This is a genomic window from Brevundimonas diminuta (genome assembly GCF_039673845.1).
Lineage (GTDB): Bacteria > Pseudomonadota > Alphaproteobacteria > Caulobacterales > Caulobacteraceae > Brevundimonas > Brevundimonas diminuta_E.
The window spans coordinates 57672-278542 of sequence record NZ_JBDJMK010000001.1 but is presented as its reverse complement, the minus strand read 5'-3'; the positions used below and the strand labels follow the sequence as shown (position 1 = coordinate 278542).

At 66.2% G+C, this 220871-nt stretch carries 231 protein-coding genes, 6 tRNA genes and 1 other RNA gene (2 of these 238 cut by a window edge); 125 read left to right on the top strand and 113 right to left on the bottom strand.

What is annotated here, in order from left to right; all coding sequences use genetic code 11:
• The 3 genes from ABE454_RS01430 to ABE454_RS01420 all read left to right on the top strand — a co-directional run.
• Positions 1–945, top strand: partial view of a TonB-dependent receptor gene (locus ABE454_RS01430; protein WP_346528287.1) — the 3' end only. Its footprint begins 1413 nt before the window's first position; 945 of the gene's 2358 nt are visible here — the last part of the coding sequence; its start codon lies off the left edge, out of view; the stop codon is at positions 943–945.
• A gap of 76 nt (positions 946–1021) precedes the next feature.
• Positions 1022–2260: an NAD(P)/FAD-dependent oxidoreductase gene (locus ABE454_RS01425; protein WP_346528284.1), complete on the top strand. Its 1239-nt coding sequence runs from the start codon at positions 1022–1024 to the stop codon at positions 2258–2260.
• Positions 2261–2294: 34 nt separating this feature from the next.
• Positions 2295–3719, top strand: a complete 1425-nt coding sequence (locus tag ABE454_RS01420) for an aldehyde dehydrogenase family protein (RefSeq protein WP_346528282.1) — start codon at positions 2295–2297, stop codon at positions 3717–3719.
• Between the two features lie 56 nt (positions 3720–3775).
• On the opposite strand, the gene ABE454_RS01415 is transcribed toward ABE454_RS01420, so the two are convergent.
• Both ABE454_RS01415 and ABE454_RS01410 read right to left on the bottom strand, forming a co-directional pair.
• Positions 3776–4927, bottom strand: coding sequence for a 12-oxophytodienoate reductase (locus ABE454_RS01415; RefSeq protein ID WP_346528279.1), 1152 nt, complete (start codon positions 4925–4927; stop codon positions 3776–3778).
• A complete protein-coding gene (locus ABE454_RS01410) occupies positions 4917–5069 on the bottom strand; it encodes a hypothetical protein (RefSeq protein ID WP_346528277.1) in 153 nt (50 codons plus the stop codon). The genes ABE454_RS01415 and ABE454_RS01410 overlap by 11 nt, the downstream gene beginning before the upstream one ends.
• Positions 5070–5221: 152 nt before the next feature.
• Between ABE454_RS01410 and ABE454_RS01405 the strand changes: the two genes are divergently transcribed.
• Positions 5222–6238: an NADP-dependent oxidoreductase gene (locus ABE454_RS01405; protein WP_346528275.1), complete on the top strand. Its 1017-nt coding sequence runs from the start codon at positions 5222–5224 to the stop codon at positions 6236–6238.
• A gap of 283 nt (positions 6239–6521) precedes the next feature.
• Here ABE454_RS01405 and ABE454_RS01400 read toward each other — a convergent pair.
• Both ABE454_RS01400 and ABE454_RS01395 read right to left on the bottom strand, forming a co-directional pair.
• Positions 6522–6611 (bottom strand) — tRNA-Ser (locus tag ABE454_RS01400).
• Positions 6612–6671: 60 nt separating this feature from the next.
• Positions 6672–7613: a DMT family transporter gene (locus ABE454_RS01395; protein ID WP_346528272.1), complete on the bottom strand. Its 942-nt coding sequence runs from the start codon at positions 7611–7613 to the stop codon at positions 6672–6674.
• A 157-nt stretch (positions 7614–7770) separates the two neighbouring features.
• On the opposite strand from ABE454_RS01395, the gene ABE454_RS01390 reads away from it, so the two are divergent.
• The 15 genes from ABE454_RS01390 (at position 7771) to ABE454_RS01320 (ending at position 21156) form a co-directional block, all read left to right on the top strand.
• Complete coding sequence (locus ABE454_RS01390; RefSeq protein WP_346528269.1) at positions 7771–8655, top strand: septal ring lytic transglycosylase RlpA family protein; 885 nt, start codon at positions 7771–7773, stop codon at positions 8653–8655.
• 40 nt (positions 8656–8695) lie between these two features.
• Positions 8696–9322, top strand: coding sequence for a dTMP kinase (tmk, locus tag ABE454_RS01385; protein WP_346528267.1), 627 nt, complete (start codon positions 8696–8698; stop codon positions 9320–9322).
• Positions 9319–10299, top strand: a complete 981-nt coding sequence (locus ABE454_RS01380; protein ID WP_346528265.1) for a DNA polymerase III subunit delta' — start codon at positions 9319–9321, stop codon at positions 10297–10299. Before tmk ends, ABE454_RS01380 begins: the two co-directional genes overlap by 4 nt.
• On the top strand, positions 10247–11086 hold the full coding sequence (locus ABE454_RS01375) for a TatD family hydrolase (protein WP_346528262.1): 840 nt from the start codon (positions 10247–10249) through the stop codon (positions 11084–11086). Before ABE454_RS01380 ends, ABE454_RS01375 begins: the two co-directional genes overlap by 53 nt.
• The gene (locus ABE454_RS01370) at positions 11083–11892 is read left to right on the top strand and encodes an MBL fold metallo-hydrolase (RefSeq protein ID WP_346528260.1); all 810 of its coding nucleotides are present in this window, start codon (positions 11083–11085) and stop codon (positions 11890–11892) included. The genes ABE454_RS01375 and ABE454_RS01370 overlap by 4 nt, the downstream gene beginning before the upstream one ends.
• 125 nt (positions 11893–12017) lie before the next feature.
• The gene (gene glyA, locus ABE454_RS01365; RefSeq protein ID WP_346528258.1) at positions 12018–13310 is read left to right on the top strand and encodes a serine hydroxymethyltransferase; all 1293 of its coding nucleotides are present in this window, start codon (positions 12018–12020) and stop codon (positions 13308–13310) included.
• A 12-nt stretch (positions 13311–13322) separates the two neighbouring features.
• Complete coding sequence (gene nrdR, locus ABE454_RS01360; protein WP_003164743.1) at positions 13323–13796, top strand: transcriptional regulator NrdR; 474 nt, start codon at positions 13323–13325, stop codon at positions 13794–13796.
• A complete protein-coding gene (locus ABE454_RS01355; RefSeq protein WP_346528256.1) occupies positions 13796–14569 on the top strand; it encodes a RibD family protein in 774 nt (257 codons plus the stop codon). The genes nrdR and ABE454_RS01355 overlap by 1 nt, the downstream gene beginning before the upstream one ends.
• An 89-nt stretch (positions 14570–14658) precedes the next feature.
• Entirely contained in the window at positions 14659–15249 is a 591-nt protein-coding gene (locus ABE454_RS01350; protein WP_346528254.1) for a riboflavin synthase, read from the top strand.
• On the top strand, positions 15246–16382 hold the full coding sequence (gene ribB / locus ABE454_RS01345; protein WP_346528253.1) for a 3,4-dihydroxy-2-butanone-4-phosphate synthase: 1137 nt from the start codon (positions 15246–15248) through the stop codon (positions 16380–16382). Before ABE454_RS01350 ends, ribB begins: the two co-directional genes overlap by 4 nt.
• Positions 16379–16840, top strand: a complete 462-nt coding sequence (gene ribH / locus ABE454_RS01340; protein ID WP_346528251.1) for a 6,7-dimethyl-8-ribityllumazine synthase — start codon at positions 16379–16381, stop codon at positions 16838–16840. The genes ribB and ribH overlap by 4 nt, the downstream gene beginning before the upstream one ends.
• A complete protein-coding gene (nusB, locus tag ABE454_RS01335) occupies positions 16837–17373 on the top strand; it encodes a transcription antitermination factor NusB (protein ID WP_430825368.1) in 537 nt (178 codons plus the stop codon). Before ribH ends, nusB begins: the two co-directional genes overlap by 4 nt.
• The gene (thiL, locus tag ABE454_RS01330) at positions 17360–18349 is read left to right on the top strand and encodes a thiamine-phosphate kinase (RefSeq protein WP_346528249.1); all 990 of its coding nucleotides are present in this window, start codon (positions 17360–17362) and stop codon (positions 18347–18349) included. Before nusB ends, thiL begins: the two co-directional genes overlap by 14 nt.
• 40 nt (positions 18350–18389) lie before the next feature.
• A complete protein-coding gene (locus ABE454_RS01325) occupies positions 18390–18818 on the top strand; it encodes a hypothetical protein (protein WP_346528247.1) in 429 nt (142 codons plus the stop codon).
• A 187-nt stretch (positions 18819–19005) separates the two neighbouring features.
• Complete coding sequence (locus ABE454_RS01320; protein ID WP_346528245.1) at positions 19006–21156, top strand: sodium-translocating pyrophosphatase; 2151 nt, start codon at positions 19006–19008, stop codon at positions 21154–21156.
• A gap of 113 nt (positions 21157–21269) precedes the next feature.
• On the opposite strand, the gene bamE is transcribed toward ABE454_RS01320, so the two are convergent.
• Positions 21270–21749 carry an outer membrane protein assembly factor BamE domain-containing protein gene (gene bamE, locus ABE454_RS01315; protein ID WP_346528243.1) on the bottom strand — a complete coding sequence of 160 codons (480 nt, stop codon included), beginning with the start codon at positions 21747–21749 and terminating at the stop codon, positions 21270–21272.
• Between the two features lie 90 nt (positions 21750–21839).
• Between bamE and ABE454_RS01310 the strand changes: the two genes are divergently transcribed.
• The 7 genes from ABE454_RS01310 to ABE454_RS01280 all read left to right on the top strand — a co-directional run bounded on the left by ABE454_RS01310 (position 21840) and on the right by ABE454_RS01280 (position 26016).
• Entirely contained in the window at positions 21840–22370 is a 531-nt protein-coding gene (locus ABE454_RS01310) for a ubiquinol-cytochrome C chaperone family protein (protein ID WP_346528241.1), read from the top strand.
• On the top strand, positions 22367–22894 hold the full coding sequence (locus tag ABE454_RS01305) for a YceD family protein (protein ID WP_346528239.1): 528 nt from the start codon (positions 22367–22369) through the stop codon (positions 22892–22894). Before ABE454_RS01310 ends, ABE454_RS01305 begins: the two co-directional genes overlap by 4 nt.
• Positions 22895–23006: 112 nt before the next feature.
• Complete coding sequence (gene plsX, locus ABE454_RS01300; protein ID WP_346528236.1) at positions 23007–24089, top strand: phosphate acyltransferase PlsX; 1083 nt, start codon at positions 23007–23009, stop codon at positions 24087–24089.
• Positions 24086–25063 carry a beta-ketoacyl-ACP synthase III gene (locus tag ABE454_RS01295; RefSeq protein WP_346528234.1) on the top strand — a complete coding sequence of 326 codons (978 nt, stop codon included), beginning with the start codon at positions 24086–24088 and terminating at the stop codon, positions 25061–25063. The genes plsX and ABE454_RS01295 overlap by 4 nt, the downstream gene beginning before the upstream one ends.
• 73 nt (positions 25064–25136) lie before the next feature.
• Complete coding sequence (locus tag ABE454_RS01290) at positions 25137–25445, top strand: integration host factor subunit alpha (protein ID WP_427792335.1); 309 nt, start codon at positions 25137–25139, stop codon at positions 25443–25445.
• Positions 25446–25450: 5 nt separating this feature from the next.
• Positions 25451–25867: a MerR family transcriptional regulator gene (locus tag ABE454_RS01285; RefSeq protein WP_346528229.1), complete on the top strand. Its 417-nt coding sequence runs from the start codon at positions 25451–25453 to the stop codon at positions 25865–25867.
• Positions 25868–25939: 72 nt separating this feature from the next.
• Positions 25940–26016, top strand: a tRNA-Pro gene (locus ABE454_RS01280).
• A gap of 65 nt (positions 26017–26081) precedes the next feature.
• On the opposite strand, the gene ABE454_RS01275 is transcribed toward ABE454_RS01280, so the two are convergent.
• Together ABE454_RS01275 and ABE454_RS01270 are read right to left on the bottom strand one after the other, a co-directional pair.
• Positions 26082–26297, bottom strand: a complete 216-nt coding sequence (locus ABE454_RS01275) for a DUF2842 domain-containing protein (RefSeq protein ID WP_346528227.1) — start codon at positions 26295–26297, stop codon at positions 26082–26084.
• Entirely contained in the window at positions 26297–26548 is a 252-nt protein-coding gene (locus tag ABE454_RS01270) for a transglycosylase (protein ID WP_346528224.1), read from the bottom strand. Before ABE454_RS01270 ends, ABE454_RS01275 begins: the two co-directional genes overlap by 1 nt.
• 141 nt (positions 26549–26689) lie before the next feature.
• Here ABE454_RS01270 and ABE454_RS01265 point away from each other — a divergent pair, with 141 nt between their 5' ends.
• Complete coding sequence (locus ABE454_RS01265; protein ID WP_346528222.1) at positions 26690–27745, top strand: COX15/CtaA family protein; 1056 nt, start codon at positions 26690–26692, stop codon at positions 27743–27745.
• 79 nt (positions 27746–27824) lie between these two features.
• On the opposite strand, the gene cobS is transcribed toward ABE454_RS01265, so the two are convergent.
• Entirely contained in the window at positions 27825–28829 is a 1005-nt protein-coding gene (gene cobS, locus ABE454_RS01260) for a cobaltochelatase subunit CobS (protein WP_346528220.1), read from the bottom strand.
• Between the two features lie 91 nt (positions 28830–28920).
• Positions 28921–29349: an organic hydroperoxide resistance protein gene (locus tag ABE454_RS01255; protein ID WP_346528217.1), complete on the bottom strand. Its 429-nt coding sequence runs from the start codon at positions 29347–29349 to the stop codon at positions 28921–28923.
• 142 nt (positions 29350–29491) lie between these two features.
• On the opposite strand from ABE454_RS01255, the gene ABE454_RS01250 reads away from it, so the two are divergent.
• On the top strand, positions 29492–29764 hold the full coding sequence (locus ABE454_RS01250; RefSeq protein WP_346528215.1) for a hypothetical protein: 273 nt from the start codon (positions 29492–29494) through the stop codon (positions 29762–29764).
• On the opposite strand, the gene ABE454_RS01245 is transcribed toward ABE454_RS01250, so the two are convergent.
• Positions 29724–30398, bottom strand: coding sequence for a J domain-containing protein (locus ABE454_RS01245; protein WP_346528213.1), 675 nt, complete (start codon positions 30396–30398; stop codon positions 29724–29726). The two genes, ABE454_RS01250 and ABE454_RS01245, sit on opposite strands and share 41 nt — an antisense overlap.
• A gap of 44 nt (positions 30399–30442) precedes the next feature.
• On the opposite strand from ABE454_RS01245, the gene ABE454_RS01240 reads away from it, so the two are divergent.
• From ABE454_RS01240 to ABE454_RS01220, 5 genes are all read left to right on the top strand, one after another.
• On the top strand, positions 30443–30742 hold the full coding sequence (locus ABE454_RS01240) for a BolA family protein (RefSeq protein ID WP_346528211.1): 300 nt from the start codon (positions 30443–30445) through the stop codon (positions 30740–30742).
• A gap of 123 nt (positions 30743–30865) precedes the next feature.
• Positions 30866–32680, top strand: coding sequence for an ATP-binding protein (locus ABE454_RS01235; protein ID WP_346528209.1), 1815 nt, complete (start codon positions 30866–30868; stop codon positions 32678–32680).
• 151 nt (positions 32681–32831) lie between these two features.
• Positions 32832–33797, top strand: a complete 966-nt coding sequence (locus ABE454_RS01230; protein ID WP_346528207.1) for a mechanosensitive ion channel family protein — start codon at positions 32832–32834, stop codon at positions 33795–33797.
• A gap of 3 nt (positions 33798–33800) precedes the next feature.
• Positions 33801–34817: a threonine aldolase family protein gene (locus tag ABE454_RS01225; RefSeq protein WP_346528204.1), complete on the top strand. Its 1017-nt coding sequence runs from the start codon at positions 33801–33803 to the stop codon at positions 34815–34817.
• 50 nt (positions 34818–34867) lie between these two features.
• Positions 34868–36739: an ABCB family ABC transporter ATP-binding protein/permease gene (locus tag ABE454_RS01220; protein WP_430825358.1), complete on the top strand. Its 1872-nt coding sequence runs from the start codon at positions 34868–34870 to the stop codon at positions 36737–36739.
• 5 nt (positions 36740–36744) lie between these two features.
• On the opposite strand, the gene ABE454_RS01215 is transcribed toward ABE454_RS01220, so the two are convergent.
• The 4 genes from ABE454_RS01215 to ABE454_RS01200 all read right to left on the bottom strand — a co-directional run bounded on the left by ABE454_RS01215 (position 36745) and on the right by ABE454_RS01200 (position 39842).
• On the bottom strand, positions 36745–37224 hold the full coding sequence (locus ABE454_RS01215; protein ID WP_346528202.1) for a chemotaxis protein CheE: 480 nt from the start codon (positions 37222–37224) through the stop codon (positions 36745–36747).
• A complete protein-coding gene (locus ABE454_RS01210) occupies positions 37221–37796 on the bottom strand; it encodes a response regulator (RefSeq protein WP_346528200.1) in 576 nt (191 codons plus the stop codon). Before ABE454_RS01210 ends, ABE454_RS01215 begins: the two co-directional genes overlap by 4 nt.
• Positions 37797–37903: 107 nt before the next feature.
• A complete protein-coding gene (locus ABE454_RS01205; protein ID WP_346528198.1) occupies positions 37904–38854 on the bottom strand; it encodes an acetyl-CoA carboxylase carboxyltransferase subunit alpha in 951 nt (316 codons plus the stop codon).
• 85 nt (positions 38855–38939) lie between these two features.
• Positions 38940–39842, bottom strand: coding sequence for a site-specific tyrosine recombinase XerD (locus ABE454_RS01200; protein WP_346528196.1), 903 nt, complete (start codon positions 39840–39842; stop codon positions 38940–38942).
• Between the two features lie 72 nt (positions 39843–39914).
• Between ABE454_RS01200 and ABE454_RS01195 the strand changes: the two genes are divergently transcribed.
• From ABE454_RS01195 to ABE454_RS01185, 3 genes are read left to right on the top strand one after another with little or no spacing between them, the layout of a single operon-like run.
• Positions 39915–40481, top strand: coding sequence for a shikimate kinase (locus ABE454_RS01195; protein ID WP_346528195.1), 567 nt, complete (start codon positions 39915–39917; stop codon positions 40479–40481).
• On the top strand, positions 40481–41587 hold the full coding sequence (gene aroB, locus ABE454_RS01190; RefSeq protein ID WP_346528192.1) for a 3-dehydroquinate synthase: 1107 nt from the start codon (positions 40481–40483) through the stop codon (positions 41585–41587). The genes ABE454_RS01195 and aroB overlap by 1 nt, the downstream gene beginning before the upstream one ends.
• Complete coding sequence (locus tag ABE454_RS01185) at positions 41584–42171, top strand: GNAT family N-acetyltransferase (RefSeq protein ID WP_346528190.1); 588 nt, start codon at positions 41584–41586, stop codon at positions 42169–42171. The genes aroB and ABE454_RS01185 overlap by 4 nt, the downstream gene beginning before the upstream one ends.
• Here the strand turns inward: ABE454_RS01185 and ABE454_RS01180 are convergent.
• Positions 42168–42635, bottom strand: coding sequence for an MliC family protein (locus ABE454_RS01180; protein WP_346528189.1), 468 nt, complete (start codon positions 42633–42635; stop codon positions 42168–42170). The two genes, ABE454_RS01185 and ABE454_RS01180, sit on opposite strands and share 4 nt — an antisense overlap.
• A gap of 10 nt (positions 42636–42645) precedes the next feature.
• Positions 42646–43116 carry a tRNA adenosine(34) deaminase TadA gene (gene tadA / locus ABE454_RS01175; protein ID WP_346528188.1) on the bottom strand — a complete coding sequence of 157 codons (471 nt, stop codon included), beginning with the start codon at positions 43114–43116 and terminating at the stop codon, positions 42646–42648.
• Positions 43117–43128: 12 nt separating this feature from the next.
• Here tadA and ABE454_RS01170 point away from each other — a divergent pair, with 12 nt between their 5' ends.
• The 3 genes from ABE454_RS01170 to rsmD are packed head-to-tail and all read left to right on the top strand — an operon-like array spanning position 43129 to position 45677.
• Positions 43129–44652, top strand: coding sequence for a pseudouridine synthase (locus ABE454_RS01170; RefSeq protein WP_346528186.1), 1524 nt, complete (start codon positions 43129–43131; stop codon positions 44650–44652).
• A gap of 23 nt (positions 44653–44675) precedes the next feature.
• On the top strand, positions 44676–45098 hold the full coding sequence (locus tag ABE454_RS01165) for a GFA family protein (RefSeq protein ID WP_346528183.1): 423 nt from the start codon (positions 44676–44678) through the stop codon (positions 45096–45098).
• 3 nt (positions 45099–45101) lie between these two features.
• Positions 45102–45677, top strand: coding sequence for a 16S rRNA (guanine(966)-N(2))-methyltransferase RsmD (gene rsmD, locus ABE454_RS01160; protein WP_346528182.1), 576 nt, complete (start codon positions 45102–45104; stop codon positions 45675–45677).
• On the opposite strand, the gene ABE454_RS01155 is transcribed toward rsmD, so the two are convergent.
• The 3 genes from ABE454_RS01155 to mutL form a co-directional block, all read right to left on the bottom strand.
• Complete coding sequence (locus tag ABE454_RS01155) at positions 45660–45935, bottom strand: YjhX family toxin (RefSeq protein ID WP_346528180.1); 276 nt, start codon at positions 45933–45935, stop codon at positions 45660–45662. The genes rsmD and ABE454_RS01155 overlap by 18 nt on opposite strands.
• 195 nt (positions 45936–46130) lie before the next feature.
• Entirely contained in the window at positions 46131–46601 is a 471-nt protein-coding gene (locus tag ABE454_RS01150) for a low molecular weight protein-tyrosine-phosphatase (protein ID WP_346528177.1), read from the bottom strand.
• A gap of 54 nt (positions 46602–46655) precedes the next feature.
• On the bottom strand, positions 46656–48578 hold the full coding sequence (gene mutL / locus ABE454_RS01145; protein WP_346528176.1) for a DNA mismatch repair endonuclease MutL: 1923 nt from the start codon (positions 48576–48578) through the stop codon (positions 46656–46658).
• Positions 48579–48791: 213 nt separating this feature from the next.
• Here mutL and ABE454_RS01140 point away from each other — a divergent pair, with 213 nt between their 5' ends.
• From ABE454_RS01140 to ABE454_RS01085, 12 genes are all read left to right on the top strand, one after another.
• On the top strand, positions 48792–49496 hold the full coding sequence (locus ABE454_RS01140; RefSeq protein ID WP_346528173.1) for a YceI family protein: 705 nt from the start codon (positions 48792–48794) through the stop codon (positions 49494–49496).
• 76 nt (positions 49497–49572) lie between these two features.
• On the top strand, positions 49573–50874 hold the full coding sequence (locus ABE454_RS01135) for a YceI family protein (protein WP_346528171.1): 1302 nt from the start codon (positions 49573–49575) through the stop codon (positions 50872–50874).
• A 258-nt stretch (positions 50875–51132) separates the two neighbouring features.
• Positions 51133–52545, top strand: coding sequence for a serine--tRNA ligase (gene serS / locus ABE454_RS01130; protein ID WP_346528169.1), 1413 nt, complete (start codon positions 51133–51135; stop codon positions 52543–52545).
• Between the two features lie 171 nt (positions 52546–52716).
• Positions 52717–53508 carry a 5'/3'-nucleotidase SurE gene (surE, locus tag ABE454_RS01125; protein WP_291782223.1) on the top strand — a complete coding sequence of 264 codons (792 nt, stop codon included), beginning with the start codon at positions 52717–52719 and terminating at the stop codon, positions 53506–53508.
• On the top strand, positions 53505–54149 hold the full coding sequence (locus ABE454_RS01120; RefSeq protein ID WP_346528167.1) for a protein-L-isoaspartate(D-aspartate) O-methyltransferase: 645 nt from the start codon (positions 53505–53507) through the stop codon (positions 54147–54149). Before surE ends, ABE454_RS01120 begins: the two co-directional genes overlap by 4 nt.
• Positions 54150–54277: 128 nt before the next feature.
• Positions 54278–55357, top strand: coding sequence for a peptidoglycan DD-metalloendopeptidase family protein (locus ABE454_RS01115; RefSeq protein ID WP_346528164.1), 1080 nt, complete (start codon positions 54278–54280; stop codon positions 55355–55357).
• A 147-nt stretch (positions 55358–55504) separates the two neighbouring features.
• The gene (gene yajC, locus ABE454_RS01110; protein ID WP_346528162.1) at positions 55505–55819 is read left to right on the top strand and encodes a preprotein translocase subunit YajC; all 315 of its coding nucleotides are present in this window, start codon (positions 55505–55507) and stop codon (positions 55817–55819) included.
• A gap of 48 nt (positions 55820–55867) precedes the next feature.
• Complete coding sequence (gene secD, locus ABE454_RS01105; RefSeq protein ID WP_346528160.1) at positions 55868–57466, top strand: protein translocase subunit SecD; 1599 nt, start codon at positions 55868–55870, stop codon at positions 57464–57466.
• Positions 57466–58458: a protein translocase subunit SecF gene (gene secF / locus ABE454_RS01100; protein ID WP_346528159.1), complete on the top strand. Its 993-nt coding sequence runs from the start codon at positions 57466–57468 to the stop codon at positions 58456–58458. The genes secD and secF overlap by 1 nt, the downstream gene beginning before the upstream one ends.
• Positions 58459–58565: 107 nt before the next feature.
• Positions 58566–59192: a squalene/phytoene synthase family protein gene (locus ABE454_RS01095; protein ID WP_346528157.1), complete on the top strand. Its 627-nt coding sequence runs from the start codon at positions 58566–58568 to the stop codon at positions 59190–59192.
• A 43-nt stretch (positions 59193–59235) separates the two neighbouring features.
• Positions 59236–59553 (top strand): ArsR/SmtB family transcription factor, encoded by a 318-nt coding sequence (locus ABE454_RS01090; protein WP_346528155.1) that lies wholly within the window; start codon positions 59236–59238, stop codon positions 59551–59553.
• A gap of 26 nt (positions 59554–59579) precedes the next feature.
• A complete protein-coding gene (locus ABE454_RS01085; protein ID WP_346528153.1) occupies positions 59580–60113 on the top strand; it encodes a rhodanese family protein in 534 nt (177 codons plus the stop codon).
• Between the two features lie 3 nt (positions 60114–60116).
• Here ABE454_RS01085 and ABE454_RS01080 read toward each other — a convergent pair whose 3' ends face one another.
• Positions 60117–60602, bottom strand: a complete 486-nt coding sequence (locus ABE454_RS01080) for a MarR family winged helix-turn-helix transcriptional regulator (protein WP_346528151.1) — start codon at positions 60600–60602, stop codon at positions 60117–60119.
• Positions 60603–60668: 66 nt separating this feature from the next.
• On the opposite strand from ABE454_RS01080, the gene ABE454_RS01075 reads away from it, so the two are divergent.
• Entirely contained in the window at positions 60669–61874 is a 1206-nt protein-coding gene (locus tag ABE454_RS01075; RefSeq protein ID WP_346528149.1) for an MFS transporter, read from the top strand.
• A gap of 6 nt (positions 61875–61880) precedes the next feature.
• On the opposite strand, the gene ABE454_RS01070 is transcribed toward ABE454_RS01075, so the two are convergent.
• From ABE454_RS01070 to ABE454_RS01055, 4 genes are read right to left on the bottom strand one after another with little or no spacing between them, the layout of a single operon-like run.
• Positions 61881–62834 (bottom strand): glycosyltransferase family 2 protein, encoded by a 954-nt coding sequence (locus tag ABE454_RS01070; RefSeq protein ID WP_346528146.1) that lies wholly within the window; start codon positions 62832–62834, stop codon positions 61881–61883.
• Positions 62831–63766 carry a glycosyltransferase family 2 protein gene (locus ABE454_RS01065; protein ID WP_346528143.1) on the bottom strand — a complete coding sequence of 312 codons (936 nt, stop codon included), beginning with the start codon at positions 63764–63766 and terminating at the stop codon, positions 62831–62833. The genes ABE454_RS01070 and ABE454_RS01065 overlap by 4 nt, the downstream gene beginning before the upstream one ends.
• A complete protein-coding gene (locus ABE454_RS01060; RefSeq protein WP_346528141.1) occupies positions 63763–65214 on the bottom strand; it encodes a lipopolysaccharide biosynthesis protein in 1452 nt (483 codons plus the stop codon). Before ABE454_RS01060 ends, ABE454_RS01065 begins: the two co-directional genes overlap by 4 nt.
• Positions 65214–66773 carry an exopolysaccharide biosynthesis polyprenyl glycosylphosphotransferase gene (locus ABE454_RS01055; protein ID WP_346528139.1) on the bottom strand — a complete coding sequence of 520 codons (1560 nt, stop codon included), beginning with the start codon at positions 66771–66773 and terminating at the stop codon, positions 65214–65216. Before ABE454_RS01055 ends, ABE454_RS01060 begins: the two co-directional genes overlap by 1 nt.
• 132 nt (positions 66774–66905) lie before the next feature.
• On the opposite strand from ABE454_RS01055, the gene ABE454_RS01050 reads away from it, so the two are divergent.
• Positions 66906–66997: transfer RNA gene (locus ABE454_RS01050), tRNA-Ser, on the top strand.
• Between the two features lie 27 nt (positions 66998–67024).
• Here the strand turns inward: ABE454_RS01050 and ABE454_RS01045 are convergent.
• Positions 67025–67237, bottom strand: a complete 213-nt coding sequence (locus tag ABE454_RS01045; protein WP_346528137.1) for a hypothetical protein — start codon at positions 67235–67237, stop codon at positions 67025–67027.
• A 198-nt stretch (positions 67238–67435) separates the two neighbouring features.
• Here ABE454_RS01045 and ABE454_RS01040 point away from each other — a divergent pair, with 198 nt between their 5' ends.
• Entirely contained in the window at positions 67436–67741 is a 306-nt protein-coding gene (locus ABE454_RS01040; protein ID WP_346528134.1) for an SCP2 sterol-binding domain-containing protein, read from the top strand.
• 205 nt (positions 67742–67946) lie between these two features.
• Here the strand turns inward: ABE454_RS01040 and ABE454_RS01035 are convergent, their stop codons facing one another.
• A complete protein-coding gene (locus tag ABE454_RS01035) occupies positions 67947–68177 on the bottom strand; it encodes a general stress protein (protein ID WP_346528132.1) in 231 nt (76 codons plus the stop codon).
• Between the two features lie 196 nt (positions 68178–68373).
• On the opposite strand from ABE454_RS01035, the gene ABE454_RS01030 reads away from it, so the two are divergent.
• Positions 68374–68589: a hypothetical protein gene (locus ABE454_RS01030; RefSeq protein WP_346528130.1), complete on the top strand. Its 216-nt coding sequence runs from the start codon at positions 68374–68376 to the stop codon at positions 68587–68589.
• 16 nt (positions 68590–68605) lie between these two features.
• Here ABE454_RS01030 and ABE454_RS01025 read toward each other — a convergent pair whose 3' ends face one another.
• The gene (locus tag ABE454_RS01025) at positions 68606–69319 is read right to left on the bottom strand and encodes an MBL fold metallo-hydrolase (protein WP_346528128.1); all 714 of its coding nucleotides are present in this window, start codon (positions 69317–69319) and stop codon (positions 68606–68608) included.
• A gap of 172 nt (positions 69320–69491) precedes the next feature.
• Here ABE454_RS01025 and tig point away from each other — a divergent pair, with 172 nt between their 5' ends.
• The 3 genes from tig (at position 69492) to ABE454_RS01010 (ending at position 72291) form a co-directional block, all read left to right on the top strand.
• Positions 69492–70835, top strand: a complete 1344-nt coding sequence (gene tig / locus ABE454_RS01020; RefSeq protein ID WP_346528125.1) for a trigger factor — start codon at positions 69492–69494, stop codon at positions 70833–70835.
• 168 nt (positions 70836–71003) lie between these two features.
• The gene (locus ABE454_RS01015; RefSeq protein WP_003165321.1) at positions 71004–71645 is read left to right on the top strand and encodes an ATP-dependent Clp protease proteolytic subunit; all 642 of its coding nucleotides are present in this window, start codon (positions 71004–71006) and stop codon (positions 71643–71645) included.
• Positions 71646–71748: 103 nt separating this feature from the next.
• Entirely contained in the window at positions 71749–72291 is a 543-nt protein-coding gene (locus ABE454_RS01010; RefSeq protein ID WP_346528124.1) for a cytochrome b, read from the top strand.
• A gap of 93 nt (positions 72292–72384) precedes the next feature.
• Here the strand turns inward: ABE454_RS01010 and ABE454_RS01005 are convergent, their stop codons facing one another.
• Together ABE454_RS01005 and ABE454_RS01000 are read right to left on the bottom strand one after the other, a co-directional pair.
• Positions 72385–73473, bottom strand: coding sequence for a GSCFA domain-containing protein (locus ABE454_RS01005; protein ID WP_346528121.1), 1089 nt, complete (start codon positions 73471–73473; stop codon positions 72385–72387).
• An 80-nt stretch (positions 73474–73553) separates the two neighbouring features.
• On the bottom strand, positions 73554–74495 hold the full coding sequence (locus tag ABE454_RS01000) for a WcbI family polysaccharide biosynthesis putative acetyltransferase (RefSeq protein WP_346528118.1): 942 nt from the start codon (positions 74493–74495) through the stop codon (positions 73554–73556).
• A 298-nt stretch (positions 74496–74793) separates the two neighbouring features.
• Here ABE454_RS01000 and ABE454_RS00995 point away from each other — a divergent pair.
• A tRNA-Arg gene (locus ABE454_RS00995) sits at positions 74794–74870 on the top strand.
• Here the strand turns inward: ABE454_RS00995 and metC are convergent.
• Positions 74829–76022 (bottom strand): cystathionine beta-lyase, encoded by a 1194-nt coding sequence (gene metC, locus ABE454_RS00990; RefSeq protein ID WP_346528504.1) that lies wholly within the window; start codon positions 76020–76022, stop codon positions 74829–74831. The genes ABE454_RS00995 and metC overlap by 42 nt on opposite strands.
• Before the next feature lie 78 nt (positions 76023–76100).
• Between metC and ABE454_RS00985 the strand changes: the two genes are divergently transcribed.
• On the top strand, positions 76101–77228 hold the full coding sequence (locus ABE454_RS00985) for an amino acid ABC transporter substrate-binding protein (RefSeq protein ID WP_346528116.1): 1128 nt from the start codon (positions 76101–76103) through the stop codon (positions 77226–77228).
• Positions 77229–77275: 47 nt separating this feature from the next.
• On the opposite strand, the gene ABE454_RS00980 is transcribed toward ABE454_RS00985, so the two are convergent.
• The 3 genes from ABE454_RS00980 to ABE454_RS00970 form a co-directional block, all read right to left on the bottom strand.
• Positions 77276–78172, bottom strand: coding sequence for a pirin family protein (locus tag ABE454_RS00980; protein WP_346528114.1), 897 nt, complete (start codon positions 78170–78172; stop codon positions 77276–77278).
• A 79-nt stretch (positions 78173–78251) separates the two neighbouring features.
• Positions 78252–78893 carry a hydrolase gene (locus tag ABE454_RS00975; protein WP_346528113.1) on the bottom strand — a complete coding sequence of 214 codons (642 nt, stop codon included), beginning with the start codon at positions 78891–78893 and terminating at the stop codon, positions 78252–78254.
• Positions 78894–78960: 67 nt separating this feature from the next.
• A complete protein-coding gene (locus tag ABE454_RS00970) occupies positions 78961–79830 on the bottom strand; it encodes a pirin family protein (protein ID WP_346528110.1) in 870 nt (289 codons plus the stop codon).
• Between the two features lie 128 nt (positions 79831–79958).
• On the opposite strand from ABE454_RS00970, the gene ABE454_RS00965 reads away from it, so the two are divergent.
• Positions 79959–80882, top strand: a complete 924-nt coding sequence (locus ABE454_RS00965) for a LysR substrate-binding domain-containing protein (RefSeq protein WP_346528109.1) — start codon at positions 79959–79961, stop codon at positions 80880–80882.
• Here ABE454_RS00965 and metH read toward each other — a convergent pair.
• From metH to ABE454_RS00915, 10 genes are all read right to left on the bottom strand, one after another.
• Positions 80879–83593, bottom strand: a complete 2715-nt coding sequence (metH, locus tag ABE454_RS00960; protein WP_346528107.1) for a methionine synthase — start codon at positions 83591–83593, stop codon at positions 80879–80881. The genes ABE454_RS00965 and metH overlap by 4 nt on opposite strands.
• Positions 83594–83728: 135 nt before the next feature.
• Positions 83729–84805, bottom strand: a complete 1077-nt coding sequence (locus tag ABE454_RS00955) for a homocysteine S-methyltransferase family protein (RefSeq protein WP_346528104.1) — start codon at positions 84803–84805, stop codon at positions 83729–83731.
• Positions 84805–85752 carry a methylenetetrahydrofolate reductase [NAD(P)H] gene (gene metF, locus ABE454_RS00950; protein WP_346528103.1) on the bottom strand — a complete coding sequence of 316 codons (948 nt, stop codon included), beginning with the start codon at positions 85750–85752 and terminating at the stop codon, positions 84805–84807. Before metF ends, ABE454_RS00955 begins: the two co-directional genes overlap by 1 nt.
• Positions 85752–86714, bottom strand: a complete 963-nt coding sequence (locus tag ABE454_RS00945; protein WP_125900922.1) for an ArsR/SmtB family transcription factor — start codon at positions 86712–86714, stop codon at positions 85752–85754. Before ABE454_RS00945 ends, metF begins: the two co-directional genes overlap by 1 nt.
• 135 nt (positions 86715–86849) lie before the next feature.
• A complete protein-coding gene (locus ABE454_RS00940) occupies positions 86850–87779 on the bottom strand; it encodes a 2-hydroxyacid dehydrogenase (RefSeq protein ID WP_346528102.1) in 930 nt (309 codons plus the stop codon).
• A gap of 35 nt (positions 87780–87814) precedes the next feature.
• Positions 87815–88408: a GNAT family N-acetyltransferase gene (locus tag ABE454_RS00935; RefSeq protein WP_346528099.1), complete on the bottom strand. Its 594-nt coding sequence runs from the start codon at positions 88406–88408 to the stop codon at positions 87815–87817.
• A gap of 76 nt (positions 88409–88484) precedes the next feature.
• On the bottom strand, positions 88485–90152 hold the full coding sequence (ettA, locus tag ABE454_RS00930; RefSeq protein ID WP_346528098.1) for an energy-dependent translational throttle protein EttA: 1668 nt from the start codon (positions 90150–90152) through the stop codon (positions 88485–88487).
• 114 nt (positions 90153–90266) lie between these two features.
• Complete coding sequence (locus ABE454_RS00925) at positions 90267–91220, bottom strand: alpha/beta hydrolase (protein WP_346528096.1); 954 nt, start codon at positions 91218–91220, stop codon at positions 90267–90269.
• Between the two features lie 89 nt (positions 91221–91309).
• Positions 91310–91921 (bottom strand): TIGR02466 family protein, encoded by a 612-nt coding sequence (locus ABE454_RS00920; protein WP_346528095.1) that lies wholly within the window; start codon positions 91919–91921, stop codon positions 91310–91312.
• A gap of 88 nt (positions 91922–92009) precedes the next feature.
• Positions 92010–94286: a spermidine synthase gene (locus ABE454_RS00915; protein ID WP_346528094.1), complete on the bottom strand. Its 2277-nt coding sequence runs from the start codon at positions 94284–94286 to the stop codon at positions 92010–92012.
• Between the two features lie 73 nt (positions 94287–94359).
• Between ABE454_RS00915 and ABE454_RS00910 the strand changes: the two genes are divergently transcribed.
• Complete coding sequence (locus ABE454_RS00910; protein WP_346528092.1) at positions 94360–94854, top strand: CinA family protein; 495 nt, start codon at positions 94360–94362, stop codon at positions 94852–94854.
• Positions 94851–95090: a sulfurtransferase TusA family protein gene (locus ABE454_RS00905; protein WP_346528090.1), complete on the top strand. Its 240-nt coding sequence runs from the start codon at positions 94851–94853 to the stop codon at positions 95088–95090. Before ABE454_RS00910 ends, ABE454_RS00905 begins: the two co-directional genes overlap by 4 nt.
• Here the strand turns inward: ABE454_RS00905 and ABE454_RS00900 are convergent.
• Entirely contained in the window at positions 95056–96009 is a 954-nt protein-coding gene (locus ABE454_RS00900; protein ID WP_346528088.1) for a YihY/virulence factor BrkB family protein, read from the bottom strand. The genes ABE454_RS00905 and ABE454_RS00900 overlap by 35 nt on opposite strands.
• A gap of 188 nt (positions 96010–96197) precedes the next feature.
• On the opposite strand from ABE454_RS00900, the gene ABE454_RS00895 reads away from it, so the two are divergent.
• A complete protein-coding gene (locus tag ABE454_RS00895) occupies positions 96198–97526 on the top strand; it encodes a GGDEF domain-containing protein (protein ID WP_346528087.1) in 1329 nt (442 codons plus the stop codon).
• Positions 97527–97532: 6 nt separating this feature from the next.
• Here the strand turns inward: ABE454_RS00895 and ABE454_RS00890 are convergent, their stop codons facing one another.
• Positions 97533–97811, bottom strand: coding sequence for a DUF4169 family protein (locus tag ABE454_RS00890; RefSeq protein WP_346528085.1), 279 nt, complete (start codon positions 97809–97811; stop codon positions 97533–97535).
• Positions 97812–97855: 44 nt separating this feature from the next.
• Here ABE454_RS00890 and ABE454_RS00885 point away from each other — a divergent pair, with 44 nt between their 5' ends.
• Positions 97856–98089, top strand: coding sequence for a DUF2171 domain-containing protein (locus ABE454_RS00885; RefSeq protein WP_346528083.1), 234 nt, complete (start codon positions 97856–97858; stop codon positions 98087–98089).
• Positions 98090–98183: 94 nt separating this feature from the next.
• Positions 98184–98579, top strand: a complete 396-nt coding sequence (locus ABE454_RS00880; RefSeq protein ID WP_346528081.1) for a YccF domain-containing protein — start codon at positions 98184–98186, stop codon at positions 98577–98579.
• Between the two features lie 63 nt (positions 98580–98642).
• Here ABE454_RS00880 and fumC read toward each other — a convergent pair whose 3' ends face one another.
• Positions 98643–100034, bottom strand: coding sequence for a class II fumarate hydratase (gene fumC, locus ABE454_RS00875; protein WP_346528080.1), 1392 nt, complete (start codon positions 100032–100034; stop codon positions 98643–98645).
• Positions 100035–100139: 105 nt separating this feature from the next.
• On the opposite strand from fumC, the gene ABE454_RS00870 reads away from it, so the two are divergent.
• A complete protein-coding gene (locus ABE454_RS00870; protein ID WP_346528079.1) occupies positions 100140–100496 on the top strand; it encodes a RusA family crossover junction endodeoxyribonuclease in 357 nt (118 codons plus the stop codon).
• A gap of 56 nt (positions 100497–100552) precedes the next feature.
• On the opposite strand, the gene ABE454_RS00865 is transcribed toward ABE454_RS00870, so the two are convergent.
• The 4 genes from ABE454_RS00865 to miaA form a co-directional block, all read right to left on the bottom strand.
• Positions 100553–101044: a hypothetical protein gene (locus tag ABE454_RS00865; protein ID WP_346528078.1), complete on the bottom strand. Its 492-nt coding sequence runs from the start codon at positions 101042–101044 to the stop codon at positions 100553–100555.
• Positions 101045–101157: 113 nt separating this feature from the next.
• Positions 101158–101655 (bottom strand): SspB family protein, encoded by a 498-nt coding sequence (locus tag ABE454_RS00860; RefSeq protein WP_346528077.1) that lies wholly within the window; start codon positions 101653–101655, stop codon positions 101158–101160.
• Between the two features lie 142 nt (positions 101656–101797).
• Positions 101798–102165: a transfer-messenger RNA gene (ssrA, locus tag ABE454_RS00855) on the bottom strand.
• A gap of 13 nt (positions 102166–102178) precedes the next feature.
• Positions 102179–103060 (bottom strand): tRNA (adenosine(37)-N6)-dimethylallyltransferase MiaA, encoded by an 882-nt coding sequence (gene miaA, locus ABE454_RS00850; RefSeq protein ID WP_346528076.1) that lies wholly within the window; start codon positions 103058–103060, stop codon positions 102179–102181.
• A gap of 88 nt (positions 103061–103148) precedes the next feature.
• Here miaA and ABE454_RS00845 point away from each other — a divergent pair, with 88 nt between their 5' ends.
• Both ABE454_RS00845 and ABE454_RS00840 read left to right on the top strand, forming a co-directional pair.
• A complete protein-coding gene (locus ABE454_RS00845; protein WP_346528074.1) occupies positions 103149–104216 on the top strand; it encodes an Mrp/NBP35 family ATP-binding protein in 1068 nt (355 codons plus the stop codon).
• An 11-nt stretch (positions 104217–104227) separates the two neighbouring features.
• On the top strand, positions 104228–104650 hold the full coding sequence (locus tag ABE454_RS00840; protein ID WP_346528073.1) for a universal stress protein: 423 nt from the start codon (positions 104228–104230) through the stop codon (positions 104648–104650).
• Here ABE454_RS00840 and ABE454_RS00835 read toward each other — a convergent pair.
• Positions 104647–104970 (bottom strand): YbjQ family protein, encoded by a 324-nt coding sequence (locus ABE454_RS00835; protein WP_346528071.1) that lies wholly within the window; start codon positions 104968–104970, stop codon positions 104647–104649. The genes ABE454_RS00840 and ABE454_RS00835 overlap by 4 nt on opposite strands.
• Positions 104971–104987: 17 nt before the next feature.
• Positions 104988–105515 (bottom strand): dihydrofolate reductase, encoded by a 528-nt coding sequence (locus ABE454_RS00830; RefSeq protein ID WP_346528070.1) that lies wholly within the window; start codon positions 105513–105515, stop codon positions 104988–104990.
• Positions 105516–105569: 54 nt separating this feature from the next.
• On the opposite strand from ABE454_RS00830, the gene ABE454_RS00825 reads away from it, so the two are divergent.
• The gene (locus ABE454_RS00825; protein ID WP_346528067.1) at positions 105570–106169 is read left to right on the top strand and encodes a hypothetical protein; all 600 of its coding nucleotides are present in this window, start codon (positions 105570–105572) and stop codon (positions 106167–106169) included.
• On the opposite strand, the gene ABE454_RS00820 is transcribed toward ABE454_RS00825, so the two are convergent.
• The 6 genes from ABE454_RS00820 to ABE454_RS00795 form a co-directional block, all read right to left on the bottom strand.
• On the bottom strand, positions 106170–106841 hold the full coding sequence (locus ABE454_RS00820; protein ID WP_346528065.1) for an aquaporin: 672 nt from the start codon (positions 106839–106841) through the stop codon (positions 106170–106172).
• 90 nt (positions 106842–106931) lie between these two features.
• On the bottom strand, positions 106932–107234 hold the full coding sequence (locus ABE454_RS00815; protein ID WP_346528063.1) for a phosphoribosyl-ATP pyrophosphohydrolase: 303 nt from the start codon (positions 107232–107234) through the stop codon (positions 106932–106934).
• Between the two features lie 741 nt (positions 107235–107975).
• Complete coding sequence (locus ABE454_RS00810) at positions 107976–108833, bottom strand: thymidylate synthase (protein WP_346528062.1); 858 nt, start codon at positions 108831–108833, stop codon at positions 107976–107978.
• A 121-nt stretch (positions 108834–108954) separates the two neighbouring features.
• Positions 108955–110277, bottom strand: a complete 1323-nt coding sequence (locus tag ABE454_RS00805) for a hypothetical protein (RefSeq protein WP_346528059.1) — start codon at positions 110275–110277, stop codon at positions 108955–108957.
• Between the two features lie 79 nt (positions 110278–110356).
• Entirely contained in the window at positions 110357–110905 is a 549-nt protein-coding gene (locus ABE454_RS00800; RefSeq protein ID WP_346528057.1) for a DUF924 family protein, read from the bottom strand.
• Positions 110906–110986: 81 nt separating this feature from the next.
• A tRNA-Pro gene (locus ABE454_RS00795) sits at positions 110987–111063 on the bottom strand.
• Between the two features lie 218 nt (positions 111064–111281).
• Here ABE454_RS00795 and ABE454_RS00790 point away from each other — a divergent pair.
• A tRNA-Gln gene (locus tag ABE454_RS00790) sits at positions 111282–111355 on the top strand.
• 417 nt (positions 111356–111772) lie between these two features.
• Here ABE454_RS00790 and ABE454_RS00785 read toward each other — a convergent pair.
• From ABE454_RS00785 to ABE454_RS00775, 3 genes are all read right to left on the bottom strand, one after another.
• Entirely contained in the window at positions 111773–113875 is a 2103-nt protein-coding gene (locus ABE454_RS00785; RefSeq protein ID WP_346528054.1) for a DNA topoisomerase IV subunit B, read from the bottom strand.
• 68 nt (positions 113876–113943) lie between these two features.
• Positions 113944–115191: an O-antigen ligase family protein gene (locus ABE454_RS00780; protein ID WP_346528052.1), complete on the bottom strand. Its 1248-nt coding sequence runs from the start codon at positions 115189–115191 to the stop codon at positions 113944–113946.
• Positions 115188–117536, bottom strand: a complete 2349-nt coding sequence (locus ABE454_RS00775) for an ATP-dependent helicase (protein ID WP_430825325.1) — start codon at positions 117534–117536, stop codon at positions 115188–115190. The genes ABE454_RS00780 and ABE454_RS00775 overlap by 4 nt, the downstream gene beginning before the upstream one ends.
• A gap of 159 nt (positions 117537–117695) precedes the next feature.
• Here ABE454_RS00775 and ABE454_RS00770 point away from each other — a divergent pair, with 159 nt between their 5' ends.
• Positions 117696–117938 (top strand): hypothetical protein, encoded by a 243-nt coding sequence (locus tag ABE454_RS00770; protein WP_346528047.1) that lies wholly within the window; start codon positions 117696–117698, stop codon positions 117936–117938.
• Positions 117939–117942: 4 nt separating this feature from the next.
• The gene (locus ABE454_RS00765; protein WP_346528044.1) at positions 117943–118290 is read left to right on the top strand and encodes a DUF488 domain-containing protein; all 348 of its coding nucleotides are present in this window, start codon (positions 117943–117945) and stop codon (positions 118288–118290) included.
• Between the two features lie 136 nt (positions 118291–118426).
• Here the strand turns inward: ABE454_RS00765 and ABE454_RS00760 are convergent, their stop codons facing one another.
• Genes ABE454_RS00760 through ABE454_RS00750 form a run of 3 tightly spaced genes read right to left on the bottom strand, consistent with a single transcriptional unit; the run spans position 118427 to position 119815 of the window.
• Positions 118427–119158 carry an SIMPL domain-containing protein gene (locus ABE454_RS00760; RefSeq protein ID WP_346528041.1) on the bottom strand — a complete coding sequence of 244 codons (732 nt, stop codon included), beginning with the start codon at positions 119156–119158 and terminating at the stop codon, positions 118427–118429.
• Positions 119155–119394: a ribbon-helix-helix domain-containing protein gene (locus tag ABE454_RS00755; protein ID WP_346528039.1), complete on the bottom strand. Its 240-nt coding sequence runs from the start codon at positions 119392–119394 to the stop codon at positions 119155–119157. Before ABE454_RS00755 ends, ABE454_RS00760 begins: the two co-directional genes overlap by 4 nt.
• Positions 119395–119398: 4 nt before the next feature.
• Positions 119399–119815: a YbaY family lipoprotein gene (locus ABE454_RS00750; RefSeq protein WP_346528037.1), complete on the bottom strand. Its 417-nt coding sequence runs from the start codon at positions 119813–119815 to the stop codon at positions 119399–119401.
• A gap of 191 nt (positions 119816–120006) precedes the next feature.
• Between ABE454_RS00750 and ABE454_RS00745 the strand changes: the two genes are divergently transcribed.
• The gene (locus tag ABE454_RS00745; protein ID WP_346528035.1) at positions 120007–120891 is read left to right on the top strand and encodes a DMT family transporter; all 885 of its coding nucleotides are present in this window, start codon (positions 120007–120009) and stop codon (positions 120889–120891) included.
• On the opposite strand, the gene sseA is transcribed toward ABE454_RS00745, so the two are convergent.
• On the bottom strand, positions 120892–121728 hold the full coding sequence (sseA, locus tag ABE454_RS00740) for a 3-mercaptopyruvate sulfurtransferase (protein ID WP_346528033.1): 837 nt from the start codon (positions 121726–121728) through the stop codon (positions 120892–120894).
• 125 nt (positions 121729–121853) lie between these two features.
• On the opposite strand from sseA, the gene kdsA reads away from it, so the two are divergent.
• Genes kdsA through ABE454_RS00720 form a run of 4 tightly spaced genes read left to right on the top strand, consistent with a single transcriptional unit; the run spans position 121854 to position 126342 of the window.
• On the top strand, positions 121854–122756 hold the full coding sequence (gene kdsA, locus ABE454_RS00735; protein ID WP_430825321.1) for a 3-deoxy-8-phosphooctulonate synthase: 903 nt from the start codon (positions 121854–121856) through the stop codon (positions 122754–122756).
• 18 nt (positions 122757–122774) lie between these two features.
• Positions 122775–124235 (top strand): D-glycero-beta-D-manno-heptose 1-phosphate adenylyltransferase, encoded by a 1461-nt coding sequence (gene rfaE2 / locus ABE454_RS00730; RefSeq protein ID WP_346528031.1) that lies wholly within the window; start codon positions 122775–122777, stop codon positions 124233–124235.
• Entirely contained in the window at positions 124232–125233 is a 1002-nt protein-coding gene (rfaD, locus tag ABE454_RS00725) for an ADP-glyceromanno-heptose 6-epimerase (protein ID WP_346528028.1), read from the top strand. The genes rfaE2 and rfaD overlap by 4 nt, the downstream gene beginning before the upstream one ends.
• Complete coding sequence (locus ABE454_RS00720; RefSeq protein ID WP_346528026.1) at positions 125233–126342, top strand: DUF3089 domain-containing protein; 1110 nt, start codon at positions 125233–125235, stop codon at positions 126340–126342. Before rfaD ends, ABE454_RS00720 begins: the two co-directional genes overlap by 1 nt.
• A gap of 19 nt (positions 126343–126361) precedes the next feature.
• Here the strand turns inward: ABE454_RS00720 and ABE454_RS00715 are convergent, their stop codons facing one another.
• From ABE454_RS00715 to trmFO, 3 genes are all read right to left on the bottom strand, one after another.
• Complete coding sequence (locus ABE454_RS00715) at positions 126362–126739, bottom strand: response regulator (protein WP_346528024.1); 378 nt, start codon at positions 126737–126739, stop codon at positions 126362–126364.
• Entirely contained in the window at positions 126736–128265 is a 1530-nt protein-coding gene (locus tag ABE454_RS00710) for an HWE histidine kinase domain-containing protein (RefSeq protein ID WP_346528022.1), read from the bottom strand. Before ABE454_RS00710 ends, ABE454_RS00715 begins: the two co-directional genes overlap by 4 nt.
• 277 nt (positions 128266–128542) lie before the next feature.
• Positions 128543–129964, bottom strand: coding sequence for a methylenetetrahydrofolate--tRNA-(uracil(54)-C(5))-methyltransferase (FADH(2)-oxidizing) TrmFO (gene trmFO / locus ABE454_RS00705; protein WP_346528019.1), 1422 nt, complete (start codon positions 129962–129964; stop codon positions 128543–128545).
• A 102-nt stretch (positions 129965–130066) separates the two neighbouring features.
• Here trmFO and ABE454_RS00700 point away from each other — a divergent pair, with 102 nt between their 5' ends.
• Both ABE454_RS00700 and ABE454_RS00695 read left to right on the top strand, forming a co-directional pair.
• Positions 130067–131005 carry a hypothetical protein gene (locus ABE454_RS00700; protein ID WP_346528017.1) on the top strand — a complete coding sequence of 313 codons (939 nt, stop codon included), beginning with the start codon at positions 130067–130069 and terminating at the stop codon, positions 131003–131005.
• A gap of 20 nt (positions 131006–131025) precedes the next feature.
• Positions 131026–131916 carry a hypothetical protein gene (locus ABE454_RS00695; RefSeq protein WP_346528015.1) on the top strand — a complete coding sequence of 297 codons (891 nt, stop codon included), beginning with the start codon at positions 131026–131028 and terminating at the stop codon, positions 131914–131916.
• Between the two features lie 109 nt (positions 131917–132025).
• Here the strand turns inward: ABE454_RS00695 and uvrA are convergent, their stop codons facing one another.
• Together uvrA and ABE454_RS00685 are read right to left on the bottom strand one after the other, a co-directional pair.
• A complete protein-coding gene (uvrA, locus tag ABE454_RS00690; RefSeq protein WP_346528013.1) occupies positions 132026–134995 on the bottom strand; it encodes an excinuclease ABC subunit UvrA in 2970 nt (989 codons plus the stop codon).
• A gap of 96 nt (positions 134996–135091) precedes the next feature.
• Positions 135092–135619, bottom strand: coding sequence for a group III truncated hemoglobin (locus ABE454_RS00685; protein ID WP_346528010.1), 528 nt, complete (start codon positions 135617–135619; stop codon positions 135092–135094).
• A gap of 155 nt (positions 135620–135774) precedes the next feature.
• On the opposite strand from ABE454_RS00685, the gene ABE454_RS00680 reads away from it, so the two are divergent.
• Positions 135775–135912, top strand: a complete 138-nt coding sequence (locus tag ABE454_RS00680; RefSeq protein ID WP_253109112.1) for a hypothetical protein — start codon at positions 135775–135777, stop codon at positions 135910–135912.
• Positions 135878–137479: an ABC-F family ATP-binding cassette domain-containing protein gene (locus ABE454_RS00675; protein WP_346528008.1), complete on the top strand. Its 1602-nt coding sequence runs from the start codon at positions 135878–135880 to the stop codon at positions 137477–137479. The genes ABE454_RS00680 and ABE454_RS00675 overlap by 35 nt, the downstream gene beginning before the upstream one ends.
• Here the strand turns inward: ABE454_RS00675 and ABE454_RS00670 are convergent.
• From ABE454_RS00670 to ABE454_RS00655, 4 genes are all read right to left on the bottom strand, one after another.
• A complete protein-coding gene (locus tag ABE454_RS00670) occupies positions 137452–139053 on the bottom strand; it encodes an EAL domain-containing protein (RefSeq protein ID WP_346528006.1) in 1602 nt (533 codons plus the stop codon). The two genes, ABE454_RS00675 and ABE454_RS00670, sit on opposite strands and share 28 nt — an antisense overlap.
• A 101-nt stretch (positions 139054–139154) precedes the next feature.
• A complete protein-coding gene (locus tag ABE454_RS00665; protein ID WP_346528004.1) occupies positions 139155–139595 on the bottom strand; it encodes a flagellar basal-body protein FlbY in 441 nt (146 codons plus the stop codon).
• Positions 139592–139900, bottom strand: a complete 309-nt coding sequence (locus ABE454_RS00660) for a rod-binding protein (RefSeq protein WP_346528002.1) — start codon at positions 139898–139900, stop codon at positions 139592–139594. The genes ABE454_RS00665 and ABE454_RS00660 overlap by 4 nt, the downstream gene beginning before the upstream one ends.
• Positions 139900–141018 (bottom strand): flagellar basal body P-ring protein FlgI, encoded by a 1119-nt coding sequence (locus tag ABE454_RS00655; RefSeq protein WP_346527999.1) that lies wholly within the window; start codon positions 141016–141018, stop codon positions 139900–139902. The genes ABE454_RS00660 and ABE454_RS00655 overlap by 1 nt, the downstream gene beginning before the upstream one ends.
• A 184-nt stretch (positions 141019–141202) precedes the next feature.
• On the opposite strand from ABE454_RS00655, the gene ABE454_RS00650 reads away from it, so the two are divergent.
• From ABE454_RS00650 to gltX, 4 genes are all read left to right on the top strand, one after another.
• Complete coding sequence (locus ABE454_RS00650; protein WP_346527997.1) at positions 141203–141631, top strand: flagellar assembly protein FliX; 429 nt, start codon at positions 141203–141205, stop codon at positions 141629–141631.
• Between the two features lie 208 nt (positions 141632–141839).
• Positions 141840–142253 (top strand): RNA polymerase-binding protein DksA, encoded by a 414-nt coding sequence (gene dksA / locus ABE454_RS00645; protein WP_346527994.1) that lies wholly within the window; start codon positions 141840–141842, stop codon positions 142251–142253.
• Positions 142254–142405: 152 nt separating this feature from the next.
• Positions 142406–142762, top strand: a complete 357-nt coding sequence (locus tag ABE454_RS00640; RefSeq protein WP_346527992.1) for a DUF4377 domain-containing protein — start codon at positions 142406–142408, stop codon at positions 142760–142762.
• A 190-nt stretch (positions 142763–142952) separates the two neighbouring features.
• On the top strand, positions 142953–144287 hold the full coding sequence (gene gltX / locus ABE454_RS00635) for a glutamate--tRNA ligase (protein WP_346527989.1): 1335 nt from the start codon (positions 142953–142955) through the stop codon (positions 144285–144287).
• Positions 144288–144363: 76 nt separating this feature from the next.
• Here the strand turns inward: gltX and ABE454_RS00630 are convergent, their stop codons facing one another.
• Both ABE454_RS00630 and ABE454_RS00625 read right to left on the bottom strand, forming a co-directional pair.
• Positions 144364–144657 (bottom strand): CC_3452 family protein, encoded by a 294-nt coding sequence (locus tag ABE454_RS00630; protein WP_346527987.1) that lies wholly within the window; start codon positions 144655–144657, stop codon positions 144364–144366.
• A 114-nt stretch (positions 144658–144771) separates the two neighbouring features.
• The gene (locus ABE454_RS00625) at positions 144772–145377 is read right to left on the bottom strand and encodes a TIGR00730 family Rossman fold protein (RefSeq protein WP_346527985.1); all 606 of its coding nucleotides are present in this window, start codon (positions 145375–145377) and stop codon (positions 144772–144774) included.
• Positions 145378–145505: 128 nt separating this feature from the next.
• Here ABE454_RS00625 and ABE454_RS00620 point away from each other — a divergent pair, with 128 nt between their 5' ends.
• Positions 145506–146291: a hypothetical protein gene (locus ABE454_RS00620; protein WP_346527983.1), complete on the top strand. Its 786-nt coding sequence runs from the start codon at positions 145506–145508 to the stop codon at positions 146289–146291.
• Positions 146292–146425: 134 nt separating this feature from the next.
• Here ABE454_RS00620 and ABE454_RS00615 read toward each other — a convergent pair whose 3' ends face one another.
• From ABE454_RS00615 to ABE454_RS00605, 3 genes are all read right to left on the bottom strand, one after another.
• Complete coding sequence (locus ABE454_RS00615; protein ID WP_346527981.1) at positions 146426–147715, bottom strand: dicarboxylate/amino acid:cation symporter; 1290 nt, start codon at positions 147713–147715, stop codon at positions 146426–146428.
• Between the two features lie 158 nt (positions 147716–147873).
• The gene (locus ABE454_RS00610) at positions 147874–148182 is read right to left on the bottom strand and encodes a DUF2834 domain-containing protein (protein WP_346527979.1); all 309 of its coding nucleotides are present in this window, start codon (positions 148180–148182) and stop codon (positions 147874–147876) included.
• Between the two features lie 65 nt (positions 148183–148247).
• Positions 148248–148937: an HAD-IA family hydrolase gene (locus tag ABE454_RS00605; RefSeq protein ID WP_346527977.1), complete on the bottom strand. Its 690-nt coding sequence runs from the start codon at positions 148935–148937 to the stop codon at positions 148248–148250.
• A 75-nt stretch (positions 148938–149012) separates the two neighbouring features.
• Here ABE454_RS00605 and glmU point away from each other — a divergent pair, with 75 nt between their 5' ends.
• The 7 genes from glmU (at position 149013) to ABE454_RS00570 (ending at position 156408) form a co-directional block, all read left to right on the top strand.
• On the top strand, positions 149013–150368 hold the full coding sequence (glmU, locus tag ABE454_RS00600; RefSeq protein ID WP_346527974.1) for a bifunctional UDP-N-acetylglucosamine diphosphorylase/glucosamine-1-phosphate N-acetyltransferase GlmU: 1356 nt from the start codon (positions 149013–149015) through the stop codon (positions 150366–150368).
• The gene (gene rpiA, locus ABE454_RS00595) at positions 150365–151048 is read left to right on the top strand and encodes a ribose-5-phosphate isomerase RpiA (RefSeq protein WP_346527972.1); all 684 of its coding nucleotides are present in this window, start codon (positions 150365–150367) and stop codon (positions 151046–151048) included. The genes glmU and rpiA overlap by 4 nt, the downstream gene beginning before the upstream one ends.
• Before the next feature lie 274 nt (positions 151049–151322).
• A complete protein-coding gene (gene gor / locus ABE454_RS00590; RefSeq protein ID WP_346527970.1) occupies positions 151323–152708 on the top strand; it encodes a glutathione-disulfide reductase in 1386 nt (461 codons plus the stop codon).
• Positions 152709–152803: 95 nt separating this feature from the next.
• Positions 152804–153544, top strand: coding sequence for a class I SAM-dependent methyltransferase (locus ABE454_RS00585; protein WP_346527968.1), 741 nt, complete (start codon positions 152804–152806; stop codon positions 153542–153544).
• A 235-nt stretch (positions 153545–153779) separates the two neighbouring features.
• Complete coding sequence (mmsB, locus tag ABE454_RS00580) at positions 153780–154676, top strand: 3-hydroxyisobutyrate dehydrogenase (RefSeq protein ID WP_346527966.1); 897 nt, start codon at positions 153780–153782, stop codon at positions 154674–154676.
• A 323-nt stretch (positions 154677–154999) separates the two neighbouring features.
• Positions 155000–156226 carry a 5-aminolevulinate synthase gene (gene hemA / locus ABE454_RS00575; protein ID WP_346527963.1) on the top strand — a complete coding sequence of 409 codons (1227 nt, stop codon included), beginning with the start codon at positions 155000–155002 and terminating at the stop codon, positions 156224–156226.
• Complete coding sequence (locus tag ABE454_RS00570; RefSeq protein ID WP_346527961.1) at positions 156223–156408, top strand: DUF6898 family protein; 186 nt, start codon at positions 156223–156225, stop codon at positions 156406–156408. The genes hemA and ABE454_RS00570 overlap by 4 nt, the downstream gene beginning before the upstream one ends.
• A gap of 8 nt (positions 156409–156416) precedes the next feature.
• On the opposite strand, the gene ABE454_RS00565 is transcribed toward ABE454_RS00570, so the two are convergent.
• From ABE454_RS00565 to ABE454_RS00555, 3 genes are read right to left on the bottom strand one after another with little or no spacing between them, the layout of a single operon-like run.
• Complete coding sequence (locus tag ABE454_RS00565; protein ID WP_346527959.1) at positions 156417–157088, bottom strand: HAD family hydrolase; 672 nt, start codon at positions 157086–157088, stop codon at positions 156417–156419.
• Positions 157085–157873, bottom strand: a complete 789-nt coding sequence (gene mazG / locus ABE454_RS00560) for a nucleoside triphosphate pyrophosphohydrolase (RefSeq protein ID WP_346527957.1) — start codon at positions 157871–157873, stop codon at positions 157085–157087. The genes ABE454_RS00565 and mazG overlap by 4 nt, the downstream gene beginning before the upstream one ends.
• Positions 157874–159259 carry an MFS transporter gene (locus tag ABE454_RS00555; RefSeq protein WP_346527954.1) on the bottom strand — a complete coding sequence of 462 codons (1386 nt, stop codon included), beginning with the start codon at positions 159257–159259 and terminating at the stop codon, positions 157874–157876.
• A gap of 133 nt (positions 159260–159392) precedes the next feature.
• Here ABE454_RS00555 and ABE454_RS00550 point away from each other — a divergent pair, with 133 nt between their 5' ends.
• The 4 genes from ABE454_RS00550 to ygiD all read left to right on the top strand — a co-directional run bounded on the left by ABE454_RS00550 (position 159393) and on the right by ygiD (position 162167).
• Positions 159393–160253: a M15 family metallopeptidase gene (locus ABE454_RS00550; RefSeq protein WP_346527952.1), complete on the top strand. Its 861-nt coding sequence runs from the start codon at positions 159393–159395 to the stop codon at positions 160251–160253.
• Positions 160250–160714: a hypothetical protein gene (locus ABE454_RS00545; protein ID WP_346527951.1), complete on the top strand. Its 465-nt coding sequence runs from the start codon at positions 160250–160252 to the stop codon at positions 160712–160714. Before ABE454_RS00550 ends, ABE454_RS00545 begins: the two co-directional genes overlap by 4 nt.
• A 90-nt stretch (positions 160715–160804) precedes the next feature.
• Positions 160805–161407: an NAD(P)H:quinone oxidoreductase gene (gene wrbA / locus ABE454_RS00540; protein WP_346527949.1), complete on the top strand. Its 603-nt coding sequence runs from the start codon at positions 160805–160807 to the stop codon at positions 161405–161407.
• 4 nt (positions 161408–161411) lie between these two features.
• Positions 161412–162167 (top strand): 4,5-DOPA dioxygenase extradiol, encoded by a 756-nt coding sequence (gene ygiD, locus ABE454_RS00535; RefSeq protein ID WP_346527947.1) that lies wholly within the window; start codon positions 161412–161414, stop codon positions 162165–162167.
• Positions 162168–162188: 21 nt separating this feature from the next.
• Here ygiD and ABE454_RS00530 read toward each other — a convergent pair whose 3' ends face one another.
• Both ABE454_RS00530 and ABE454_RS00525 read right to left on the bottom strand, forming a co-directional pair.
• Positions 162189–162599 carry a DoxX family protein gene (locus ABE454_RS00530; RefSeq protein ID WP_346527944.1) on the bottom strand — a complete coding sequence of 137 codons (411 nt, stop codon included), beginning with the start codon at positions 162597–162599 and terminating at the stop codon, positions 162189–162191.
• An 82-nt stretch (positions 162600–162681) separates the two neighbouring features.
• A complete protein-coding gene (locus tag ABE454_RS00525; protein ID WP_430825418.1) occupies positions 162682–164238 on the bottom strand; it encodes an AMP-binding protein in 1557 nt (518 codons plus the stop codon).
• Between the two features lie 215 nt (positions 164239–164453).
• Here ABE454_RS00525 and lipA point away from each other — a divergent pair, with 215 nt between their 5' ends.
• The 13 genes from lipA to gcvA all read left to right on the top strand — a co-directional run bounded on the left by lipA (position 164454) and on the right by gcvA (position 176992).
• Positions 164454–165428 (top strand): lipoyl synthase, encoded by a 975-nt coding sequence (gene lipA, locus ABE454_RS00520; RefSeq protein WP_346527941.1) that lies wholly within the window; start codon positions 164454–164456, stop codon positions 165426–165428.
• Between the two features lie 4 nt (positions 165429–165432).
• Positions 165433–165885, top strand: coding sequence for a type II toxin-antitoxin system RatA family toxin (locus ABE454_RS00515; protein WP_346527940.1), 453 nt, complete (start codon positions 165433–165435; stop codon positions 165883–165885).
• Between the two features lie 4 nt (positions 165886–165889).
• A complete protein-coding gene (locus ABE454_RS00510; RefSeq protein ID WP_346527938.1) occupies positions 165890–167011 on the top strand; it encodes an NAD(P)/FAD-dependent oxidoreductase in 1122 nt (373 codons plus the stop codon).
• A 148-nt stretch (positions 167012–167159) separates the two neighbouring features.
• A complete protein-coding gene (rpmF, locus tag ABE454_RS00505; RefSeq protein ID WP_024352840.1) occupies positions 167160–167342 on the top strand; it encodes a 50S ribosomal protein L32 in 183 nt (60 codons plus the stop codon).
• Positions 167343–167508: 166 nt separating this feature from the next.
• A complete protein-coding gene (eno, locus tag ABE454_RS00500; RefSeq protein ID WP_346527937.1) occupies positions 167509–168786 on the top strand; it encodes a phosphopyruvate hydratase in 1278 nt (425 codons plus the stop codon).
• A gap of 154 nt (positions 168787–168940) precedes the next feature.
• On the top strand, positions 168941–169261 hold the full coding sequence (locus ABE454_RS00495) for an FtsB family cell division protein (RefSeq protein WP_346528501.1): 321 nt from the start codon (positions 168941–168943) through the stop codon (positions 169259–169261).
• Between the two features lie 113 nt (positions 169262–169374).
• The gene (pdhA, locus tag ABE454_RS00490) at positions 169375–170403 is read left to right on the top strand and encodes a pyruvate dehydrogenase (acetyl-transferring) E1 component subunit alpha (protein WP_346527934.1); all 1029 of its coding nucleotides are present in this window, start codon (positions 169375–169377) and stop codon (positions 170401–170403) included.
• Positions 170404–170406: 3 nt separating this feature from the next.
• Entirely contained in the window at positions 170407–171765 is a 1359-nt protein-coding gene (locus ABE454_RS00485) for a pyruvate dehydrogenase complex E1 component subunit beta (protein ID WP_346527933.1), read from the top strand.
• Complete coding sequence (locus ABE454_RS00480; RefSeq protein WP_346527931.1) at positions 171762–173045, top strand: pyruvate dehydrogenase complex dihydrolipoamide acetyltransferase; 1284 nt, start codon at positions 171762–171764, stop codon at positions 173043–173045. The genes ABE454_RS00485 and ABE454_RS00480 overlap by 4 nt, the downstream gene beginning before the upstream one ends.
• A 15-nt stretch (positions 173046–173060) precedes the next feature.
• Entirely contained in the window at positions 173061–173540 is a 480-nt protein-coding gene (locus ABE454_RS00475) for a glutathione peroxidase (protein ID WP_346527929.1), read from the top strand.
• A gap of 2 nt (positions 173541–173542) precedes the next feature.
• Positions 173543–174949 (top strand): dihydrolipoyl dehydrogenase, encoded by a 1407-nt coding sequence (gene lpdA, locus ABE454_RS00470; protein WP_346527927.1) that lies wholly within the window; start codon positions 173543–173545, stop codon positions 174947–174949.
• A gap of 88 nt (positions 174950–175037) precedes the next feature.
• Entirely contained in the window at positions 175038–176042 is a 1005-nt protein-coding gene (locus ABE454_RS00465) for a cysteine synthase A (protein WP_346527925.1), read from the top strand.
• On the top strand, positions 176039–176992 hold the full coding sequence (gcvA, locus tag ABE454_RS00460) for a transcriptional regulator GcvA (RefSeq protein WP_346527923.1): 954 nt from the start codon (positions 176039–176041) through the stop codon (positions 176990–176992). The genes ABE454_RS00465 and gcvA overlap by 4 nt, the downstream gene beginning before the upstream one ends.
• A gap of 104 nt (positions 176993–177096) precedes the next feature.
• Here gcvA and ABE454_RS00455 read toward each other — a convergent pair whose 3' ends face one another.
• The 7 genes from ABE454_RS00455 to dusB all read right to left on the bottom strand — a co-directional run bounded on the left by ABE454_RS00455 (position 177097) and on the right by dusB (position 185980).
• Positions 177097–178725 carry a Na+/H+ antiporter gene (locus ABE454_RS00455; protein ID WP_346527922.1) on the bottom strand — a complete coding sequence of 543 codons (1629 nt, stop codon included), beginning with the start codon at positions 178723–178725 and terminating at the stop codon, positions 177097–177099.
• Between the two features lie 7 nt (positions 178726–178732).
• Positions 178733–180046, bottom strand: a complete 1314-nt coding sequence (hflX, locus tag ABE454_RS00450; protein ID WP_346527920.1) for a GTPase HflX — start codon at positions 180044–180046, stop codon at positions 178733–178735.
• On the bottom strand, positions 180047–180292 hold the full coding sequence (gene hfq / locus ABE454_RS00445; RefSeq protein ID WP_003164861.1) for an RNA chaperone Hfq: 246 nt from the start codon (positions 180290–180292) through the stop codon (positions 180047–180049).
• Between the two features lie 109 nt (positions 180293–180401).
• Positions 180402–181262, bottom strand: a complete 861-nt coding sequence (locus ABE454_RS00440; RefSeq protein ID WP_346527918.1) for a D-amino-acid transaminase — start codon at positions 181260–181262, stop codon at positions 180402–180404.
• Positions 181262–182668 carry a sigma-54-dependent transcriptional regulator gene (locus ABE454_RS00435; protein ID WP_346527915.1) on the bottom strand — a complete coding sequence of 469 codons (1407 nt, stop codon included), beginning with the start codon at positions 182666–182668 and terminating at the stop codon, positions 181262–181264. Before ABE454_RS00435 ends, ABE454_RS00440 begins: the two co-directional genes overlap by 1 nt.
• A gap of 10 nt (positions 182669–182678) precedes the next feature.
• A complete protein-coding gene (locus ABE454_RS00430) occupies positions 182679–184931 on the bottom strand; it encodes a sensor histidine kinase NtrY-like (RefSeq protein WP_346527913.1) in 2253 nt (750 codons plus the stop codon).
• Positions 184931–185980: a tRNA dihydrouridine synthase DusB gene (dusB, locus tag ABE454_RS00425; protein ID WP_346527911.1), complete on the bottom strand. Its 1050-nt coding sequence runs from the start codon at positions 185978–185980 to the stop codon at positions 184931–184933. Before dusB ends, ABE454_RS00430 begins: the two co-directional genes overlap by 1 nt.
• Before the next feature lie 65 nt (positions 185981–186045).
• Between dusB and ABE454_RS00420 the strand changes: the two genes are divergently transcribed.
• Positions 186046–187188: a bifunctional 2-C-methyl-D-erythritol 4-phosphate cytidylyltransferase/2-C-methyl-D-erythritol 2,4-cyclodiphosphate synthase gene (locus tag ABE454_RS00420; RefSeq protein ID WP_346527908.1), complete on the top strand. Its 1143-nt coding sequence runs from the start codon at positions 186046–186048 to the stop codon at positions 187186–187188.
• Between the two features lie 3 nt (positions 187189–187191).
• On the opposite strand, the gene ABE454_RS00415 is transcribed toward ABE454_RS00420, so the two are convergent.
• Complete coding sequence (locus tag ABE454_RS00415) at positions 187192–188481, bottom strand: ATP-binding protein (protein WP_346527907.1); 1290 nt, start codon at positions 188479–188481, stop codon at positions 187192–187194.
• Positions 188482–188486: 5 nt separating this feature from the next.
• Positions 188487–189140: a response regulator transcription factor gene (locus tag ABE454_RS00410; RefSeq protein WP_346527904.1), complete on the bottom strand. Its 654-nt coding sequence runs from the start codon at positions 189138–189140 to the stop codon at positions 188487–188489.
• Positions 189141–189202: 62 nt separating this feature from the next.
• Between ABE454_RS00410 and dsbD the strand changes: the two genes are divergently transcribed.
• The 4 genes from dsbD to ABE454_RS00390 all read left to right on the top strand — a co-directional run bounded on the left by dsbD (position 189203) and on the right by ABE454_RS00390 (position 193593).
• Positions 189203–191155: a protein-disulfide reductase DsbD gene (gene dsbD, locus ABE454_RS00405; RefSeq protein ID WP_346527902.1), complete on the top strand. Its 1953-nt coding sequence runs from the start codon at positions 189203–189205 to the stop codon at positions 191153–191155.
• Positions 191152–191946, top strand: coding sequence for a TlpA disulfide reductase family protein (locus tag ABE454_RS00400; RefSeq protein ID WP_346527899.1), 795 nt, complete (start codon positions 191152–191154; stop codon positions 191944–191946). The genes dsbD and ABE454_RS00400 overlap by 4 nt, the downstream gene beginning before the upstream one ends.
• A gap of 132 nt (positions 191947–192078) precedes the next feature.
• A complete protein-coding gene (locus ABE454_RS00395) occupies positions 192079–192759 on the top strand; it encodes a DsbA family protein (RefSeq protein WP_346527898.1) in 681 nt (226 codons plus the stop codon).
• A 57-nt stretch (positions 192760–192816) separates the two neighbouring features.
• Positions 192817–193593, top strand: a complete 777-nt coding sequence (locus ABE454_RS00390; protein WP_346527895.1) for a lysophospholipid acyltransferase family protein — start codon at positions 192817–192819, stop codon at positions 193591–193593.
• Positions 193594–193740: 147 nt separating this feature from the next.
• Here the strand turns inward: ABE454_RS00390 and ABE454_RS00385 are convergent, their stop codons facing one another.
• Genes ABE454_RS00385 through ABE454_RS00330 form a run of 12 tightly spaced genes read right to left on the bottom strand, consistent with a single transcriptional unit; the run spans position 193741 to position 203473 of the window.
• Positions 193741–194550: a MetQ/NlpA family ABC transporter substrate-binding protein gene (locus ABE454_RS00385; RefSeq protein ID WP_346527892.1), complete on the bottom strand. Its 810-nt coding sequence runs from the start codon at positions 194548–194550 to the stop codon at positions 193741–193743.
• 19 nt (positions 194551–194569) lie between these two features.
• Positions 194570–195226, bottom strand: coding sequence for a methionine ABC transporter permease (locus ABE454_RS00380; RefSeq protein WP_024352729.1), 657 nt, complete (start codon positions 195224–195226; stop codon positions 194570–194572).
• Positions 195226–196215 carry a methionine ABC transporter ATP-binding protein gene (locus tag ABE454_RS00375; protein WP_346527890.1) on the bottom strand — a complete coding sequence of 330 codons (990 nt, stop codon included), beginning with the start codon at positions 196213–196215 and terminating at the stop codon, positions 195226–195228. Before ABE454_RS00375 ends, ABE454_RS00380 begins: the two co-directional genes overlap by 1 nt.
• A 1-nt stretch (position 196216) precedes the next feature.
• Positions 196217–196618: a HesB/IscA family protein gene (locus ABE454_RS00370; protein WP_040345340.1), complete on the bottom strand. Its 402-nt coding sequence runs from the start codon at positions 196616–196618 to the stop codon at positions 196217–196219.
• Positions 196619–196628: 10 nt separating this feature from the next.
• The gene (locus tag ABE454_RS00365) at positions 196629–197027 is read right to left on the bottom strand and encodes an SUF system Fe-S cluster assembly protein (protein ID WP_346527887.1); all 399 of its coding nucleotides are present in this window, start codon (positions 197025–197027) and stop codon (positions 196629–196631) included.
• A gap of 5 nt (positions 197028–197032) precedes the next feature.
• Positions 197033–198286, bottom strand: a complete 1254-nt coding sequence (locus tag ABE454_RS00360) for an aminotransferase class V-fold PLP-dependent enzyme (protein WP_346527885.1) — start codon at positions 198284–198286, stop codon at positions 197033–197035.
• The gene (gene sufD, locus ABE454_RS00355) at positions 198265–199287 is read right to left on the bottom strand and encodes a Fe-S cluster assembly protein SufD (protein ID WP_346527883.1); all 1023 of its coding nucleotides are present in this window, start codon (positions 199285–199287) and stop codon (positions 198265–198267) included. Before sufD ends, ABE454_RS00360 begins: the two co-directional genes overlap by 22 nt.
• The gene (sufC, locus tag ABE454_RS00350) at positions 199284–200033 is read right to left on the bottom strand and encodes a Fe-S cluster assembly ATPase SufC (protein ID WP_346527881.1); all 750 of its coding nucleotides are present in this window, start codon (positions 200031–200033) and stop codon (positions 199284–199286) included. Before sufC ends, sufD begins: the two co-directional genes overlap by 4 nt.
• A gap of 10 nt (positions 200034–200043) precedes the next feature.
• Entirely contained in the window at positions 200044–200403 is a 360-nt protein-coding gene (locus ABE454_RS00345; protein WP_346527878.1) for a hypothetical protein, read from the bottom strand.
• Complete coding sequence (gene sufB, locus ABE454_RS00340; protein ID WP_346527875.1) at positions 200400–201866, bottom strand: Fe-S cluster assembly protein SufB; 1467 nt, start codon at positions 201864–201866, stop codon at positions 200400–200402. The genes ABE454_RS00345 and sufB overlap by 4 nt, the downstream gene beginning before the upstream one ends.
• 3 nt (positions 201867–201869) lie before the next feature.
• Positions 201870–203006 carry a cysteine desulfurase family protein gene (locus ABE454_RS00335; protein WP_346527873.1) on the bottom strand — a complete coding sequence of 379 codons (1137 nt, stop codon included), beginning with the start codon at positions 203004–203006 and terminating at the stop codon, positions 201870–201872.
• Positions 203003–203473: an Rrf2 family transcriptional regulator gene (locus ABE454_RS00330; RefSeq protein WP_346527871.1), complete on the bottom strand. Its 471-nt coding sequence runs from the start codon at positions 203471–203473 to the stop codon at positions 203003–203005. The genes ABE454_RS00335 and ABE454_RS00330 overlap by 4 nt, the downstream gene beginning before the upstream one ends.
• A 159-nt stretch (positions 203474–203632) precedes the next feature.
• Between ABE454_RS00330 and ABE454_RS00325 the strand changes: the two genes are divergently transcribed.
• The gene (locus tag ABE454_RS00325; protein ID WP_346527868.1) at positions 203633–204283 is read left to right on the top strand and encodes an alpha/beta hydrolase; all 651 of its coding nucleotides are present in this window, start codon (positions 203633–203635) and stop codon (positions 204281–204283) included.
• Positions 204284–204350: 67 nt separating this feature from the next.
• Here the strand turns inward: ABE454_RS00325 and ABE454_RS00320 are convergent, their stop codons facing one another.
• Positions 204351–205307 carry a DMT family transporter gene (locus tag ABE454_RS00320; RefSeq protein WP_346527866.1) on the bottom strand — a complete coding sequence of 319 codons (957 nt, stop codon included), beginning with the start codon at positions 205305–205307 and terminating at the stop codon, positions 204351–204353.
• A 2-nt stretch (positions 205308–205309) separates the two neighbouring features.
• Positions 205310–206449, bottom strand: coding sequence for an anhydro-N-acetylmuramic acid kinase (locus tag ABE454_RS00315; protein WP_346527863.1), 1140 nt, complete (start codon positions 206447–206449; stop codon positions 205310–205312).
• A gap of 179 nt (positions 206450–206628) precedes the next feature.
• Here ABE454_RS00315 and tyrS point away from each other — a divergent pair, with 179 nt between their 5' ends.
• From tyrS to ABE454_RS00295, 4 genes are all read left to right on the top strand, one after another.
• Positions 206629–207909 (top strand): tyrosine--tRNA ligase, encoded by a 1281-nt coding sequence (tyrS, locus tag ABE454_RS00310; RefSeq protein WP_346527861.1) that lies wholly within the window; start codon positions 206629–206631, stop codon positions 207907–207909.
• A gap of 63 nt (positions 207910–207972) precedes the next feature.
• The gene (locus tag ABE454_RS00305) at positions 207973–208329 is read left to right on the top strand and encodes a GIY-YIG nuclease family protein (protein ID WP_346527859.1); all 357 of its coding nucleotides are present in this window, start codon (positions 207973–207975) and stop codon (positions 208327–208329) included.
• Positions 208326–208793, top strand: coding sequence for a peroxiredoxin (locus tag ABE454_RS00300; RefSeq protein ID WP_346527857.1), 468 nt, complete (start codon positions 208326–208328; stop codon positions 208791–208793). The genes ABE454_RS00305 and ABE454_RS00300 overlap by 4 nt, the downstream gene beginning before the upstream one ends.
• Positions 208794–208926: 133 nt before the next feature.
• Positions 208927–209484 carry a bactofilin family protein gene (locus ABE454_RS00295; protein ID WP_346527856.1) on the top strand — a complete coding sequence of 186 codons (558 nt, stop codon included), beginning with the start codon at positions 208927–208929 and terminating at the stop codon, positions 209482–209484.
• 77 nt (positions 209485–209561) lie between these two features.
• Here ABE454_RS00295 and prfB read toward each other — a convergent pair.
• The 4 genes from prfB to dapA all read right to left on the bottom strand — a co-directional run bounded on the left by prfB (position 209562) and on the right by dapA (position 214622).
• Positions 209562–210675 (bottom strand): peptide chain release factor 2 gene (gene prfB, locus ABE454_RS00290; RefSeq protein ID WP_346527853.1). Its coding sequence is split into 2 segments (ribosomal slippage): positions 209562–210605 and positions 210607–210675, totalling 1113 coding nucleotides; the frame shifts between segments, so codons are not numbered across the junction.
• 76 nt (positions 210676–210751) lie between these two features.
• Complete coding sequence (locus tag ABE454_RS00285; protein WP_346528500.1) at positions 210752–213142, bottom strand: penicillin-binding protein 1A; 2391 nt, start codon at positions 213140–213142, stop codon at positions 210752–210754.
• Positions 213143–213267: 125 nt separating this feature from the next.
• Positions 213268–213738 (bottom strand): SsrA-binding protein SmpB, encoded by a 471-nt coding sequence (gene smpB, locus ABE454_RS00280; protein WP_346527851.1) that lies wholly within the window; start codon positions 213736–213738, stop codon positions 213268–213270.
• The gene (gene dapA, locus ABE454_RS00275) at positions 213738–214622 is read right to left on the bottom strand and encodes a 4-hydroxy-tetrahydrodipicolinate synthase (protein WP_346527849.1); all 885 of its coding nucleotides are present in this window, start codon (positions 214620–214622) and stop codon (positions 213738–213740) included. Before dapA ends, smpB begins: the two co-directional genes overlap by 1 nt.
• A 116-nt stretch (positions 214623–214738) precedes the next feature.
• Here dapA and ABE454_RS00270 point away from each other — a divergent pair, with 116 nt between their 5' ends.
• Positions 214739–216784 (top strand): lytic transglycosylase domain-containing protein, encoded by a 2046-nt coding sequence (locus ABE454_RS00270; RefSeq protein WP_346527848.1) that lies wholly within the window; start codon positions 214739–214741, stop codon positions 216782–216784.
• Positions 216785–216829: 45 nt separating this feature from the next.
• Here the strand turns inward: ABE454_RS00270 and ABE454_RS00265 are convergent, their stop codons facing one another.
• The gene (locus ABE454_RS00265; RefSeq protein WP_346527845.1) at positions 216830–217462 is read right to left on the bottom strand and encodes a TetR/AcrR family transcriptional regulator; all 633 of its coding nucleotides are present in this window, start codon (positions 217460–217462) and stop codon (positions 216830–216832) included.
• A gap of 169 nt (positions 217463–217631) precedes the next feature.
• Between ABE454_RS00265 and ABE454_RS00260 the strand changes: the two genes are divergently transcribed.
• From ABE454_RS00260 to ABE454_RS00250, 3 genes are read left to right on the top strand one after another with little or no spacing between them, the layout of a single operon-like run.
• Complete coding sequence (locus tag ABE454_RS00260; protein WP_346527843.1) at positions 217632–219008, top strand: glycosyltransferase family 2 protein; 1377 nt, start codon at positions 217632–217634, stop codon at positions 219006–219008.
• A gap of 16 nt (positions 219009–219024) precedes the next feature.
• Complete coding sequence (locus ABE454_RS00255) at positions 219025–219921, top strand: class I SAM-dependent methyltransferase (RefSeq protein WP_346527841.1); 897 nt, start codon at positions 219025–219027, stop codon at positions 219919–219921.
• Entirely contained in the window at positions 219921–220733 is an 813-nt protein-coding gene (locus tag ABE454_RS00250; protein WP_346527838.1) for a TrmH family RNA methyltransferase, read from the top strand. The genes ABE454_RS00255 and ABE454_RS00250 overlap by 1 nt, the downstream gene beginning before the upstream one ends.
• Before the next feature lie 37 nt (positions 220734–220770).
• Here ABE454_RS00250 and mfd read toward each other — a convergent pair whose 3' ends face one another.
• A protein-coding gene (gene mfd, locus ABE454_RS00245) for a transcription-repair coupling factor (RefSeq protein ID WP_346527836.1) crosses the window boundary here: on the bottom strand, positions 220771–220871 show its final stretch. It continues 3349 nt past the right edge of the window; 101 of the gene's 3450 nt are visible here — the last part of the coding sequence; its start codon lies beyond the right edge, outside the window; it ends in the stop codon at positions 220771–220773.

Genomic DNA, 220871 nt, shown 5'->3' with positions numbered 1-220871 from the left:
CTCGCCGATCCGGCGGCTCCGGGCTCGGGCGTGTTCCAGCGTGACGCCAACGGCAACCCTGTCACGCGAAGCGGCGGCCCGGCCCTCGGCGCCCTGCCGGGGCCGGGCAACATCGGTCCGTCGGACCTGATCCCCCTGACGGCGGACGGTTCATGGTCGGAGTTCACGCCCGAGTTCAACGTGTCGTGGAAGCTGGCGGACGACTGGAACCTGTATGGCCGTGTGGCGACGGGCTTCAAGAGCGGCGGCAACAATGATGTGGCCGCGACCAACGCCAGCTTCATGACGCCTTATGAGCCCGAGAAGCTGACGGCCTATGAGATCGGCACCAAGGGCCAGTGGTTCGACCGTCGACTGAACCTGTCCGCCGCTGTCTATTACAGCGACTATAAGGACTTCCAGGCGGGCGTTTTCGTTCCGGCGCTCGTGACGACGACGATCATCAATGCGGGCAAGGCCCATATGTCGGGCGTCGAATTGGAAGGTACGGTGCTGCCGATCGACAACCTGCGGATCAACTTCGGCTATGGCTACACCAAGGCAGAGTATGATGAGTTCATCCTGCCGTCAGGTCAGGACGTCACTGACAGCTATGTCTTCCCGCTGATCCCCAAACATAACTATACACTCGGGATCGACTACCGTTGGCCAGGGTTGGCCGGCGGGGATTTCGTCGCCAGCCTGAACTATAACTGGCGCGCCAAGCAGGCGGGCAGCATTACCGACGACCCGCTGGCCTATCGCAAGGCCTATGGCCTTCTGGATGGCCGCATCTCGCTCAGCGACATTGATATCGGAGACGGTCGGACCGCCGAGATCTCTTTATGGGGCAAGAACCTGCTGGATGAAGAGTACTGGGTTTCGGGCATCAACCTGACCCTGTTCACGCTGAGGCAGTGGGGCGATCCGCGTAGCCTGGGCCTTCAGGCCAGCGTGAAGTTCTGACGAGGCCGAAGTCGGGAGGCCGGCTTCGGCTGGCCCCCTGACGTTCCCTACAGGCAGTGTTGCGATAGCCAGAACCATGAGCGACAGCCCGCGTATCGTCATCGTTGGAGCCGGACATGCCGGCGGAACGGCGGCCGCACTTTTGCGTCAATACGGCCACCACGGGGCGATGACGCTGATCGGCGATGAGCCGTTGGAGCCGTACCAGCGCCCGCCTCTGTCCAAGGCGTGGCTCAAGGGCGAGGCGGATGGCGATAGCCTGCGATTGAAGGCGCCGGAATGGTACGGCGACAACGGCGTCGACGTGCGCCTGTCGCAATCGGTCAGGGCGATTGATCGGGCGACCAGGACTGTGAGCCTGGGGAGCGGCGATGTCGTGTCCTATGATGTCCTGATCCTGGCGACCGGTGCGCGGGCGCGGCGACTGGCGGTCGAGGGCGTCGGGCTGAACGGTGTCGTGACGCTGCGCACAGCCGCCGACGCTGAAGTATTGAAAGCGGTGTTGGCGCGCCAGCCTCATCGCATCAAACGACTGGTCGTCATCGGCGGGGGCTATGTCGGTCTGGAAGCGGCGGCATCGGCGCGGTCGCTAGGCGCCGAGGTCGTCGTTGTGGAGCGGGAAAGCCGCATCCTGGCCCGCGTCGCCTGCACAACGCTTTCTACTTTTTTTGCAGCCTACCATCGCCAGCAGGGGGTGGAGTTCATTCTGGACGCGGCAGTCGAGCGCCTGGTCGGTGAGAATGGGCAGGTTGCGGCCGTTCAGCTTGCCGATGGTTCAAGGTTGGACTGTGATGCCGTGCTGGTCGGCGTCGGCGCTGTTCCCAATGATGAACTGGCCCGTGACGCGGGGCTGAACTGTCAGGATGGCGTTCTGGTCGATCTGGCTGCACGGACCAGCGATCCGGCGGTGTACGCTATCGGTGATGTGACCCGGCGTCCAATGCCGCTTTATGAGACGCTCATGCGGCTTGAGAGCGTTCCTAATGCTCTGGAGCAGGCGCGGCAGGCGGCCGCCGCCATCACCGGACGGCCTGCGCCGGAGTCTGAGACGCCGTGGTTCTGGTCCGACCAATATGATCTCAAATTACAGATTGCGGGCGTGCCTGTCGGCTGCACCGATATTGTGGTGCGGGGGAGCGCGACTGCGCCCGGCTTCGCACTGTTTCATATGGCGGGCGATGTGATCCGGGCGGTTGAAGCCGTGAACGCGCCTGCGGAGTTTCTGGCCGGTCGTCAGTTGATCGGTCGTCGTGCGCCTGTTTGTCGCGAACGGTTGGCCGACCGTGCAACGCCGATGAGGGGCGTGGCATTGTGATCAAGTAATCCGCTAGCACCCTTCTGGAGGCGTCATGACCGACCATCTGAAATTCTACATCGACGGCGCCTGGGTCGATCCGGTCGCGCCGCGTGTGCTGGACGTCATCAACCCGGCGACCGAACAGCCGATCGCCCGTATCAGTCTGGGCGGCGCCGATGATGTCGACAGGGCGGTAACGGCCGCCCGCCGCGCCTTCACCAGTTTCAGCCGGACGACGCGGCAGGAAAGGATCGAACTGCTGGAAGCGATCCTGGCGGAATATGTCCGTCGTCAGGACGAGATGGCGCAGGCCATTACTGCGGAAATGGGCGCGCCTGCGGCTTTGGCCCGCAAGGCTCAGGCCTTTATGGGCGCTGCGCACCTCAGCACTTCGATCGAGGTGTTGAAGGGCTATGATTTTGCTGACGAGCCGCGCGGGTCAACCCTGATCAGTCGCGAACCGATTGGCGTCTGCGCCTTCATCACTCCCTGGAACTGGCCGTCGAACCAGATCGGCTGCAAGGTCGCGCCGGCGCTGGCCGTCGGCTGCACCATGGTGCTGAAGCCATCCGAAGTCGCGCCTCTCTCTGGACTGTTGTGGGCTGAGATCATCGATGCTGCGGGTGTTCCCGCGGGCGTCTTCAACATGATCAACGGCGATGGACCGGGCGTCGGCGCCGCCCTGTCGGCGCATCCGGGCGTGGACATGGTCAGCTTCACGGGGTCGACCCGGGCGGGCGTCGAGGTCGCGAAGAATGCGGCGCCCACCATCAAGCGCGTCCATCAGGAACTCGGCGGCAAGTCCGCCAACATCATACTGGATGACGCCGACATCGCCGCCGCCGTGTCGTCGGGCGTGGCCCGCATCATGAACAACAGCGGCCAGTCCTGTAATGCGCCTACGCGGATGCTGGTCCCTCGTCACCGCATGGGAGAAGCTCAGGCGGCGGCGAAGGCTGCGGCTGAAAGCCTGACGGTCGGTGACCCGAACGGGGATTTCGCCTTGGGCCCGGTGGTGTCCGATGTGCAATGGAACAAGATCCAGACGCTGATCGCCAAGGGCGTTGAAGAGGGCGCAACCCTGGTCACGGGCGGCGTCGGTCGCCCTGAAGGGCTGGAGGTCGGTTATTTCGTCAAGCCGACGATCTTCGCCGATGTGGCGCCGGACGCCACCATCGCGCGTGAAGAGATTTTCGGACCTGTGCTGTCAATCATCCCTTATGACAGCGAGGACGAAGCCATCCACATCGCCAATGACACGGTCTATGGCCTGGCGGCCTATGTGCAATCCGCCGACATCGACCGGGCGCGCAATGTCGCGCGTCAGTTGCGTGCGGGGCAGGTGATCATCAACAGCGCAGGGCCGGATCTGATGGCGCCCTTCGGCGGCTACAAGCAGTCGGGCAACGGAAGGGAGTGGGGCGATCACGCCTTCGCAGAGTTCCTGGAGGTCAAGGCCACGCTCGGATATGCCTGACGTCAGGTGAAGGCATATGAAAACGGCGCCGACCTGTGGGACGGCGCCGTTTTCTTTCAGGCCAGACGGCGCAGGTTGGATCGGTCGAAGGGTAGGGCGGGCTGTCCTGTACGAATCCGCTCGGGCCAGAACGGGTCGTTCAGAATCGCTCGGCCGACCCCCGCCAGATCGAATTCGCCGCACGCGATCCGTTCGCGCACCGCATCCAGGTTATCCAGCGGACGCGTCTCGCTGCTGCCGCTCAGGGTTTCGCCCAGGCCGTTGTCCAGACCGATGCCGCCGATGGCGACCGAAGGCTTGCCTGTCAGCTTGCGGGCCCAACCCGCCAACGTCAGAGGCGATCCAGCAAAAGCCGGATGCTGGAAGTGTCGCGCACTGGCGTCGAACAGATCGACCCCGGCGTGCGCCAGAGGCTGTAGCAGGTCGCCCAGTTCTTCAGGCGTATCGCCCAGACGCGCGCCGTAGTCCTGCTGTTTATGCTGCGAGAACCGGAACATGATGGGGGCGTCGCCGATTTCGTGTCTGACGGCGGCCACGATCTCCGCGCCGAATGCGGCGCGACCGGCCGCATCGCCGCCGTAGCGGTCCGTGCGCAGGTTGGTTCCGGGCCAGAGAAAGCTGTCGATCAGATAGCCGTGTCCGCCATGCAGGGCGATCCCGTCGAAGCCTATGTCCATGGCGTCGCGCGCGGCTGTTGCGAAGGCTTTGACTACGGCTCTGATTTCAGACGCTGTCATGGGAACGGTGAGCGTACGCATCGTCTCTACGTAGTCCGAGGCATAGGATGTATGGCCCGGCGGGCCCCAGCAGCCGGATGGCCGGGCGCCGATCAGGTCAGGCCTTGTCGATCGTAATGGCTCGCGCAGCGGCCCTTGATGCCACAACTGCGGAAAGATGCGGCCGCCGGCGGCATGGACCTCGGCGACGACATTCCGCCAGCCGGACAGCGCAGCCTTGCCGTGCATATGAGGAATGGAAAGGTCATCGACGGCGGATGGGTGCCCTACGCCGACGCCTTCCGTCACGATCAGTCCCGCTCCACCCTCGGCGCGCCGGCGATAATAGCTTGCCACGTCGGCGCCGGGCGTCCCCGCTGGAGAGAAGTAGCGGGTCATCGGCGACATGACGATACGGTTCGGCAGGGACAGGTTCCTGACCATCATCGGCGTGAACAGGATGTCCGATGGCGCCAGCTTGTCAGCTCGCATGACGGCTCAGATCATCAGCCAGTTCATAGAGGCCGTCGTCGTCCCACAGTTCTCCGACCTTCAGCCCGCGCTCAAAGGTGTCGCCGGTGTCGGCCTGTGGCTGGGTTTCCATGCGGGTGAGACGGTCTTCGATTTCGGACATGTCGGCTTCCTGTTCGACCTGTCCGCAGCATCCGACATTCGGTTCTGTTGATCAGCGGGGCAGTTGGAAACGCTGTGTTGAGCGTGGGCGTCTGGTGCGGTCGAACATGCCTCTGGATATTGGCGGGCATCTCGCCTGAACCGGAGCCGTCCATGACAAGCCTCAATCGTCAGTGGGTGCTGGCACGACGCCCTGTCGGTCAGGTGAGTCTTGAAGACTTCGCGCGCCGTGACGCGCTGGTTCCTGTTCCCAATCTCGCAGCGGGTGAAATCCTGGTTCGTGTGGTGATGATCGGTTTTGATCCCGCCCAGCGAGGATGGATGGATGATGGCGACAGCTATATGCCGCCCATGCCAGTCGGCGGCCCGGTGCGCGGCAGTGCTGCGGCGCGCGTAGAGGCATCGAACAACCCGGCCTATCCTGAAGGATCTCTGGTGCGGGGCCTCTTCGGCTGGCAGGACTATGCCGTGACGGCGCGCGTCGGAGAAACGCCGCCGGTTCTCATCCCGCTGGGTGTAACGCCGGAGGAGGCTTTAGGCGTTTTGGGCGCGGCCAGCCTCACGGCCCACATAGGTTTGAACAGGGTCGGAAGACTGCGCGCCGGTGATACGGTCCTTGTTTCAGGCGCAGCCGGGGCTGTCGGATCCGTCGCCGTGCAGATCGCCCGCCTGAAGGGCGCGCGCGTCATCGGCGCCGCGGGCGGTCCGGAAAAATGTCGATGGTTGACGAGCGATTACGGCGCCGACGCCGCCATCGATTATCGCAACGAGAATGTTTCTGAGCGATTGGCGATTCTCGCCCCGAAAGGGATCGATCTTTTTTTCGACAATGTAGGCGGTGCAATGCTTGAAGCGGGTATCGACCATGTCGCCCGCTTCGGCCGCATTGTCCTGTGCGGCGCGATATCAGGATACAATGATGTGGAGGCCGCGCCCGGCCCTCGTAACCTGATGCGGATGATCGCGCAGCGCGCTGAAATGCGGGGCTTTATCTTGCCCGATCATCTGGATCATGTCCCTGCTGCCAGACATGAACTTGAAGTCTGGTTGCGGGCTGGAAAAATTCGCTATCGCGTGGACATTCAAGAGGGATTTGAAAACATATCGAAAACTTTTTTGCGATTGTTTAGTGGTTTAAATCAAGGAAAGCAACTATTGAGATTATTGTAATGTCTTATTAAGTGCCATTTGTTCTTGTTTTCTTATGAGTATATTGTAAATATGTTGATTTAGTTTCTTGATTTTGGGCGGATTAAATTTTAATCATATGATGAAATTGCTTGGAATTTCGCACTTGGAGTGCGGCGTGGACAGAAACAGGCGCGATTCTGGACGCCACAAGCTTGATGGAGGCCGGAAGCTGCTATGGATCCAGCGGATTTAGATAGGAATGTCTTGAGATTATAGCCGCTTGTCGTCGCTTTTCAGAAGCAGAAACAAACTATGCAGTGTGTGGCGGACAGGGTGGGATTCGAACCCACGGTAGGCTTCCACCTACGGCGGTTTTCAAGACCGCTGCCTTAAACCACTCGGCCACCTGTCCTGCGCGAGTCGCGCTTGGCTGTGCATAGCGGCAAGACGGGCGCGACCCAAGCGGAAAGCGTTACCTTGTGGCGGCTTCTTGTGTCGCGCCAGGGCGGGTGACCAGCCAGATGCCGGCGCAGACCAGCAGAAGGGCGATCAGATAGCTCCATTGCATCAGGCTTTCGCCCAGAAACGCGGCTGACAGCGAGACGCCGAAGACCGGGATCAGGAAGTTGAACGCGGCGATCATGCCGACCGGATTATGCTTCAGCAGCAGGCTCCAGATCGCAAACGCCGCCGAAGAGAGCAGGGCGAGGTAAAGCAGCAAGGCGCCGGACGCCGGGCTCAGGCTCTCCAGGCGCCCGCCCGTCGCCTGACCCGCCGCCGTCAGAATCAGGCCGCCGATCAGCAATTGCCAGCCGGTCATCACCATCGGATCGAGATCGCGCGACAGCCGTTTGCCATAGATGGAGGCCGCCGCCAGCACGAAGGCGGCGATGACAATGAAGCCTTCGCCCTGCAGGGTGAAATCGAAGCCGACACCTGCGGCGCCGTTCAGATTGACCGCCACCACGCCCATGAAGCCGATCAGGCAGCCCAGCGCCTTGCGCCCGCTCAGCCGGTCGTCGGCATAGATGAAGTGGGCCAGAACGACGCTGAAAAAGACGCTGGTCGCATTCATGATCGAGGACTTCACGCCCGTCGCGTGCGCCAGTCCGATGTAGAAGAAGACATATTGTATGGCCGTCTGGGTCAGGCCCAGCAGGGCGATCTGGCCGAACTGGCGGCGGCTCATGGCCATGATCGGCCTTTTCATCGCCAGCGCCGTGATCAGCAGGATGGCTCCGGCCAGGGCGAACCGCCATCCCGCGAACAGGATCTGGCTGGCGGTGTCCGTCGGCGCGACATGCAGCAGGGCATAGCCGCTCTTGACCGCCGGAAAGGCGCTGCCCCACAGGGCGCAGCACAGCGTGGCCAGCAGGAAGACCCCGGTGCGGGTTCTGTAGGGGGAGGGGCTCAAGGCGACGGTTTCTGATGGCCGGAGAGGCGATGTCGTCACGCCATACGGCAAACGCCGCGTTAACCAAACCGGAAAACTCAGGCGCTAATTCAGGATAAAACCTGTGATTGTCCGGAGTAACATCATCATGTGGGCGAGACTGCTGAAAGGCGCCTTGATGGCCGTCGCCTTCTCGACCCTGGCGGCGTGCGCCAGCTTTGGCGGCAAGGGCGGAGCGCCTGTCGGCGCCCCGGTCGTGACCGATCCTGCGCCGATTGTTTCGGGCACCATGCGGCCCTATCAGATCCGCGGCCGCTGGTATCACCCGAAGGAACAGCCCAACTATGACGAGGTGGGGCAGGCGTCCTGGTATGGCGCCTATCATCAGGGGCGGCCGACTTCGACCGGCGAGCGGTTCGACATGAACGCCCTGACCGCCGCCCACAAGACCCTGCCTCTGCCCAGTCTGGTCGAGGTGACGAACCGGGCCAACGGGCGTCGCGCCATACTGCGCGTCAATGATCGCGGGCCGTTCGTTGATGGCCGCATCATCGATCTGTCGCGCGGCGCGGCTCAGGAACTGGGCCTGTTGCAGCAAGGGGTGGGCGAGGTTCGCGTTCGCTATGTCGGCCCAGCGCCGCGTCAGGGCGGCGGCGGCACGGCCCTGCGTCAGGCCGACGCCGGAACGAGCGCGCCGCCTGCGCGAAATCCGACGCCGGATCGCGCCTCGGGTCAGGGGCCGCGTCCCTATTATGATGTCGCTGCGACGCCTGCTGCGCCGGTTGCGCAACCGGCGGCGCCCGTTGTTCAGCCTGTCTATACGGCGGCGCCGGCGGCGACGGGCGGCTATTGGGTGCAGGCGGGCGCATATTCCGAACGGCGCGGCGCTGATCGGGTCGCGCGGCGTCTGGGCGACAAGGCCGTGGTCCAGAACATCGACCGCGACGGCCGTCCGCTGTTCCGCGTGGTGGTCGGCCCGTGGCCCGATGCGACGGCGGCGGAACGGGCCCGTCAGGCGGTCGTGGCGCGCGGCTTCAGCGATGCCCTGTTGATAGGCGGCTGAACGGGCTTGCTTCCCGCGTCCCGCTCGCCATTGTGCGCGGGTGCAGCGAGGCAGATTTATAACTTTCGAAGGCGGCGAGGGCGCCGGCAAGACGACACAGGCGCGTCTGCTGGTCGATCGCCTGCGCGCGCAGGGTCTGGACGTGCTTCAGACGCGCGAGCCCGGCGGCTCGCCGGGGGCGGAGGAAATCCGCAACATCGCCGTCTCGGGCGAGGCGGATCGCTGGTCCGCGCGCACGGAAACCCTGCTGATGTATGCGGCGCGCTCAGACCATCTGGAGCGGACCATTCTGCCTGCGCTGGACGCCGGGCGCTGGGTGGTCTGCGACCGTTTCGCCGATTCCAGCCGCGTCTATCAGGGCGCGGGCGGCGGCACGCCGGAAAGCCTGATCGAGGCGCTGGACGACGCCGTCGTCAACGGCGACCAGCCGGACCTGACCCTTGTGTTCGACCTGCCCGTCAAGGTCGGTCTGGACCGGGCGTTCGGGCGGGGCCTGTTCGAAACGCGATTTGAATCCAAGGGGTTGGCCTTCCATCAGAAGCTGCGCGACGGCTTTCTGGATGTCGCGCGCTGTCACCCTGACCGCTGCGTCGTCATCGACGCGACCGGCGAGGTCGAGGACGTCGCGGCCCGGCTGTGGGCCGTAGTGGAGGAGCGGCTGCTTTGAGCGAGCATCCGCGTGACCGTTTCGATCTGATCGCCGATGTTCAGGCTGAAGAGGCCTTTCTGGACGCCCTGAACCGCGGGCGTCTGCACCACGCATGGCTGCTGTGCGGGGTTGAGGGATCGGGCAAGGCCAGCTTCGCCTATCGCGCCGCGCGCCGTCTGCTGGGCGCCGTGCCGGACCCGTCGCGCGGACCGCTGGGCGCCGCGCCGCATGATCCGGTCAGCCGCCTGGTGTCGGCCCAGGCTCACCCCGATCTGCTGGTGCTGGAACGCGCCGTCGAGGGCGGCAAGCTGAAGCGCGCCATTTCGGTCGATCAGGCCCGCGACCTGCCGGAGTTCTTCGCCAAAAGCCCTTCCCAGGCCCGACACAGGGTGGCCATCATCGACGCCGCCGACGACCTGAATATCAACGCAGCCAACGCCTTGCTAAAGATTCTTGAGGAGCCGCCTGAAAGCGGCGTCCTGTTCCTTGTGACCCATGCGCCGGGTCGGTTGTTGGCCACCATCCGTTCGCGCTGTCGGCGGCTGACCTTCCCGATCTGGTCCGAAGGGCGGCTGGCCGATCTGGTCCAGCAGCGCACCGGCGTCAGCGCAGATGAGGCGCAGGCTGCGGCCGAAATGGCGGGCGGATCGCCCGGCGCGGCGCTGGATCTGGCGTCGGGCTCCATGGCCGAGGTAGACCGTCTGGCGCGCAACTGGATCGACGCCGCCGAGGTTGATCGTGCCGAGCAACTGGCCATCGCCGACGGTTTCCGGGGCGCCGAAGGGCAGGCGCGGTTCGAGGCCCTGATGGATCGCCTGATCGCAGCGGTGAAGCGCCGAGCCGTCGACAGCGGCGGCCGCGAGGGCGCGCGCTGGGCTGAACTGTGGGGGCGGCTGTCGGAACTGCCGGATCGCGCTGTGGGCTTAAATCTTGATAAGGCGGATGTTCTGGCCGGCGCCTTGGCCGACATCGCCCGCACGAAAGCCTCTCTCTGACATGCTCATCGACAGTCACGTCAATCTTCACGCCCCCCAGTTCGACGAGGATCGCGAGGCGGTGATCGACCGCGCCCGTCAGGCGGGCGTGCGGCTGATGGTCGAGATTTCAGACAAGCTGTCGACGTTCGAGGCGACGCACGCCCTGGCCATGAACAACGCCGACATCTGGTGCACGGTCGGCGTCCACCCGCATGAGGCCAAGGATTACGCCGATCTGACCGCCGAGCGTCTGGTCGAACTGGCGGATCGGCCGCGCGTCATCGGCATCGGCGAATGCGGCCTCGACTTCCACTATGATCTCAGCCCGCGCGATGTGCAGGCGACGGTCTTCCGCCAGCATATCGAGGCGGCGCGCCGCACCGGACTGCCGCTGGTCATTCACACGCGCGAAGCCGACGATCTGATGGGCGAGATTCTGCGGGAAGAACACGCCCGCGCGCCCTTCAAACTGTTGATGCACTGCTACACCAGCGGCATGGAACTAGCTGAAACAGCAATGGAACTGGGCGCCTGGTTCTCGGTGTCCGGCATCGCCACCTTCAAGGCGGCGGAAGAGGTGAGGGCGGTCATCCGCCGCATGCCCGAAGACCGCATCATAGTTGAAACCGACTGCCCCTATCTGGCGCCCATCCCGCACCGGGGCCGCCGCAACGAACCGGCCTATGTCGGTCTGGTGCTGGAGAAGCTGGCCGAAATCCGCGGCTGGAGCCCGGAACAGGCGGACCAGCGGACCACAGACGCCTTCTTCAACCTGTTCGACCGTATTCCGAGGCCTGCCGAATGAGCGCCAAGGGCGAACTGGAAGTCGTCATCCTTGGCTGCGGGTCGTCCGGCGGCGTGCCGCGCGGCGACGGCGACTGGGGCGACTGCGACCCGGCCGAGCCGCGCAACCGGCGCACCCGCTGCTCCATGCTGGCGCGCCTGCATGGGCCGGATGGCGTCACCAGCGTGGTGATCGACACCTCGCCCGACTTTCGCCAGCAGATGCTGGCCGCCGACGTGCGCCACATCGACGCCGTCCTCTACACCCACGACCATGCGGATCAGACCCACGGCATCGACGACCTGCGCGTCTTCGCCGCCCACGCCCGCCGCCGCATCCCGGCGTGGATGGACGCAGCGACCCACGACGCCCTGACCCGCCGCTTCGACTATATTTTCGAAAGCCAGCACGGCTATCCGGCCATCGTCGAGGCGCGCTCCATTCCGCCGCATGGCCAGCCTTGGCAGGTTGATGGTCCCGGCGGCGCCATTCCTGTCGTCACCTTCGATCAGGCGCATGGTCCGATTCGCTCGGTGGGCTATCGCCTCGGCCCGATCGCCTATTCCAGCGACGTATCCGGTCTGGATGAAGCGGCGCTGGAAGCCGTGCGCGGCGCCGACCTCTGGATCGTGGACGCCCTGCGCTACACGCCGCATCCCACCCACGCTCACGTCGACCTTGCCCTGGACTGGATCGCCCGCGCCGGTGTGAAGAAGGCTGTCCTGACCAATCTTCACATTGATCTGGATTATGACGCTCTGGCGCGATCCGTGCCGTCGAACGTCGAGGTGGCCTTCGATGGCTGGAGCGGCGTTTTCAGTTTGTAGCCACGCTTGGCATCAGGTTTCCGCGGCTGTCATGGCTGTGTCTGTGACGCTTCCACCCCCTAGATGTTGTGGTGTCAGGCGGCGCGGCCTAGAAGGGAGCGCCGTTTCAGCCTTCAGCCACCGGGATGCCTCCAGTGACCGCCTTCACGCACGATTCCTACTTCACCAAGAGCCTCGCCGACGCCGATCCGGCGATCTTCAAGGGCATCCAGGGCGAGCTTGGCCGCCAGAAGGAGCAGATCGAGCTGATCGCTTCGGAAAACATCGTCTCGCAGGCGGTGCTGGACGCGCAGGGCTCGGTCCTGACCAACAAATACGCAGAGGGCTATCCGGGCCGTCGCTATTACGGCGGTTGTGAATTCGTCGACGTCACCGAGGATCTGGCCCGCGAGCGCGCCAAGGAGCTGTTCGGCGCCGCCTTTGTGAACGTCCAGCCGCACTCGGGCGCACAGGCCAATCAGGCCGTCTTCTTCTCCCTGCTGCAGCCGGGCGACACCTTCCTGGGCATGGATCTGGCCGCCGGGGGCCACCTGACCCACGGCTCGCCCGCCAACCAGTCGGGCAAGTGGTTCCGTCCTGTCACCTATAAGGTGAAGGAAAGCGACCAACTGATTGATTACGATCACGTCGCTGAAATGGCTGAGAAGGAAAAGCCCAAGCTGATCCTGGCGGGCGGTTCGGCCTACAGCCGTCAGATCGATTTCAAGCGCTTCCGCGAGATCGCGGATTCGGTCGGCGCCTATCTGATGGTCGACATGGCCCACTATGCCGGTCTGATCGCGGGCGGCGCCTATCCGGACCCGGTTCCGCACGCCCACGTCGTCACCACCACGACGCACAAGACCCTGCGCGGTCCGCGCGGCGGCATGATCCTGACCAATGACGGCGACATCTCCAAGAAGATCAACTCGGCCGTCTTCCCCGGCCTGCAGGGCGGCCCGCTGGAGCACGTCATCGCCGCCAAGGCCGTGGCCTTCGGCGAGGCGCTGAAGCCCGAGTTCAAACTGTACGCCCAGCAGGTCGTGAAGAACGCCCAGGCCCTGGCCGCCGTTCTGGTCGACCGCGGTCTGGCCATCGTCTCGGGCGGCACCGACAGCCACCTGATGCTGGTCGACCTGCGTCCCAAGGGCGTGACCGGCAAGGCCACCGAGCATGAGCTCGAAAAGGCGCTGATGACCTGCAACAAGAACGGCGTGCCGTTCGACACCGCGCCCTTCACCGTCACCTCGGGCATCCGTCTGGGCACGCCGGCGGGCACCACGCGCGGCTTCGGCGTGGCCGAGTTCGAGCAGATCGGCCACTGGATCGCTGATGTCGTCTCGTCGATGAACGGCGGCGATGAGGCCGATCCGGCCGTCGTCGCGGGCGTGGCGGCTCAGGTGCGCGAACTGACCGCGCGCTTCCCGATCTATCGCTAAGAGGCCCATCGGATGAAGTGCCCGTTCTGCGGAAACGCCGATACTCAGGTGAAGGACAGCCGCCCGTCTGACGACGGCGCGGCCATCCGGCGCCGTCGGTCCTGCCCGCAGTGCAACGGGCGCTTCACCACCTTCGAGCGGGTGCAGCTGCGCGAACTGGTCATCCTGAAACGGAACGGCCGCCGCACCCCCTTTGACCGGGACAAGCTGGAACGCTCGCTGGGCATCGCCCTGCGCAAACGCCCGGTCCAGCCCGATCAGGTCGAGCTGCTGGTCAGCCGCATCGTGCGCCAGCTGGAAAGCCTGGGCGAGACGGAGATCCCGTCGCACATCGTCGGCGACTTCATCATGAAGGCGCTGAAGTCGGTCGATGAGGTCGCCTACGTTCGCTACGCCTCGGTCTACAAGGACTTCCGCCACACCAGCGATTTCGCCAAATTCCTCGGCGACGAGGGTTTCGACGAGACCAAGTCCGGCCAGGACTGATGCGCCCGCGCGTCACCCTGAAACTGGCCACCTCGCTGGACGGCCGTATCGCCACGGCGAGCGGCGAAAGCCAGTGGATCACAGGGCCGCAGGCGCGCCTGCAGGGCCACCGCCTGCGCGCGGCGCATGACGTCATTCTGGTCGGCGTCGAGACGGTGCTGGCCGACGATCCCGAACTGACGGTGCGCCTTCCTTCTAATCTTCTTCCTTCTCCCCTCGTGGGAGACGGCAGCTCGCGCAGCGAGACGGATGAGGGGGCGCTGTCCCCACGCAAAACGGCTGAAGTCGGGGGCGCATCCAGCGTCCCCCTCATCCGAGCGGCTTCGCCGCCCACCTTCTCCCACGAGGGGAGAAGGAATCCGTTGAGAGTCGTCCTTGATAGCCGTCTTCGCACGCCCGAAACGGCCAAGGTCGCCAGTGGCAACACCCTCATCCTGACGACCGCCGCGCCCCATCCCATCGGGCAAGCCGAAGTCCTCGCCGTCGTCGCCAGCGACGGCCGCCCGGCCATTCCCGCCGTTCTTGACGTCCTGTCCGACCGGGGCGTCGGCTCCGTCCTGATCGAGGGCGGGGGGCGCGTCGCGGCCGCCTTCATCCTCGCGGGCGCGGTCGATGCGATCGAGTGGTTCCGCGCGCCGATCCTGCTGGGCGGGGAGGGGCGGCCCTGCATCGCGTCTCTGGCGCTTGCAAAGCTGGCCGACGCCCCCAAGTTCCGTCGTCTGGGCGTCGAGCCTGTCGGAGACGACCTGTGGGAGCGTTACCAGTGCGCGTGACCCTCTTTCAGGCCCTCTGCGACGGCTGATTTCAGACGATTCAGACGAATTAGACTCTGTTTTTTGGGTCCGAAGGGACCGGAGCTTGCATGTTCACCGGCATCGTTACCGACATCGGACGCGTCCGCAGCGTTCGCGACACCAACCGCGACCGTCGCTATGAGATCGAGACCTCGTGGGACACCGCGACCATAGAGATCGGCGCCTCCATCAGCCATGCGGGCTGCTGCCTGACCGTGACGGAAACGGGCGAGGGCTGGTTCGCGGTCGAGGCGTCGGGCGAGACGCTGGGCCTGACCAAGCTGGGCGACTGGGCCGAGGGTTCGCGCGTCAATCTGGAGCGCGCGGCGCGGCTGGGCGACGAGTTGGGCGGCCACATCGTTTCGGGCCATGTCGATGGTCTGGGCGAGGTGATCTCCATCACGCCCGAGGGCGGTTCGCACCGCGTGGTGATCGCGGCGCCTGCGCCTCTGCACAGATTCATCGCGCCCAAGGGCTCAATCACCGTCGACGGGGTTTCCCTGACCGTGAATGGGGTGCATGAGCGTCAGTTCGACGTGAACATCATCCCGCATACGTGGGATGTCACGACCCTCGGCGCCCTCAAGGTCGGCGACAGGGTCAATCTGGAGATCGATATGCTGGCGCGCTACCTCGCGCGTTGGCAGGAGACAGCATGATGAAACTGGCCGTCTATAATACCGACAGCCCGGTCAGCCCGATCGAGGATATTCTGGAGGACGCCCGCAACGGCCGCCCCTACATCCTCGTCGACGCCGAAGACCGCGAGAACGAAGGCGACATCGTCATTCCGGCGCAGTTCGCCACGCCGGATCAGATCAACTTCATGATCCGCTATGCGCGCGGTCTGGTCTGTCTGGCCATGACGGCCGAGCGCGCGCGTCAGCTGCGCCTGCCGCCGATGGCTGCCGAGAACCGAACCCGCATGGGCACCGCCTTCACCGTCTCTATCGAGGCGAAGGAGGGCGTGTCGACCGGCATTTCCGCCGCCGACCGCGCGCGCACCATTCAGGTCGCCGTCGATCTGGACAAGGACGCCGACGACATCGTCTCGCCGGGCCACGTCTTCCCTCTGGTCGCGCGCGAGGGCGGCGTTCTGGTCCGCACCGGCCACACCGAGGCCGCCGTCGACATCAGCCGCATGGCCGGCCTGACCCCCGCCGGGGTGATCTGCGAGATCATCAAGGACGACGGGACGATGGCGCGGATGCCCGATCTGGTCGCCTTCGCCCAGCTGCACGGGCTGAAGATCGGCACCATCGCCGACCTGATCGCCTATCGCCGCCGCACCGAGCGCTTTGTCGAGCGCGTGATGGAGACGCCGTTCGAGAGCGTCCACGGCGGTGAGTTCAAGCTGATCCTGTACCGCAACACCATCGAGGGCGCCGAACATGTCGCCCTGGTGCGCGGCGACATCGACCCGGCCAAGCCGACCGTCGTGCGGATGCACCAGGTCGATTTCGCTTCTGACCTGCTGGGCCATGTCGAGGCGCGTCAGGACTATATTCCGAAGGCGATGCAGGCGCTGGCGGCCCAGGACGGGCCGGGCGTCGTCGTCTTCCTGCGCGATCCGGACCTGCATGGTCTGGCTGAACGGCTGGGCGGCGTGGCCAAGCCCGCCGCCGTGGATCGCTCGCTGAAAGCCTATGGCGTGGGGGCGCAGATTCTGCTCGACCTCGGCGTCAAGGACATGATCGTGATGAGTTCCACGCGACCCAATCCGACGGCGCTCGAAGGCTACGGCCTGCGCATCGTCGGCTGGCGCGACATGGACGGAGAAGACCAATCTTGAACGACCCCACACGCGTCCTCATCGTCGAGGCGCGCTTCTACGACGAACTGGCCGACGCCCTTCTGGAAGGGGCGAAGGACGCCCTGCGCGCGCAGGGCGTTCAATACGACGTCGTGACCGTGCCCGGCGCGCTGGAAGTGCCGACCGTGATCGCCATGGCCGAAGAGGCCGGTCGCTATCCGACCGCGCCGCGCTACGACGGCTATGTCGCCCTGGGCTGCGTGATCCGTGGCGAGACCTATCATTTCGAGATCGTCTCGGATCAGTCGGCCGCCGGAATCCGCAATCTGGGCCTGAAGGGTCTGGCCATCGGCAACGGCATCCTGACGACCGAGGACGAGGATCAGGCCTGGACCCGCGCCCGCCTCAGCGAGGGCGACAAGGGCGGCTTCGCAGCCCGCGCCTGTCTGGACCTGATCGCCATCCGCAAGCGCCTGCGCGGGGGTCTGGCTTCGTGACCGAACCGACCAGCGCCCCGGCGACCGTCGCCGAAGTCATGGCTCAACTGGCCGAGGCTGACAAAGCCCGCGCCGAACCCCAGCTGACCAGCCGTCAACGCCGCGCCCGCACGGTCGCGCGTCTGGCCGCCGTTCAGGCCCTGTATCAGATGGAGCTGGCGGGCGAGGGCGTCGACAGCGTCGTGCGCGAGTTCCGCAATCACCGTTTCGACGCCGACATCGACGGCGCCCCTCTGGCCGAGGCGGACGAAGACTGGTTCGCCGCCGTCGTTCACGGCGTGGTCGAGGACCAGCGCGCGGTGGATGAGGCGATCAAGGGCCGTCTGGCCTCCAACTGGCGGCTGGAACGTCTGGACGCCACCCTGCGCGCCCTGCTGCGCAGCGGCGCCTGGGAGCTGAAGCACAAGCCCGACGTGCCGCGTGAGATCGTGATCGACGAATATGTCGAGCTGGCCAAGGCCTTCTTCGACGATGCGGAGGCGAAGTTCGTGAACGCGGCGCTGGACGGCGTGGCGCGCGATGCCCGCGATTGACGTCGCAGGCGAATTCGAGACGATCCAGCGGCTGCTGAAGCCGCTGGCCCATCCGGAATGGGCGAGGGGGCTGGCCGACGACGTGGCCGTGCTGCCCTCGCGGCCCGGATACGACCTCATCCTGACCAAGGACGCCATCATCGAAGGCGTCCACTTCCTGCCCGACGATCCGTTGGACACGGTGGCGCAGAAGCTGCTGCGCGTGAACCTGTCCGATCTGGCGGCCAAGGGGGCCGAGCCGTTCGGCTATCTGCTGGCCTGCCACTGGTCCGAACGCTGCGGCTGGCCCGAGCGTGAGGCCTTCGTCGCCGGACTGCGACGCGATCAGGCCATTTTCGACATTTCCCTGCTGGGCGGCGACACGGTGAAGACGCCGGGACCGGCCAGCTTTTCCGCCACCATGCTGGGCTGGGCGCCGACCGATGCGGCGGTCAGCCGGGCCGGGGCGCGACCGGGCGATCTGGTCTTCGTCACCGGAACCATCGGCGACGGCTGGCTGGGTCTTCAGGCCGTTCAGGCGACCCTGACGCTGGAGCCCGAGCGCATGGATGCGCTTGAGGCCGCCTATCGCACCCCCATGCCGCGTGTCGAATTCGCCCCGGTGATCCAGAGCCTCGCCACCGCCAGCGCCGATGTCTCGGACGGCCTGCTGGCCGACGCCGCCCATATCGCCGAGGCCAGCGGCGTCGGCCTTGAAATCGATCTGGAGCGCACGCCCCTGTCGGCGGCGGCCCACGCCTGGTTCGACGGCCGTGTCGACCCGCAGGCGGCGCTGGAGCAGCTGGCCAGCGGCGGCGACGACTATGAGATCCTGCTGACGGCCCCGCCCGGCGCCGAGGGCGCCCTGCGCCATGAGGCCGAGCGCCGCCATCTTCGCCTGACCTGCATCGGCCGCGTGACAGGGGGCAGGGGCCTGTCGCCCCGCTATCTCGGTCAGGCCATCACGCCCACGCGCACTGGATGGACCCACGCCTGAGCGCAACGGATTCCTAACGCCGCAGGCCCAGACTGCCGCCATGACCCGCCGCGCCCTGATCATCGCCGCCGCCCTGTCCGGTCTGGCCTTTTCCGGTCCGACCGCGGCTTCGCCCGCTGCCGAGGCCCCGGTCGCGCACGCCGGTTTCGACATGACCGGCGTGGGTCTGCCGGTCATCGTCAACGGCCGGGTCCGCAACCACGTCTTCGTGGTGCTGAAGCTGTATCCGGGCGAGGGCCAGGCGCCGGACGCCGTCCGGGCCAAGGAGCCCTATCTGCGCGACGCCCTTGTCCGCGCCGGGCACCGCACGCCCTTTGTTCTGGCCGATGACTGGAACCGGCTGGACGCCGAGGCCATGGGCGCCAGCCTGATCCGCGCGGCCGACGCCCTGATCGGCAAGGGCGCCATCGCCCGCGTCGAGGTCGTCAGCCAGACGCCCCGGCGTCGCACGGCGGCTCGGCCCCTCTGATCGGCGCCCTGAAAGAGCGCAGTTGCGCGAAGCCTTCGCATTTGGCACGATTTAGCCGCAATTCCCGAGGGGCGTGAACCTGCGTCCGTTAAGCGCACGGGGGGACCGGAAGGCGGCCGAGAGGCGAAAACGCCCGTAGCGCAGCCCATGGATCCGCGCGCCCAGTTGCATAGGGCTTGGAAACGCCATGACGTCATATCTTTGGCTGGTCATCGCGGCCGGCGCTTTGGGGGTGCTTTACGGCGCCGTCCAGACCGCCGTCCTGATGAAGGCCGACAGTGGTAATGAACGGATGCGTGAGATCGCCGGAGCGATCCAGGAAGGGGCATCCGCCTATCTGAAGCGTCAGTACACAACGATTGGCATTGTAGGGGTCGTGATCTTGGTCGCGGCCTTTTTTCTTATCGGGACCTGGGCGGCGCTCGGCTTTCTGATCGGCGCGGTCCTGTCGGGCGCGGCGGGCTATGCGGGGATGCTGATCTCCGTGCGCGCCAACGTCCGCACGGCGCAGGCCGCGTCGCAGAGCCTGTCCAAGGGCCTGGACCTGGCCTTCCGCTCGGGCGCCATCACCGGCATGTTCGTGGCGGGCGGCGCGCTTCTGGGCGTGTCGGGCTACTACGCCTTCATGACGCAGGGTCTGGGCCATGCCTCGACCAGCCGCGAGGTCATCGACGGACTGGTGGCGCTGGGCTTCGGCGCTTCGCTGATCTCCATCTTCGCGCGACTGGGCGGCGGCATCTTCACCAAGGGGGCCGACGTGGGCGGCGACATGGTGGGCAAGGTCGAGGCGGGCATCCCCGAGGACGACCCCCGCAACGCCGCCACCATCGCGGATAATGTGGGCGACAACGTCGGCGACTGCGCCGGCATGGCCGCCGACCTGTTCGAGACCTATGCCGTCACCACGGTGGCGACCATGGTGCTGGCGGCCATCTTCTTCCGCAATCAGCCCTATGTGGATGTGCTGATGCTGCTGCCGCTGGCGATCTGCGGCGTCTGCATCGTGACCTCGATCATCGGGACGTTCTTCGTCCGTCTGGGCAAGAGCGGCAACATCATGGGAGCCCTGTATCAGGGGCTGATCGTGACCGGCGTCCTGTCGCTGGCGGCGGTCTGGTGGGTGATCAATCAGCTTCTGCCGGGGGCGGTTGAAACCTCGGGCGGGCTGCTGATCCAGCCGATGAACCTGTTCTGGGCGGGCGTCGTCGGCCTGCTGGTCACGGCGGCCATCGTGGTCATCACAGAATACTATACCGGCACGGGCTTCCGGCCGGTGAAGTCGGTGGCCAACGCCTCGGTCTCGGGGCACGGCACCAACGTGATTCAGGGGTTGGCCATGTCGCTGGAGGCCACGGCGCTTCCGGCCCTGACCATCATCGTCGGCATCGTCGCAGCCTTCCAACTGGCGGGTCTGTTCGGCATCGCCATCGCCACCACCACCATGCTGGGCGTGGCGGGGATGATCGTGGCGCTGGACGCCTTCGGCCCGGTCACCGACAACGCAGGCGGCATCGCCGAGATGGCGGGCCTGCCGCCGGAAGTCCGCGTCTCGACCGACGCCCTGGACGCCGTGGGCAACACCACCAAGGCCGTGACCAAGGGCTACGCCATCGGTTCGGCGGGTCTGGGGGCGCTGGTCCTGTTCGCCGCCTATGTGGAGGATCTGAAGTTCTTCGCAGCCGAGGCGACGCCGGGCAGCTTCTTCCACGGTCTGGGCGCGGTCGCGTTTGATCTGTCCAACCCCTATGTCGTGGTCGGCCTGCTGTTCGGGGGGCTGCTGCCCTTCCTGTTCGGCGGTCTGTCGATGACGGCCGTGGGGCGCGCCGCTGAGGCTGTCGTGGCCGAGGTCCGGCGTCAGTTCCGCGAAAACCCCGGCATCATGACGTTCGAGACCAAGCCGGAATACGGACGGGCAGTCGACATCCTGACCAGCGCGGCCATCCGCGAGATGATCGTGCCGTCGCTGCTGCCGGTGCTGTCGCCGATCGTCCTGTTCGTCGTCATCCTGTTCATCCAGCCGGACAAGGCCAACGCCTTCGCTGCGCTGGGGGCCATGCTGATGGGGGTGATCGTAACGGGCCTGTTCGTCGCCATCTCCATGACGTCGGGCGGCGGCGCCTGGGACAACGCCAAGAAGCTGATCGAGGAAGGCTTCACCGACAAGAACGGCGTGGTTCACGGCAAGGGTTCCGAAGCGCACAAGGCCGCCGTCACCGGCGACACTGTGGGCGATCCTTACAAGGACACCTCCGGTCCGGCGGTGAATCCGATGATCAAGATCACCAACATCGTGGCGCTGTTGCTGCTGGCGGTGCTGGCCAGCGGCAAGATCGTCTGACCGCGCTTCGCTGAAACTGAAACGCCCCGGAGAGCGATCTCCGGGGCGTAATGTTTTTCTGGGCCTTCGCGATGTGGTCGCTCACCGCTTGAGGGCTCTTAAAGTCTGGCGTCTTAGTCCGGGCGGCGCTGGCCGGGGACGTTGTCTTCGGTGCGCGGCAGTTGGCCGCGGCCGACGTTGCCCAGCAGTTGTTCAAGGATGGTCAGCTGGCGACCGCGGGTGGGCGTCTCGCGGCGTTCCATGGCGATCTGGCGGCCGTCGTCCAGACCCAGATTGCGGATCGAGGCGACCTTGCCGTCGGCGTCGTTGAAGGTGATCTCGGTCACCGTGCGCTGCGACACCTGCGGCTTGTTGTAGGTATAGCGCTGCGTCGTCTGGGTCAGGTAATACCAGACGTTTTCCGACTCGAAGGTCGAGGTCGTCGACGGCGTGCCCAGCTTGCTCAGGACGGTTTCGCGCGTGTCGACCCCGGCTTCGATATCCTGGGGTTTGACGTCCACGGCCTGGAAGCCCTGGGTGGCGACAACCGGCGCGCAGGCGCCTGCGGCGGCGGCGAGCGAGGCGGCGATGATGAGCGACGTAAAACGGGGCATCGGCGATGGGCCTCAAGGAAGAAGGTCTTTGACCTAACCGTCGCTGCGTCCTAGTGCAACGGCGCGGCGGAAAAGGGGCCGTGAAATCCTATGTTCAAGACTCTCTTCAAACGACAACAGACGCAAGAGCGTCAGGCGCAGGCGCTATACGCTCTTGCTGTCGAACAGGCGCGCCAGCCCGACTTCTACGCTCAACTGGGGGTGCAGGACCGAATCGATGCGCGGTTCGAGCTTTACACCCTTCATGTCCTGCTGCTGTTCGTGCGGATGAAGGCCGAGGGCGAGCGCGGCGCTGATCTGGCCCAGAAGATGTTCGACACCTATGTCTCGGCGCTGGACAACGTCCTGCGCGAACTGGGCGTGGGCGATGTGTCGGTCGGCAAGAAGATGCGCAAACTGGGCGAGGCCCTGTACGGCCGCATGAGCGCCTATGAAAAGGCTCTGCGAGAAGGCGATCATGAAGGCTTTCAGGCCTCCATCGCCCGCAATGTGTTCGAGAGTGAAAACCCCGCAGATGGCGCGGCCTTGACCCGCTATGCGCTGGAATCGCACGAGCGCCTTTCGCGCCAGTCGCCGCCCGCCGTGGAAAAGACGCCGGACTGGGCCATGATCGTCGCATGACGATTCCCGCCCTGCCTTTCAGCGACCCCGTCCGCCTGCACCAGATCGGGGCGAGCCTGTCGCGCCGTCTTGAACTGGACGAGGCCGCGCGCGCCCGTGTCGCCCGCGCGTTGGACCTGAAGGCGCTGGATCTCTTCACCGCCGAACTGGATGTCGTGGCCACGGTGTCGGGCTGGCGCCTGACGGGGCGTGTCATCGCCGATGCGGTGCAGTCCTGCGTCCTGACGCTGGAGCCGCTGCCGGTCCACGTCGACGCCCGCTTTGAGGTCAATCTGATCGAGGCGGCCGAGGTCATGACCTCGGAAGACGGCGAAATCGATCTGGAGCTGGACGACGATTCGCCCGACGTGGCGGAAAACGGCCAGATCGATCTGGGTCAGTATGCAGTCGAGCAACTGGCCCTGCAGCTGGATCCCTATCCCCGCAAGGACGGGGCGGTGTTCGAACAGCCGCCCGAACCCGGCGAAATCTCGCCGTTCGGGGTTCTGCGGGCGCTGAAGCAGGGCGACTCCGACAAGAGTTGACCGCAAGAGTTGACCCGAGGGCAGCCGCATTGCATCCACACAGTGCGACATTTGCGCTCGCCCGCCCTAACATGACGCGCCGCGACAAGACGGCGACGGAGTCGATTTCCACTTGGCATCTTCCACACTGATTTCGCTCGACGCCATGGGGGGCGACCATGGCCCCGCCATCGTGGTCGGCGGCGTGAAGGCTTATTATTCCCTGTATGGCGGCGACGGCGTGCGCTTCCTGCTGCACGGCGACGAGGCGGCGATCCGCGCCGAGATGGCGCGCCTGCACGTCACGGACGACGTCTGCGAGGTCCGGCACACCGACAAGGTCGTCGCCATGGACGAAAAGCCCGCCCAGGCCATGCGCCGGGGCAAGGGCTCCAGCCTGTGGAACGCGATCGAGGCCGTGAAGACCGGGGAGGCGCAGGGGGCGGTTTCGGCCGGCAACACCGGCGCCCTGATGGCGATCTCCAAGCTGATCCTGCGCATGGCGGTCGACGGGCTGGAGCGCCCGGCCATCGTCGCCAGCTGGCCGACCAAGCGCGGCGTCACCGCCGTTCTGGACGTGGGCGCCAACATCGGCAGTGATGCACGCCAACTGGTTGAGTTCGCCATCATGGGCGAGGCCTTTCAGGCCGCCGTGCATGGCGTGGCGCGGCCGACGGTCGGCCTGCTGAACGTCGGTTCCGAAGAGATGAAGGGCCATGAGGAAGTGCGCGAGGCCCACGCCGTGCTGCGCACCGACGCCGTTCCTGTGAACTACACCGGCTTTGTCGAAGGCCATGACATCGCCGCCGGAGCGGTGGATGTGGTCGTGACCGACGGCTTCACCGGCAATATCGCCCTGAAGACGGCCGAGGGCACGGCGCGCTTCATCTCGGACCTGTTGAAGGAGGCGCTGACCTCTGGTCTGACGGCCAAGCTGGGCGCCCTGATCGCCATGCCTGCGCTGAAGAAGATGGCGCGCCGCATCGACCCCAGCAGCGTCAACGGCGGCCCCCTGCTGGGCCTGAACGGCATCGTGGTGAAAAGCCACGGCGGCGCCACAGCCGAGGGCTACGCCAACGCCATCCGCGTGGCTGTCGAACTGGCTCGCAGCGACTATCTGACCAAGGTCAGCGCCAATTTCGCGCGTCTGGCGGCCGCGATGGACGAGCCTGAGCCCGCCATCATGCCCGCCGTCATGGGAGAGACCGAACAGTGAGCGTCATCCGCAGCGTCGTCACCGGGGTCGGCTCCTTCCTGCCCGAACAGGTCGTCACCAACGCCGATCTGACCAGGATCGTCGACACCTCGGACGAGTGGATCATCGAGCGCACCGGCATCCGCCAGCGCCACAAGGCCCGCGACGACGAACCGACCAGCGATCTGGCGGTCAAGGCCGCCGAGCGCGCCCTGGCCGACGCGGGCAAGACGGCGGCCGACGTCGACCTGATCATCGTCGCCACCACCACGCCGGACCAGACCTTCCCCGCGACGGCCGCCATCGTCCAGCGCAAACTGGGCGCGCCGGTGGGCATCGCCTTCGACATTCAGGCGGTCTGCTCGGGTTTCGTCTATGCGATGAGCGTGGCGGACGGATTCGTCGCCCGTGGTCAGGCTAAATGCGCCTTGGTCATCGGCGCCGAGGAAATGACCCGGCTGATGGACTGGACCGACCGCACCACCTGCGTCCTGTTCGGCGACGGCGCCGGGGCATTCGTGCTGGAACCGGGCGAAGGGCAGGGGACCAAGGACGATCGCGGCGTGCTGGGCTTCGCCCTGCGCTGCGAGGGCGCCAAGGCGGACATGCTCTATGTCGACGGCGGCCCGTCCACGACCGGTACGGTCGGCCATCTGCGGATGCTGGGCAATCAGGTGTTCCGTCACGCCGTGGTGAACATCTCTGAGGCCATCACCGCCGCCGCCGAGGTCGCGGGCGTCGAAATCCCTGAGATCGACTGGTTCGTGCCGCACCAGGCCAATCAGCGCATCATCCGCGGCGTGGGCGACCGTCTGGGCCTGGACGAGGACAAGGTGATCTCGACGGTGGCCATGCACGCCAACACCTCGGCCGCCTCCATCCCTCTGGCGATGGACGTCGCCATCAAGGACGGGCGGATCAAGAAGGGCGATCTGGTGCTGGTCGAGGCCATGGGCGGCGGTCTGACGTGGGGCGCCTGCGCCTTCCGTTTCTAGATTCGCATTGAGGACTTTGATTTCCGGCCGTTTTGCCCTTCAATGCCCTGCCGATTGATTGCGGGAGATGCAGGTGACCGGACATCAGACCCTTACCCGTGCAGATTTGTGCGAAGCGGTCCATGAAGAAGTCGGGCTGTCCCGACAGGAATGCTCCGGACTGGTCGAGCGCACGCTGGACCTGATCGTCGATTCGCTGGAGCAGGGCGAGACGGTCAAGCTGTCGGGATTCGGCGTGTTTCAGGTGCGTGAGAAACGCGCCCGCATGGGCCGCAACCCCAAGACCGGCGAACCGGCCGCCATCAACCCCCGCCGCGTCATCAGCTTCCGCGCCTCGCAGATCATGAAGAGCCGGGTGCACGACGCCGTCGTCGAGACCTGAGATCCTTGGCCAAAAGCCCCAAAGCCTTCCGCACCATTTCCGAGGCGGCCGAAGAAGTCGGCGCTCCCCAGCACGTGCTGAGGTTCTGGGAGACGAAGTTCGACTTCATCGTCCCGGTGAAGCGCGCGGGCGGCCGCCGTTTCTATCGTCCTGACGACGTCATGGTGCTGAAGGCCGTGCGGCGCCTGCTGCACGATGAAGGGCTGACGATTCGCGGCGTTCAGCGTCTGGTGCAGGATCAGGGTCTGGCGCGTCTGACCGCCTATGCCGACCCGGCCGCGACGCTGGAGATTGATTCGGGCGAACGCGATGAAACCGCCGTTCAGATGGCCCCGGCGTCGGTCGCTTCGGGCCGTCTTGAGGTGCTGTTGAGCGAACTGGAAGCCGCTAGGGCGCGGTTGGAGACGGTTCTGCGACGATAAGGCGGAAGTTGTTGTCGATAGAGCGTTTTAGGGTTTGCGGAGCACCGAACCGCCGTCTATACGGAGCGCCTTCGGAGCGTGGCGCAGCCTGGTAGCGCACTTGACTGGGGGTCAAGGGGTCGCAGGTTCGAATCCTGTCGCTCCGACCATTTGCTGAGGGTTATCAGCAGGCTGAAACGGCCGGTGAGGGAAACCTCACCGGCCGTTCTGCTGTTCAGGCTTTCGTTTTGTCGACCGGCTCGCGCTCGGCCCAGCGCAGCATGGGAATGAGCGGCACGCCCCAGCCGATCCCCGCCACCGCGAAGAAGATCAGGTCGATCCACCAGGCCTTGGGCAGCAGGTTATGCAGGCTGACAGCCCCCCACACCCAGAAGGCCAGAAAGAAGACGACGCCCAGGGTGGCGATGAAGCGGCGCAGACGAGGAGACATCAGCGTTTTCTCCGGAACAGGAAGAAGGCGATCAGGCCCAGCACCACGGCGACGAACGCCCAGGGCAGCCATTTCCAGTCGGCCAGTTCCGCGACCGCGAACACCCGTATGGCCAGAAAGGCCCCGCAGGCGGCGCTGACCAGGGCGACCAGAATGGTCGGGCCCAGTTCACGACGGCTGGCCAGCAGATTGGCGATCCAGGCCAGGGCCACGGCGCCGACGGCGGCGATGACGATCTCGAGATATTGCACCGCTTGGCGCTCCCGTTGAGTGATGTGTGACGCTTTGGCTCAGAAACCGACTCGATCTTGCCACGCGGGAGGGGCATATCCCTCGGTTCCGCCGCCTGTAAATGAGGCGGCCAGCATATCGGGGCGAACGGCAGGCGTCGAATGAAGCGTATTGGTGAATTGGACCACAGCCGCGCAGTGGCGCTGTGGCTGTTTCTTTGCGCGGGCCTCGTGTTCGCCATGGTGGTCGTCGGGGGCGCAACGCGACTGACCGGCTCGGGCCTGTCGATCACGGAATGGAAGCCCATCATGGGCGCCCTGCCGCCGATGAACCATGCCGACTGGGTCGAGGCGTTCGACAAGTACAAGGCCATTCCCCAATACGTCGAAGTCAACGCCGGCATGAGCATGGCGGAGTTCCAGTACATCTTCTGGTGGGAATGGGCGCACCGTCTGCTGGGCCGTCTGATCGGCGTGGTTTTCGCCTTGCCCTTCATCGGCTTCCTGATTTTCCGCGCCATTCCGCGTCGCCTGATCGGACGTTGCGCCGTTCTGCTGGCGCTGGGCGGTCTGCAGGGGCTGATCGGCTGGTGGATGGTGTCCAGCGGTCTGGCCGAGCGCGTCGATGTGGCGCCGGAACGGCTGATGACCCACCTGGGGCTGGCCTTCCTGATCTTCGCGGGGCTGATCTGGACGGGGCTGGAGGCCTGGGCGGGGTCGGACTTCAACCGGGCGCCGCGCGGCTGGAGCTGGGGCGCCGGGCTGCTGCTGGGCGGCGTCTTCCTGCAGTGCCTGCTGGGCGGCCTTGTGGCGGGCGCCAAGGCGGGCATGATCTATACGGACTGGCCGCTGATGAACGGGGCGCTGTTCCCGCCGGTCGCCTGGGGGCAGGGGGCGCTGACCTTCCTGCACGATCAGGGACTGGTTCAGCTGAACCACCGCATCTGCGCCTATGTGCTGCTGTTCGCGGCGACCTTCTATGCAGTCCAGTCGCTGCGCGGGCGGCTGGAGCAAGGGCTGGGCGTGGCCGCCGTGGTGCTGGCGGGCGCGCTGTGGCTGCAGGCCGGGCTGGGCGTTCTGACGCTGATCCATGCGGTGCCGGTGACGCTGGGCGTCCTGCACCAGGCGATGGCGGCGCTGGTGCTGGGCGCGGCCACGGTGAACCTGTGGCTGGTGCGGCGTTCGCGGCCGCGGATGTTCGCCTCGGGCTTTCGCTGAGGCTTTCTGACAGCGATCAACAAAAAGGCCGCCCTCCGATCCGGGGGGCGGCCTTTTCATTGGGTGACAGGCAGCGGCCTTAGCCGACCTTCACGCGTGTAGCGGATTCCGGCAGATCCTCGCCAAAGGCGCGCTGATAGAATTCGGCGATGGTCGGCCGCTCCAGCTCGTCGCACTTGTTCAGGAAGGTCAGGCGGAAGCTCAGAGCCACGTCTCCGCCGAAGATGATGGCGTTCTGGGCCCAGGTGATGACGGTGCGAGGCGACATGACGGTCGAGATGTCGCCGTTCATGAAGGCGTTGCGGGTCATGTCGGCGACGCGGACCATGGCGGCGATGCGGCGCTTGCCCTCGGCGTCGCTCCATTCCGGCACCTTGGAGGCGACGATCTCGGCTTCCACGTCGTGGTCGAGATAGTTCAGCGTGGTGACGATGTTCCAGCGGTCCAGCTGCGCCTGATTGATCTGCTGGGCGCCGTGATACAGGCCCGTCGTATCGCCCAGGCCGACCGTGTTCGAGGTGGCGAACAGGCGGAACCACTTGTTCGGACGGATGACGCGGTTCTGGTCCAGCAGGGTCAGGCGCCCTTGCGCCTCCAGCACGCGCTGGATCACGAACATAACGTCCGGGCGGCCCGCGTCATATTCGTCGAACACCAGGGCCACCGGGCGCTGCAGCGACCACGGCAGGATGCCCTCGCGGAATTCGGTGATCTGCTTGCCGTCCTTCAGGACGATGGCGTCCTTGCCGACCAGATCGATCCGGCTGACGTGGGCGTCCAGGTTCACGCGCACCATCGGCCAGTTCAGGCGGGCGGCGACCTGTTCGATGTGGGTCGACTTGCCGGTGCCGTGATAGCCCTGAACCATCACGCGACGGTCGTAGGCGAAGCCCGCGCAGATCGCGATCGTCGTCTGCGGGTCGAAACGATAGGAGTCGTCGATCTCGGGCACATGGCTGTCGCGCGTCTCGAAAGCGGGCACGACCATGTCGGAGTCGATACCGAATGCTTCCTTCAGCGTGACCTTGCGATGCGGTTCCAGCGTGACGAGCGGGTCGGGGGAGGCGTCGAGCGGAGAGGTCATGGCATCCACCTAGCGCCCTCGCGCGCGCGGCTCAACACGCGCGAGGGGCCGGATGGATTATTCGTCATGGGCCGGTCGCGGGCCGGTCCGCCTATTCGGCCGAAAGGGCGACCTCGACATTGCCGCGCGTGGCGTTGGAATAGGGGCAGACCTGATGCGCCTTCTGGATCAGTTCATCGATGACTTCGCGGTCGAGGCCGTGGTCCGTCACCTTCAGCTCGACATCCAGATTGAAGCCTTCGCCGCGCGTATTCTTGCCGAAACCGACGCCAGCCGTGACCTTGGTTTCCGGGCCGACAGGCGTTCCAGCCTTGCCGGACACCATCCGCAGCGCGCCCAGATAGCAGGCGGCGTAGCCGGTGGCGAACAGCTGTTCGGGGTTGGTTCCGTCGCCGCCCTTGCCGCCCATCTCCGCAGGCGTGGACAGGCGCACGTCGATCTTGCCGTCGTCCGTGGCCGAGCGGCCTTCTTCACGACCTCCGCCCAAGGCTGTGGCGTGCGCGCGGTACAGGACTTCCATCTGTCGTCTCCTTTTCCCCAGGCTGGGGATGAAATGATCGGATGAACAGCCAACGCCCCGCGCGGCCAACGGTTCTGTGATTCGGGGAAACCGGGGCGGGATGTTAATAAATGAGGCATCGCTCCCGTTGGGGGAGGGGATCATGGAAACGCAGACGCAGTTCTTTTGCTACGTTTACGATGCGCCCGAGCGCACGCCGCAGATGTTTCCGCTGGAAGCCGACACCTTCGCTGACGCCGTCCATGAGACGCGGCGCGTCATGCGCGACGAGGGCGAGGCCGGGGCGTTCGCCGAGATATGGGATTCATGGGCCGGCGATCAGGTCATGACGCGCATCGAGGCGCCGCCCGCAAAGGGCGGCCTGTTGCGCGTCCTCAGGCGTAACCGGCCTTCTTCAGGGTCTTCCAGGCCTTGATGACGCTCTGAAGCTTGGCCTCGGCGCCGCGATCCCCGCCGTTGGTGTCGGGGTGAAAGCGCTTTAGCATCTCATGATAGCGCGCCTTGACGGCCGCCTTGTCGGCCCCCGGCTCAAGACCCAGATCGGCCAGCGCGCCCCGCTCAAGCCGCCCCATGCCGTGATGCGGGTCGTTCTGGACCGGAGCGTCGGCGTTCACCCGACGGCCGAACAGGCCGAAGCTGTCGCGCCATGAACCTGCGCCGGAATTATTGGCCGTGCCGACTTTGGCGGCGAAGGCGGCGGCCTCGCGCGTCTGCGGGCCGGCCTTCATCTGCCAGGTGGGGCGGCCGCCGGTCATCGCCTCGTTTTCCTGAGCGGCGCGAATCTGCCCCTCGTTCATACCGGCGTAGAAGTTCCAGCTCTTGTTGTACTGGGCCGCGTGCGTCTGACAGAAATCGTAGAATTCGTTCAGCTGCTCACGCGACTTGGGCGCGCGCGCGGTGGCGGGGCGCGAGCAGTCGGCCCATTCGCACGGTTTCTCGCCGGGCTTGAGGCGCAGCACATCCTCCGCCGCTTCCTTCTCGTCGTCGGAACGCGGCGGCTTCACCCGAATGTCGGTGAAGCGGGGCTTGTATTGAAAAGACGCAGACATCACCCGAAGTGTAGGGCCGATTTGGACAGCTTCAAGGAGTCCCCATGTCTGACGGCCCGATCGCGACAGTTATGCGCAGAAAACTGACCGAGGCCTTCGCCCCTGAGCGGTTGGAGCTGGAGGATGACAGCTGGAAACACGCGGGTCACCACCATGAAGGCGGCATCGACGCCAAGGACGGCGGCGAAAGCCATTTCCAGCTGACCATCATCTCCGAAGCCTTCGCCGGGCAGGGACGGGTGGCGCGACAGCGTGCGGTGAACGCCGTGCTGAAGGAGGAGCTGTCCGGCCCTGTCCACGCCCTGTCGATTCGCGCCCAGACGCCGCAGGAGGCGGCGCGCTGAAGATCATTCGGCGCTGACCGCTGAAAAATTCAGATTACGGGGTTATTTTTGTTCATATCCTTTTAGAACCTTTCGCATTAGGTTCTCCGCCCGAAGCATTTTTCAGCGGGCGGGGGCATCGCTATGGTGGGTTCGGACGGATTTACAAAAGAGACAGAGGCAGGTCAGTCGCCCGGCGACGCGGCGCAGGCTTTGGCCGCCATCCTGCAAACCCAGCATCTGCGCTATCTGATCATCTTCAGCTGGGCCGTCGGCCTGATGGCGGCCGTCGGCCTGACGCCCGGCCTGCTGTGGTTCGTCGCCACCCTGGCGGCGGGGCTGGTGCGCGGCATCGTCGAAAAGGATGTCAGCCGCCGGGTCGGCGACCGTTGGGGCATGGTCTTTCCGGCGGTGGCGACGGCCACGACGGTCGTCTGGGCGATCGCGCCGCTGATGGCGTGGTTTTCCGGCGCCCCCTTTGGGCACGAACTGGCCATCGCCCTGCTGGTTTCCGGCTATGTGCTGGTGTTCGCCCAGCTGAGGAATTCGCCCCGGCAGGCGGTGCTGATCTCCTCGCCCTACAGTCTGGTCGGGCTGGTGATCGCGATCAGTCTGATCGGCGACCCGATGTTCTGGCCCTTTGTGGCGGTCGCCCCCCTGACCGCCATCAGCCTGTTCGTCCTGGTGATGGTGACGCTGTTGCGCGAAGAGCGGATACGCGCCTTCCAGACGCATCAGGCCCATCTGATCGAAGAACTGGAAGCCGCCCGCGATCGCGCCGATGCGGCCAATGAGGCCAAGTCCAGCTTTCTGGGCGTTATCTCTCATGAACTGCGCACGCCGATGAACGGCGTGCTGGGCGCGGCGCAATTGTTGAGCGCGACCCGCCTGGAGGGCGCGCAGCGCGAATATCTGGCCATCATCCGCAACTCTGGCGACAATCTGCTCAGCCTGCTGAACGACATCCTCGACATGACCAAGATCGAGGCGGGACGGATGAATTTCGAGTCCGTGGAGATCGATCTGGAAGATCTCCACCGCCGCATCGTCGGCCCGTTCGAGGCGCAGGCCGAGGCCAAGGGCCTGCAATTCATCACCGGTTTCGAGGGCGAGGTTCCCGCCGTGGTGTGCGGCGACCCCTTGCGGGTCTGTCAGGTGGTGCAGAACCTGCTGTCCAACGCCGTGAAGTTCACCGATCAGGGCGAGGTTCGCTTCATCACGCGCGGGCGCCGTCTTTCAGATCGCCGGGCGGCTTTCGAATTCGCCGTGATCGACAGCGGCGCCGGGATTTCCGAAGAGGACATGGACCAGCTGTTCCAGCCCTTCAGCCAGGTGGACGCATCCTCGACGCGGCGCTTTGGCGGCACGGGGCTGGGGCTGACGATTTCGCGGCGTCTGGCCAACATCATGGGCGGAGACATCACCGTCACCTCGCGCCACGGCGAAGGCTCGGTCTTCACCTTCACCGTCGAGGGAGAGGTCGTGGCCTGGCGATCCGCGCCCCAGATGGACCCGGTCGAAGGCGATGCGGATCAGGGCGACGGCATGGAGGTGCTGGTGGTCGAGGATCACGCCGTCAACCGCATGATCCTTGAGGCGTGGATGGCGTCGACGGGCCGCCGCACCAGCATGGCCGAGAACGGGCAGGAGGCGGTCGAGATCGCTCGCAACCAGCGCTTTGACCTGATCGTCATGGACGTCAACATGCCGGTCATGGACGGGCTGACGGCGACGCGCCTGATCCGCGAGGGCGGCGCCAATGCGACGACGCCGATCATCGTCCTGTCGGCCTCGGCGCGGAACGAGGACCATGAGGCGGGGCTGGCCGCCGGCGCCGACGCCTATCTGAACAAGCCGATCGATTTCCGCAGCCTCTCGGCTCTGATGACCCAGGCCGCCGGCGGGCGTGAGGCCCTGCGCGGCCTGTATGACGACGGTCAGGACGCCGCCGCGGCCTGAGACGGGCTGTTCCGTTCCGGCGTTGTCGCGCCCATCAGGGCCGGGCTGAATTGCAGGCCGCCGTCGAAGGCGGCGCGGGCTTGCACGGCATCGTTGAAAAAGCTTGACCGGCGGGGCTTCCAATCGGCTGCACGTGCGTTAGACCCGGATCATGCCCGTGAATTTCCCGCATACCCTCGTCTCTGTCACGGATCCCCTGGCCCGGGCGGTGGCCGTCAGCGAACAGAGATTGAGCGCTGACGCGGCCATTCTGTCCAAGGCCATGGATATGCTGGGCGATTTCGCCATCAACCTGACGGTTGCGGCGCTGATCTTCGCCCTGACGCTGGTGGCGGCGCGGTGGGCGTCGGGGGCGTCGCGCAAGATTCTGAGCCGGACGCGGCTGGTGCGCCGCGACCCGACCGTGCTGGCCTTCCTGGTGCAGATCGTGCGGGTGGTGGTCATCATCATCGGCATGATCGCGGTGCTGCAGCGGCTGGGCGTGCAGACGACCTCCATCATCGCGGTTCTGGGCGCGGCGTCGCTGGCCGTGGGGCTGGCGCTGCAGGGGACGCTGTCGAATGTGGCGGCGGGCGTGATGCTGTTGATCCTGCGTCCCTATCGCGTGGGCGAGGCGATTGAGGTGGGCGGCGCTTCCGGCACGGTGCAGAAGCTGGACCTGTTCACCACCCAGCTGACCAACGCCAACAACCACAAGATCGTCATTCCGAATTCCAAGGTGCTGAGCGACGTCATCGTCAACATGACGGGCCAGCGGACGCGCCGCATCGAGATCAAATTCACCGTCGGCTACGGCGAGAACCTGAAAGAGGCGCGCGACGTGCTGTCGGCGGTCGCACGGCTGCACGACAAGGTGCTGAAGGAGCCTGCGGTCTGGACCGGGGTGACGGCCCTGCTGGACAGCTCGGTCGAGATCACCCTGCACGCCTGGGTGCATACCGCCGACTGGTGGCAGACGCTTGCCGACCTGATGCAGTCCGGCAAGGAGGCGCTGGACGAGGCCGGTATCGAGATTCCCTTCCCGCATCAGGTCGAGGTGCCGGCGAAGGACGCCAAATTCGCCCGGGTCGTCATGGCGCCGATCCCGGACGAGACGCCGACCCAAGGGGGAGAATGAGCCGTGCGTTTTGATTTCGGTTCCGACAATACCGCAGGCATGGCGCCTTCTGCGCTTCAGGCCATGGTCGACGCCAATGCGGGGTTTGCGCGGGCCTATGGGGCGGATGAAACCTCGGCGCGGGCCGCTGATCTGATCCGCCAGACGCTGGATGCGGACGCAGAGGTGCGCTTCGTCTTCAGCGGCACCGCCGCCAACGCCATCGGCCTGTCGATGCTGGCGCGGCCATATGAGGCGGTGCTGGCCCATCATGCGGCCCATGTCTGCACCGATGAAACCGGCGCGCCGGGCTTCTTTGGTCAGGGCGTGGGGCTGATCGGCCTGCCGGGCTATTCGGGCAAGATCGATGTCGCCGCCCTTTACGCCGCCCTTGAAGAGGCTGAGGTCCCCCATCGCCAACCGGCGGCGGCGCTCAGCCTGACCCAGACCACGGAATATGGCGCCGTCTATTCCGAAGAGGAATTGCGCCTGCTGATCGAACCGGCCCGGCAGGCGGGACTGGGCGTGCATATGGACGGGGCGCGCCTGTCCAACGCCGTGGCGGCGGGCTTTGACCCCAAGGATATTCCGCGCCTGGGCGTTGATGTCCTGTCGTTCGGCGGCGCCAAGGCGGGGGCGAATTGCGTTGAGGCGCTGGTGATCTTCAACCGGTCGCTGACGCGTCGGATCGACAACCGGCTGAAACAGGCGGGGCAGACGGCGTCCAAGGGACGGCTGCTGGCCGCGCCGATGCTGGGCCTGCTGGAGTCCGGCGACTGGCTGTCGGGCGCCGCTCACGCCAATCTGATGGCCCAGCGGCTGGCCGACGGCATCGAGGCGCGAACGCCTTTCGTTCTGGCCCATCCGGTCGAGTCGAACACCGTCTTCGTGCGGATGCCGGACGAGGCGCATCAGGCGCTGAATGCGGCGGGCTGGGCCTGTTATCAGTTCGACGACGGATCGGTGCGTCTGGTCTGTTCATGGGCGACGGACGAGGCGTCGGTCGACGCCCTGATCGACGCCGTGGCGAGCCTGGACTGATATGGCGGTCGTGGCCCGCCCCGGAAACATGATGGCGGCGGGGTCTGCAGATGCGCGGTGAACGTTCGGGCCGACGGGGCGATGTGGCGGCCAAGGCCATGAATGCGGGCGTTGATCCTGCACAACAGGAAGCCCCGCCGACGCTGGAGGCGCTGAAAAACCTGATCGGCGTCGTGGCCCGGTCGGGCGCGCCGCAACTGCCGTGGCGCGTGGCGGGGGCGATCCTGCTGACGCTGGCGGGCAAGGGGCTGGGCGTGCTGGCGCCTCTGGTGCTGGGCGCGGCGGTCAACCATCTGGCGGCGGATCAGGGACCGGCGGCGTCCATGGGGCTAGGCTTCGCCGCCTTCGCCGTGGGCTGGGCGCTGGTGCGCTTTCTGTCGTCGGCGACGCCGCAGTTGTCCGACGTGGTGTTCGCCCCCGTTCGGGCGGCGGCCCAGCGCAAGACGGCGGCCGAGACCTTCGCCCACGCCCTCAGCCTGTCGCTGGATTTCCACCAGACGAAGCGCTCCGGCGCCCTGTCGCGGGTTATGGACCGGGGATCGCGCGCGGTGGACTTCCTGCTGCGGATCCTGATGTTCAACCTGGGGCCGACGGTGCTGGAGCTGGCGCTGGCGGCGGCGGTTCTGGGAGGCAAGTACAACTGGCGATTCGGCGCCGTGGCGGTGGCCGTGGTGCTGGTCTATGCGGTCACGACCTTCGCCATGGGCAACTGGCGGCTGGAGCACCGGCGCGCCATGAACGCCGCCGACAGCGAGGCGGCGGGCCTGTCGGTTGACGCCCTGCTGAACTATGAAACCGTCAAGTCGTTCGGCGCCGAGGGCCGGGCGGCGCAGGCCTATGAAGCCTCGCTGGCGACCTATGCCAAGGCGTCGCTGAAGGCCAACACTTCGCTGGCGGCGCTGAACCTGATCCAGGCGCTGATCATGAACGTCGGCCTGGGGATCATGGCCGTCATGGCCGGGTTCGAGGCGGCGGCCGGGCGTATGGGGCCGGGGGATGTGACGGCAGCGGTGCTGATCATGATCTCCCTCTATGCGCCGTTGAACATTCTGGGCTTCGCCTATCGGGAAATCCGCCAGTCTTTCATCGACATGGAAGAGATGCTGAAGGTGACGCGTCAGGCGCCCCAGGTGGCCGATGCGCCGGGCGCCATCGACCTGCCAAGGCCCGAGAGCGGCTGCGGCGCCGACATCGTCTTCGACCATGTGGGCTTCCGGCACGACGCGCGGGCGGCGGGGCTGGACGACGTCAGCTTCGTCACGCCGGCGGGGACGACGACGGCTCTGGTCGGGCCGTCGGGGGCGGGCAAGTCCACCATCGTCAAGCTGGCCCTGCGTCTGCTGGACCCGCAGCAGGGCGCCGTGCTGATCGACGGCCGCGACGCCCGCAGCGTTACTCAGGCTTCGCTGAGGGCGGCGGTGGCCCTGGTGCCGCAGGACGTGGCCCTGTTCAACGACACCCTCGCCGCCAACATCGCCTTCGCCCGGCCCGATGCGGACGAGGCGGCCGTCTGGGCGGCGGCTGAGGCGGCGGAACTGGCGGACTTCATCCGCAACCTGCCCGAGGGCATGGACACGCGCGTCGGCGAGCGAGGCCTGAAACTGTCGGGCGGCGAGCGTCAGCGGGTGGGCATCGCCCGCGCCCTGCTGGCCGACCCCTGCGTGCTGATTCTGGATGAGGCGACCAGCGCCTTGGACAGCCGCACAGAGGCCGCCATCCAGAAGACCCTGCGGCGCGCCCGCACCGGCCGCACGACGCTGGTGGTCGCGCACCGCCTGTCGACCGTGGCCGACGCTGATCAGATTCTGGTGCTGAAGGCGGGCCGTATCGTCGAACGCGGCGCCCATCATGAGCTGGTGGCGCGTCAGGGCGGGGAATATGCGGCCCTGTGGCGCAAGCAGACGCGCGGGGCGAAGACCTGAGGCGACTAGGCTTCAGGCTCTCCGGCGCCCGGAACCTTGGCCTTCAGCACGTCCTTGAGGCTATCCAGCACCTTGGCGCGGGCGTCTGCGGCGTCGGCGGGCAGGGTCAGCAGCAGGCGCAGCGCCTGGGCGTGAACCGTGACCACGCGCCAGTCGAAGGGACGCCCCTCAGGCGCCGCGTCGATCAGGTCGCACAGATTGGCCGCCGCCGCGCACAGGTCGTTGAGCTCAAACGGCCCGGCGGCGTCGATCACGGCGCTGGCGTGGGCATAGGCGGCGTCGAGCGCCTTTGCGCCCGGGCCTTCGGGAACGGGCAGGGCGCCCAGGGCCGAGACGTGCTGCTGGATGATTTCGCGGCTGCGGGGCTCCAGCTCGGCCAGATTGGCGCGGGCCTGGTTCAGGGCGACGCCGACGCTGACGCCTCCGGGCTGATCGACCAGGGTCGACAGGCGGCTGCGGCGACGATTATGCGTGATGACCGTCATGGATGCGCCGCCGCCCTGCGTTCCTGTTCAAAAGCCGTCTTGCGGATTTCCTCGGCGCGGCGCTCGGGGCCGGGCCATTCCTCGCTGCGGAAACGCCGGTCGGGGCCGAAATAGTCGCCGACCTCAAGGAAGGGCCGGTTGTCGCGCGCCACCCAGACGATCCGCTCCAGCAGCAGGCCCGCGCTGAACGGCTTGGTGATCAGGAAGTTGGCGCCGCAGTCCCGCGCATCGGACACCTTGGAGCGGCGGACGTGGGCCGCGGTCATGATGACGGGAGCATAGGCGTTCGGCTCCAGCCCCGAACGGCGCAGCCAGCGCACAAACTCATAACCGCTCATGCCCGGCATTTCGCAGTCGACCATGATGAGGTCGACTGGACAGTCCTGCAGAATGGCGATGGCGTCGGCCGCGCTTTCGCAGGCGTGACGCACCTTAATGCCGAAGCCCAGCAAAGCCTGCGCCGTCAACTCCAGCGAAAAGGGAGAATCGTCGATGACCATGGTCACCGCGCCGTCGAAGTTGAACACCGCGCTTTCGCGCAGGGATTCGCCGACCCCGTTCATGCCGCGCATGGGGGCCTCCCGGCTGTGGCGGAAGGAGAGGGAGCGAATCGCATCATGTCAGCTTCGGCGGCGAAGCGGCGCCGCGCAATCGCGATCAACGCCGGATCAGCCTCAGATCAACCGAGACGGCCGATGGCGTAGAAGCGATCAGCGCGCTGTTGCTTCAACTGCTCCGGCGACAGGGTCGACAGGGCCTTCAGCTCTTCTTCCAGCGCCTGGCCGACGTTCCGCATGGCCTTTTCGCGGTCAGCGTGGGCGCCGCCCAGCGGTTCGGGGATGACGCGGTCGACGATCTTCAGCTCTATCAGATCCGGCGCCGTGATCTTCATGGCGTTGGCCGCGTCCTTGGCCCGCGAGCCGTCGCGCCACAGGATGCCCGCCGCGCCCTCGGGCGAGATCACCGAATAGATGGAATGCTCCAGCATCAGCACCCGATTGGCGCAGGCGATGGCGATGGCGCCGCCCGACCCGCCTTCGCCCGTCACCGTGGCGATGGAGGGGACGGCGAGGGTCAGGCCGCGCTCGGTCGAGCGGGCGATGGCCTCGGCCTGACCGCGCTGTTCGGCGCCGATGCCCGGATAGGCGCCCGCCGTGTCGACGAAGGTCATGACGGGCAGGCCGAACTGCTCGGCCATGTCCATCAGGCGGATCGCCTTGCGATAGCCCTCGGGCATGGCCATGCCGAAGTTGTGGGTGATGCGGGTCTGGGTGTCGTGGCCCTTTTCATGGCCCATGACGACGACCGGCTGGCCGCGGAAACGCGCCAGACCGCCCAGAATGGCCTGATCGTCGCCGAACTGACGGTCGCCGTGCAGTTCGACGAAGTCGGTGAACAGGCCGTCGACGTAATCGACGAAGTGCGGACGCTGCGGGTGGCGCGCGACCTGGGTGCGCATCCACGGATCAAGGTTGGCGTAGGCCTTGGTGCGCAGGGCGTCGGCCTTTTTGCGCAGGGCGGCGATCTCGGCCTCGAACGAACCGCTGGTGGGCGCCAGCAGCGACAGCTCGGCGATCTTGGCGTCCAGTTCGGCGATCGGCTTTTCGAATTCGAGATAGTGCGTGGCCATTAGGCGTCCGTGAGGAGGAAGCGCGCATTGCGCTACGGAAGGCGGCGGAAACTAGAGCGCGCAGCGCCGGGGGGCAAGCGCGGGTTCAGTCATCCTTCGCCAGGGGGTGATTAGCGTGGACCACCTGCGACAGGCGATCGGTGGCGACATGGGTGTAGATCTGGGTGGTCGAGATGTCGGCGTGGCCCAGCAGGGTCTGCACGACGCGCAGGTCCGCGCCCCCTTCCAGCAGGTGGGTGGCGAAGGCATGACGCAGGACGTGGGGGCTGACGCGCGCCGGATCGATTCCCGCCGTGATCGCCGCCTGATCCAGAAGCTGGGCGAAGCGGCGCGGCGTCAGATGGCCGCTTTTGCCGTGCGAGGGGAACAGCCACGCACTGTCCGGCGCGCCGGGCTTTCGCGCGGCGTCGCGGGCCTCCAGCCACGCGCGGATCGCCTCGCGCGCGGCGGTGTTCAGGGGGGCTAGCCGTTCCTTGCCGCCCTTGCCGCGCACGATCAGATAGGCCGGGTCGCGCCGCACGGCCTCAACCTTCAGCGCCAGCAGTTCGGACACCCGCAGGCCCGAAGCGTAGGCCATCTCCATCAGGGCGATCAGCCGCAGAGCCGCCGCGCCGTCATGGGCGCTGGCCGCCGCCAGCAGGGCCTCGATCTCATCGCGGCTGAGGGTCTTGGGCAGGCTGCGGCCCTGTCGGGGCGCGTCGAGACGGCGCGAGGGGTCGTCGGCGCGCCAGCCCTCGCCCAGCGCAAACCGATAGAACTGGCGCACCGAGGCGCGGCGCCGCGCGGCCGTGGCGGCGGACAGGCCCCGTCGCGACAGATCGGCGAACCATGCCTCAAGCGCCTCCTGCGGGGCGGCCATCAGGCCTCCGGCGTCGCCCAGCCATGTCTCCGCATCCGCCAGATCGCGGCCATAGGCGGACAGGGTGTGGGGCGATGCGTCGCGCTCCACCGCCATCATTTCCAGAAAGGCTTCGATCTGTGGGGTCATGCTGTCTCTTGCGGCGGCGCCGGCATCGGGGTGTGGAGCCGGGCGGCGTCTGGTGTAGAGGGTATACGGACCATGCCTTCTGACGCCCCGCCTGATTCCTTTCCGCTGCCTTCCGTCCGCACCATAGCCCTGGTGGGGCTGATGGGCGTCGGTAAATCGACCGTGGGGCGACGACTGGCGACGCGGCTTGGCCTGCCGTTCGCCGACGGCGATCATGTGATCGAAGAAGCGGCGGGCATGACCATCAATGAGATCTTCGCCACGCGCGGTGAGGGCGAGTTCCGCGCGGGCGAGGCGCGGGTCATGCGCCGCCTGCTGGAGGGGCCGCCGATCGTGCTGGCCACCGGCGGCGGGGCGGTGCTGAACGCCGAGACGCGCGCCCTGATGAAGCAGCACGCCGTCAGCATATGGATGAAGGCGGACCTGAAGATCATCGCCGACCGCGTCGGGCGGCGCGACACACGCCCCCTGTTGCGCAATCGTGATCCGCTGACGACGCTGAGAGAGTTGGCGAAGGTGCGCTATCCGATTTACGGCGAGGCGGACCTGACAGTGGATGTCGGCAGCGGTTCGCACGCCCACGCCGTCGAGGTCATATTGAAAGAGTTAAGCCGCTTCGGACGGCAGGAGAGTAAGTGATGACGACCACGATCGCGGTCGCGGGCGGCGCCTTCGCCCCCTATGAGGTCGTTGTCGGGCGGGGGCTGCTGAAAACGGCGGGCGCCGAGGTCGCGGCACTGAAGCCGACCCGCGCCTTCATCGTCAGCGACGACAAGGTTGCCGCCATCCACGGTGAAACGGTGCACGCGTCGCTGGAGGCGGCGGGCCTGTCGACCGGCATTGTGAAGGTCCCGGCGGGCGAGGCGTCCAAATCCTTTGAACAGCTTGAAGCCGTGCTGGACCGCCTGCTGGCCGAAGGGCTGGACCGCAAGAGCATGGTCGTCGCCCTGGGCGGCGGCGTGGTGGGTGATCTGGCCGGTCTGGCGGCGGCCCTGTTCATGCGCGGTGTCGACTTCGTGCAGGTGCCGACGACCCTGCTGGCGCAGGTGGATTCCTCGGTCGGCGGCAAGACGGCGATCGACACGCCGCGCGGCAAGAACCTGATCGGCGCCTTCCATCAGCCGCGCCGGGTGCTGGCGGACATCGAGGCGCTGGCCACCCTGCCGGCGCGGCAGGTGCGCTCGGGCTGGGCCGAGGTGCTGAAGCACGGGCTGATCTGCGACGCGGCCTTCTTCGACTGGCTGGGCGCGGAAGGGGCGGCGGGCGCGCAGGGCGACCCGGATGCGCTGGAGCGGGCCGTGATCCGCTCGGTCGAGATCAAGGCGCAGATCGTCGGTGAGGATGAGAAGGAGGCGGGCCGTCGCGCCCTGCTGAACCTGGGCCACACCTTCGGTCATGCGCTGGAGGCCGAACTGGCCTTCGGCGAGACCTTGACCCACGGCGAGGCGGTGGCGCTGGGCTGCGCCATGGCCTTCCGCTATTCGGCGCAGCAGGGACTGTGTCCGGCGTCGGAGGCCGAGCGCGCCGAGGCGGGCATCCGCGCGGCAGGACTGCCGACGCGGCTGTCAGAGGTGGATCACGCCTTCGCCGCAGACGCCCTTCTGGCACGCATGGCCGGGGACAAGAAGGCTGAGGGCGGACGCCTGACCCTGATCCTGGCGCGGGCCGTGGGCGACGCCTTCACCGACAAGAATGTAGATGCCGGGGCGGTGCGCGCCTTCCTGATCGGGGAGGGGGCGGCGTGAACCTGCCGCCCGTCGTCCTCGAAGACGCCTTCGTGCGGCTGGAGCCGTTCAATGCGGCGCTGAGGGATGAGGCAAGGGCGGCGCTGGACTGTGATCCCGAGGCATGGAACGGCATGGTCGGCGCGGCTTGCGGTCCGCATTTCGACGGCTGGTGGGATGGGGCCATCAAGGCGATGGCGGCGGGCTCGCGCATCGCCTTCGCCGTACGCCGCCGCAGCGACGGCGCCGTTGTCGGCACGACCAGCCTCTATGAGATCAAGCCTGAACACCGGCGCTGCGAGGTCGGTTCGACCTTCTATCGGCCCGAGGCGCGGGGCGGGCCGATCAATCCGGCGTGCAAGCGCCTGTTGCTGGATCACGCCTTCTCCAACGGCGCCATCCGCGTCGAGATTATCACCGACGCCCTGAACGCCCCCAGTCAGGCCGCGATCCGCAAGCTGGGCGCGACGTTCGAGGGCGTGCTGCGTCGGCACAAGATCACCTGGACCGGCCGCGAGCGCGACACGGCCCAGTTCTCCATCCTCGATGATGAGTGGCCGCAGGTGCGGCGGGGGCTGGACGAACGTCTGGCGCGCTACGCCTAATCTATCGCCCGGCATTCCACGGGTTCGCGCCCGGCGGCGGTCCAGGTGGCCTCATTGCCCTTGCCGCGCAGTTCGTGGCCGGAGGCGCGATACCAGATGCCGGACGCGGCGCGCTGCTGATACAGGTCGAAGGCTTCCCCGTGTGAGGTGCGCACCGTGGCCATCTGGCGCGGGTTGTCGAAGTCGACCGACAGACGCTCGGCGTTTCCGCACAGATAAACGGCGCTGATGACGCGGTTCAGGGCGCGATCCTGGATTTCCGCGCCGGTGCGGCGCCGTGCGGTCTGGGCCTCCAACGCGCGTTCGCGCACCTGATCGCTGTCTGTCGGGGCTTCGCGCGGCTCAGGGCCGCAGGCGGCGACAAGAACAAGAGCGGTTGCGGCGACGGTCAGTCGCAGGGTGCGGATCGGCAATGGAACCTCTTCCAGTGTCAGACGGGCCAGTTTCAGATGGACCAGTGTCAAGCTTGTGGGGTCAACGCCCCGGGTCAGGCGCCGTTCCGGCGCGTGTTTTCCGACGCGATCGGAAGAAGCCGCGCAGCATCTCCGCCGCTGGATCGGCCATGACGCCGCCCTCGCTGTGCGGACGCCAGTGGCAGGTCGGCTGGTCGAAGAAACGCCCGCCGTGGATGACGGCGCCCCCCTTGGGATCATCCGCCCCCCAGACCACGCGGCCGATGCGGGCGTGGCTGATGGCGCCCGCGCACATGGCGCACGGCTCCAGCGTGACATACAGAGTCAGGTCCGTAAGGCGATAATTCTGCAACTTGGCCGCAGCATCGCGCAGGGCGATGATCTCGGCATGGGCGGTCGGATCATGGGCTGTGATGGGCCCGTTTTGCCCGCGCCCAAGCACTTCGCCGGTGTTTTCGTCCACGATCACGGCCCCGACCGGCACCTCGCCAGCGTCAGCCGCCGCTTGCGCCAGATCGAGCGCCATGCTCATGAACCGCTCATCATGGATCGCCATCCCAAAGACAACGACAAGAAGCCCCGCTCCCGTCAAGACGACGGCGCGCGCGGTCCCCGCAATTTCGCCGATAAAGGCCCGCGAAAGCCTTTCGACAAGGACGCAAAGCCGGGCGGCAAGCCGCGCGACCGCGCCGGAGGCAAGCCGGGCGACAAATCCGCGCCCGAGGCCAAGGGTCCTGAACGTACCGAACGAATCGCCAAGGCCATGGCGCGCGCGGGCATCGCCTCGCGGCGCGAGGTCGAACGCCTGATCGGTCTGGGCAAGGTGGCGGTGAACGGCCGCATCCTGGCCACGCCCGCCGTTCTGGTGAAGCGCGACGACAAGATCACCGTCGACGGCAAGCCGATCGGCGCCACGCAGGCGACGCGCGTCTGGCGCTATCACAAGCCCGCGGGCCTGATCACCAGCCATAACGACCCGGCGGGGCGCCCGACCGTGTTCGACGCCCTGCCCAGCGGCCTGCCGCGCGTGATTTCGGTCGGCCGCCTCGATCTGGCGACCGAGGGCCTGCTGCTGCTGACCAATGACGGCGAACTCAGCCGGGCGCTGGAGCTGCCGGACACGGCCCTTGTGCGTCAGTATCGCGCCCGTGCGCGCGGTCGCATCACGCAGGAGCAACTGGACAAGCTGAAGGACGGGGTGGTCGTCGACGGCGTGCGCTATGGCCCCGTGATCGCCACCATCGACAAGGCCAAGGAAAAGGCCGAGGGCGAGAAGTCGTCGGCCAATCTGTGGCTCAGCGTCCAGATCAGCGAAGGCAAGAACCGCGAAGTCCGCAAGGTGCTGGAAAGCATCGGCCTGACGGTCAACCGCCTGATCCGTCTGGCCTATGGTCCGTTCCAGCTCGGCACCCTGCCGGTCGGCGCGGTCGAGGAAGTCGGCCCGCGCGTGATCCGTGAAATGCTGGCCGAGCATATCCGCCCCGAGAACCTGCCGACCGGCAACACGGTCGAGACGCCCGCGCCGGTTCCGGGCCGCCGCACCGGCACGCCGATCGTGCGCGGCAAGTCCGGCTCGGCCATGTCGGACCCCTCGCGCAAGCCCAGCCGGGTGCGCGCCGCGGAAACCGCCGCCGAGGAAGGCGCCGAGTTCGGCAAACCCGCGAAGAAGGACGGCTGGGCCAAGGCCAAGCCGAAGTTCGAACACGCCAAGACCTTCAAGCCCCGCGCCCGTCCCGGCGAAGGCGAAGCGTCAGCAGACGGCGAGCGCCCGCGCCGTCCGTTCAAGCCGCGCGAACCGCGCGCCGACCAATTCATCGACGACCGGCGCGGCCCGCCCAAGGGCGGCCGTCCCGGCGCCAAGCCCGGAGGCAAGCCGTTTGGTCGCCCTGGCGGCGCAGGCGGCCGGTCGGACGCGCGTCCCGACACGCGCTTCGGCGAACGCTCCGACTCTCGTTCTGGCGATCGTCCCGGCGGTCCGCGCGGCGGGGGCAAGCCGTTCGGCGGCAAACCCTTCGGCGGCAAGCCTTCGGGCGGCGGCGGTCGAGGCGGCCCGCGCGGACGCGGCTGATCCCTTAAACGGAGGCCAAGGTCATGACGCAGGCTGAAACACGGCTGAACGGTCGCTGTCTGTGCGGGGCGGTGCGCTTCACTGCCTTGCCTGCTGGCGGGATGCACGCCTGCCATTGCGAGCGGTGCCGTCGCACCTCGGGCGGGGTGTCGCTCAGCGTCGATTGCGGCGACAGCGTCGACGTCGAGGGTCCGCTGGCGACCTATGACTCGTCCGACTGGGCCGAGCGGCAGTTCTGTTCGGCCTGCGGCTCCAACCTGTTCTGGCGGCTGAAGGCGGGCGGGATGGTGATGGTTTCGGTTCAGGCGTTCGACGACCCGTCGGCCTTCGCCTTCGACAGCGAGATCTATATCGACGCCAAGCCCGCCAACTACGCCTTCGCCGGCGACCGCTCCCGCATGACCGGCGCCGAGGTCGAGGCCCTCTATGTGGGCGAAGAGACGTAATCCATGCGCATCGTAGCGGGCGGCCTGAAGGGCCGCGCCATCGTCACGCCCGAGGGGCAGAACACCCGGCCGACCTCGGATCGGGCGCGTCAGGCGATCTTCAACGTGCTGGAACACGCGCCGTGGGCCGAAGGTTTGCATGAGGCGCGGGTGATCGACCTCTATGCTGGATCGGGCGCGCTGGGGTTTGAAGCCCTGTCGCGCGGGGCGGCCTTCTGCCTGTTCGTGGACACGGACGACGGCGCGCGCGGGGCGATCCGCGAGAATATGGACGCCTATGGCCTGTTCGGCCGGTGCCGGGTGCATCGGCGCAGCGCGACCGATCTGGGGCCGCGCCCCGGTTCGGCTGGCGAAGCCTTCACACTGGCGTTTCTGGATCCGCCCTACGCCAAAGGCTTGGGAGAGCAGACGCTGGCGCGCTTGCTGGAGGGCGGCTGGCTGGCGCCGGGCGCCATCGTGGTGTTCGAGCGCGGCTCGGACGAGCCCGAGATCGACACGCCCGGCTATGAGCGGTTGGACGCGCGCGACTATGGCGCCGCGCGCGTCCTGTTTCTCAGGGCGTCAGAAGCTTCGGCCTGAGGTCCGGTTATCGGCCCGGCTTCGCAGGCGGCTGAGGCCCTCGCGGTTGACGACATAGGGGCCGCCGTTGCGCGACTTGATGACGCCCTTGCGCTTCAGGCTGCGCCATTGATCAAGGTTGCAGCCGTCCAGCACCCAGCCTTCGCGGGTGAAGCAGCGGGCGGCCAGGATGCGGCCCTGTTCGTCGCGTTCCAGCTGGATGCGACCGCCCTGGGCGAGGGCGTGGAGCGTGCGTTGCTCCGCACGTGACAGGTTCATGGGATTGAGATTTCCAAGGCATGAGAAGACACGCGCCCGGCGCATCGCGGCGCGGGGCGGGCTCAGGAGGCCTCGGGACGATCAACGTCCGGGCCCTATGCCGTGGCTACAATCTCAAACATGGTTCGGTCCCGGTGGACCCTCATTGGCGTAAGGCGCGGCTTATAGCGCGCGGCGTCGGCGGCGGCCAGTTCGTCAGGGTTCGCGACGCTGCAACCGGGCGGCCAGGGCGCGGGCCCCGGCCGTGACATCGGCCCAGGTGATGTCGAAGCCGTCGTCTTCGCCGTAATAGGGATCGGCTACGGCCTGACCGGCGCGGCCCTCGACGTGATCGAGCAGCAGCGACAGTTCCGCCGTCGCATCGGGCGGGGCGAGGCGGCGCAGGTTGGCCAGATTGTCGTGATCCATCGCCACCAGATGAGTAAAGCGCCGGAAATCCGCGGGCTTCACCTGACGCCCGCGCAGGGCCGAGATATCGACGCCGTTCTTCAGGGCGACCGCCTGAGCGCGGTGGTCGGGCGGGGCGCCGACATGCCAGTTTCCTGTGCCGGCGGAATCCGTGATGGCGTCCAGATTCAGGCGGCGCGCCTCTTCGCGGAAGGCGGCTTCGGCCAGCGGCGAGCGACAGATGTTGCCAAGGCAGACGAAGAGGATGCTGTAGATCATTGCTGTTTTATACGCTCATGTCGGCGAAGGCCGGGATGAGCTGGGATGGAGTGGTCATCTGCGCCCGAACAGCTTTTCCATGTCGTGCAGTTTCAGTTCCACATATGTCGGACGGCCGTGGTTGCACTGGCCCGAGTGAGGGGTGGCCTCCATCTGACGCAGCAGGGCGTTCATTTCGGGCGCCGACAGGACGCGGCCTGAACGCACCGAGCCGTGGCAGGCCATGGTGCCGCAGACCTCGGCCATGCGCTCCTTCAGCGACAGGGCGGCGCCGTGTTCGGACAGGTCGTCGGCGATGTCGCGGATCAGGCCCTGAACGTCGGTGTCGCCCAGCAGGGCGGGCGTCTCGCGCACCAGCACCGCGCCTGCGCCGAACGCCTCGACGATCAGGCCCATCTCGGCCAGTTCCTCGGCCTTGGCGGCGACGCGCTCGGCCTCGGCGGGGTCCAGTTCTACGACTTCGGGCGTCAGCAAGGCCTGGCGAGTGACGGCGCCGTCGGCCATCTGGGCCTTCATCCGCTCATAGACGAGGCGTTCGTGTGCGGCGTGCTGATCGACGATGACCAGGCCGTCGCGGGTCTGGGCCACGATGTAGTTGGCGTGAAGCTGCGCCCGCGCGGCGCCCAGCGGATAGTCGATCAGATCGACCGGGGCAGGGGCGCCGGGCGTGATCTGGCCTGCGTGGTCGGCCTGAATCTCGCCAAGAGTGCGATAGCTGGGGGCGGCGGCTTCACCGCTCCACGTATGCTCGACGCGGCCGGAGCGCTCGTTGAGGCCCGGCAGGTTCTGGGCGGCGGCGTCCGGTTGCGACCAGCCCTGCCAGCCGCTCCAGCCCGGCGCGGCGTTGCTGAACGACTGCGGCGCGGCGGGGTTGTAGAGGGCCTCGCCCGTATGCGGCCGGAACCCTGACAGGGCGTCGGCGGCGACCGTGGTCGAGGCGCGGTGTCCCGCCGCGTGCAGGGCGTGGCGCAGGGCGCCGACGATCAGGCCGCGCACCAGCGCCGGATCGCGGAAGCGGACCTCCGCCTTGGCCGGGTGGACGTTCACGTCGACATACAGCGGGTCGATGTCGATGAAGAGGGCCGCCGCCGGGTGCCGGTCGCGCGCCAGGAAGTCGGCGTAGGCCCCGCGCAGGGCGCCCTGCAGCAGGCGGTCGCGCACCGGCCGTCCGTTGACGAACAGGAACTGGTGCGCCGCATTGCCGCGCGAATAGGTCGGCAGCCCCGCATAGCCGGACAGACGCACGCCGTCGCGCTCCTGATCGATCAGCAGGGCGTTGGCCTCGAAGTCGCGGCCCAGAAGGGCGCCCAGACGCTTCAGCCGTCCCTCGTCCCCGGGATGTTCTGCGGGCAGGCGCAGCGTCGTCTTGCCGTCCAGCGTTAGGGTGAAGGCGACGGCTTCATGCGCCATGGCCTGACGCTTGATCTCTTCGGAGATGGCCATCGCTTCGGCCCGCTCGGACTTCATGAACTTCAGCCGGGCGGGGGTGGCGTAGAACAGGTCGCGCACCTCGACCCGCGCGCCGTGCGGGCCGGGGAAGGCGGCGGGCGACAGGGGGCGCTGGGCGCCGCCCTCGACGGAGACGGCCCAGGCGTCGTTCTGGGGCTGGCCCGCCTCGGCTCTAGCGCGGGTCGTGATGTTCAGCCGGGCGACCGAGCCGATAGAGGGCAGGGCCTCGCCCCGGAAGCCCAGGGTGAAGATACGCAGCAGGTCGACGTCGCCCGCATCGTCCGGCTCCAGCTTCGAGGTGGCGTGGCGTTCGATGGCGACCGGCAGTTCGTCGCGCGGGATGCCCTTGCCGTCGTCGGCGATGAGGATGCGGGTCAGGCCGCCGCCGTCCGCCTGAATCTCGATGCTGCGGGCGTCAGCGTCGATGGCGTTCTCGACCAGTTCCTTGATGGCGCTGGCCGGGCGTTCGACCACTTCGCCGGCGGCGATGCGGTTGACGGTTTCGGGGGGGAGGCGGCGAATGGTCATGTGAGTCGCAAGGATAGGCGCCGTCGCCGCCGGACGCACCTCAATCCTGTTTTTGTGAGCAGGATGACGATTTTCGTGATGCGGGGACTTGAAGGGCGTCAATGGCAACATATACTGTTGCAGTCACGACGGCGAAACCGAACCGACACACGACCTGTTTATGGACCTTCTGTCCAGTTTTCCTTTCAACCGCCTGATTGAGGTTTTCTCCCCATGAAGATCAAAGCCGCCCTGATCGCCGCATCGGCCGCCGCCCTGCTGGCCGCCTGCAGCCAGCCCGCCGACACCGCTGGCGCCCCCAAGGCCGACGCCGCTTCGAGCGCGCCCGTCGCGCTGAAGGCCACCTCGGGCGTCTATGTGATGGACCCGACCCACGCCTCGCTGCAGTGGTCGCTGCCGCACAACACGATCTCGAACTACACGGCGCGCTTCAACAAGTTCGACGCCAAGATCACGCTGGATACGGCTAATCTCGCCAACAGCACGGTCGAGGCGACCATCGATCCGTCCTCGGTCGACGCCAATTATCAGGGCGACTATCTGGGCACCCACGCCGCCACCGGCTTCAAGAGCTGGAGCGAGGATATCGCCAAGAACAAGAACTTCCTGAACGCGACCGCCTTCCCGCAGATCACCTTCAAATCGACCAAGGTCGAGCTGACGGGCGCGCGCACGGCCAAGGTGACAGGCGACCTGACCTTCCTGGGCGTGACCAAGCCGGTGACGCTGGACGCCACCTTCAACGGCGATCTGGAAAAGCATCCCTTCATGCCGGTTCCGGCCATCGGCTTCGCGGCTGAGGGCAAGTTCAAGCGCACCGACTTCGGGATGCCGCTGGGCCCGGTCGGCGATGAGGTGACGATCCGCTTCGACGCCGAGTTCGTTCAGGAAGCCGCCCCGGCTGCTCCGGCCGCCTGATAGGCGAATATACGATGGAGGGGCGGGGCCGACTGGTCCCGCCCTTTTCATGTCCAGACTGAACGCGAGACTTCTGATGACCCGCCGTCCCAGCCGCTACAGCGCCGTCGCCATCGCCCTGCACTGGCTGATCGCGGTCGCCATCCTGTCGATGATCCCGATGGGCTGGTGGATGAGCGACGCCATCGTTCAGCCGGACACTCAGGCGCTGGCCTATCGCGTTTTCCAGATTCACAAGTCGATCGGCTTTCTGATTCTGGCGCTGACGGCGCTGCGGATCGTGTGGCGACTGACGCACCCGGTTCCGGCTCTGCCGGGCGCCATGAAGGGGTGGGAGCAGGTCGCCGCGCGGGCGACGCACGCCGCCTTCTACGCCCTGATGCTGGCGCTGCCGCTGACGGGGTGGGCCTATGTCTCGACCGGATGGGCCGTGGTCACGGACACGCCGCTGGCCGTGGCGACCAGCTGGTTCGGCCTGTTCACCATTCCGCACCTGCCCTTCATCGAACACGCTTCCGAAGCCGCCCGCCGCGCGACGGCGTGGATGGCCATGGGCGCGCACAGCAAGCTGGCTTGGGGCGCGGTCGTGCTGGTCGCCCTGCACGTCGGGGCGGCGCTGAAACACCAGTTCTTTGAGCGCGACGGCGTGCTGTCGCACATGATCCCGGTCCTGCCGCATGGCGATGACGCGCACGGCGTCGCGCCCGAGCCGACGCCGGCCGTCCGCTGGGCTGAGCGGCTGGCGGGCGTGGCCTTTGTGATCGTGATCGGCGTGGCCTTCGGGCTGGCGGCCAAGCCCGCGCCCAAGACGGAAGGGCAGGCGGTCGCCTCGGCGCCTGTCGCCGCGCCTGCGGCTGACGCGGCTGTGACGCCGGGCACGGCCGCCGCCTGGACCGTGGACAGGGCCGCCTCGACCATCCAGTTCACCGGAACCCACACCGGCAAGGCCTTCACCGGCCGGTTCGAGCAGTGGGACGCGCAGGTCTGGTTCGACCCGGCCGATCTGGCGGGCTCGAAGGCCGTGGTGACGGTCCAGACCGGCACGGCCAAGACCGGTGACGCCACCCAGGAAGGCAGCCTGCCCGGCGCCGAATGGTTCGACACGGCGACCTATCCGACCGCCCGTTTCGAGGCGACGGCGTTCAAGGCGCTGGGCGGGAACCGCTATGAGGCGACGGGAACCCTACGCATCAAGACGACGACGCTCCCGGTCGTCCTGCCCTTCACCTTTGACGAGGTGGATGGGGCGGCGACGGTCGCGGGCAAGCTGGAGCTGGACCGCACGGCGTTGAACATGGGCATGATATCCGACGCGGGCGGCGACTGGGTGTCCAAGGCCATCGGCGTCGAGATCAAGGTGAAGGCGGCGCGGGTGTAAACCGCTTTCCCTTCCCCCTCGATGGGGGAAGGGCAGGGATGGGGGTGCGTGCGCGACGCTGCTTGATCGCGCGCAGGAGGCGCTGCGTCTCCTGAGATCAGCCATCAAGCGCCCTGCCTTCACCCCCACCCAACCCTCCCCCATCGAGGGGGAGGGCTTGTCGAGTTGGGTGGAAGAGGCGCTCAGCATTTGCCCGACTCCGCGCGGGGCGCTACAGCCTTCGGCTCTCCCTCCCTTGAGCGCCGAAAGAGCGACGCCATGCACGATATCCGAGCCATTCGCGACAATCCCGAAGCCTTCGTTGCGGGCTGGTCGTCGCGCGGCGTGGATGACGCCGCCGATGTGGTCGCGCGCATTCTGGCGTTGGACGTCGACCTGCGCGCCGCCCAGACGCGCGGTCAGGACGCCTTGGCCAAGCGCAACGCCGCCTCCAAAGCCATCGGCGCCGCCATGGGCAAGAAGGACATGGCTGAAGCCGACCGCCTGAAGGCCGAGGTCGAGGCCCTCAAGGGCGAGATCGCCGACGCGGGCGAAGCCGAAACCGCCAAGGGCGCCGAACTGCGCGACCTGCTGGCCGGGCTGAAGAATCTAGCCGCCGCCGATGTGCCGGACGGCGAGGACGAGAACGACAACGTCGAAGTCCTGAAATGGGGCGAGCCCCGCACGACCGGTCCGGCCAAGGATCACGCCGATCTGGGTGAGGCTTTGGGCCTGCTGGACTTCGAGGCTGCCGCCAAGATGTCCGGCTCGCGCTTTGCCGTGCTGAAGGGCCAACTGGCGCGTCTAGAACGCGCCATCGGCCAGTTCATGCTGGACCTGCAGACGGACACGCACGGGTATCAGGAAGTGAACCCGCCGTTGCTGGTCCGTGACGACGCGATGTTTGGCACGGGGCAGTTGCCGAAATTCGAAGAAGATCTCTTTGCCGCGGCACCTCCGGTAAGCACGGAGATAAAGCTTAGCTATTTCGAAGCTTTGCTAGCTGAAACGCCGATGGATTCTCCGCTGCAGAGCCGCCCGAAGGAGTATGCTTCGGCTATTGGTTTCGTGGATTTGCATGCGCAGCGCTACCTCATCCCTACCGCCGAAGTCTCCCTGACCAACCTCGTGCGCGAGCAGATCCTGTCCGAGGACGAGGTCTCACAGCCCATGCGCATGACCGCCCTGACGCCGTGCTTCCGGGCCGAGGCCGGTTCGGCGGGGCGCGATACGCGCGGCCTGATCCGCCAGCACCAGTTCTCCAAGGTCGAGATGGTCTCCATCTGCCGTCCCGAGGACTCCGAGGCCGAGCATGAGCGCATGACGGGTTGCGCCGAGGCGGTGCTGCAGGCGCTGGAGCTGCCCTATCGCAAGGTGCTGCTGTGCAAGGGCGACATGGGCTTCTCGGCGCAGAAGACCTATGACCTTGAGGTCTGGCTGCCTTCGCAGAACACCTATCGCGAGATCAGCTCCTGCTCGAACTGCGGCGACTTCCAGGCCCGGCGCATGGACGCCCGGTTCAAGCGCGCGGGCGAGAAGAAGACCGAGTTCCTGCACACCCTGAACGGCTCGGGTCTGGCGGTCGGCCGCACCCTGGTCGCGGTGATGGAAAACTATCAGCAGGAGGACGGGACCATCGCGGTTCCGGCCGCCCTGCAGCCCTATATGGGCGGCTTGAAGCAGGTGGGCTGATCCTTCTCACCTTGTGGAAGAAGGTGGGCCGCGCAGCGGCTCGGATGAGGGGTTGCTCAGACAGAAGATGCTAGTGGCGAGTGCAGACGACATGATTACCGGCCGGGGTTCGACCCCTCATCCGTCTGGCTTCGCCAGCCATCTTCTCCCGCAAGGGGAGAAGGAAGCCTGATGCGTATCCTCCTCACCAACGACGACGGCATCGAGGCCGAGGGCCTGGCCTGTCTTGAGAAAATCGCCCGCGCCCTGTCGGACGACGTCTGGGTCGTCGCGCCCCAGACCGAGCAGTCGGCCAAGGGGCGGGGCATCACCCTGACCGAGCCGCTGCGCGTCAATCAGCTGGGCGACAAGCGGTTCGCTGTGACCGGCACGCCGACGGACTGCGTCATCCTGGCCGTCAACGACATCATGCCCGAGAAGCCCGATCTGGTGCTGTCGGGCGTCAATCGCGGCCACAACGTGGGCGAGGACGTCAGCTATTCCGGCACTGTGGCGGGCGCCCTTCAGGGCATGGCCTTCGGCATCCGCTCCATCGCCCTGTCGCAGTCGCTGGAGCGTTTTCACGACGAGGCGGTCGCCCATTGGGAAACGGCCGAGGCCTTTGGTCCCGGCATCGTCGCCCGCCTGCTGGAGCAGAAATGGGGGGAGGGCGTGGTCATGAACGTCAACTTCCCGCGCCTGCCGCCCGAATTGGTCAAGACGGTCGAGGTGACGCGTCAGGGCTTCCGCGACATCGGCGAGATGCACGCCATCCGCCGCACCGACCTGCGCGGCCGCGACTACTACTGGATGGCCTTCCGCGGCGCGCCGCAGGAGCACGCCGACGGCACCGACTTGCGGGCGATGGACGAGGGCCGCATCTCGGTCACGCCGCTGCACATCGACCTGACGCACATGCAGTCGGTCAACGATCTGAAGAAGGTGCTGGGCGGCGCCCCGCCCAAGGGGCCGCAGGAAAAATGAGCCTCAGGGACGACCGCGCGGGCCGATTGATCCTGTCGCTGCGGCGTCAGGGGGTGACGGACGCGCGGGTTCTGAAGGCGATGGAATCCATCGACCGCGCCGTCTTCGTCCATGAGAAATTCCTCGATCAGGCGTGGGAGGATCAGGCCCTGCCGATCGACTGCGCCCAGACGATCAGCCAGCCCTATATCGTCGGCCTGATGACCCAGGCGCTGCAGGTCGGCCCGCGCCATCGGGTGCTCGAGATCGGCACTGGCAGCGGCTATCAGTGCGCGGTTCTCAGCCGCATGGCGCGCTTTGTCTATTCCGTCGAGCGTTACAGAAGCCTCTTAACCGAGGCCGAGAACCGGTTGAAAATACTAGGTATCGATAATGTCTTCACCCGTCACGGCGATGGCGGACAGGGCTGGGTGGAGCAGGCGCCGTTTGATCGGATCATGGTCACGGCGGCGTCGCCGCATGAGCCGACCGAGCTGCTGAAACAGTTGAAGCCGGGCGGCGTTCTGGTCGCCCCTGTCGGGCGCACTTCGGTGCAGATGCTGAACCGCTACACCGGCCAGCCGGACGGCAGCTTCCAGCGCGAAAGCCTGTGCGAAGTCCGCTTCGTTCCTCTGGTCGAAGGGACGGCGAAAGAGGGGTGAGGGACGAAATCTCACCGCTCCATTAACCTTTCCGCCCCACTTTTGCGCGGGTTGCCGGGTTGGATTCGACCGTGGGTCGGGGCAAACCGGCTTCTGAATGCTGAATCAAGGTTAATACGGAGAGACGCATGAGCGGCTTTACAGGCTGGATCAGGGCGGCGGCGGTCGTCGGCGGGGCGCTGGCGGTGACGGCGTGTTCGACCTATCCGAGCGAGCCGCGCTATTCGACCCGGCCGACGACGCCGGGCGCCTATCCGCAGCAGCCGGGGCAACAGCCCGGCGCCAATCCGAACAATCCCTATTATCAGGGCCAACCGACCCAGCCGCAGCCGCAACCGCCTGTCCAGCCGCCGGTCGATGAAGGCCCGCGCGCTCCGGCTGGAAACATCGAAGGCGGCGGACTGCCGCCGCCGGGCGGGCCGGCCTATCCCTCGACCGGAGCGCCGGTCACGGTGACGCCGCCGCCTGCGGCCGGTAATCCCGGCATGCCGGGCGCTACCTATGTGATCCAGCAGGGCGACACGATTTCCGGCGTTGGCCGCCGGTTTCGCACTCCGGTCCAGATCCTGATCGACCTGAACGGTCTGGGGCCGCGCGGCGCCATTTCGTCCGGCCAGCGCATCATCCTGCCCGACAGCGCCGTGGACGGGGGCTCGGACCCCTATGCCACGGGTCCGTCGCCGGTCGGGGTCCGCACCCCGAACAACGGCGTCGCGCCGCCTCCGCCGCCTCCGCCCAGCGGTAATACGCCGCTGCCGCCGCCGACCCGTGCGCCTGCGGCGACAACGCCGACGGCGCCTGCGGCCCCGGTCGGCCAGCCGCTGGCCCTGCAATGGCCGGTGCGGGGCGACATCCTGCGTCGTTTCGGTCCGGTGGGCATGGGCGAGCGCAACAACGGCATCAATATCGGCGCCACGGCCGGAACCGAGGTGAAGGCCTCGGCCGACGGCACGGTGGCCTATGTCGGCGACGACATCGTGGGGCAGGGGCTGACGGTTCTGGTTGTCCACCGCGATGGATGGCGCACCGTCTATGGCCATCTGGGCTCGGCCACGGTGCGTGACGGGGCGCAGGTTCGCGCCGGTCAGACCATCGGCACGGTGGGTCTGACAGCCGGTGACGGCCGTCCGTCCATCCACTATGAAGTGCGTCAGATGCGCGGCGATGATCCGGTCGCGCTGGACCCGCTGACGGTCCTGCCGCGCTGATGGCGTGAAAAGAGGCGTCCGGGCGGCTGCGTCCGGACGCTCTTGTCATCAGGTCGCGTTGCAAATCGGCCCGGCGCACCCTAGTTTCCGCGCCTTGTTTTCGAAGGGCCCCCAATGGAGGCGCGGCCCGCGTCGGGGAGTTTTCTAATGACTGCAGCCCAAGACGGCGGCCTGATGGCTCTTGTCGTTCAGATCGCGCCGATCGTCGCGATCTTCATCCTGTTCTACTTCCTGATGATCCGTCCGCAGCAAAAGCGGATGAAGGCGCATCAGACCCTGATCGCCGGCGTCAAGCGCGGCGACGAAGTCGTCCTGTCGAACGGCATGGTCGGCAAGGTCACGCGCGTCGAGGATTCTGAGGCCATGGTCGAGATTTCGCAGGGCGTGAACGTCCGCGTGGTCAAGGCGATGATCGCCGAGGTGCGTAACCGCACCGCCATCGCCGCCAACGACAAGGGCTGATAGCCTCGCCCCGGCGCCGCGCGCGCCGGCCCTGTAGAGAACCGAGACATGATTCAGCTTGCACGCTGGAAGATCACCCTGCTCGCGCTGTCGCTCGTTTTGGGCCTGTTCCTGGCCTATCCGAGCGTCCTGTCGCCAGCCCAACGCGAGGCTTTGCCGAGTTGGCTGCCGAGCAATGGCCTGAACCTGGGCCTGGACCTTCAGGGGGGCTCATACCTCCTGCTTGAGGTCGATGTGCCCGAGATGCGCCAGAAGCGCATCACCAACCTGATGGAAGACGTCCGCGTCAGCCTGCGGGAAGATCAGGTCAACATCGCCGGAATGCAGCGCGAGGCAGGCGGCGTCGTCGTGACGGTCGCCGAAGGCGCGGCCTATGATACGGCCTTCAACACCCTGCGCACCATGAGCCAGCAGGGCGTCGGCCCGACCGGCCAGCCTGACCGCGTGGCGACGAAGCTGGGCGGCGGCCGCATCCGCTTCGCCTTCACCGACGCCGCCCTGTCCGGCATGGGCGCGACGGCCGTCGATCAGTCGATCGAAGTGGTCCGCCGCCGTCTGGACAGCTCGGGCACCAAGGAAATCGCCATCACCCGTCAGGGCGCGGACCGGATCGTCATCCAGGCGCCGGGCCAGAGCGACCCGGCCGAGCTGGAACGTCTGGTGGGCCGCACGGCTCAGCTGACCTTCCAGATGGTCGACACCTCGCCGACGGGCCTGACGGACGCCATGGCGGGCCGCGTGCCGCCGGACGCCGAGCTGTTGGTCGATGATGCGGGCACGCCCTATCTGGTGAAGCGTCGCGTACTGGTCTCGGGTGAAAACCTGACCCGCGCCAGCGTCGGTTCGGACCAGAACAATCGCCCGGCCATCGATTTCCAGTTCGACAGCCAGGGTTCGCGTCGCTTCGGCGAGGCGACGGCCCAGAACATTGGCAAGCCTTTCGCCATCATCCTGGACGGCAAGGTCATCTCGGCGCCGACCATCCAGTCGCCCATCACCGGCGGCCGGGGCCAGATCACCGGCAGCTTCACCATCGCTTCGGCGTCTGAACTGGTGAACCTGTTGAACGGCGGCGCCCTTCCGGCTCCGCTGAAGGTCGAGGAACGCCGCGTCGTCACCGCCGAACTGGGCGCCGACGCCGTGGCCGCGGGCGCCCTGTCGACCGCCCTGGGCTTTGTCATCATCGTTGTCTTCATGATCCTGGCCTATGGGTTCGTGTTCGGCGGCGTGTCGGTGCTGGGCCTGCTGCTGAACGGCATCCTGATCGTGGCGGCCATGTCGCTGACGCAGGCGACGCTGACGCTGCCGGGCATCGCCGGTCTGATCCTGACCTTCGCGGTGGCCGTTGACGCCAATGTGCTGATCTATGAGCGGATGCGTGACGAAGCGCGTCAGGGACGTTCGGTGATCGCCTCGATGGATGCAGGCTTCAACCGCGCCATGGGCACCATCATCGACGCCAACCTGACGACCCTGGTGGCGGCCATCATCATGTTCATGTTCGGCGCCGGGCCGGTCCGCGGCTTCGCCTGGACCCTGACCATCGGCGTGTTCACCTCTGTCTTCTCGGCCGTCCTGACGGCCCAGGTCCTGCTTGGCTACTGGCTCAAGGTCGCCAAGCCCAAGAAACTGCCGATCGCGGAGTGATGGCGATGCGTGGATGGCCTCTAATCAAAATCCTGCCGCACAAGACGAACTTCCAGTTCGTCAAATACGCCAAGGGCTTCGCCATTGTTTCGGCGATCCTGACGGTTGCGGCGATCATCGGCTGCTTCTATCCGGGCCTGAACATGGGCATCGACTTCCGGGGCGGCGCCTCGATGGAAGTCGCCAAGCCCGCCGGACAGGTGCTGGAGCTGGACAGGCTTCGCGGCGCCGTCACCGGCCTGAACCTGGGCGATGTTCAGGTGCAGGGCATCGCACGACGCGACAGCAATCTGGATGACGGCTCGACCGCCATCGTCCGCTTCCAGGTGCCGGACAATGAAGACCAGACCGCTGTCGTCCAGCGCGTCGAGGGCGCGATCAGCCAGGCGGTCGGCGACGTCTCCTATTCGGGCGTCAGCGTCGTCGGCTCCAAGGTGTCGGGCGAACTTCTGCTCAACGGCGTGCTGGCCCTGGTCGTGGCCGTGGTGCTGATGTTCCTCTACATCGCCTTCCGCTTCCCGTGGCAGTTCGGGATCGGGGCGGTCGCAGGACTGCTGCACGACGTGGCGCTGACCTTCGGCCTGATCGTCGCCCTGCGCATGGAGTTCAGCCTGACGCTGGTCGCGGCCCTGCTGACGGTCATCGGCTATTCGATGAACGACACCGTCGTCGTGTTCGACCGTCTTCGCGAGAACCTGCGCAAGTACAAGGTCATGCCCCTGCGTGACGTGATCGACCTGTCGATCAACGAGACCCTGTCGCGGACCATCATCACCGGCGTAACCACGGTGCTGGTGCTGATCGCCCTGGCGATTTTCGGCGGCGAGGCCCTGCGCGGCTTCTCGATCACCCTGGCGCTGGGCGTGGTGCTGGGCACCTTCTCGTCCATCTATGTGGGCGCGCCGATCATCCTGCTGTGGGGCGTGGACCGCAGCGGCGGCAACAAGGCCGACGCCACGCCGGTCAAACTGGGCATGGCCAGCCGTCCGTAAGGACGCTAGCCGAACCTGAGTTCGCGGCCCGCTTTCCTGACGGAAGGCGGGCCGTCTGCTTTCACGGACTTGATGCATCCGCCGCAATGGTTGAAGGGCCTGTCGCCATGACTGTTGATCTTGATGCCCGGGTTCGCGACGCCGACACAGACCGCTGGCTGGCCAGCCGCTTTGTCGCGGACGAACGGGCGCGCGCCGACCTGATCGCCCTCTACGCCTTCGAGGCTGAGCTGATGGCCATACCCGCGCGCGTGACCCAGCCCCTGTTGGCCGAGATGCGTTACACATGGTGGGCGGAACAGATGGACGGCGTCTTTTCCGACACGCCGCGCGTCGGCCATCCCGTGCTTGAGGCCCTGACGGCGGCGGTAACGCGCCACGGACTGCCGCGCGCGCCCTTAGACGCCCTGATCGAGGCGCACATCGGCCGGGTTCACGGTCAGCCGCATGATCTGGACGCCTTCTATGTCGGCCCCATGCAGGCGGCGGCGCGCATATTGGCGGGCGAGGGGCACGACGCCGCCGTCAGTCCGGCAGGGCGCCTGCGTGGATTATCCCAGACGGGGCAGGGGGATCAGCTTCAGGAGGCGCGCCGCCAGGCCAACGCCGCGCTGAAGACGTTACCGGCAAACGCCTTTCCGGCCGTGGCGGCGGCGACCCTGATCCGCGCGGACGAGCCTGAGCCGTTCAAGCGTCTGCGCCTGTTCTGGGCGGTGCTGCGCGGCCGGGTATAATATAAGAATTTGCTAATTTAGAAATTGCGCATATATCGGGCTCATGTTTGATCCCGAACAGATGGCGCTTGAGCGTTTTCAGGCCAACGCGGGCGATGCGTCCCGTCTGCTGAAGGCCCTGTCGAACGAGCACCGGCTGATGATTCTCTGCCAGATCGGCGAGGACGAGCGACAGGTGTCCGACCTGCGCGTGGGCCTGTCGCAATCGGCCCTGTCCCAGCATCTGGCCCGCCTGCGCGATGATGGTCTGGTCAGCGCACGGCGCAACGGCACCGCCGTCTTCTATCGCATTGCTGACCCTGCGGCCCTGAAGGTGATCGGGGTTCTGGCCGAAATCTTCTGTCCGCCCGAGGCGCGTTGAGCGCCGCCTCACTGAAGGAAAAACCGATGAATACGCTGATCTCTCTGACGCCCGCCGATGTCGCCGCCCGCCTGAAGGCCGGTCAGGCCGTGCTGATCGATGTCCGTGAACCGGACGAACATGCGCGCGAACATATCGCGGGCGCCGTAACCGCGCCTCTGTCCGCCTTCGAGAGCGCCGATCTGGGTCTGAAGGCCGGCGACGACGTGATCTTCATGTGCCGCAGCGGCAATCGCACGGCGGGGAACTGCGACCGTCTGGCGGCTCGGATCGACGGCCCGGCGCACGTTCTGGCGGGCGGTCTGGATGGATGGAAGAAGGCGGGCCTGCCGGTCGTCGCCGACCATAAGCAGCCGCTGGAACTGATGCGTCAGGTGCAGATGGCGGCGGGCGGACTGATTCTGCTCGGCGGGGCGCTGGGCGTCATGGTCCATCCCGGTTTTTGGGGGATCAGCGCCTTTGTCGGTGCGGGCCTGTTTGTGGCCGGGGCGACCGGCTTCTGCGGCATGGCGCGCCTGCTGGCGGTCATGCCCTGGAACCGCCGGATGAAGCGCGCCTGAGCCCTATAATCCGTCGATCAGACGGGCGAGCAAAGCGCCCAGCGCGGCCTGTTCGTCGCGCGACAGGCTGGCCAGCATGGCCTGCGATTCGGCCATGTGCAGCGGCATCAGGCCGTCGATCAGGTCGAAACCCTTGGGCGTCAGCCTGACCAGCGAGGCGCGGCGGTCGCCGGGGTGAGGCGTGCGTTCGATCAGGCCGGATTTCTGCAACCGGTCCAGCCGCGCCGTCATCCCGCCGGACGACATCATCGTCGCCTCATAGAGGGCGGTCGGCGTCAGCCCCTCGGGCGAGGGCGCGCGGCGCAGCGTGGCCAGCACGTCGAACTCTCCATGCTGAAGGCCGTGGCGGGCATACAGCGGCGCCTGACGCTCGCGCATCACAAGGATGGAGGCCTCATGCAGACGGCCCAGCGTCTCCATGGCCAGCAGGTCGAGGTCGGGGCGCGCGACCGCCCACTGGGCGGCGGCGCGGGCAGCGCGATCGGTCATTGTCTTGACATCAAGATATTTGATATCGAGACACTATCGCCTTCTGTCGCCGGAGTCACTTCTCGCATGGATCAGTCAAACGACACGTCGTCGTCGCGCGGCGCGGGCCTGCTGCTGATCGCGGCCATTTTCGCCCTGGCGCTGAACCTGCGTCCGGCGATGGCGGCGGTGGGGCCCCTGCTGGATCTGATCGAAGCGGCCACCGGCATGGATTCGACCACGGCCAGCCTGTTGACCACCCTGCCGGTGGCGATGATCGGCATCGGCGCCCTGTCGATCCGCCCGCTGCGGCGGCGGTTGGGCGAGCGCATGGGCATTCTGCTGGGTGCGGTTCTGATCGGGCTGGCCTGTCTGGCGCGGGTCGTTTTCGACGGCACGGCGGGTCTGATCGCCAGCGCCCTTGTCGTGGGCGTCGGCGTGGCCCTGATTCAGGCTCTGGCGCCCGTGGTGATAAAGCGCGCGTTTCCGACGCGATTCGGCACGGTCATGGGCGTCTATACGACCGGCATCATGGGCGGGGCGGCGGTGGCGGCGGCGACGGCGGCAGGACTGGCCGAGACCGTCGGCTGGGCCGGCGCCCTGGCGATGTGGGCTGTCCCGGCGTTTGCAGCGGCCATCGTATGGATCATCGCCTCGCGCGCACCGGCGGCTGAGGAGCCGAATCGCGCCTCCGTGGCCGAAGGAACCCACCCTGAACTCCCCTTCTGGAAACAGCCGAGGGCGTGGGCGCTGGTGCCGATTCTGGGGCTGGGCACCTCGGCCTATACGCTCGTGCTGGCGTGGCTGCCGCCCTATTATGTCGACATGGGGCAGACGCGGGCGACGGCGGGCTTTCTGCTCAGCGGCATGACGGGCGCAGAGGTCGCTGCTGGCGTGCTGGTGTCCCTGTTCATCGCCCGCTTTCCCGACCGGCGCGGACCGATGCTGGCGGCTGTGGCTTTTGCACTGGTGGGGCTGGCGGGTCTGGTGCTGACGCCGGTCAGTCTGGCGGTCCCGGTCATGCTGCTGCTGGGCCTGGGGATCGGGGCGGTCTTCCCCCTGACCCTGATTCTGGCGATGGACCAGATCGACGACCCGGTCCGCTCAGGCGACCTGCTCGCCTTCGTTCAGGGCGGGGGCTACATCATCGCCAGCCTGTCGCCGCTGGCGGCCGGACTGCTGCGCGACCGCCTGTCGGACCTCAGCCAGGCCTGGATGCTGATGGGACTGGGCCTTGTCGCCATGGCCCTGATGACCCTGGCCTTCAAACCCGGCGGCGCGAAGCTGCGGTGAAGCCGTTTATTCGGGACGCGCCACGCGCTGCAACCGATCCAGTTCGCGCTGGCCGTAGAATTGCGGCTCGAAGCCCTTCATCCATAAGACTTTGCCAAGGCCGCGCGCCGTGCGGTCGGCCAGTTCGGCGCGCCTGGGGTGGCGGATCAGGGTGAAGGCCAGCGTCGCGGCGCTCCACACCATGGTCTGCGCCATGCCGATCGCCATCCAGCGGACGACGCCGGGCCAGTTTTTCGCTTCGGCGGCGGTCTGGCTGGGTCCTTGTCCATAGGCGAAGGCGCGGGTCAGGGCATAGCGCAGGGTGGCGCGGTGGGGCGGGGCGTACTCGTCCACCCAGGCGTCGGCGGCCCAGCCGAAGCGGCCGCCGCGCGCTTCAAGGGCGGCGAACAGCACATCGTCCTCGCCGCCGATCTGATCCGAGCCGACGTGGAAGGGTTGGTCGCCGGGCAGGGCCGTGGCCCGCACAAGCAGGGAGTTACCGCAGCCGTGGGCGTGATCCAGCACTCCGTCTCGATCCGGTCCCTGACGGCCGAAGAAGCGCTCCAGATAGGGCGTGGTCCAGCCGGTCCCTTCGGGCACGCGGCCGCGAATGGGGCCGAAGACGGCGTCGGCGTCGGTCGCCGTTTGAGCATTCAACAGAGCAGCCAGCCAGCCGGGCGATGCGGCCTCGTCATCATCGAGGAAGGCGATCAACGGCGCTGATGTGGCGGCCAGTCCCGTATTGCGCGCGGTGGCGACGCCGGGACGCGGCGCATGGGTCCAGATCAGCGGGACGGGCGATTGAGGCCGCAGGGCATCGACCGTTTCGCGCGAACTGGCCTCGGGATCGTTGTCGACGACGACGATCTCGCGCAGGCGCGCCGCCACGTCTTTCTGAGCAAACACCGAGCGCAATGCGCGCGTCAGGCTGTCCAGACGGCGCATGGTGGGGATGACGACGGCGACGTCGGGCGCGCTCATATCGTCTCCGCATAGAGGGCCGCGCGATACAGCCGCAGGGCGAAGGCGCGCAGCCCGGTCGGCAGGACCGAGGCGCAGGCGGCGGCCTTGATCAGCGGGCGCAGCAGCTTCAGCCCCGGCACGGCCTTCAACGCCTTGGCGACGCGATAGCTTGGGTAGGCCGAGACGAAGTCGGGATGGCGGGCCACGACGCGGGCGAAGTTCGGCGCCGACTGTTCATATTTCGCGGTCAGAGCCTCGACCGTGTCCAGACCCATGTGGGTGGCGGGGTTATCCAGATGGATGACCTCGAACCGACGCGAAACGCGCATGGCCCACTCCACGTCCTCCCAGCCCCAGCCGCTGAAGCCGGAATCGAAGGTCTCCGTATCGAAGACATCGCGGCGGACCAGCAGGTTGGAGGTGAAGACGTATTTCTCGGGCTGCTCAGCGCGCTGGGCGGCGGAGATGCAGTCGGAGCGAGCCGCCATGTGGCGGTGGACGGCGAAGCGCGCGTCCTGCGGCGCCTGCAACAGGGAGAAGCCGCCGAAGGCCACGGCCGGGCGCGCGTCGCGGGCCAGATCGACCCATGTCTTCAGGAATCCCGGATGGTCGGGCCGCATGTCGCTGTCCAGGAACAGGAAGGTTTCGCCGCGCGCGGCCTGCGCCAGACGGTTGCGGCCTTCCGAACGGCCCTGATTGGCTTTGAGCGAGATCAGGCGAACGGGCAGGGCCATGCCGTCGATCAGGGCGCTCAGATGCGCGGTCAGTTCGGCGTCATTGGTGCCGTCATCCAGCACGATCAGTTCGGCCTGTCCGGCCAGCGCCTGCGCCTCGGCGTCCAGCCGTTGCAGCAGGTCGGTCGGATCATCGCGCAGGAAGGGGATCAGCACCGACAGGATCGGTTGCGCTTCGGCCCACGCCGGGCTGTCGTGATGGATCGCGTGGCTCATGCCGCCTGCCTCCGCGCGCGCAGGAAGGCTTTCAGCCGTCCGCTCAGGTCGCGCACGCCGCCAGCGTTCAGCGCATAGGCGACGACGCCATAGACGATCATGCCCACGCCCGCGTCCATCATCAGTTCAAGGAAGCCGCCGATCGGCGGCAGCATCATCACCACGCCCGCCATGACAGCGGCGGCCAGACCGCATCGCATCAGCGCGTTCCACGGCACAGGCAGGGGCAGGATGCGCCGCCCGATAGTCATGGAGGCGCTCAGGCCCAGCGCAAAGCTGATCGCCGTCGCCCATGCCGCGCCCAGAACGCCGAAGCGCGGGATCAGCAGGACGTTCAGAATGATGTTGCTGCCCGCCGGAATGCTCATGGCCAGCAACAGCCAGCCGGTGCGGCGGCCCAGGGTGAACGCCTGCCCGAAATAATAGGTCGTCATCCCGGACAGGAAGGCGCCCAGCGCCACCCACGGCGTGACCGAGGCGGCGACGCTGCGCAGGTCTTCGCCGATCATGAACTCGGCCAGCGGCCGCGCGACCAGGGCCACGCCCACGGCGGCGGGCAGGCCGATCAGCACCAGCGTCGAGGCCTGCTCCCGTGCGGCGGCCTGAAGATCCTCGCGCCCGCCGCGCTCCAGCGCCATGACCAGCGCCGGGGCGCCCGCCGCGCCCAGCCAGACGAACATGACGTCCAGCGTGCGGTTGGCGATGCTGTAGGCCGCATGATAGGCGCCGACCGCCGCCTCATCCATGAACAGGGCCAGCAGGAAGCGGTCGGTCGAAGCCAGCACCACGGTCAGCCCCAGCCCAACGGCGATGGGATAGCCATAGACGGCGTAATCCTTCAGCCGCTGGCGATCCAGCCGCCCGCGCCGGGCCTCGCGCAGTTCGGCGGGCAGGATGAAGGGCAGGGCGGCCAGCGGCGCCAGCAGCATCCCGGCCAGCGGCGCCTCGGCCCCCAGACCCATCAGCGCCAGGCCGACGCCGAAGGCCAGCCCTGCGACCGCGCTCCAGATGTCGATGGCGGCGGCGGGGCCGACTTCGCCCGCGGCGCGGAACCGCTCCTGCGCCAGCTTCAGGAAGCACCGCACCGGCACGCCCGCCAGCGCCACCGCCAGCGGCAGGCGGAAGCTGTCCGGCATGGGCCACAGCCACACCAGCAGGCCCGCCACCGGCACGAAGAGGGCGGTGATCAGGAAGGCCGCGCGATACAGGCTGGCGAAATGCCCGGCCATCTGCGCCTCGTCGGACTGGGCCGCCCAGAAGCGGGCCATCGACGCTTCCAGCCAGCTGAACGTCGCCACATGGGCCAGCGTCAGCACGGAATAGGCCAGCGCATATCGCCCGAAATCCTCGGGCGACAGCAGGCGCGTAAAGATGATGATGGTCAGAAACCCGACCACGCCCTGCACGATATTGGCCGGCAGATAGCCGAAAACCCCCCGCCAGAACATCAGCGCACGGCCATCCGGTCGCCCAGCAGCACGGGAACGGTTACGGCGATGATCCACAGGTCCAGCCAGAAGGACTGCCGCTCGATATAGTCGATGTCCAGCTGGACGCGGCGACGCACTTCGTCGGCCGAATGCAGCGGCCCGCGCGATCCCTTGATGGCGGCCCATCCGGTCATGCCGGGCTTGATGCGGTGGCGATGGGCGTAGTCGGCGACCAGACGGGCAGACTCGGCGTCGCCGGTCTTCATGCCGATGGCGTGCGGGCGCGGCCCGACCAGAGACATCTCGCCGCGCAGCACGTTCACCAACTGCGGCAGTTCATCCAGACTGGTGGCGCGCAGAATCCTGCCGAGCTTCGTCACCCGGTCGTCTCCGGCCGTCACCTGACGGCTGGCCGTGGCGTCAGAGGCTTCCTGACGCATGGTGCGGAACTTCCAGACCACGATCTCTTCCTGATTGAAGCCGTGGCGGCGCTGGCGGAACAGGGCCGGACCCTTGCTGTCCATCCGCACGGCCAGACCGATCAGGAACAGAACGGGGCTGAGCGCGACCAGCGCCAGCGCCGACAGGATGATGTCGAGAATCCGCTTGTTGAACGCGCGCCGCTCTCCATCCACCGCGCCGCCCAGCAGGGGCAGGGAGGCCGAGGCCAGCTTCTCCAGCGCCTCATTCCGCTGGGCCGCACCCTTGGGGTCGACCAGCATGGTCAGCGGAATGGGCAGGACTTCCAGCCGGTGCGTCAGGGCGCGGACCCGCGCCTCGGCCTTGGGGTCGATGGCCAGGATGATGCGGTCGATATAGGGCGTCAGCCTGTGTTCCATCAGGGCGTCCGTGCCGCCCAGTACCGGCACTCCGGCCAGTGCGTCGGGCGTGCGGGCCAGCCGGTCGTCGAAAACGCCCAAGATATTCAGGTCGCGGCGGTCCAGCGCTTCGCGGATCAGGGTCTCGGCATGGCGGGTGGCGCCGACCACGACGACATTGGGCGTCAGATCGCCGCGGCTGCGCCATTGCGCCACCAGCATCCGCCAGATGCAGTGCAGGCCGGTCAGCAGAACCGCCGAGGCGACGGCCCATGATCCATACTCCACCAGCGGCGTCTCGCCGTTCGGCAGGGCCAGACCCAGCAGGCAGGCGAGCGCGCCGCCGAGGCCCGCCACGGCGGCCACGCCCGCCAGATGGCGCACGGGCGCCCGCGTCCGGTCAAAACGATACAGACCCAGCGACCGCATAAGCCCCAGCGTCGTCAGCGCTCCGATCAGGATCGGCGTCGCCTCGAACAGGGTGACGTGCATCAGGCCGCCGTCGTTCAGACGGTTGATCGCAGCCAGGCACAGCAGGCCCGACGCCAGAATGTCCACGCCCCGGAAATAGAAGACCCGCCGCCGTGCGGCCGCTCTCTGGCGGGTGTTCAGCCACACGTCGGGGCGCATCGGCCCGCGTCGCGCCTGACCGGTGCGGCCCGCCGGTGCGGCCTGGGCGCGCGATTCGATCGGCGCCGCGCGATTCGCACGCACGCTTTCCGTCGCGGAGGCCAGGGTGTCGGCAGGTGTGGTAGCCAAGTCGTTATCCCGAAATCGAGCAAAATAGGGTGCGAACCCCGTGTCACATGCCACTCTTATGCCGGGTTAACACAAAGGGCGTCAGTTCCGCATTGCGAAGCGCTGCGCGACTCGCTATCCACGCGGCCTGCCGGAGACGTGGCCGAGTGGCTGAAGGCAACGGTTTGCTAAATCGTCGTACCCTGTAAGGGGTACCGAGGGTTCGAATCCCTCCGTCTCCGCCAGAAACCCCCAACCCGAAAATGATGAAATCAGCCGCGCCCCTCGCGGGGGGCGTCCGCCGCCTCGTCGCTGGCGGACGCGCCGCCGGCCTTGGATTCCGTGGGACGGCGTACGGAAACGCCGTGCTGGCGCAGGATGCGGCGGGCGACCTCGGGGGCGCCGACCATCGGCAGGGGTTGGCCGAAACGCTCACGCCACAACCGATCAAGTCGGACTTCCTCCGGGGTAAGCAGGCGGGTCATTTCAAGAGTCCTTGTTACGCAACCCCGTCCTTTTAAAGCTTGGCGGCGGGGGCAATCGCAAACTCATGTAAGACATAACATTTGTTATGGAACCCCGCGGGAACGGGGATGTGTTCGGCGCCTTACCCTGGGTGATCTTGGCGCCGTCCGGTGTGCGGGCTACGCCTGTGTTTCAACTTCTCAACGGGAGAGATGCTCATGGCCGATCTGGCCCTCGCCACCGACAAGATCCGCGCCGCCGTCGGTGAAAACTCGGGTCTGGGCAAGACTGTGAAGCTGGACTTCGGCGATGATGGAAAAATCTACATCGACGGCGCTTCGGCCCCGAACAGCGTCTCGAACGACGACAAGCCTGCCGACGCCACCGTGTCGATCAAATGGGATGACTTCGTCGCCCTGGCCGAAGGCCGCCTCGATCCGATGATGGCCTTCATGCAGGGCAAGCTGAAAATCGCTGGCGACATGATGATCGCCCAGAAGCTGGCGCCGCTGCTCAAGGGCTGACGGCGAGCTGACTGCCTGAACGCTGAACGGCGCGGCTCCTGACGGGGCCGCGCCGTTTTTGCATGGACGCGAATCCATGGGCGGGATTTCGGGTGTTTCCGACAGGGCAAGGCGGCCCTGAAGGATCAGATATCGGATCGCGTCTGCGCCCGGCAGGCGGCGCGTCAGATCCGGTGAACGCTGCGCGGTAACGTCGCGGGCGCGCTCAGGGTTTGGGCGTCTGTTCGTCGGGGCCCTTGTTGCGGGCGCCGTGAGAGGCTTCGCCGCCCTTGCGCCCGGCCTGGGCTGCGAGGGATCGATCCTGAGAGAAGCTGCGCTTCTCGCTGGGGACGCTGGCGCCGCCCTTGCGGGCGATTTCGCGCTGACGTTCCGGGTCCATGGAGGCGAAGCCTCGCTTGGAAACACCGGAGCCGCGAGGGGACTGACCTTCGGCCATTTCTGATGCTCCTTTTGTGACGGTGGCGCTTGGGCAAAGAACCCGGCCCCGCCCGGGAGGTTCCGAGAAAGGATTAAAACCCTGTTCGCCGAAGGGTTGTCCGGCGGGCCGCGATCGGCTGGAACCCACGCGATTTCCGAGGGTTCATCGAAGTCGGATGTCACACCGCGCCGGCGTTCAACTGAGGAGGTCAGTCATGCCGCTTTCCCCGGAAACCATGCTCGCAGAAGACATGAACACACAGGGGCCGCGCCCCCTGCGCCGCGCCGTACGCGAAGATGCGGCCGAGGTGCGCGACTGGGCGCGCCATCGCGGCTCTCAGGCCTGCGAAGCGATTCGCGACGAGCCGATTCGCATGACGCTCTACGCCCTGGGCATCGGCGTGCTGATCGGTCTGCTGGCCGCGCGCTAGCCCATTATCAGGGAAGTCAGGCCGGGCCGGACGCGGGCCGCGCGATCGGCGCCGCCTGCATCGCCTGATCCGAGACGAACGGATTGCTGCGCCGCTCGGCCCCAAAGGTCGAATGCGGCCCGTGCCCCGGCACGAAGGTCACATCATCGCCCAGCGGCCACAGCTTGGTGGTGATCGCGTTCAGCAGGGCCTGATGGTCGCTGCGCGGAAAGTCTGTGCGGCCGACCGAGCCCTGAAACAGCACGTCGCCGACCTGGGCGAAGCGGGCCTCGCGGTTGAAGAAGATCACATGGCCGGGCGTGTGGCCGGGACAGTGGAAGACCTCCCACCTCGTCTCGCCCAGCGTCAGCACGTCGCCGTCGTCCAGCCAGCGTGTGGGGGTGAAGCTGCGGGCTTCTGGCAGGCCGTATTTCTGGCCCTGCGTGGGAATCAGGTCGATCCAGAACTGGTCCTCAGGGTGCGGGCCGACGATGTCGAGGCCGGTCTTCTCCTGCATCTCGGCGGCGGCCCCCGCATGGTCCAGATGGCCGTGGGTGATCCAGATGGCGTCCAGCGTCAGTCCGCGCCGCGCGACCTCGCCCAGAATGGCGTCGACCGAGCCGCCGGGGTCGATGACGGCGGCCTTCTTCGTCTTCGTACACCAGACGGTGGTGCAGTTCTGCTGAAGCGGCGTGACGGGCGTGACAAAGACGCCGATGGGGGCTGCCGAAGAGGCGGACGACTGGCTCATGCGTCATCAGATAGCGGCCCTCTGACCACAAAGGAACCGCGTTGCGTTGACGTTTCGGCCCCTTCTCGACATAAGGGCGGGCTCCGAGGCGCCGCTCCCGAAAGGGGCGGCCCTGTTGCTTTATCCACCGCGCGCCTTTGCGGCGTCGCCACAGAGCGTCAGATACCCGACCATGCAAGTCGTCGAAAAGTCGAACGAAGGCCTCAGCCGCGTGATCGCGGTGACCATTCCAGTCGCAGAGCTGAACGAAAAGCTCGAAGCCCGCATCAAGGAAGTGGCCCCCCAGATGAAGCTGAAGGGCTTCCGTCCGGGCAAGGTGCCGGCCTCGTACGTCAAGAAGACCTTCGGCCGTGACTTCATGGGCGAAATCATCAACGCCTCGCTGAACGAGACCAGCCAGGGCGCTCTGGAAGAGCTGAAGCTGCGTCCGGCCGCTCCGGCCGAGATGAACCTGACCTCCGACATGGACAAGGTCATCGCCGGTCAGGAAGACCTGGCCTATGAAATGTCGCTGGAAGTCATGCCGGAATTCACCCCGGTCGACCCCAAGACCCTGAAGCTGACCCGCCCGACCTATGAAGCCTCGGACGAGGATCTGGACGAGGCGCTGAAGGAACTGGCCTCGCAGGCCAAGTCCTACGAGGACAAGAAGGGCAAGACGGTCAAGGCCGCCGACGGCGACCAGCTGACCATCGACTTCCTGGGCAAGATCGACGGCGAGGCCTTCGACGGCGGCGCCGCCACCGACGCCGACCTGGTGATCGGCTCGGGTCGCTTCATCCCCGGCTTCGAAGAGCAGCTCAAGGGCGCCAAGGTCGGCGAAGAAAAGACCATCGAAGTGACCTTCCCGGAAGAGTACCAGGCCAAGCATCTGGCCGGTAAGGCCGCGACCTTCGACGTCACCGTCAAGGCCATCAAGGCCGAGGTCGAATCCAAGATCGACGACGAGTTCGCCAAGCGCATCGGCTTGGAATCGCTGGACCAGCTGAAGGAACTGCTGAAGTCCAACCTGAACCAGCAATACGCCGGCGCCACTCGCTTCAAGCTGAAGCGCGCCCTGCTGGACGTGCTGGACGAAGGCCACGACTTCGCCCTGCCGCCGAAGATGGTCGACGCCGAGTTCGAAGGCATCTGGGCCCAGGTTTCGGCCGACAAGGACGCCGGTCAGCTGCCGGAAGAAGACGCCAAGAAGTCGGAAGACGAACTGAAGGCCGAGTACAAGAAGATCGCCGAGCGCCGCGTGCGCCTGGGTCTGGTGCTGGCTGAAATCGGCCGCGCCAACAACGTCGGCGTGACGGATCAGGAACTGTCGAACGCCATCATGGCCGAGGCCCGCAACTATCCGGGTCAGGAAAAGATGGTGCTGGACTTCTACCGCCAGAACCCGAACGCCGCCGCCCAGCTGCGCGCGCCGATCTATGAAGAGAAGGTCGTCGACCTGATCGTCTCGGTCGCCGAGGTGAAGGACGAAGCCATCTCGAAGGAAGAGCTGATGAAGGAAGAAGACGAGGCCTAAGCCCTTCTTCTTCAGGTCATGTGCCTTGCAATCCCCGTCCCGGATTTCCGAGGCGGGGATTTTGCTTTCCGACGCCGCCTTGCGCCGAAGCCTCATGAACGCGATATCGTAGGAGACAGGCGCGCGTTCCATGAGTCGTGCGACCCCCCTGAATTCGAGAAGGCCTTCATGCGCGATCCGATCGACTACATCTCCAACAACCTGGTGCCGATGGTGGTGGAGCAATCCAGCCGCGGCGAACGGTCGTTCGACATCTTTTCGCGCCTGCTGCGCGAGCGGATCATCTTCCTGACCGGCCCGTTCGAGGACGGCATGGCCTCGCTGATCTGCGCCCAGCTGCTGTTCCTGGAATCGGAGAACCCGAAGAAGGAAATCAGCATGTACATCAACAGCCCGGGCGGTCAGGTGACCTCGGCGCTCGCGATCTACGACACCATGCAATACATCAAGTCGCCGGTCTCGACCGTGGTCATGGGCATGGCCGCCTCGGCCGGTTCGCTGATCCTGACCGCCGGTGAGGCGGGCCAGCGCATCGCCCTGCCGAACGCGCGCGTCATGGTGCACCAGCCCTCGGGCGGTTTCCGCGGCACGGCCTCGGATATCGAGCGCCACGCCGAGGACATCATCGCCACCAAGCGCCGCCTGAACGAAATCTACGTCCAGCACACCGGCCGCACCTATGAAGAGGTCGAGCGCACCCTGGACCGCGACCACTTCATGACGGCGGAAGAAGCCAAGGCCTGGGGCATCGTCGACCACGTCTATGACAAGCGCACCCAGGCCGACGATGACGGCGTGAAGGCTCCCTGAGCCTTAAACGCGCTTCGGCTGCGACAATTTGCGAGGCGGGATCCGGCGACGGATTCCGCCTCGAATCGTGTTTGAGACAGATTATCAGCGAAGGGGGCGCTTCATGGCGATGCAGTGGAGAGACGACGGTTTCCGATATGGCGCCGTCACGCGCGGGCTGCACTGGGCGATGGCGCTGCTGCTGACGTGGCAGTTCGCGGGCATGGGCGTGAAGATCATCGTCGGCAAGGCGCCGATTACCGCCTTCTGGGTCGGCACGCACAAGGGGATCGGCGTCATCCTGCTGACCCTGATCGTGGTGCGCGCCCTGTGGGGCCTGTACAATATGAAGACGCGCCCGGCGCATGGCGGCGGCTTCTGGGGCCTGGCCGTCAAGGTCGGGCATCTGGCGCTCTACGCCCTGATGCTGATCGTCCCGGCGCTGGCGATGTTGCGGCAGTATGGATCGGGCAAGCCGCTGGACGTGTTCGGCGTGCGCCTGATCGACGGCGGCTGGGCCGAGGTTCCGTGGATGACCGCACCGGCCAACGCCGCCCACGGCCTGCTGGCCTGGGTGCTGCTGGCCGCCATCGCGGGCCACATCCTGATGGTTCTGGTCCACCATTTTATCTGGAAGGACGAGAAGGTCGGCCGGATGATCAGCTGAGAATCCGTTTTCTGCACGGGCAAGATCCGGCTGCAAGATTAGCCTGGCCCGCTTGCCGGATCGGCCGATCTTGCAACTGCTCCGTTCGTTCCATTACCGGCTGAACAGCCTTGTCAGAAAATTGCGCGATTTTGTGGGTTTCGTTTCTGCGGCAGGAGCCGTGGACGGCTCGGCCTGACCCGGTCTGTTGGCCGCCGCCGAGGGCAGGAACCCGCCGTCCCGGAGGGCCTGCTCAATGACTTCTTCGTCACAAACGACATCGGTATTTGATGGAGCGATCGACAGGACTGTCGACGCTGGAGCCTGGCTTTCATCATCCAGAAAGTGGCGCGAGAAGACTCTCATGACGTGCGCTACGCCGACCTCACGGACACCCCGCAGATCGGGTTCAAAATAGGCCCCCTGGCTGTGTGACGAGGTGATGATCTCGTACGAGGGGAAGTAGCTGACGTGTGCGTTTGACCGGGATATCTCCTCCGCAGCCACGCGCAGGACAGCCTTGGAATAGGAGGTGGCTGTCAATACGTGCTGATCCTCTTGGTGTGTGGCGATCAGCGGCACAGGCGAGACGGTCAGCAGGACGCGGGCTCCAAGATTGACGCTTCGGATACGGTCGCACAAGGCCTGAAGGTCCTCGCAGACATCTCGGGAGGAGAAGTTGACCTTCTCGTGTCGTGCCGGATTGAAGGAGCCCCCGCTGACGCCGGGTGCGGCGGCAAACACCGCGCCATCTTCCAGGCTGCGCCAGCCTTCAGTCAGGCCAAGCGTGAAGACGATGACATCCGCTTCGCTGAATACCCGCCGCACCTGCGCCAGATGTTCCTGCGCAGCGGCGCGCACCGCTTCTGGCGATGCAAAGCCATCCGGCTCGATCAAGGGACGGAAGGGGTCGATGAAGACGTCGCCTCGCGCCCAGACGTCTTCCTTCGGGTGAAAGGCGCCATAGGCCCGATCAAACAGCTGCACTGCCTGGCGAACAGTATAAATATTTCCATAGCGGGCCGAGAACAGACCAAACTGCCGGGCCGCCGCCTCTTCTGCGGGCATGGCGTCAGGTGCTGCCTCCGCCACAAAATAATTCAGGCCGGAACGGGCCAAATGGCGAGCGATATGTTGGGCAAAGCAACTGCCCATCGTCGCCACCTTCAGGTCAGGCGTGATGCGAAAAGGCGACTCGATCATCGGATCCAGATGCCCCGGTGCAGTCTAGGAGACGGAACGGGACCAGAAACAGTGATCGGGAAGGGCGCGATAAGGATTGGTCATTGCATGCCTGCCATTTCGCGCATCGCAGCGTTCAGATCTGCATCGTCCAGTCGCGGACATCGCCACTCATAAGCATTGCTTGCCTCGTAGACCCGATAGCTTTCTTCAAGATAGGAGCGAAGCGTGGGGAAGAAGGTGTCAGGTCCGATCTTCCATGTGTAACTGCCGTCTATCCCAAACCGCTGGGCTATGGCGGGATAGACTGGCCAGACAGAGCCGGTCGCCAGGGTGTCCTGCAAGGTTCTCTCCAGCGGAGCTGAGATCAGGCTTTCATCGCCGCCAAGTTTTCTCGCTACGAGACGTGAAAGCTGCACCATTGCGAGGCCAGTTGGATGGTTGATTGTGTGCATGAAAGGTCCTGCGTGGACCAGGTGACGGAAGAAGTCGTCGAACCCCACGTCAATGGGTTCAAAGCGTTTGCGCAACTTTGAGACGGACGCCTCCCAGCGGTCGAGGTATCCGATGCGTTGAAACGTCTTTTCATTGAACATTAATTCGCACCGATCGACCGATAAACGATTCTGGAACGACCAGAGTGCAATATATGAATGGTAATCCGATCTGCAGACGCCCGTAAGATGTCGTCCCTCTGAATTGTTTACATAAACAATATCGGGGTGAAACGCCTCGAATTCGACTTGTGGGATGCGGATTAATTGCGCCTGTGTCTCTATAGCGGAAATGACGTTGTTTCCTGCGGAGGTGACCCAAACATCAGCGCCTCCAACCGCCTGCTGGAGCTCTTCAAATCCGTTGCCGCCGGGGGCGGCAAGCAGGGCGATGTTGATGGAGGCGTCTGGCAGCATGGCCTTGAGCGACAAGGCGACACCGGCGGTTTGGCAGTTACTGGTTACGACAATGTTCTGCACGTGATGAACTGCCTTGATGTGCGATGTGAGAAATCTCCTGTATCTGCTGATCTGCAGTGCGTCTATCATCAACTGATATCTGAAGCTTTGATGCGAGAATGGACGGATTTCATTAAGCAGAATGCAGACTTATGGTCGTTTTTTGCGAGACAGGTCGCGCCGGTTGTCCGGTTTGGCGGGCCATGAGCGTCATGCTGCCTGAAAGCGGCATTGCGGGCGCCAAGATTTGGCTCTCGTGTTTTTCCGGGCAGCCGGACGTGAGTCGTGAGGCGCGCCACCGTCGCGCAACCGGCCTGACACAGGGGCGTCGCCGTTCTCTTGCCGTGAACACCGAACCCCCTTACGGAGCGACATCTTCCAGCCTTCGGCGCCCATAGCTCAACCGGATAGAGCACCTGCCTTCTAAGCAGGGGGTTGCAGGTTCGAGTCCTGCTGGGCGCGCCAGGCTTCAAATCCCGCTTCAAGGTCGGCTGTCAGGTCGGTGGGGTCTTCAAGGCCGATATGCAGGCGCAGCAACTGGCCCGGCAGGTCGGGCGTCTGCTCGCGATAGGCCAGTTGCGGGGTCTCATAGGTGATCAGGCTCTCGAACCCGCCCCATGAATAGCCCATGCCGAACAGGCTGAGCGCGCGCATGAAGGTGTGGGCCGCCGCGGTGTCGCCGCCCTTCATGACCACGCCCATCAGCGAGGCCGCGCCGTTGAAGTCACGACGCCACAGGTCGTGGCCGATCGAGCCGGGCAGGGGCGGATAGAGGACATCGGCGACCTCTGGCCGGGCCTTCAGCCATCGGGCGACGCTCAGGGCGGATCTTGCCTGGGCTTCATAGCGCAGAGGCAGGGTGCGGACGCCGCGCAACGCCAGCCAGGCGTCGTCGGGCGAGACGTGCCAGCCTGTATCTTCGATGGTGTGGGCGATGGCGCGGATGACGGCAGGGTCGCAGGCGGCGATCCCGCCCATCAGCAGGTCCGAATGGCCGCCGACATATTTGGTCAGGGCCTGTACGCTGACATCGACGCCGTGCGCCAATGGGCGGAAAGCCAGACCGGCCGCCCAGGTGTTGTCCATCACCGTCAGGACGCCGCGTCCCCGGCAGGCGGCCGCCAGGGCGGGGACGTCCGCCATGTCGAACGTCAGGGAGCCGGGCGCCTCGATCAACAGAACCCGCGTATCCGGCGTAAGGGCGTTCAGTATGGTGTCGTTTGAGGCGTCGGCGGGATGGAAGCGGGCGGTGATGCCTCGCGCGGCCATGTGGCGCGTCAGAAAACGCCGGGTCGGGCCATAGACGGCGTCCGTCGTCAGCACGGCGTCGCCGGGCCTCAGCAAAGCCGTCAGGGGTACGGTGACGGCCGCCAGACCGGACGGGACCAGAAAGGCTTCGGCGGCGCCCTCCAGTTGCGCCAGCAGGGCGCGCAGTTCCCGCGCCGCGCCGGTTCCGTCGAGACCGTAGATCGGCCCGTCCGTCGCGTCCTGCATTTTCGCGGGGTCGTCGCTGAGCATGGTGGAGGCGCGTTCAACGGGCGGATTGACCGGGCGACGGCCCTGTCCGCGCCGCGTGGCGCTGGCGATCAGCCGGGTTCGGTCGGAAATGGGCGTCATGACGTCTCTGGCGGGTTGCGGTTCGCGGCACAGAGGGCTCTAAACTGACGCGGGGCGCAAGATGGAGCGGCGGAACGGATGCGGAGATGGCGAGACGGCGCGCGCGCGGCGTCCATGGCGGCGACAGGCGCCGCAGCGATGTTGGCTTTGGCGATCGGCGCCTGTCAGAGATCGCCTGAACCGCAGACGCAGGAAGCGCGTCAGCCTGCGCGTCAGGCGCCGGTCATTGCGTCGGATACCGAGCCCAGCGCCACTCTGGCGGCGGTGCGGCAACGCGGGCGGCTGAACTGCGGCGTGCATGAAGGGCTGGTCGGCTTCGCCCATACGGACAATCGCGGCGCATGGCGGGGGTTCGATGTCGACTTCTGCCGGGCCACGGCGGCGGCCATTTTCGGCGATCCGGACGCGGTGCGATTCGTGCCGCTGACGACGGAGCAGCGGTTCGAGGCCCTGCGCGACGGGCGGGTGGACGTGCTGTGGCGCAATACGTCGTGGACCATGAGCCGGGACACGGGCGCGCAGCTCAGCTTCGCCGGGATCAACTATTACGACGGTCAGGGCTTTATGGTGCGCCGCTCGCTGAACCTGAGCAGCGCGGCCGAGCTGAACGGCGCCCGGATCTGCGTCCAGTCCGGATCGACGACCGAACTGAACGTCGAGGATTATTTCCGCCGTCGCGGCATCGAATACCGGCCCGTCGTCGTCGCCACCGAGGGCGAGGCGCGTCAGGCCTATGCGCGTGAGGAATGCGACGCCTTTACCGCTGACATCTCGGCGCTGGCGGCGGCGCGCACGACCCTGCCCAATCCTCAGCAGCACGTCATCCTGCCGGATGTGATCTCCAAGGAGCCGCTGGGACCGGTGACGCGTAGCGGCGACGACCGCTGGACGGCCGTGATCCGCTGGACCCTGAACGCCCTGATATTGGCTGAGGAACTGGGCGTCACCCGCGCCAATGTCGCCGATATGTCGAAGAACTCGCCCGACCCGCGCGTCAAACGCCTGTTGGGCGATGAGGGGGATTTCGGCCCCAGCATCGACCTGTCGCGGACATGGGCGACAGACGCCATTTCGGCGGGCGGCAACTATGGCGAAATCTTCAGCCGCAATCTGGGCGCCCAGTCGTCGCTGGATCTGGACCGTGGCTTGAACGCCCAGTGGTCCGCGCGGTCCGGCGGCCTGATCTATGGCCTGCCGGTGCGATGAATATCTGACGGGACCGGCGCCGGCCTGGGCGCCGGTCCCTGTTGAACTCAGGACATCGGATTGGGCGGTGGCGTCCGGTCCGGGGGCAGGGGGATGAACTCCTGATCGTCCATGTCGGGCAGTTTCATGCGACCCGCGCGCCAGTCGGCCTTGGCCTGTTCGATCCGCTCCTTCGAGGATGAGACGAAATTCCATTCGATGAAGCGCTCGCCCACCGGCTCGCCGCCCAGCACCATCAGCGTCGTCGGCTGTTGCGCCACAATGATCGAGGGCAGGCCCTTTTCAAGCACGGCCATCTGGCCGGGCCCGACCGGGCGGCCGTCGTCGATCTCGACCATGCCCTGAACCACATAGACGGCGCTTTCGGCGTGATCCGTCGGCGTCTGGAACCGGGCGCCCGGCTCCATTTCCAGATGCATGTAGTGCAGCGGCGAGAAGGTGCTGACGCCCGCCTTCATGCCCATGGTCTCGCCCGCGACCAGCCGGCCCTTCACGCCGTTCTCGATCCAGGTCGGCAGGTCGCCGGAGCCGACATGCTGGAACGACGGGTCGATCTCTTCCTGACCGCCCGGCAGGGCCAGCCACGCCTGAATGCCTTCCAGACGCAGGCCTTCCATCCGCGCCCGCTCGAACCGCTCGGAGTGGGTGACGCCGCTGCCCGCCGTCATCCAGTTGACCTCGGCCGGACGGATGTCCTGCTGGACGCCCAGACTGTCGCGGTGCGTGATCTCGCCGTCGAACAGATAGGTCAGGGTCGAGATGCCGATGTGCGGGTGCGGGCGCACATCGACCGTCTTGGGGATGCCGGCGGGCATGTCCACCGGCCCCATGTGGTCAAAGAAGACGAAGGGACCGACCGCCCGGCGCTTGGCGAAGGGCAGGACGCGGCCGACTTCGAAACCGCCGAGGTCCTTGCGGCGCTGGTCGATGATGAGTTCGATCATGATGGGGGCTCCTGAAAGATGAACGCTGCGACGACGAAAGGGGCGATCCACGCACCATGACGCAGATCGCCCTGAAGGGTCAGTCTTCCCTGTCGTAGGAGAACTGGATTCCGGCGGTGCCGCCGGTTTCGATGAACAGGTTCATGAAGGCCGGGACGGTCTCGGAACGCTTCCAGTCACGCTGCAGTTCACAGAACAGCTGAGGCACGGAAATCAGCTTGCCGCCAGCCTGCTCGATGCGGCGCAGACCCATCTCGTGCGCGGCGACTGAAGTCCCGCCCACGGCGTCAGCCACGACATAGACCTCATAGCCGTCGCGCAGGGCGTCCAGCGCCGGGAAGGTCAGGCAGGCCTCGGTCCACAGGGCCGTCATGATCAGCTTCTTGCGGCCGGTCGCCTCGACCGCCTTGCGGAATTCCACGTCTTCCCACGAGTTGATCGTGGTGCGGTCATAGGTCGGATAGTCTTTCAGCACCTTGCGCAGCTGCGGGATCGGCGGCTGGTTCAGCCCCGTCTCGACGTTGACGGTCGAATGGACGATCGGCAGGCCATAGGCGACGGCCGCCCTGGCAGTGCCGACGATGTTGTTCACCAGCAGCTGGCGGTCCATCGAGGCGATGGAGTTCACCTGAACCGGCTGATAGTCGATGATGATGAAGGCCGAATTCTCAGGCGTCAGAAGGTGATCCGACTTCGGATCGCGAATCGGCTCGCTGGCCATGGAAAGTCTCCTTTCAGTGGGGAAGGGCGGCCCGGTCCGAAGACCGGGCCTGTGTTGACGGGCGCGCTCAGGCGGCGGCGATGTCGCCGAAGCGGCCGCTGTTGAAGTCCGTGACGGCGGTGCGGATCTCGTCCTCGCTGTTCATCACGAAGGGGCCATAGCCGACGATGGGCTCGTCGATCGGCTCTCCGGTCAGGATCAGCAGGGTCGTGTCCGCATCGGCGCTCAGGGTCACGCTGTCGCCCTGACGGTCCAGCAGCAGGGCCTCGGCGGCGCCGGCGGGCTGGTCGCCGTTGACGGTGACGTGACCCGACAGAACCACCACCATGGCCGTGTGGCCTTCGGGTAGGTCCAGCGTCGTCTCGGCGTCCCGGTTCAACCGCACGTCCCACACATTGATGGGCGTGAAGGTGCTGGCCGGGCCCTTCGAGCCGTCCATCGCGCCGGCGATGATCCGGGCCGTGCCTGCGTCGTCCGGCAGGGAAACGGTCGGAATGTCGGCGTTCAGGATCGACTGGTAGCCGGGACGGGTCATCTTGTCCTTGGCGGGCAGGTTGACCCACAGCTGAACCATGCGGAACGGGCCGCCGGTGCGCGAGAAGGCCGGGGAATGGAACTCCTCGTGCAGGATGCCGCCGCCCGCCGTCATCCACTGGACGTCGCCGGGGCCGATGATGCCGCCCTGACCGGTCGAGTCGCGATGCTCGACCTCGCCGTCGTAGACGATGGTCACGGTCTCGAAGCCGCGGTGCGGATGCTGGCCCACGCCACGCCGCTCGGTCGTCGGCTCGAAGTTGTACGGACCGGCGTAGTCGAGCAGCAGGAAGGGGCTGACCTGTTTGCCTGCGGCGTTATAGGAAAACAGCGAACGGACGGGGAAACCGTCGCCGACCCAGTGGCCGCGGTCGTTGCCGTAACGGCCCAGAACCTTCTTCATGGTCTTGTCTCCATTCGATGGATCGGCCGCCAGAAGGAAGGGGCCGATCGCGTTGAAGATCTTATGCCTGCGAAACGATGGGGCGGGCAGATTGCGAAATCGCCTCGCTGCGTTCTATCAATAGAACGATGAGAGACCTCAACGACCTCTATTATTTCGTGCAGGTGGTGGATCACCACGGCTTCGCGCCGGCGGCGCGGGCGCTGGGCATGCAGAAGTCCAAGCTCAGCCGCCGCATCGCCGCGCTGGAAGACCAGCTGGGAACGCGGCTGATCCAGCGCTCATCGCGCAAATTCTCGGTGACGGAGATCGGACTGGCCTATTACCAGCACTGCCTCGCCATGCTGGTCGAGGCCGAGGCGGCGCAGGCCCTGATCGACGGCGCCCGGTCCGAGCCGTGCGGCACGATCCGCGTCGCCTGCGCGCCAGGCCTGCTGACCTATCAGATGAGTGGGCTGATCATCCGCTTCATGGCCCTGTATCCCGAGCTTGAGGTGCAGCTTCACAGCACCAGCCGCCGGGTGGATGTCATCGGCGAGGGCTTCGACCTGGCGATCCGGGTGCGCGAGCCGCCGCTGGAACAAACCGATCTGGTCATGCGCAAGCTGGACGAGAGCGTGCACCGACTGGTCGCCAGCACCGAACTGATCGACCGCATGGGAAGACCGACCGGCCCGGCCGATCTGGCGAACTGGCCCAGCCTCGACTTCGGCCCGGCGCATCGGGACCACGTCTGGGCGCTGCACCATACGGAAGGCATGACGGCCTCAGTGCGCCACACGCCGCGCCTTGTGACCGACGACCTGCATATGCTGCACGAAGGCGCCGTCCACGGACTGGGCGTCGCCCTGCTGCCGACGGTGGCCGTCGCGCGCGATCTGGACGCCGGGAAACTGGTTGACCTGCTGCCAGACTGGCGGCCGAAGAAATGGATCGTCCACGCCGTCTTCCCGTCGCGGCGCGGCCTTCTGCCGTCCGTGCGGATGCTGCTCGATTTTCTCGTCGCGGGCTGCGCTGAGCAGCAGGCGCACGGGGAACGGCTCGCTGTCTAGGCCGCGTCGTTCCGCGCGATGGCGCCGGGGTCGTAGTTCAGGATCGGCGCCAGCCAGCGTTCGGCGGTCTCAACGTCCCAGCCCTTGCGGGCGGCGTAGTCCTCGATCTGGTCGCGGTCGATCTTGCCGACGCCGAAATAGTGGCTGCCCGGATGGCCGAAGTAGAGGCCGCTGACCGAGGCGGGCGGCGTCATGGCGAAGGACTCCGTCAGCTCCATTCCCGCATTGGCGCCTGCGTCCAGAAGGCGGAACAGCGTAGCCTTTTCCGTGTGGTCGGGCTGAGCCGGGTAGCCGGGCGCGGGGCGGATGCCCTGATACTTCTCTTCGATCAGGTCCTGCACTGAAGTCTGTTCATCGGGGATGTAGCCCCATAGCTGGGTGCGCACTTCCTTGTGCAGCCGCTCGGCGAAGGCCTCGGCCAGTCGATCGGCCAGGGCGGTGGCCATGATGGCGGAATAGTCGTCGCCCGCCGCCTTGAACTCAGCGGCCTTTTCCAGCTCGCCATGACCGGCGGTGACGGCGAAGGCGCCCAGATAATCGGCGCCGTCTTCCGCAACGAAGTCGGACAGGCACAGGTTCGGCTTGCCGTTGGACTTCTTGATCTGCTGGCGCAGGCCGTGGAAGCGGGCAGCTTCCGATGTGCGGGTTTCGTCGGTCCAGACGATGACGTCGTCGTCGCAGGCGTTGGCGGGCCAGAAGCCGACGACGCCCTTGGCGGTGAACCACTTCTCATCGACGATGCGTTTCAGCATGGCCTGCGCGTCGCGGAACAGGTCGCGGGCGGCCTCGCCGACAATCTCATCCTCAAGGATCAGCGGATAGCGGCCGATCAACTCCCAACTGGCGAAGAAGGGCGTCCAGTCGATGTGGTCGGCCAGATCCTGAAGGTCCCACGCCTCATAGGCGCGTACGCCGAGGAAGGAGGGCGCCGGGGCCGGGCGTTGCGCCTCATCGGGTCGCCAGCGGTTGTCGCGCGCCTGTTGCAGCGAGGCGCGGGCCTTCACCTCCTGGCCGCGGGCGTATTGTTCACGGATGCGGATGTATTCGTCGCGGGTGGCCTCCTCGTTCTTCGCCCGGTCAGTTGGGGACAGCAGGCCGGACACCACGCCCACAGCCCGACTGGCGTCGATGACATAGGTGGTCGAGCCCTTGTTATACTTCGGCTCGATCTTCACCGCCGTATGGGTGCGGCTGGTCGTGGCGCCCCCGATCAACAGGGGAATGTCGAAGCCGCGCCGTTCCATCTCTGCGGCGACGAAGGTCATTTCGTCCAGCGACGGCGTGATCAGGCCCGACAGGCCGACGATGTCGACCTTGTGCTCGATGGCGGCGTCCAGAATGCGATCGGCCGGGACCATGACGCCCAGATCGATGACTTCGTAGTTGTTGCACTGGAGCACGACGCCGACGATGTTCTTGCCGATGTCGTGGACGTCGCCCTTGACCGTGGCCATCAGGATCCTGCCCGCGGCCTGACGTTCCTGACCGGCCTTTTCGGCCTCCATGAAGGGTTCGAGGTGGGCGACGGCCTGCTTCATCACCCGCGCCGACTTCACCACCTGCGGCAGGAACATCCGGCCCGAGCCGAACAGGTCGCCGACCACGTTCATGCCGTCCATCAGGGGGCCTTCGATGACGTGCAGCGGGCGTTCGGACGCCTGACGGGCTTCCTCCGTGTCCTCGACGATGTAGTCGGTGATGCCGTGGACGAGGGCGTGTTCGATGCGTTTGGCGACCGTTGCCTGACGCCACGACAGGTCCACGACCTTGGCCGCGCCCTTCTCGCCCTTATAGCGAGGCGCCATGTCGACCAGCCGCTCGGTGTTGGACACGTTTGTACGCTGCGGTCGGTTCAGGATCACGTCCTCGACGGCTTCACGCAGTTCGGCGTCGATGTCGTCATAGACGGGCAGGTCGCCCGCATTGACGATGCCCATGTCCAGACCGGCGTTGATGGCGTGGTACAGGAAGACGCTGTGGATCGCCCGGCGCACCGGCTCATTGCCGCGGAAACTGAACGAGACGTTCGACACCCCGCCCGAGACGCGGGCGTGAGGCAGGGTGGCCTTGATCGCCCGGACCGCCTCGATGAAGTCGACGGCGTAGTTGTCGTGTTCCTCGATCCCCGTCGCCACGGCGAAGATGTTGGGGTCGAAGATGATGTCTTCGGGCGGGAAGCCGACCTCATTGACCAGAATGTCGTAGGCGCGGGTGCAGATCTCGATCTTGCGCGCGGCGGTGTCGGCCTGACCCACCTCGTCAAAGGCCATGACCACCACGGCGGCGCCGTAGCGCAGGCACTGGATCGCGTGGTGGCGGAAGGCGTCTTCGCCCTCCTTCATCGAGATCGAGTTGACGATCGGCTTGCCCTGAACGCACTTCAGGCCCGCCTCGATCACCTCCCATTTGGAGCTGTCGATCATGACCGGCACGCGGGCGATGTCGGGTTCGGCTGCGATCAGGTTCAGGAAGGTGCGCATGGCGACGGGGCCGTCCAGCAGGCCTTCGTCCATGTTCACGTCGATGACCTGGGCGCCCGCCTCGACCTGCTGGCGCGCGACCGACAGGGCTGCGGTGTAGTCGCCGTCGACGATCAGTTTGCGGAATTTGGCCGAGCCGGTGACGTTGGTCCGCTCGCCGACGTTGATGAAGACAGGACGCATCTTATTGACCGCAGGCAGTCCTTCTCCCCTTGGGGGAGAAGGTGTCATGCGCAGCATGACGGATGAGGGGTAGGGTTCCGCAGGCTGAACGGCTGAGGTTGAGCGCGCATCCGGCAGCCCCCTCATCCGACCGCTTCGCGGCCACCTGCTCCCCCGAGGGGAGAAGGAAAGAGCAGCACGTGATCACGACGCCAGCTCGAACGGTTCCAGCCCCGACAGGCGCAGGGCGACCGGGCGCTCCGGCACGGCGCGCGGGGTCACGCCCGCGACCTCTTCGGCGACGTGGCGGATGTGGTCGGGCGTCGTGCCGCAGCAGCCGCCGACGATGTTGACCAGACCCGATTGCGCCCATTCCTCGAGGAAGTGAGCCGTCTCGTGGGGCTGTTCGTCATACTGGCCCATGGCGTTGGGCAGGCCCGCGTTCGGATAGGCGCTGACCAGGGTGTCGGCCACACGGCTTAGTTCGGCGATGTGCGGCCGCATCAGCTCGGCTCCCAGGGCGCAGTTGAAGCCGACAGCGAACGGTCTGGCGTGGCGGATCGAGTTCCAGAAGGCCTCCGCCGTCTGGCCGCTCAGCGTCCGGCCCGAACGGTCGGTGATGGTCCCCGAAATCCACAGGGGCAGGGGCTCCAGCCCCTCGTCCTCCAGATCCTTGATCGCCTTGATCGCGGCCTTGCAGTTCAGGGTGTCGAACACCGTCTCGATCAGGAAGATGTCGACGCCGCCGTGGTGCAGGGCGCGCGCCTGCTGCTTATAGGCCTCATAGACCTCGTCATAGGTGACGGCGCGATACCCGGGGTCGTTGACGTCAGGGCTCAGCGACAGGGTGCGGTTGGTAGGGCCAATGGCGCCGGCGACGAAGCGGGGCTTGTGCGGCTCTTTCTGCGTCCAGCGGTCGGCGACCTCGCGCGCGATGCGGGCGCCTTCGTAGTTCAGGTCATAGACCGCGTCTTCCAGACCGTAGTCGGCCTGCGCGATGGTGGTCGAGGAGAAGGTGTTCGTCTCCGATATGTCTGCTCCGGCGGCGTAATAGACGTCGTGCAGATCGGCGACGATATCGGGCCGCGTCAGGATCAACAGGTCGTTGTTGCCCTTCTGCGGGTGGTTGTGGTCGCGGAAACGCTCGCCGCGGAAGTCTTCTTCCGTCAGGTCGCGGCGCTGGATCATCACGCCCCAGCTGCCGTCCAGCACCAGAATGCGCTCTTTCGCCGCCGCGTGCAGGGCGGCGATCCGTTCAGCGCGGCTCAGGGGGGAAGTCATTACGCAACAGCCTTGGTTTCACGCACGCCCAGCACCCGGCAGATCGCATAGACCAGCTCGGCCCGGTTCAGGGTGTAGAAGTGGAAGTCCGAAAAGCCCTCTTCCTGCAGGCGGGCGCAGGTCTCGGCGGCGATGGAGGCGGCCAGCAGCTTGCGCGTCTCCGGGTCGCTGTCCAGCCCGTCGAAATGGCCCGCCAGCCAGTCGGGCAGGGCCGTGCCGCACGCCGCCGTCATCCGCTTTAGCCCCGCAAAGTTGGACACCGGCATGACGCCGGGGATCAGGGGGATGGTCACCCCCGCCGCCCGCACCCGGTCGCGGAAGCGCAGGAAGGCCTCGATGTCGAAGAAGAACTGGGTCACGGCGCGCGTGGCGCCTGCGTCCACCTTGGCCTTCAGCACCTCGATGTCGTGGTCGATGGACGGGCTTTCCGGGTGCTTTTCCGGATAGGCGCCGACCGTGACCTCGAACCCGCCGATGCTGGCGATGGCGGCGGTCAGTTCGGTGGCGTTGGCGTAGCCGTCGGCGCGCGGCGTATAGGCCCCGCCGATGCCTGCCGAACCGGGCGGGTCGCCGCGCAGGGCGACGATGTGATCGACGCCGATGGCCTTATAACCCTCGATGACCTCATCGACTTCAGCGCGGCTGGCCTCGACGCAGGTCAGGTGGGCGGCGGGGCGGAGGGCCGTCTCGCTGATGATGCGCTGGACGGTGCGGTGCGTCCGCTCGCGCGTCGAGCCGCCCGCGCCATAGGTGACGGAGACGAAGGCCGGGTTCAACGGCTCCAGCCGACGGATCGCCGACCACAGATTGGCCTCGGCCGCATCCGTCTTGGGCGGGAAGAACTCGAAAGAGACGTTGACGGCGTTGCGGTTGGAACCGGCGCGGGCGACCGGGCCCAGCGGCGACAGCAGCAGGGCGCGGGCTTCGGCGAGAGAGGAGGGGGCCATCAGGCGGTCTTTCGGGCAGGGCTTGCGGCGCGTTCGCCGGTCCAGATGTGAACGGTCAGGCCCTCGGTGTCGGGCGGCAGGGCGATGGGCGCCGAGGGGGTCAGGCCCGCCTTGGTCAGCCATTCGCGGATTTCGGCGTCGGCGAAGCCCAGACGGCGGTGCTGGTGCGCCTCGCGCAGGTGCTCGAACTTGTGAGGGGCGAAGTCGACGATCAGCAGCTTGCCGCCCGGCATGACCAGACGCGCGGCCTCGGCCACGGCGGCGGCGGGATCTGCGAGGTAGTGCAGCACCTGATGCACGATCACCAGATCGGCGCTTTCGTGCGGCAGGCGGGTCGAGAAAATGTCGCCGTGGCGCAGCTCGACCTTGTCCAGCCCGGCCTTTGAGACATTGGCGCGGGCGATGTTCAGCATGTTCTGCGACAGGTCGAGACCGACCGACATCTTCGCCTGCTTGCCGAATAGGGTCAGCATCCGGCCCGAGCCGGTGCCCAGATCGACCACGCGCTCGAACGGGCCGGACCCGGCCGCGCGTGCGACCGCAGCCTCGACCGCGCTTTCGCAGACATAGAGGCTGCGCATCTGATCCCACTGGGGCGCGATCTGCTCGAAATAGCGGGCGGCGTCGATGGCGCGCTCCTTGCGCACCTCGTCCAGACGGCGATGGTCGGCCTCGCCCTCGCCGTCGTCCAGCAGGTCCAGAACGGTGTCGATCAGGCGCCGCGACAGGGCGTCGTGCGACAGGCGGTAGAAGACGCGCGCGCCATCGGGAAACCGCTCGATCAGCCCGGCGTCAGCCATCAGCTTCAGATGGCGCGAGACACGCGGCTGGCTCTGGTCCAGAACACGCGACAGCTCCATCACCGACAGCTCTTCCGCAGCCAGCAGGGACAGGACGCGCAGGCGGGTCGGTTCGCCGGCGGCGCGCAGGGCTTCTACAGTCTGATCAGCAGTCAGTGTCATAGGTCGTATAAAGATATCCTTATACGCTTATGCAAGCAAAATCTGATCGCAGACCGTCGCTATCGGCCCAAAGCAGGCACGGATCATCCTTTCGGCGTCCGAAATGGAGGTCGAGACGGCCCTGAAGGCCGAATCTTACGCTTCGACCGGCGTTTTCAGCGGTTCGCCTGCGAAATGGGCGGACAGATTCTGCATCAGCAGCATCAACATGCCCTGCACAGCCTCGGTCGTGGCGCCGCCGGTATGAGGCGTCAGCACCGTATTGGGCGCATCGGCCCAGCGCGCCGCGTCGGTCGGTTCCTGGGCGAAGACATCCAGCGCTGCGCCGCCCAGCCGGCCGTCTTTCAGCGCCGCGAGGACGGCGTCCTCATCGACCAACTGGCCGCGGGCGACGTTGACCAGCAGGCCGGACGGCCCCAGCGCCTCGATCACCTCGGCCGAGATCAGGCCGCGGTTGCTGTCGTCCGCCCGGCAGGCGACGACCAGAATGTCCGAATCGCGCGCCAGATCCAGCAGGCTGTCGGCGCGCGGCCATGCGGCCTGTTTTGCGCGCGGCGCCCACCAGCGGACCGCCATCCGCATGACCTCGGCCCGGCGCGCCACGGCCTCGCCGATATGGCCCAGACCGACGATCCCCAGCCTCTGGCCGCCCAGCGATGTGGTGATGCTGCGCGTCGACAGCTTCCACTCGCCCGCGCGGATGGTGCGGTCGCCCTGCGCGATCTGGCGGCGCGCGGCCAGGATCAGGCCGATGGCGTGGTCGGCCACGTCTTCGTGGTTCACGCCGGGCGCATGGGTCACAGGCAGGCCGCGCGCGCGGCACCACTCCACATCGATGCCGTCATAACCGGCGGTGAAACAGGCGATCAGCGACAGATGGGGCAGGCGCTCGATCAGGGCCTTGTCCAGTTCGAACTCGCCCGCGACGATCAGGGCGCGGATGTCGGCCGCCGCCTCAAGCGGGGGCCCTTCCCAGAAGCGATAGACGTCCCAGGCGCTTTCGAGGAAAGCGCTCAGCGGGGCCAGATGCCGCTGCATGATGAGGACGGCGGGACGCTGGGTCATGGCGCCAGACTAACGGCGTTTGACGCGAGCGCCAGTCACAAGAAGCGGTGGATCAGGTGGATGTCATCCGGTTCATGCCGAAACAGGGCGGTGTCGGGCTGCGCGGTCGGGACGGCGCCCAGACGCTGATAGAAGTCCACGGTGCGGCGTGTGGACGTCGCCGAGATATAGAGGCCGGACGCTCCCCCGCGTCGCGCGGCCTCTGCGCACAGACGATAGAGGGCTGAGGCGACGCCGCGCCCGCGCCAGTCATGGCCGACATGCAGAAAGACCAGTTGGCGCAGGTCCGGATAGTCGCCCACGCCCGTCGCGGCCAGGACAGCGGCGCCGATCAGCGCCTGATGATCGAAGACGCCCAAGGCGGCGCCGCCCTGATCCAGATGGCGGCGAAGGATGGGCAGTTCCGCCTCCAGTTCGCCGTCGGGCCAGCCGCGCGTGTCGTGAAAGAATGGCGTCAGGGTCAGGCGGCCGTGGGCGTCGGCGACATAGATCTCATGCACCTGTTCGCGCCGGTCGATGTCCGGCAACCGATCCAGCTCCGCGCGCGTCAGCAGCCGTGTCGTCAACGGCGCGGGCGGCCCGAAACGGCGGATCAGATCTGCATCGATCAGCGGCGCTTGCACGGACATGGCGGCCTCCTGAAAGGCGAACGGCCCCTTCCGCCGAGGCCAAAGGGGCCGTCCAAGGATCAGCGGTTCAGGCGGATCAGCGACCGAACTTCTGGTGCTGGATGCGCTTGGGAATGATGCTGTCCGCGCCCAGACGACGCATCTTGTCCTGTTCATAGGCTTCGAAGTTGCCCTCGAACCATTCCACGTGGCCGTCGCCTTCAAAGGCCAGGATGTGGGTGGCCAGACGGTCCAGGAACCAGCGGTCGTGGCTGATGACCACGGCGCAGCCGGCGAATTCTTCCAGCGCCTCCTCGAGGTTCTGCAGGGTTTCGATGTCCAGGTCGTTGGTCGGTTCGTCGAGCAGGATCAGGTTGCCGCCGGTGGCCAGGGTCTTGGCCAGGTGGACGCGGTTGCGCTCACCGCCCGACAGCTGGCCGACCTTCTTCTGCTGGTCGCCGCCCTTGAAGTTGAAGCTGCCGACATAGGCGCGGGTGTTGATCTCGCGCTTGCCGACCATCATGATGTCGGTGCCGCCCGAGATGGCCTGCCAGATGGTGTCGTCCGGCTTCAGGTCGTCGCGCGACTGGTCGACATAGGCCAGCTTGACTGTTTCGCCGACCTTGATCGTGCCGCCGTCGGGCGTTTCCTGACCGGTGATCAGCTTGAACATGGTCGACTTGCCGGCGCCGTTGGGGCCGATGACGCCGACGATGCCGTTGGGCGGCAGCTTGAAGGTCAGGTTGTCGAACAGAAGCTTGTCGCCATAGGACTTCTTCAGGCCCTCGACTTCCAGCACGACGTTGCCCAGGCGCGGGCCGGGCGGGATCTGGATGACGGCGAAGGACTGGGCCTGACGGCTGTTTTCCTGCTCGGCGACCATCTTCTCATAGGCGGCCAGACGGGCCTTGGACTTGGCCTGACGGGCCTTGGCGCCCGAGCGGACCCATTCCAGTTCGCGGGTGAGGGCGCGCTGGCGGGCTTCGGATTCAGACTGCTCCTGCACGACGCGCTTGGTCTTGGCTTCCAGCCACGAGGAATAGTTGCCCTCGTGCGGGTGGCCCTTGCCGCGGTCCAGCTCCAGCGTCCACTTCGTCACCTGATCCAGGAAGTAGCGGTCGTGGGTCACCAGGATGACGCAGCCGGGGAAGTTCTCCAGGTGGTGCTGCAGCCAGGCCACCGACTCGGCGTCCAGGTGGTTGGTCGGTTCGTCCATCAGCAGCATGTCGGGCTTCGACAGCAGCAGGCGGGCCAGGGCCACGCGGCGCTTTTCACCGCCGGACAGGTTGGTGACTTCCCAGTCGTCGGGCGGGCAGCGCAGAGCGCCCATGGCCTGATCGATGCGGCTGTCGATGTCCCAGACGTCGCCGGCGTCGATCTTCTCCTGGAGGGCGGTCATCTCCTCCATCAGTTCGTCGGTGTAGTTTTCGCCCAGTTCGGCAGCGACTTCGTTGAAGCGGTTGACCCACTGCTTCTCTTCGCACCAGGCCTCGACGTTCTGGCGCACGTTCAGCGCCGGATCGAGGTGGGGCTCCTGCTCCAGATAGCCGCGCTTGACGCCGTCGGCGGCGCGGGCCTCGCCCTGGAACTCGCTGTCCAGACCGGCCATGATCTTCAGCAGGGTGGATTTACCCGAGCCGTTGACCCCGACAACGCCGATCTTGGCGTCGTTGTAGAAGCTCAGCCAGATGTTCTCGAAGATCTTTTTGCCGCCGGGGAAGGTCTTGGTTAGACCCTGCATCTGGAAAATATATTGCTGCGCCATACGTCGCGTCGCGCCCTTGATTCAGTGCGGATGGGGAAGTTGACGGGGGATGTAGCGATCCCGACGCCTTTGGGCAAATCTTCGGCTAGGCGCGCGGCTTTTCGGAGGCGCTCTTCAGCGCGCGGGCAAAATCGCTTCCAGTGCGCGTGTGAAGCCGATCGGAGCGACCGTCAGGTGATCTTCGTCCTCCAACACGATCGAACTGACCTTCAGGCCCGGATAGTTCCGCGACAGCAGATTTCTCTGCAGCGTCTTCATGTCGGCGACCATGTCGGCGCCGCTGGTGTTGCGGCGGTCCGGGCCGGGAACCTCATAGCCGCCGACATACATGAAGACCTGCGCCTTCAGATCGTCATGGGCGCGGGCATAGTCGGCCTCGACGCCCATCATATGACGTTTGTCGTACCACAGCGACGGACTGCCCAGCACATAGCCGCTGAACATCGTCGGATCGCTGAACAGAATCTGGGCGCCCAGCAGGCCGCCATAGGAATGCCCCAGTAACACGCGCTGCGCAGGATCGGCGCGGAATTTCTGCTCGATGAAGGGCAGGACTTCCGTCTTCAGATAGGTCTGATAGGCCGCGCCGCCGCCGTGGATGTCGCCTGCCGAGTTGCGCGGTCCATTCTGCGTGGGGGTGTAGTCCCGGCGACGGCTTGCCGCCCCGCTGTCGCCCTCGGCGTAGGACAGGCCGACCAGAATGAAGTCCTGCACCACCGTCCCCTCCAGATTCACCCGGCGCGCGATCTGGCGGATGATGGGGAAGGCATAGTCGGCGTCAGTGACATAAAGCGTCGGATAGCGGCGGGTCGGATCGGCGTCATAACTGGCAGGCAGGCTGACGAAGACCTGATATTTCCGGCCGGATACGGGGTCGGGCACGCTCCAGACCTGGGTGCCCTGCAGCACATAGGGGGCGCCGTCCGCGACGGGGGCGCCGTCCGCGACGGGGGCGGCGGCCGAGGCGGAGGGGGCGGTCTGCGCATCGGCCTTCTCTCCGCACGCTCCCAGCATCAGGGCGCCCGTCGTGAACATGGCCGCCGCCGCTGTCGCGTTGAAAATCCGCATTCTGTTTCCCCTCCGGAGCTTTGCCGTTGGGCGCAGATTTCGGGCGAAATGCGGCGAGGGAAGGGCGGTGCGGCCCTCTATTGCGATGGTCAGGCGTAGTTGAAGCTGATCGAGATACGCTGCTCGGCGGCGCGGTTGGCGGGCACTTCGTGACGCAGCCAGCTTTCCCACATCAGCACCGTGCCCGGTGCAGGCTTCAGATAGACAAAGGGCTGTTCGGCCTCTGCGGCGTCAGCGGTCAGGCCGGGGCGGGCCATCATCATGGTTAGGCGCGGGTCTTCGATCTTCAGCGAAGAGGCGCCGTCGGGAATGTGGATATAGATGGTGCCGGAAAGCACAGCGTGGGGATGGATATGGCCGGTGTGGCCGCCGCCGGGCATCAGGACGTTGACCCACAGATTGTCCAGCTTCAGCTTCTTGGCCAGATCGAAATGCAGGGACCGTGCGAAGGTCGCCGCCTGCCTGTCCAGCAGACGCTTCAGCGCCGCGAACTCGGGAAACCGCTGCGGCAGGTCGTTGATCGAGCCATAGGACGTATAGCCCGGATAATGGTTGGCCCGGCACCACTCGATCCCGGCTTCATCCTCCTCGGCCATGACCAGGCAGAGATCGAGCAGTTCCTCATGCAGTTCCGCCCAGCCCGGCGAAGCGGTCAGGCTGTCTTCATGAACAAGGGTGGCGAAGAGGGATCGCGTAGGCATGGGGCGGGATAACGCGTCCGGTTTGGCAGGAGAAGGCGAAAAAGGCGCCGCCGCCTGCCCCTCTGGTTCCGACGGCGTCCCGTCGGGATCACGAAGCCCGCGCCTTCATGCTGCGGATCAGGGCGCCGAACAGGTTGACGTAGTCGTCGGTCCAAGGCCGCACCTCGGTCGGCGCCAGTTTGCGCCAGCGACCGTCGGCCTTGAAGTCGGCGAGACCCTCGGCCGTGGGTGAGATGACCAGCGCCTCGGTCGAAGCCTCGGCCATCAGGGCCGCTTCGGGGTGTTCGATGTAGACCTGATGCAGTTCGGCGGCGCCCAATTCGCGCGCGGCGGCGACGGCGGGCAGGGTGATGTCCAGATTGCGGTTGGACAGGTGCAGGACGACGACGCCTGTCGGTTTGAGCAGACGCAGATAGCCTTCGATCGCCTCGCGCGTCAGCAGGTGGGTCGGCACGGCGTCGGATGAGAAGGCGTCGATGACCAGCAGGTCATAGGTTCCGGCGGCTTCCCTGTTCAGCGTCAGGCGCGCGTCGCCCAGAACCGTGCGAATCGGGCCTTCGGCGCAGTTCGAGATGTAGGTGAACCACTTCGGATCGCGCGACATTCGGTCGACCATGGGGTCGATCTCGAAGAAGGTCATACGATCGCCGGCGCGCTTGTAGGCGGCCATGGCGCCGGAACCCTGACCGACGACGCCGATGACGGCGCCGGGGCCGCGCGCCTGAATCAGTTCGGCCGATTGGCCCAGCGGCGTGGTGGGGGCGTAATAGAGGGTCGGCGCACAGGCGAAATCGCCATGCCGCGCCTGTGCGCCGTGCAGGGTGGTGCCGTGCATCAGCACATGAACATCGCCGCCCATCTTCGGATCCTGTGTGATCGCGACGCGCATGACGCCGAAGAAGCTGCGCTCGGTCAGGCTCCAGTCATAGCCGCGGCCGATGTGAGACGCCGTAAGGGTCATGATCGCGACCACGGCCGTGAACATCAGAACCCGGTCCCGGACCACGAAGGCGCACAGGGCGGCGACGCCGAGGATGATCTGGGCCGTCTCCGTCAGGCCGAAATCGCTGAACGCCTTCAGCAGCGCCGGATCATAGCGCAGCATTTCAAACAGCAGCGGCGTGAATCCGGCCATGAAGACGCCGCCGGCCATCAGCACGATTTCGTATCGGGCCGGGCGTGTGCCCAGCCACGGACGGGCCAGACAGACCAGCACCATCACCAGCGGATATTCCAGCACCGTCCTGAATACGACCGGCGCAAGCAGGGCCGTGAAGGCCCCGCCCAGCACGCCGCCCAGCGACAGCAGCAGATAGAACTCTGTCAGACGGTCGGGCGCCGGTCGTCGCGCGGCCATCTGCTGGTGGCACATCAGGGCGGTGAAGAAGAAGCCCAGCAGATGCAGGCCCAGCAGGCTCAACCAGTGGCCGGTCGACATGCCGACCAGCGCCGCGATCAACACCGTCAGAGCGGCCTGCACGACAAGGGTGACGGACAGCGGAATCCACGGCCGCGCCTGAAAGGCGATGACGAAGGTCAGCAGATAAAGCGCCAGCGGCGCGACCCAAAGAAAGGGCGCCGAGGCCACATCGGTCGACAGATGGGCGGTGACGCCCAGCATCAGGCTGGACGGGGCGGCGGCCAGCAGCACCAGAACGCCCTTGCGCCGCCACGGAATAGGCGGGCTGCGCTGCGCCTTGAAGGCGGGGGCGGCGCTGCGTGTCGCACGCGGCATCAGGACGATCAGCCCCACCAGCATGAGGACGAAGACAGCATAGCCTGCCGTCCAGCCCAGTCTTTGACCCGACAGGGAGGCCAGCGGCTCGATCACGGCGGGATAGGCCAGCAGCGCCAGAAAACTGCCGAGGTTGGACGCCGCATAGAGGACATAGGGGTTGGCGCCGTCCGGTCGCCCGGCCCGCGCTTTTGCATACCAAGCCTGCAGCAGGGGCGCTGTGGCCGACAGCACGGCGAACGGCGCGCCGACCGACAGCGCCAGCGCGCCCAGCAGCCAGCCGACCGGCGCGCTCGAATCGGGATCCCCCAGCGCATGGGTGATGCTGAGCGGCAGAAACAGCGCCGCCGCCGCCAGCAGGGTCAGATGCACCGCCGCCTGCGCCCGGACCGACGGTATCCTCTGCAGCAGGTGGGCATAGAGATACCCCGCCAGCAGGGCCGCCTGGAAGAAGACCATGGCGGTGTTCCACACCGACGGAGATCCGCCCAGCAGGGGCAGCACCAGCTTGGCCGTCATAGGCTGGACCGTGAAAACCAGACTGGCCGAGGTGAAGACGGCGACGGCGAAGGCTGCAGGTGTTATCGCATCGATCCTGCGATGCGCCGGCGTCAGAATCTGTTCGGTCATGCGCGGCTTTCGACGTCGGGCGGCTGATTCCGTCTGGCGAGGCTATGACGAAATCGGGACGGAGCGTATTTTCATGTTGCCGCAGGACATAGAGACGACCGCCGCGACCGTGATCCGTCGCGCGGCGGCGGCCGGTCTGATGGTCGCCACGGCTGAAAGCTGCACGGGCGGGCTGGTCGCCGGGGCGCTGACGGCCATCGCTGGGTCCTCCGCCGTGGTCGACCGGGGTTTCGTCACGTACAGCAATGAGGCCAAGGTCGAGATGCTGGGCGTGCCGCAGGACGTGCTTGCGCGCTTCGGCGCTGTGTCCGAACCGACGGCCCGCGCCATGGCTGAGGGCGCCGTCGCGCGCTCACGGGCCTCGGCGGCGGTGTCGGTGACGGGCATAGCGGGGCCGGGCGGCGGCTCGCCGCAGAAGCCGGTCGGTTTGGTGCACTTCGCCGCCCATGGCCCCGACGGCCGGACGGTTCATGTGGAAAAACGATTCGGCGACATCGGACGCGACGCCGTGCGGCTGGAGAGCGTGCGGACGGCGCTGGGCCTGTTGCTGGAGGCCCTGCCGGAATGAGCGTGGTCACGGTCGATGCGCGCGGCCACCGCTGTCCGGTGCCCAGCCTTCGCCTGCGCAAGGCCATGGAAGGGCAGGGGGCGGGCGTGCGACTCACCCTGCTGGCCACCGATGCGATGGCGCGGATCGACGTGCCGTTTCTGATGCAGGAACTGGGCGGCCGCGTGGTTCAGATCGACGAGGTCGACGGCGTCCTGAACATCACTGTCGAGACTGGCGCCGCTCCGACAGATTGACGACTGTGGCGGGGAGCTTGCCGGGCAGATTGTCCGGCTGGGGCAACAGCTCTGGCGGCGTCGCCTGCTGCTCCCACTCGATCTCCAGCTCCGTGGCGAAGGCGCCGCCGTAGAAGACGGCGTTGACGTTCCACGACAGCCAGATCAGCAGCACCACCACGGCGCCGACCGAACCATAGGTCGCACCCAGATGCACGATCTGCTCGACATAGATGGAGCACAGCCACGAGAAGAAGCTGGACATGACCGTGGCCACCAGCCCGCCGATGATCGCCGCCTTCCACGCCACGCGCTTGGCGTGGGCCATGGCGTAGCGATAAAGCATGGTCAGCCCCAGCCACAGTCCCAGCGCGGGCCACAGACCGTCCAGCGGCAGGGCGAGCCAGCCGACCGGCTGGTTGGCGTAGGCGTGCTCCATCAGGCGCGATGTCACCACGGCGCCCGACACCACGGTGAAAAGGACGAAGGCCGCCAGCGCCACCAGGAAGGCCAGCATATTGAATTTAAAGAACCCCAGCGGGTTCGTCTCGTCATGGATCAGGTTCAGCCCAGCGAGCAGGGCCTTGAACCCCCTGTGCGCGGCATAGGCGCCGATGATCAGGGCGATGGCGCTCTGGGCTGAGACGGTGCGGGCCGAGGCGTTGGCCAGCCGGTCGATCTCGTTCAAAAACAGGGTGCGAGCGGCCGAGGGGATGACGTCCGCCAGGGCGGCCGCCTGCTCGCTGACCTGCCCGATGCTCAGGACGGCCTTGTAGAAGCCGATCAGGATGGCGATCGCCGGAAACAGCGCCAGCAGGGCGAAGAAGGAGACGCCGCCCGTATAGAGCATGACGTCGCGCCCCCAACTGCGGCTGAAGGCCCGGGTCGTCAGGCGCAGCAGCAGGCGGGGTTGGGCCATGATCGGCTTGGAAAAGGTCAATCAATCATCCGGCCATCGTCCGGGCAGTCAGCAAAGGAGCGGATTAACCTCATTCGTCCCGCAATGAGAAGTCCCAATGTCGTCATCTGATGATCGCTCTTGCCCATTGCGGGCCTTGGCGGCGCCGGTATCATGATCGGGTCTGGCGCGGTCGCAGGAGCGGACCGGCCCGTCCGGGGGGACTGTGTTTGGAAGCCGAGCCGCGCGTTCTGATCGTCGCTGACGCCGACGATCAGCTGAGTTCCCTTTGCGAAGGGCTGGATCTGTTGGGCTGGCGCACCATTACCGCGCGATCGCTGGATTCGGCCGTTCTGGCGGCGTCGGACATGCCGGTGGACGCCGCCGTGGTTGATCTGGCTGTCTTGGCTGGAGCGGATATGGCGGGGGCGGGCGCGGCCGAGGCCGGGCTGGCTGAGTTGCGACGCAGCGCCGCGCCCCGCTATCTGTCGATTCTGGGACTGGGCGAGGCGTCGGATCCGGCGGCCCTTTCCTGTGATCTGGTGACGCCTGCGAATCCACATCCGGTCCAGACCGCGCTGCGTCTGGAGCAGATGACCCGCGCCGCCGTCGCCGAAGAGGAATTCATCCTGCGGCGCGCCACTTTCGCGGCGCATGGCGTCGATCTGCCGGATCCGGCCGAGGGCGAGGGGCCGTTGCTGGTGCTGACGGCGGGCGCGATGGATCGCCGCTTTCTGGCCCTGTCCAACGCCCTTGAGGCTGCGGGGGCCGAGGTGGTCGCGGCGCCGACGCCCTATACGGCCTTTGACTATCTGCATGAGCGCGCCTTTGACGCCGCCGTGCTGTGGGGCGACGCCAGTCAGGCGGCGGCCCTGTCCATCGCCGCCGGAATGCGACGGAACACGCGCCTCTATCATATTCCGGTGACGCTCTATCTGCGCGACGGGGCCGAGCCTGATCTTGATGACCTGTTCCGGCGCGGGTTCGCCGACATCGTCGCCGCCGAAATGCCGGAAGAGGCGGCGGCGGAGCGGGTTCTGGCGCTGGCGCGCAATCACCGGCGGCAACTGGGGCTGAGGCGCGCGCTGGACAGCGTGCGCGGCTGCTGGCTGATGGACGCGGAAACGGGGCTGTTCAGCCGGGATCTGTGTCTTGAGCATCTGCGACGCATTGCGCAGGGCGTGCGCGATCGCAGCCGCCGCCTGTCCGTCTGCGTACTTCGCGTGGCCGACAGCGAGGCCATGACCCGTGTCCGCACGGGCGGATGGCTGGAGCGCGCCATGCCGCAGATCGGGGCGATGATATCGCGTCTGGTGCGGGTCGAGGACACGGCGGCGCGCCTGTCGCCCGAGGCGTTCGCCCTGATTCTGCCTGCGGCCGGTGAGGCGGCGGCGCGCCTGACGGCAGAGCGGATTGCGGCAGTGATCGCCTGCACCGCCTTTGACGCTGGCCCGAACCAGTCGCCCTTTGTCGTCGAACTGGATGTCGCCGTTCATGAACTGAGGGCGGAAGAAGCGCCGGACGCCTTTGTGGAGCGGACGCTGGCCCATACGGCCTGACGCGCCTCAGTCCTTGGCGTCGTCGTCCAGCCGGTGGCCGTCCAGATGGGCGGCGTCGCGATCACGCCGGGTCTGTTCGGCCTGACGTTCGGCGCGCGTTCGGCCGTATGTCAGGCGGTTGGCCTCGGCCGTGCGTCTGGCCTCGACCTTGTCGCGGGCTTTTCGCGCCTTGTTCAGATTGACGATCTCGCCCATCGGATTGCGTCCCGGAAATGCAGACGGCGCCTGAAGATCACGACGCGCCACGCCATAAGGCCCCAGCTCTGCCGTGAACCCTCTGGCCATCAGGTCGTTACGACACTGTCCCTGCAGTAACGGAGAGAGCGTCAATGATAAACGTCTCAATGATCAAGGAACATCAGGAAGTCGTCGGTTCGGACGGCGGCCACGTGGGCCGCGTCGACCATGTGCTGGGCGACCAGATCGAACTGGCCAAACTTGACCTCGGCGCAGGCCTCAAACACCATCTGATTCCGGTGTCTTGGGTGGATCGCGTCGATGACCATGTCCACCTGAGCCTGACCAAGGACGAAGCCAAGGCGCGCTGGGTCGAGAAGCACTAGCGCCCGCCTTTCGGCGAATTCATGAAGGCCCTGCTGTCATCAGCGGGGCCTTTCGCCATATTGGAGCGATCCGAAGCGCAAAAGAGGCGATGCGATGATCCGATTGATCCTGAACCTGCTGTGGTTCTTTCTGGGCGGGTTCGCATCGGGCCTGGCGTGGCTGTTCGGCGGCCTGTTGCTGGCGCTGACGGTCGTGGGCCTGCCGTGGGCGTTTTCGGCGTGGCGGATCGCCAGCTATTCCTTCTGGCCGTTCGGACGCGAGATCGTCTGGCGTGATCCGGATCCGGCCGATCTGGGCGCAGGCTGTATGGGCCTTGGCCTGAATGTGATCTGGCTGGTGCTGGCGGGCTGGTACATCGCCTTGGCGCATCTGCTGATCGCCGTGCCGCAGTTCGTCAGCCTGATCGGCATTCCGTTCGCGTTGAAGAATGTGGAACTGGCGCGGCTGTCGTTGGCGCCGGTGGGCCGGACCATCCGCGACAAGCGCTAGGCATGAAAAACGCCGGCCGGGGCGAACCCGGCCGGCGTCTTCAGCTCTCAGAATGAGCGCAGCTTACTGCGGCGCGATCATCTTTTCGGGACGGACGTATTCGTCGAACTCGGCGTCGGTCAGATAGCCGCCGCCGACGGCCTCCTGACGCAGGGTGGTGCCGTTCTTGTGAGCCGTCTTGGCGATCTTGGCGCAGGTGTCATAGCCCAGCTTGGCGTTCAGGGCGGTGACCAGCATCAGGCTGTTTTCCAGACCGTGCTTGATGTTGTCCTCGCGCGGCTCGATGCCGACGACGCAGTTGTCGGTGAAGCTGATGGCCGCATCGGCGACCAGGCGCACCGACTGCAGGAAGTTGTAAGCCATCACCGGGTTGTAGACGTTCAGCTCGAAGTGGCCCTGCGAGCCGGCGAACGACAGGGCGGCGTTGTTGCCGAACACCTGGGCGCAGACCTGGGTCAGGGCTTCGCTCTGGGTCGGGTTGACCTTACCCGGCATGATGGACGAGCCCGGCTCGTTTTCCGGCAGCGACAGTTCGCCCAGACCGGCGCGCGGGCCAGAGCCCAGGAAGCGGATGTCGTTGGCGATCTTGAAGAGGGAGGCGGCGACCGTGTTGATCGCGCCGTGGGTGAAGACCATGGCGTCGTGGGCGGCCAGGGCCTCGAATTTGTTCGGCGCCGTGGTGAAGGGCAGGCCGGTGATGCCCGCGATCTGCGCCGCAACCTTTTCAGCAAAGCCGACGGGCGCGTTCAGGCCGGTGCCGACGGCGGTGCCGCCCTGAGCCAGTTCCATCAGGCGCGGCAGGGTCAGTTCGATGCGCTCGATGCCCATGGCGACCTGATGGGCGTAACCGCCGAACTCCTGACCGAGCGTCAGCGGGGTGGCGTCCTGGGTGTGGGTGCGGCCGATCTTGATGATGTGCGCCCAGGCCTTGGCCTTGGCGTCCAGCGCGGCGTGCAGGTGCTTCAGCGCGGGGATCAGGTCGTTGACCACCTGCTCGGCGCAGGCGACGTGCATGGCCGTCGGATAGGTGTCGTTCGACGACTGGCTCATGTTGACGTGATCGTTGGGGTGGACCGGCTTCTTGGAGCCCATCTCGCCGCCCAGCATCTCAATGGCGCGGTTCGAGATCACCTCATTGGCGTTCATGTTCGACTGGGTGCCCGACCCCGTCTGCCAGACGACCAGCGGGAAGTGGTCGTTCAGCTTGCCCTCGATCACTTCATTGGCGGCGGCGATGATGGCGTCGGCCAGCTTGGGGTCCAGCTTGCCCAGATCACGGTTCGTCTCGGCGGCGGCGCGTTTGACGATGCCCAGGGCGCGCACGACCGGCAGGGGCTGTTTTTCCCAGCCGATCTTGAAGTTGCCGAGCGAACGCTGGGCTTGGGCGCCCCAATAGCGGTCGGCGGCGACTTCGACGGGGCCGAAGGTGTCGGTTTCGATACGAACTTTGCTCATGTGCGCGGGACTCGTCTCTCAGGCGTGGCGGGAAGATGCCGGGGGGTGTAGCACGCAGACGCGGCGGAGCAAGGCGAGCCGCTGATCACGAAAGGCGGACGGCGCGTGGATGGCTGGATCGGAACCGGAAAGGTCAGGGCGCGCGAACAGGGCGAGGCGGTCGAGATCACCATCGACGGCCTGACGACCCAGGCCAAATACTACAAGCCGCTGGTCTATGAGTTCATGCGCAAGGAATGGACGTCTCGTCCATCGTGGGGCGACTACGTCGTCGAGATCGTGATGGAGCACGTCGGCGATCCGCCGTGGATGGATCTGGACAATCTGGCCAAGGCCCTGCTGGACGCCATCAAGGGCTATTTGTTCCATGACGACAGCCAGGTGGCCCGCCTGTTGGTCGAGCGCCGCGAAGGCGAGCGTGAGCGGATCACCATAAGGGTGTTTCCCCGACGTCCTCTCTAGAAAAAAAGGGGCCGCGACGTGCGCGACCCCTGTGCTTTGGACGTCAGGCTGAACGGTCAGCCGGCAAAATTCGATATCAGCGCCTGGATATCAGCAGGCTTGGCGATGTTCGAGCCTGGGGTCTTGTAGGTGGTCAGCTTGCCGCCTTCCCACAGGCCGACTTCCAGCGCCTTGGTCGCCGTATCGATCAGCAGATAGGCCGCGCTGGACCCGCCTTCATGCGGTTTGTTGCCCGAGGTGAAGAGGACGGCGCCTTCCTTCTCAAGCGGCGACTGGGTCTGCATATTGGTCGTGAACACGTCGAACTTGCTGCCCAGCAGGGCCTTCAGATCGGCGGTGATCGGGCTGTTTTCCAGAAGCCCGGTGTCGTTCGGATATTTGCCTGCCTGAGCGTTCAGCGCGCTCCAGTCCGAGGCCGCCGTGTCAGTCGCGGCGGGCGCCGTTTCAGCCGGAGCGGCGGGCGTGTCAGCAGGCGGCGTCGCTTCCGGCTGGCTGCAGGCGGCCAGCGTCAGGGAAACGGCGGCGACGGACATCAGGAACAGACGCATGAAACAACCTTCGAGTCAGGAGGGGGAGGAGCAGCAATGCTGCTGCAACGCCTGTTTCAACGTGATGGTTGCGCGCCGCAAGACGGATTGAAGGCCCTGATCGGGCCGCCCGGCTATTTCTTGCGGAACTGATCCAGCGACACGACCTTGGGCCCGTCGTCGTCCGACGACGAAGGCGGAACCGCGTCCGGGTCGCGCGCAGGCGGCGACAGGGGGGCGATTTCGGCCTCGACGATCTCCGGCTCGTCGAACTGCAGCAGGAACTGCACGCTGGGGTCATAGAAGCGGACCACGGCGCTGTAGGGGACGGTCAGCACCTTGGGCGCGCCGCCGAACTTCAGCATGACCGAGAACAGGTCCGGCTCGACCTCAAGGTCCCAGTACTGATGCTGCAGCACAACCGTCATCTCGTCCGGGTATTTGGCCAGGACGTCGGGCGGGACGCTCACCCCCGCGCCGCGGGTCTTGAAGGTGATGTAGAAGTGGTGAGCGCCGGGAATGCCTTCAGGCTCGGCCGCGCGCTCCAGCGCAAGGCGGATCACGCCGCGCAGGGCGTCCTGGGCGAGTTGCTCATAGTGCATCTCGTCGACAGGGGGAGTTTGATCCGTCATCGGCGCCTCAAGACAAAGGGAACGCGCGACTGTTACCCGCCAAGCGCAGGCGACGGAAGACGCAGAGTCGCCGTCGCAGAAGGAATTTCGACTTTGGAGAGAAGCGCCGGTATCTGTCGCCAGGCTCCCGAAATGTCGGAGAAGTGGGGGGCTTCTGTTGCCAGGCGCCCCCCGGGCCCCGCCTAAGGATCTGAACCCCTAGGAGTTTAAGTTCGAAATCAACCGAACCGCATTACGCGGCGAGGCGGACTTCTCCAGCGAAGTTATCGTTCGCAGTTAGATAAAGGCCCGATACGGTGGGCCAGGACGAGCGAAAGCAATCCTCTTTACACGTCCGTCGATGCTAGTCGGCCCCATGCTGCCTCCGCCGATAACGCGGGGAAGAAGTTGGTGGAGCCGCCGGGAATCGCACCCGGGTCCGGTCCGCTTATTACAGGCGCGTTTATCGCCATAGCCCGGGCGAACCCGAGCAGGATCAATATAGTATGGGCGGCCCGACCTTCCAAGAGGCTGGCGAAGAAGTTCAGGCGAAGCCGGGATGGCGGGGCCAGTCGCGCTGCTGATTGCGGAACCAGGTGAGCTGGCGCTTGGCGTAGTTGCGGGTGGATTGCTTCACCCCCGCGATGGCGTCGTCCAGCGACAGGTCGCCCGCCAGATGCGCCGCCAGTTCCCGCACGCCGACCGCCTTCATCGCGGGCAGATCAGGGGTCAGGTCGCGGGCGACAAGGGCGCGCACCTCGTCCAGCGCACCGTGCGCCATCATCATATCCACCCGCGCATCGCATGAGGCGTAGAGGCGCTCACGCGGCGGCTCCACGATCAGGGCCTCATAGCTGCCGGGCGCCAGCAGGGGCCGGGTGTCGGCCTTCCAGTCGCTGAGGGCGCGACTGCTGGCGCGATGCACGCTGAGGGCGCGGACCAGCCTCTGGCGATCGCCGGGAAAGACAGCGGCCTCGGCGGCGGGATCGACTTCGGCCAGACGACGGCGGAAGGCGGCTTCGCCTGTGGCGTCATATTCCGCCTGCACCGCATCACGCACTTCGACGGATACAGGAGGAATCTCCGCCAACCCCTTGGTCAGGGCGTTGAAATAGAGGCCGGTGCCGCCGACCAGCAGGGCGGGGCGACCCTCGGCGGCCAACTCTGCCAGCAGGTCCATGACCGTCCGGCTCCAGCGCCCGACGGACCAGGCGTCGGCAGCGTCGGCCACGCCATAGAGGCGGTGCGGAAGGGCGGCTTCATCCTCGGCCGAGGGGCGGGCGCTCAACACCCGCAGGTCGGCATACAGCTGCTGGCTGTCGGCGTTGATGATGACGGCGCCCGTCGCGCGCGCCCGTTCCATCGCCAGACGCGACTTGCCCGAGGCGGTAGGCCCGGCGATCAGGGTGATGTGAGGCTGGGACAAAGGATCAACTCGCGAACGGATGCTGACGGCGATAGAACGCCTGTCATCGGCCCGGCAAGTCTGTCGGGCCATGTAAGGAGTCTTCATCGTGACCGACCGCGCCGCCGTCCTCGCCGCCCTCGACGCCGTGACCGATCCGAAATCGGGTCAGGGGCTGGCGGCGGCCGGGCTGGTGCAGGGACTGGTCGTAGCCGAGGGACGCGCAGGCTTCGTCATGGAAGTCCCGGCCCATGAGACGGCGCTCTACGCCCCCGTCCGCGACGCGGCCGAGGCGGCGCTGAAAGCTTTGCCGGGCATGGATCGGGTGTCGGTCGTCCTGACCGCCGAGGCTGTGGCCGCCGCGCCGCGCCGCACCGCAGGCCTGTCCAAGGCTGCGACCGATCAGGGACGGCCCAAGGCGCCGGTTCCGACCGACCGGCCCGCCCATGTGAAGCGCGTTCTGGCCGTGGCCAGCGGCAAGGGCGGGGTCGGCAAGTCCACTGTCTCGGTCAATCTGGCGGCGGCGCTGGCGGCGCGCGGCCTGTCGGTCGGGGTGCTGGATGCGGATGTCTATGGTCCGTCGCTGCCGACGATGATGGGCCTGTCGGGCCAGCCCGCCTATGAGGACGGCGCCATGGTCCCGCACGTCGCGCATGGCTTGAAAGCCATGTCCGTTGGCCTGCTGACCAAGGCCGAGGACGCCATGATCTGGCGCGGGCCGATGGCGTCGCAGGCCATCAATCAGATGCTGACCCAGACCCGCTGGGGCACGCAGGATCAGCCGCTGGACGTGCTGGTCATCGACCTGCCGCCGGGCACTGGCGACGTGCAGCTGACCCTGATCCAGAAGACGCCGCTGGACGGAGCGGTGATCGTCTCGACGCCTCAGGAAGTCGCGTTGGCCGATGCGCGCCGCGCGCATACGCTGTTCGACAAGGTCGGCGTCCCTACGCTAGGCTTGGTCGAGAACATGAGCGGCGATGTCTTCGGGCGCGGCGGCGCCGAGGTCGAGGCCGGACGGCTGAAGGTTCCCTTCCTCGGCAGCCTGCCGCTGGAGGGCGCGCTCAGACAGGCCGGCGACGCGGGCCGGCCCCTGGTCGCAGCCCAGCCGGATCATCCGGCGTCTCGTTGTTTCGGCAGAATCGCCGAACAGCTTGCTGAAGCCCTGAAGCTGTAAGGAGAAACAGTATGGTCGATCAGAACAGGAAGACGGTCGTCGTCGGCATCGACGGCAGCGACCATGCCGGGTCTGCGGTGCGTCTGGCGGCGCAACTGGCCAACGCCCGGGGCGGTCGTGTGGCGCTGGTGGCGGTCAATCCGCTCAGTTCGGCCAGCGGCCATCCGGACATCCGCGCCTGGAAGGCCGAGGAGCAGGACGCCATCCTTATGCGCTCGATGACCGAGGCCAAGCGTCATTGCGACGCCGTCGACGCCGTAACGACCGAAGGTCGCGACGTCGCTGACGCCCTGATCCGCGCGGCCGGCGAACTGGGCGCCGATCACATCGTCGTCGGCACCGGCGACCGCAAGGGCGTGGCGGACTGGCTGATGGGCTCGGTGGCCAAGGCCGTCGCCGCCCGCGCGCCGGTCAGCGTGACGATCGCGCGCTAGGCGTCCGGCTCTACGACCACGGCCGTGCCATAGGCGAGGACTTCGGTCACGCCGGGCATGATCTCATTGGCGTCGTAGCGCATGGCCAGGATGGCGTTGGCGCCGATCTCCCGCGCATGGGCGATCAGGTCGTCATACGCCTCCTGCCGGGCGGCTTCGGCCAGTTTGACATAGGCGCCGACCTTGCCGCCGATCATCGACTGCACGCCGCCGATGGCGTCCGAGATGACGTTGCGCGAACGCACGGTGATTCCGCGCACTACGCCCAGCTGGCGCACGATGCGATGACCGGCCAGGTCATTGGTGGTGGCGACGATCATGGCGATTCTCCTGAGGCTCAGCGGCGATCCAGAACGGTGAAGGCGAAGGCGTGGTCGTCCTTTTCGCCCGCTTCATGCGGTTCGAACGCGGTGCGGACAAAGGCGGTTTCGTCAAAGGCCGGAAAGACGGCGTCGCCCTCCGGTTCGGCCTCGACCTCGGTGATATACAGACGACGGGCGCGGGGCAGGGCGGCGGCGAAGATCGCCGTGCCGCCAATGATGCAGACCTCGTCCAGACCATCCTCGGACGCCTGTTCGCGGGCGATGGACAGGGCCTCGTCGAGGTTGGAACAGACCACGGCGCCCTTGGCCAGTCCTGACTCGGCATAGGATTCATCCTTGGTCAGGATGATGTTCAACCGGCCGGGCAGGGGCTTCAGCGGCAGGCTCTCCCACGTCTTGCGGCCCATGATGCAGGGCTTGCCCATGGTCACGGCCTTGAACCTTTGCAGGTCCGAGCGCAGTCGCCACGGCAGGTCGCCGTCCCGACCGATCACGCCGTTTTTGGCGCGGGCGACGACAAGAGCGATTGAAGGAACAGCCAAGCTGGTTTTCCGTTGTTGCTGCGATTCACTCGTCACATGCGCCCGGAGGCCCCGATGAACAAGTACGCCAAGCCGTTGATCGTCGGATTCATCGTTCTCCTGGCCGTCGCCTTACTGCTGGGCCTGTTGGGCGTCGCCATCGGTGCGGACTTTGGAGCGATGCCGTTCATTACTGGCGCGCTTGTGGGAGCCTTTGTCGCCTACATCATGGCCAATCTGGCGGGGAACAGGGCGGGCGTGGCCGCCTCTGAGGCCGACCGTTCGGCTGCGGCCAGCCTGACGCCGCAGCCGGGCAAGGCGCTGCTCATCGTCTATCGTGAGGGGTTCGTCGCCATGGCGGCGGGCATGAATCTGGCGCTGGACGGACGTGAGTTCGCCCAGATCAAGGGCGGCAAATTCACCGCCATCGCCGTCGATCCGGGCGAGCATGAACTGACGGCGGGCTTCGGCGGTCTGGCCGGGCCTCAGAACAATGCGGCGGTCGCCAGCTTCCTGCTGCGCGAGGGCGGCGTCATGGCGTATCGGGCCACGGTGTCGATGGGCGCGGTCAAGAACAGCGTGGTTCTGTCGCCCGCGCCCGAAGACAGGGATGCGCTCAGCAAGCGGCTGGCGCGAATGCCGATGACGGCGCCGGACAGCGCCGTCACCGTCTGATCAGGCGTCCGGTTCCAGCAGTTTCGAACGGAACAGCAGCCCGCCGATCACCGCGCCGATCGCCGGGGCGGCGAAGAATACCCAGACCTGGCTCAGGGCCTGACCGCCCGCCAGCAGGGCCGGGCCGAAGCTGCGGGCCGGGTTGACCGACACGCCCGTCACCTGAATGCCGACGATGTGGATGACCGCCAGGGTGATGCCGATGGCGATGCCCGCAAAGGCGCCATGACCCTTGGCTCCCGTCACGCCCAGAATGGCGATCAGGAAGATGGCGGTGGCGACGATTTCGAACGTCAGCGCCGCCTGCAGGCCGTATCCGCCCGGCGACCCGGCGTCGAATCCGTTCTGGCCCAGATTGGCGAAGCCGGTCTTGGCGATCATGCCCAGAATGGCCGCGCCCAGAACGGCGCCGATGAATTGGGCGATCCAGTAGACGATCATGTCCTTGGCGCTCATCCGCCCGGCGACGAAGGCGCCCAGGCTGACGGCAGGATTGACGTGGCAGCCCGACACCGGGCCGATGCCATACGCCATGGCGACGATGGCGAAGCCGAACGCCAGGGCGATGCCCAGTTGTCCGACCTGGTCAAAGCCGCCCAGCACGGCGGCGCCGCACCCGAACAGCACCAGAACCAATGTGCCGATCAGTTCGGCGGCAAACTTCTTGACCATGAAACCCTCCGGTCCATTCACCGCCTCATGGCGGATTGCGCAGGAGGGTGCGCTGAAGCAGCGAAATTCGCCACCCGACGTTACGTGAGTTTACGCTTCAGCCTTCAGCCAGCTCAACCATTTACGCTCCATCGCGGCGTTCAGGTCGACGCCGGCGCGGTCGCAATAGATCAGCAACATTCCCAGCACGTCCGCCGCCTCATCGGCCAACGCCTGAGGATTGGCGACGCCGCGCGCCCGGCTGGTCAGGCGCAGGTGTTCGGCGGTCATCTCGCCCAGTTCTTCCTGCAGCTTCAGCAGGGCCCAGTCGCGGTCGCGGTCGATCGCATGCTCGCGCGCATAGATGTCGGAGATGCGGAGAACATCTACAGTGAGCTTCTCAATCGAAATCATTTATACATACTGTGGTCTAGAAATAGAAAATGCGTTCATGGTTCGATCTTTGTCATTAAACATTTCGACCCGTTGGAGGCAAAAGTCTTTCAAACACGGGCACATGTTTTCTATAGAAAAGATTTCAAGTAAGTAACGATCGTATGAGGCTGCGATCATTTCATTTACAAATGAAATGATTGTTCGATCAATTAGCATATGAAGCCGGTCAGGCAATTGTATTTCAGCAAGTGTGGCCGCATTGAGTTCAAGTTGGGCTATAAATTTTCCTAGCTCATTTCTAAATTTGTCGACATCAAACGGATCCATCCCCGCTGCAATTTTGCAATTGTCCCAGCATTCTCTCGTTTCTTCAATGAATCGCCTTGTGGTGTCTGTAGCTGAGACTCGTGCGCTGTGCCTGATTTGGGCAACTAGAAGCAAAGCGCTAACGCATGCAGCTGCGGCGGCTATCCAGTCTGCAAAATTAACTGAAGCGCTGGTAGGCAAATCTATCTGCGTGGTGGTGGCGGCGGCGGCGGCGGCGGTGGCGTAGGAGATCTGGGGACCGGTACCGAGCTTTTTTCACTAGGGCTTGGCGAAGGTCGAGGCGGCTGTCTAGGAGAGAGGGGCATTTTACTTCCTCTCTGTGCCCGACGATGAGGGAGGAGGAGATGGGGACTTTGCCACCGGGACGCTCTCCTTGAGAAATACATGCGACTGTGGCTGCTTTGGTGCAGACATTTTGAGAGAGCTCCTGCTCTATATGGCGACAGCGGCCTTGATATGCGGCCAGGATTGGTAGTCGTTCAGCACGAAGTCCGACAGCTCAAAGCCGAACAGATCGTCCTTGTCCGCCACCGTCAGGGTCGGCAGGGGCAGGGGCGCGCGCGTCAGTTGCAGCTGCGCCTGCTCCAGATGGTTCAGATACAGGTGGGCGTCGCCGAAGGTGTGGACGAAATCGCCCGGCTCCAGCCCCACGACCTTGGCCAGCATATGGGTCAGCAGGGCGTAGGAGGCGATGTTGAACGGCACGCCCAGAAAGACATCGGCCGAGCGCTGATACAGCTGGCAGCTCAGCTTCCCGTCCGCGACGAAGAACTGGAACAGGCAATGACAGGGCGGCAGGGCCATGTCATCGACATCGGCTGGGTTCCAGGCGCTGACGATGTGGCGGCGGCTGTTGGGGTTGGTCTTCAGGCCATGAAGCAGCTTCTGGATCTGGTCGATGCTCCGGCCGTCCGGCGCGGCCCACGACCGCCACTGCTTGCCGTAGACCGGGCCGAGATCGCCGTTGGCGTCGGCCCACTCGTCCCAGATGCGCACGCCGTTTTCCTTCAGCCATGCGATGTTGGTCTCGCCGCGCAGGAACCACAGCAGTTCGATGAAGATGGACCGCGTATGCAGCTTCTTCGTCGTCAGCAGGGGAAAGCCCTTGGACAGATCGAACCGCATCTGACGGCCGAAGACGCCCAGCGTCCCGGTGCCCGTCCGGTCGTCACGCCGCACGCCGTTGTCGAGGATATCCCGCAGCAGGTTCAGATACTGCCATTCAGGATGGTCGGCAGGCGCGGCCGCCGTGCGGGCTTCAAGATCGGCAGGGACGACGGCGGCGTTCATGTCGAACAGGATGCCTCTGATTCGTGCATCAGGGCAGGCGCCCGATTCGCTTGCTCACAGAAAAGAGAAACGCCCGTCAGTCGAACCAACGGGCGCTTGGTTTTTCATCCTTGTCCGAGGATCAGTAGGAGGGGGCCAGGCGCTCATTCTGAACCCAGCCGATGTTGTCGTCGCCGTCCAGCACCTCGACCCATTCGCCACGCTCCTTGCCGGTCGGGAAGACCACGTCGCGGGCGGCCAGCGGGCGGATGGTCTCGCCCTCGGGGGCGGTGCGCAGGATGGTCGGCAGGGCCAGGCTGCGGCTCGACATTGACGGGCGTTCGGCGACGCGACGACGGCCTTCTTCCTCGCGACGGATTTCTTCACGGATACGGCGGCGTTCTGCCTCGCGCTCGCGTTCTTCACGCTCAATCAGGCGACATTCTTCAACTGCCTGACGGCGGACATCCGCCTCACGCCCGGCGGCCTCTGCCGCGACGGCTTCGCGGTTGGCGCGCGTGATCTCAGGGACCTCAGCGCCCATGCCGCCCAGACCCGTCACCAGATCGGCATAGCCGCGCACCATCGCCAGGGCGATGATCTTGCCCTCATCCTGATTCTCATAACCGGCGCCGACGCGGCCGCCGAACTGGTTGTCGCGGATACGCAGGCTGCGCAGGTCATCCTTGTTCGCGACGGCGCGGGTGTTGCCCACCGTTTCCGCCAGCGGCACGCTGGCCAGAGAGAAGACCACCTGAGCGTCTTCCTTGCCCCGCCCGATATCCTTCTTGAGGTCGCGAATCCGTTCGACCGTATTCGCGTTCAGATCCGGCGCAGCCTGTTGTTGGCCGCCCTGGCCGGTCAGGGCGCCTCCGGCCATGTTCACGGCGGCGTTCAGGGCCTGCATCTGCAGGGGACTGATCCCGGCTTCAGCACCAAAACCGCCCAGTCCTGCAAGCCCGCCGAGGCCGCCAAATCCACCGCCCACATCACCGCCGGCAGCGGCCGCAACGCCTGCGGTCAGCAAGGCGCGTCCGCCGACAGCCGCCAGCGAGCCCAGCAGGCCCGAGCCGCGATCATTGTCCGTGGTGTCGATCGAGTTGGCCAGTTCGGCGACCAGCACGAAATCAGCAGTGCGCACGCGCGTAGCGCCGCCCAGGTTGCGTTCCCGCTCCACCAGATCCATGCCGGGACCGCGCTCGATCAGTGTGAAGCAGCCGGATTCGCGGATCACTGTCCGCATCAGTTCCGTGGGCGCGCCCATGCCCATCTGACTGAACAGGGCGCCTTGCGTCTCGGCGATCGCGACGGTGCCCAGATTCTGGCTGCAGCGAGGGATCTCATTAACGACAGGCGCAGCCTCGCTCTTGTTCTTCCGGGCGAAGCGGACCTGGGCTTCCGCAGGCGCGGCGGAGGCCGCAATCAACGCGGTCGTGACGGTCAGGGCGAGGGTTAGGCGATTCATAAGGATGGCGATCCATGTTCGTAATGGCGTTCGCCTTAGCCTCACCCAAATTGTAACGCAGTCGCAAGCCGACGTTCGGTTAACCTGAGAAGCCTCCAGAGGCCAGAAAGTCCTGTTCTTGGGGCGTTGTGTCGCGACCCAGGCAGACGTTCCGGTGTGGAAAGCGACCGAACCGGGCGATGATGTCGCGATGGATGACGGCGAATCTGTAGGTCTCAGCTTCCGTGCTTTGATCCAGCAGGGTCAGCAGCAATTCCTGATCCGCCAGCGTTTCAGAGTGCATCAGCGGCATAAGTAGAAAGGGACGAAGTTCAGGCGAGACGTTCCGATCGTGCCCCATCTCGACCGCTTGTTTGGTGAGCTTCAGCGCTAGCGGATCAGTTGCGAACATATGCGCCGTCTCACGGAAGGCGTTTCTGGGCAGCTGATCCAAAAGGATGATGAGCGCCAGCGCAGAATTGGCGTCATCCAGCCAGTGGTCCAACTCACGTCGCGCCGCCGCATAATGGGTATCGCAGCAGAGGTCGCTGAAGGCGTGATCAAACGCCGAGTCCTTGGCGAACCATTTTTCAGGGCCGGCCTGAATCCAGAAGTCCAGCACATCGGAGGGAGAGAGCAGCTGTGTCATGCGGGCGAGACTATCAGCAGTGCGTGAAAACGCACCGTACGAGAGCCCCGCGCGGGCATCACATAAATATGTAGGGAAAAATGGTCGGAGTGGCAGGATTCGAACCTGCGACCCCCGCGTCCCGAACGCGGTGCTCTACCAGACTGAGCCACACTCCGACTTACGCATTCAGGCGATCCGTGGGCCGCCACCTGCGTCGAGGAGGGGGCTTATAGCCATGCCAACCGCCCCCCGCAAGCGGGTAAATGCGGCATTGGAAAAAAGTCTCCGGTCGATGAAAAATCTTTCGTTTTCAGGTGTTGCATCCCCCGAAACCTTGGCGTAGATGACCGCCCTCGCCGCGACGCAAAGCGCCTCGGCGGGCACACCGGACTGCTGGGGAATGGTGTAATGGTAACACTACGGTTTTTGGTACCGTCATTCTAGGTTCGAGTCCTAGTTCCCCAGCCACCGTCCTGTAAGGGTTGAGCGCCTTGAGCGCTCCCTTCAGGGCTCAGGTTTTACATCGCATTCACAACTGCCTGTCTGTTCCAGAAATCTGGAGTAGATTTCCATCATCGCCTTCGCGAGGACGTCGGGTTCAATTTCGATGATTCAGGATCGAAAGGCATGGCCGAAGCTGGGCGCCGGCCTTCAATTCCATAACGAGATGTTCTGCAAATACTTCCTGACGCCGAAGCTCTGGCAGTAGCTGACGAAAATCACGCCAAGCATGAAGGGGAGCGCGCTCTGCGCGGATTTGAGTGCTGGGCGCCGAAAGCCGTCCTAACGGCCTTCCTGGGAGGCGATCATGCGTTTCTCAGCATCGGAGATGATCGCTGGGTCGTGGCTAAGCCGCCGTCGCCGCAAAGGCGACGGCGGACGCCGTCAGACGTCCAGATCCGCCTGGGCGAAGCGGGCGTTTTCCTGGATGAAGTTATAGCGGGCCTCGGCCTTGCGGCCCATCAGGCGCTCGACCAGATCCTCGATCTCTTCCTCGGTGTCGGGCAGGGCGATGCGGGCCAGGGTCCGCTTCTTCGGGTCCATGGTGGTCTCTTTCAGCTGAGAGGCCATCATCTCGCCCAGACCCTTGAACCGGCCGATCTCGGTCTTCTTGCCCTTGAATACGGTGGCCAGCAGTTCGTCGCGGTGGGCGTCGTCGCGGGCGTATTCCGACAGCGGACCCGCCGAAATCCGATAGAGCGGCGGCAGGGCCATATACAGCCGTCCCTGACGGATCAGGTCCGGCATGGAGCGGTAGAAGAAGGTGATCAGCAGGGCCGCGATGTGGGCGCCGTCGACGTCGGCGTCAGTCATGATGACCACGCGCTCATAGCGCAGGTCGTCGACGCTGAAGCGGCTGCCCGCCTGCACGCCCAAGGCCAGCATCAGGTCGGTCAGCTCGACGTTGGCGCGCAGCTTGTCCGCCGTGGCCGAGGCGACGTTCAGGATCTTGCCGCGCAGGGGCAGGATGGCCTGGGTCGTGCGGTCGCGCGCCTGTTTGGCCGAGCCGCCGGCCGAGTCGCCCTCGACGATGAACAGTTCGGTGCCTTCGGCGGCCTGACGCGAGCAGTCCGACAGCTTGCCGGGCAGGCGCAGCTTGCGCGTGGCGGCGGCGCGCTGGACTTCCTTGTCCTTGCGGCGGCGCAGGCGGTCCTCGGCGCGGTCGACGACGAAGCCGAGCAGGGCGTTGGCCTGTTTCGGGCTTTCGGTCAGCCAGTGGTCGAACGGGTCGCGCAACAGCTGTTCGGCCAGACGCGCGCCCTCGGGCGAGGACAGGCGGTCCTTGGTCTGGCCCTGAAACTCGGGATTGCGGATGAAGATGGAGATCAGGGCGCCCGCATTGGCGATGACATCCTCGGCCGTGATCTGGGCGGCGCGCTTCTCGTTGATCAACTCGCCATAGGCCTTCAGACCCTTGACCAGGGCGGCGCGGAACCCGGCCTCGTGCGTGCCGCCGTCGGGGGTCGAGACGGTGTTGCAGTAGGAGGCGACGAAGCTGTCCGCGTCGCCGAACCCGATCGGCGACCAGGTGACGGCCCATTCCAGCGCGCCCGCCTCGCCCTTGCGTTCAACGCGCCCGGCGAAGACGGGAGTGACGGTCTCGATCTCGCCCACGCGCTCGGCCAGGGCGTCGGCCAGCCCGCCGGGGAAGTGCAGCGTCGCCTGTGCTGGCGTGGCGTCGGTGATGCGTTCCGGGGCGCAGGTCCAGCGGATTTCGACGCCGCGGAACAGATAGGCCTTGGCCCGCGTCATGCGGAACAGGCGCGCGGGCTTGAAGGCGGCCCCGGCGCCGAAAATCTGCTCATCCGGCTTGAACCGGATCAGGGTGCCCTTCTTCTTCGAGGGGCCGACCTGCTGGATCGGGCCCTGCGACAGGCCCCGGCTGAAGGACTGGCGCCATTCAAAGCCGTCGCGCCAGACGGTGACGTCCAGACTCTCCGACAGGGCGTTGACGACCGAGACGCCGACGCCGTGCAGGCCGCCCGACGTCTCATAGGCCTTGCCCGAGAATTTGCCGCCCGAGTGCAGCACCGTCATGACGACTTCCAGCGCCGACTTGCCGGGATGGCGCGGGTGCGGGTCGACCGGAATGCCGCGCCCGTCGTCGCGCACCGACAGATAGCCTTCGGCGTCCAGATCGACGGTGATCAGTTTGGCGTGCTTGGCGACGGCTTCGTCCATCGCATTGTCCAGCACTTCGGCGAACAGGTGGTGCAGGGCGCGCTCGTCGGTGCCGCCGATATACATGCCGGGGCGTTTGCGGACAGGCTCCAGCCCCTCCAGCACCTCGATCGATGAGGCGGAATAGCCGGTGGCGGCCGCCTCGCTGGCCGCAGCGGAAGCGGCGGGCGTGGCCGCGACCTTCGGCTCAGGCGCGGCCGGAGCCGCCGCCACAGGAGCGGGCGCCGCAGCGGGAGCCCGGGCAGGAGCAGGGGCGGCGGGCTTGGCCGGTTCGGCGTCGTCGAGCTTGGAAAACAGGTCGTCCATCAGAGCATTTTGCGGCGATTCGGGGCAGGGTCTGGTAGGCTTCGAAGAGGGCGGGGGCAAGGCCCGGATCAGTCAGGCCGGTCCGGGATCAGGTTACGCGCCATCAGCGCCATGAACAGGGTCCACGGCAAATCCTGGTGCCGCATCAGCACGCTTTCCGACAGGCTGAGCAGCAGGAAGGCCGCCAGCCAGGCCAGGCTCCAGTACCCCTCGCGCCGCCCCAACGTGGACAGGCGGATCAGCACCGCCGCCGAGGTCACGGCCACGATGGCGCCCACCAGACAGACGCCCGCCCAGCCCAGTTCCGCGCGCAGGTCCAACCAGCCCTGGTGCGCCGACGGCACGCGCCAGCCGGTCTCATGCCGGATCCACTCCATCGGTTCGGTGTGTTGCAGCCAGAAGGCGCTGTAGCCATAGCCCAGCCACGGCCTGCGTTCGGTCATGCGGGTGATGGCGTCCCAGATTTCGGTGCGTCCGGTCAGGCTGGGGTCCTTGCCGAACAGGGCCAGTATCTCGACCGAGAACTCGCTCCACACCCACAACCCGCCGACCAGAGCCACGCCCAGACACCATACGGCGATGATGCCGAACACCGGCCCCGTACGCCGGATCAGGCCGCACAGCACCACCAGTCCGCCGCCCAGCATGGCCATGATCAGGGCGGTCTTGGACTGCGACCCCAACAGGGCCAGCGCGCACACCGCCATGGCCGTCAGCGCCAGCTGCCGGTCCCACGTCGCGCCCGGCGACGCCCACAGGGCCGTGGCCGCGATCAGACCGGCCGACATCAGCATCCCCAGCTGGTTCTTCTCGTACCAGACGCCGCGCCACATGCCGGGGTTGGCGTCGTGGTGGATGCCGAAGCCGGGAAAGGCGAAGACGGCGATCAGGCTGCACAGCCCCAGAATCAGAAAGGTCGCCGTCAGCATCCGGGGCAGGGCGATCCCGCGAAACACGGCGCCCAGATAGACGGCGAACACCCCGGTCAGCCCCAGCGCCAGCACGCGCCGCTCCGTCACATCCGGCGCCTGCGACCACAGGCTGGACGCCAGCGCCATGGCGATCATCAGCAGCAGGGGAATGAAGGCGGGCCAGGCCGTCGCCATGCGCCGCGCGCGAAACGCTGCCAGCCCCAGGATCACCAGATAGATCGGCGGCCAGATCAGCCGCAGCACCGGCGTCTCTTCCTGCTGGGGCGCGAAGATCGGACCCAGCAGGGCGCCGGACAGCAGGGTCAGGATCAGCCCGGCCGCCGCCTGTTCCCACAGGGTGGGGGCGTCGGGGTCAGGACGTCGAAGGGCGCTGGCCCCCGTCACGCCTTCTCCACGAAGGTGTCGATGACCTTCTTCTCGCCCGCCTTGTCGAAACTGACCACCAGCTTGTTCCCTTCAACCGCGCGGACCTGACCATAGCCGAACTTCTGATGGAAGACCCTGTCGCCGCGCAACCAGCCGGACGCCGCCTTGGGATCGGCGGTGGCGATCAGGCGGCCTTCGCCCTCGATCACCGCACGGCGGGCGTAGGCGGGCTTGGGCGTCTGGGCGGCGGTATAGGTCTGGGCGCGTTTCCAGCCGGGGCTGGAATAGCTGCCGCCGAAGGAGGGGGCGTCGTCCCAGCGGCTCTTGGCCTCCTTCATCCCGGTCGAGGCGCCGTAATAGCCGGTGTCCGACTGCGGCTCGACGTGGGCGATCGGCAGTTCATCGACGAAGCGGCTGGGCAGTTGAGAGGTCCAGCGGCCATAGACCATGCGGTTGGCGGCGAAGCTGATGCGCGCGTCCTGCTTGGCGCGGGTGACGCCGACGTAGGCCAGGCGGCGCTCCTCCTCCAACCCCTTCACGCCCTTCTCGTCGATGCTGCGCTGGCTGGGGAAGACGCCTTCCTCCCAGCCGGGCAGGAAGACCAGCGGGAACTCCAGCCCCTTGGCGCCGTGCAGGGTCATGATCTGCACCGAGCCCGATCCGTCGGCGTTCTCGTCGCGGCGCTCCAGGTCCATGACCAGCGAAACATGCTCCAGATAGGCCTGCAGCGTCTCGAACGACTGCATCGACTGGGTCAGTTCCTTCAGGTTGTCCAAGCGCGTCTGGCCGCTGGTGCGGTCGGCCTTCTGCATGGCGGTGTATCCGCTCTCGTCCAGCAGGGTCTCCGTCACCTGCCAGTGGGGCGTGCCCATCGCCATCAGGTCGCGCCAGCGGTCCAGATCGCGCACGAAGTTGGCCAGCGGCGTGCGGGTGCGCGCCTGAAGCTCGTCCGTCGTGATCAGGTGGCGCACCGCCTGCATGGCCGAGACGCCGTTCTCGCGCGCGATGTGCAGGATTTTCTGGACGCTGGTGTCGCCGATGCCGCGCTTGGGGACGTTGACGATGCGCTCGAACGCCAGATCGTCGTCCTCGGACTGGATCAGTCGCAGATAGGCGTGGGCGTCGCGGATTTCCGCTCGCTCGAAGAAGCGCGGACCGCCGATGACGACATAGGGAATGGCCAGCATCAGGAAGCGTTCTTCAAACGCCCGCATCTGGAAGGATGCGCGAACAAGGACGGCCATGTCCTTGTAATTCATGCCCTGCTTGCGCGCGGTCTCGATCTCGTCGGCGATCAGGCGGGCCTCGGCCTCGCCGTCCCAGACGCCGCGCACCCGCACCTTGTCGCCGCTGTCGTCCTCGGTCCACAGGGTCTTGCCCAGCCGGTCCTGATTGGCCGCGATCAGGGCCGAGGCGGCGCCGAGGATGTGCTTGGTCGAGCGATAGTTGCGCTCCAGGCGGATGACCTTGGCGCCGGGGAAGTCGCGCTCGAACCGCAGGATGTTGTCCACCTCGGCCCCGCGCCAGCCATAGATCGACTGATCGTCGTCGCCGACGCAGCAGACATTGCCGGTCGAGGAGGTCAGCAGCCGCAGCCACAGATACTGGGCGACGTTGGTGTCCTGATATTCGTCCACCAGAATATAGCGGAACCTGCGGCGATATTCCTCCGCCAGATCAGCATGTTTCGACAGGATGGTGATGTTGTGCAGCAACAGGTCGCCGAAGTCGCAGGCGTTCAGCGTCGCCAGCCGCGCCTGATAGGCGGCGTACAGCGCCGGGCCCTTGCCGTTGGCGAAGTCCTCGCCCGGCGGCAACTTGTCAGGCGTCCAGCCGCGGTTCTTCCAGTGGTCGATCATATGGGCCAGCGACTTGGGCGTGAACCGCTTGGTGTCGATATTGGCCGCTTCCAGAAGCTGCTTCAGCAGCCGTTCCTGATCGTCGGTGTCCAGGATGGTGAAGCTGGACTTCAGCCCGACCAGCTCCGCATGGCGACGCAGAATCTGCGCCGCGACCGAGTGGAAGGTGCCCAGCCAGCGTAAGCCTTCGGACGACGGGCCGATCAGATGGCCGATCCGCTCGCGCATCTCGCGCGCGGCCTTGTTGGTGAAGGTGACGACCAGCAGTTCCCACGGCTTGGCCCGGCCGGTCGCCAGAATGTGCGCCAGACGGGTGGTCAGGACGCGCGTCTTGCCCGTGCCGGCGCCCGCCAGCACCAGCACCGGCCCCTCGGTCGTCTCCACCGCCTCGCGCTGTTCGGGGTTCAGGCCCGCCAGATAGTCGGCCGCCGCGCCTTGCGGAGTCTGGGCGCGGGCGAGGTCGGAAATGCGGGGAGCGGGCAGGTCGGTCACAGGGGCAAGCACTCGGCGGCGGCGGGACGGGCAGGGCGCCCGCCGGAATCTGAAAGGGAGAACATAAGCAGCACAGCGCCCAAAGTCAGTCCCATTCGCGCGGTCCGTGTCCGGAACCCCGTCAAGGGCGCTCCGTTCCCTTTGAAACCGGCCATCAAGGGAGGATGTCTGATGGCGAAGATTTCCCGTGGCGGCGGCCCGCGCGGCCTCGCCTTCATTATCGGGGCGCTGGTGATGCTGGTCGCGGTGCTGGCGTGGTTCCTGTTTGGTCGGGGCGAGCCGACCGCGCCGCAAACGCCGAACCTGGACGTGGACATCTCCGCCCCGTCGCCGCGCCTGCCCGATGCGCCCGATCGACCCGCGCCGCTCGAACTGCCCAAACCGGCCGCGCCGCCCAGAGTGGCCGAGGGCTGAGGCGATGAAGGTCGCCCTCAAGCGCGTCTATGAGCCGCCTTCGCCAACGGACGGAACGCGCATCCTTGTCGACCGCCTGTGGCCGCGCGGTTTGAGCAAGGACAAGGCCCGCATCGATCTGTGGCTGAAAGAGATCGCGCCCAGCACTGAACTGCGCCGCTGGTTCGCCCATGATCCGGCGAAGTGGGCGGAGTTCCAGCGCCGCTATCGCGCGGAGCTGGACGTAAACGCGAGCACTGTGGCTGAACTGAAGGCCGCGCTTGCCGATGGCCCGGCGACACTGGTCTATGGCACCAAGGATGAAGCGCACAACGATGCGGTTGTGCTGGCGGCTTATTTGGCCGGACCCTGACCCTTTAACCGCTCATCCCGGCGAAGGCCGGGATCCAGACACACACATCGGTGACGAACGATAGCAACTGCGGAATGGCCAGAGTTGCATCATACAATCTGGGTCCCGGCCTTCGCCGGGATGAGCGGAGTGCAGATTATTTCAGCCGATAGCTGATCGTCGTCACCACCCGCACCTTCTTGTTCGGCGTGCTGGCCTCATCGCCCGTGCCGTCGCGCGTCAGGATTTCGAACGAGCCCTGACCCGCCGTCTTGATCGGCCCCAGAGGCGCGCCGGAATCCTTGGCGAACTGTTCGGCGCCGCTTCGGGCGGCGGCGGTGGCCTCGGCGATCATGGCGGGCCGCACGTCGTTCAGCCTGGTGAAGATGTAGGACGGGCCGTTGAAGTCCTGCAGAACCACGCCCTGACGCACCAGATCGTTCAGGTTGCGCGTCGTCGTCTGCACCCGATCCACATCCGTCGTACGCACGATCAGCGTCTGCGTCAGGATGAAGCGCGGCCCGCCGCTCTGGCTCATATATTCGCGCGAGCGGGTGTCGGCGACGCCCAGCTGGCCCAGATCCACCGCGTCGTCGGGATAGCCCTGCGCCTTCAGGAACTGGCGCACGATGGCCAGATCGCCGTCGATGCGCGCCTGAACCTCAGACAGCACATCGCCCGAGGCGGTGAAGCGGATCGGCAGGACGGCCAGATCGGCCTTCACGTCCTTTTCCGCCAGACCGCGCACGGTGACCGACCGATCGCCCGCGCGGGCGTTGACCACGCCCTGACCGATCAGGGCGCCGCCGCCGATCAGGCCCACGGCCAGCAGACCGCCGAAGACGGCGGCGGGGATCAGGCGGTTGCGGTCGATACGGGTGTCGCTCATGGCGTCTTTTCTTCTGCAAAGCTGCGGTCGCCGCCGGTCCATTGCAGGGCCAGTATGCGGCAGGCGGAGGCGAGGGGGCGGCGGCCCCGCCAGTCGTCGATGCGGATCAGCAGGCCGGACCGGCTCAGCGCCAGTTCGGCCGCCACGGCGTCCAGCACGGCCCAGAACTCAGGCTCCAGCGCCACCGAAGTGGCGTGGCCGGACAGCAGCACCGATCGTTTGACGAGGCCGCTCAAGGGTTCAGCGTACGCCCACCATGACGATCTCGACGCTGTTCGGCGCGCCGCGCGTCAGCACCGAATGGCGCGTGTCCGTGGTGAAGCGCAGGGCGCCCGACGGGTCGCGGATTTCGGCGCGGGCGGCGTATTCCATACGGGTATCGATCTTGTCGTTCGGCACCGACAGGGTGACGGCGTAGGGCGGTCCGCGGCCGTCCAGCGGCTGGCTGACCTCGGCGAGGACGCGGGCGGGGGCGTCGGCGCGGCTGACGTCCTCGATCTTGACGGTCAGAACATGGCCCGGCGGCAGCATGATGCGCTCGCGATACAGGGCGCTGACCTGGACTTCAGTCATGTTGTTGGAAGCCTCAGGCAGGGTGGAGCAGGCGGCGGCCATCAGGGCCGGAGCCAGAACGAGAGGAGCAAGAAGCAGGCGCATCAGCTTATCCTTTATGAGCGGCTAGCTTAGCAGAACGCGCCAGCGTCACATATGGCTGCAACAGTTGAGAGACGGCGCAATAAAGCGGTGCTATCGCGGTTTTCCGTTTTCGTCCTGCCGAGTCTCCCTGCGTGCCCCAGCCCGAAGCTCCATCGCCCGAAAACGGATCATCCCGTATCGTATCTCCCACCTTGCTCGCTCTAGGCGGGGTCGGCGTCTGCGCCCTGATCTGGGGTACGACATGGTACGCCATCACCTTTCAACTCGGCGCTGTCGATCCGGTGATTTCGGTCGTGCTGAGGTTCGGCATCGCCTCGGCCCTCTTGGCGCTGATCGTCAAGGCGACCGGCGGGCGGCTGGCCCTGACGCGGGCGCAACATATGGCGGCGATGGCGCAGGGGCTGTTTTCCTTCGGCATCAGCTACGCCTTCGTCTATGCCTCGGAAGAGAAGATCGCTTCGGCTGTCGTGGCGGTGATCTTTGCGGCGCTGGCCTTCCTGAACCTGATCCTGTTCCGCGTCGCCTCGGGCCAGAAGGCCGCCGCCGCCGCATGGCTGGGGGCCGGACTGGGCGTGGTCGGCGTTGGCGTCCTGTCGGCGGGCGAGGTGATGGGCGCAGGTCTGGGCGTCCACGCCGTCGCGGGCGTCAGCTTCGCCGTGATCGCCGTCTTCGCCTCGGCCTTCGGCAACTGGTTCGCCTGGAGGGGGCAGCAGGCGGGCTCGCAGGTGCTGCCGTCCACGGCATGGGCCATGGCTTATGGATCAGGATCGCTGACGCTCTACGCCCTCGTCACCGGCGTGTCGTGGTCGGTGGCGTGGAGTCCAGCCTATGTCATTTCACTGTTGTATCTGGCGGTGTTCGGCTCGGTCATCGCCTTTGGCCTTTATTTCACCATCGCGCGGGCGAGGGGGTATGCGACCGCCAGCTACATCTCGGCCCTGACGCCGCCGATCGCCATGCTGGTGTCGGTGATGTTCGAGGGGGCGCGCTTCGGCGTGCTGGCCTTCGTCGGGCTTGCTCTGGTGCTGGCCGGGCAGGTGTTCCTGATCCGCGCGCCCAAACGTTCGGCGGCCTGATCAGGCGGGGCCGGTCACGACCGGCGCATCCGCCCGTGCGCCCCATTCGGCCCACGACCCGTCATAAAGCCTCGACGAACGCCCCAGCACGGCTAGCCCCAGCGTCAGGATCGCCGCCGTCACGCCCGAGCCGCAACTGGTGATGACGGGCCGCTCCAGATCGACGCCCGCCGCGCGGAAAGCCTCTTCCAGCGCCTGACCTTGTTTCAGCGTCCCGTCGGCGTTCAGCAGGTGGGGGAAGGGCAGGTTCAGCGCCCCCGGCATATGGCCTGCCCGCACGCCCGGACGCGGCTCGGCCGCTTCGCCCCGGAACCGCGCCGCACCGCGCGCATCGACCACCTGAAGCCCTTCGGTCAGCGCGGCGCCGACCTGCGCAAAGTCCGCCACCGAATCGACGTCGAACCGCGCCTTGAACCGTGCAGGCGAAGGCGTTTCGCCTGCGCCGCTTTCCAGCGCTCGCTCCTCGGCCTTCCACTTGGGCAGGCCGCCATCCAGCACGCGCACGCGCTTGGCCCCCATCGTCCGCAGCGTCCACCAGACCCGCGCCGCCGAGAACAGCCCCTGCGCATCATAGACGACGATGTCGTCGCTCTCCGCGACGCCCAGTGCGCCCATCGCCTCGGCGAAGGCGTCCGGCGACGGCAGCATGTGCGGATAGGGGCTTTCCCGATCCGACACGGCGTCCAGATCGAAGAAAACGGCGCCCGGCAGCCGCTCGCGCTCGAAATCTGCGCGCGCATCGCGCCCGTCCAGCCACCAGCTGGCGTCAATGAGGCGCAGGCTCGGCGCGTCCAGCTGCGACGCCAGGGCTTCGGTCGAGATCAGGGGCGTGTTCATGGCTTCAGCCTAACATAATCGCGCGAACGATGGTCAGGGCCTGAGTCGCCCGATAAGTTGCGAAAACCCATCCGCGACGCCACCTGTCCGACTGTAAAGTCGCGGCACAGGCCCGCGAAGCACAGTTGACCACAGTCGAAAGCGCCGCCGTGACCTCTCCGAACGCCGTCATCACCCTGTCCGAAGGTCTCAAGACCCCCGTCGTCATCGGCGGCGGCGCCCGCATCGTTTTCATCGCCGGCCCGTGCCAGATGCAGAGCCGCCAGCACGCACTGGAAACCGCCCATGCGCTCAAGGAGATCGGCGAGCGTCTGAACCTCGGCATCATCTACAAGACCAGCTTCGACAAGGCGAACCGCACCAGCGCCAGCGCCGCGCGCGGCATCGGCCTGAAGGACGCCATGCCGATCTTCGCCGAAATCCGTGAAGTCACCGGCCTGCCGACCCTGACCGACGTCCACTCCGAGGCCCAGTGCGGCCCGGTCGGCGAGTTCGTCGACGTGCTGCAGATCCCGGCCTTCCTGTCGCGCCAGACCGACCTGCTGCTGGCCGCCGCCGCTACCGGCAAGGCGATCAACATCAAGAAGGGCCAGTTCCTCGCCCCCTGGGACATGAAGAACGTCATCGCCAAGGTCACGGGCGCGGGCAACTCCAACGTCATGGCCTGCGAGCGCGGCGCCAGCTTCGGTTACAACACCCTGGTCAGCGACATGCGCGCCCTGCCGGTGCTGCGCGAAATCGGCTGCCCGGTGGTCTTCGACGCCACTCACAGCGTCCAGCAGCCGGGCGGGCAGGGCACGTCCTCCGGCGGCCAGCGCGAGTTCGTACCGGTGCTGGCCCGCGCCGCCGTCTCGGTCGGCGTCGACGCCGTCTTCATGGAGACGCACGAAGACCCGGACAACGCCCCGTCGGACGGCCCCAACATGGTGCCGCTCAGCCAGTTCGAGGCCCTGGCCGCCGAACTGATCGCCTTTGACGATCTGGCCATCAAGCTGGGTCACAAGGGGCCGATGGCGAAGACGGCGTGAATCCGCTAGTTCGGCGTCATGGCTGAACGTTCTCTTGATCTCGGCGCCCTGCAGTCCCTGCTGGAGCGCGTGCGCGACCTGAAGGTCGCCTGCGTCGGCGATCTGATGCTGGATCGCTATGTCTATGGCGAGGTCAGCCGCATCTCGCCCGAGGCGCCGATCCCTGTCCTGCGCGCGCGCCGCACCGTGGCCATGCCCGGCGGCGTGGGCAATGTGGCCCGCAACGTCGCGGCTCTGGGCGGTCAGGCCCGTCTGGGCGCCGTCGCGGGCGATGATGCGGCGGGCGCCGAACTGGCCGACCTGATCGCGGCCGAGGACCGGATCGAGGACGCCCTGATCCGGCCCGAGGGCGCCGCCACCATCGTCAAGACGCGCTTCGTCGCCGCGGGCCAGCAACTGCTGCGTCTGGACGACGAGGCCGCGCTCCATTCCGGCTATGCCGACAAGGCGGTGTTCCGGAGCGCGGGCGCCATCCTGCTGTCCGACTACGCCAAGGGCGTGGTGGACGACGGCGCCATTCAGGCTGCGCTGTGGGCCGGGGCCGAATACGGCGCGCCGGTCATCGTCGACCCCAAGGGCCGCGACTTCGCCCGCTATGGCGCGGTCGACGTCATCAAGCCGAACGCCAGCGAACTGGCGGGCGCCACCGACCTGCCGACCGAGACTGACGAACAGGTCGAGGCGGCGCTGGCCGCCCTGCTGGCTTCCACGACCGCCAAGGCCGTCATCGTCACCCGCGCAGGCAAGGGCATGACTCTGGCGAAACGGGGCGGCGGCGTCACCCACTTCCCCGGTCGTGCGCGTGAAGTGTTCGACGTGTCGGGCGCAGGCGACACCTGTCTCGCCGCGCTGGGCCTCGCTCTGGGCGCAGGCGCGACGCTGGAACAGGCGGTGCAGTTCGCCATCCTCGCCTCGGGCGTGGTGGTGGGCAAGAGCGGCACGGCCGTCGTCACCCCGGCCGAACTGATCGAGGCCGAGATGAGCCAGCACGCGGCGCTGGCCCAGTCCAAGGTCACGCCGCTGGACGAACTGGTCGATCAGGTCGAGGCGTGGAAGCGTCAGGGCCTGAAGGTCGGCTTCACCAACGGCTGCTTCGACATCCTGCACCGCGGCCACGTCGCCTATCTCAGTCAGGCGCGCGGCTGGTGCGACCGGCTGGTCGTGGCGCTGAATACCGACGCCTCCGTGCGCCGCCTGAAGGGCGAGGGCCGCCCCGTCAATGATCTGGACAGCCGCGCCGCCGTCATCGGCGGTCTGGCCAGCGTCGATCGCGTCACCGCCTTCGACGACCCGACCCCCATCGCCCTGATCGAACGCCTTAAGCCCGACGTGCTGATCAAGGGCTCAGACTACACCAAGGACAAGGTCGTCGGCGCCGCCGAGGTCGAAAGCTGGGGCGGTGAAGTCCGTCTGGCCGACTTCGCCAACGGCTATTCCACGACCAAGACCATCGAGAAGATGACTGGAGCTTCTGAATGACGCCTCGCATGATCGTTGTGACCGGCGGCGCGGGCTTCATCGGCTCCAACATCGTCGCCCGCCTGTGCGAGAGCGGCGCCTGGGACGTGGTCGTCTGCGACCGGCTGGAGACGGCCGATCTCGCCAAGTGGAAGAACATCGCCAAACACCCCATCGCCGACCTGTGGGCGCCGGAAGAGTTGTTCGACCAGTTGGAGCGTCACGCCGACCGCATCGAGGCGGTGATCCACATGGGCGCCATCTCCTCGACGACCGAGCCGGACGCCGACCTGATCCTGCGCACCAACTTCAGCCTGTCGCGCGACATCTGGGACTGGTGCGCGGTGCGCAATGTGCGGATGATCTACGCCTCTTCGGCCGCCACCTACGGCGACGGCGAGACCGGGTTCGAGGATCGCGACGATCCTGAGAGCCTGAATGCGCTGCGTCCGCTAAACGCCTATGGCTATTCGAAATATCTGTTCGACCAGTACGCCGTGCGTCAGGCCGATCGCGACGAGGCGCCGCCTCAGTGGGCCGGGCTGAAGTTCTTTAACGTCTATGGGCCGAACGAGGGCCACAAGGGCGGTATGAAGTCGGTCGTCGCCCAGATCTGGCCCAAGGTTCAGGCGGGCGAGACGGTCAGCCTGTTCCGCTCGCACAACCCGAACTACCCCGACGGCGGACAACTGCGGGACTTCGTCTTCGTCGACGACGTGGTCGGCATCATCCTGTGGCTGCTGGAGCGCGAGGATATCTCGGGCGTGTTCAACGCCGGATCGGGGCAGGCGCGCTCCTTCGCCGATCTGGCGCGGGCCACTTTCGCCGCGGCGGGCAAGGAGCCGTCCATTGCCTATATCGACATGCCCGAGGCGATCCGCGACCGCTATCAATATTTCACCGAGGCCAGCATGGATCGCATCCGCGCCCTTGGCTACGATGGTCAGTCGACGCTGCTGGAAGAAGGCGTGCGCCGCTATGTCCAGGACTTCCTGGCCCAGTCGGACCCGTACCGCTGATGTGGCCCCGGCTGACCTTTCGCCAGTGGGTCGGCTACACCGGCTTTGCGCTGATCCTGCTGCTGACGGCGGCGGTGGCGGTCTGGCGCGGCGACATCCTGCGCGCCGGGCTGGACCCGAAAATCCCGTTCCAGACCTATAAGCCGCCCGCCGCGCCCGACTACGGCGACAGGGCGGCATGGGCCCTTCTGGATGCGCGCGCGTCGGGCGCCGGTCCGGCCCATGTCTTCTTCATTCATTCCACCACCTATGACGGCGGCAGCGACTGGAACGGCGCCATCGACGACCGCCGCGCCCTGAACAAGCTGCGGACCGTGGTCCTGCCCAACCACGCTGGACCGTTCGCCGCTGCGGGCGATGTCAGCGCGCCGCTGTACCGTCAGGCCAGCCTCTACAGCCGCCTGACCTTGCGTGAAGATGCGCGCGAGGCGCGGTCCTTCGCCTATGGCGACGTGAAGGCGGCCTTCGAGGCATGGCTGGCCCGCAATCCCGACGGCCCGATCATACTGGCCGGGGTAGAGCAGGGGGCCGATCTGGCCGATCGCCTTCTGCACGAACGGATCGCCCGCGACCCGGCGCTGCGTTCGCGTCTTGTGGCTGTCTATCTGATCGAGGGCGTGACGCCCGTCAGCCGCTTCACCGACATTCCCCTGTGCGCCTCGGCCGATGAAACCGGCTGCGTCCTGGCGTGGCGCTCTGTCGAGCAGCACGCCGACGGCGAGTCCAAACGCATCCGTCGCCGCGCCCTGACATGGAACGAACGCGGCGCCCTGATCGAGGTCGGCGGCGCCCCCATCGCCTGCGTCAATCCTGTGAGCGGCTCGGTTGAGGCCCCTGTGTCCGATGCGCGCGAAAGCCGCGGCGCCACCAACGCCACCAATCTGGAATGGGGCGCCCGGCCCGCGTTCCAGCGCCGACTGGTCGCGGCCGAATGCCGGGACGGCATCCTGTGGCGTTCGCGCCTGAACTCGGAATCCTTCCGCGACGCCGGTTCATGGGCGGATCAGCGCAGCATACCGCCCTACAATCTGTTCTACGCCGATGTGGAGGCCGACGCCGTTCTGCGCCTGTCGGCCTGGACAGAGCAAAACGCGCCTTCACCGGAATAAGAACGGGGCGCTGTCCTGTTCAGACGGTCGCGATGTTCAGGGCCGCCATCAGGGCGTCGCGGATGGCGGCGTCGGTAAAGGGCTTCTGCACCGTCGGATTGCCGCGCCATTCATTCGGCAGGCCGCTTTCGCCATAGCCTGTCGAGAAGACGAAGGGGATGCCGCGCGCCTTCAGGGCCTCCGCGACGGGAAACACTTCCTGCCCGGCGACATTGACATCAAGAAGAGCGGCGTCGAGCTGCGCCTCCCCGGTGACGACGCGCAGGCCGTCATCAATGTTGGACTCCGGCCCGATGACCGTGCAGCCCAGATCGCCCAGAACCGCTTCCAGCAGCATGGCGACCAGAGATTCATCCTCCACGATCAGCACGCGGCGGCCTGAAAGGGCGTCGGTCATAGAATCTCCGTTTCCAGTTCCACGGGCAGGCTGATTTCGGCGCAGAATCCTTCTGGAGGATATGACAGATTTACGTCGCCGTGCAGATCGTGTCTCACATTGCGTTCAATCAGTCGTGTGCCGAAGCCGCGACGCATGGGTTCCGGAATGGGAACGCCGCCCACCTCGCGCCAGCAGATTTCGAGACGGGGCGATCTATGGTCGGCCAGACGCCACTCGACCTGAACGCATCCGTCGGCAGTGGACAGGGCGCCGTATTTGGCGGCGTTGGTGGCCAGTTCATGAAAGATCATGCCCAACGACACAGCCCGCGCCGGGGACAGATCGACGTGAGGACCATGCAGCGTCAGCCGGCCTAAGCCATGGGCCTTGATCTCATGTTCCAGAACGGAGCGCAGGTCGGCGCCTTCCCAGTGGCTGCGGGTCAGCAGATCATGCGTGTGCGACAGCGCCAGGATTCTGGACTGAAAGGCCTGTGCGAACGAGCTCGGATCCTCGTGCGTGCGCGCCGTCTGCATGGCGATCGACTGCACGGTCGCCAGGGTGTTCTTCACCCGATGGTTCAGCTCGTCGATCATCAGCTTCTGACGATCCGCGGCCAGCACGACGTCGGTGACGTCATGTCCCTGAACGAAGATGCCGATGATCTTCATTTCTTCATCGCGAATGGGCTGGTAGGCGAAGTCGATATAGCGATGGTCCATCGGACCGTCGGGCGTGTGCCGCAGAGTGAAGGCGCGCTGGCGGCCATACACGGGCTCGCCTGTCTCGAAGACGTCGTTCAGAAAATCCAGATGGCCCTGTTCCCCCAGCTCCGGCAGGGCCTCACGCACCGACAGGCCCAGAATGTCGCGATGGCTGACCAGGCGATAACAGGCGTCATTGCAGAACTGGATGATGTGCTCCGGCCCGTTCAGCACGGCGACGAAACCCGGTGCGTTCATCAGCATGTCGGTGATCTGCCGGTGCTCGGCTTCCAGTCGCTGATGGTGGGCTTCAATCTTCATGGCGCGCTGGAAGATGCCGCTTCTGGCGATGGCATCCAGAGCTGTTGTTGCATCCATCGGCAGATTTGAGCGATATGAATCGTCGCGATCTAGTCGGAACTGTATGACGTCAGTCACATCAGTACTGTCCTGCAGGATGTGTGTGACTTCGCCTGCCTCATCCTTGATCGGTGTATGCGTGCAGCTCCAATATCGGTCAACCAGGGTGCGACTACCATCCGGTTGAGGGCACAGCATGGGATGATGCAGCACAGCCAAATGGTCTGGTTCGCCGGTGCGGATCACCTTGTCGATTGATGCCCGCATTTTAGCACGTGCATTATGACTAAGCTCATCGTCTCCAGGCGCAAAGAAATCCAGCAGATGCTGTCCTACCAGTTCCTCACGATCACGCAGGATAACGCCTTGATAGGCTTTATTCATTCCAACGAACCGCATGTCACGGTTTATCAGCGCATAAGGGTTGGGAGAGGAGTCAAACGCCGCCACCAGATCAATTGTTTTGGCGACCCGCTGCAAATTCCATCCCCTTGTTCGCTGCGTCACTAACGCGCCACGCACTGAAACGGCGCCATTTCTTTCGCCGAAAAAAGTCGGTGTAAAGGTTAAAACCCTCGATGAGGAAACCTACGCACCTTGACGGCGCTCGCTTGAACGCGGCAGCCAGCGACCCTTACGGCATCATCACATGCCGCACATATGATTAATACGTTGCCGCTGGACATTAACCTTTTCGTGTGAAGCAAGCGCCCTCTGGAGGGTGTGCGTTCAGTAACGCCGAGGACCATAGTTATGGTCAGGCTTGTGACATGTCCCGCCATGCCTTCAGAGCGTCCAGCGCGCGGATGCTCTGCAGGCGCTTCTTGGCCCGGCCGCGTTCCTTGGGATGGATGCGCTTGCCGTCTTCATCGACCTTGGGCGCTTCCAGCGGCGGCAGCAGGCCGTAGTTGATGTTCATCGGCTGGAACTTGGAGCCTTCCAGATGGCCGCCGGTGATGTGCTCCACCAGGGCGCCCATGGCCGTTTCCGGCGGCGGCGGGGCCAGATCGCGACCCAGCGCCTGGGCGGCGGCCAGACGGCCGGTCAGCAGACCCATGGCCGCGCTTTCGACATAGCCCTCGACGCCCGTCACCTGACCGGCGAAGCGCAGGCGCGGAATGGCCTTCAGCCGCATCTGACCGTCCAACAAGCGCGGGCTGTTCAGGAAGGTGTTGCGGTGCAGGCCGCCCAGACGTGCGAACTGGGCGTTCTCCAGACCGGGGATCATGCGGAAGACGTCGGTCTGGGCGCCGTATTTCAGCTTGGTCTGGAAGCCGACCATGTTGAACAGGGTCCCCAGCGCATTGTCCTGACGCAGTTGGACAATGGCGTAGGGCTTGACCGTCGGGTTGTGCTGATTGGTCAGGCCGACCGGCTTCATCGGGCCGTGGCGCAGGGTCTCGCGGCCGCGCTCGGCCATGACCTCGATGGGCAGGCAGCCGTCGAAATAGGGCACGTTCTCCCATTCCTTGAAGTCCGCCTTGGGGCCGTCCAGCAGGGCGTCGATGAAGGCTTCGTACTGGGCCTTGTCCATCGGGCAGTTGACGTAGGCCGCCTTGTCGCCGCCGGGGCCTTCCTTGTCATAGCGCGACTGGCGCCACGCGACGTCGAAGTCGATGCTGTCGGCGTGAATGATCGGTGCAATGGCGTCGAAGAAGCTGAGCGATTCCTCGCCCGTCGCCTTCAGGATGGCGTCGGCCAGGGCGGGCGAGGTCAGCGGGCCGGTGGCGACGATGACGTTGTCCCACTCTTCCGGCGGGATCCCCGCGATCTCCTCGCGCACGATAGTCACGAGGGGGTGGGCTTCCAGTTTGGCCGTCACGGCGTCCGAGAAACCAATGCGGTCGACCGCCAGCGCGCCGCCCGCCGGCACCTGATTGGCGTCGCCCGAGGCCATGATCAGGCTGTCCAGCGCCCGCATCTCGGCGTGCAGCAGGCCGACAGCGTTGAACTCCCAGTCATCCGAGCGGAACGAGTTGGAACAGACCAACTCGGCCAGGCCCGTGGTGTGGTGGGCGTCGGTGCGCACCTGCTCCGGCTCATCCCGGCGCATTTCGTGCAGGATGACAGGCACTCCCGCCTGGGCGATCTGCCAGGTCGCTTCGGAACCGGCGAGACCGCCGCCGATGACGTGCACGGGGCCAGAGGCGGGGCGGGGCGTGGGGGAGGCGTTCGACATGGCGCCCTGATAGCCTCGCGGACGTCGCCTGTCATGCAGAGCGTGCGGCCGGGTCTGTCGCGGTGCGCCATTCACCGCTACAGGAGGCGACGGAGGCCGTTCATGACCCACGGATTTCAGATCGGAGAAGCGCTGGCGGAAGGATTCCGGCTGATCCGGAGGCGGCCGGGCCTGATCATGGGCTGGGGCGTCATCATGGCCCTGCCCATCATGCTGTCCCTGATCGTCCTGCTTGAACTGTTCAGGACGGTTGGCCCGGACGTTGTGTCTTCACAGGCGGATGCGTCTGCGGAGGCGCTGGCCGCCATGATGCGTTTTCAGGCCATGGCCATGCTGGTCAATGTCATACAGATGGTCGGTCTGGTGCTGGTCATCGCCGCCATCTGTCGCGCCGTGCTGTGGCCGGACCGTACGCCCGGCCGCTTTTTCGACCTTCGCGTCGGCATGGATGAGGCGCGCGTCGCCGTGGCGGGACTGGCCATTATGGCCGGCTGTTATGGCGTGATGCTGGTGGTCATGCTGCTGGCTTTCGCCTTCGGCGCGGCCTTCTGGATGGTGTCCGAAACGGCGGCCGTCGTCATGGGCGTAGTCGTCGGACTGGCGGGGATTGCGGGGATCGTCTGGGCGGCGCTGCGGACCTCGATGATCCTGCCGCTCAGTCTGGCGACGCGGGATTTCGCCTTCGTCTCCGGCTGGCGGATGACGCGAGGGCGCGTCTGGCTGCTGCTGGGTCTGTTCGTGGCGACCTTCTTCATCACCTTCATGATCCAATTGTTGTTCCTCATCGTGGCGGGCCTGATCGCCCTGGGCGTCAGCATTCCTTTCTGGCCCCAACTGGCCGCCTGGGCTGAGAGCGCGCAGGGCGGCGTTCCTGACTTCAGTCCCGGTCTGATCGTGACTGCGGGCGTCGCCGTCTTTGTCGGGGCGTCGGTCTATTACGGCGTAATGGCCGCCCTCTGGATCGCGCCGGGCGTTTCGGCCTGCCGTCAGATGCTGGCGACGCAAAATCGCGACGAAACCGGCGCTGCTGCGTTAAGCTGAGCGAGAATCGAGGAGCCAGCATGAGTTTCAACGCCACAGAATCCGCCTTTGAAGGCTTCCGTCTGGCCCGCCGCGCGCCGATGGCCATTCTGGCCTGGGCGACGGCCTATATCGTGTTTTTCGCGGTCTTCTTCGCTGTAGCGGGCGGCCATCTGGTCAACATCCTCAACCTGGCTCAGCAGGTCCAGCAGAGCGCCGACCCGTCGATGACCGATGTGACGGCCTTGATGCAGGCCTATGGCGCGATGATGGGCTTGGTCATGCCGCTGTCCTTGCTGTTCAGCGCTGTGCTGACGGCGGCGGTGGCGCGTTCCGTCATCCGGCCGGAGGACAAGCGGTTCGGCTATCTGCGTCTGGGCCGCGATGAACTGCGCATTCTGGGCGCGACCCTGATCTTGGCCCTGCTGATGTTCGCCGTCGTAATGGCGGGATCGGTCGTTGTCGGGGGCTTTATCGGCATGGCGGGGGCCTTGAGCGCGCCTTTCCTGATCCTGCCTGCGGTCCTTTCGGGGCTGGCCCTTGTGGCGGTTTCCGCCTGGCTGGCGGTGCGCCTCAGCCTGGTCGCGCCGATGACCTTCGCCGGGCAGAAGATCGCCATCAAGGAAAGCTGGGCGCTGACCAAGGGTCGCTTCTGGCCGTTGCTGGGCATGGCGGTGCTGGCGGGCGTCATGTCGATGTTGGTGGGCCTGTTGGGGTCCATCGTCATCGCACCGGTGAATCTGGTCTTCGGCGGGCTGGACAGCATCGCGGGCGCCGGAACGACGAATGTCGCCACCCTGCTGGTGAAGTTCTGGCCGGCCCTGCTGGCGTGGGGCGTGGTCAATTCCCTGTTGTCGGCAGCGCAGGCGGCCATCGTCTATGCGCCGTTCTCGGCGGCCTATCTGGGCATCAAGGGCGTGTCGCGCGCCTGATCCAGCGACAGGGCGGAAATGAAAACGCCGCGCTCTTTCAGGGCGCGGCGTTTCTGTTGAGGCTGGCCCTCACGCTCTGTTCATGCCCCGGCGTGCGCCGGGGGAGCGGTTAAGCGCTTTTGCTGGCCCTGGCGTTCTTAGATGGGGCGCGCTTGGCTGACGCGCGCTTGACGGGCGCAGGTTCGGTGGTCAGGGCCGCGACGCGACCCTTGCGGCGTTCCTCGTGCCGATCCAGCACTTCCTTCAGATAGCGGCCGGTCCAGCTGGCAGGGTTCGCCGCGACCTGTTCCGGCGTGCCGACGGCGACGATTTCGCCGCCCCCGTCGCCGCCTTCGGGGCCGAAGTCCAGCAACCAGTCGGCCACCTTGATGACATCGAGGTTGTGCTCGATCACCACGATGGTGTTGCCGTTCTCGACCAGCTCCTGCAGCACTTCCAGCAGCTTGCGGGTGTCCTCGAAATGCAGGCCGGTCGTCGGCTCGTCGAGGATGTAGAGCGTCTTGCCGGTCGCCCGTTTCGACAGCTCCTTCGACAGCTTGACCCGCTGCGCCTCGCCGCCGGACAGGGTGGTGGCCGGCTGGCCGACCTTGACGTAGCCCAGCCCCACGCGCTCCAGCGTCAGCATCTTGTCGCGGATCGACGGCACGGCGGTGAAGAAGCGCGCAGCCTCTTCAACCGTCATGTCCAGAACGTCGGATATGCTCTTGCCCTTGAAGACGATTTCCAGCGTCTCGCGGTTGTAGCGCTTGCCCTTGCAGACATCGCAGGTGACGTAGACGTCGGGCAGGAAGTGCATCTCGATCTTGATGACGCCGTCGCCCTGACACGCCTCGCAGCGACCGCCCTTGACGTTGAAGCTGAAGCGGCCGGGGCCGTAGCCGCGCGCCTTGGCCTCGGGCAGGCCCGCATACCAGTCGCGGATGGGTCCAAAGGCGCCGGTATAGGTCGCCGGGTTCGAGCGCGGGGTGCGACCGATCGGCGACTGGTCGATGTCGATGACCTTGTCGAAATGCTCCAGCCCCTCGATGCGGTCGAAGGGGGCGGGGGCGTCGGACGCATTGTTCAGACGCCGCGCGGCGGCCTTGTACAGGGTCTCGATGGTGAAGGTCGACTTGCCGCCTCCCGACACGCCGGTGATGCAGGTGAAGACGCCGACCGGGATCTCGCCCGTGACGTTCTTCAGGTTGTTGCCCGTGGCGCCCGAGACTTTCAGCATCCGCTTGCGGTCGATGGGGCGGCGGCCTTCAGGGGGCAGTTCGATCTCGCGCGCGCCGGTCAGATACTGGCCGGTCAGGGAGTTGGGGTTGGCCATGACCTCGGCGGGCGTGCCCTCGGCGCAGACCGTGCCGCCGTGGACCCCGGCGGCCGGGCCCATGTCGATGACATAGTCGGCCGTCAGGATGGCTTCCTCGTCATGCTCGACCACCAGCACAGAGTTGCCGAGGTCGCGCAGCCCCTTCAGGCTGTCCAACAGGCGGGTGTTGTCGCGCTGATGCAGGCCGATGGACGGCTCGTCCAGCACATAGAGGACGCCGGTCAGGCCCGAGCCGATCTGAGACGCCAGACGGATGCGCTGGCTCTCGCCGCCCGACAGGGTGCCGGAACTGCGCGACAGGTTCAGATAGTCCAGCCCGACATTGTTCAGGAAACGTAAGCGGTCGGTGATCTCCTTCAGGATGCGCCGGGCGATTTCGATCTGCTTTTCGGTCAGGGCGTCTTCCAGCGTCGAGAACCACAGGAAGGCCTTGGAGATCGACAGGTTGGAGATGTCGGCGATGTCCTCGCCCCCGACCTTGACCGCCAGGGCCTCGGGCTTCAGCCGCTTGCCGCCGCAGACCTCGCACGGGGTTTCGGACTGGTAGCGGCCCAGTTCCTCGCGCACCCAGGCGCTGTCGGTCTCGCGCCAGCGGCGTTCAAGGTTCGGCAGCACGCCCTCGAACGGCTTGGAGACCTCATATTTGCGGGCGTTGTCGTCATAGACGAACTTGATCTTGTCGCCGCCAGAGCCGCGCAGGATGACGCTCTGCGCCTTCTCCGGCAGGTCGCGCCACGCCTTGTCCATCGAGAAGCCGTAGTGCAGGGCCAGCGACTGCAGCGTCTGCGTATAGAGCGGCGAGGGGCCGCGCGCCCACGGCGCCACCGCCCCCTTGTGCAGGGTCTTGTCGCGATCCGGGATCACCAGATCGGCGTCGAAGGCCAGCTTGACGCCCAGACCGTCACAGGCCGGGCAGGCGCCGAAGGGGTTGTTGAACGAGAACAGCCGCGGCTCGATCTCACTGATGGTGAAGCCCGAGACAGGGCAGGCGAATTTTTCGGAAAAGACGATGCGGCGCGGCTCTTCACCCTCGGGCGCATTCGCCCATTCCGCCGTGGCGATGCCGTCGGCCAGGCCCAGAGCGGTCTGAATGCTGTCGGCGTAGCGGCCCTCAAGACCTTCTTTGGTTACAATGCGATCAACGACGATATCGATGTCATGCTTGAACTTCTTGTCGAGCGCGGGGGCGTCCTCGATGGCGTAGAATTCGCCGTCGATCTTCAGCCGCTGGAAGCCCTGCCGCTGCCACTCGGCCATTTCCTTCTTGTACTCGCCCTTGCGGCCGCGAACGACCGGGGCAAGCAGCAGGATGCGCTCGCCGTCGGGCAGGGCGGTCAGCTTGTCGACCATCTGGCTGACGGTCTGGCTCTCGATCGGCAGGCCGGTGGCGGGCGAGTAGGGAACGCCCACGCGCGCCCACAACAGGCGCATATAGTCGTGGATTTCGGTGACGGTGCCGACGGTCGAGCGCGGGTTCTTCGATGTCGTCTTCTGCTCGATGGAGATAGCCGGGGACAGGCCCTCGATCAGGTCCACGTCCGGTTTGCCCATCAACTCCAGGAACTGGCGCGCATAGGCTGACAGGCTCTCGACATAGCGGCGCTGACCCTCGGCATAGATGGTGTCGAACGCCAGCGAGGATTTGCCCGAGCCCGACAGGCCGGTCATGACCACCAGCTGCTCGCGCGGAATGTCGAGATCCACGCCCTTGAGGTTGTGCTCGCGGGCGCCGCGAACGCGGATGAAGTTATGCTTTTCGATCATGGAATCCGGGAACGCGGAAGGCCCCGGAACGGTTCGGGGCGACGACGCTATATGGGGATCAATTCGCCGGAAACAGCAAGAACAATATGAGAACTTTTAGCCTGCTTCAGGCGACCACGGCGTTTCCGGACGGCGATAGCGTTCGCCGGGACCGACCAGCACGCCGTTGGCGTTGGCGACGCCCAGTTCCAGGCTTTCGGCGATGCGGCGGGCGCGAACGATGAAGTGTTCGGCGGCCACGGGCGGGCACAGGTCGCGGGCGGTCGCCTCGAACAACCCTAACCAGTGGTCGAAATGGCGCGCGTCTATGGGCAGGGGCAGATGCTTGGGCATGGGACGCCCCTGATAGACGCCGGTCGACAGGGCGACGGACGACCAGAACAGCTTCATCTGCTCCAGATGCGGACCCCAGTCGTCGATGTGGGCGGCGAAGATCGGGCCGATGACGTCGTCTTCACGCACCTTGGCGTAGAAGCCTTCGACCAGGGCGTCGATCATGGCCTCGTCTATGCCGGTTTCGGCGCGGATGCGGGCGACAGCGGCCTCACGACGGGCGGCGGCCTCGACGCGATCCGGCGCGGGGCGGTCGATGCGGAAGGCGACGGGGCGGTCGGGCGTGCTCATGTCGGGCAAGATAGGAAGCGGCGCCGCAGAAGGCCATGACGCCGATTGTCCAAGGCGACCCTGCGAAAGCTGAGCTGCAAATTGGGGGTTGCGTTACGAAACGTCCGTCCCCATCCTTCACTCAGCCAACGCATCAGTGAGGAGGCGCGACGATCATGATCAGCACTTTGGAAATCGGTTTCGCCCTTTCCGTTCCGCTGCTCGTGTTCGCCTATGTCCTCGCACAACCCAAGCCCAAACCGGTTCGCATCCGCACTCGTGACGCTCAACAGCGTCGCGGCCCGCACGCCTGACGGCAGAGGCCTCTTCGACAATCTGACGCTCGCCTTCGGGCGTGAACGCACGGCCGTCGTGGGTCGCAACGGCGTGGGCAAGACCACGCTGCTGCGCCTCGTCGCCGGTCTGGCTGAACCTGCCGAGGGCGCCATCGCGCGCGCCGGAACGGTCGGCTGGCTGGCGCAGGCCCAGACGCCGGCGGATGATGAAACGGTCGCCGATACGCTGGGCGTCGCGGCGCCTCTGGCGGTTCTAAATCGTGTGCTGGCGGGCGAAGGCTCGCTGGACGACATGGCCGAGGCGGACTGGACGGTGGAAGAGCGGATGCAGACCGCTCTGGCCGAGGTCGGTCTGGCCGATCTGGCGCTGGATCGCCGCACGGCGGACCTCAGCGGCGGCGAACAGACGCGCCTGCGGCTGGCGGGGCTGAAGCTGGCGGCGCCGGACCTGCTGGTGCTGGACGAGCCGACCAACCATCTGGACGCCGAGGCCCGCGCCATGATCGCCGATGTGGTGGCTGACTGGCCGGGGGGAGTGGTCTTGGTCAGCCACGACCGCGCCCTGCTGCGCTGCGTGGATCGCATCGTGGAGTTGTCCAGCCTTGGCGCGCGCGTGCATGGCGGCGGCTGGGATCTGTACGTAGAGCGTCGCGACGCCGAGCGGGCCGCCGCCGAACGCGATCTGGAACAGGCCGAGCGCGCCATCGGCCGGGTCCAGCGTGAGACGCAGATGGCGCAGGAGCGTCAGGCAAGGCGCGACCGCGCAGGCAAGATAGCGCGCGCCAACAGCTCCGACCCCAAGATCCTGCTCGACGCCCAGGCCCAGCGGGCCGAGGAGAGCGGCGCGCGCGGTCAGCGTCTGGCGGAACGCAAACGTCAGGCCGTCGAAACCGATCTGGCCGAGGCGCGTGAACGGGTCGAGCAGGTGCGCCAGATGGCGCTGGCCATGCCGCCGACGGGCCTGCCTGCCGGCCGCATGGTGCTGAACCTGAACGAGGCGGTCGTGACGGTCGATGACGGTCGCCGCCTGCTGGGGCCGATCTCCCTGCGCCTGACCGGGCCGGAACGCATCGCCGTGGTTGGTCCCAATGGGGCGGGTAAGACGACGCTGTTGAAGCTGGTCGCGGGCTTGACCGAACCGTCATCGGGGACGGTCGAGCGGCCGGTCCGTGCGGCCCTGCTGGATCAACAGGCGTCCATGCTGAAGCCTGACGAAACCCTGGTTGAGGCGTGGCTGCGGCTGAACCCGCAGGGCGCGCCCAATGCGGCGCGGGCGGCGCTGGCGCGCTTTCTGTTCCGCAATGTGCAGGCGGACCGGCGTGTGGGCGAATTGTCGGGCGGCGAGCGTCTGCGTGCGGCGCTGGCCTGCATCATGACGGGCGTTCAGCCGCCGCAACTGCTGGTGCTGGACGAACCGACCAACCATCTGGACATCGATTCCGTTGAAGCGGTCGAGGCGGCCCTGTCAGGCTATGACGGCGCTCTGGTGGTGGTCAGCCATGACGCTGATTTTCTGACGAATCTGGGTGTCGACCGGACCATCGTGCTAAAGGATGGTCAGCTCCAGCCTTCGACCACGCCCTGACGGCGTCCGCGGATCGTGGGGGGGGGCAGGACGGTGCGCGGCTCGGCCTCGGCCCGACCGAACAGCCAGCCTTGACCGTGGGTGACGCCCAGATCGCGCAGGGCGTCGGCGACCTGTTCCGTCTCGATCATTTCGGCGATGGTTTCGAGGTCCAGCGAACTGCACAGTTCGACCAGATGGGCGACAAGGGTGCGCGTGCGGGCGTCGATGTCGATATCGCGCACCAGTGCGCCGTCGATCTTCACCGCATCGACCGACAGGCCGCGCAGATAGTCGAATGAGGCCGAGCCCGCGCCGAAATCGTCGATGCAGACCTTGATCCCGGCGTTGCGCAGGGCGCCCAGACGGCGATCGGCGGCGGCCAGATCGGCCAGGGCGGCGGTCTCCGTCACCTCGACCATCAGACGGCGCCGATCATCGGGCGCCGAGGCGGTCATCTTCAGCAGGGCGGCGACATAGGCGTCGCTGGCCAGAGAGGCGCCCGAGACATTGACCGCGATCTTCAGCAGGCCGCCGCCCGGTTCGCGCAGGCGCCGCACCGCCTTTTCGGCCACCGCCAGATCGAAGCCGTCGATCAGGGCCAGTTCTTCGGCCATGCGGATGGCGGCGGCGGGGCCTGATCCCTTGCCGAAGCGGGCCAGCGCCTCGAAGTGATGCACGGCGCGCGTCTTTAGGTCGACGATGGGCTGGTAGAAGAGGGCGAAATTCCGGTCGCGCACAATGCTGCGGAAATATTCGGCGTCCTTCAGCGTCTGTTGCAGGGAATCGGCGAAGGACAGTTCCGGCTGATCCAGCCCGCCGTCCTTAAGACACCCCTCGATGGCGAACCGCATGGCGCGCAGGGCCGAGGCCGCGTCGCCGCCCAGGGCGCTCTGCGTCGCCACGGCGGACAGGGCCACGCCCTCGGCCTGACCGGCCCTCTGCATTTCGGCGGCCAGATCGCGGGTGTCGTCCACATCGCGGATCAGGGCGTAACGATCGGAGGTCAGACGCCCTGCGCTCGCGCCGTCGTGCGAGGCGGCGTTCAGGCTGGCGCCGATGCGGCTGTGGACCCGTTCCAGCGTGGCGGGGTCGACGCCCTGCAGGCCGTTCACGTCGATGAAGGCCAGCGCCAGCCGCTGAAGGGCACCGGTCTCGCCTTCTGACAGGCTGGCGCGCGCGTGGTTCAGAAAACCCTCGGCGTCCTGTACGGGCGCCGCGTCGGGCAGGGGCGTATCCGCCATGTCGAAGGGCGCGCCTTCATAGGACAGGGCGCAGGACAGGGCGGGCGCGATCTCGGGCAGGGCGAAGGCGCGCAGGCAGGCGCGGCGCAGCCGGCCCTCGCCGCAACTGACCAGAATATCCAGTGGGGCGCTGCGTTGGCCGGGCCTCAGCGCCTCCATCATCCGTTGCAGGGCGGCGGCGCTGCTGGCGGACAGGCGGTCGCCGAAAGGATGGCCGACCCATTCCGCCGTCTGCTGCCCCTCGACGGCGCCCGCGCCCAGCGCCAGACGCACCACGCCCTGCTGATCGACTTCGATCAAGGTATCGGCAGAAGCAAAAGCCAGCCCCAGAAGGCGCGGTGTGAGGGTCATGACTGAACGATACGCCGGGGCGATTAAGAAAAGGCCCAGAAAGCCTTCAAACTGTTAACGAAGGGCGGCGGTTCCTGAGCCGCTGGCCAAGGCGGTGTCGCTCAGGCGGTGCGGTTCAGCGCCACAGCCCGCCCGTCGCCCTGCATGGCCTGACCCGAGGCGCCATAGCCGACGCCCTGAGCGCGGGCGCCCGCGACCTCGGCGGCGATGGTGCGGACCAGACCTTCGGACACCTGACGCGCCGCTTCGACAGCGACGGCGTGTTCCGCCAGAACGGCCTCAAAGTCTTCGGTCGCTTCGATCAGAGCGCGGCGGTCGGCCTCGGGCGCAGCGGCGATCGCGGCTGGGCTGGCCTTCACCTGCGCGGATTCACGACGGTAGAGGTTGGCCATTTCCTGCGTCTGGGCCATGCCGTCGCTTAGATCCTGAGCCCGGTGGGCGCGCAGGGCCTCCATTTCAACAGACAGGCGCTCGGTCAGATCGCGCGTCAGACGCGTCAGGTGCTGCACGCGCAGGGCGGCGGTCTGGACATCAGCGGTCATGCGCCTTGCTCCTGCATCTTGATCATCTGGGCCATGACGCTGTCGGCGAGGCCTACGCCGCCCGCCTTCACCGTCTGCTGGGCCATGGCGTCGACCAGAAAGCCGCGCCAGGCGGCCTCGCCCGCGCCGCCGCCGAAGGGCGCCTCGGTGCTCAGGCTCTCGAACATCGGCTTCATCATCTGCGACAGGAAGCTGGCCTCAAAGGCCTCGGCCGTGCGGCGCATGGCTTCGCGGTCTTTCGAGGGGGCGGCGTCGGCTGGAAGGTTGGCCCGCAGCAGGTCGGGAGAAGCGGAGAGGGGGCTCATCAGATCACCTCGATTTCGGCCTGCAGGGCGCCGGCGGCCTTGATGGCCTGCAGGATGCTGATCATGTCACGCGGGCTGACGCCCAGGGCATTCAGGCCGTTGACCAGTGTGGACAGGGAGGTCGAGCCGCCGACGATCCGCATCTGGCGGCCGGTTTCTTCGGAGATGCTGATGTCCGACTGGGGCACGACGACGGTCTGACCGCCGCGGCTGAACGGCTCGGGCTGGCTGACCAGCGGCGTCTCCTGCACCGAGACGGTCAGATTGCCCTGCGCCACGGCGACGGTGGAGATGCGCACGGCCTCGCCCATGACGATGACGCCGTTGACCTCATCAATGATGACCTTGGCCGGAGTGTCGATCTGGACAGGCAGGTTCTCAACCCGGCTGAGGAAGCCGGCCATGCCAAAATTCTGGGGGGCGCGGATGGCGACGACGGTGCCGTTTTCAGCAAAGGCGGTCTGGGGGTAGGTCTCATTGATGGCGGCGGCGATGCGCTGGGCCGTGGTGAAGTCCGGGTTGCGCAGGCTCAGTCGCACCAGAGGCATGGAGGCGAGGTCGAAGCCGGTCTCGCGCTCGACCACCCCGCCCGAGGCGATGCGGCCCGCCGTGGGCACGCCGCGCGTGATCGAGGAGCCTGACGCGCCAGAGGCCGAGACGGCGCCGGTCTGAACCGAGCCTTGTGACACGGCGTAGATCTCGCCATCGGCGCCCTGCAACGCGGTGACCAGCAGCGTGCCGCCCAGCAGGCTCTTGGCGTCGCCCATGGCCGAGACGCTGACGTCCAGCCGCGAGCCCGGCGTGGCGAAGGGCGGCAGTTCGGCCGTGACCATGACGGCGGCCACATTCTTGGTGTTCAGATTGGCGCCGCGGATGTTGACGCCCTGACGCTCCATCATCCCTTCCAGCGACTGACGGGTGAAGGGCGAGTTGCGGACGCTGTCGCCGGTGCCGTTCAGCCCGACCACCAGTCCATAGCCGACCAGCTGGTTCGAGCGGACCCCCTCGATCGAGACGATGTCCTTGATGCGCGACTGGGCCTCTGCGACGCCCGGCTGGGCGACGAGGATCAGGGCCGCGAGGGCCGGGGCGATAAGGGCGGTAAGCAACTTCTGCATGCGACAGGCGTCCCTGCTTGAGCGTTCGCCATTAACCATGCGAGGATCGTGCCGGATGAAAACGTCAGCAATTTCAAGGAATGGCTGCTTGTGTGGCGGCGCCTCGCGGCAGGTTTTGCCGGGCTGTTAACCAAGGCTTCAGCCCCTTGCGGCAGGGTGCGAAGCCTAGAAGGAGACGTCACGCATGAAGGTCACCGGACCCCTGGGCGCCGCTTCGACGCCGGCCGCGCGGCCAGCGGCCCGTGCGGCGGGCGGTTTCGCCCTGCCGTCGACTGGCGGCGCGGTGCCGACGGCGCAGGCGGGGGCGACATCATCGGCATCGGGCGTCACCGGGGCTGCGGCCCTGATGGCGCTTCAGGGGGTTGAAGACCCGACCGAGCGTCGCCGTCGCGCCATCCGTCGCGGCTCTGGATTGCTGGACCGGCTAGATGATCTGAAGCTGGCCATGCTGGGCGGACAGGACGGCGCGGCCGCTCTGGGGCGACTGGCCCGCGACCTGCGCGAGCAGCGGGAAGAGGACGCCGAGCCGGGTCTGAAGCTCGTGCTGGATCAGATCGACCTGCGCGCAGAGGTGGAATTGGCGAAAGCGGAAATGAGCCGTTCACGCGCCTGAAGGCGTTGAAACTTCGGCCGAACCCCCGTTTTCACGGTTCATGTGAGGATAATTCGCCACACTACCCCCTGTTGCACGCAGCTTAGCCATATCACGGACTCGCGAACGCCATTGCCGCGACTCTTGCGCTTGCCTATACGGCCCATGCGCCGCAGGGGGGCGCGATAGAGAAACGAGTGTGAGTGCGATGACCGCATTGGCCTCAGTAATGTCCACGGACCCGGCTGCGTATCGGCCGACCGACGACGAGCCGTTCATGAATGAGCGGCAGATCGCCTATTTCAAGACCAAGCTGTTGACCTGGAAGGACGACATCCTTCGCGAGTCCAAGGGCACCGTCACCAATCTGAAGGCCGAGACCGAAAACCACCCCGATCTGGTGGACCGGGCTTCATCCGAGTCCGACCGCGCGCTTGAGCTTCGGACCCGCGATCGTCAGCGCAAGTTGATCTCCAAGATCGACGAGGCCCTGCGCCGGATCGAGGACGGCTCCTACGGCTATTGCGAGGATACGGGCGAACCGATCGGTCTGGGCCGCCTTGAGGCCCGCCCGACCGCGACCCTGTCGGTCGAGGCTCAGGAGCGGCATGAGCGCCGCGAACGGGTCCACCGCGACGACTGACAGACGACGCAAGTTTCAGGCGACGCAAACTTTCGTCAAATGACGGGAATTGCGGTTTGGCTTCAATCTTGGGTCATGTTGTCGGTGCAGGTTAGGGCTCAGCGGCGACGATGGTGGTCGCCGTTGCGCCTTTTTCATTGCAAGGATCCTTCATGACCCGTGGTTTCGCTGTCCTGACCTCCGCCGTCCTGCTGACGCTGGGCGCCTGCGCCCAGACGCCTGCTGTCGAAACGGCCCCCTCCGGCGTCGTTGAGAAAACAGTTTTTGTGGCCGCCGAGACGCGGCCCTGCACCGCGGGCGTGATGCGGACCACCTGCCTGCAGGTCCGCGAATCCGAAAGCCAGCCGTGGGAGCTCCACTACTTCGGCTACGACGGCTTCGAGCATAAGCCCGGCGTCGAATACCGCCTGCGCGTCCGCGGGACGCCCGTGGCCAATCCGCCGGCCGATGCGTCGTCGGTCCGCTGGTCGCTGATCGAGATCCTGGACCAGAAACCGGCCCGCTCCTGACCGGTTTCGGCGCGCGTCTCTCTTGACTTCGAGGGGGACGTGATCGACCTAGACCCTCATCGGAACGGCGTCGCGCCCGCGCGGGTGCGACGCCTTTTCGACGTTTTTAGAGACTGGACGCTCTGCCCGGATCATCATGGTCTGCGGCGGGCCGCCCGGCCGCCTTCGCTTTCAGGCTCGCAGGATCCTCATGTCCGTCAAGGTTCGTTTCGCTCCGTCTCCCACGGGTAAGCTGCACGTCGGCAATGTCCGCACGGCTCTGGTGAACTGGCTGTTCGCCAAGGGGCAGGGCGGCTCCTTCGTGCTGCGGATCGACGACACCGATCTGGTCCGCTCGACGCAGGAGTCGGAAGACAATATCGAGATCGACCTGAAGTGGCTCGGCCTGACGTGGGACGAGCGCTACAACCAGTCCAAGCGGTTCGACCGCTATGAAGAGGCCGCCGCCAGGCTGAAGGCCGATGGCCGCCTCTATCCCTGCTATGAAACCGCCGATGAGCTGGACCGCCGCCGCAAGGTGCAGTTGTCGCGCGGCCAGCCGCCGATCTACGACCGGGCCGCCCTATCGTTGACCGACGCCGAGAAGGCCGCCTTCGAGGCCGAGGGCCGCCGTCCGCACTGGCGCTTCAAGCTGGAAGGCAAGCGCGTCGCGTGGGAAGACCTGGCGCGTGGCCATGCCGAGGTGGACACCGCCTCCATGTCCGACCCGGTGCTGATCCGCGAAGACGGCCTGTTCCTCTATACGCTGCCGTCGGTCGTCGACGACATCGACATGGAGATCACCCACATCATCCGGGGCGAGGACCACGTCACCAACACCGGCGCCCAGATCGAAATTTTCGAGGCGCTGGGGGCCAAGGTTCCCGGTTTCGCCCATATGCCGCTGCTGGTCGGCGCCGACGGCACGGCCCTGTCCAAGCGTCTGGGCTCGCTGGCCATCATGGACATGCGCGCCGATGGCTATGAGCCGATCGCCATCACCAGTCATCTGGGCAAGATCGGCACCTCGGACAATCTGGAGGTCGCCGCCTCGCTACAGGCGCTGGGCGAGGCCTTCGCCTTCTCCAAGATGGGCCGCTCGCCCGCACGGTACGACACGGCCGATCTGGATCGCCTGAACGCCCAGGCGGTGCACGCCATCGACTACGCCGAGGCTCGGCCGCGTCTGGAGGCTCTGGGCGTCGATCTGGGCGAGACCTTCTGGAACACGGTGAAGGGCAATCTCAACAGATTCGGCGATGTCGTTGAAATGGCGAAGATCGTGACCGGCCCGGTGACCCCGGTGATCGAGGACGCCGCCTTCGCCGCCGCTGCGCTGGAGCTGCTGCCGGGCACCATCGACGCTGAGGCATGGTCGGTCTGGACCGCTGCGGTGAAGGACAAGACCGGCGCCAAGGGCAAGGGCCTGTTCATGCCGCTGCGTCTGGCGCTGACGGGGCAGGCGCACGGGCCGGACATGGCCGCCATGATCCCGCTGATCGGCCGCGACCGTCTGGTTCAGAGGTTGAAGGGCGAAACCGCCTGACGCTTCGCGAAACGCATACAGAAAAGGCCGCCTTCGTCATGAAGGCGGCCTTTTTCATTCGAGGCTGAAGCCGGGATCAGCCCGCGTTGCAGGCGGCGATCTCTTCTTCGTTCAGGGACTGGCCCTTGTAGGAAAAGCTGGTCACAGGACCGATCTTGGCCACGGTGCGACGGCAGGCGCGCGTCGCGGGCTGGTTCGAGCCGCCGGTGGCGGTGCAGGCGTCGCCCTCGCAGCGCCAGGTCGCGCCGTCGACGATCACGCGGCCGCTGGGGGCCGTCGCGGCGTCGGCCAGGGTGGCGCTGGTCGCCGGGGCTTCAGCAAGGGCGGGGGCGGCCGCGAACAGGACGGCGGCGGCGATAAGAGCACGCATGAACAGTCTCCGATATGGGTAGGGCGCACGCCCAGCAACGCCATAGGCCGTTTTTTAAGAAAACTGTCAATCAGCTTCTCGTTTCACGGACCGACGTTACTGACGCACGTTTACTTACCGGCGATCATGTTGCAAATGAGGCGTGTCCTGAGCGGATTTCATGGCCTCGATCGCACCCTCCACCGAATCGACGCTGACATAGGCGTCCAGGAAGCTGCGCGGCGTCATGCCTTTTTCGACCGTGTGTTCGATCAGGGTGAAGAAGCCGTCCCAGAAACCGTCCAGATTCAGGAAGATGACCGGCTTGGCGTGCAGGTCCAGCCGCTTCCACGACAGCAGCTCCACGACTTCTTCCAGCGTGCCGACGCCGCCGGGCGCGACGACGAAGACGTCGGATTCGTCATACATCAGCTGTTTGCGTTCGTGCATGGAGGTGACGACGATCGTCTCCACATCGTCGAACAGGCGCTCGCGGCTGCGCAGGAAGGCGGGCATGATGCCGACCACGCGCCCGCCCGCCTCATGCGCCGCACGGGCTGAGGCGCCCATCAGGCCCACGCCGCCGCCGCCATAGACGAAACGCCATCCAGCCTCGGCCACGGCTTTGCCGAACGCCGCCGCCGCCTCGATATAGCGGGGATCGGTTCCATCGGAGGAACCGCAGAACAGGCAGGCGGAACGGCCCTCGAACGGGGCGATGTTGACGGAGGGCAGGGACATGGGAACCTTTGGCGACCTCTGGCGGCGTGTGAAGACAGGCGGGGGACCGCGCGGCCGGGCCGAAGAGGCTGGGCCTGGCGGGTGGAGCCGTCTATCTGGACAGACAGCCTATAGCGATGCGGGACAGGATGGAACGAAGGAACGGTTTGCTGGCGTGTTTGGGTCTGGCGCTGGCCACGGCCCTGTCGGCCTGCGGCGCGCCGCGGAACGACGCCGCGACAGACGCCCCCGAAATGCGCGAAGACGACTGGGCGCCCACGCCACGCATTCTCAGCGTTTCGCCCCGGCCGTCCGGCGGCGTTCTGGTGCGGGGTGTCGCGGCGCCGGGCGCGCGCGTCATTCTCAGCGGCGGACAGGGCTCGGCTGTTGCTGCGGCGGCGGATAGTCAGGGCCGTTTTGAAATCCAGCTCGACGCGGCTGCAGGCGGGCGGCTGCTGACGCCGGAAAACCAGGTGGGGCAGGTGACGACGCCCGGCCCGCAACAGCTTCTGATCGCGGGCGACCGTCAGGAACTGGCGGCGCTGTTGATGGAAGGCGGCCCCAGCCTGAGGCTGACACCCGGTCCGGCGCTGGACGCTCTGGACGGGGACGGCGGCGGCCTGATCGCTTCGGGCCGCGCCCGGCCCGGCCAGACCCTGTCCATCCGCGCAGGCGGAGGCGCGGCCGAGGTGACGGCGGACCGGCAGGGGCGCTGGAGCGTCCTTGTGCCCGCGATGGCCGATCGCGCAGGCGCCCTCCATGTGGACGGGCAGGTTTTCGACTATCCCGGGCCCGGCGGTCCATCCGACCATGCAGAACGCGCGGGCGAGGGATGGCGCATCACCCGGCAACTGTCGTCTTCGGCGCGCCAGACGACCTGGCTGCCCGATGAGGACGCAGCTCCGCCGGAACAAACGGCGTTAACGCGCCATTAACCAAACCGGTTGATTCAGAAGCCTGTCTTCTTTCTTCGAGGACACCCACCATCACCAAAATGACTTTCCGCCCGGCGCTCTGCGTCGGGCTTTTTTTCACCTTGAGGTCACGTCAGCCGGCAACGGCCGGATGCTCAGATCCCCGCCGCCCGCGCGCCCTCCGGCGTTTCGTCTTCCGGGTCGCCCGGCAGCCAGGCGACGTGGCCGTCATAGATGCCCTGGTTCAGGATGCCTTCTTCCTTGGCGACCAGGACGGGCACGACCATCTGGCCGGTGACGTTGGTGGCCGTGCGCATCATGTCGATGATGCGGTCGATGGCGATGATATAGCCGACGCCTTCCAGCGGCAGCCCCGCCGTCGACAGCGTCAGGGTCAGCATGACGATGCTGGTCCCCGGCACGCCCGCCGTGCCCAGCGATCCCAGCACCGCCGTCAGGCCGATCAAGATGTATTGCGTCAGCGTCAGGTCGATCTTGAAATACTGGGCGATGAAGATGGAGGCGATGGCCGGATAGATGGCGCCGCACCCGTCCATCTTCACATTGGCGCCCAGCGGCACGGCGAAAGACGCATAGGCCTGCGGCACGCCCAGCCGCTCGACCGTCTGGCGCAGCGTGACGGGCAGGGTGCCCAGCGACGACGAGGTGGCGAAGGCCGTCTGCATGGCCGCGCCCGCGCCGCGGAAGAAGCTGACCACCTTCAATCCGTGCAGCTTCAGCAGGCCCGAATAGACGACGAAGATGTGGAACAGGCAGGCCGCATAGATGGCGAAGATGAACTTGCCCAGCGGCAGCAGCGCCTCCCAGCCATAGCCGCCGACGACCGAGCCGATCAGGCCGAACACCCCGAACGGCGTCAGCTGGATCACCCAGCGGGTGATGCGGAAGATCAGGGCCGCGCCCTCATCCACCAGCCTGCGCGCATTCTGCGCTCGGTCGCCCAGCGCCACCAGCGCCGCGCCCAGCAGGGCCGAGAAGAAGATGATCTGCAGCACCTTGCCCTCGGCCAGAGAGGCGAACGGATTGGTCGGCACCACGCCCAGCAGCACCTGCAGCGGCGAGGGGATCTCGCGCGCCTTCACCTCGCCCAGCGGCAGGTCGGACAGGCCCACGCCCGGATTGATGATGTGGCCGAACGCAAAGCCCACCAGCACGGCCAACAGGGAGGTGATGGCGAACCAGATAATGGTCCGTACGCCCAGCCGCACCGCCCCGACCCCTTCGCCCAGCTTGGCGATCGAACTGGCGATGGTGAACAGCACCAGCGGCGCCACCACCATGCGGATCAGGTTCAGATAGACGTCGCCGATCGGCTGAAGCCAGACCACGGCCTGCTCGCGCAGGATCAGACCGGCGATGATGCCCAGGGCGAACCCGGCGGCGGTGCGTTGCCACAGGGGAATGGCGAAGAAGCGACGGAACATGACGACCTTTGGCGAGAAGCAGTCGGTCTATGTGTTTCGCGGTCACCCGGACGGCAACCGCCGCAGAGGCGGTTGATGAGTAGAAGTTCTAAAACCAGCAGGAGTTTTTCTGATGCGCGCTTAGCGGCGCGCGCCCGCACCCTTGGCGACCGGCGGCGTCAGCCGCGCTCGCGCAGATACAGATAGAGGGGCAGGGCCAGCGACAACCCGACCACACAACTGGCCGGAAGGATCAGCCACCAGCGCGCCACCTTGCGCTCGCGCGCATCGCGCCACGACCACACCCAGAATATGGCGATGCAGATCAGCACATCGGCCGAGAAACCGCCCGCAGCGCCGTTGGCGAACAGCGACTGCAGAAACAGGGGCGCATCCAGTCCGTGCGTCCCGAAGAAGGAGCCGAAGAACAGCCAGGGAACCACGGTCCCCACGACGGCCATGGCCAGATAGAAGGTCTTGGCGCTCATGCTGTTCTTCGCCTCGCTGCAGACGCCTTCAATGCGCCTTTACGCTCAAGCTGTCCGCATGAAAATCAGGCGCGCATCACCCCGGCCAGCGCATCCTCGAACTCGTCGTAGTGGTCGATCATCACGTCGCCGCCCAGTTCCGCGTGCGGCACGTCATTATAACCGAAGCTGACGGCGATGCAGGGCACGCCCGCATCCTTGGCCGCCTTGGTGTCGGTGGTGCTGTCGCCCACCATGACGCAGCGCGCCGGATCGCCGCCCGCCTTGCGCACCGCTTCGATGATGTGGGCGCCGCTGGGCTTGCGGGCCGAGACGACATCCGGCCCGGCGATGAAGGCGAAGTGGTGCGTCAGCTTCAGCGCCTCGATCAGCGCGACCGACAGGTCCGTTCGCTTGTTGGTCGCCACGCACAGGATCGCCCCGCGTGCGCTCAGCCGGTCCAGCGCCGCGACACAGCCGTCGAACACCACGCTGTGATCGGCGATGTGGGCCGTGTAATCCTCGATGAAGCGCTCGAACAGGCCGGGGGCGTGGGCCTCGTCCCAGCTGGCGCCCGCCTCCATGAAGCCGTGACGCAGCATGGCCATGGCGCCGTGCCCGACCAGATGCCGGGTCGAGGACATGGGCACGGGCGGCAGTTCATACTGCGCCAGCATCCGGTTCAGCGTGCCGATCAGGTCCGGCGCCGAATCCACCAGAGTCCCGTCCAGATCGAAGGCGATGGTCCAGCCTTCCAGGTCGCGCTCAATACTCACTCATCTGTCTCCCGGCTCGCGAAGACCCCGGCAATGGGCTAGATCGCAGGCAACGACAAGCCGCCGGATCGATTCATGACCGCACCCCATCCTCGCGCAGCTATCATCCTCGCCGCCGGCCAGGGCACGCGCATGAAGTCGCCCCTGCCCAAGGTGCTGCACCCGGTCGGCGCCCGCGCCATGCTGGACCACGCCATCGACGCGGCCGAAGCTCTGGGCTGCGAGCGCATCGTCGTCGTCGTCGGCTCCCACTCGCCCGAAGTCCGCGCCCACGTCGAGAAACGCCTCGGCGCCGACAGCATCGCCGTTCAGGACCCGCCGCTGGGCACCGGCCACGCCGTGCGCGCCGCCGAGGACGTGCTGGGCGATTTTGTGGGCCATGTGGTCGTCACCTATGGCGACGTGCCCCTACTGAAGGCCGCTGACATCGAGCCGGTCTTCGCCGACGCCCATGAAGGCGTGACCGTCATCGGCTTCGAGGCCCGCGACCCCGGCGCCTATGGCCGCCTGATCCTCGACGGCGACAGCCTGCTGGCCATCACCGAGGCCAAGGAAGCCTCCGCCGAGGTTCTGGCCGTCACCGCCTGCAACTCCGGCGTCATGGCCGCGCCGGTCGGCCTGCTGTTCAGCCTGCTGGCCGAGGTCACGAACGACAACGCCAAGGGCGAATACTATCTGACCGACGTGGTCGAGCTGGCCCGCAGGCGCGGCGCCCCGACCCGCGCTGTCTTCGCCGCCGAAGACTCCGTCATGGGCGTCAACGCGCAGGCCGAACTGGCTCAGGCCGAGGCCCTGTTCCAGAAGACCCAGCGCGATCATTTCCTGGCGCAGGGCGTCACCATGAGCGCCCCCGACACCGTCCATTTCGCCTGGGATACGGACATCGGCGCGGGCGCGACCATCGAGCCCTTCGTCGTCTTCGGCCCCGGCGCGGTGGTGGCCGAGGGTGCGCGCATCCGCAGCTTCAGCCACATCGAAGGCGCCAAGGTCGCGACCGGCGCCGAGGTCGGCCCCTACGCCCGCCTGCGCCCCGGCGCGGATCTGGGGCAGGGCGTCAAGATCGGCAACTTCGTCGAGGTCAAGAATGTCCGCATGGACGCGGGCGCCAAGGCCAACCATCTGGCCTATCTCGGCGACGGCGAAGTGGGCGCGGGCGCCAACATCGGCGCGGGGACCATCTTCTGCAACTACGACGGCTTCTTCAAACATCGCACCACGGTGGGCGAGGGGGCTTTCGTCGGCTCGAACAGCGCCCTTGTCGCGCCTGTGACCATCGGCGCGGGTGCCATGGTCGGCTCCGGCTCGGTGGTGACGAAGGATGTCGCGCCCGGCGATCTGGCGCTCGGCCGCGCCGAACAGACGACGAAGCCGGGCTGGGCCGCCCGCTTCATGGAAACCATGCGCGTAAAGAAGACGACGAAGACCAAATGAGCGACCTGCAAAAGAAGAACGCCGGCGAAGCTGCCGCCGCCCACGTCGAGCCCGGCATGGTGGTCGGTCTGGGCACCGGCTCGACCGCCGCCTGGTTCGTCAAGGCGCTGGCGGCGCGCAACCTGCCGGACCTGCGCTGCGTCCCGACGTCAGAGCGCACCGCCGATCTGGCGCGCGAACTGGGCCTGACCCTGTCGACGCTGGAAGACACGCCCCGCATCGACCTGACCGTCGACGGCGCCGACGAGATCGGCCCCGGCCTGGCTCTCATCAAAGGCGGCGGCGCGGCGCTGCTGCGCGAAAAGCTGGTGTGGGAGGCGTCGGCCCGCTGCATCTGCATCGCCGACGCGGCCAAGGTGGTTCCGGCGCTGGGAACCTTCCCCCTGCCGATCGAGGTCGTCGCCTTCGGCCACAAGACGACCGCCAACCGCATCGCCGATGTTCTGGCCGATCACGACATCGCCTCGCCCGCCCGCGTGCGCGAGGCCGAGCGCGGCCTGATCCGCACCGACGGCGGCAATCTGATCTATGACGCCGCCTGCAAGGTCATCAACGACCCGGCCCGTCTCGCCGCCGACCTGAAAAGCCTGACCGGCGTGGTCGAACACGGCCTGTTCCTCGACCTGACCGACCTCGCCATCATCGGCACGGACGCGGGCGTCGAGACGATGCAGCCCTGAACTAAACTCCGCTCATCCCGGCGACGGCCGGGACCCAGATTATAAGGCGCATCCTCCAAGACTGTGGCGCTGCCTCCGTGCTTAAACTTGCTGCCGGCAGAGTTTGCATCTGGATCCCGGCCTTCGCCGGGATGAGCGGGGTAGGGGATGCTGCCTTGCCCCCTCGCGCCCCGGCGCCTAAGTCGGGTCAGCGCTGCGGTTCAGCCGCGCGGATTTCAGACGATTCAGACGAATTGGACTCTGTTTTCGGAGTCCGATCCTGCCGGAGAGCCCGATGGCCCAATACGACTACGACCTCTTTGTCATCGGCGCCGGTTCGGGCGGGGTGCGGGCGGCGCGGCTGACGGCGCTGGGCGGCAAGAAGGTCGCTGTTGCGGAAGAGTATCGCGTCGGCGGCACCTGCGTCGTGCGCGGCTGCGTGCCCAAGAAGTTCATGGTCATGGCGTCCGAAGTCAGCCACGCGCTGGAGATCGCCGAGGGTTACGGCTGGTCTTTCAACAATGCGAAATTCGACTGGCCGACCTTCCTGAACGCCAAGGATGTCGAGATCGCCCGCCTGTCGGGCATCTACGCCGCCAATCTGGCCAAGGCGGGCGTCGATCTGGTCCACGGCCGCGCCATCCTGAAGGACGCTCACACGGTCGAGATTGTCGGCGAGGGCCGCACCATCACCGCCGAGAAGATCCTGATCGCCACCGGCGGCCGCCCGTGGAAGCCGGAAAGCCTGACCGGCATCGAACACGCCATCACCTCGGAAGAGGCCTTCCACCTGCCCGAACTGCCCAAGCGCATCCTGATCGCGGGCGGCGGCTACATCGCGGTGGAGTTTGCGGGCATCTTTGCGGGCCTCGGCGTCGAGACGACACTGATCTATCGCGGCCCGAACATCCTGCGCGGCTTCGACGACGACGTGCGCGCCCATCTGGCGGGCGAGATTCAGAAGCGCGGCATCAAGGTCATCCTCGGCTGCCAGCATGAGTCGATCGAGAAGACCGACAGCGGCCTCGTCAACCACCTCGAAAACGGCATGAAGATCGAGACGGACGTGGTCATGTTCGCCACCGGCCGCACCCCGCACGTCAAGGGGCTGGGCCTAGAGGCCGCTGGGGTCGAACTGAACGAAAACGGCGCCATCAAGGTCGATCCGTATTCCAAGACCACGGCCGACAACATCTGGGCCATCGGCGACGTCACCGACCGCATGAACCTGACTCCCGTCGCCATCCGCGAGGGCGTGGCCTTCCACGAGACGGTCTATAGGAACAACCCGCAGCGCTTCGACTATGAAGCTGTCGCCACCGCCGTTTTCAGCCAGCCGCCGGTCGGCACCGTCGGCCTGAGCGAGGCCGAGGCCCGCCACGCCTGCCCGGGCGAGGTGGACGTCTACGTCACCCGCTTCCGCCCGATGAAATACGCCTTCACCGGCTCTGAGGAGCGGGTGCTGATGAAGCTGGTGGTCGAGGCGGAAACCCAGCGCGTCGTCGGCTGTCACATCGTCGGTCCCGACAGCCCCGAGATGATCCAGCTGGCCGCCATCGCCGTGAAGGCGGGCCTGACCAAGGCGCAATGGGACGCTACCTGCGCCGTCCACCCGACCATGGCCGAGGAACTGGTCACGCTGAAGGAAAAGCAGGTTCCGGCCTCCATGTCCGCCGGTTGATCGTGAGACGGGGCGGCTTGCCAGCCGTCCCGTCCGCGCGCCTTATGCGGTCCGAAGGCCCCGACCGGGGCAGCCGCAAGATCAAGGAATTCACCATGAAGCCGCATCTGCTCGCCGCCGCCGTCGCCGCCGTTCTTGTGACCGCCGCACCCGCCATGGCCCAGAACGCCGCCGCGCCCGCCTATCAGGCCGCGGTCGCCGACGCCCTGCGCCCGGCCGATGAGGTCGAGCGCGACGCCCTGCGTCATCCCGCCGAAATGCTGGCCTTTGCTCAGGTCAAACCGGGCCAGCGCATCGCCGACATCCGCCCCGGCGCGGGCTATTTCACCCGCCTGTTCGCGCGTGTTGTGGGCGAGAGCGGCCACGTCTACGCCTTCGTGCCGAACCGCACCTCAGAGCGCGAGAACCCGCGCGCCGACGCCCTGGTCGCCGCCTATCCCAACGTCAGCCGTGTCAACGGCGACCTGGACGCCATGACCTTCGACCAGCCGCTGGATCTGGTCTTCATGAGCCAGGAATACCACGACTTCCACATCCCGCGTTTCGGCGTGACCGTGTCCAAGATGAACGCCGACATCTTCAAGGCGCTGAAGCCCGGCGGCCTCTATGTCGTCATCGACCACCAGGCCGCGCCCGGCGCCGCCAACACCGTGGTCGAGACCCTGCACCGTATCGAAGGCGCCCAGCTGCGCAAGGAGGTCGAGGCCGCCGGCTTCGTCTTCGACGGCGAGAGCAAGGCCGTCGCCAACCCCGCCGACGACCACAGCCTGAACGTCTTCGACGACGCCATTCGTGGCCGGACCGACCAGTTCGTCTATCGCTTCCGCAAGCCGTAACAAGTCCCTCAAAGCCCTCCCCCTCGATGGGGGAGGGGTGGGGGGGGGTGAGGGCAGGACATCGACATAAGGGGGCAGGGAGACGCCGCGCCCCCTGCATCCTTATCGGGGCCTCCACGTCCTTCTTCTCAGTCCCATCACGGGAGCGGGCAGAAGAAGGGTCTCAAATTGGTGACTGGCGAAGCGGGTCATGCGGCGCTAACCCTCGGCGCAATTTCATAAGGGAAACGCACAGATGACTCGCATCGCCTTCATCGGTCTGGGCAACATGGGCGGCGGCATGGCCGCCAATCAGGCCAAGGCCGGGCACGACGTCGCCGCCTTCGACCTGTCGCCCGCCGCGCTGGAACGCGCCGCCGAGGCCGGCTGCCGTCCCGTCGGCTCGGTCGCCGAGGCCGTGAAGGACGCCGAGGTGGTCATCACCATGCTGCCCGCCGGGCCGCACGTCCTCAACGTCTATTCGGAACAGATTCTGGGCGTCGCCCCGGCCAGCGCCCTGTTGCTGGACTGCTCGACCATCGACGTTGAGACGGCGCGCAAGGTCGCCGGTCTGGCGAAGGAGGCGGGTTACGCCTTCGCCGACGCCCCCGTCTCGGGCGGCACGGCGGCGGCTGACGCCGGGACGCTAGCCTTCATGGTCGGCTGCGACGAGGCCGACTACGCCCGCGTCGAAGCGGGTCTGGAGCCGATGAGCCGCATCACCATCCGCGCGGGCGATCACGGCGCCGGTCAGGCGGCCAAGATCTGCAACAACATGCTGCTTGGCATTTCGATGATCGGCACCTGCGAAGCCATCGCCCTGGCCGAGAAGCTGGGTCTGGAGCCGGAGCGTTTCTTCGAGATCGCCTCGAAATCTTCGGGCCAGTGCTGGAGCGTGACCAGCTATTATCCGTGGGCCGGTCCGGTCCCGGCCGCCCCGTCGAACCGCGAGTATGAAGGCGGTTTCGCCACCGCCATGATGCTGAAGGACCTCAAGCTGGCGCAGGACGCCGCGGCCAAGGCAGGCGCCTCGACCCCGCTGGGCGCGCAGGCCGAGGCCCTCTACGCCCTGTTCAACGGCCTCGGCTACGGCGGCAAGGACTTCTCCGCCATGGTCCAGATGCTGCGCGGCCGCATCGACACGCTGAGCTGACCCACAGCCTTCCTCCCCATGAAATGGGGAGGGGGCCACCTAATGGTGGAGGGGGCGACGCAAACATCAGCCGTCCAGACGCCCCCTCCGTCTCGTCGCCTTGCGGCGCCGATCCACCTCCCCATCGCTGCGCGACAGGGAGGAAAGGGTCGCCCCAGCACGCGTCGGGTTAGGATGGGGACCGACGACCGCGGGCATTCGTGAAGCTGAGAACCGTTATCAATTAAGGGGTTGGGACGTTTTGTCCGGCTCCTGACATGGACAAGACAGGGCGGCGCGCGCAATTAGGCCTGCAAAGCTGCACACGCGAAAGAAGCGCCGCCTTGTTCGACTATAAGTCCGCCTTTCAGAACTCTGTGGATCAGGTCCGCAGCGAGGGTCGCTACCGCGTCTTCGCTGATCTGAAGCGGGTGCGCGGCCAATTCCCCCGCGCGGTGCGCCGCCGCGAGGACGGCACGCAGCAGGAAGTCGTCGTCTGGTGCTCCAACGACTACCTCGGCATGGGCCAGCACCCGGCGGTGATCGACGCCATGCAGGCCGAGGTCGAGCGCACCGGCGCGGGCGCGGGCGGCACGCGCAACATCTCCGGCACCACCCGCTCGGCCGTCGATCTGGAAGCCGAGCTGGCCAGCTGGCACCAGAAGGAAGCGGCCCTGCTGTTCACCTCGGGCTATGTGGCCAATGAGGCGACGCTGTCGACCCTGCAGAAGATCCTGCCGGGCCTGATCACCTTTTCGGACGCCCTGAACCACGCCTCCATGATCGCGGGCATCCGCAACGGCGGCGGCGAGCGTCACATCTTCCGCCACAACGACCTCGACCACCTTGAGGAACTGCTGGCCGCCGCGCCCGCAGACGCGCCCAAGCTGATCGCCTTCGAAAGCGTCTACTCGATGGACGGCGACATCGCCGACATCGCTGGCACCATCGCCCTTGCCAAAAAGTACGGCGCCCTGACCTATCTGGACGAGGTTCACGCCGTCGGCCTGTACGGCGCGACCGGCGCGGGCGTGGCCGAGCGCGACGGCGTGCTGGATGGCATCGACATCGTTGAATGCACCATGGGCAAGGCCATCGGCGTCATGGGCGGCTATATCGCCGCCGACGCTGTGATCGTGGACGCGGTGCGCAGCTGGGCTGCGGGTTTCATCTTCACCACCAGTCTGCCGCCCGCCCTGACCGCCGGGGCGCTGGCTTCGGTCCGCCACCTGAAGGCGCACCCGGAACTGCGCGACGCCCATCAGGAGCGCGCCGCCACCTTGAAGCGCCGTCTGGCCGAGGCAGGCATTCCTGTCCTGCCCAGCGTCAGCCACATCGTGCCGGTTCACGTCGGCAATCCGGTTCACTGCAAGCTGATTTCGGACATGCTGCTGGAAGAACACGGCATCTACGTCCAGCCGATCAACTATCCGACCGTGCCCAAGGGGACCGAGCGCCTGCGCTTCACCCCCTCGCCGGATCATGACGACGCCATGATCGACAAGCTGGTCGAGGCGATGGACAAGCTATGGTCGCACTGCAACGTGGCGCGCCAACCGATCGCCGCATGACGACCGACGCTGAGCTTGGCGAAGTCATCGTCGAGTTCGTCCGCAACGGCCTCTATGTGAAATGCTCGGCCGTCCACACGGCCAGCGGCGTTGAAGTCTCCGCCATCGGCCCCGCCGCCGAACCACGCGCCGTCGAGCGCGTCGCGATCGCCAAGCTGAAGCGGGCGCTGGCGGGGCGCTGATACGGTGATCAGCCCTTCCTGATCCACTCCGCCAAATCAGCGTAGCTGTCGAACACCTGATGGGCGCCTGCCTGTTTCAGGCGCAGGGGATGGTCGCCCCGGATGTGGCCGCCTGCGCACAGGCCGATGACCGTCATCCCCGCCGCTGCGCCCGCCAGCACGCCGGTCGGGCTGTCCTCGATCACCAGGGTGCGTTCCGGCGAGGCCTTCATGGCGTCGGCAGCGTAGAGGAACAGGTCCGGATGCGGCTTGCCCCGGCTGACGTGGACGGCGGCGCTGAAGACCGGTCCGGCGAAGGCGTCATGGACGCCGAAATGGCGCAGGCCCAGTTCGATCCAGTCCGGCGGACTGGACGAAGCGATGCAGCGGGGCTCGCGACGTTCAGCCAGAAATTCCTCAAATCCTGCGACGGCTGTCAGGTCGCGCCGGGCGCGGTCGTGACAGCGGCGGGTCCATTCGGCCTGAACGTCGGGCGGGCAGGGCGCGCCCAGTCGCTGCGAAATGATCGGCTCGCAGTCCAGCCAGCGTTTGCCCAGATAGGTCGCCAGGGCATCGTCCAGCGTGGTCGGCAAACCGATTTCGGTGAGCAGTTCGGCCATCACCGCATTGTTCAGCCGTTCGCTGTCGGCGATCACGCCGTCATAGTCGAAGATGATGAGATCAAACGGACCCGTGTTCACGCCCGCTCGGCGGCCTTGGCGGCGTCCCACAGGGCGTCCATCTCAGGCAGGTCGGACTGATCGGGCGTGCGACCGTCCTTCTTCAGTTCGGCCTCGATGAATTCGAAACGGCGCACGAATTTGGCGTTGGCGGCGCGCAGGGCGTCTTCAGGCTCGACTTCCAGCTTGCGGGCCAGATTGGCGACGACGAACAACAGGTCGCCCAACTCCTCGCGCGCCCTTTCCTTGTCGCCCGCCGCGATTTCGACGCGCAGTTCTTCGACTTCCTCAGCCAGTTTGTCGAAAACCTCATCAGTCGAGGGCCAGTCGAAGCCGACGCGGCCGGCCCGCTTGGTCAGCTTGGCGGCCCGGGTCAGGGCGGGCAGGCCGACCGGCACGTCGTCCAGCACGCCATGCTGTTCCTTGGCCTTGCGTTCGGCGGCCTTGATGTCTTCCCAGCGGTCCTTCTGGGCCGGGCCGGTGGCCTTGGCGGCTTCGTCGCCGAAGACGTGAGGGTGGCGGCGGATCAGCTTGTCGGCCATGGCCTCGGCCACGTCCTCCAGCTGGAAATGCCCGGCTTCCTCGGCCATGCGCGAATGGAAGACGACCTGAAACAGCAGGTCGCCGAGTTCGACCCTCAGCTCGTTCATGTCGCCGCGCTCGATGGCGTCGGCGACCTCATAGGCCTCCTCGATCGTATAGGGGGCGATGGTGGCGAAGGTCTGCTCAACGTCCCACGGACAGCCGCCATCCGGATCACGCAGGCGAACCATGATGTCTTTCAGGCGGTCGACGGGGTGGGTCATTCAGGCGTGTCCGGCGTCTCTCTGCGCCAGGGCGGCGCGGATTTCATCATGCCTGCGTGCGGTCAGGGGATAGCCCTTCAGCACCCAGGCGGCAGCCGCCAATAGCAGGCCCGGCACGGCGATGAACAGGATCTGCAGGATCAACAGCGAGAACTCGCTGTTCCCCTCTTGCCCAGGCAGGGCCTTGAACCCGACCAGCGGCAGGATGGCGTAGGGCAACAGCGCGAAGACGTGCCCCATCTTGGTCGTGGCCGACAGGATGGAGAACATCAGGCCCGTGCGGTCCACGCCGGTGTTCAGCCGCACCTCATCGCCCGCGTCCGCCATCATGGCGCGCAACAGGAACAGGCCCGCAGCATAGGGCAGTCCCGCAATGAACATGGCGAAGGCCGTCAGGGCGAAGTTGCCGCCGGGAACCAGCGTCGCCCCGACATAGAAGACGGCGAAGATCAGGCTGGCTACAGCCAGGGCGCGATCCTTGCCGATCTTCGTCGCCAGCCAGGCCCAGATGGGCGCGCCCACCAGACCGGCCATGAAGTAGATCAGCATGAACAGCGACGCCTGCGTGTGGTCATACCCCTTGATCTGGCCGAAGAAGAAGAACAGCAGCGACCCCGTGATGCCCGGCGCAATGCCCAGCAGCAGGTCGGCGATCAACAGCTTGCGCACCGTCTTCATCCGGAACAGGGCCAGATAGGCGCTGGGTCCGCCGTGCGGCGCGGCGCCTGCGTTGACCGGCTCAGGCACGGCGACCATGGCCAGACCGATCGTCACGGGCAGGGCGATGATGATGGCCCAGCCCATGATCCGCACGCCGTCGACATAGCTGCCGATGCCTGTCTTCACGACGATGGTCGGCAGGATCAGGATCAGGATCACGCCGATGATGTTGAACACCTGCCACCAGCCATAGACGCGGCTGCGCTGGTCATACTGCGGCGCCAGAACGGCGGCCCAGCCCAACTGGCCCAGCGTTCCCATCGAAAAACCGATATAGAGAACCAGCAGCCAGGCGAACAGATAGATAGGCCCGGCGCCCGGCTGAACCGTCACGAACATCATCAGCGCAGCCAGCATCAGGATCGGCGTCGCCACGGCCATCCACGGACGATAGCGGCCCAGTCGCGTGCGCGTCCTGTCCATGCCCCAGCCGATGAAGGGGTCGAACAGGATGTCGATCAGCCGCACCGCCATGAAGACGGCCGCCACCGTGCCCATCTCCACGCCGACGTGGGTGGCGTAGAACTCCGGCAGGGTGACGGGCAGGGCCACTCCGAACGCCGCCAAAGGCAAACAAGGCCCTGAAAAGGCGGCCAGTATGGCGTTGGAGCGTCGCGGCGCATCCTGCGCGGCGATGGTGGACGAAGGCGCGGCGTTTGCGGTCATGCGGTCACGGCCCGGTCGCGGCGCGAGTCGGCCGCAGTCATCACCATGCCGCTTTTCGGCGAACGCGCGAAGAGCGCGGATACAAAGCATTCCGGGGGTTGCGGCGACTCTCATCATGGGGCCTGCTGGCGGTATGTGGAAAGCGTCCGCCTGCATCCTCGCCGTCGTGACCGTCGCCGCCTTCGCCGGACAGGCGTGCGCCGATGCTCAGCTTGATGTTCAGGGCGCCCAGATCTGCGACCGCGCGCCGGGGGCGTGGAGCGATGTCGCCGAGGCGAACGCCATATCCCTGTATGCGCTGGAATGGAGCCCGTTCGGACCGGCTGAACTGGGCTGGGAGACCTATGTGCCGCTGATCCAGCATGAGGTCCGCTCGCCCTGCGATCCGACCTCGGCGGGGTTCGCAGAGGCGCTGGCGGCGTTTCAGGGGCGCTATGGACTGACGGCCAGCGGACGGTTCGACCAGCCGACGTTTCAGGTGCTGCGCGGCCTGTGGCAGGAGCGGCGCCCCTTCGTCATGGCGCGGGTGAGGGGGGAATGCCCCGATCCGCCGCCCGTCGCCGATCTGGCCTATCTGACGACGGGCGAGGAACACGCCGAGCGTCTGACCCGGCTGTTGCGTCGTGATGTGCTGGACGCCTATCGCGCCATGGCGGCCGCCGCCCGCGCCGAGGTTCCGCAAATCGCCGCCGAACCGGAATTGTTGCGCGTCTTCTCCTCCTTCCGCGACCCGGAGGCTGACGCCGCCCGTTGCGCGCGTGAGGGCAATTGCGACGGCCTGCGCCGCGCCGTCTGTTCGCCGCATCGCACCGGCACGGCGATCGACCTTTATGTCGGCCATCTTCAGGGCATGGGCGTGGATTCGACCGATGTCTCCAGCCGACGCCATATGAGCCAGACCCCGACCTATCGCTGGCTGGTCAAGAATGCGGGGCGGTTCGGTTTCGTCCCCTATGTCTATGAGCCGTGGCACTGGGAGTGGGTCGGCCGATGATCCGGCCCTTGATGCACGGCGAGGCGGCGCTGGCGCGTGAGGTGTTCGGACGCGACCTCTATCTGGACGATATCCGTTTCATCGGCTCGCCATGGCCGTTCAACCGCGCCTTTGCGCCCGGCCGCTGGTTCGGGCGCGACTGGATCGTCTGGCCCCGGGCGACGCTGACGCCCGATCTGTCACAGGCGCCGTTGAGGACGCAGGCGGTCTTCATCCATGAACTGGTTCACGTCTGGCAGGCGCAGAACGGCGTCAACCTGCTGACCGGCAAGCTGAAGGCGGGCGACGGACCGGGCGCCTACGCCTATCCGGTCGATGAGCGTTGCGAGTGGATCGGGCTGAACATCGAGCAGCAGGCCATGGTGGTCGAGCACCGCTTTCTGTTGTCGCGAGGGGCGAGGGTTCCGGCCGATCCCGCCTTCTATCAGCGCATCTGTCCGATCGGCGTGTCGGATTTTTGAGACGAGGGGCTTGCGGCGCCGCAACATGACGCTAAATCAGGCACTGATGCAGTTGCTGTATGCATCGTTTCAGTTTCAGCCGGAGCCGTGATGCCCAAGATTCTCGTCCTTTACCACTCGACCTATGGCCACATCGAACGCATGGCCGAGGCTGTCGCTGAAGGCGCCCGTCAGGTCGAAGGCGCCGTAGTGGACATCAAGCGCGTCCCGGAAACCGTGCCGGAAGATCTGGCCCGCAGCTCGGGCTACAAGATGGATCAGGCCGCGCCCGTCGCCGCCGTGAATGATCTGGCCGATTATGACGCCATCATCCTGGGCGCGGGCACCCGCTTCGGCACGGCGGCGGCGCAGATGCGGGCCTTCCTCGATCAGACCGGCGGCCTGTGGGCGCAGGGAACGCTGCTCGGCAAGGTCGGCGGCGCCTTCACCGCCTCGGCCACGCAGCATGGCGGGCAGGAGACGACCTTCGCCGGTCTGCACAACTATTTCCTGCACCACGGCATGGTGGTCGCGGGCCTGCCTTACGCCTTTGCGGGCCAGATGCGTCTGGACGAGATCACCGGCGGCTCGCCCTATGGCGCCAGCACCATCACCGCCTCTGACGGGTCGCGGATGCCCAGCGAAACCGAGCTGGACGGCGCGCGCTATCAGGGCCGCCACATCGCGCAGATCGCGAAGAAACTGCACGGTTAGGATCATGCGCCAGCCCGCACTCTTCTTTGGTCACGGCTCTCCGATGAACGCTCTGGGCGGTCCCTTCGCGGACGCCTGGCGCGCGCTGGGCGATGAGATCGGCAAGCCCAAGGGCGTCGTCATGGTCTCGGCCCACTGGGAGACGCGCGGGCTGGGCGTGACGGCGCAGGAACAGCCGGAAACCATCCATGATTTCGGAGGCTTCCCGCCCGAACTTCACGCCATGCAGTATCCCGCGCCCGGCTCGCCTGCCCTGGCGGCCCGGGTGGCGGAGCTGACCGGCGCCGTGCAGACGACGCAGTGGGGACTGGATCACGGGACATGGTCCGTGCTGGCCCATGTCTGGCCGGACGCGGACGTGCCTGTGGTGCAGTTGTCGCTGGACCGCACCCTTGACGCCCGCGCCCATTATGAACTGGCCAAACGCCTGCGCCCCTTGCGGGATGAAGGCGTCATCGTCGCCGGTTCAGGCGACTTCGTGCACAATCTGCGGACATGGAAGCGCGCGGGCGGCGAGCCCTATGACTGGGCCGTCGACTTCAACGAAGCGGTCAAGCGCGCCTTCACGGCGGGCGACCACGAGGCCCTGATCGACTGGGTGCATCTGGCTGAGCAGGCGCAGCTCAGCGTGCCGACGGACGAGCATTATCTGCCGCTGCTCTATGTCGCCGCCCAGCAGGCGCCGGGCGAGCCGGTGCGCTTCTTCAATGATGTGATCGAGGGCGGTTCGATCTCCATGACGGGCGTCCGGATCGGCTGACCGGACGCCGCGTCCGGCGTCTTATCGGCGGCCGCCGCGCAGGGCGTTGTCCAGCGACCATGGCCCCGGTCCGGCGAAGACCAGATACAGGAAGACGAAGCAGTAAAGGGCCGCCAGCTCACCGCCGTTGGTGATGGGGTAGGGGCTGCGCGGCGCGTGGACCATCCAATAGGCGACGGCCGTAAAGCCAGACAGGATGAAGGCGGTCGGGCGGCTGAACAGGCCCAGCACCATCAGCACGCCGCCGACCAGTTCGATCGGTCCTGACCAGCCCGCCAGCGTCGACAGATCGACGACGCCGCCGTTGGCGCCCGGCGGAAAGTCCAGAATTTTCTGCGCCCCATGCTGAAGCAGCAGCAGGCCGGACACGATTCTCAGGATGCTGAGAACGTGCGGCTCCCATGTGGCCAGTGATGTTGAACGTCGGGCCATGATTCCTCCTCGGCCGTGACGTCCCGCAGGCGGGACCGGACGGCCGAGGTTATGGCGCCAGCGCCGAACGGCAAGCGTCTTGTCACGCCGCCTTCATTTCATCCTCAGCCATTTTCTGGATGGTCACATAGTCGACCTTGCCGGTGCCCAGAACGGGCAGGGCGGCGACCTTGATGATCTTCTTGGGCACCGCCAGTTCGGGGGCGCCGTTGTCGCGCGCCCATTGCGACAGGCGGGCGCTTTCGGCCTCGGCGGCGTCGGTGACGAGCACGAGGCGCTCGCCCTTCTTGCTGTCGGGCACGGCGACGACGGCGTGGCGGCTGTCCGGCCAGACAGCGCCGGCCATGCCCTCGACCGCAGTCAGGGACACCATCTCGCCGCCGATCTTGGCGAAGCGCTTGGCCCGGCCCAGAATGGTGATGTAGCCCTCGGCGTCGATGTCGACGATGTCGCCCGTGTCGTGCCAACCGTCCGCCAGCGTCTCCAGATCCTCTGGGTCGTGCGCCGAGATATAGCCTTCCATCACGTTCGGACCGCGCAGGAACAGGCGGCCGCCGACCTCGATGCCCTCCACCGGCTCGATGCGGTATTCCATGCCCGGCAGGATCTGGCCGACCGTGCCCGGCCGGTTGCGGTCGGGGTGGTTCACCGCCACCACGGGCGCGGCCTCGGTGGCGCCGTAACCTTCCAGCAGGGTCAGGCCTCCGAACTTGGCGTCGAAGGCGGCGCGGGTCTCTTCGCGCACCTTTTCCGCGCCCGCCACGGCGAACTTCAGGGTGGCGAAGTCGTCAGGCTCGGCCACGCGGGCGTACTGGTTCAGGAAGGTGTCCGTGGCGAACAGGATCGACGCCTTCACCTTGGGCAGCAGGTCGGTGATCTGTTTGGCGTGCAATGGTGAGGGATACTGGAACGCTTTCAGCCCCTGCAGCAGCGGCAGGATCACCCCGCCGGTCAGGCCGAAGGAGTGGAAGGTCGGCAGCGGGTTGAACATCACCCAGTCGGGATCCAGGTCGATGTGGGCCGCGACCTGACGCGCATTGGCGACCAGATTCTTCTGGCTCAGCATCACGCCCTTGGGCGCGCCGAAACTGCCCGAGGTGAACAGCACCACGCCCGGCGAATCCGGGTCCGCCTTCACGCGAAAGCGGCGCGGCGCCATGCCTGCGCTGAGGCCGAACAGCTTGTCGGACAGTCCGATGGTCTTGCGGATGTCGTCCAGCCAGATGATCTCGGAAACCTCGCCCAGCGCCTCCATCAGATCATCAAGCTTGGCCTGGCTGACGAAGCGCTTGGCCGACAGGATCTTCTTCACGCCCGCCGTTTTCAGCGCCGCCTTCAGATTGGCCTCGCCCGAGGTGAAGTTCAGCATGACCGGCACCCGGCCGAAGGCGTGCAGGGCGAAGAAGGTCACGACCACGCCCGCGCTGGACGGCAGCAGGACGCCGACGCGCTCGCCCGGTTTCGTCAGTCTGGCGATCTTGCGGCCCAGCACGAAGGCGGCGCGGATCAGGCCCGTATAGGTCAGGGGGTGGCGATCCTGGTCCTCCAGAATCTCCTTGTCGCCATAGCGGGCGCGCGCGTCGATCAGCGCGTCGAACAGGGTTTCTTCATAGACCTCAGGGTCCAGGGCCGCTCGCAGCAAGCACGTCCTCCTTCAGAGAGCTCCGGGGCGGCTCTCTTGGTTAAGAGGCCGGAACCTAGTGACGCAAGGGCAGCTTGAAAAGATGCGTAACGCTGCGTGAGACTGTTCCGGCGCCGGACTGAAACCGTCTGTGCCTTGCGTTTGCCACCCGGAAAGCCGACATAGCGTCAGAAATCCGGCCGCCCTCGAAAACAGGATTCAGACCACCAACAATGGTCACTCTGATCGACACCCTGAAGAAGAAGCCTTCCGAGCTTCGTCACCCGGAAAAGCAGAACCGGCCGGAATCGGCGGTGCTGAAGAAGCCTGACTGGCTGCGCGTCAAGGCGCCCGGCTCGGGCCAATATAACGCGACCAAGGATATCGTGCGCTCCAAGGGACTGCACACCGTCTGCGAAGAGGCCGCCTGCCCGAACATCGGCGAGTGCTGGAGCCAGAAGCACGCCACCCTGATGATCATGGGCGACACCTGCACGCGGGCCTGCGCCTTCTGCAACGTCAAGACCGGCCTGCCGCAGCCGCTGGATCCGGAAGAACCGGCCAAGGTCGGTCTGGCCGTGGCCCAGATGGAGCTGAACCACGTCGTCATCACCTCGGTGGACCGCGACGACGTCTCCGACGGCGGCGCCGCCCACTTCGCCGAAGTGGTGCGCCAGATCCGCATTCAGGCGCCCAAGACCACCATCGAGATCCTGACGCCCGACTTCCTGCGCAAGGACGGCGCGGCCGAGGTGATGATCGACGCCACGCCCGACGTCTTCAATCACAACCTCGAGACGGTTCCGCGCCTGTATCTGAAGATCCGGCCGGGCGCCCGCTACTTCCACTCGCTGCGCCTGCTGCAGATGGTCAAGGAGCGCGACCCGAACCAGTTCACCAAGTCCGGCATCATGGTCGGTCTGGGCGAGACCAAGGAAGAGGTCATGCAGGTGATGGACGATATGCGTTCCGCCGGCGTCGACTTCATCACCATCGGCCAGTATCTGCAGCCGACGCGCAAGCACGCCGCCATCGACCGCTTCGTCACGCCCGAGGAGTTCAAGGCCTATGAGGCGATCGCGCGGGCCAAGGGCTTCCTGATGGTGTCGTCGTCGCCGCTGACGCGCTCGTCGCACCACGCGGGCGACGACTTCGCCCGACTGCGGGCTGCGCGCGAGGCCCAGCTGTCGTCCCGGAACGGCCGCTGATCCTTTGGCCGTTCACCGCGTAACGCGCATCCTGCCCTATGCGCCCGAGCAACTGGCCGCCATGGTGGCGGACGTGCGCGCCTATCCCGACTTCGTGCCGTGGATCACCTCCATGCTCGTCTGTAACGTGCGCGACGAGGCGCCGGGCGTGCATCTGCTGGACGCCGAGGCTGGGGTCGGCTTCGCCTTCCTGACCGAGAAGTTCTCGACCTGGGTGCGTCACGATGTCCACGCGCCCAAGGTCGAGGTCGGCCTGATCCGCGGCCCGTTCAAGCACCTGAAGAACCGTTGGGAGTTCCATCCGCATCCGCAGGGAACGCGACTGGAATTCTTCATCGATTTCGCCTTCAAATCGCGCATGCTGGACATGATGCTTCAGGCGAACTTCGACCGGGCGGTCGACAGGCTGATCCAGTGTTTCGAGGGCCGGGCCAAGGCTCTCTACGGCAAGAGGTAGGACCATGGGCGCGCCTTTCGACTTCGATGCGACGGTCGTGGGCGCGGGGGCTGTGGGACTGGCCTGCGGGCGGGCGCTGTCGCGGCGCGGCCTGACGGTGCTGGTGCTGGAGAAGGAGCCGCACATCGGTCAGGGCGTCTCCTCGCGCAATTCCGAGGTGATCCATGGCGGGCTCTATTATCCGACCGGCTCGCTGAAGGCGCAGTTCTGTGTCGAGGGGCGACGCGCCCTCTACGATTTCCTTGAGAGCCGCAAGGTCGATCACTGGAAATGCGGCAAGCTGGTCGTGGCGACCGAGGAAGCCGAGGTCGAGCGTATCGAGGCCATCTTCCAGCAGGCCGTGACCAATGGCGTCGAAAACCTCGAACACCTGACCGGCGGGCAGGCGCGGGCGCTGGAGCCGGAACTGAACGCCCACGCCGCCATCCTGTCGCCCGAGAGCGGCGTGTTCGACAGCCACGGCTACATGCTGGCCCTTCAGGGTGAGATCGAGGACGCGGGTGGCGCGGTCGTGATCTCGGCCCCGTTCGAAGGGGCCGAAAGCCTGCCGGGTGGCGGCTTTTCGATCCGCGTGGGCGGGGAGGGGGCGATGACGCTGACCAGCCGCCTTCTGGTCACCGCACCCGGCCTGTCGGCTCAGGACGTCGCCGCGCGAATCGAGGGCTATCCGGCGGCGGATATTCCTGCGCGCCATCTGGGCAAGGGAATCTATTTCCGCCTGACCGGCGCGGCGCCGTTCAACCGCCTGATCTATCCGCCGCCGATTCCCGGCGCGCTGGGCACCCATTACCGCAAGGATCTGGGCGGGCAGGGCGTGTTCGGCCCCGATCTGGCCTATGTCGAGGCCGAGGACTATTCGGTCGATCCGGCCAAGGCCGAAGAGTTCGCCCGCTATATCCGCCGCTTCTGGCCGGGCGTGACGGTCGAGCGGCTGACCCCTGACTACGCGGGCATCCGGCCCAAGCTGCACGGGCCGGGCGAACCGCAGCCGGACTTCCAGCTTCATGGCGCGGCGAATCACGGGATGGAGGGGCTGGTGGCCCTGTTCGGCATCGAAAGTCCCGGCCTGACCAGTTCGCTGGCCATCGGCGAGGCCGTGGCGCAAAGCCTGACAGGCGGGGTTTGACGCCTGTTCCGTCAGTCTGCGTCGAGACCCTTGAAATCGGTTGCGTCTTCATGCATAAGCCCGCCCTCGCGTGGCGGCTCTTATCGGGGGGCCGCCGCTGTTGTTTTCGCGTCTTCACCGGCGCACCGACTTAGAGATTGAGACGGACATGGCCGTTCCGAAGCGCAAAACTTCCCCCTCGCGTCGCAACATGCGTCGTGCTCATGACGCCCTGGGCGCCAACACCTATGTCGAAGACAAGGACACCGGCGAACTGCGTCGTCCGCACCACATCGACCTGAAGACCGGCATGTACAAAGGCCGTCAGGTTCTGACCCAGCAGGAAGACTAAGTCTTCCTCTGGCGATCCGGCCCCGGCCGGGCGCAAAATCCAGCGGCGCGCGAGTTTCTCGCGCGCCGTTTTCGCATATGCCGCCGCAGCTTCGCCTGTAGCGATTCCAGCGGGTCTGGTCTAAACCGGCCCCACCTTTCCCAACCCAGTCAGAGCGCAGAGTTTCATGACCGATATCGTCGACATCGTCGCCCGCCAGATCCTCGACAGCCGGGGCAATCCGACGGTTGAAGTGGACGTGATCCTGGAAGACGGCAGCTTCGGCCGCGCGGCGGTGCCGTCGGGCGCCTCGACCGGCGCGCACGAAGCCGTCGAACTGCGTGACGGCGACAAGGAGATGTGGGGCGGCAAGGGCGTCGAGAAGGCGGTCGACGCCGTCAACGGCGAAATCTTCGACGCCCTGTCCGGCATGGACGCCGAGGACCAGCGCCGCATCGACGAAGCCCTGATCGAACTGGACGGCACCGAGAACAAGTCGCGCCTGGGCGCCAACGCCATGCTGGGCGTGTCGCTGGCCGTGGCCAAGGCCAGCGCCATCTCGGCCGGTCTGCCGCTGCACCGCTATATCGGCGGCGTCTCGGCCCGCATCCTGCCCACGCCGATGATGAACATCATCAATGGCGGCGCCCACGCCGACAACCCGATCGACATCCAGGAATTCATGATCATGCCGACGGGCGCCGAGAACTTCTCGGAAGCCCTGCGCATGGGCGCCGAAATCTTCCACGCCCTGAAGAAGGCGCTGAAGGATGCGGGCCACAACACCAACGTCGGCGACGAGGGCGGCTTCGCCCCCAACCTGGCCTCGGCCGATGAAGCCCTGACCTTCATCACCAAGGCGGGCCAGGCGGCCGGCTATCTGGCGGGCGAGGACTTCCACCTGGCGCTCGACGTCGCCTCGACCGAGTTCTTCAAGAACGGCAAGTACGAGCTGACCGGCGAGGGCAAGTCCTTCGACGCCGAGGGCATGGTGAACTATCTGGCCGATCTGGTCGAACGCTTCCCGATCGTGTCGATCGAAGACGGCTGCGCCGAGGACGACTTCGACGGCTGGAAGCTGCTGACGGACCGTCTGGGCGATCGCGTCCAACTGGTCGGCGACGACCTGTTCGTGACCAACCCGCGCCGTCTGGCTGCCGGCATCGGCGAAGGCCTGGCCAACTCCATCCTGATCAAGGTCAACCAGATCGGCACCCTGTCCGAGACGCTGGACGCCGTCGATATGGCGCACCGTGCGGGCTATACCGCCGTCATGTCGCACCGTTCGGGCGAGACCGAGGACTCGACCATCGCCGATCTGGCCGTGGCCACCAACTGCGGTCAGATCAAAACCGGCTCGCTGGCCCGTTCGGACCGGACGGCCAAATACAATCAGTTGCTGCGCATTGAAGAGATGCTGGGCGATCAAGCCGCCTATTTCGGCGACGGCATGCTGCTGAAATAAGCTTCATCACGAAGATGTGCCGGGCGCCGCCTCCGAACTTCGGGGGCGGCGTTCGCAATTACGGCCAAGCTACGGTTCGTTAGGCATTTTCGGTCACTGATAGGTCACCGTATTTTGTGCGCGCTCAGAAGGAGCGTCCGTTGTGCCCGAGCAGATGAAGCCATACCTGCCGACCGTTCTGTTGCTTCTGCTGATCGCCTATCTGGGCGTGCAGGCCCTGACGGGTGAGCGCGGTCTGCTAAGTGGCGGAGAACGCGACGCTTTGTTAACGCAGCGCCAGTCCCAGCTGGCCCGCCTGAACGAACAGCGCCAGGATCTTGAGGTCCGCGTCCGCTATCTGCGCACCGAAAGCCTGTCGAAGGATCTTCTGGAAGAACGGGCGAGGGCGGTCATCGGCTTCGCCGATCCGCGGGACTACGTGGTGCGTCTGAACGGTCAGGTCGCGCACAATCCGGACGCGCCCCGCGCCTCCTGAACTATTGTTACAGCCCGGTCGGCTGCTTTGCGTTTCGGGAACGAAGGCTGCTAAAGCCCCTTTCCGTAACGATAAGAGTCCCTGATACAGGGCTGTAAGCCGGGAGATGCCGGATGGCGAAAGCCGCCGCTCAGAAAACCTCGCCCAGCGCGGGCGACAAGATTCCGAACACGCCTCAGGCTTCCAAGGAAGACCTGCTGCGTTTCTATCGCGAAATGGTCCTTATCCGCCGCTTTGAAGAGCGCGCGGGCCAACTGTACGGCATGGGCCTGATCGGGGGCTTCTGCCACCTGTACATCGGTCAGGAAGCCGTGGCCGTCGGCGTTCAGGAGAGCGTCAAGCAAGGCTACGACAAGATCATCACGGGCTATCGCGACCACGGCCACATGCTGGTCGCAGGCATGGACCCGAAGGAAGTCATGGCCGAGCTGACGGGCCGCATCGGCGGTTCGGCGCGCGGCAAGGGCGGATCAATGCACATGTTCGACGTGCCGACCGGCTTCTATGGCGGTCACGGCATCGTCGGCGCCCAGGTGGCGCTGGGCACCGGCCTGGCTTTTGCGGGCAAGTATCGCGGCGATGACTCGGTCAGCTTCGTCTATTTCGGCGACGGCGCGGCCAATCAGGGCCAAGTCTATGAAAGCTTCAACATGGCCCAGCTGTGGAAGCTGCCGGCCATCTACATCATCGAGAACAACCAGTACGCCATGGGCACGAGCATCGAGCGCTCGTCGTCCACGACCGAACTGTATCAGCGCGGCGCCAGCTTCGGCATTCCGGGCGAACAGGTCGACGGCATGGACGTGCTGGCCGTGCGTGACGCCGCCGCCCGCGCCGTGGCCCGCGCCCGCGCTGGCGAAGGCCCCTACATCCTCGAAGTGAAGACCTACCGCTATCGCGGTCACTCCATGTCCGATCCGGCCAAATACCGGACCAAGGAAGAGGTGGACGAGGTCAAGAAGACCCGCGATCCGATCGACCACATCAAGATCTTGCTGGCCGCCGCCAAGGCGACCGAGGACGAGTTGAAGGCGATCGACAACGAAGTGAAGGCCATCGTGGCCGAAGCTGTGCAGTTCGCTCAAGAGAGCCCTGAGCCGGATCCGTCCGAGCTCTACACCGACGTCTACGTGGAGGCCTGATACGTGACGGACATTCTGATGCCGGCGCTGTCCCCCACGATGGAAGAGGGCACGCTGACCAAGTGGCACATCAAGGCTGGCGACGTCGTGTCGGCCGGTCAGGTGATCGCCGAGATCGAAACCGACAAGGCGACGATGGAAGTCGAAGCCGTCGATGAGGGCGAAGTCCTCGAAATCCTGGTGGCCGAGGGCTCGGAAGGCGTGAAGGTCAATACGCCGATCGCGCGTCTGGCTGGCGAAGACGGCGCCGCTGCGCCTGCGCCCAAGGCTGAGGCTGCTCCGGCGGCAGCGGCCGCCGAAGCCAAGACCGAAGACGTCCCGGCCGAGGCGCCCGCCCAGCCGAAGATCGCCCTGCGCGATCCTGAAATTCCGGCCGACGCCAAACTGGTGAAGACGACCATCCGCGACGCCCTGCGCGACGCCATGGCCGAGGAAATGCGCCGCGACGAGAACGTCTTCCTGATGGGCGAGGAAGTCGCCCAGTATCAGGGCGCCTATAAGGTCAGCCGCGACCTGCTGCAGGAATTCGGCGAGCGTCGCGTGGTCGATACCCCGATCACCGAGCACGGCTTCGCCGGTCTGGGCGTCGGCGCGGCCTTCTCGGGCCTGAAGCCGATCGTGGAGTTCATGACGTGGAACTTCGCCATGCAGGCGATCGACCACATCATCAACTCGGCGGCCAAGACCCTGTACATGTCTGGCGGCCAGATGGGCTGTCCGATCGTGTTCCGCGGCCCCAACGGCGCCGCCGCTCGCGTGGCCGCCCAGCACAGCCAGGACTATTCCGCCTGGTACGCCCAGATCCCGGGCCTGAAGGTCGTGGCGCCCTATGACGCCGCCGACGCCAAGGGCCTGCTGAAGGCTGCGATCCGCGACCCGAACCCGATCGTCTTCCTCGAACACGAGATGATGTACGGCCACGAGTTCGACGTGCCGGACGTCGAGGATTACGTCGTGCCGATCGGCAAGGCCAAGGTCCGCCGCGAAGGCACGGACGTCACCATCACGGCGCACAGCCGCATGGTCGGCTTCGCCCTGCAGGCGGCTGAAAAGCTGGCCGAGGAAGGCGTGTCGGTCGAGGTCGTCGACCTGCGCACCCTGCGTCCGCTGGATCACGAGACCATCGTTGAGAGCGTGAAGAAGACCAACCGTCTGGTCTCGGCCGAAGAGGGCTGGGGTCCGATGGGCGTCGGCGCCGAAGTGGTGGCCCGCGTGATCGAGCACGCCTTCGACTATCTGGATGCGCCGCCGCTTCGCGTGCACCAGGAAGACGTGCCGCTGCCCTACGCCGCCAATCTGGAAGCCCTGTCCCTGCCGGGCGTCGACAAGATCGTCGCCGCCGTGAAGAAGGTGATGGCATGACCGACATCCTGATGCCCGCCCTGTCGCCCACGATGGAAGAGGGCGTCCTGGCCAAGTGGCACGTCAAGGTCGGCGACACCGTCTCGGCGGGCGATGTCATCGCCGAGATCGAGACGGACAAGGCCACGATGGAAGTCGAAGCCGTCGATGAGGGCGAAATCCTCGAAATCCTCGTCCCGGAAGGCGCCGAGAACGTAAAGGTCAACACGCCGATCGCCCGCCTGTCGGGCGATGCTGTGGCGCCTGCGCCCAAGAAGGCGGACGCTCCGGCCGAGACGCCGAAGACCGAAGCGCCCAAGGCGGAGGCTCCAAAGGCTGAAGCTGCGCCCGCCCAGACCACGCCGGCTCCGGCCGCGCCGAAGTCTGATGACGGCAGCCGTATCTTCGCCTCGCCGCTGGCGCGTCGTCTGGCGGCACAGGCCGGTCTGGACCTGAAGGCCATCAAGGGCACCGGCCCGCACGGCCGCATCGTCAAACGCGACGTGGAATCCGCAGGCAAGGGCGGCGCCCAACCGGCCGCCGCCGCTACGGCCGCGGCTTCGGCTGAACCGCGCAAGGCTCTGTCGCTGGCGCAGATGGGAATTAGGGACGGCACCTACGACCTGATCCCGCTGGACGGCATGAAGAAGGCCGTCGCGCGCCGCATGGTGGACAGCGTTCAGAACGTGCCGCACTTCCCGCTGTTCATCGATGTCGAGATCGACCAGCTGATGGCCGTCCGCGCCAAGGTGAACAAGATGCTAGAGCCGCAGGGCGTCAAGGTCTCGGTGAACGACTTCGTCATCAAGGCCGCCGCCCTGGCCCTGAAGATGGTGCCGGAGGCGAACGCCTCCTACACCCCCGAGGGCATCGCCATGCATCACAACGCCGACGTTTCGATGGCGGTTGCGATCGACGGCGGCCTGATCACCCCGATCATCCGCAAGGCCGAGACCAAGGGTCTGGCCCAGATCGCGACCGAGTCCAAGGACCTGGCCAAGCGGGCCCGTGAGCGCAAGCTGAAGCCCGAAGAGTTCCAGGGCGGCACCTTCTCGGTGTCCAACCTGGGCATGTTCGGCATCAAGCAGTTCACCTCGATCATCAATGAGCCGCAGGGCTGCATCATGAGCGTCGGCGCCGGTGAACAACGCCCGGTCGTCAAGGACGGTCAACTGGCCGTGGCCACCGTCATGACGGTGACCCTGACCTGCGATCACCGCGTGGTCGACGGCGCGACGGGCGCCCGTTTCCTGCAGGCGTTCAAGCCGCTGATCGAAGATCCCGTGGCGATGCTGGCTTAAGGGAGCCGAGAGGTCATGGCATCCGTCTATGACTTCTCCGCCCGGGCCATCGATGGCGCGGACGTGGCGCTGGACCGCTTTCGCGGTCAGGCGCTGCTGATCGTCAATACGGCGTCGAAATGCGGTTTCACCGGCCAATACGCCGGGCTGGAGAAGCTGCACCGCGATTTCGCCGATGCGCCGTTCGAGGTACTGGGCTTTCCCTGCAACCAGTTCGGCGGGCAGGAGCCGGGCAGGGCGGCGGAAATCGCCGCCTTCTGCGCCAGCAGCTTCGACGTGACCTTTCCCCTGTTCGACAAGGTCGAGGTCAACGGACCGAACCGCCACCCTCTCTATGCCTGGCTGACCCTTCAGAAGCGCGGCTTCCTAGGTTCACAGGCCATCAAGTGGAACTTCACCAAGTTCCTGACCGACCGCGAAGGCCGCGTCATCGCGCGCTATTCGCCCCAGACTGAACCCGAGGCCATCAAGGCCGACATCGAGAAGTTGATCTGATCATGGCTGCTGAATTTGATCTCGTCGTCATCGGCTCGGGCCCCGGCGGTTACGTCGCGGCCATCCGCGCCAGCCAACTGGGCCAGAAGGTCGCCATCATCGAGCGCGAGAATCTGGGCGGCATCTGCCTGAACTGGGGCTGCATCCCGACCAAGGCCCTGCTGAAGTCGGGCGAGAAGTTCGAAAGCCTGTCACACCTGAAGGAATACGGCCTGTCCGCCTCGGGCGCGTCGTTCGACTTCGACGCCATCATCCAGCGCTCGCGCGGCGTGGCCAAGCAACTGAATCAGGGCGTCGGCTTCCTGATGAAGAAGAACAAGATCGAGGTCATCGAGGGCGAGGCCAAGCTCGAGAAGGGCATCGCTGCGCCCAAGGTCGTCGTGGCTCTGAAGGCGGGCGGCTCGCGCGCCATCGAAGCGAAGTCCGTCATGCTGGCCGTCGGCGCCCGTGCCCGCGCCCTGCCGCAGATCGGGCTTGAGGCCGACGGCGACAAGATCTGGGCCTATCGCGACGCCCTGGCGCCGAAGAAACTGCCCAAGACCTTCGTGGTCATCGGCTCGGGCGCCATCGGCATCGAGTTCGCCAGCTTCTACCGCGCGCTCGGCGCCGAGGTAACGGTCGTCGAAGCCGTCGACCGCATCATGCCGGTCGAGGACGAAGAGGTCTCCAAGGCCGCCCAGAAGGGCTTCGAAAAGCGCGGCATCAAGTTCAAGCTCGGCGCCAAGGTGACGAAGGTCTCCAAGGATTCCAAGGGCGTGAAGGTCGATCTTGAAGTCAACGGCAAGGCTGAAAGTCTGGAGGCTGAGGTCTGCATCTCGGCCGTCGGCATCACCGCCAACACCGACGGCATTGGTCTTGAGGCGCTGGGCGTCGAACTGGACCGCGGCCACATCAAGACCGACAGCCACTGCCAGACCAATGTGAAGGGCCTGTACGCCATCGGCGACTGCGCGGGCGCGCCCTGGCTGGCGCACAAGGCTTCACACGAAGGCATTCACGCCGCCGAACACATCGCCGGCTACAAGACGCCGAATGTGAACTCGCCCATCGCGGGCTGCACCTACGCCCAGCCGCAGGTCGCCTCGGTCGGTGTGACGGAGCAGGGGGCCAAGGCCGAGAAGCGCGAGGTCAAGATCGGTCGCTTCCCCTTCAAGGTGAACGGCAAGGCCATCGCGGCGGGCGAGACCGACGGCTTCGTCAAGGTCATCTTCGACGCCAAGACCGGCGCCCTGATCGGCGCTCACATGATCGGCGCCGACGTCACCGAGATGATTCAGGGCTATGTCACCGCCATCACCATGGAAGCGACCGAGGAAGACATCCACGGCATCGTCTATCCGCACCCGACCATGTCCGAGGCCATGCACGAGGCCGCACTGGACGCCTATGGCCGCGTGATCCACATCTGACGCGTCGGCGAAGGACGGCAAGGATCAGTTGTTAGAAAAACTGAATTGCGGCTAAGAGGATCATTCCTCTTCTGCGGTTCGGTTTTTCATGATTATCGCGCCTGATGTTCTTGGTCTGATCGGCAATACGCCGCTGGTGCGCCTTAAGCGCGCCTCGGAAGCGACGGGCTGTGAAATCCTCGGCAAGGCCGAGTTCCTCAACATCGGCGGCTCGATCAAGGACCGTGCGGCGCTCAGCATAATCCGCGCCGCGCGGGCCTCGGGCGCGTTGAGGCCGGGCGGAACGATTGTCGAAGGCACAGCTGGCAATACCGGCGTGGGTCTGGCCCTGGTCGGAGCGGCGCTGGGCCATCCCGTCGTCATCGTCATGCCCCGCACCCAGACAGAAGAGAAGAAACGGGCCGTCCGCCTGCACGGCGCCCGCCTGATTGAGGTCGATCCGGCGCCTTTCGCCAGTCCGAACCACTTCGTCCACTTCTCGCGCCGTCTGGCCGAAGAACTGAATGACAGCGAACCGAACGGCGCCTTCTACGCCGATCAGTTCGACAATCTGGCCAACCGTCAGGCCCACTATGAAGCCACCGGGCCGGAAATCTGGAAGCAGACGGACGGCCGCATCGACGGCTTCATCTGCGCCGTCGGTTCGGGCGGCACCCTGACCGGAACCACGACCTATCTGCGCGAACAGAACCCCGCGCTGAAAATCGGACTCGCCGATGTGCCTGGCGCCTCTCTCTACAGCTGGTTCACTGAAGGCGTGCTGAAAGGCGAGGGCGGGTCGGTGGCTGAGGGCATCGGCGTCAACCGCATCACGGGCAATCTGAATGGCCTGTCGGTCGATCATGCCTATCGGATCGAGGACGCCGAGTTCCTGCCCATCCTGTTCGATCTTGTGCGCGAAGAAGGACTGTCGCTTGGCCCGTCCAGCGGCGTCAACATAGCCGGCGCTATCCGCATGGCCCGCGACATGGGACCCGGCCATACCCTTGTGACAGTGCTGTGCGACGCCGGGCAACGCTACGCCAGCAAGATCTATGATCCTGCCTTCCTCAATGCGCGCGGCCTGCCGACGCCGGAATGGATGAGCCGATGACCCGCCGCAAGGACCCTTCCATCGAAAGCCGTCTGCCGCCGCTCAACGCCCTCAAGGCGTTCGAGGCCGCCGCGCGTCGCCTCAACATCACCCGCGCCGCCGAAGAACTGTCCGTCACGCCCGGCGCCATCAGCCAGCAAATCCGTATTCTCGAGGAACACGCCGGCGCGCCCCTGTTCCACCGCGAGGGCCGCCAGATCGCCCTGACGGAACTGGGCGCCGAGCTTTATCCGCTGCTGCGCGACGGGTTCGACTATCTGAAACGGGCAGGGGACCTGCTGTATCGTCCCGACCGCCGCCACGCCCTGGCGGTCAGCGTGCCGCCGTCCTTCGCCTCCAAATGGCTGGCGCCGCGTATCGCCCGTTTCGCGGCGGCGCATCCTGAAATCGAAGTCTGGATGTCGGCCGACATGCGACTGGCCGATGTCAGCGGCGGTCGGGTTGATGTCGCCGTGCGTTATGGGAAAGGCGACTATCCCGGCGTGCGCTGCGAAAAGCTGTTGAACGCCGACCTTACGCCGGTCTGCTCGCCGCTGTTAACCATGGGCGAGAATGCGCTGCGTCGCCCGACGGATCTGGCGCGCCACGTCCTGATCCATCTGCGGCCCAGCGAACTGGAAGAGCCACGTCCAGACTGGGCCGCCTGGTTCAAGGCCCGTAACCTGGAAGGCATTGACGCTCTGTCCGGACCGCGCTTCGACCAGGCCGCCTTGGCGATCGAGGCCGCAGCTCACGGTCAGGGCGTCGCCTTGGCGCCATACGCTTTTGTGGCTGAGGATCTGGCGTCTGGCCGTCTTGTCGCACCCTTCGCTGATGGCGCTCTAACGACAGAACAGGCCTATCACGTGCTGACCAAACGAACCGGAGCGTCAAACCCAGCCAGAGCGTTTGCCGCCTGGTTGAAAGAGGAAGCTCAGAACGCTGCGGACGCCAGTGTTGATGATCTATAACAGGGCTCCAACAATTTGCGCCTAAGATATATTATGCGAAAATACCAGTTCGATAGTGTTGCAGGATCTGAGCGGTTGTTTAGCCGCCATGGCCATCTCGCCAACTAGGTGTAACGCAACTCCTGCAAATCGATCTCGCGGATCAATTTTCGTGCTGTCTCCTCGCTGATGAGGCGTTGCTGGCTTAACCGCACGAGTTCCTGACGCTCAGCTGCGAGGCCTGCTAATCTCAGGCGGCGCTCAATGTCGTCAGCACGACGGGCGCGGGCCATGGCGTCCGCCTCGGCGTTTGAGCGCATGTCGATGCGGTGGCGATAGACTTCCATCATCCGCGCGGCCGTTTCGGCATAGGTGTCAGGGTCCGCCTTGCCTTCCGCCATGGCGTGCTGCGCGTCCTCGATGGCGCGGATGGCGGCCCATGCGGCGGCGACGCGTGAGCGGTTTTCCTCGGCCTGATGATCGTCTTCGGGCGGAAGCTGGACGCCCTTCAGCAGACGCGGCAGGGCCACCGTCGCCAGCACCAGCGACACGATGATGACCCCCGCCGCCAGAAAGATGGCCAGGTTGCGCGCCGGCAGCAGGTCGCCGTTGGCCATGAAAAACGGCAGCGTCAGTATGCCCGCCAGAGTGATGGCGCCCCGCACCCCGGCTACCGACATCACGGCCACCAGCCGCAGCCCGACCTTGGGCGGCGCGCTGCGTCCCTTGCGACGGAACAACGTCAGCTTCAGCGAGGTCCACACCCAGATGAAACGCAGGGCCGCCAGCGCCGCCACGATGGCGAGGACATAGACCGCCAGCCACCAGACTTCCTTGTGGTTGGTGGTGCGGATCACCTCGGCGGCGCGGGCCAGAATGGAGGGCATCTGCTCGCCCAGGATGACGAAGATCAGGCCGTTGGCCACGAACTGCACCGTGTCCCAGACCACGGCGCGGCGGATGCGCGTGGCGGCCAGGGCCGAGCCCTGCCGCTCGGCGAAGCTCATCGTCACGCCCGCCGCCACGGCTGCGAGAATGCCCGAAGCATGGATGGCCTCGGCGGCCAGATAGGCCGCGAACGGCATCAACAGGCTGATCAGGATCTGGCCGCCGACATCCTCGCCCCAGCGGCGGCCAATGAAGGCCTTCAGCAGGCCGATGGCCAGGGTGATCAGAATGCCCACCGCCACGCCCGCCAGCGCCAGCCAGGCGAAGCTGCCGAAGGCGCCGGACAGGGAAAAGGCGCCGGTTGTCGCCGCGATCACGGCGATCCGCATACAGGTCAGGCCGCTGGCGTCGTTCAGCAGCGACTCGCCCTCAAGGATGTGCATCAGCCGCTTGGGAATGGGAGCGCGCCCGGCGATCGCCTGAACAGCGATCGGGTCCGTCGGCGAAAGAATGGCGGCCAGGGCGAAAGCGACGGCCAGAGGCATGGCCGGGATCATCCAGTGGATCAGGAAGCCCAGCCCAAGAACGGTGAAGACCACCAGCCCCAACGCCAGTTCAAGGATCACCACCCTGTCGCGAAACAGAGCCTCCTTGGGAATGCGCCAACCGTCGACGAACAGCAGCGGCGGCAGGAACAGCAGGAAGAAGATATCCGGCTTCAGATCAACGGACTCGCCGGTGATCATCACCACCCCTGCCCCCAGTGCGATCTGCACCAGCGGCAGGGCGATGCGCGTGATGCGAGCCACCCATCCCGACAGCACCACGGCCAGCAACAGGAAGAGGATGGTCTCGATCAGGTGCATGACAGGATCAGTCGATCACATCCGGATACAGTCGTTCAAGTCGTCCCAGCGCCGCCGGATGCAACCGGACCGTCAGCCGGACACGGCCGTCCTCTTCCGCCTCGCGCCCTGTCACGCGCCCGTTGGCGTAGAGCCAGGCCAGCAGGTCGCCACGATGCGGCTCTATGATCAGTTGCGTCTCGGGGTCATCGTCGATCAGGGCGGCGATGGTTTCGCGCAGGGTCTCGATCCCCTCCCCCGTCCAGGCGGATACGGCGACAGCCTGACCTTCGCGCGCCAGACGTTCGGCCTGCCCCACCACGGTTTCACGCGTGTCAGGCTCCAGCAGGTCGATCTTGTTCCAGACCTCAAGGATGCGGCGGGTCTTGCCTTCCGGGGTTGGAATCTGTTCCAGAACCGTCTCGACGTCCTTGGCCTGTGCGGCGCTGTCGGGTGAAGCGATGTCGCGCACGTGCAGGATCAGATCGGCCTCGCCGACCTCCTCCAGCGTGGCGCGGAAGCTCTCGACCAGTTCGTGCGGCAGGTCGGACACGAAGCCCACGGTGTCGGCGATGATGGCCGGACGCCCCTGCGGCAGACGGATGGTGCGTTGGGTCGTGTCCAGGGTGGCGAACAGCAGGTCCTTGGCCATCACCTCGGCCCCGGTCAGCCGGTTGAACAGCGTCGACTTGCCCGCATTGGTGTAGCCGACCAGGGCGACCGACGGGAACGGAACCTGTTTGCGCGCCTTGCGATGCAGGCCGCGCGTGCGGCGCACCTCTTCCAGTTCCGCCTTCAGGCGCACGATGCGATCAGCGATCATCCGCCGGTCCAGTTCGATCTGGGTTTCGCCGGGACCGCCCGTGCCGCCGGTTCCGCCGCGCTGGCGCTCCAGGTGGGTCCAGGTGCGGACCAGACGGGATCGCTCGTATTCCAGGCGGGCCAGTTCGACCTGCAGCCGTCCCTCGCGGGTGCGCGCGCGGCGGCCGAAGATCTCAAGGATCAGGCCGGTGCGGTCGATGACCTTAATGTCCCAGAAGCGTTCCAGGTTCCGCTGCTGCACCGGCGTCAGTTGATCGTCGACGACGACCGCCTCGGCGTCGGCGGCCAGGATCAGGGCTGAAATCTCTTCCAGCTTGCCCCGGCCGATCAGGGTGGCGGGCGTGACGGAGCGCAGGCGCACGATCTCCTGCGCCCGGACGTCAAGGTCCAGCGCCTGGGCCAGGCCCACGGCTTCTTCCAGACGTTCGGAAGCATGGCGCGCATTGTCGCCACGGCGGTCGGGGTGGATGACGACGGCCCGGATCAGCGGGACGGCGTGGTCAATGAGTTTGGAGGTCAATCAGTCTTCTTCGGCGTCGGGCTCGTACAGTTGCACGGGCGCGGACGGCATGATGGTCGAGATGGCGTGCTTGTAGACCAGCTGCGATTGGCCATCGCGACGCAGCAGCACACAGAAGTTGTCGAACCAGGTGACGATGCCCTGAAGCTTGACGCCGTTCACCAGGAAGATGGTCAGCGGGGTCTTCGTCTTGCGGACGCTGTTCAGGAAGGTGTCCTGGAGGTTCTGTCGTTTGTCTTGCGACATGGCAGGTTGATCCTGTTCTTGGTCTTTTCATCAACGGCGGAATGGCCGCGAGGCGGGACGTCGCCCGCATTCACGACCTTAGCCACGCCCCCGCCGATGCGGCAACGCCTTAAATGGCCTCGCGGCGGGCCTGTTCCAGATAAATCTCGCGCAGGCGGGTCGCCACCGGGCCGGGCTTGCCGTCGCCGATGCGGGTTCCGTCCAGCGAGGTGATCGGCATGACGAAGGAGCTGGCCGCCGTGACGAACACTTCACGCGCGCGCTTGGCCTCTTCGACGCTGAAGGCGCGTTCTTCCAGTTCGATGCCCTCGGCCTCGACCAGTTTCAGGATCGCCGCGCGGGTGATGCCGCGCAGGATGTTGGCCTGGGTGTCGCGGGTCCGCAGCTTGCCGTTCTCATCGATGATCCAGGCGTTGGTCGAGGAGCCCTCGGTCACCATGCCCATTTCGTCGAACAGAATGGCCTCATAGGCGCCGCGTTCACGCGCCGTCTGCTTGGCCAGCGCATTGGGCAACAGGCCGACCGTCTTGATGTCGCAACGGCCCCAGCGCATGTCGGGGTGGGTGACGCCCGCCGCGCCCTTGGCGGCCAGAGCCTCGCCCTTCTTCAGGTCGATCGACTTGGCGGTTATGATGACGCTGGGCGCCACATCCGCGGGGAAGGCGTGGTCGCGCGGCGCTGTGCCGCGCGTGACCTGAATATAGACGATGCCGTTGCGCACGCGGTTGCGGCGGATGGTTTCGCGCAGGACGATGCCCAGCGACTCGGCCGACATCGGAATGTCGATCCGCAGTTCGGTCAGGCTGCGCGCCAGACGGCTGAGGTGGCCCTGATAATCGGCCAGTTTGCCGTCGAAGACCGACCAGACCTCATAGACGCCGTCGGCGAACTGGAACCCGCGGTCCTCGATGTGGACCACGGCCTGACCGTGCGGTTGGTAGATGCCGTTTACATAGGCGACCCTGGACATCAGGCGCCCTCTCCTTCTTCTTCTCCGCCGCGTGCGGGCGATACGCCCAGCGACTTGAGTTTGCGATGCAGCGCAGACCGTTCCATGCCGATGAAAGCGGCCGTGCGCGAGATATTTCCACCGAACCGCATGATTTGTGCGGACAGATACTCCCGCTCGAACACCTCGCGGGCCTCGCGCAGCGGCAGGGCGATGATGCGGTCGGCGCCGATGGAGACCGGGCTGGACGAAGACGCCACTTCCTGCGGCAGCATGTCGGCGGTGATCGGCTCATCCGCCGCGCCCGTCGCCAGGATCAGCAGGCGTTCGATATTGTTGCGCAACTGGCGGACATTGCCCGGCCACGGGTGGACCTGAAGCACGGCCAGGGCGTCGTCGGCGATGCGCCGGTGCGGCAGGCCCTGCGACGACGACAGGCTGTCGACGAAATATTCGACCAGTTCAGCAATGTCCTCGCGCCGTTCGGACAGGGGCGGCACGCGGATCGGCACGACGTTCAGGCGGTGGAACAGGTCCTCGCGGAAACGGCCCTCGGCGATCTCGGTGCGCAGGTCGCGCGCGGTCGAGGTGACGACCCGCACATCGACCTGAACGTCCTGTTCGCCGCCGACGCGACGGAAGCTCTGCTCGACCAGCACGCGCAGGATCCTGCTCTGGCTCTCGCGCGGCATGTCGGCGACATCGTCCAGAAACAGGGTGCCGTTATGCGCCCGCTCAAAGACGCCGATCTTGCGCGGACGGCCATCGACGCCCTCTTCGCCGAACAGCTCGACGTCCAGACGTTCAGGCGTCATGCCAGCGGCCGAGATGGCGACGAACTCGGCCTTGGCGCGGGGGCTGGCCTCGTGGATCTGACGCGCGACAAGCTCCTTGCCCGAACCGGGAGGACCCGAGATCAGCACGCGGCTGTTGGCCGGCGCCACCTTGGCGATGGTGGTGCGCAACAGCTGAGCCGCCACCGACTTGCCGATCAGACCGCTGGGCGTCAGCGTCTGGGCGCGCAGGCGCCGGTTCTCGCGCTTCAGCGCCGCCGCCTCCAGCGCACGGTCGACGACGACGACCAGCCGGTCGGACTTGAACGGCTTTTCGATGAAGTCATAGGCGCCGCGTTTCAGCGCGCTGACCGCCGTTTCGATATTGCCGTGGCCCGAGATCATGACGACCGGCAGGTCTTCATCCAGCCCGCGCACCACGTCCAGCAGTTCCAGCCCGTCCAGACCGCCGCCCTGCATCCAGATGTCCAGCACGGCCAGCGATGGCTTGCGCGCGCGGATGGCGGCCAGGGCCTCGTCCGAATTGGCGGCGGTGCGGACCGAGTGGCCCTCGTCCTCCAGCAGGCCCGAGACCAGTTCGCGGATGTCCGCCTCGTCGTCGACGACCAGAATATCAGCACCGGTATTACGCATGACGCCTCGCTTAATTCGCCTCGCCCGAGGCGCCGGAAGCGCGTTGGGCGGACTTATGGTTCTGGGTCAGTGGGAAGATCAGGCACACGCGGGCGCCTGACAATATCTCTGCGTCGGCCAAACGCAGTTCGCCGCCATGGTCTTCGCAGATGCGCTTGACGATGGCGAGGCCAAGGCCCGTGCCCTTCTCGCGGGTGGTGACATAGGGTTCGGTCAGACGGTCGCGATCCTTGGCCGGCAGGCCGACGCCGTCGTCTTCGATGATGAAGATCGCGCGCCCGTCCTCGATTTCAAGCCGGGCGATGATGCCGGGTGCGCCTTCTTCAGCCGGGTCGCGCGCCCGCCGGGCGGCGACGGATTCGCCCGCGTTCTTCAGAATATTGGCCAGCGCCTGCCCGACCATGCGGCCGTCGCACTCAAGCTTCACGTCCGGCAGCGGCTCGATCAGGTCGATCACGATGTCGGGCATGGCCACCCGCCGGGCAAAGACCGACTCGCGCAGCATTTCCGCCGGGTTCTCGACCGAGAAACGCGGCGCGGGCATGCGGGCGAACGACGAGAACTCGTCCACCATCCGGCCGATGTCGCCCACCTGTCGGATGATCGTCTCGGTGCAGCGGTCGAAGATTTCCACGTCCTCGCCGACCTGATCGCGATAGCGGCGGCGCAGGCGCTCGGCCGACAGCTGGATCGGCGTCAGCGGGTTCTTGATCTCATGGGCGATACGGCGCGCCACGTCGCGCCACGCCGCATTGCGCTGGGCCGTGACCAGACGGGTGATGTCGTCGAAGGTCAGCACCATTTCGCCGCCCTGCCCGCCTTCGATGCGGACGCGCAGACGCATGGCCTCGCCGTCACGGCTGACGTCGATGTCTTCTTCGATATGGGCCTCGCCGCGCTCGGACAGTTCGCCCAGTTCCGGCGCCACCTCGGCCAGACGCAGGCCCTGCACCTGTTCCGGATCAAGCCCCAGCAGTTGGCTGGCGCTGTCGTTGATGGCCGAGATCCGCCGCATCCGGTCCAGACCGATCACCCCGGCGCTGACGCCCGACAGCACGGTTTCGATGAACAGACTGCGGCCCTGCGCCTCGTCCGAGGCGGTCTTCAGCGCGGCCTGCTGGCTCTTGATGTCCTCGGTCATCCGGTTGAAGGCCTCGGACAGGACGATGATCTCGGACGGAGCGCCGGTGTTGTCGACATGCGCATCCAGATCGCCGCCCGCCACCTGATCCGCCGCACGGACCAGCCGCCCGATCGGGGCCGAGATCGAACTGGCCGCAGACATGGCCAGCCAGACCGCCCCGACCAGAACCAGCAGCGCCGTCTCCAGATAGCTGAGCGCAAAGGCCGCCTGAATACGCGCCCGGCTTTCCTCGGCGACGCGATAGGCGGTGATGGATTCCTCGCCGTTGCGCATCCGCTGGATCAGACCCGGCGCCAGCGGCCGCACCACATAAAGATAGGCGTCCCCGTAATCCGGCAGCGGATACAGCGCCCGCACCACGTCGGGATTTTCCGTCACTGTCGTCGGGGCCACATCGCCTGCAGCCCCTGTCTCAAAGGCTTCGCGCGGAGGGGCGACATAGGGCGGCGCGCCCGGCTGTTCGCCGCTGGCCAGAACTCGCCCCTGCCCGTCCAGAATATAGACCGCCGGATAGCCGAAGAAGTCGCCGATCTGCGTCAGCGCGCGTGAGAACTGGATGCGATGGTCGAACAGATCGCGCACGCCGCCCAGTTCGGTCGTCATCGTCTCCAGATCGACTTCCAGTCGGACGCCGACATCGGCGACATAGGCGCGGCCGATCTCGGCGCCGTTTTCGACGGCCGAGCGGACATTGGTGCTGAACCACTGATCCACGCCGCGGTTGACCAGCACCCCGAACACCAGGGCGATCAGCACCGCCGGAACGACCGAGACAAGCGAGAACAGGGTCACGAATCGCAGGTGCAGCCGCGCGCCCGGGTCGTTCCGGTTCCGCGTCAGCTTCAGCACCCGCCCGCCGATCACCGCCGCCAGCCCCGCGATCAGGACGAAATTGGCCAGCAGGATGAACAGGACGACCTGACTGGTCGCCGTCCGGGCGTCCCCGCCCGCCGTGGCGCCCGGCGCAATGGCCACCAGCCAGATCGCCGCCGCCGTAATCAGGAAGGCGACGGCGTATGCGGTTCCGAACAGCGCCCGCGTCCGGCCATCAGCCAGGCGCCCCCAGAACGAGCGCTCTGGAGTCTGTGGCTCAACCGTGGAAACGGGCGTGTCCGACATCAGGCCACAGCTTCGAACACCTGTGTCCCGTTTTCAACAACGAAGTTGCTCAAATGTGTCACGCCGAGCCAGAGCTCGGTCAGGGCGGCCTCGACCTCCTGCGGAGTTTCGAGACGACACAGACGCGCCTTGGCCGCGCGACGCTCGGTCGGGTCCGCAGGCCAGGGCGCCTGTTCGATGTACCAGCCCAGATGTTTGCGGAACATCTTCAGCCCCAGAGGCAGGCCATAGAAGTCTGCAGAGGCGCGCAGATGCTCGATGACGATGGCCAGACGCTCCTGGCGATCCGGCTCCTCAAGCTGGGTTCCGTCAATCAGGGCGCGCTCCAGATGCGCCGCCAGCCAAGGCCGCCCATAGACGCCGCGTCCCAGCATCAGGGCGTCCGCGCCCGAGCGGTCCAGCGCCTCGCGCGCCTGTTCAGCCGTGATGATATCGCCGTTGACGATGACGGGAATGGCGACGGCCTGTTTGACCTCGGCCACGGCGTCCCAGTCAGCGACGCCGGTATAGAATTGTTTACGCGTGCGGCCGTGCACGGTGACGGCGGCGACGCCCAGAGCCTCGGCACGACGCGCCAGATCGGCGGCGTTATGGCTGTTCTCGTCCCAGCCCAACCGCATCTTGACGCTGACCGGGCGGCTGACGGCGCCTACGACCGCCTCCATGATCCGCGCGGCCTGATCCGGCGTCCGCATCAACGCCGAACCGCAGGCGGCGCCGGTGACTTCCTTGGCCGGACAGCCGAAATTCAGGTCGATGAGGTCAGCGCCTGCCGCCTCGGCCATGCACGCGCCCTCGGCCATGGCAGCCGGATCGCCGCCGACCAGCTGGATCACCGTCAGGGGCAGACCGCCGCCCACGGCAGCGCGCCGCACCACGTCGGGCCGGGCGCGCGCCAGTTCAGCCGCCGCCACCATTTCCGTCGCCACATAGGCGGCGCCCAGCCTTGAGGCCAGCACACGGAACGGCAGGTCCGTGATCCCGGTCATGGGCGCCATCAGCACCCGCCCCGCGATCTTCACATCGCCAATCTGCAACCCGCTCGTCATGGCGCTCCTTAGCGCCGAAGAAGGCCCCTCTCGTCAAGCGGAACCGGGACGCCTAGAAGACCGCCATGGGATTCTCAGCGATCGTGGTGGCCGCCGGTTCAGGCTCCAGAGCGGGCGGCGGCAAACAGTGGCGCATCGTCGCCGGCAAGCCGGTCGTGCGCTGGCCGGTCGCGGCCATGCTGGACGCAGGCGCGCGCGAAGTCGTCGTGGTCGTCGCCGCAGACGCCGTATCAGAGGTTCAATCCGCCCTTGCAGGCCTGACCGGCTGGCGGGCCGTCACGGGCGGCGACACGCGGGCTGCATCGGTGTGCGCGGGCCTGTCGGCCCTGACCGGCGCTGATGACGAACCTGTGTTGATCCACGACGCCGCTCGTCCCTTTTTGAGCCCTGAGGTGATCGCGGCCCTGCTGGCCGGTCTGGATGACGCCGAGGGCGCCCTGCCCGCCCTGCCCGTCGCCGACAGCCTGCGCCGGGGCGATCAGGGCATGGTCGTCGGCGCCGTCGATCGCGAAAATCTGTGGCGCGCCCAGACCCCGCAGGCCTTCCGCCTCAAGACCATCCGCGACGCCTATGCCGTCTGGCCCGCCGATGAAGCCGCCACCGACGAGGCCGCCGTGGTCGAACGCGCGGGCGGACGTGTCCGACTGATCCCGGGCGATCCGCGCCTGATGAAACTGACCTATCCAGAGGATTTCGCCATGGCCGAGGCCCTGTCCCCCACCCGCACCGTCACCCGCATCGGTCAGGGCTATGACGTCCACCGCTGGGGCCCGGGCGCGTCCGTCTGGCTGTGCGGGGTCGAGATTCCGCATGACCAGACGCTGATCGGCCATTCCGACGCCGATGCAGGCCTGCACGCCCTGACCGACGCCATCCTGGGCGCCATCGCTGACGGCGACATCGGCGACCACTTCCCGCCCAGCGATCCCAAGTGGAAGGGCGCTTCGTCCGACCGCTTTCTGGTCTACGCCGCCGAGCGGGTGGCCCTGCGCGGCGGGCGGATCATCAATGTCGACGTGACCCTGATCTGCGAGCAGCCGAAGGTGAAGCCGCATCGCCTGGCTATGCGCGAGCGACTGGCGAACCTGCTGAAGCTGCCGCTGGACGCTGTCAGCGTGAAGGCCACGACCAGCGAGGAAATGGGCTTCGTCGGCCGTAATGAAGGTCTGGCGGCGCAGGCTGTGGCCTCCATCGAAATGCCCGCCTGAACGTCAAGCCGCCCGGATCGGCAGGCCGTGCAGTTCGACGCGCAGCCCGCCCAGCGCCGACGACGCAAAGCGAACCGTCCCGCCATGCGCCTTCATCGTCGACAGGACGATGGACAGGCCCAGACCGCTGCCGCCGACAGGGGCATCGGCGGTGCGGAAGAAACGGCGGCCCAGACGCTGCAAATCAGCCGCTGACACGCCGGGACCGTCGTCCTCGATCACCAGAAACGGAGCGGCGCCCTCGCCTTCGACAGAGACGCGGATGCGGCTGCGCGCCATGACTTTGGCGTTGGCCAGAAGATTGGCGGCTACAGTCTCAAACCGATCCGGCTGAACATGAATCTGGAACGGCTCATCCGGCGTTCCCAGGCGCGCGTCCGCGTCGAACAGGGCGCGCAGATCGGTCCAGCGACGACTGTCCGGGGCAATCGCCGCCTCATCCTCGCGCGCCAGAACCAACAGGCCCGTCACCAGACGCGCGGTGCGGTCGACCGAGGTTTGAATCTGCTCCAGCGCGTGTCTGCGCACGGCGTCGTCGGTCGCACTGGCCGCGATCTGGGCCTGAACGCGCAGACCCGCCAGCGGCGTCCGCAGTTCATGGGCGGCGGCGGCGGTGAACTCCGTCTCGCGGCGGCGCGCCTCGCTGACGCGGGCGATCAGATCGTTAAGCGCTGATACAAAAGGCTGCAGGTCCTTGCCGCCCGGCGCCACGTCGACAGGCGTCAGATCATCGGCGCGACGACTGGCGAGTGCGCGGGTCATCTGCTCGATCGGCCGCAGTCCCGCCCCCACCGACCACCAGATCAGCACGCCCAGCGCCAGAAAGCCCAGCACCGCAGGCCCCAACAGGCCGGTGACGACGCTGCTGACCAGATGTTCGCGAATGGCCAGACTGTCGCCGACCATGACGCGATAACCGCCTTCCGGCACATGGACCGTATAGACGCGCCAACGCTCGCCCCGGATCATCTCTTCCGAAAAGCCGTCGCCGCCATCCGCCAGCATTTCCGCAGGCGCGCTTTGAGACCGGGCGATAAGTTCGCCTTGCATTGTCCAGATCTGACAAGACAATTGCCGATCATAGGCCGTTGCAGCCTGCGTCGCTTCCGCATTGATGACCGGCGAAACGCGGCCCGGCTGCATCATGGATGAGACCATGCGCGCCGATTCCATCAGGCGCCGGTCCAGCACGCGCTGAACCTCATTGCGTGTCTGGACCTCGACCCAGACGACCGCCCCGCCCCAGACCAGGGCGGTCACCAGCGCCAGAATGGCGAACAGCCGCGTCCGCATGGACATCATTGGAGCGTGTATCCCAGACCGCGCACGGTGCGGATGAAGTCGGCGCCCAGCTTGGCGCGCAGGTGATGAATGTGGACCTCGACCGCGTTGGAGCCGATGTCCTCCTGCCAGCCATAGAGGCGTTCCTCCAACTGGCTGCGGGACAGAACCTGCGACGGGCGCTCCATCAGGGCTTCAAGGATGGCGAACTCGCGCCGCGACAGGTGCAGATCGCCTTCGCCTCGCCACGCCAGCCGCGACTTGGGGTCCAGCGTCACCCCTTCATGCGACAGCGCCGGTTGCGAACGTCCCAGCAGGCGGCGTCGAACCGCCCGCAGGCGCGCCGCCAGCTCATCCAGATCAAACGGCTTGCCCACATAGTCGTCGGCCCCCGCATCCAGCCCGGTGATGCGATCACGGCTGTCGTCGCGCGCCGACAGGATCACCACGCCGACATCCATGTCGCGCTGGCGCACAAAGCGGAGAATCTCCAACCCGTCGCCGTCCGGCAGACCCAGATCCAGCACAACCGCGTCAAAGCCTGAGCTTTCCAGCGCCGCCAGCGCATCCTCAACCCGCGACACAGGCTCGACCGTCCAGCCGCAGGCGCCAAGGCCGACGCGCAGGCCGTCGGCCAGAACCGGATCATCTTCAACGGCGAGCAATCTCATTGGCTATTGATGCGAACTCCGGCTTAAGCCTGACTTAAGCTCTTTCTCCGACCCCGGCAGGCATGAAGATCAAACCCTGGCGTCTTATCGCGGCCCTGGCCGTGCTCATGCTGTCCATTCCAGCAGCCGGTCTGGCCTCAGATCAGGCCTTCGGCTCTGGTTTCGGCCAACAGCCTGTCCTGTCTCCGCAGGAAGCGTTCAAGCTGCAGGTGTCGCGCTCGGCTGATGGCGACATGGTCTTCGTCTGGAAGATCGCGCCGGGGCACTATCTCTACAGGGACCATACCGCCGCCACGGGACCGGACGGCAAGACGGAAATGCCGCTGCGCCTTCAGGCTGGAGAAAAGAAGGACGACCCCGGCTTCGGCATGGTCGACATCTGGCGCGATGCTGGGCGAGCGGTCCTGTCAGCTGGCGCGTTGAAGCGCGCGGGCGAACCGGCCTCGGTCAACATCACCTATCAGGGGTGTATGGAGAACTCGATCTGCTATCCGCCGACCACGCGGACAGTGGATGTGCCCGCCATGCCGACGCCGCGTGTCGTCGCGCGCGAACCGGAGCCTGCCGCTGCTGAAGCGGCGACAGCGCTTGCGCTCAAGGAGGCGCCTGCCGCCGCGCCACAGGCTGAAGATCCGGCTGACACTACGCCAGAACCCATCGCGCCAGAACCGGCGACGGCGGCCGAGGCGCCTGTGGTTCAGCTTCAACAGGATCAGGGCTTCGTCGATCAACTGGCCAGTCAGGGCGGATCGATATGGGTGCTGCTGGCCTTCTTCGGATTCGGCGTGCTGCTGGCGTTCACGCCCTGCGTCTTTCCCATGTATCCAATCCTAGCCGGGGTGATCGGGCGCGGCGTCGACGGACAGGGCACCCGGCGCGGTCTGATGTTGTCGGTCGCCTATGTGCTGGGTCTGTCCGTCGCCTTCGGCCTGTTGGGCGTGGTCGCCGCATGGTCGGGCCAGAACCTGCAGATGGCGCTTCAGTCGCCATGGGCGGTCGGCGCTGTCGCAGCCATCTTCCTGATTCTTGCCGCATCGATGTTCGGCGGGTTCGAGCTGCAGCTGCCCTCGGCGTGGACCAGTCGCCTGTCGCGCGATTCAGGAGCGGGGCGCCGGTCGCTGGCCTCGGCGTCCGGGCTGGGCTTCGTCTCGGCGCTGATCGTTGGGCCGTGTGTCACGGCGCCGCTGGCGGGCGCGCTTATCTATATCGCCCAGACAGGGGATGTCGTTCTGGGCGCCGCCGCCCTGTTCTTCCTTGGGCTGGGCAAGGGCGTTCCGCTGATCGTCTTCGGCGCGGCGGGCGCGCGCTTCCTGCCCAAGGCTGGGGCGTGGATGAACCGCGTCAAGGTCATCTTCGGCTTTGTCTTCCTCGGCATGGCCTGGTGGCTGGCGGCGCGCATCATGCCGCCCGCCGCCACGCTGGCGCTGGGGGCGGCCCTGTGTTTCGCCGTGGCGGCCGCGCTGGGCCTGTTCCGGCCTGCGGCGTCAGGGGCGCTGAATAATCTGGCGCGCGCTGCGGGGCTGGCGTCGGCGATCTGGGGCGCCCTGTTGCTGATCGGACTGAGCCTGAACGCCGTCAGTCCGTGGCGTCCGCTGGAGCCGCTGGCGCGCCCTGCGGCAGCGGTGGCCGCCGCATCCCATACAGCGACGCCAGCCGCTGTCGTCACGGACAAGGCGGCGCTGGACGCGGCCATCGCACAGGCCGCCGCCCGGTCGCGGCCCGCCTTCATCTATTTCACCGCCGAGTGGTGCGTCAGTTGCCGCGTGATCGAGCGCGAAGTCTTCGCCAACGCCGATGTCCTGAACCAGCTTGGCGGCGTTGACCTGATCGAGGTGGACGTCACCCGCACCACGCCGCAGACGCGCGAACTGCTGGAGCAATACGGCGTCGTCGGACCGCCGACCATGATCTTCCTGTCGAAGACCTCAAAGGAAGCGCCGGAAACCCGCCTGGTCGGCGAAGTTCCCGCCCGCGCCGTCCTGGCCTCGCTGGAACGGGCGGAGGCCGCGCAATGAACAGCCTGTCGCTGGGGCCTGTGATCCTGTCCGGCGAACGGTTCGCCATCATCGCGGGCGTCGTGGTCTTCATGATCATATCCAGCGTTCTGGTCAGCCGGATCAGCGGACGCTTCAATCTGTGGAGCACGGTCGTCACGCTCGGCGGAATCGCCATCGCGCGCCTAGCGCATGTTGTTACCCATTGGGAGTATTTCAGCGGCGACCCGATGCGCGCGGTCGCCGTGTGGCAGGGCGGTTTCGCATGGCTGTGGGTCCTGCCCTTCATCGCCGTGGCGACCTTCTTTCTGCTGAAGACGCCGAAGGAGCGCGGCTGGGCCATTGCGCCAGTGGCGGCGGCTGCACTTGTCTGGGTCACGGTGCATCAGCTGGCCTCAGCGACCGAGCCGTTGCCGCCCGCTGAACTCACGCTGGCCCGGATGGACGCAGAACCGGTCGATCTGGCGGCGCCCGCCAATCAGCCGACCGTCATCAACATCTGGGCGACATGGTGCCCGCCGTGCCGTCGCGAGATGCCCGCCCTGGCTCAGGCCGAACAGGCGCATCCCGACGTTCGGTTCCTGTTGGTCAATCAGGGCGAGAGCGAGGAAACCGTCCGCACCTGGCTGGACCGCGAGGGGCTGGCGATGAAGCACGTCCTGTTCGACACCGGAATGCAGTTGCCCCACCACTATCGAACGGCGGGCATTCCGGTGACGCTGTTCCTTCATTCGGACGGACGCCTGGCCAAGGCGCACATGGGCGAGATCGCGCCCGAACAGATTTCGTCCGAAATCGCCCGCTTGAATTAACCGCCTGATCCGGCCTTAAGCGTGACTTAAGCCAGCCTTCCGACCAAGGCTCATCCAACGGCGCCCGGCGTCGCCCTCCTCCCCGCCTCACCGTTCGACGCTGCGTCGGACGCAGCAGGAAAGTCTGTATCGATGAAGAACCCCGCCCTCGCCCTGTCGCTCGCCATCGCCACGACGCTGGCGGCCTGCGGTCCGGCCGACGCCGGCAACGCCCCGACTGCTGCGGCGGCCGCTGGCGTCTCGAGCGCGCAGGATCTGCCGATGGTGGTGGAGGTCGGTTTCAGGGATCTGCTGCGTGATCCGGCCACGCCGTTCATCGGCGCCGAGGAGGCCGATGTGACCATCATCGGCTTTATGGATTACAACTGCCCCTACTGCAAAATGATGATCCCTGAGCTGGAGGGCCTGATGAAGGCCGATCCCAAGGTGCGCATCCTCTACAAGGAATGGCCCATCTTCGGCGCCGTGTCCGAGGACATCGCCCGCATGGCCATGGCCGCCAACTATCAGGGCAAGTATCACAAGCTGCACAAGGCCTTCATGGCCTCCGAAGGCCGCATTCCGGACGTGCTGGAAGCCCGCCGCATCGCCCAGGGCGCCGGCCTCGACATGGCCCGTCTGGATCGCGACATGTCGACCCATCGCGAAGCCATCGACGCCGTCATCCAGCGCAACACGCGCGAGGCCTCGGCGCTGGCGCTGAACGGCACGCCCGCCTTCATCATCAACGGCAACCTGATCCCCGGCGGCATGCCGCAGGCCCAGCTGGAAGCCATCATCGCCCGCATTCGTGCAGGCCAGCCGGTGCGCTGATCCGGCAGGCTTCACTTTACGCTCGCCTCTGAACGGCAGGCTGGCATAGTCAGCCAAATGCGAAGCCTGCTGTTCAACATCGCCTATTGGGCGCTTTCCATCACCTACGGTCTGGCCGCGGCCTTTGCGGCGCTGGCGCCGGGTCGAAAGGCGACAAGCTGGATCATCCGCCGCTATGTCCGGCGCATGGTGCAGGCCATGAGCCTGTTCGCAGGCATCCGAATCGAGACGCGCGGCAAGGAACGCCTGCCGCAGGGCGCCTTCATCATCGCCTCAAAGCACCAGAGCTGGGGCGACGGCTTCGCCACCTATGACCAGTTCGACGACGTGGCCTTCGTCACCGGCGACCACCTGGAAAAGTTCCCTCTGTTGGGAACGGTGCTGAAGAAGCTGGGCGCCATCGTCGTCAACAACTGCGGCGGTCACGCCGCCCGCGCCGCCCTGAAGGAACGCGCGGCCGACGCCAATCGCGAGGGCCGCAAGATCCTGATCTATCCGGAAGGGCACCTGGCCAAGGTCGGCGAGAAGTACCGCTATCGCTCGGGCGTCTGGCACATGTATCGCGATTTCGACATGCCGGTCGTGCCGCTGGCGACCAATCTGGGCCTGTTCTGGCCGCTGGAAGAGTTCCACAAGAAGCCCGGCACGGCGACGCTGGAATTCCTCGCACCGATTCCGACGGGTTTGCCCAAGGCCGAGTTTCTGGAACGGCTGGAAACCGCCGTCGAAGGCAAGACCGCCGAACTGATCGCCGAGGCGACCGGCCTGCCGGTCACGCCCGCTGTATTGGTGGTTTCAGAAGACGAAGCCGCCAAGGCCGCCGCAGCAGCCTGATCGTCTCCCCCAGTCACCGTCATCCCCGGCCTTGTGCCGGGGATCCATAACCTCGACGCGTCCGCGAACGCGCCACGTCTGCGAATTGCGGCGTTTATGGATACTCGGAACAAGCCCGAGAATGACGAGTGTGAGAACGAAAAGGCGTCAGGCCGCCGGGATCACCGCGCCTTCATATTTCGTGGCGATGAAGTCCTTGATCGCCTGACCACGCAGAGCGTCGGCCAGCGCCTGAACCCGCGGATCGTTCTGATTGTCCGGACGCGCCACCAGATAGTTCACATAGGGGCTGTCGGCGCCTTCCAGTTGCAGGGCGTCCGTCTTGGGCTTCAACCCGGCGTCGAGGGCGTAGTTGGTGTTGATCACCGCCCCATCCACCTGCGGCAGGATGCGCGGGATGGTCGCAGCCTCGACCTCCTGGAACTTCAGCCCCTTGGGATTGGTGGCGATGTCGCGAACGGTCTGCAGCGGGTTCTGCGGATCTTTCAGCGTGATCAGACCCGCCGCCTGCAACAGCAACAGGGCGCGGCCGGTGTTGGAGGCGTCATTCGGCACGACGATCTGCGCGCCGTTCGGCAGGTCGGCCAGAACCTTGTGCTTGCGCGAATACAGACCCAGCGGCTCGATGTGGATGCCCGCCACAGTGATCAGGTTCGTGCCGCGCGCCGTGTTGAACTCGTCCAGATAGGGCTTGGTCTGGAAATAGTTCACATCCAGCCGCTTTTCAGCCAGTTGCACGTTGGGCTGAACGTAGTCGTTGAAGACCTTGATCTCGATCGGCACGCCCTGCGCGGCCAGGATCGGCTTCACCTGCTCCAGGATTTCGGCGTGCGGCACGGCCGTGGCGCCGACCAGCAGGGGCGCGCCCTCGGCGCCCGCCTTCTTGTCCGCGCCCTGACCGCAGGCGGTGAGCATCAAAACAGCAGCGGCGGACAGCAGCAGCGAACGGCGGATCATGGAGCAGGCTTTCGTAAAATCAGCGGTGCGAGACCTTAGCGACCAGACGGTCGCCGATCATCTGCAGAATTTGTACGAGGATCAGCAGCAGAACTACGGTCACGGCCATGACGTCGGTCTGGAAGCGCTGATAACCGAAGCGGATGGCCAGATCGCCCAGACCGCCCGCCCCCACCACGCCCGCCATGGCCGTGTAGCTGACCAGGGCGATGGCGGTGACGGTGGCGCCGGCGATGATGCCGGGCATGGCCTCAGGCAGCAGGGCGCGCGTCACGATCTGGAAGGTTGAGCCGCCCATGGCCTGCGTCGCCTCGACCACGCCCTTGTCCACCTCACGCAGCGCCGTCTCGACCAGACGCGCATAGAATGGCGCAGCCCCGACGACCAGCGGCGGAATGGCGCCCGCCACGCCCAGCGAGGTGCCGACCAGCAGCACCGTCACCGGCAGCATGACGATCAGCAGGATGATGAAGGGCACCGAGCGCAGCACATTGACCACGAAGGACAAGACGGCGTTCAGGACCGGATTGGCCGCCAGCCGCCCCTTGCCCGACAGATACAGCAGCACGCCCAGCGGTACGCCCAGGATCACCGTCAGCACCATCGATCCGCCCAGCATCAGCAGGGTGTCGATCGTCGCCTTGCCGATATCGGCCCAGTCCACATTGGCGAACATCAGACCGCCTCCACCAGGACGCCGCGCGCGGCCAGTTGCGCCAGAGCCGCCTCGGCGTCGCCTCCGGTGAAGGCCACCGTCATCTGGCCATAGGGCTCGCCCCGGATGCGGCTGATGCGGCCCGACAGGATCGAATAGTCGACGCCCGCCGTGCGCGCGATGCGGCTCAGTTCCGGCTCATAGGTCGAGGGACCGCGGAAGGTCAGGCGAGCCATGCGCGCCCCGGCGGGCGCGACCGAGGCGTCGACCGCCTCCTCGCCCTCGGCCAGCATGGCGCGCGTCACGGCATGTTGAGGATGCAGGAAGACGTCGGCCGTCGCGCCCTGCTCCACGATCCTGCCGTCCTTCAGCACCGCCACCCGGTCGCAGACGCGGCGCACCACCTCCATCTGGTGGGTGATCAGGACAATGGTCAGTCCCAGATCTCGGTTCAGCCCGTCCAACAGGGTCAGGATATCTTCGGTCGTCTCGGGGTCGAGGGCGCTGGTCGCCTCGTCGCACAGCAGCACACTCGGGCCGCAAGCCAGGGCGCGGGCGATGCCGACACGCTGCTTCTGACCGCCCGACAACTGAGACGGATGCTTCTTCGCGTGATCGGCCAGCCCCAGCTGGGCCAGCAGTTCCGCCGTGCGCGCCTTCACCTCGGCCTCGGGCCGCCCTTCCAGCCGCAGGGGGAAGGCGACGTTGTCCTCGATCGTCTTGGCGTTCAGCAGATTGAAGTGCTGGAAGATCATGCCGATGCCGCGTCGCGCAGCGCGCAGTTCGGCCGGGTTCAGGGCGGTGATCTCCTGCCCATCGACGAAGACCTTGCCCGCGTCCGGGGTCTCCAGTCGGTTGATGGCGCGGATCAGGGTGGACTTGCCCGCCCCCGAACGGCCCACCACGCCGAACACCTCGCCACGCGCAACGTGCAGGTCGACGGCGTCCAGCGCCGTGCGGTCGCCCGCCGCGCTGCGATAGCGCCGGGTCACCCCCTCCAGTCGGATCATGTCAGTCGGCGTCCAGAGCGGCGGCGGGGATGATGGTGACGCTCTCGCCGCAGCCGCAGGCGTCCGTCTCGTTCGGATTACGGAAGACGAATTTCGACGCCAGCTTCGTCACCTCATAGTCGATTTCGGTGCCGATCAGGAACAGGACCGCCTTGGGCTCGATCAGGATGGTGACGCCCTTGTCCTCGACCACCTCGTCCAGCGGCAGGGCTTCTTCCGCATAGGCAAAGGTGTATTCCTGCCCGGCGCAACCGCTGTTCTTCACGCCGACACGCAGGCCGACGTAGTCCTTCTCGGCGTTGTCCATGATCTCGCGCACGCGCGCGGCGGCGGCGTCCGTCAGGGTCACCGCCTTGGGCCGGGGGCGCCGGGGCCGGGTCGTTGCAGTCTGAAGTTCGGTCATCAGGGCCTCCTCAGAACATGTTCAGGGCCAGCTTGGCCTCGTCGCTCATCTTGGAGGAGTCCCACGGCGGATCGAACACCAGATTGGCCTTGGCGCTGCGCACGCCGTCGACCTTGGACACCGCCGTCTCGACCCAGCCGGGCATCTCGCCCGCGACCGGACAGCCCGGCGCCGTCAACGTCATCTCGACCAGCACGTCGCGGTCGTCGGAGACGTCGACCTTGTAGATCAGCCCCAACTCATAGATGTCGACCGGGATTTCCGGGTCATACACCGTCTTCAGCGCCTCGATCAGGTCGTCCGTCAGCTTGTCCAGCTCACCCTGAGACAGGGCGCTTTTCTGCGGCTCGTCCCAGCTGGCGGCGAAGGCGTCGCTGTCGGTGATCGCGTTGTCGGTTTTGGCGTCCATACTCGTCACACGAAGAAGTTGCGCGCCTTGATCAGCGCGTCCACGAAGGCGTCTGTATCCTCCGTGGTGTTATATAGGGCGAAAGAGGCCCGCGCGCTTGCGCTGACGCCCAGTCTTTTCGCCAGAGGCTCGGCGCAGTGCAGCCCGGCCCGCACGGCGACGCCGTAACGGTCCATGATCTGGGCTACATCGTGCGCATGCGCGCCCTCGACGGTGAAGGTCAGGATCGCGCCCTTCTCTTCCGCCTCGCCCAGAATCCGCAGCCAGTTGTGGCCGCTCAGACGTTCAACAGCGTGACGATACAGGGCCATTTCATGCGCCTGAATGGCCGCCGGGTCATATTGAGCCAGCCATTCGACCGCCGCGCCCATGCCGATGGCCTCAAGGATCGGCGGCGTGCCCGCCTCAAACCGATGCGGCGGCTTGGCGTAGGTCACGCCTTCCTTTTCGACCGTAACGATCATTTCGCCGCCGCCCTGATACGGCGGCAGGGCGTCCAGCGCCTCGGCCGTGCCGTAAAGGACGCCGATGCCGGTCGGTGCGAACAGCTTGTGCCCGGTCAGGACATAGTAGTCGCATCCGATGGCCTGAACGTCCGGCGCCGCGTGGACCGCGCCCTGACAGCCGTCGATCAGCATCCGCGCCCCGACCGCATGGGCCAGACGGGTGATCTCGGCGACCGGATTGATGGTGCCCAGCACGTTGGACATATGGGTGACGGCGACCAGCCTGGTCTTCGGCCCCAGCAGGGCGGCGAAGGCCTCCATGTCCAGCACGCCGTCATCCTTGATCGGCGCCCATTTCAGCACCGCCCCGCGCCGTTCGCGCAGGAAGTGCCACGGCACGATGTTGGAGTGGTGCTCCATCTCGGTGACGATGATCTCGTCGCCCGGCTGGATCGACAGGCCGACGCCGTTGGCGACCAGATTGATCGCCTCGGTCCCCCCCTTGGTCCAGACGATGTTGTCGGCCGACGGCGCATTCAGAAAGCGGGCGACGATCTCGCGCGCGCGCTCATAGGCCTCGGTCGCCTCGTTCGACAGGGTGTGCAGACCCCGGTGGACGTTGGCGTAGCTGCCCTCCATCGACGCGACCAGGGCGTCGATCACGGCGCGGGGCTTCTGCGCCGAGGCGGCGGTATCCAGATAGACCAGCGGCTTGCCGTTCACCTGTCGCGACAGGATCGGGAACTGCGCGCGGGCGGCATAGGGGTCGAACCCCGTCATGGATGCGTGGGTCACAGGCGAGCCGTCAGCCATTCCCGCACCACCTCTCTGGCGCCTTCATCCTCGATGCGGTCAACGACCTCGATCAGGAAGGCATGGGTCAACAGGGCGCGGGCCTCATCAGCCGAAATGCCGCGCTGCTGCATGTAGAACAGGGCGCTTTCGTCCAGCGTCCCGACGGTGGCGCCGTGGGCGCACTGAACCTCGTCGGCGTAGATGATCAGCTCGGGCTTCACGTCGATCTCGCCGCGATCCGAGGCGATCAGGCCGTGGTGGCCCATGCGGGCGTCGGTCTCGTCCGCGCCCTTCTGGACCAGGATCTTGCCCTGGAAAACGCCGCGCGCCTCGTCCCGCACCACGCCCTTGATCAACTGGCTGGTCGTGCCGTTGGGAGAGACGTGGTCGATCACCGTGGTCAGGTCGAAGTGGCGCGCGCCGTTCAGCAGATAAAGGCCGTCCACGCGCGCATCGGCGCCCTCGGCCCCGTGACGCAGGCGCGTCTCATGGCGCTGCAATCTGGCGCCCGTGGCGATGATGGTCTGGCGATAGCGACCGCCCGCCTCCAGCCGAACCTCGGCCTCGGCCACCGAAATGGCGTCGGCGGGTTCATCGGTCAGGACGATCCGGATGACCTCGGCGTCGGCGGCGACATCGATCTCGACCTTGTTATGGGCGACATAGGCCGAGCCCTTGCCCTCATGCGTCTCCAGCAGCAGCAGACGCGCGCCGGGACGGGCGACGATGCGCGCCGCCGCCGTATGGCCCGTGCCGGTCGCATCCGAAATGAAGCGCAGCCGCAGCGTCTGTTCGCCCGAGGCGATATAGTCCTTCACACCGACCGGGCGGCCGTTGGCGAAGACGACCGCGTCGCCGCCCAGATCATAGAACGGCCCCGGCGCGCCCACGACGGCCGTGCCGGACGGTTCAGGCGCTTCACGAAGAAAGCGCTTCAGATCACTGTATTTCCATTCCTCGACCCTCCGCGAGGGGAAGGTTGCGGCGTCAGTGAGGTCCAGCCGGGCCAGCGCCTTCATGCCGCCTCCGGCAGGAACTTGTCGTAACCTTCCGCCTCAAGCTCATGCGCCAGTTCCGGCCCGCCCGAGGCGACGATGCGGCCGCCCGCCAGGACGTGAACGCGGTCCGGTTTGATGTAGTCCAGCAGGCGCTGATAGTGGGTGATCACCAGCATCGACCGATCCGGGCTGCGCATGGCGTTGACGCCATCGGCGACGATGCGCAGGGCGTCGATGTCGAGGCCGGAGTCCGTCTCGTCCAGGATCAGCAGCGACGGCTCCAGCAGGGCCATCTGCAGGATCTCCATCCGCTTCTTCTCGCCGCCGGAGAAGCCGACGTTCAGCGGCCGCTTCAGCATGTCGAAGTCCATCTTCAGCGACTGCGACGCCGCCTTGACCAACTTCAGGAAGGCCGGGGCCGAAACCTCTTCCTCGCCGCGCGCGCGCTTCTGGGCGTTCAGCGCCGTGCGGATGAAGGTCATCGCCGGCACGCCGGGAATCTCGATCGGATACTGGAACGACAGGAACAGGCCCGCCGCCGCGCGCTCGGCCGGTTCGATATCCAGCAGGTCGACGCCGTTCCATGAGGCGGAACCGTCCGTCACCTCATAGCCGGGACGCCCCGACAGGCTGTAGCCCAGCGTCGACTTGCCGGCCCCGTTCGGCCCCATGACCGCATGAACTTCGCCCGCAGGCACGTCGAGCGAAAGGCCCTTGAGGATCGGCTTGTCGGCGACGGAGACGTGGAGGTTTGAGATGGAAAGCATTCAGGCAGCCTTAGCGCGTCAGAAAGCAGCCGACGGCGTCACCGCGGATGCTGTAGATTTTGAGAGAAGAGCCTTCGCGCCCCACCAACGCAAAGTCGGCGTCATCGCCGGGGTCGTAAGCCAATAGCATAGCGCCGCCGTCATCAGCGACGATTGAAACTTGGCGGATGAACTCACCACCTCGGGCAACGTCAAAGTCGAGAACCTCGGCAAGATAAGGCTCCACCAGGGCGGCTCGCATTTCCCCCAAGCCATCCTCGAACCATTCGCGCGGCAACGGCGACCCCAGCGCGTCAGACTGAGGCGCTGGAATCTCGTATGCATCGACCTCTTGCCGAACGCGGGCCTTGAGAGTTTGGAGATCGCTCACCCCACGCTCCCTTCCAGCGAGATCGCCACCAGCTTCTGGGCCTCGACGGCGAACTCCATCGGCAGTTCCTGCAGGACGTCGCGGACGAAGCCGTTGACCAGCAGGGCCACGGCCTCCTCTTCCGACAGGCCGCGCTGCTGAGCGTAGAAGAGCTGATCTTCGGACAGGCGTGTCGTGGTCGCCTCGTGCTCAAGCTGGGCCGAGCCGTTGCGGACCTCGATGTAGGGGATGGTGTGGGCGCCGCACTCCTTGCCGATCAGCAGGCTGTCGCACTGGGTGAAGTTGCGCACGCCGGTCGCCTTGGGGTGGATCGACACCAGGCCGCGATAGGTCGAGTCCGACTGACCGGCCGAGACCGTCTTGGCGATGATGCGGCTGCGGCTGTTCTTGCCCAGGTGCATCATCTTGGTGCCGGTGTCGGCCTGCTGATGGCCGTTGGTGATGGCGATGGAATAGAACTCGCCCGAGCTTTCCTCGCCCTTCAGGATGCAGGACGGGTATTTCCAGGTGACGGCCGACCCCGTTTCAACCTGCGTCCAGCTGACCTTCGAGCGGTCGCCGCGGCAGTCGGCGCGCTTGGTGACGAAGTTGTAGATGCCGCCCCGCCCTTCCGCGTCGCCGGGATACCAGTTCTGAACGGTCGAGTATTTCACCTCGGCGTCGTCCAGGGCGATGATCTCCACGACAGCGGCGTGCAGCTGGTTCTCGTCGCGCATCGGCGCCGTGCAGCCTTCCAGATAGGAGACGTAAGAGCCCTTGTCGGCGATGATCAGGGTGCGCTCGAACTGGCCGGTCTGGCTGGCGTTGATGCGGAAATAGGTCGACAATTCCATCGGGCAACGCACGCCCGGCGGCACATAGACGAAGCTGCCGTCGGAAAAGACCGCGCTGTTCAAAGCCGCAAAATAGTTGTCGCTGACCGGGACGACCGTGCCGAGGTACTGACGCACCAGATCAGGGTATTCACGCAAGGCCTCGGAAATCGGCATGAAAATCACGCCTGCCTTGGCCAGTTCTTCCTTGAAGGTCGTGACGACCGAGACGCTGTCGAACACGGCGTCCACGGCCACCTTGGGCGCGCCCTGCACGCCGGCCAGCACTTCCTGCTCCTTCAGCGGGATGCCCAGCTTTTCATAGACGGCCAGCAGTTCGGGATCGACCTCGTCCAGCGACTTCGGCCCCTCCTTCTTCACCGGCGCGGCGTAATAGTAGAGATCCTGATAGTCGACAGGCTCGTATTTCACCGCCGACCATGTCGGCTCCTCCATCGCCAGCCAGCGCTCATAGGCGGCCAGACGCCATTCCAGCATCCACTCCGGCTCGCCCTTCTTGTCGGAGATGAAGCGGATGATGTCGGGGTTCAGGCCCTTGGGGGCGAACTCCTGCTCGACGTCCGTGGTGAAGCCGTATTTATACCGCTCCAGCTCCGCGACCGTATCAATGGTTTCCTGAACAATAGCCATAAGTTACGCGACTTCCTTTACGCGCTCCTGCAAGCGCGCCTTATGCTTGTCCCAGGCCGCGACCCACGCTTCGGCGAAGCGGGTCCAGTCAGCCTCGGTCGTGCCCCAGCCGCCGGAGACGCGCACGCCCCCGGTCGCCAGATGATGCAGGCCCATGGCGCTGATCGCCTTGGACGGTTTGACCTTGCCGGACGAACAGGCCGAACCGGCCGAAACCATGACCCCGGCCAGATCGAGGGTGATCAGCTGCTGCGGGCTGTCCCAGCCTTCAACCGCCATGAACAGGGTGTTGGGCAGGCGCTCGACCGCGCCACCGATAATTGTGGCGCCCGCCGCCTTGACGCGGGCCTCGGCCGCATCACGCCAGCCGACATGCGCCATGGCGGCGTCCAGATCGCGCGCGGCGCAATCAGCGGCGATACCGAAGCCGGTGATGCCCGGCACATTTTCGGTCCCGGCGCGCAGGCCGCGCTCCTGACCGGCGCCATGCAGGATGCGGACGGCCGAAACGCCATCCTTCGTCACCAGCGCGCCCACGCCCTGCGGTCCGCCCAGCTTGTGCGCCGAGAGGGTCAGGCTGTCAGCGCCCAGAGCGCGCATCTTTACGGGTATTTTTCCTGCCGACTGGATGGCGTCGACATGCAGCCAACCGTCCGCCGCATGGACCAACCCCGCCGCCTCGGCGATCGGCTGGATCACGCCGCTTTCATTGTTGGCGTGATGGATGGCGACGACCGCCCGGCCGGGACGCGCCAACGCCTCGGCCAGCCAGTCCAGATCGACCACGCCGTCCGCATCAACCGGCAGCACCTCGACCGGAACGCCGCTGACGGCGGCGGCCTCGGCCACGCAGGGATGCTCGGTCGCGCCGACGATCAGGCGCTCGCAACCGGCGGCCAGTGCGCTGTGAATGGCCTGAGCGTTGGCCTCGGTCCCGCCTGAAGAGAAGATGATCGCCGTCGGATCCGCGCCGATCAGATCGGCCACCTGGGCGCGGGCCGTCTCGACGCGCGCCCGGGCGCGACGCCCGGCGGCGTGAACAGCGGACGGATTTCCATTGTCCGCCAACGCCTTGGCCATGATCTCCTGAACCTCAGGACGAACCAGACCCGAGGCGTTGTAATCCAGATAGACGCTCATGCCGCCGCCTCCATGGACGAGGCGCTGTCCTTCTGGCCCATACGGGCGCGACTGGTGCGTTTTTCGATCACATCCGCCAGACTGACGCCTGCCAGATAGCGATGAATCTCAGCGCCCAGATCTTCCCACAGGTCGTGGGTGATGCAGCGCGCGCCGCCCGTCATACAGCCGCGCGGCGTGCCGTGAGCCGCGCAGCGCGTTGCGCGGATCGGCTCATCCACGGCCAGAACAATGTCCGCAACAACCGTTTCACCGGCTGTTTTAGCCAGGCGATAGCCGCCGCCGGGGCCGCGCACGCTCTTGACCAGACCGCCTTTGCGCAGCCGCGCGAACAACTGCTCCAGATAGGAGAGTGATATTTCCTGACGCGCCGCAATCTCGGCCAGCGACACGGCGCGATCCGATCCGTTCTTCGCCAGATCGGCCATCGCCATGACGGCGTAACGTCCCTTGGTCGACAGACGCATCCCAATACCTCAAAAACCTAACGCTTTTCAGGCCCGCTGTGCTAAGACCCCCGGCCTCGCTGGCGAGCGCGTTGCGTCAGGGGGACTTAGAAAGTCCTACCTGCGCGGTCAAGTATTATCCGCCGGTGAAACGTCTGTTGATTGTAGGGGTCGCCATTCATGCCTGAAGTCATCCTGCCCGGCGCCGCTGGCCGCATCGAAGGCCGCTACTCGCCCGGCAAGCGCCCTGATGCGCCGATCGCCCTGATCCTGCATCCCCACCCCAAGGCAGGCGGGCACATGAACAACCCCGTCGCCCTGACGATGCACCAGCTGTTCGTCCAGCGCGGCTTCGCCACCCTGCGCTACAATTCGCGCGGCGTAGGCAAGTCGCAGGGTGAGTTCGACAGCGGCATCGGCGAACTGGCTGACGCGGCGACGGCGCTGGACTGGCTGCAGGCCAGCAACCCCGCCGCCACCCAGACCTGGGTCGCGGGCTATCAGTTCGGCGCCTACATCGGCATGCAGCTGCTGATGCGCCGCCCCGAAACAGACGGCTTTATCTCGGTGTCGCCACCGTCGAACATCTATGACTTCAGCTTCCTGGCGCCTTGCCCGGCCTCGGGCCTGTTCCTGCACGGCACGGCCGATACGGTCGTCCCGCCGGCAGAGGTCGAGCGCGTCGTCACCAAGCTGCGCTCGCAAAAGGGCATAGTCATCGACTATGAGCTGGAAGAAGGCGCGACCCACTTCTGGCAGGACCACATCGGCGCCGTCGAGCGTCGCGTCAGCGCCTATCTGGACAAGCGCCTGGCCGAAAAGCCCGCCTGATCCAGAGTGATCTGAATGCCTGAAACGGCGCTCCGGGCAACCGGGGCGCCGTTTCTGTATGTGGGGACTAGTGCTCGCCTTCCGCTGCCGCCACGGCGGCGGGACGGTGCGCGCGGACGCACCAGACGACGCTGATCACCATCAGGATCATGGCGACGACCTCGATTACGGTCGGGCCGCGCTGCTCCCAGATGAAGCCGTAGATGAAGGCGAACAGGGTCTCGGACACGATCATCTGGCCCAGCATGGTCAGGGGCAGCAGGCGGCTGGCCTGGTTCCAGAAGGCGTTACCGATGACCGAGGCGAAAATCGCCACGCCTGCGCTGACACCCAGCAGGCGCATCCAGGCGTCGTCCGTCATGCCGCCCAGCATGAACAGCGACGGAATGACCAGCACCAGCGCCAGCGCGCCCGTGACCACGCCGGTCAGCAAGGACCACTCATGCGGGGTGACGTTGGGCAGCCGCCCCATCCAGCGGCTGTTGCCGACCGCGAAGGCGGTCCACGACAGCAAGGCCGCCAGCGCACAGCCCAGACCGATCAGGGTCGCGCTGCCGCTCTGCGCCGCCGCGCCGCCGCCCTGACTAAGCGATTCCCAGCCGATCAGGCCGACCGCCAGCGCCGCCACGGCGATCGGCGGCGCCACGCGCGACAGCGGCGGCGAGTCCTTGTCCTTCAGGCCCCATAGCGCCACCACCACAGGCACCATGCCGACGATCAAGGCCGAGGCCGCGACGCCCGCGTAATGCACGCCGACCACCAGAAAGGCGAAATAGACCAGATTGCCCGCCAAACTCAGCCAGACCAGCGCGCCCCACGCCTTGCGCGTCAGGGCCGCTGTCGCCCGCCGCCAGCGCGGCGCGATCAACAGGGCCGCGATCAGGCCATAGGCGAGATAACGCCCCGCCGTCAGCAGCAGCGGCGAGGCCTCCGGCACCACCTTCGGCGCCAGAAACACCAGACCCCACAGGGCGCCCGCCGCCAGACCACTGGCGACGCCCCAGAAACGCGATGAAGCCCCCACCCTTATTCTTCTCCTGGCTCTACAATCCGGCCGCCGGTCATCGGCGTTGCGACTCCCGTCGTGCCGGGGAAACTGATCGGCAGGCCCAGACGGCAGCGCGCCGCCAGAAAGGCGAAAGCCTCGGCCTCGATGGAGTCGCCGCGCCAGCCCTTGTCCTCGGCCGTCGAGACGGGGACGCCGACGCGCTCGCGAATAGCGACCAGCAGCACCGGGTTGTGGCGACCGCCGCCGCAGACGACGATCTCCTTCGGCTGCTCCGAACAGCGCGCAACGCCCAGCGCCACGGCCTGCGCCGCGAAGGCGGTCAGGGTGGCCGCCGCATCTTCCAGCGACAGACCCGCGACCGGATCCAGCGAGAAATCAAAACGGTCCAACGATTTCGGCCCCGTCGCCGCGAAATAGGGGTGGGCCAGATAGGCGTCCAGCACACTCTGATCGACCGTCCCCGCCGCCGCCAGACGACCGCCCTCGTCCATCCGCTTCTTCATGCGCGACTGGACCAGAAGATCGACCATGCCGTTGGCCGGTCCGGTGTCGAAGGCCTCCAGCCCGCCGTCTGCGCGGATCAGGGTGATGTTGCCGACCCCGCCGAGGTTCAACACCGCGACCGGTCCCGACAGCCCCGCCTTGCGGACCAGCGCCGCGTGATAGACGGGAGCCAGCGGCGCGCCCTGCCCGCCCGCCGCCACGTCAGCGCTGCGGAAGTCAAAGGCCGTTGGCACGCCCAGGCCTTCGGCCACGCTGGCGGCGTCGATCAACTGGACCGTGCGGCCCGGCAGTTCATGCGTCGGCGCCTCGTGCAGCACCGTCTGGCCGTGGACGCCGACCAGATCCAGCGCGCTGGACTTCACTCCGTTCACCGCCATGAAGCCGAGCGCGGCGGCCAGATGCGCATCGGCCACGGCCATGCGCGCGTCCTCGAAGCTTTCCGGCTCTTCCTCGTCACGCGCCCAGTCGAAAGCGTCCTCGATGGCGTCCTCGATGGCGGCGCGTGTTTCGCTGTCCAGCTTCATCTCGCCAGCGGGGCCGAAAGACAGGATGTCGTGGCCGTCCGTCTCGATCACCGCCATGTCCACGGCGTCCAGCGAGGTGCCGGTCATGAAACCGAGCACGCGGAGAGTCTTTTTCAGGGAGGTCGTCATGGCGGCTTGACTGCCACGTCGGGCGCGACGTAGCTAGCGCCCATGATCGCGCAACCGGCCCTTTTCGCCGCCTATTACTACGGCCTCTACTAGAGAGCGGCCGCGATCCTTGCCGCCCTTCCCTCGGCGGCATTATTCCTCGGAAGACGGCCGCCGGTTCTGATGCTACGGACCCGACCATGACCGAGCCCACGACCCAAACCGTTTCCGACACCGCCTTCAAGTCGGACTTCCTGCGTCTGATGAAGGCGCGCGGCTATATCCACCAGATCACCCACCCGGTCGAACTGGACGAGGCGGCCGCGTCCGGCGTGGTCACGGGCTATATCGGCTTTGACGCGACGGCGCCGTCGCTGCACGTCGGCCACCTGATCCAGATCATGCTGCTGCGTAGACTTCAGCAGGCCGGGCACAAGCCGATTGTCCTGATGGGCGGCGGCACGACCAAGGTCGGCGACCCGTCGTTCAAGGACACCCAACGTCCCCTGCTGACCGAGGAAAAGATCGCCGAGAACATCGCCGGCATCAAAGGCGTGTTCGAGAAATTCCTGACCTTCGGCGACGGCCCGACCGACGCCATCATGCTGGATAACGACGAGTGGCTGTCGCAGCTGGGCTACCTGCAGTTCCTGCGCGACTACGGCACCCACTTCACCATCAACCGGATGCTGAGCTTCGACTCGGTCAAGCTGCGCCTGGATCGCGAGCAGCCGCTGACCTTCCTCGAGTTCAACTACATGCTGATGCAGGCGACCGACTTCCTGGAGCTGAACCGTCGCTACGGCTGTTCGCTGCAGATGGGCGGGTCTGACCAGTGGGGCAACATCATCAACGGCGTCGAACTGACCCGCAAGGTGGACCACAAGGCGGCCTTCGGCCTGACCACGCCGCTGCTGTCCACCGCTTCGGGCCAGAAGATGGGCAAGACGGTCGGTGGGGCCGTGTGGCTGAACGCCGACGCCCTGTCGCCGTTCGACTACTGGCAATACTGGCGCAACACCGAGGACGGCGACGTTGGCCGCTTCATGCGCCTGTTCACCGATCTGCCGCTGGATCAGATTGAGCGTTATGAGGCGCTGAAAGGCGCCGAGATCAACGACGCCAAGAAGGCGCTGGCCGACGCAACCACCTCCATGCTGCACGGCGCCGAGGCCGCACAGGCCGCCCGCGCCGCCGCCGAGGCCGCCTTCGAGAAAGGCCAGTTGTCCGCCGACCTGCCGACCGTCGAACTGCCGCGCGACGAGGTGATCGGCGCCATGATCGCCGCCGTCACGACCAGGGCCGGCCTCAGCGCCTCCAACGGCGAAGCGCGCCGCCTGGCTCAGGGCGGCGGCCTTCGCCTGAACGACGAAGTCGTCAACGACGGCGCCCGCCTGATCGAAGAAGCCGACCTGAACGCCGACGGCGTGCTGAAACTCGGCGCCGGCAAGAAGAAGCTGGTGCTGGTGCGGCCGGTGTAACAGCCGCCCCCTTCTTCCGCTCATCCCCGCGCACGCGGGAATCCAGATGGAGCGTGCTCAACCGTGGCCTTCTACGTCTATATCGTGGCCAGCCAGCGCAACGGCACGCTCTACATCGGCTCAACCGATGACCTGATCGCGCGCATAAGCCAGCACAGGGCCGGAGCGCTTGGTGGGTTCACCGCCCAATATGGCGTGACCCGGCTTGTCTGGTTTGAGGTGCATGGTTCGCGCGACGAAGCCTTTCGACGCGAACGTCAGATGAAGAAATGGAAGCGACGCTGGAAGCTGCAGTTGATCGACGAGTCTAATCCAGACTGGCTCGACCTGTTTGACACCGTGCGATTGGCCGGGCTCAAGGATGCATCGGACTGGGTCCCCGCGTACGCGGGGACGAGCGGAAGTGAGAAAGATCTGTGACCGACATCACCGAAAACACCCCTGCCCCCGCTTTTGATCTGGCGACAGACGGCGACGGGCGCGTGTCGCTGGACGGGCTCAAGGGCCAGAATGTCGTCCTCTATTTCTATCCCAAGGCGGACACGCCGGGGTGCACGACCGAAGGGCAGGACTTCTCGACCCTGATCGACCGCTTCTCGGCGGCGAACGCCGTGGTGATCGGCGTGTCGCGCGACACGGTGAAGAAGCTGGACCGCTTCAAGGCCAAGCATGACCTCAAGATCGTGCTCGGTTCGGATGAGGACGGCGCGGTCACGGAAGGCTGGGGCGTGTGGGTTCAGAAGAAGCTCTATGGCCGCGAATATATGGGCATTGAGCGCGCCACCTTCCTGATTGATGGGCAAGGCGTGGTTCGCCGCGTCTGGCGAAACGTCAAGGTGAAGGGTCACGCCGAAGAGGTTCTGGCCGCCGTCGAAGCGCTGTGATCAACGAGCGGGGTTCGCAAAGCCCGGCTTGACCTGCGCGTCGCAGCCAGCCCTAACTATTGTCAGGGATTGTATCCTCAGGGGCTGACATTGACCAAACGCCGGTCATCCCGGCGTGACGCGGAGAGTAAAAATGTTCAACAAGAACAAACCCCTCGACAGCAGCCCTGCGGGCGGGCTGGGCATTCCGAAACCGCCGGAGCCTGCCGCCCCCGCCCCGGCCTCCGTGGCCGCAACGCCTGCACGGACGCCAGAACCCGCGCGCGCCGCCGCCGCCCGCTCGTCCAGCCTTTCGACGCTGTCGGCCGGCGTGAAATATGAGGGCAATATCTCGGGCGCAGGCGAGCTTCAGGTCGACGGCTCGCTGAAAGGCGACATTCGGGTGGTGCGCGTGGTGATCGGCGAAGGCGGCGCGGTCGAAGGCACCGTCCACGCCGACATCCTTGAGGTGCGCGGCCGCGTCTCGGGCGCCATCGTCGCCAAACAGGTCAAGCTGTTCGCCACCTCGCGCGTCGAGGGCGACATCACGCAGGAACAGCTTTCGATCGAACAGGGCGCCTGGTTCCAGGGCCGCTGCACTCAGGCCAAGCGCGACACGCCGGGCGCCAATATGCTGGAAGCCCCCGCCCCGGCCGAAAAACCCGCGCCCGCCAAGACGGACGCCAAACCCGAGGCCAAGCCCGCCGCTTGACTGGCGCCAGCCTTGGATCAAACAGAAAGGGCGGCCCGCGAAGGCCGCCCTTTTTTATGCCGCATCGGAGAGCCCGATCAGCCCTCGCGGGTTTCGCCCACGCGGGCGGCCAGCGCGGCGCCCATGAAGGGGTCCAGATCGCCATCCAGGACGCCTTGCGTGTCCGAGGTTTCAACCTCGGTGCGCAGGTCCTTCACCATCTGATACGGCTGCAGGACGTAGGAGCGGATCTGGTGCCCCCAGCCGATATCGGTCTTGGCGTCGGCAAGGGCCTGGGCTGCGGCTTCCCGCTTCTGAAGCTCCAGCTCGTACAGGCGCGCACGCAGCATCTTCCACGCCTGATCGCGGTTCTGGTGCTGCGAACGGCCCGCCTGACAGGCCACCACGGTGTTTGTCGGAATGTGCGTCAGACGCACGGCCGAGTCCGTCTTGTTGACGTGCTGCCCGCCCGCGCCGGACGCGCGATAGGTGTCCGTACGGACGTCCGACGGGTTGATGTCGATCTCGATGCTGTCGTCGACGACCGGCGACACCCCGACGGAAGCGAACGAGGTATGGCGCTTGGCCGCCGCGTCATAGGGACTGATGCGGACCAGACGGTGAACGCCCGATTCCGACTTCAGCCAGCCATAGGCGTTCGGGCCGGAAATCAGCAGGGTCGCGGACTTGATCCCCGCCTGTTCGCCGGATTCCTCTTCCTGAAGCTCGACGTCATAGCCATGCGAACGCGCCCAGCGGCTGTACATCCGCAGCAGCATTCCCGCCCAGTCGTTCGACTCCGTACCGCCAGCGCCGGAGTTGACCTCCAGATAGGCGTCGTTGCCGTCGGCCTCGCCGGACAGCAGGGCTTCCAGTTCGGCCCGCGCGGCGCGGTCCTTGATGGCCTTCAGCTGTTCGCGTGCGTCTTCAAGAGTGGCTTCATCGCCCTCTTCATCGGCCATATCGGCCAGCATGATCCCGTCTTCGAGACCCTGCTCCATCTCCTTGACGGCGTTGACCTGCACTTCCAGCCGCGAACGTTCACGGCTGACGGCCTGAGCCTGTTCAGGATTGTCCCACAGCGTCGGATCCTCGACCCGCGCGTTCAGCTCATCGAGCTTTCTTAGAGCGACATCCCAGTCAAAGTCGCCTCCTGAGCAGAGCGACGCTCTGCTCGATGTCGGCCTTCATGGCCTCGACATCCGGTCTCATCGCAATCTCCAGCGATACAGGGGTGAAACGGCGCGCCAGAACATCCGGCGCGCCGAAGAGGGGTGTAACTAGAGCCTCAGTAGAGGTCGCTCAAGTCCTCGGCCGGCTGCTTTTTGGGCGGCGGCGGGGCTGCAGGCGGCGGGGCGACCGGGGCCGGAGCCTGAGACTTGGCTTCCTGCTCGCGCCGGATGACGTCGTAATAGTTCTGAGGCCCTTCCGGCACGGTCGGGCGCGGCGCTTCCTCGCGGATCTGGCGCTCGGTGCCCGGACGGAAGGCTTCCTCAATGCCGTTCACGGTGCGGAAGATGGCGTTCTTCGGCTTCACGAAGGGGCGCGCCGGGCGCTCCTTCAGGGCGTCTTCCATGAAGTCGATGAAGATCGGCACGGCGGTCGAAGCCCCTGCCTCGCCCCCGCCCAGCGAGCGGTTGTCGTCAAAGCCGACGAAGACGCCGACCACAATGTCGCTGGAGAAGCCGACAAACCAGGCCGAACGATATTCATTGGTCGTACCGGTCTTGCCCCCGACCCATCGGCCCAGACTGCGGGCGCGGGCGCCGGTGCCGCGCTGGATCACGCCTTCCAGCATGGAGCTCATCTGATAGGCGGTGATCGGGTCGATGACCTGCGTGCCGCGATCCTGCAGGCGCGGCGATTCCTGTCCGCTGAAGCCGCGGCCGCACTCACGGCACTGACGGCGGTCGGCGCGGTGGATGGTCTGGCCGTTCCGGTCCTGCGCCAGTTCAATCAAATAGGGGTCGATCTTGCGACCGCCGTTGACGAAGGCGGCATAGGCGGCGGTGATCCGGTAAGGCGTGGTTTCACCAGCCCCCAGCGACATGGCCAGATTGGGCGACATATCGTCCACCACGCCCATCTTCTTGGACAGGTCGACGACGTTCTTCATGCCCACGGCCTGCGCCAGACGCACGGTCATGACGTTGCGCGACAGCTCCAGACCCCGACGCAGGCTCTGCGGACCATAGAACTGGCGGCTGTAATTCTGGGGCGTCCACGGCCGCCCGCCCGGACCGCCGGGGAAGCTGATCGGCGCGTCCAGAACGATGGAGGCCGGGGTGAAGTCTCCTTCCAGCGCCGCCGCATAGACGAAGGGCTTATAGGCCGAACCGGGTTGGCGACGAGCCTGCGTCGCGCGGTTGAAGCTGGACAGGGCGTAGGAATAGCCGCCGACCAGCGCCAGCACCCGGCCCGACTGCGGCTCGATCGCGACCAGGGCGCCGTTGACGGCAGGCACCTGCTTCAGGGCGAACTGGCCGTTCTGGCGCTCGACAAAGATCAGATCTCCGGTCTTCAGTGGCTTGCGGCCCGCGTTAGACCAGGAGACATCGGCCGCGCGCAGTGATCCCGTCTGGTCGTCGCGGGCCGTGCGGATGCGGATGTTGCCGCCGCTGACGCTCTCGACCGCAGCGGCCTGCCATGAGCGGCGCTCGGGCGGAGAGGTGCGCTTCAAGGCCTCGGCCTGCCAGCCGTCGGCAAAGTCTGTCGTGCCCCAGGCGCCGCGCCAGCCGTGGCGACGGTCATAGTCCTCAAGCCCGCGCATCAGGGCGTCGCGCGCCGCCGACTGCAGTTGCGGATCAAGGGTGGTGCGCAGGTAATAGCCGCCGCGATTGACCTCTTCCTGTCCGAACAGGGCGATGGCCCGTCGACGCGCTTCTTCCACGAAGAAGTCGGCGTCGGCGTATTCGGCCCGTCGCGGCGCCGAGCGCGCGTTCAGCGGGCGCGCCAGCGCCGTCTTGGCCTGTTCAGCCGTCAACCAGCCGTTGTCGGCCATTTCGCCCAGAACCCAGTTGCGACGGCCCAGCGCAGCGGCCGGATAGCGCTTGGGGTGATAGTTGGCCGGTCCCTTGGGCAGGGCCCCCAGGAAGGCGGCTTCGTCCGGCGTCAGCTGATCCAGCGACTTGCCGAAGTAGTTATAGGCCGCCGAGGCCACGCCATAGGAGCGATAGCCCAGATAAATTTCGTTCAGATACAGTTCGAGGATCTGTTCCTTGGTCAGGGTCGCTTCCAGACGGCTGGACAGGACCGCTTCCTTCAGCTTGCGGTTCAGGCTGGTCTCGCTGGTCAGCAGGACGTTCTTGGCCACCTGTTGGGTGATGGTCGAGCCGCCCTCAAGGCGCCGTCCCGACATGACGTTGAACACGTTCTTGAACATGGCCCGGCCGATGCCGGACACGTCGATGCCGCCGTGGTTGAAGAAGTTCTGGTCCTCGGCCGCCAGGAAGGCGTGGACCACGGTCTGCGGCACCTGGTCATAGGTGACGTAGATCCGCCGCTCGTCCGAGAATTCGCCGATCAGGGTGCCGTCCCCGGCATAGACCCGCGTGGCCGTCGCCGGGCGATAGTCCGCCAGCTCGGAGGCGTCAGGCATGTCGTGCAGGACCCAGGCGGCATAGACCGCCACCACCACCCCGGCCACGGCGATGGCGCCCAGCAGGGCCACGCCCGCCATGACGAACCAGCGTTCGGCTATCTTCACCGTGAACTCCGCAAGACGCACCCCATCATCGCCCGTTTATCGTGCGTCGCGCGACGCGCAAAGCGGAACCGCACCAAACAGGCCCGCCGCGGCCCAAATCAGCCCTTGTCCCGCAGCAGGCGCGCCTTGTCCCGCTGCCAGTCGCGCTCGGCGGCGGTCTCGCGTTTGTCGTGCAGCTTCTTGCCCTTCGCCAGCGCGATTTCCAGCTTCGCCTTGCCGGACTCGTTCAGATAGAGGCGCACAGGAACGATAGTCCGACCCTCACGCTGGACGGCGCCGATCAGCTTGTCGATCTGCTTGCGGTGCAGCAGCAGCTTCCGGTGACGGCGCGGCTCATGGTTGAAGCGGTTCGCCATCTTGTAGGGAGGAATGTCGGCGTTGATCAGCACCATCTCACGCCCCTCGGGCGAGACATAGCTTTCGGCGATATTGGCCCGGCCGTCGCGCAGGGCCTTGATCTCGGTGCCCAGCAACTGGATCCCGGCCTCGATGTGGTCCTCGAGAAAATAGTCGAAGCGCGCGCGCCGGTTCTCGGCGATCGTCTTCTGCTTTGGCGCGGTCGAAGCCATCAGGCGACCCCGGCCTCGCTCAGGCACCTGTCGATGGCGGGCTTCACCGCGTCCGCCGTCCGCGACAGCGGCAGACGCACCTCTTCAGTGCACAGGCCCAGCCTGGCGAGGGCGTATTTGGCGGGCGACGGCGAGTTGTCGAGGAACAGCGCCTTGTGCAGGCCGATCAGCCGCTCCTGCCATGAGCGGGCCGTGGCGAAGTCCCCGGCCTGAACCGCATTGTAGAGGGCGACCATGGCCTCTGGCGCGACATTCGTCGTCACCGAGATGACGCCGACACCGCCATGCGCCGCATAGCCCAGATAGCTGGAATCATCACCCGAGATCAGGTCGAACGCGCCGTCGATGTTGGCGCGCATCCAGCTGGCCCGCGCCACGTCGCCCGTGGCGTCCTTGATGCCGACGATGTTCGGGTGCGCGGCCAAAGCCGCCACCGTCTCGTTCGACAGATCGACGCCCGTGCGACCCGGCACGTTGTAGAGCAGGATCGGCAGCTGAACCGCATCGGCCACGGCCTCGAAATGCGCCTGCATCCCGGCCTGCGACGGACGGTTGTAATAGGGGGTGACGACCAGAGCCCCGTCGGCGCCGACCGTCTTGGCGAATCGGGCCATTTCGATCGCCTTGTCCGTCGAGGGCGAACCCGCTCCGGCGATGACGCGGATGCGCCCGGCGGCGATCTCGACACACTGTTCAACCACGCGCTTGTGCTCGTCCAGCGTCAGGGTCGCGCTCTCGCCCGTCGTCCCCATCGGCACGACGCCGTGAACCCCGGCGGCGATCTGGCGTTCCAGCAGACGTTTGAAAGCGGCCGCGTCCACGTTTCCGTCACGAAGAGGTGTGATCAGGGCGGGGATCACGCCCTTGAACAAGGGGGCGGTCATGGGAACAACATACCTGTGCGGAGACAATGGGCGGCCTTCCGCCCGTCACTAATCGGCAAAGGGTAGGTTGCCAGCCGCCTGGCCGCAACCAGAGATGAATGAGGATCAGTTATCTGATGATCGCGACGACCGTGGCCGCCGCCCTGGCGATTCTGACTCCCCCAGCACAGGATGTGCTAAACAGCGGCCCCGTGCCCTATTCCGCCACCGCCTACCCCGCCGCACAAGGCGGGATCATCAGCGGTCAGGACGCGGCGCTGGTGCAACAGGGGTTGACCGCCGCCCGTGCCCGCGACGTAGTGGGCACACAGTCCATCATGGCCCGGATTTCGGACCCGGCGGCTCGAAAACTGGTCGAATGGGCGCTGGTCGACACATCAGACAAGCAGTTGTCCTACAGCGATCTGGCGCGCGCCCAGACCGATCTGGCGAACTGGCCTCGCGGCGAATCGCGCCGGGCTGCTGGTGAACGCGCTCTGGACATGGCGGGCCAGTCGCCTGACGCCATTCTGGCCTTCTTCAACGGCGCCGCGCCGACCACGGCGCAGGGCGCCATCGCCCTGGCCGGAGCGCTGGAACAGACCGGCCGCCGTCAGGACGCGCAGGCGCTGATTCGCGACTGGTGGCGCAACCAGAGCTTTGAAGAAGCACAGCAAAGCCGCATCTATTCACGCTGGAGCGGCTGGCTGACCAGCGACGACCATGTCACGCGCCTGAACATGCTGCTGCTGGGGCCGCACGGCCCGGCGACGCGCAGCATGGTCGCCCTGGTTCCGGCTGATCGCCAGACCGTCGCCAACACCGTCATGGCGCTGCGCACCGCCTATGCCCCCGATGTGATCGTCAGCGGCCTGTCGCAGACGCAGGCCAATGATCCGGCCGTGGTGCTGGAGCGGGTGCGCCTGCTGCGCTCCGCCGGACGTCAGTCCGAAGCCTTCCCGCTGCTGTCCGCCCTGCCCGCCGCGCCGTCCCACGCCGAGGGCCAGAACACGCTGTGGAGCGAGCGCCGCAACTACTTCCTCGACGCTCTGCAGCAGGGGAACGCCCGCGCCGCCTATGCGGCCATGAACGGCCACGGCTTCCCCTCGGGCGAGCGCAAGGTCGACGCCGAATTCTTCGCTGGCTGGGTCGCCCTGACCAAGCTGAACGACCCGGCGACGGCGGCGCGTCATTTCGAGGCTCTGCGCAACGCGTCCTCAACGCCGATCACGCAAGGCCGCGCCCTCTACTGGCTGGGCCGCGCGGCCGAGGCGCAGGGCAATCGTCAGGACGCCCAGCGCTGGTATCAGGCGGGCGCCGAACACTGGCAGACTTTCTATGGCCAACTGGCGGCGGAAAAGGCCGGGATGACGACCCTGACCCTGCCGGGCGAGCCTGAGCCGTCGCGCGAAGACGTGAACCGGTTCGAGGGCAATGAAGTCGTGCGCGCGACCCGCATTCTGGGCCAGATCGGCGAGAAGAACCTGATGCGGGTCTTCGCCTATCATCTGGATGACGCCCTGCCCTCGCCCTACGACCTGTCGCAACTGTTCGACCTGATGCAGGGCTATGGCGACCAGTTCGGGTCCATGATGGTCGGCCGCGCGGCCAGCCAGCGCGGCTTCGTCATGCCCGAGCGCATGTATCCGGTGCGCCTGCCGCAACAGGTTCCGGGCATGGCGCCGACCGAGTTCGCCCTGGCCATCACCCGTCAGGAATCCAGCTTCGACCCTCTGGTCCGCTCCGGCGCCGACGCGCGCGGCATGATGCAGCTTCTGCCCGCCACGGCGCAGGGCGTTGCCCGTCGCATGGGTCGTTCGTTCAGCGCCGATCAGCTGTGGGACGCCGAGATCAACATGACGCTGGGCAGCTATCACCTGGGCGAACTGATGAACAACTTCGGGGGCTCGCCCCTGTTGGCCGCCGTCGGCTACAACGCAGGCCCCGCCCGTCCGCCGCAATGGACGGCCCGTTGCGGCGATCCCCGTCAGGCCCAGGTCGACCCCATCGACTTCATCGAGTGCGCGCCCTTCACCGAGACGCGCAACTACATGATGCGGGTGATGGAGAATATGCAGGTCTATCGCGCCCGCCTGAACGGCGGCTCGGCGCCGCTGACGCCGTCAGCCGATCTGGCGCGCGGCGTCCCGCCACGGGCAGGCCCGCGCCCCTATCAACCCTGAAGCCATGATGCGGGTCGCCGGCGACGGCGGCCCGCTCCTCTGCTTTCAGGTCGCCGCCAGACCGGCGAAAAGCACGTCCATATGGGTGCGAACCAGCAGGTCACGTTCCGCCCAGTCGAAATAGGTCTTGGTGATCACGATAGAGACCAGACCGTGCGCGCTGGCCCAGATGACCTGCGCCAGGGTGCGGGCATCGCCTTTCAACACCCCCTTCTCCACCGCCTCCTCCACCACGCAGACGAAGGCGCGGAACAGTTCGGCGCCGGTCTGCTGGGCCACGCTCTCGGCGCCGTGGCGGGTTTCGATCGACGGCGTCAGATAGGCCAGACGATAGGCGTTAGGATTGGCGAAACCGAAGGCGACATAATTCTCGACGATCCGCCGCAGCCGCGCCAGCGGCGGCGCGTCTTCCGCCAATATCAGCCGATGTTCTTCCGCCAGGGTGTCAAAGGCATTGCGACAGATCTCGTTCAGAATCTCGCTCTTGTCCGCGAAATGCATATAGAGCGCGGTTGAAGACAGCCCCACCTCATCGGCGATCTTGCGGATGGTGGCGCCTTCATAGCCCTGCCTGACGAAAATACCCTCGGCCGCCGCCAGGATTTCAGCGCGACGCTCATGTCCCTCACCCTTGGGCTTTCGGGCCGAACGCGAAGAAACGGCAGGTAAAGCGGACACTCAGACCTCCCCGAGAACAATCCCGCTGCGAGGTCGACATTGATAACGGCAAAGCCGGTCAGCGCCAAATGCTTGCAATCAGAAATTGAACGTATAACGCTGTTTTCAGACCAAAAGGGAAGCGACGATGGGTGGGGGGATCAGTGCTGTTGCGGATGACAGCCGGTACATGTCCGCTCGTATCACCCTAACGCGCGTGCAGATGCTGTTTTTGTTCGTGACAGCCGCCATCACTCTGACGCTGACAGTCTTCTTCCCTCCCCCGTTCACCGCCCTTACTTTCTGCCTGCAGGGGGGTTTCCTTTGTCTGGCAGTGTGGCGGGGCGTTTTATTATGGAAGAGCCGCAGATGGCGTCAGCGCCAGCCGCCGCCCGCCTATCCATCGCAAAAGGACGAATGGCCTAGATATACCGTAGTCGCCGCCCTGTATCATGAGACGGCTGTCCTGCCGCATCTCATCGAGCGGCTCGCCGAGATCGATTATCCTGCAGACAGACTGGAAGGTTTCCTGGTGCTGGAGGCGGACGATGAAGCGACCATCAGTTTGGCGGTTGCCCTGCCGAAACCAGACTGGCTTCATGTTCTTGTGGCGCCTGCAGGCGCGCCCAAGACAAAGCCGCGCGCCCTGAACTACGCCCTGAGCCGCGCGTCGGGCGATCTGATCACCATCTACGACGCCGAAGACGACCCTGACCCCCTGCAATTGCGTGAGGCCGCCGAGCGTTTCTCAGCCGACGACGGGACCCTCGCCTGCGTTCAGGCGCCGCTGCGGATCCGCAGTCGCGGCAAGAGCCTCAGCCCCTTTCTGGATCGCCAGTTCGCAGCCGAATACGCCGCCCTGTTCGAGATCACCCTACCCGCCATGACACGGCTGGGCATGCCGTTCCCGCTTGGCGGCACCAGCAACCATTTCCGCGTGCCCGTCCTTCGCGCTCTGGGCGGTTGGGACGCCTGGAATGTGACCGAGGACGCCGATCTTGGCTTTCGTATCTGGCGCGCAGGCTATCGCCTCGGGGTCATTCAGCGCCCGACCTATGAACCGCCGCCCGGCTCCCTGAACCTGTGGCTTCCACAAAGAACGCGCTGGCTGAAGGGCTACCTTCAGACGCTGGCGGTTCACACGCGATCATCCCACGGCATGGGCTGGCGCGGCTGGACGGCGCTGAGCGTAACCATCATGGCTGGTCTGGCGTCTGCCGCCCTGCACGCCCTCTGTACGGCCTGGGTGTTGAGCCTTGCCCTGGCCTCACTTGTCGCAGGACGCCTGCCACACTTCTCAATCGCAGGCAGCGCCGTCCTTGTGTCAGGCATCATCGCGGCATGGCTGATAAAGAAGCGAGGAGCACGCCTTGCGGGCGTTCCATACAAACTAAAGGATATGGTGCTGTCTCTAGGCTATTGGTGCCTGCTCAGCATGGCCTTCTGCCATGCGGCGGTTCGACTGTTACTGGAGCCACACCATTGGGACAAGACCCCTCATCAGGCCATCGACGACCCTGATATCGTCACAACCGATGTCGCCGACGCTGGACGAGCGGCCGCCTGAGCGCCTATCAGCGCGCATGGCTCCGGTTCTCTCCTCCACGCCCGAAACCCTCGTCACGCGCGGGTGGTCGGACTACGCCCTTCTGGACAGCGGCGACGGCCGCAAGCTGGAGCGTTACGGCCGCTACACAGTGGTGCGCCCCGAGCCGCAATGCTTCTGGAAAGCCCACGACGAAGCCGCCTTCGACCGCGCCAACGCCATGTTCGATCCGCAGCAGGAGGAAGAGGATTCCGGCCGCTGGCGCTTCGACCAGCACGGCCCGATCGACGCCTTCCCGCTGAAATGGCGCGAGGTGCGCTTCATGGGCCGGTTCACCCCGTTCCGACACCTGGCCTTCTTCCCCGAGCAGGCGGCCAACTGGGAATGGCTGGACGCGCGCGTCCGCACCCTGAAGCAGCCGAAGATCCTGAACCTGTTCGGCTATACCGGCGTGGCCAGCCTGGCCTGTTCGGCGGCGGGCGCCCATGTCACCCACGTCGACGCCTCGAAGAAGTCCGTCGCCTACGCCCGTGAGAACGCGGAACTGTCCGGTCTGGCCGACCGCCCCATTCGCTGGATCGTCGAGGACGCCCGCAAATTCGTCGCGCGCGAGGTGCGTCGCGGCAGCCAGTATGACGGCATCATCCTCGACCCGCCGAAATACGGGCGCGGCGCCAATGGCGAGGTCTGGCGCCTGTTCGAGGACATGCCGGACCTGCTCAAGGACTGCGCCGCCCTGCTGTCCGACGACGCCTCCTTCCTGCTGCTGAACGCCTATGCGGCGCGCATTTCGGGCCTGTCTCTGGCCCATATGATTGCCGAGGCGGCGCATGATCGCGGCGGCCGCATCGACTGGGGCGAACTGGCCCTGTCCGAAGACGGCGAGCGCGCCCGCGCCATCGGCCTGTCCTTCTTCGCCAGATGGAGCGCCTGATGACCGAACGCCTCATCACCTCCCTGACCAACGACACGATCAAGGCCGTCCGCGCCCTGCATATGCGCAAGGAGCGCGAAGCGACGGGCCGCTTTCTGGCCGAGGGACTGAAGTTTATCGGCGAGGCGCTGGATCAGGGCCGCGCGCCCGTCATGCTGCTGGTCGGTCAGGACGCCCGGCCGCACCCCCTGCTGGACCGGGCCAAGGCCGAGACACTGGAGAGCGGCGGCCAGATCATCGTCGTCACCCACGCCATCCTCGAAAAGATCAGCCGCCGCGACAATCCGCAGACGGTGCTGGGCGTGTTCGAACAGGTCTATACGCCGCTGGACGCCATCCGGCCCGACGCCAAGCCCTGCTGGGTGGCGCTGGAGCAGATTCGCGATCCCGGCAATCTGGGCACCATCATCCGCACGGCGGACTCGGCCGGTTGTGGCGGCGTCATCCTGATCGGCGACTGCGTGGACCCCTTCTCAGTCGAGGCGGTGCGCGCCACCATGGGCTCGGTCTTTGCCGTGACCATCAGCAAGGCGACGCGCGAAGAGTTCCTGACCTGGCGCGCTTCATGGCCCGGCAGCGTGATCGGCACCCGCCTGGACGCCACCCACGGCTATCGCGACAGCCCGGTTCGCCACCCGGCCCTCATCATGATGGGCAATGAACAGGCGGGCCTGACCGACGAACTGGCCGCCGCCTGCGATCTGAACGTCAAGATTCCCATGCGCGGCCGGGCCGACAGCCTGAATTTAGCCGTCGCGACAGGCGTCATGGTCTATGCCGTGACCGACGCGGCCTACGGCGCCGGTCTTTAAGTCTACCGATCCGGTCGACCTAAAGACAGCACTTCACTCAGGCGGCGCCTGCCACCCGCGCCAGATCGGCGGTGATGCGCTCGGCGACCTTCAGGCGGTCCTCCGCCGTCGGCCAGTCGCCCTTCACCACGATCTTCT

Excerpts from the sequence above, each read along its gene's own strand:
- ABE454_RS01425 (WP_346528284.1), top strand. The coding sequence starts at position 1,022 with ATGAGCGACAGCCCGCGTATCGTCATCGTTGGAGCCGGACATGCCGGC.
- ABE454_RS01420 (WP_346528282.1), top strand. The coding sequence starts at position 2,295 with ATGACCGACCATCTGAAATTCTACATCGACGGCGCCTGGGTCGATCCG.
- ABE454_RS01415 (WP_346528279.1), bottom strand. The coding sequence starts at position 4,927 with ATGCGAGCTGACAAGCTGGCGCCATCGGACATCCTGTTCACGCCGATG.
- ABE454_RS01410 (WP_346528277.1), bottom strand. The coding sequence starts at position 5,069 with ATGTCCGAAATCGAAGACCGTCTCACCCGCATGGAAACCCAGCCACAG.
- ABE454_RS01405 (WP_346528275.1), top strand. The coding sequence starts at position 5,222 with ATGACAAGCCTCAATCGTCAGTGGGTGCTGGCACGACGCCCTGTCGGT.
- ABE454_RS01390 (WP_346528269.1), top strand. The coding sequence starts at position 7,771 with ATGGCCGTCGCCTTCTCGACCCTGGCGGCGTGCGCCAGCTTTGGCGGC.
- ABE454_RS01375 (WP_346528262.1), top strand. The coding sequence starts at position 10,247 with ATGTTCTGGCCGGCGCCTTGGCCGACATCGCCCGCACGAAAGCCTCTC.
- ABE454_RS01370 (WP_346528260.1), top strand. The coding sequence starts at position 11,083 with ATGAGCGCCAAGGGCGAACTGGAAGTCGTCATCCTTGGCTGCGGGTCG.
- glyA (WP_346528258.1), top strand. The coding sequence starts at position 12,018 with ATGCCTCCAGTGACCGCCTTCACGCACGATTCCTACTTCACCAAGAGC.
- nrdR (WP_003164743.1), top strand. The coding sequence starts at position 13,323 with ATGAAGTGCCCGTTCTGCGGAAACGCCGATACTCAGGTGAAGGACAGC.
- ABE454_RS01355 (WP_346528256.1), top strand. The coding sequence starts at position 13,796 with ATGCGCCCGCGCGTCACCCTGAAACTGGCCACCTCGCTGGACGGCCGT.
- ABE454_RS01350 (WP_346528254.1), top strand. The coding sequence starts at position 14,659 with ATGTTCACCGGCATCGTTACCGACATCGGACGCGTCCGCAGCGTTCGC.
- ribB (WP_346528253.1), top strand. The coding sequence starts at position 15,246 with ATGATGAAACTGGCCGTCTATAATACCGACAGCCCGGTCAGCCCGATC.
- thiL (WP_346528249.1), top strand. The coding sequence starts at position 17,360 with ATGCCCGCGATTGACGTCGCAGGCGAATTCGAGACGATCCAGCGGCTG.
- ABE454_RS01325 (WP_346528247.1), top strand. The coding sequence starts at position 18,390 with ATGACCCGCCGCGCCCTGATCATCGCCGCCGCCCTGTCCGGTCTGGCC.
- ABE454_RS01320 (WP_346528245.1), top strand. The coding sequence starts at position 19,006 with ATGACGTCATATCTTTGGCTGGTCATCGCGGCCGGCGCTTTGGGGGTG.
- bamE (WP_346528243.1), bottom strand. The coding sequence starts at position 21,749 with ATGCCCCGTTTTACGTCGCTCATCATCGCCGCCTCGCTCGCCGCCGCC.
- ABE454_RS01310 (WP_346528241.1), top strand. The coding sequence starts at position 21,840 with ATGTTCAAGACTCTCTTCAAACGACAACAGACGCAAGAGCGTCAGGCG.
- ABE454_RS01305 (WP_346528239.1), top strand. The coding sequence starts at position 22,367 with ATGACGATTCCCGCCCTGCCTTTCAGCGACCCCGTCCGCCTGCACCAG.
- ABE454_RS01275 (WP_346528227.1), bottom strand. The coding sequence starts at position 26,297 with ATGTCTCCTCGTCTGCGCCGCTTCATCGCCACCCTGGGCGTCGTCTTC.
- ABE454_RS01265 (WP_346528222.1), top strand. The coding sequence starts at position 26,690 with ATGAAGCGTATTGGTGAATTGGACCACAGCCGCGCAGTGGCGCTGTGG.
- cobS (WP_346528220.1), bottom strand. The coding sequence starts at position 28,829 with ATGACCTCTCCGCTCGACGCCTCCCCCGACCCGCTCGTCACGCTGGAA.
- ABE454_RS01255 (WP_346528217.1), bottom strand. The coding sequence starts at position 29,349 with ATGGAAGTCCTGTACCGCGCGCACGCCACAGCCTTGGGCGGAGGTCGT.
- ABE454_RS01250 (WP_346528215.1), top strand. The coding sequence starts at position 29,492 with ATGGAAACGCAGACGCAGTTCTTTTGCTACGTTTACGATGCGCCCGAG.
- ABE454_RS01245 (WP_346528213.1), bottom strand. The coding sequence starts at position 30,398 with ATGTCTGCGTCTTTTCAATACAAGCCCCGCTTCACCGACATTCGGGTG.
- ABE454_RS01240 (WP_346528211.1), top strand. The coding sequence starts at position 30,443 with ATGTCTGACGGCCCGATCGCGACAGTTATGCGCAGAAAACTGACCGAG.
- ABE454_RS01235 (WP_346528209.1), top strand. The coding sequence starts at position 30,866 with ATGGTGGGTTCGGACGGATTTACAAAAGAGACAGAGGCAGGTCAGTCG.
- ABE454_RS01230 (WP_346528207.1), top strand. The coding sequence starts at position 32,832 with ATGCCCGTGAATTTCCCGCATACCCTCGTCTCTGTCACGGATCCCCTG.
- ABE454_RS01220 (WP_430825358.1), top strand. The coding sequence starts at position 34,868 with ATGCGCGGTGAACGTTCGGGCCGACGGGGCGATGTGGCGGCCAAGGCC.
- ABE454_RS01215 (WP_346528202.1), bottom strand. The coding sequence starts at position 37,224 with ATGACGGTCATCACGCATAATCGTCGCCGCAGCCGCCTGTCGACCCTG.
- ABE454_RS01210 (WP_346528200.1), bottom strand. The coding sequence starts at position 37,796 with ATGCGCGGCATGAACGGGGTCGGCGAATCCCTGCGCGAAAGCGCGGTG.
- ABE454_RS01205 (WP_346528198.1), bottom strand. The coding sequence starts at position 38,854 with ATGGCCACGCACTATCTCGAATTCGAAAAGCCGATCGCCGAACTGGAC.
- ABE454_RS01200 (WP_346528196.1), bottom strand. The coding sequence starts at position 39,842 with ATGACCCCACAGATCGAAGCCTTTCTGGAAATGATGGCGGTGGAGCGC.
- ABE454_RS01195 (WP_346528195.1), top strand. The coding sequence starts at position 39,915 with ATGCCTTCTGACGCCCCGCCTGATTCCTTTCCGCTGCCTTCCGTCCGC.
- aroB (WP_346528192.1), top strand. The coding sequence starts at position 40,481 with ATGACGACCACGATCGCGGTCGCGGGCGGCGCCTTCGCCCCCTATGAG.
- tadA (WP_346528188.1), bottom strand. The coding sequence starts at position 43,116 with ATGAGCATGGCGCTCGATCTGGCGCAAGCGGCGGCTGACGCTGGCGAG.
- ABE454_RS01170 (WP_346528186.1), top strand. The coding sequence starts at position 43,129 with ATGGATCGCCATCCCAAAGACAACGACAAGAAGCCCCGCTCCCGTCAA.
- ABE454_RS01165 (WP_346528183.1), top strand. The coding sequence starts at position 44,676 with ATGACGCAGGCTGAAACACGGCTGAACGGTCGCTGTCTGTGCGGGGCG.
- rsmD (WP_346528182.1), top strand. The coding sequence starts at position 45,102 with ATGCGCATCGTAGCGGGCGGCCTGAAGGGCCGCGCCATCGTCACGCCC.
- ABE454_RS01155 (WP_346528180.1), bottom strand. The coding sequence starts at position 45,935 with ATGAACCTGTCACGTGCGGAGCAACGCACGCTCCACGCCCTCGCCCAG.
- ABE454_RS01150 (WP_346528177.1), bottom strand. The coding sequence starts at position 46,601 with ATGATCTACAGCATCCTCTTCGTCTGCCTTGGCAACATCTGTCGCTCG.
- mutL (WP_346528176.1), bottom strand. The coding sequence starts at position 48,578 with ATGACCATTCGCCGCCTCCCCCCCGAAACCGTCAACCGCATCGCCGCC.
- ABE454_RS01140 (WP_346528173.1), top strand. The coding sequence starts at position 48,792 with ATGAAGATCAAAGCCGCCCTGATCGCCGCATCGGCCGCCGCCCTGCTG.
- ABE454_RS01135 (WP_346528171.1), top strand. The coding sequence starts at position 49,573 with ATGACCCGCCGTCCCAGCCGCTACAGCGCCGTCGCCATCGCCCTGCAC.
- serS (WP_346528169.1), top strand. The coding sequence starts at position 51,133 with ATGCACGATATCCGAGCCATTCGCGACAATCCCGAAGCCTTCGTTGCG.
- surE (WP_291782223.1), top strand. The coding sequence starts at position 52,717 with ATGCGTATCCTCCTCACCAACGACGACGGCATCGAGGCCGAGGGCCTG.
- ABE454_RS01120 (WP_346528167.1), top strand. The coding sequence starts at position 53,505 with ATGAGCCTCAGGGACGACCGCGCGGGCCGATTGATCCTGTCGCTGCGG.
- ABE454_RS01115 (WP_346528164.1), top strand. The coding sequence starts at position 54,278 with ATGAGCGGCTTTACAGGCTGGATCAGGGCGGCGGCGGTCGTCGGCGGG.
- yajC (WP_346528162.1), top strand. The coding sequence starts at position 55,505 with ATGACTGCAGCCCAAGACGGCGGCCTGATGGCTCTTGTCGTTCAGATC.
- secD (WP_346528160.1), top strand. The coding sequence starts at position 55,868 with ATGATTCAGCTTGCACGCTGGAAGATCACCCTGCTCGCGCTGTCGCTC.
- secF (WP_346528159.1), top strand. The coding sequence starts at position 57,466 with ATGGCGATGCGTGGATGGCCTCTAATCAAAATCCTGCCGCACAAGACG.
- ABE454_RS01095 (WP_346528157.1), top strand. The coding sequence starts at position 58,566 with ATGACTGTTGATCTTGATGCCCGGGTTCGCGACGCCGACACAGACCGC.
- ABE454_RS01090 (WP_346528155.1), top strand. The coding sequence starts at position 59,236 with ATGTTTGATCCCGAACAGATGGCGCTTGAGCGTTTTCAGGCCAACGCG.
- ABE454_RS01085 (WP_346528153.1), top strand. The coding sequence starts at position 59,580 with ATGAATACGCTGATCTCTCTGACGCCCGCCGATGTCGCCGCCCGCCTG.
- ABE454_RS01080 (WP_346528151.1), bottom strand. The coding sequence starts at position 60,602 with ATGACCGATCGCGCTGCCCGCGCCGCCGCCCAGTGGGCGGTCGCGCGC.
- ABE454_RS01075 (WP_346528149.1), top strand. The coding sequence starts at position 60,669 with ATGGATCAGTCAAACGACACGTCGTCGTCGCGCGGCGCGGGCCTGCTG.
- ABE454_RS01070 (WP_346528146.1), bottom strand. The coding sequence starts at position 62,834 with ATGAGCGCGCCCGACGTCGCCGTCGTCATCCCCACCATGCGCCGTCTG.
- ABE454_RS01065 (WP_346528143.1), bottom strand. The coding sequence starts at position 63,766 with ATGAGCCACGCGATCCATCACGACAGCCCGGCGTGGGCCGAAGCGCAA.
- ABE454_RS01060 (WP_346528141.1), bottom strand. The coding sequence starts at position 65,214 with ATGTTCTGGCGGGGGGTTTTCGGCTATCTGCCGGCCAATATCGTGCAG.
- ABE454_RS01045 (WP_346528137.1), bottom strand. The coding sequence starts at position 67,237 with ATGACCCGCCTGCTTACCCCGGAGGAAGTCCGACTTGATCGGTTGTGG.
- ABE454_RS01040 (WP_346528134.1), top strand. The coding sequence starts at position 67,436 with ATGGCCGATCTGGCCCTCGCCACCGACAAGATCCGCGCCGCCGTCGGT.
- ABE454_RS01035 (WP_346528132.1), bottom strand. The coding sequence starts at position 68,177 with ATGGCCGAAGGTCAGTCCCCTCGCGGCTCCGGTGTTTCCAAGCGAGGC.
- ABE454_RS01030 (WP_346528130.1), top strand. The coding sequence starts at position 68,374 with ATGCCGCTTTCCCCGGAAACCATGCTCGCAGAAGACATGAACACACAG.
- ABE454_RS01025 (WP_346528128.1), bottom strand. The coding sequence starts at position 69,319 with ATGAGCCAGTCGTCCGCCTCTTCGGCAGCCCCCATCGGCGTCTTTGTC.
- tig (WP_346528125.1), top strand. The coding sequence starts at position 69,492 with ATGCAAGTCGTCGAAAAGTCGAACGAAGGCCTCAGCCGCGTGATCGCG.
- ABE454_RS01015 (WP_003165321.1), top strand. The coding sequence starts at position 71,004 with ATGCGCGATCCGATCGACTACATCTCCAACAACCTGGTGCCGATGGTG.
- ABE454_RS01010 (WP_346528124.1), top strand. The coding sequence starts at position 71,749 with ATGGCGATGCAGTGGAGAGACGACGGTTTCCGATATGGCGCCGTCACG.
- ABE454_RS01005 (WP_346528121.1), bottom strand. The coding sequence starts at position 73,473 with ATGATCGAGTCGCCTTTTCGCATCACGCCTGACCTGAAGGTGGCGACG.
- ABE454_RS01000 (WP_346528118.1), bottom strand. The coding sequence starts at position 74,495 with ATGATAGACGCACTGCAGATCAGCAGATACAGGAGATTTCTCACATCG.
- metC (WP_346528504.1), bottom strand. The coding sequence starts at position 76,022 with ATGACGCCCATTTCCGACCGAACCCGGCTGATCGCCAGCGCCACGCGG.
- ABE454_RS00985 (WP_346528116.1), top strand. The coding sequence starts at position 76,101 with ATGCGGAGATGGCGAGACGGCGCGCGCGCGGCGTCCATGGCGGCGACA.
- ABE454_RS00980 (WP_346528114.1), bottom strand. The coding sequence starts at position 78,172 with ATGATCGAACTCATCATCGACCAGCGCCGCAAGGACCTCGGCGGTTTC.
- ABE454_RS00975 (WP_346528113.1), bottom strand. The coding sequence starts at position 78,893 with ATGGCCAGCGAGCCGATTCGCGATCCGAAGTCGGATCACCTTCTGACG.
- ABE454_RS00970 (WP_346528110.1), bottom strand. The coding sequence starts at position 79,830 with ATGAAGAAGGTTCTGGGCCGTTACGGCAACGACCGCGGCCACTGGGTC.
- ABE454_RS00965 (WP_346528109.1), top strand. The coding sequence starts at position 79,959 with ATGAGAGACCTCAACGACCTCTATTATTTCGTGCAGGTGGTGGATCAC.
- metH (WP_346528107.1), bottom strand. The coding sequence starts at position 83,593 with ATGACACCTTCTCCCCCAAGGGGAGAAGGACTGCCTGCGGTCAATAAG.
- ABE454_RS00955 (WP_346528104.1), bottom strand. The coding sequence starts at position 84,805 with ATGACTTCCCCCCTGAGCCGCGCTGAACGGATCGCCGCCCTGCACGCG.
- metF (WP_346528103.1), bottom strand. The coding sequence starts at position 85,752 with ATGGCCCCCTCCTCTCTCGCCGAAGCCCGCGCCCTGCTGCTGTCGCCG.
- ABE454_RS00945 (WP_125900922.1), bottom strand. The coding sequence starts at position 86,714 with ATGACACTGACTGCTGATCAGACTGTAGAAGCCCTGCGCGCCGCCGGC.
- ABE454_RS00940 (WP_346528102.1), bottom strand. The coding sequence starts at position 87,779 with ATGACCCAGCGTCCCGCCGTCCTCATCATGCAGCGGCATCTGGCCCCG.
- ABE454_RS00935 (WP_346528099.1), bottom strand. The coding sequence starts at position 88,408 with ATGTCCGTGCAAGCGCCGCTGATCGATGCAGATCTGATCCGCCGTTTC.
- ettA (WP_346528098.1), bottom strand. The coding sequence starts at position 90,152 with ATGGCGCAGCAATATATTTTCCAGATGCAGGGTCTAACCAAGACCTTC.
- ABE454_RS00925 (WP_346528096.1), bottom strand. The coding sequence starts at position 91,220 with ATGCGGATTTTCAACGCGACAGCGGCGGCGGCCATGTTCACGACGGGC.
- ABE454_RS00920 (WP_346528095.1), bottom strand. The coding sequence starts at position 91,921 with ATGCCTACGCGATCCCTCTTCGCCACCCTTGTTCATGAAGACAGCCTG.
- ABE454_RS00915 (WP_346528094.1), bottom strand. The coding sequence starts at position 94,286 with ATGACCGAACAGATTCTGACGCCGGCGCATCGCAGGATCGATGCGATA.
- ABE454_RS00910 (WP_346528092.1), top strand. The coding sequence starts at position 94,360 with ATGTTGCCGCAGGACATAGAGACGACCGCCGCGACCGTGATCCGTCGC.
- ABE454_RS00905 (WP_346528090.1), top strand. The coding sequence starts at position 94,851 with ATGAGCGTGGTCACGGTCGATGCGCGCGGCCACCGCTGTCCGGTGCCC.
- ABE454_RS00890 (WP_346528085.1), bottom strand. The coding sequence starts at position 97,811 with ATGGCCAGAGGGTTCACGGCAGAGCTGGGGCCTTATGGCGTGGCGCGT.
- ABE454_RS00885 (WP_346528083.1), top strand. The coding sequence starts at position 97,856 with ATGATAAACGTCTCAATGATCAAGGAACATCAGGAAGTCGTCGGTTCG.
- ABE454_RS00880 (WP_346528081.1), top strand. The coding sequence starts at position 98,184 with ATGATCCGATTGATCCTGAACCTGCTGTGGTTCTTTCTGGGCGGGTTC.
- fumC (WP_346528080.1), bottom strand. The coding sequence starts at position 100,034 with ATGAGCAAAGTTCGTATCGAAACCGACACCTTCGGCCCCGTCGAAGTC.
- ABE454_RS00865 (WP_346528078.1), bottom strand. The coding sequence starts at position 101,044 with ATGCGTCTGTTCCTGATGTCCGTCGCCGCCGTTTCCCTGACGCTGGCC.
- ABE454_RS00860 (WP_346528077.1), bottom strand. The coding sequence starts at position 101,655 with ATGACGGATCAAACTCCCCCTGTCGACGAGATGCACTATGAGCAACTC.
- ABE454_RS00840 (WP_346528073.1), top strand. The coding sequence starts at position 104,228 with ATGGTCGATCAGAACAGGAAGACGGTCGTCGTCGGCATCGACGGCAGC.
- ABE454_RS00835 (WP_346528071.1), bottom strand. The coding sequence starts at position 104,970 with ATGATCGTCGCCACCACCAATGACCTGGCCGGTCATCGCATCGTGCGC.
- ABE454_RS00825 (WP_346528067.1), top strand. The coding sequence starts at position 105,570 with ATGAACAAGTACGCCAAGCCGTTGATCGTCGGATTCATCGTTCTCCTG.
- ABE454_RS00820 (WP_346528065.1), bottom strand. The coding sequence starts at position 106,841 with ATGGTCAAGAAGTTTGCCGCCGAACTGATCGGCACATTGGTTCTGGTG.
- ABE454_RS00815 (WP_346528063.1), bottom strand. The coding sequence starts at position 107,234 with ATGATTTCGATTGAGAAGCTCACTGTAGATGTTCTCCGCATCTCCGAC.
- ABE454_RS00810 (WP_346528062.1), bottom strand. The coding sequence starts at position 108,833 with ATGAACGCCGCCGTCGTCCCTGCCGATCTTGAAGCCCGCACGGCGGCC.
- ABE454_RS00805 (WP_346528059.1), bottom strand. The coding sequence starts at position 110,277 with ATGAATCGCCTAACCCTCGCCCTGACCGTCACGACCGCGTTGATTGCG.
- ABE454_RS00800 (WP_346528057.1), bottom strand. The coding sequence starts at position 110,905 with ATGACACAGCTGCTCTCTCCCTCCGATGTGCTGGACTTCTGGATTCAG.
- ABE454_RS00785 (WP_346528054.1), bottom strand. The coding sequence starts at position 113,875 with ATGGACGACCTGTTTTCCAAGCTCGACGACGCCGAACCGGCCAAGCCC.
- ABE454_RS00770 (WP_346528047.1), top strand. The coding sequence starts at position 117,696 with ATGGCGAAGATTTCCCGTGGCGGCGGCCCGCGCGGCCTCGCCTTCATT.
- ABE454_RS00765 (WP_346528044.1), top strand. The coding sequence starts at position 117,943 with ATGAAGGTCGCCCTCAAGCGCGTCTATGAGCCGCCTTCGCCAACGGAC.
- ABE454_RS00760 (WP_346528041.1), bottom strand. The coding sequence starts at position 119,158 with ATGAGCGACACCCGTATCGACCGCAACCGCCTGATCCCCGCCGCCGTC.
- ABE454_RS00750 (WP_346528037.1), bottom strand. The coding sequence starts at position 119,815 with ATGCGCCTGCTTCTTGCTCCTCTCGTTCTGGCTCCGGCCCTGATGGCC.
- sseA (WP_346528033.1), bottom strand. The coding sequence starts at position 121,728 with ATGAACACGCCCCTGATCTCGACCGAAGCCCTGGCGTCGCAGCTGGAC.
- rfaE2 (WP_346528031.1), top strand. The coding sequence starts at position 122,775 with ATGGCTGAACGTTCTCTTGATCTCGGCGCCCTGCAGTCCCTGCTGGAG.
- rfaD (WP_346528028.1), top strand. The coding sequence starts at position 124,232 with ATGACGCCTCGCATGATCGTTGTGACCGGCGGCGCGGGCTTCATCGGC.
- ABE454_RS00720 (WP_346528026.1), top strand. The coding sequence starts at position 125,233 with ATGTGGCCCCGGCTGACCTTTCGCCAGTGGGTCGGCTACACCGGCTTT.
- ABE454_RS00715 (WP_346528024.1), bottom strand. The coding sequence starts at position 126,739 with ATGACCGACGCCCTTTCAGGCCGCCGCGTGCTGATCGTGGAGGATGAA.
- trmFO (WP_346528019.1), bottom strand. The coding sequence starts at position 129,964 with ATGTCGAACGCCTCCCCCACGCCCCGCCCCGCCTCTGGCCCCGTGCAC.
- ABE454_RS00700 (WP_346528017.1), top strand. The coding sequence starts at position 130,067 with ATGACCCACGGATTTCAGATCGGAGAAGCGCTGGCGGAAGGATTCCGG.
- ABE454_RS00695 (WP_346528015.1), top strand. The coding sequence starts at position 131,026 with ATGAGTTTCAACGCCACAGAATCCGCCTTTGAAGGCTTCCGTCTGGCC.
- uvrA (WP_346528013.1), bottom strand. The coding sequence starts at position 134,995 with ATGATCGAAAAGCATAACTTCATCCGCGTTCGCGGCGCCCGCGAGCAC.
- ABE454_RS00685 (WP_346528010.1), bottom strand. The coding sequence starts at position 135,619 with ATGAGCACGCCCGACCGCCCCGTCGCCTTCCGCATCGACCGCCCCGCG.
- ABE454_RS00680 (WP_253109112.1), top strand. The coding sequence starts at position 135,775 with ATGATCAGCACTTTGGAAATCGGTTTCGCCCTTTCCGTTCCGCTGCTC.
- ABE454_RS00670 (WP_346528006.1), bottom strand. The coding sequence starts at position 139,053 with ATGACCCTCACACCGCGCCTTCTGGGGCTGGCTTTTGCTTCTGCCGAT.
- ABE454_RS00665 (WP_346528004.1), bottom strand. The coding sequence starts at position 139,595 with ATGACCGCTGATGTCCAGACCGCCGCCCTGCGCGTGCAGCACCTGACG.
- ABE454_RS00660 (WP_346528002.1), bottom strand. The coding sequence starts at position 139,900 with ATGAGCCCCCTCTCCGCTTCTCCCGACCTGCTGCGGGCCAACCTTCCA.
- ABE454_RS00655 (WP_346527999.1), bottom strand. The coding sequence starts at position 141,018 with ATGCAGAAGTTGCTTACCGCCCTTATCGCCCCGGCCCTCGCGGCCCTG.
- ABE454_RS00650 (WP_346527997.1), top strand. The coding sequence starts at position 141,203 with ATGAAGGTCACCGGACCCCTGGGCGCCGCTTCGACGCCGGCCGCGCGG.
- dksA (WP_346527994.1), top strand. The coding sequence starts at position 141,840 with ATGTCCACGGACCCGGCTGCGTATCGGCCGACCGACGACGAGCCGTTC.
- ABE454_RS00640 (WP_346527992.1), top strand. The coding sequence starts at position 142,406 with ATGACCCGTGGTTTCGCTGTCCTGACCTCCGCCGTCCTGCTGACGCTG.
- gltX (WP_346527989.1), top strand. The coding sequence starts at position 142,953 with ATGTCCGTCAAGGTTCGTTTCGCTCCGTCTCCCACGGGTAAGCTGCAC.
- ABE454_RS00630 (WP_346527987.1), bottom strand. The coding sequence starts at position 144,657 with ATGCGTGCTCTTATCGCCGCCGCCGTCCTGTTCGCGGCCGCCCCCGCC.
- ABE454_RS00625 (WP_346527985.1), bottom strand. The coding sequence starts at position 145,377 with ATGTCCCTGCCCTCCGTCAACATCGCCCCGTTCGAGGGCCGTTCCGCC.
- ABE454_RS00620 (WP_346527983.1), top strand. The coding sequence starts at position 145,506 with ATGGAACGAAGGAACGGTTTGCTGGCGTGTTTGGGTCTGGCGCTGGCC.
- ABE454_RS00615 (WP_346527981.1), bottom strand. The coding sequence starts at position 147,715 with ATGTTCCGTCGCTTCTTCGCCATTCCCCTGTGGCAACGCACCGCCGCC.
- ABE454_RS00610 (WP_346527979.1), bottom strand. The coding sequence starts at position 148,182 with ATGAGCGCCAAGACCTTCTATCTGGCCATGGCCGTCGTGGGGACCGTG.
- glmU (WP_346527974.1), top strand. The coding sequence starts at position 149,013 with ATGACCGCACCCCATCCTCGCGCAGCTATCATCCTCGCCGCCGGCCAG.
- rpiA (WP_346527972.1), top strand. The coding sequence starts at position 150,365 with ATGAGCGACCTGCAAAAGAAGAACGCCGGCGAAGCTGCCGCCGCCCAC.
- gor (WP_346527970.1), top strand. The coding sequence starts at position 151,323 with ATGGCCCAATACGACTACGACCTCTTTGTCATCGGCGCCGGTTCGGGC.
- ABE454_RS00585 (WP_346527968.1), top strand. The coding sequence starts at position 152,804 with ATGAAGCCGCATCTGCTCGCCGCCGCCGTCGCCGCCGTTCTTGTGACC.
- mmsB (WP_346527966.1), top strand. The coding sequence starts at position 153,780 with ATGACTCGCATCGCCTTCATCGGTCTGGGCAACATGGGCGGCGGCATG.
- ABE454_RS00570 (WP_346527961.1), top strand. The coding sequence starts at position 156,223 with ATGACGACCGACGCTGAGCTTGGCGAAGTCATCGTCGAGTTCGTCCGC.
- mazG (WP_346527957.1), bottom strand. The coding sequence starts at position 157,873 with ATGACCCACCCCGTCGACCGCCTGAAAGACATCATGGTTCGCCTGCGT.
- ABE454_RS00555 (WP_346527954.1), bottom strand. The coding sequence starts at position 159,259 with ATGACCGCAAACGCCGCGCCTTCGTCCACCATCGCCGCGCAGGATGCG.
- ABE454_RS00550 (WP_346527952.1), top strand. The coding sequence starts at position 159,393 with ATGTGGAAAGCGTCCGCCTGCATCCTCGCCGTCGTGACCGTCGCCGCC.
- ABE454_RS00545 (WP_346527951.1), top strand. The coding sequence starts at position 160,250 with ATGATCCGGCCCTTGATGCACGGCGAGGCGGCGCTGGCGCGTGAGGTG.
- wrbA (WP_346527949.1), top strand. The coding sequence starts at position 160,805 with ATGCCCAAGATTCTCGTCCTTTACCACTCGACCTATGGCCACATCGAA.
- ygiD (WP_346527947.1), top strand. The coding sequence starts at position 161,412 with ATGCGCCAGCCCGCACTCTTCTTTGGTCACGGCTCTCCGATGAACGCT.
- ABE454_RS00530 (WP_346527944.1), bottom strand. The coding sequence starts at position 162,599 with ATGGCCCGACGTTCAACATCACTGGCCACATGGGAGCCGCACGTTCTC.
- lipA (WP_346527941.1), top strand. The coding sequence starts at position 164,454 with ATGGTCACTCTGATCGACACCCTGAAGAAGAAGCCTTCCGAGCTTCGT.
- ABE454_RS00510 (WP_346527938.1), top strand. The coding sequence starts at position 165,890 with ATGGGCGCGCCTTTCGACTTCGATGCGACGGTCGTGGGCGCGGGGGCT.
- rpmF (WP_024352840.1), top strand. The coding sequence starts at position 167,160 with ATGGCCGTTCCGAAGCGCAAAACTTCCCCCTCGCGTCGCAACATGCGT.
- eno (WP_346527937.1), top strand. The coding sequence starts at position 167,509 with ATGACCGATATCGTCGACATCGTCGCCCGCCAGATCCTCGACAGCCGG.
- ABE454_RS00495 (WP_346528501.1), top strand. The coding sequence starts at position 168,941 with ATGAAGCCATACCTGCCGACCGTTCTGTTGCTTCTGCTGATCGCCTAT.
- pdhA (WP_346527934.1), top strand. The coding sequence starts at position 169,375 with ATGGCGAAAGCCGCCGCTCAGAAAACCTCGCCCAGCGCGGGCGACAAG.
- ABE454_RS00480 (WP_346527931.1), top strand. The coding sequence starts at position 171,762 with ATGACCGACATCCTGATGCCCGCCCTGTCGCCCACGATGGAAGAGGGC.
- ABE454_RS00475 (WP_346527929.1), top strand. The coding sequence starts at position 173,061 with ATGGCATCCGTCTATGACTTCTCCGCCCGGGCCATCGATGGCGCGGAC.
- lpdA (WP_346527927.1), top strand. The coding sequence starts at position 173,543 with ATGGCTGCTGAATTTGATCTCGTCGTCATCGGCTCGGGCCCCGGCGGT.
- ABE454_RS00465 (WP_346527925.1), top strand. The coding sequence starts at position 175,038 with ATGATTATCGCGCCTGATGTTCTTGGTCTGATCGGCAATACGCCGCTG.
- gcvA (WP_346527923.1), top strand. The coding sequence starts at position 176,039 with ATGACCCGCCGCAAGGACCCTTCCATCGAAAGCCGTCTGCCGCCGCTC.
- ABE454_RS00455 (WP_346527922.1), bottom strand. The coding sequence starts at position 178,725 with ATGCACCTGATCGAGACCATCCTCTTCCTGTTGCTGGCCGTGGTGCTG.
- hfq (WP_003164861.1), bottom strand. The coding sequence starts at position 180,292 with ATGTCGCAAGACAAACGACAGAACCTCCAGGACACCTTCCTGAACAGC.
- ABE454_RS00440 (WP_346527918.1), bottom strand. The coding sequence starts at position 181,262 with ATGTCCAGGGTCGCCTATGTAAACGGCATCTACCAACCGCACGGTCAG.
- ABE454_RS00435 (WP_346527915.1), bottom strand. The coding sequence starts at position 182,668 with ATGCGTAATACCGGTGCTGATATTCTGGTCGTCGACGACGAGGCGGAC.
- ABE454_RS00430 (WP_346527913.1), bottom strand. The coding sequence starts at position 184,931 with ATGTCGGACACGCCCGTTTCCACGGTTGAGCCACAGACTCCAGAGCGC.
- dusB (WP_346527911.1), bottom strand. The coding sequence starts at position 185,980 with ATGACGAGCGGGTTGCAGATTGGCGATGTGAAGATCGCGGGGCGGGTG.
- ABE454_RS00420 (WP_346527908.1), top strand. The coding sequence starts at position 186,046 with ATGGGATTCTCAGCGATCGTGGTGGCCGCCGGTTCAGGCTCCAGAGCG.
- ABE454_RS00415 (WP_346527907.1), bottom strand. The coding sequence starts at position 188,481 with ATGCGGACGCGGCTGTTCGCCATTCTGGCGCTGGTGACCGCCCTGGTC.
- ABE454_RS00410 (WP_346527904.1), bottom strand. The coding sequence starts at position 189,140 with ATGAGATTGCTCGCCGTTGAAGATGATCCGGTTCTGGCCGACGGCCTG.
- dsbD (WP_346527902.1), top strand. The coding sequence starts at position 189,203 with ATGAAGATCAAACCCTGGCGTCTTATCGCGGCCCTGGCCGTGCTCATG.
- ABE454_RS00400 (WP_346527899.1), top strand. The coding sequence starts at position 191,152 with ATGAACAGCCTGTCGCTGGGGCCTGTGATCCTGTCCGGCGAACGGTTC.
- ABE454_RS00395 (WP_346527898.1), top strand. The coding sequence starts at position 192,079 with ATGAAGAACCCCGCCCTCGCCCTGTCGCTCGCCATCGCCACGACGCTG.
- ABE454_RS00390 (WP_346527895.1), top strand. The coding sequence starts at position 192,817 with ATGCGAAGCCTGCTGTTCAACATCGCCTATTGGGCGCTTTCCATCACC.
- ABE454_RS00385 (WP_346527892.1), bottom strand. The coding sequence starts at position 194,550 with ATGATCCGCCGTTCGCTGCTGCTGTCCGCCGCTGCTGTTTTGATGCTC.
- ABE454_RS00380 (WP_024352729.1), bottom strand. The coding sequence starts at position 195,226 with ATGTTCGCCAATGTGGACTGGGCCGATATCGGCAAGGCGACGATCGAC.
- ABE454_RS00375 (WP_346527890.1), bottom strand. The coding sequence starts at position 196,215 with ATGATCCGACTGGAGGGGGTGACCCGGCGCTATCGCAGCGCGGCGGGC.
- ABE454_RS00370 (WP_040345340.1), bottom strand. The coding sequence starts at position 196,618 with ATGACCGAACTTCAGACTGCAACGACCCGGCCCCGGCGCCCCCGGCCC.
- ABE454_RS00365 (WP_346527887.1), bottom strand. The coding sequence starts at position 197,027 with ATGGACGCCAAAACCGACAACGCGATCACCGACAGCGACGCCTTCGCC.
- ABE454_RS00360 (WP_346527885.1), bottom strand. The coding sequence starts at position 198,286 with ATGGCTGACGGCTCGCCTGTGACCCACGCATCCATGACGGGGTTCGAC.
- sufD (WP_346527883.1), bottom strand. The coding sequence starts at position 199,287 with ATGAAGGCGCTGGCCCGGCTGGACCTCACTGACGCCGCAACCTTCCCC.
- sufC (WP_346527881.1), bottom strand. The coding sequence starts at position 200,033 with ATGCTTTCCATCTCAAACCTCCACGTCTCCGTCGCCGACAAGCCGATC.
- sufB (WP_346527875.1), bottom strand. The coding sequence starts at position 201,866 with ATGGCTATTGTTCAGGAAACCATTGATACGGTCGCGGAGCTGGAGCGG.
- ABE454_RS00335 (WP_346527873.1), bottom strand. The coding sequence starts at position 203,006 with ATGAGCGTCTATCTGGATTACAACGCCTCGGGTCTGGTTCGTCCTGAG.
- ABE454_RS00330 (WP_346527871.1), bottom strand. The coding sequence starts at position 203,473 with ATGCGTCTGTCGACCAAGGGACGTTACGCCGTCATGGCGATGGCCGAT.
- ABE454_RS00325 (WP_346527868.1), top strand. The coding sequence starts at position 203,633 with ATGCCTGAAGTCATCCTGCCCGGCGCCGCTGGCCGCATCGAAGGCCGC.
- ABE454_RS00315 (WP_346527863.1), bottom strand. The coding sequence starts at position 206,449 with ATGACGACCTCCCTGAAAAAGACTCTCCGCGTGCTCGGTTTCATGACC.
- tyrS (WP_346527861.1), top strand. The coding sequence starts at position 206,629 with ATGACCGAGCCCACGACCCAAACCGTTTCCGACACCGCCTTCAAGTCG.
- ABE454_RS00295 (WP_346527856.1), top strand. The coding sequence starts at position 208,927 with ATGTTCAACAAGAACAAACCCCTCGACAGCAGCCCTGCGGGCGGGCTG.
- ABE454_RS00285 (WP_346528500.1), bottom strand. The coding sequence starts at position 213,142 with ATGGCGGGCGTGGCCCTGCTGGGCGCCATCGCCGTGGCCGGGGTGGTG.
- smpB (WP_346527851.1), bottom strand. The coding sequence starts at position 213,738 with ATGGCTTCGACCGCGCCAAAGCAGAAGACGATCGCCGAGAACCGGCGC.
- dapA (WP_346527849.1), bottom strand. The coding sequence starts at position 214,622 with ATGACCGCCCCCTTGTTCAAGGGCGTGATCCCCGCCCTGATCACACCT.
- ABE454_RS00270 (WP_346527848.1), top strand. The coding sequence starts at position 214,739 with ATGATCGCGACGACCGTGGCCGCCGCCCTGGCGATTCTGACTCCCCCA.
- ABE454_RS00260 (WP_346527843.1), top strand. The coding sequence starts at position 217,632 with ATGTCCGCTCGTATCACCCTAACGCGCGTGCAGATGCTGTTTTTGTTC.
- ABE454_RS00255 (WP_346527841.1), top strand. The coding sequence starts at position 219,025 with ATGGCTCCGGTTCTCTCCTCCACGCCCGAAACCCTCGTCACGCGCGGG.
- ABE454_RS00250 (WP_346527838.1), top strand. The coding sequence starts at position 219,921 with ATGACCGAACGCCTCATCACCTCCCTGACCAACGACACGATCAAGGCC.